200 protein-coding genes, 15 pseudogenes and 4 riboswitches (2 of these 219 running past the window's edge) are annotated in these 230,686 nt (G+C 40.0%); of the genes and pseudogenes, 48 read left to right on the top strand and 167 right to left on the bottom strand.

What is annotated here, in order from left to right; genetic code table 11:
* Together NSQ71_RS07725 and NSQ71_RS07720 are read right to left on the bottom strand one after the other, a co-directional pair.
* On the bottom strand, positions 1-91 hold the beginning of the coding sequence (locus NSQ71_RS07725) for a DUF255 domain-containing protein (protein ID WP_144598360.1). The gene continues 92 nt to the left of window position 1, outside the view; 91 of the gene's 183 nt are visible here — the first part of the coding sequence; it begins with the start codon at positions 89-91; its stop codon lies beyond the left edge, outside the window.
* 962 nt (positions 92-1,053) lie between these two features.
* Positions 1,054-2,241 (bottom strand): glycosyl hydrolase family 18 protein, encoded by a 1,188-nt coding sequence (locus NSQ71_RS07720; RefSeq protein ID WP_130157876.1) that lies wholly within the window; start codon positions 2,239-2,241, stop codon positions 1,054-1,056.
* 283 nt (positions 2,242-2,524) lie between these two features.
* Here NSQ71_RS07720 and NSQ71_RS07715 point away from each other — a divergent pair.
* Positions 2,525-2,704, top strand: a pseudogene (locus NSQ71_RS07715) (ABC transporter permease); the annotation flags it as partial.
* 89 nt (positions 2,705-2,793) lie between these two features.
* On the opposite strand, the gene NSQ71_RS07710 reads toward NSQ71_RS07715, so the two are convergent.
* From NSQ71_RS07710 to NSQ71_RS07695, 4 genes are all read right to left on the bottom strand, one after another.
* On the bottom strand, positions 2,794-3,597 hold the full coding sequence (locus NSQ71_RS07710) for a DNA-methyltransferase (RefSeq protein WP_340733585.1): 804 nt from the start codon (positions 3,595-3,597) through the stop codon (positions 2,794-2,796).
* A gap of 753 nt (positions 3,598-4,350) precedes the next feature.
* Positions 4,351-5,497, bottom strand: a protein-coding gene (locus NSQ71_RS07705) for an IS3 family transposase (protein ID WP_445684688.1) whose coding sequence is annotated in 2 segments (ribosomal slippage) — positions 4,351-5,227 and positions 5,226-5,497 — 1,149 coding nt in all. Because the reading frame shifts where the segments join, the coding sequence is not laid out codon by codon here.
* 836 nt (positions 5,498-6,333) lie between these two features.
* Positions 6,334-7,914, bottom strand: a complete 1,581-nt coding sequence (gene ggt / locus NSQ71_RS07700) for a gamma-glutamyltransferase (protein WP_340733582.1) — start codon at positions 7,912-7,914, stop codon at positions 6,334-6,336.
* A complete protein-coding gene (locus tag NSQ71_RS07695) occupies positions 7,911-9,146 on the bottom strand; it encodes an MFS transporter (RefSeq protein WP_340733581.1) in 1,236 nt (411 codons plus the stop codon). Before NSQ71_RS07695 ends, ggt begins: the two co-directional genes overlap by 4 nt.
* A gap of 220 nt (positions 9,147-9,366) precedes the next feature.
* Here NSQ71_RS07695 and NSQ71_RS07690 point away from each other — a divergent pair, with 220 nt between their 5' ends.
* The 4 genes from NSQ71_RS07690 to ade all read left to right on the top strand — a co-directional run bounded on the left by NSQ71_RS07690 (position 9,367) and on the right by ade (position 12,986).
* The gene (locus tag NSQ71_RS07690) at positions 9,367-9,843 is read left to right on the top strand and encodes an Lrp/AsnC family transcriptional regulator (protein WP_063388247.1); all 477 of its coding nucleotides are present in this window, start codon (positions 9,367-9,369) and stop codon (positions 9,841-9,843) included.
* Between the two features lie 18 nt (positions 9,844-9,861).
* Positions 9,862-10,428: a chromate transporter gene (locus NSQ71_RS07685; protein WP_340733579.1), complete on the top strand. Its 567-nt coding sequence runs from the start codon at positions 9,862-9,864 to the stop codon at positions 10,426-10,428.
* Positions 10,425-10,964, top strand: coding sequence for a chromate transporter (locus tag NSQ71_RS07680; RefSeq protein ID WP_340733577.1), 540 nt, complete (start codon positions 10,425-10,427; stop codon positions 10,962-10,964). The genes NSQ71_RS07685 and NSQ71_RS07680 overlap by 4 nt, the downstream gene beginning before the upstream one ends.
* 128 nt (positions 10,965-11,092) lie before the next feature.
* Positions 11,093-11,194, top strand: a riboswitch (purine riboswitch).
* A 49-nt stretch (positions 11,195-11,243) separates the two neighbouring features.
* Complete coding sequence (gene ade / locus NSQ71_RS07675; RefSeq protein ID WP_340733576.1) at positions 11,244-12,986, top strand: adenine deaminase; 1,743 nt, start codon at positions 11,244-11,246, stop codon at positions 12,984-12,986.
* Between the two features lie 270 nt (positions 12,987-13,256).
* Here ade and NSQ71_RS07670 read toward each other — a convergent pair whose 3' ends face one another.
* The 19 genes and pseudogenes from NSQ71_RS07670 to NSQ71_RS07580 form a co-directional block, all read right to left on the bottom strand.
* Positions 13,257-13,442 carry a helix-turn-helix domain-containing protein gene (locus tag NSQ71_RS07670; RefSeq protein WP_340733574.1) on the bottom strand — a complete coding sequence of 62 codons (186 nt, stop codon included), beginning with the start codon at positions 13,440-13,442 and terminating at the stop codon, positions 13,257-13,259.
* Between the two features lie 426 nt (positions 13,443-13,868).
* A complete protein-coding gene (locus NSQ71_RS07665) occupies positions 13,869-14,165 on the bottom strand; it encodes a 4a-hydroxytetrahydrobiopterin dehydratase (protein ID WP_063388252.1) in 297 nt (98 codons plus the stop codon).
* A gap of 115 nt (positions 14,166-14,280) precedes the next feature.
* Entirely contained in the window at positions 14,281-15,795 is a 1,515-nt protein-coding gene (locus NSQ71_RS07660) for a cobyric acid synthase (RefSeq protein ID WP_340733573.1), read from the bottom strand.
* 608 nt (positions 15,796-16,403) lie between these two features.
* Positions 16,404-17,708: an MATE family efflux transporter gene (locus NSQ71_RS07655; protein WP_327856200.1), complete on the bottom strand. Its 1,305-nt coding sequence runs from the start codon at positions 17,706-17,708 to the stop codon at positions 16,404-16,406.
* An 11-nt stretch (positions 17,709-17,719) separates the two neighbouring features.
* Complete coding sequence (locus NSQ71_RS07650; RefSeq protein WP_066248459.1) at positions 17,720-18,493, bottom strand: ABC transporter ATP-binding protein; 774 nt, start codon at positions 18,491-18,493, stop codon at positions 17,720-17,722.
* Positions 18,494-18,584: 91 nt separating this feature from the next.
* Positions 18,585-19,379, bottom strand: a complete 795-nt coding sequence (locus NSQ71_RS07645; RefSeq protein ID WP_340733571.1) for an ABC transporter ATP-binding protein — start codon at positions 19,377-19,379, stop codon at positions 18,585-18,587.
* 12 nt (positions 19,380-19,391) lie between these two features.
* Positions 19,392-20,204 (bottom strand): nickel transporter permease, encoded by an 813-nt coding sequence (gene nikC, locus NSQ71_RS07640; protein WP_133309130.1) that lies wholly within the window; start codon positions 20,202-20,204, stop codon positions 19,392-19,394.
* Between the two features lie 2 nt (positions 20,205-20,206).
* Entirely contained in the window at positions 20,207-21,148 is a 942-nt protein-coding gene (gene nikB / locus NSQ71_RS07635) for a nickel ABC transporter permease (protein ID WP_066248451.1), read from the bottom strand.
* The gene (nikA, locus tag NSQ71_RS07630; RefSeq protein ID WP_340733569.1) at positions 21,149-22,672 is read right to left on the bottom strand and encodes a nickel ABC transporter substrate-binding protein; all 1,524 of its coding nucleotides are present in this window, start codon (positions 22,670-22,672) and stop codon (positions 21,149-21,151) included. It lies immediately after the preceding gene.
* Positions 22,673-23,016: 344 nt separating this feature from the next.
* Positions 23,017-23,883, bottom strand: coding sequence for an alpha/beta hydrolase (locus tag NSQ71_RS07625; RefSeq protein ID WP_340733567.1), 867 nt, complete (start codon positions 23,881-23,883; stop codon positions 23,017-23,019).
* Positions 23,884-24,232: 349 nt separating this feature from the next.
* Entirely contained in the window at positions 24,233-25,258 is a 1,026-nt protein-coding gene (locus NSQ71_RS07620) for a FecCD family ABC transporter permease (protein WP_340733563.1), read from the bottom strand.
* Positions 25,251-26,258, bottom strand: coding sequence for a FecCD family ABC transporter permease (locus NSQ71_RS07615; RefSeq protein ID WP_340733561.1), 1,008 nt, complete (start codon positions 26,256-26,258; stop codon positions 25,251-25,253). Before NSQ71_RS07615 ends, NSQ71_RS07620 begins: the two co-directional genes overlap by 8 nt.
* Before the next feature lie 20 nt (positions 26,259-26,278).
* Positions 26,279-26,491: pseudogene (locus NSQ71_RS07610) on the bottom strand (iron-uptake system-binding protein); the annotation flags it as partial.
* 146 nt (positions 26,492-26,637) lie between these two features.
* A pseudogene (locus NSQ71_RS07605) lies at positions 26,638-28,003 on the bottom strand (ISLre2 family transposase).
* Between the two features lie 393 nt (positions 28,004-28,396).
* The gene (gene ltrA / locus NSQ71_RS07600) at positions 28,397-29,656 is read right to left on the bottom strand and encodes a group II intron reverse transcriptase/maturase (protein WP_340734419.1); all 1,260 of its coding nucleotides are present in this window, start codon (positions 29,654-29,656) and stop codon (positions 28,397-28,399) included.
* Positions 29,657-31,350: 1,694 nt separating this feature from the next.
* Positions 31,351-32,206, bottom strand: a pseudogene (locus tag NSQ71_RS07595) (Cof-type HAD-IIB family hydrolase).
* A gap of 20 nt (positions 32,207-32,226) precedes the next feature.
* Positions 32,227-32,509 (bottom strand): annotated as a pseudogene (locus tag NSQ71_RS07590) (nucleotidyltransferase family protein).
* Positions 32,493-32,945, bottom strand: a complete 453-nt coding sequence (locus tag NSQ71_RS07585; protein ID WP_015864185.1) for an HI0074 family nucleotidyltransferase substrate-binding subunit — start codon at positions 32,943-32,945, stop codon at positions 32,493-32,495. Before NSQ71_RS07585 ends, NSQ71_RS07590 begins: the two are co-directional and overlap by 17 nt.
* A gap of 61 nt (positions 32,946-33,006) precedes the next feature.
* Complete coding sequence (locus tag NSQ71_RS07580; protein ID WP_340733553.1) at positions 33,007-34,575, bottom strand: plasmid pRiA4b ORF-3 family protein; 1,569 nt, start codon at positions 34,573-34,575, stop codon at positions 33,007-33,009.
* A gap of 573 nt (positions 34,576-35,148) precedes the next feature.
* Here NSQ71_RS07580 and NSQ71_RS07575 point away from each other — a divergent pair.
* The 3 genes from NSQ71_RS07575 to NSQ71_RS07570 all read left to right on the top strand — a co-directional run bounded on the left by NSQ71_RS07575 (position 35,149) and on the right by NSQ71_RS07570 (position 37,984).
* Complete coding sequence (locus NSQ71_RS07575) at positions 35,149-36,090, top strand: Gfo/Idh/MocA family protein (RefSeq protein WP_063386903.1); 942 nt, start codon at positions 35,149-35,151, stop codon at positions 36,088-36,090.
* 40 nt (positions 36,091-36,130) lie between these two features.
* On the top strand, positions 36,131-36,334 hold the full coding sequence (locus NSQ71_RS18530; protein WP_445684706.1) for an HAD hydrolase family protein: 204 nt from the start codon (positions 36,131-36,133) through the stop codon (positions 36,332-36,334).
* 408 nt (positions 36,335-36,742) lie between these two features.
* Complete coding sequence (locus NSQ71_RS07570; RefSeq protein ID WP_066249019.1) at positions 36,743-37,984, top strand: MFS transporter; 1,242 nt, start codon at positions 36,743-36,745, stop codon at positions 37,982-37,984.
* A gap of 408 nt (positions 37,985-38,392) precedes the next feature.
* Here NSQ71_RS07570 and NSQ71_RS07565 read toward each other — a convergent pair whose 3' ends face one another.
* The 6 genes from NSQ71_RS07565 to allC form a co-directional block, all read right to left on the bottom strand.
* Positions 38,393-39,742, bottom strand: coding sequence for an allantoinase (locus NSQ71_RS07565; protein WP_339199674.1), 1,350 nt, complete (start codon positions 39,740-39,742; stop codon positions 38,393-38,395).
* 52 nt (positions 39,743-39,794) lie between these two features.
* Positions 39,795-40,847, bottom strand: a complete 1,053-nt coding sequence (locus tag NSQ71_RS07560; protein WP_066249026.1) for an ABC transporter substrate-binding protein — start codon at positions 40,845-40,847, stop codon at positions 39,795-39,797.
* 17 nt (positions 40,848-40,864) lie between these two features.
* A complete protein-coding gene (locus NSQ71_RS07555; protein WP_339195139.1) occupies positions 40,865-41,710 on the bottom strand; it encodes an ABC transporter permease in 846 nt (281 codons plus the stop codon).
* A gap of 14 nt (positions 41,711-41,724) precedes the next feature.
* Positions 41,725-42,447: an ABC transporter ATP-binding protein gene (locus NSQ71_RS07550; RefSeq protein WP_066249032.1), complete on the bottom strand. Its 723-nt coding sequence runs from the start codon at positions 42,445-42,447 to the stop codon at positions 41,725-41,727.
* Positions 42,448-42,648: 201 nt separating this feature from the next.
* Positions 42,649-43,893, bottom strand: coding sequence for a pyridoxal-phosphate-dependent aminotransferase family protein (locus NSQ71_RS07545; protein WP_340733550.1), 1,245 nt, complete (start codon positions 43,891-43,893; stop codon positions 42,649-42,651).
* 20 nt (positions 43,894-43,913) lie between these two features.
* Positions 43,914-45,161, bottom strand: a complete 1,248-nt coding sequence (gene allC, locus NSQ71_RS07540; protein ID WP_340734418.1) for an allantoate deiminase — start codon at positions 45,159-45,161, stop codon at positions 43,914-43,916.
* Positions 45,162-45,339: 178 nt separating this feature from the next.
* On the opposite strand from allC, the gene NSQ71_RS07535 reads away from it, so the two are divergent.
* The 4 genes from NSQ71_RS07535 (at position 45,340) to uraH (ending at position 49,629) form a co-directional block, all read left to right on the top strand.
* Entirely contained in the window at positions 45,340-46,956 is a 1,617-nt protein-coding gene (locus tag NSQ71_RS07535; protein ID WP_340733548.1) for a PucR family transcriptional regulator, read from the top strand.
* Between the two features lie 186 nt (positions 46,957-47,142).
* Entirely contained in the window at positions 47,143-48,465 is a 1,323-nt protein-coding gene (locus tag NSQ71_RS07530) for a nucleobase:cation symporter-2 family protein (RefSeq protein WP_340733547.1), read from the top strand.
* A 20-nt stretch (positions 48,466-48,485) separates the two neighbouring features.
* Positions 48,486-48,995 (top strand): 2-oxo-4-hydroxy-4-carboxy-5-ureidoimidazoline decarboxylase, encoded by a 510-nt coding sequence (gene uraD / locus NSQ71_RS07525; RefSeq protein WP_094245586.1) that lies wholly within the window; start codon positions 48,486-48,488, stop codon positions 48,993-48,995.
* Positions 48,996-49,266: 271 nt separating this feature from the next.
* Entirely contained in the window at positions 49,267-49,629 is a 363-nt protein-coding gene (gene uraH / locus NSQ71_RS07520) for a hydroxyisourate hydrolase (protein WP_340733545.1), read from the top strand.
* 357 nt (positions 49,630-49,986) lie between these two features.
* Here uraH and NSQ71_RS18525 read toward each other — a convergent pair.
* The 13 genes and pseudogenes from NSQ71_RS18525 to NSQ71_RS07465 all read right to left on the bottom strand — a co-directional run.
* A pseudogene (locus NSQ71_RS18525) lies at positions 49,987-50,058 on the bottom strand (IS3 family transposase); the annotation flags it as partial.
* Between the two features lie 313 nt (positions 50,059-50,371).
* Positions 50,372-50,654, bottom strand: a pseudogene (locus NSQ71_RS18520) (IS3-like element ISEnfa5 family transposase); the annotation flags it as partial.
* A gap of 165 nt (positions 50,655-50,819) precedes the next feature.
* On the bottom strand, positions 50,820-51,350 hold the full coding sequence (locus NSQ71_RS07515; RefSeq protein ID WP_082829479.1) for a (2Fe-2S)-binding protein: 531 nt from the start codon (positions 51,348-51,350) through the stop codon (positions 50,820-50,822).
* Complete coding sequence (gene pucD / locus NSQ71_RS07510; RefSeq protein WP_340733543.1) at positions 51,332-53,587, bottom strand: xanthine dehydrogenase subunit D; 2,256 nt, start codon at positions 53,585-53,587, stop codon at positions 51,332-51,334. Before pucD ends, NSQ71_RS07515 begins: the two co-directional genes overlap by 19 nt.
* A 50-nt stretch (positions 53,588-53,637) precedes the next feature.
* The gene (locus NSQ71_RS07505) at positions 53,638-54,507 is read right to left on the bottom strand and encodes an FAD binding domain-containing protein (protein WP_094245582.1); all 870 of its coding nucleotides are present in this window, start codon (positions 54,505-54,507) and stop codon (positions 53,638-53,640) included.
* A gap of 443 nt (positions 54,508-54,950) precedes the next feature.
* On the bottom strand, positions 54,951-55,976 hold the full coding sequence (locus tag NSQ71_RS07500) for an XdhC family protein (protein ID WP_340733542.1): 1,026 nt from the start codon (positions 55,974-55,976) through the stop codon (positions 54,951-54,953).
* Positions 55,977-56,037: 61 nt separating this feature from the next.
* A complete protein-coding gene (wrbA, locus tag NSQ71_RS07495) occupies positions 56,038-56,736 on the bottom strand; it encodes an NAD(P)H:quinone oxidoreductase (RefSeq protein ID WP_063386893.1) in 699 nt (232 codons plus the stop codon).
* A gap of 93 nt (positions 56,737-56,829) precedes the next feature.
* Complete coding sequence (locus NSQ71_RS07490) at positions 56,830-58,065, bottom strand: amidohydrolase family protein (RefSeq protein ID WP_066248770.1); 1,236 nt, start codon at positions 58,063-58,065, stop codon at positions 56,830-56,832.
* Positions 58,058-59,416 carry an amidohydrolase family protein gene (locus tag NSQ71_RS07485; protein WP_340733541.1) on the bottom strand — a complete coding sequence of 453 codons (1,359 nt, stop codon included), beginning with the start codon at positions 59,414-59,416 and terminating at the stop codon, positions 58,058-58,060. The genes NSQ71_RS07490 and NSQ71_RS07485 overlap by 8 nt, the downstream gene beginning before the upstream one ends.
* A 42-nt stretch (positions 59,417-59,458) precedes the next feature.
* On the bottom strand, positions 59,459-60,469 hold the full coding sequence (locus NSQ71_RS07480) for an ABC transporter substrate-binding protein (RefSeq protein WP_063386891.1): 1,011 nt from the start codon (positions 60,467-60,469) through the stop codon (positions 59,459-59,461).
* Positions 60,470-60,592: 123 nt separating this feature from the next.
* Positions 60,593-61,933, bottom strand: a complete 1,341-nt coding sequence (locus tag NSQ71_RS07475) for an FAD-binding oxidoreductase (RefSeq protein WP_340733540.1) — start codon at positions 61,931-61,933, stop codon at positions 60,593-60,595.
* A gap of 52 nt (positions 61,934-61,985) precedes the next feature.
* Positions 61,986-62,828, bottom strand: a complete 843-nt coding sequence (locus tag NSQ71_RS07470; protein WP_130158033.1) for a creatininase family protein — start codon at positions 62,826-62,828, stop codon at positions 61,986-61,988.
* Between the two features lie 164 nt (positions 62,829-62,992).
* Positions 62,993-63,361, bottom strand: a complete 369-nt coding sequence (locus NSQ71_RS07465; RefSeq protein WP_063386888.1) for a Na-translocating system protein MpsC family protein — start codon at positions 63,359-63,361, stop codon at positions 62,993-62,995.
* A 176-nt stretch (positions 63,362-63,537) separates the two neighbouring features.
* Here NSQ71_RS07465 and NSQ71_RS07460 point away from each other — a divergent pair, with 176 nt between their 5' ends.
* Positions 63,538-64,875 carry a 5'-deoxyadenosine deaminase gene (locus NSQ71_RS07460; RefSeq protein WP_066248674.1) on the top strand — a complete coding sequence of 446 codons (1,338 nt, stop codon included), beginning with the start codon at positions 63,538-63,540 and terminating at the stop codon, positions 64,873-64,875.
* 138 nt (positions 64,876-65,013) lie between these two features.
* Here NSQ71_RS07460 and NSQ71_RS07455 read toward each other — a convergent pair whose 3' ends face one another.
* The gene (locus NSQ71_RS07455; RefSeq protein ID WP_144598553.1) at positions 65,014-65,811 is read right to left on the bottom strand and encodes an ABC transporter ATP-binding protein; all 798 of its coding nucleotides are present in this window, start codon (positions 65,809-65,811) and stop codon (positions 65,014-65,016) included.
* Between the two features lie 220 nt (positions 65,812-66,031).
* Here NSQ71_RS07455 and NSQ71_RS07450 point away from each other — a divergent pair, with 220 nt between their 5' ends.
* Positions 66,032-66,775, top strand: a complete 744-nt coding sequence (locus tag NSQ71_RS07450; RefSeq protein WP_242009367.1) for a DUF3784 domain-containing protein — start codon at positions 66,032-66,034, stop codon at positions 66,773-66,775.
* A 180-nt stretch (positions 66,776-66,955) separates the two neighbouring features.
* On the opposite strand, the pseudogene NSQ71_RS07445 reads toward NSQ71_RS07450, so the two are convergent.
* The 24 genes and pseudogenes from NSQ71_RS07445 to NSQ71_RS07330 all read right to left on the bottom strand — a co-directional run.
* Positions 66,956-67,807, bottom strand: a pseudogene (locus tag NSQ71_RS07445) (ABC transporter substrate-binding protein); the annotation flags it as partial.
* Positions 67,808-67,907: 100 nt separating this feature from the next.
* Entirely contained in the window at positions 67,908-68,540 is a 633-nt protein-coding gene (locus tag NSQ71_RS07440) for a HoxN/HupN/NixA family nickel/cobalt transporter (protein WP_327859255.1), read from the bottom strand.
* Positions 68,541-68,566: 26 nt separating this feature from the next.
* Positions 68,567-69,376, bottom strand: a complete 810-nt coding sequence (locus NSQ71_RS07435) for an urease accessory protein UreD (RefSeq protein WP_339211317.1) — start codon at positions 69,374-69,376, stop codon at positions 68,567-68,569.
* A 2-nt stretch (positions 69,377-69,378) separates the two neighbouring features.
* Complete coding sequence (gene ureG, locus NSQ71_RS07430; protein ID WP_063386865.1) at positions 69,379-69,987, bottom strand: urease accessory protein UreG; 609 nt, start codon at positions 69,985-69,987, stop codon at positions 69,379-69,381.
* A 167-nt stretch (positions 69,988-70,154) separates the two neighbouring features.
* The gene (locus tag NSQ71_RS07425; RefSeq protein WP_340733535.1) at positions 70,155-70,838 is read right to left on the bottom strand and encodes an urease accessory protein UreF; all 684 of its coding nucleotides are present in this window, start codon (positions 70,836-70,838) and stop codon (positions 70,155-70,157) included.
* Entirely contained in the window at positions 70,831-71,280 is a 450-nt protein-coding gene (gene ureE, locus NSQ71_RS07420; RefSeq protein ID WP_063386864.1) for an urease accessory protein UreE, read from the bottom strand. Before ureE ends, NSQ71_RS07425 begins: the two co-directional genes overlap by 8 nt.
* Before the next feature lie 11 nt (positions 71,281-71,291).
* Complete coding sequence (gene ureC / locus NSQ71_RS07415) at positions 71,292-73,001, bottom strand: urease subunit alpha (RefSeq protein ID WP_063386863.1); 1,710 nt, start codon at positions 72,999-73,001, stop codon at positions 71,292-71,294.
* Positions 72,998-73,321 carry an urease subunit beta gene (locus NSQ71_RS07410; protein WP_063386862.1) on the bottom strand — a complete coding sequence of 108 codons (324 nt, stop codon included), beginning with the start codon at positions 73,319-73,321 and terminating at the stop codon, positions 72,998-73,000. Before NSQ71_RS07410 ends, ureC begins: the two co-directional genes overlap by 4 nt.
* Before the next feature lie 13 nt (positions 73,322-73,334).
* Positions 73,335-73,637, bottom strand: a complete 303-nt coding sequence (locus NSQ71_RS07405; protein ID WP_063386861.1) for an urease subunit gamma — start codon at positions 73,635-73,637, stop codon at positions 73,335-73,337.
* A gap of 206 nt (positions 73,638-73,843) precedes the next feature.
* Positions 73,844-74,545: an urea ABC transporter ATP-binding subunit UrtE gene (gene urtE, locus NSQ71_RS07400; RefSeq protein WP_094245567.1), complete on the bottom strand. Its 702-nt coding sequence runs from the start codon at positions 74,543-74,545 to the stop codon at positions 73,844-73,846.
* Positions 74,539-75,288: an urea ABC transporter ATP-binding protein UrtD gene (gene urtD, locus NSQ71_RS07395; protein WP_063386859.1), complete on the bottom strand. Its 750-nt coding sequence runs from the start codon at positions 75,286-75,288 to the stop codon at positions 74,539-74,541. The genes urtE and urtD overlap by 7 nt, the downstream gene beginning before the upstream one ends.
* Entirely contained in the window at positions 75,263-76,327 is a 1,065-nt protein-coding gene (gene urtC, locus NSQ71_RS07390) for an urea ABC transporter permease subunit UrtC (RefSeq protein WP_063386858.1), read from the bottom strand. Before urtC ends, urtD begins: the two co-directional genes overlap by 26 nt.
* Before the next feature lie 11 nt (positions 76,328-76,338).
* Positions 76,339-77,241, bottom strand: coding sequence for an urea ABC transporter permease subunit UrtB (gene urtB / locus NSQ71_RS07385; RefSeq protein WP_340733531.1), 903 nt, complete (start codon positions 77,239-77,241; stop codon positions 76,339-76,341).
* A 24-nt stretch (positions 77,242-77,265) separates the two neighbouring features.
* On the bottom strand, positions 77,266-78,513 hold the full coding sequence (gene urtA / locus NSQ71_RS07380) for an urea ABC transporter substrate-binding protein (RefSeq protein ID WP_117016831.1): 1,248 nt from the start codon (positions 78,511-78,513) through the stop codon (positions 77,266-77,268).
* Between the two features lie 336 nt (positions 78,514-78,849).
* Positions 78,850-79,647 carry an energy-coupling factor transporter transmembrane component T family protein gene (locus NSQ71_RS07375; protein WP_094245563.1) on the bottom strand — a complete coding sequence of 266 codons (798 nt, stop codon included), beginning with the start codon at positions 79,645-79,647 and terminating at the stop codon, positions 78,850-78,852.
* A gap of 11 nt (positions 79,648-79,658) precedes the next feature.
* On the bottom strand, positions 79,659-81,116 hold the full coding sequence (locus tag NSQ71_RS07370) for an ABC transporter ATP-binding protein (protein WP_339211313.1): 1,458 nt from the start codon (positions 81,114-81,116) through the stop codon (positions 79,659-79,661).
* An 11-nt stretch (positions 81,117-81,127) separates the two neighbouring features.
* Positions 81,128-81,703, bottom strand: coding sequence for an ECF transporter S component (locus NSQ71_RS07365; RefSeq protein ID WP_063386853.1), 576 nt, complete (start codon positions 81,701-81,703; stop codon positions 81,128-81,130).
* A gap of 15 nt (positions 81,704-81,718) precedes the next feature.
* Entirely contained in the window at positions 81,719-82,399 is a 681-nt protein-coding gene (gene tenA / locus NSQ71_RS07360) for a thiaminase II (RefSeq protein ID WP_144598343.1), read from the bottom strand.
* A gap of 17 nt (positions 82,400-82,416) precedes the next feature.
* Entirely contained in the window at positions 82,417-83,094 is a 678-nt protein-coding gene (gene tenA / locus NSQ71_RS07355) for a thiaminase II (RefSeq protein ID WP_063386916.1), read from the bottom strand.
* 32 nt (positions 83,095-83,126) lie between these two features.
* Complete coding sequence (locus NSQ71_RS07350) at positions 83,127-84,392, bottom strand: acetylornithine deacetylase (protein WP_340733525.1); 1,266 nt, start codon at positions 84,390-84,392, stop codon at positions 83,127-83,129.
* Positions 84,393-84,515: 123 nt separating this feature from the next.
* Positions 84,516-84,616, bottom strand: a riboswitch (TPP riboswitch).
* A gap of 202 nt (positions 84,617-84,818) precedes the next feature.
* On the bottom strand, positions 84,819-86,069 hold the full coding sequence (locus NSQ71_RS07345) for an IS4 family transposase (RefSeq protein ID WP_340733408.1): 1,251 nt from the start codon (positions 86,067-86,069) through the stop codon (positions 84,819-84,821).
* A gap of 166 nt (positions 86,070-86,235) precedes the next feature.
* Positions 86,236-86,904: a hypothetical protein gene (locus NSQ71_RS07340; RefSeq protein ID WP_340733524.1), complete on the bottom strand. Its 669-nt coding sequence runs from the start codon at positions 86,902-86,904 to the stop codon at positions 86,236-86,238.
* Positions 86,905-87,135: 231 nt separating this feature from the next.
* Positions 87,136-87,591, bottom strand: a complete 456-nt coding sequence (locus NSQ71_RS07335; RefSeq protein ID WP_063386849.1) for a TlpA family protein disulfide reductase — start codon at positions 87,589-87,591, stop codon at positions 87,136-87,138.
* Between the two features lie 92 nt (positions 87,592-87,683).
* Entirely contained in the window at positions 87,684-88,232 is a 549-nt protein-coding gene (locus NSQ71_RS07330; RefSeq protein WP_063386848.1) for a peroxiredoxin, read from the bottom strand.
* A 350-nt stretch (positions 88,233-88,582) separates the two neighbouring features.
* Here NSQ71_RS07330 and NSQ71_RS07325 point away from each other — a divergent pair, with 350 nt between their 5' ends.
* On the top strand, positions 88,583-89,440 hold the full coding sequence (locus NSQ71_RS07325) for a mechanosensitive ion channel family protein (protein ID WP_066248002.1): 858 nt from the start codon (positions 88,583-88,585) through the stop codon (positions 89,438-89,440).
* Positions 89,441-89,537: 97 nt separating this feature from the next.
* Here NSQ71_RS07325 and NSQ71_RS07320 read toward each other — a convergent pair whose 3' ends face one another.
* The 14 genes and pseudogenes from NSQ71_RS07320 to NSQ71_RS07255 all read right to left on the bottom strand — a co-directional run bounded on the left by NSQ71_RS07320 (position 89,538) and on the right by NSQ71_RS07255 (position 104,036).
* The gene (locus NSQ71_RS07320; protein WP_066248000.1) at positions 89,538-90,665 is read right to left on the bottom strand and encodes an N-acetyldiaminopimelate deacetylase; all 1,128 of its coding nucleotides are present in this window, start codon (positions 90,663-90,665) and stop codon (positions 89,538-89,540) included.
* Positions 90,666-90,714: 49 nt separating this feature from the next.
* On the bottom strand, positions 90,715-91,425 hold the full coding sequence (gene dapD, locus NSQ71_RS07315; RefSeq protein WP_063386845.1) for a 2,3,4,5-tetrahydropyridine-2,6-dicarboxylate N-acetyltransferase: 711 nt from the start codon (positions 91,423-91,425) through the stop codon (positions 90,715-90,717).
* A 74-nt stretch (positions 91,426-91,499) separates the two neighbouring features.
* Positions 91,500-92,372, bottom strand: a complete 873-nt coding sequence (locus NSQ71_RS07310; protein ID WP_063386844.1) for a LysR family transcriptional regulator — start codon at positions 92,370-92,372, stop codon at positions 91,500-91,502.
* 90 nt (positions 92,373-92,462) lie between these two features.
* Positions 92,463-93,968, bottom strand: coding sequence for an MDR family MFS transporter (locus NSQ71_RS07305; protein WP_094245559.1), 1,506 nt, complete (start codon positions 93,966-93,968; stop codon positions 92,463-92,465).
* 183 nt (positions 93,969-94,151) lie between these two features.
* Positions 94,152-94,607 carry a cyclic-di-AMP-binding protein CbpB gene (gene cbpB / locus NSQ71_RS07300; RefSeq protein ID WP_340733520.1) on the bottom strand — a complete coding sequence of 152 codons (456 nt, stop codon included), beginning with the start codon at positions 94,605-94,607 and terminating at the stop codon, positions 94,152-94,154.
* 218 nt (positions 94,608-94,825) lie between these two features.
* Positions 94,826-95,017: an antirepressor AbbA gene (abbA, locus tag NSQ71_RS07295; protein ID WP_066247994.1), complete on the bottom strand. Its 192-nt coding sequence runs from the start codon at positions 95,015-95,017 to the stop codon at positions 94,826-94,828.
* A gap of 1,052 nt (positions 95,018-96,069) precedes the next feature.
* Positions 96,070-97,083 (bottom strand): FecCD family ABC transporter permease, encoded by a 1,014-nt coding sequence (locus NSQ71_RS07290; RefSeq protein ID WP_327848640.1) that lies wholly within the window; start codon positions 97,081-97,083, stop codon positions 96,070-96,072.
* Positions 97,083-97,646, bottom strand: a pseudogene (locus NSQ71_RS07285) (FecCD family ABC transporter permease); the annotation flags it as partial. The gene NSQ71_RS07290 and the pseudogene NSQ71_RS07285, both read right to left, overlap by 1 nt.
* A gap of 208 nt (positions 97,647-97,854) precedes the next feature.
* Complete coding sequence (locus NSQ71_RS07280; RefSeq protein WP_327847978.1) at positions 97,855-99,228, bottom strand: IS1380-like element ISGsp2 family transposase; 1,374 nt, start codon at positions 99,226-99,228, stop codon at positions 97,855-97,857.
* Between the two features lie 97 nt (positions 99,229-99,325).
* Positions 99,326-99,769, bottom strand: a pseudogene (locus tag NSQ71_RS07275) (iron chelate uptake ABC transporter family permease subunit); the annotation flags it as partial.
* An 83-nt stretch (positions 99,770-99,852) separates the two neighbouring features.
* Positions 99,853-100,769, bottom strand: a pseudogene (locus NSQ71_RS07270) (iron-hydroxamate ABC transporter substrate-binding protein).
* Complete coding sequence (locus tag NSQ71_RS07265) at positions 100,720-101,565, bottom strand: ABC transporter ATP-binding protein (protein WP_066247988.1); 846 nt, start codon at positions 101,563-101,565, stop codon at positions 100,720-100,722. The pseudogene NSQ71_RS07270 and the gene NSQ71_RS07265 overlap by 50 nt, the downstream one beginning before the upstream one ends.
* A gap of 966 nt (positions 101,566-102,531) precedes the next feature.
* Positions 102,532-102,771, bottom strand: a complete 240-nt coding sequence (locus NSQ71_RS07260) for a hypothetical protein (RefSeq protein WP_094245557.1) — start codon at positions 102,769-102,771, stop codon at positions 102,532-102,534.
* A gap of 47 nt (positions 102,772-102,818) precedes the next feature.
* On the bottom strand, positions 102,819-104,036 hold the full coding sequence (locus tag NSQ71_RS07255) for an EAL domain-containing protein (RefSeq protein WP_153028131.1): 1,218 nt from the start codon (positions 104,034-104,036) through the stop codon (positions 102,819-102,821).
* A gap of 1,257 nt (positions 104,037-105,293) precedes the next feature.
* Here NSQ71_RS07255 and NSQ71_RS07250 point away from each other — a divergent pair.
* Together NSQ71_RS07250 and NSQ71_RS07245 are read left to right on the top strand one after the other, a co-directional pair.
* On the top strand, positions 105,294-106,151 hold the full coding sequence (locus NSQ71_RS07250; protein WP_340733519.1) for a metallophosphoesterase: 858 nt from the start codon (positions 105,294-105,296) through the stop codon (positions 106,149-106,151).
* Positions 106,152-106,279: 128 nt separating this feature from the next.
* Positions 106,280-107,551: an MFS transporter gene (locus NSQ71_RS07245; RefSeq protein ID WP_066247980.1), complete on the top strand. Its 1,272-nt coding sequence runs from the start codon at positions 106,280-106,282 to the stop codon at positions 107,549-107,551.
* Between the two features lie 483 nt (positions 107,552-108,034).
* Here NSQ71_RS07245 and NSQ71_RS07240 read toward each other — a convergent pair whose 3' ends face one another.
* Positions 108,035-108,349 (bottom strand): ArsR/SmtB family transcription factor, encoded by a 315-nt coding sequence (locus NSQ71_RS07240; RefSeq protein WP_063389325.1) that lies wholly within the window; start codon positions 108,347-108,349, stop codon positions 108,035-108,037.
* 140 nt (positions 108,350-108,489) lie between these two features.
* Here NSQ71_RS07240 and NSQ71_RS07235 point away from each other — a divergent pair, with 140 nt between their 5' ends.
* Positions 108,490-108,966 carry a YkyB family protein gene (locus tag NSQ71_RS07235; protein WP_066247978.1) on the top strand — a complete coding sequence of 159 codons (477 nt, stop codon included), beginning with the start codon at positions 108,490-108,492 and terminating at the stop codon, positions 108,964-108,966.
* Between the two features lie 14 nt (positions 108,967-108,980).
* Here the strand turns inward: NSQ71_RS07235 and NSQ71_RS07230 are convergent, their stop codons facing one another.
* A complete protein-coding gene (locus NSQ71_RS07230; protein WP_063389327.1) occupies positions 108,981-109,922 on the bottom strand; it encodes a chemotaxis protein in 942 nt (313 codons plus the stop codon).
* Positions 109,923-110,249: 327 nt separating this feature from the next.
* Here NSQ71_RS07230 and NSQ71_RS07225 point away from each other — a divergent pair, with 327 nt between their 5' ends.
* Complete coding sequence (locus NSQ71_RS07225; protein ID WP_063389454.1) at positions 110,250-110,621, top strand: hypothetical protein; 372 nt, start codon at positions 110,250-110,252, stop codon at positions 110,619-110,621.
* A 115-nt stretch (positions 110,622-110,736) separates the two neighbouring features.
* Here NSQ71_RS07225 and NSQ71_RS07220 read toward each other — a convergent pair whose 3' ends face one another.
* Both NSQ71_RS07220 and corA read right to left on the bottom strand, forming a co-directional pair.
* Positions 110,737-111,291 (bottom strand): TIGR00725 family protein, encoded by a 555-nt coding sequence (locus NSQ71_RS07220; RefSeq protein ID WP_144598128.1) that lies wholly within the window; start codon positions 111,289-111,291, stop codon positions 110,737-110,739.
* Between the two features lie 351 nt (positions 111,292-111,642).
* Positions 111,643-112,611, bottom strand: coding sequence for a magnesium/cobalt transporter CorA (gene corA, locus NSQ71_RS07215; RefSeq protein ID WP_186439280.1), 969 nt, complete (start codon positions 112,609-112,611; stop codon positions 111,643-111,645).
* A 109-nt stretch (positions 112,612-112,720) separates the two neighbouring features.
* On the opposite strand from corA, the gene NSQ71_RS07210 reads away from it, so the two are divergent.
* A complete protein-coding gene (locus tag NSQ71_RS07210; RefSeq protein ID WP_339195054.1) occupies positions 112,721-113,875 on the top strand; it encodes an aminotransferase A in 1,155 nt (384 codons plus the stop codon).
* A gap of 15 nt (positions 113,876-113,890) precedes the next feature.
* Here the strand turns inward: NSQ71_RS07210 and NSQ71_RS07205 are convergent, their stop codons facing one another.
* Both NSQ71_RS07205 and NSQ71_RS07200 read right to left on the bottom strand, forming a co-directional pair.
* Entirely contained in the window at positions 113,891-115,675 is a 1,785-nt protein-coding gene (locus tag NSQ71_RS07205) for a PAS domain S-box protein (RefSeq protein ID WP_340733514.1), read from the bottom strand.
* A gap of 567 nt (positions 115,676-116,242) precedes the next feature.
* Positions 116,243-118,318: a peptidoglycan D,D-transpeptidase FtsI family protein gene (locus tag NSQ71_RS07200; protein WP_445206622.1), complete on the bottom strand. Its 2,076-nt coding sequence runs from the start codon at positions 118,316-118,318 to the stop codon at positions 116,243-116,245.
* A 345-nt stretch (positions 118,319-118,663) separates the two neighbouring features.
* On the opposite strand from NSQ71_RS07200, the gene NSQ71_RS07195 reads away from it, so the two are divergent.
* A complete protein-coding gene (locus NSQ71_RS07195; protein ID WP_066247968.1) occupies positions 118,664-119,449 on the top strand; it encodes a CAP domain-containing protein in 786 nt (261 codons plus the stop codon).
* Positions 119,450-119,584: 135 nt separating this feature from the next.
* On the opposite strand, the gene NSQ71_RS07190 is transcribed toward NSQ71_RS07195, so the two are convergent.
* The 13 genes from NSQ71_RS07190 to NSQ71_RS07130 all read right to left on the bottom strand — a co-directional run bounded on the left by NSQ71_RS07190 (position 119,585) and on the right by NSQ71_RS07130 (position 133,706).
* Positions 119,585-120,454 (bottom strand): NAD(P)-dependent oxidoreductase, encoded by an 870-nt coding sequence (locus NSQ71_RS07190; protein ID WP_063389334.1) that lies wholly within the window; start codon positions 120,452-120,454, stop codon positions 119,585-119,587.
* 96 nt (positions 120,455-120,550) lie between these two features.
* Entirely contained in the window at positions 120,551-121,336 is a 786-nt protein-coding gene (locus NSQ71_RS07185) for an SDR family oxidoreductase (RefSeq protein WP_063389335.1), read from the bottom strand.
* Positions 121,337-121,765: 429 nt separating this feature from the next.
* Positions 121,766-123,748 (bottom strand): methyl-accepting chemotaxis protein, encoded by a 1,983-nt coding sequence (locus NSQ71_RS07180; RefSeq protein WP_339199615.1) that lies wholly within the window; start codon positions 123,746-123,748, stop codon positions 121,766-121,768.
* A gap of 639 nt (positions 123,749-124,387) precedes the next feature.
* Entirely contained in the window at positions 124,388-126,103 is a 1,716-nt protein-coding gene (ptsP, locus tag NSQ71_RS07175; RefSeq protein ID WP_066247962.1) for a phosphoenolpyruvate--protein phosphotransferase, read from the bottom strand.
* Complete coding sequence (locus NSQ71_RS07170) at positions 126,103-126,369, bottom strand: phosphocarrier protein HPr (RefSeq protein WP_063389338.1); 267 nt, start codon at positions 126,367-126,369, stop codon at positions 126,103-126,105. The genes ptsP and NSQ71_RS07170 overlap by 1 nt, the downstream gene beginning before the upstream one ends.
* Before the next feature lie 127 nt (positions 126,370-126,496).
* Entirely contained in the window at positions 126,497-128,566 is a 2,070-nt protein-coding gene (gene ptsG / locus NSQ71_RS07165; protein WP_339199612.1) for a glucose-specific PTS transporter subunit IIBC, read from the bottom strand.
* Positions 128,567-128,737: 171 nt separating this feature from the next.
* Positions 128,738-129,577, bottom strand: coding sequence for a glucose PTS transporter transcription antiterminator GlcT (glcT, locus tag NSQ71_RS07160; protein ID WP_063389340.1), 840 nt, complete (start codon positions 129,575-129,577; stop codon positions 128,738-128,740).
* A gap of 219 nt (positions 129,578-129,796) precedes the next feature.
* The gene (locus NSQ71_RS07155) at positions 129,797-130,672 is read right to left on the bottom strand and encodes a cation diffusion facilitator family transporter (RefSeq protein WP_063389341.1); all 876 of its coding nucleotides are present in this window, start codon (positions 130,670-130,672) and stop codon (positions 129,797-129,799) included.
* Between the two features lie 252 nt (positions 130,673-130,924).
* On the bottom strand, positions 130,925-131,071 hold the full coding sequence (locus NSQ71_RS07150; protein WP_063389342.1) for a YvrJ family protein: 147 nt from the start codon (positions 131,069-131,071) through the stop codon (positions 130,925-130,927).
* A gap of 66 nt (positions 131,072-131,137) precedes the next feature.
* Positions 131,138-131,356: a DUF2922 domain-containing protein gene (locus tag NSQ71_RS07145; protein ID WP_311067150.1), complete on the bottom strand. Its 219-nt coding sequence runs from the start codon at positions 131,354-131,356 to the stop codon at positions 131,138-131,140.
* Positions 131,357-131,375: 19 nt separating this feature from the next.
* The gene (locus NSQ71_RS07140; protein WP_063389344.1) at positions 131,376-131,594 is read right to left on the bottom strand and encodes a DUF1659 domain-containing protein; all 219 of its coding nucleotides are present in this window, start codon (positions 131,592-131,594) and stop codon (positions 131,376-131,378) included.
* Positions 131,595-131,954: 360 nt separating this feature from the next.
* Complete coding sequence (pfkA, locus tag NSQ71_RS07135) at positions 131,955-132,914, bottom strand: 6-phosphofructokinase (protein WP_327863580.1); 960 nt, start codon at positions 132,912-132,914, stop codon at positions 131,955-131,957.
* A 96-nt stretch (positions 132,915-133,010) separates the two neighbouring features.
* Positions 133,011-133,706, bottom strand: coding sequence for a thermonuclease family protein (locus NSQ71_RS07130; protein ID WP_063389346.1), 696 nt, complete (start codon positions 133,704-133,706; stop codon positions 133,011-133,013).
* A gap of 208 nt (positions 133,707-133,914) precedes the next feature.
* Here NSQ71_RS07130 and NSQ71_RS07125 point away from each other — a divergent pair, with 208 nt between their 5' ends.
* Positions 133,915-134,136: a hypothetical protein gene (locus NSQ71_RS07125; RefSeq protein WP_082829436.1), complete on the top strand. Its 222-nt coding sequence runs from the start codon at positions 133,915-133,917 to the stop codon at positions 134,134-134,136.
* Positions 134,137-134,163: 27 nt separating this feature from the next.
* Here the strand turns inward: NSQ71_RS07125 and NSQ71_RS07120 are convergent, their stop codons facing one another.
* The 6 genes from NSQ71_RS07120 to NSQ71_RS07095 all read right to left on the bottom strand — a co-directional run bounded on the left by NSQ71_RS07120 (position 134,164) and on the right by NSQ71_RS07095 (position 142,189).
* Complete coding sequence (locus NSQ71_RS07120) at positions 134,164-136,062, bottom strand: heavy metal translocating P-type ATPase (protein WP_340734417.1); 1,899 nt, start codon at positions 136,060-136,062, stop codon at positions 134,164-134,166.
* 314 nt (positions 136,063-136,376) lie between these two features.
* Positions 136,377-136,925 carry a TlpA disulfide reductase family protein gene (locus NSQ71_RS07115; RefSeq protein WP_340733507.1) on the bottom strand — a complete coding sequence of 183 codons (549 nt, stop codon included), beginning with the start codon at positions 136,923-136,925 and terminating at the stop codon, positions 136,377-136,379.
* Between the two features lie 118 nt (positions 136,926-137,043).
* The gene (locus NSQ71_RS07110) at positions 137,044-138,369 is read right to left on the bottom strand and encodes an oligosaccharide flippase family protein (protein WP_066247952.1); all 1,326 of its coding nucleotides are present in this window, start codon (positions 138,367-138,369) and stop codon (positions 137,044-137,046) included.
* Positions 138,370-138,516: 147 nt separating this feature from the next.
* Positions 138,517-139,584 (bottom strand): Ger(x)C family spore germination protein, encoded by a 1,068-nt coding sequence (locus NSQ71_RS07105; RefSeq protein ID WP_158640196.1) that lies wholly within the window; start codon positions 139,582-139,584, stop codon positions 138,517-138,519.
* 2 nt (positions 139,585-139,586) lie between these two features.
* Entirely contained in the window at positions 139,587-140,681 is a 1,095-nt protein-coding gene (locus NSQ71_RS07100) for a GerAB/ArcD/ProY family transporter (RefSeq protein ID WP_066247950.1), read from the bottom strand.
* A gap of 23 nt (positions 140,682-140,704) precedes the next feature.
* On the bottom strand, positions 140,705-142,189 hold the full coding sequence (locus NSQ71_RS07095; RefSeq protein WP_445684572.1) for a spore germination protein: 1,485 nt from the start codon (positions 142,187-142,189) through the stop codon (positions 140,705-140,707).
* A 263-nt stretch (positions 142,190-142,452) separates the two neighbouring features.
* On the opposite strand from NSQ71_RS07095, the gene NSQ71_RS07090 reads away from it, so the two are divergent.
* Positions 142,453-142,962 (top strand): sigma-70 family RNA polymerase sigma factor, encoded by a 510-nt coding sequence (locus tag NSQ71_RS07090; RefSeq protein WP_066247948.1) that lies wholly within the window; start codon positions 142,453-142,455, stop codon positions 142,960-142,962.
* Between the two features lie 61 nt (positions 142,963-143,023).
* Here NSQ71_RS07090 and NSQ71_RS07085 read toward each other — a convergent pair whose 3' ends face one another.
* A complete protein-coding gene (locus tag NSQ71_RS07085) occupies positions 143,024-143,227 on the bottom strand; it encodes a hypothetical protein (RefSeq protein WP_327848613.1) in 204 nt (67 codons plus the stop codon).
* A 135-nt stretch (positions 143,228-143,362) separates the two neighbouring features.
* On the opposite strand from NSQ71_RS07085, the gene NSQ71_RS07080 reads away from it, so the two are divergent.
* The gene (locus tag NSQ71_RS07080) at positions 143,363-143,542 is read left to right on the top strand and encodes a YkvS family protein (RefSeq protein WP_063389354.1); all 180 of its coding nucleotides are present in this window, start codon (positions 143,363-143,365) and stop codon (positions 143,540-143,542) included.
* A gap of 130 nt (positions 143,543-143,672) precedes the next feature.
* On the opposite strand, the pseudogene queF reads toward NSQ71_RS07080, so the two are convergent.
* The 7 genes and pseudogenes from queF to NSQ71_RS07045 all read right to left on the bottom strand — a co-directional run.
* Positions 143,673-144,002: pseudogene (gene queF, locus NSQ71_RS07075) on the bottom strand (preQ(1) synthase); the annotation flags it as partial.
* A 371-nt stretch (positions 144,003-144,373) separates the two neighbouring features.
* Positions 144,374-144,547: a hypothetical protein gene (locus NSQ71_RS07070; RefSeq protein WP_375338788.1), complete on the bottom strand. Its 174-nt coding sequence runs from the start codon at positions 144,545-144,547 to the stop codon at positions 144,374-144,376.
* Positions 144,548-144,571: 24 nt separating this feature from the next.
* Positions 144,572-145,300: a 7-carboxy-7-deazaguanine synthase QueE gene (gene queE, locus NSQ71_RS07065; RefSeq protein ID WP_066247946.1), complete on the bottom strand. Its 729-nt coding sequence runs from the start codon at positions 145,298-145,300 to the stop codon at positions 144,572-144,574.
* Positions 145,300-145,737: a 6-carboxytetrahydropterin synthase QueD gene (gene queD / locus NSQ71_RS07060; RefSeq protein ID WP_066247944.1), complete on the bottom strand. Its 438-nt coding sequence runs from the start codon at positions 145,735-145,737 to the stop codon at positions 145,300-145,302. Before queD ends, queE begins: the two co-directional genes overlap by 1 nt.
* Positions 145,737-146,435 (bottom strand): annotated as a pseudogene (gene queC, locus NSQ71_RS07055) (7-cyano-7-deazaguanine synthase QueC); the annotation flags it as partial. The pseudogene queC and the gene queD, both read right to left, overlap by 1 nt.
* Before the next feature lie 146 nt (positions 146,436-146,581).
* Positions 146,582-146,625, bottom strand: a riboswitch (PreQ1 riboswitch).
* Positions 146,626-147,001: 376 nt separating this feature from the next.
* On the bottom strand, positions 147,002-147,739 hold the full coding sequence (locus NSQ71_RS07050) for a metallophosphoesterase family protein (RefSeq protein ID WP_063389358.1): 738 nt from the start codon (positions 147,737-147,739) through the stop codon (positions 147,002-147,004).
* A 32-nt stretch (positions 147,740-147,771) separates the two neighbouring features.
* Complete coding sequence (locus tag NSQ71_RS07045; protein ID WP_340733502.1) at positions 147,772-148,806, bottom strand: YkvI family membrane protein; 1,035 nt, start codon at positions 148,804-148,806, stop codon at positions 147,772-147,774.
* A 243-nt stretch (positions 148,807-149,049) separates the two neighbouring features.
* On the opposite strand from NSQ71_RS07045, the gene NSQ71_RS07040 reads away from it, so the two are divergent.
* From NSQ71_RS07040 to motB, 3 genes are all read left to right on the top strand, one after another.
* The gene (locus NSQ71_RS07040) at positions 149,050-151,170 is read left to right on the top strand and encodes an ATP-dependent Clp protease ATP-binding subunit (protein WP_340733501.1); all 2,121 of its coding nucleotides are present in this window, start codon (positions 149,050-149,052) and stop codon (positions 151,168-151,170) included.
* Between the two features lie 164 nt (positions 151,171-151,334).
* Positions 151,335-152,129, top strand: a complete 795-nt coding sequence (motA, locus tag NSQ71_RS07035; RefSeq protein ID WP_063389457.1) for a flagellar motor stator protein MotA — start codon at positions 151,335-151,337, stop codon at positions 152,127-152,129.
* A complete protein-coding gene (gene motB, locus NSQ71_RS07030) occupies positions 152,122-152,901 on the top strand; it encodes a flagellar motor protein MotB (protein ID WP_063389361.1) in 780 nt (259 codons plus the stop codon). The genes motA and motB overlap by 8 nt, the downstream gene beginning before the upstream one ends.
* A gap of 13 nt (positions 152,902-152,914) precedes the next feature.
* Here motB and NSQ71_RS07025 read toward each other — a convergent pair whose 3' ends face one another.
* A complete protein-coding gene (locus NSQ71_RS07025; RefSeq protein WP_063389362.1) occupies positions 152,915-153,361 on the bottom strand; it encodes a MarR family winged helix-turn-helix transcriptional regulator in 447 nt (148 codons plus the stop codon).
* 173 nt (positions 153,362-153,534) lie between these two features.
* Here NSQ71_RS07025 and NSQ71_RS07020 point away from each other — a divergent pair, with 173 nt between their 5' ends.
* The gene (locus tag NSQ71_RS07020; RefSeq protein WP_340733500.1) at positions 153,535-155,022 is read left to right on the top strand and encodes an ATP-binding protein; all 1,488 of its coding nucleotides are present in this window, start codon (positions 153,535-153,537) and stop codon (positions 155,020-155,022) included.
* 205 nt (positions 155,023-155,227) lie between these two features.
* Here the strand turns inward: NSQ71_RS07020 and NSQ71_RS07015 are convergent, their stop codons facing one another.
* Positions 155,228-155,680 (bottom strand): hypothetical protein, encoded by a 453-nt coding sequence (locus tag NSQ71_RS07015; protein WP_094245532.1) that lies wholly within the window; start codon positions 155,678-155,680, stop codon positions 155,228-155,230.
* A gap of 88 nt (positions 155,681-155,768) precedes the next feature.
* Here NSQ71_RS07015 and NSQ71_RS07010 point away from each other — a divergent pair, with 88 nt between their 5' ends.
* The gene (locus NSQ71_RS07010) at positions 155,769-156,500 is read left to right on the top strand and encodes a ZIP family metal transporter (protein ID WP_063389365.1); all 732 of its coding nucleotides are present in this window, start codon (positions 155,769-155,771) and stop codon (positions 156,498-156,500) included.
* 22 nt (positions 156,501-156,522) lie between these two features.
* Here NSQ71_RS07010 and NSQ71_RS07005 read toward each other — a convergent pair whose 3' ends face one another.
* Together NSQ71_RS07005 and NSQ71_RS07000 are read right to left on the bottom strand one after the other, a co-directional pair.
* Positions 156,523-156,771, bottom strand: a complete 249-nt coding sequence (locus NSQ71_RS07005; RefSeq protein WP_066247934.1) for an aspartyl-phosphate phosphatase Spo0E family protein — start codon at positions 156,769-156,771, stop codon at positions 156,523-156,525.
* A 418-nt stretch (positions 156,772-157,189) separates the two neighbouring features.
* A complete protein-coding gene (locus tag NSQ71_RS07000; RefSeq protein WP_094245531.1) occupies positions 157,190-157,504 on the bottom strand; it encodes a YbjQ family protein in 315 nt (104 codons plus the stop codon).
* 179 nt (positions 157,505-157,683) lie between these two features.
* Here NSQ71_RS07000 and NSQ71_RS06995 point away from each other — a divergent pair, with 179 nt between their 5' ends.
* Together NSQ71_RS06995 and NSQ71_RS06990 are read left to right on the top strand one after the other, a co-directional pair.
* On the top strand, positions 157,684-158,310 hold the full coding sequence (locus NSQ71_RS06995) for a 5-bromo-4-chloroindolyl phosphate hydrolysis family protein (protein WP_063389368.1): 627 nt from the start codon (positions 157,684-157,686) through the stop codon (positions 158,308-158,310).
* A gap of 5 nt (positions 158,311-158,315) precedes the next feature.
* Positions 158,316-159,476 carry a toxic anion resistance protein gene (locus tag NSQ71_RS06990; protein WP_340733497.1) on the top strand — a complete coding sequence of 387 codons (1,161 nt, stop codon included), beginning with the start codon at positions 158,316-158,318 and terminating at the stop codon, positions 159,474-159,476.
* Between the two features lie 169 nt (positions 159,477-159,645).
* On the opposite strand, the gene NSQ71_RS06985 is transcribed toward NSQ71_RS06990, so the two are convergent.
* Both NSQ71_RS06985 and NSQ71_RS06980 read right to left on the bottom strand, forming a co-directional pair.
* A complete protein-coding gene (locus tag NSQ71_RS06985) occupies positions 159,646-160,140 on the bottom strand; it encodes a methylated-DNA--[protein]-cysteine S-methyltransferase (protein WP_066247930.1) in 495 nt (164 codons plus the stop codon).
* Position 160,141: 1 nt separating this feature from the next.
* Entirely contained in the window at positions 160,142-162,298 is a 2,157-nt protein-coding gene (locus tag NSQ71_RS06980) for a PAS domain S-box protein (protein WP_340733495.1), read from the bottom strand.
* A gap of 174 nt (positions 162,299-162,472) precedes the next feature.
* On the opposite strand from NSQ71_RS06980, the gene NSQ71_RS06975 reads away from it, so the two are divergent.
* Positions 162,473-163,474 carry an acyltransferase family protein gene (locus tag NSQ71_RS06975; protein WP_066247926.1) on the top strand — a complete coding sequence of 334 codons (1,002 nt, stop codon included), beginning with the start codon at positions 162,473-162,475 and terminating at the stop codon, positions 163,472-163,474.
* 283 nt (positions 163,475-163,757) lie between these two features.
* Here the strand turns inward: NSQ71_RS06975 and NSQ71_RS06970 are convergent, their stop codons facing one another.
* The 4 genes from NSQ71_RS06970 to NSQ71_RS06955 all read right to left on the bottom strand — a co-directional run bounded on the left by NSQ71_RS06970 (position 163,758) and on the right by NSQ71_RS06955 (position 167,691).
* Positions 163,758-164,477, bottom strand: a complete 720-nt coding sequence (locus tag NSQ71_RS06970; RefSeq protein WP_063389372.1) for a LutC/YkgG family protein — start codon at positions 164,475-164,477, stop codon at positions 163,758-163,760.
* Positions 164,474-165,907, bottom strand: a complete 1,434-nt coding sequence (locus NSQ71_RS06965) for a LutB/LldF family L-lactate oxidation iron-sulfur protein (protein ID WP_063389373.1) — start codon at positions 165,905-165,907, stop codon at positions 164,474-164,476. The genes NSQ71_RS06970 and NSQ71_RS06965 overlap by 4 nt, the downstream gene beginning before the upstream one ends.
* Before the next feature lie 18 nt (positions 165,908-165,925).
* Entirely contained in the window at positions 165,926-166,645 is a 720-nt protein-coding gene (locus NSQ71_RS06960; protein ID WP_063389374.1) for a (Fe-S)-binding protein, read from the bottom strand.
* 299 nt (positions 166,646-166,944) lie between these two features.
* Positions 166,945-167,691, bottom strand: coding sequence for a FadR/GntR family transcriptional regulator (locus tag NSQ71_RS06955; RefSeq protein ID WP_063389375.1), 747 nt, complete (start codon positions 167,689-167,691; stop codon positions 166,945-166,947).
* 491 nt (positions 167,692-168,182) lie between these two features.
* On the opposite strand from NSQ71_RS06955, the gene NSQ71_RS06950 reads away from it, so the two are divergent.
* The gene (locus tag NSQ71_RS06950) at positions 168,183-169,952 is read left to right on the top strand and encodes a B12-binding domain-containing radical SAM protein (RefSeq protein ID WP_340733488.1); all 1,770 of its coding nucleotides are present in this window, start codon (positions 168,183-168,185) and stop codon (positions 169,950-169,952) included.
* Here the strand turns inward: NSQ71_RS06950 and NSQ71_RS06945 are convergent.
* From NSQ71_RS06945 to NSQ71_RS06930, 4 genes are all read right to left on the bottom strand, one after another.
* Positions 169,949-170,098 (bottom strand): hypothetical protein, encoded by a 150-nt coding sequence (locus NSQ71_RS06945; RefSeq protein WP_165381907.1) that lies wholly within the window; start codon positions 170,096-170,098, stop codon positions 169,949-169,951. The two genes, NSQ71_RS06950 and NSQ71_RS06945, sit on opposite strands and share 4 nt — an antisense overlap.
* On the bottom strand, positions 170,088-170,243 hold the full coding sequence (locus tag NSQ71_RS06940) for a hypothetical protein (protein WP_094245525.1): 156 nt from the start codon (positions 170,241-170,243) through the stop codon (positions 170,088-170,090). The genes NSQ71_RS06945 and NSQ71_RS06940 overlap by 11 nt, the downstream gene beginning before the upstream one ends.
* Before the next feature lie 391 nt (positions 170,244-170,634).
* Positions 170,635-172,626, bottom strand: coding sequence for a penicillin-binding transpeptidase domain-containing protein (locus NSQ71_RS06935; protein WP_445684687.1), 1,992 nt, complete (start codon positions 172,624-172,626; stop codon positions 170,635-170,637).
* A 42-nt stretch (positions 172,627-172,668) separates the two neighbouring features.
* Entirely contained in the window at positions 172,669-174,024 is a 1,356-nt protein-coding gene (locus tag NSQ71_RS06930) for a TrkH family potassium uptake protein (RefSeq protein WP_063389377.1), read from the bottom strand.
* A 234-nt stretch (positions 174,025-174,258) separates the two neighbouring features.
* On the opposite strand from NSQ71_RS06930, the gene NSQ71_RS06925 reads away from it, so the two are divergent.
* Positions 174,259-174,957: a DUF1836 domain-containing protein gene (locus NSQ71_RS06925; RefSeq protein WP_339195010.1), complete on the top strand. Its 699-nt coding sequence runs from the start codon at positions 174,259-174,261 to the stop codon at positions 174,955-174,957.
* Between the two features lie 45 nt (positions 174,958-175,002).
* On the opposite strand, the gene NSQ71_RS06920 is transcribed toward NSQ71_RS06925, so the two are convergent.
* Positions 175,003-175,227, bottom strand: coding sequence for a hypothetical protein (locus NSQ71_RS06920; protein WP_063389379.1), 225 nt, complete (start codon positions 175,225-175,227; stop codon positions 175,003-175,005).
* An 88-nt stretch (positions 175,228-175,315) separates the two neighbouring features.
* On the opposite strand from NSQ71_RS06920, the pseudogene NSQ71_RS06915 reads away from it, so the two are divergent.
* Positions 175,316-175,816: pseudogene (locus tag NSQ71_RS06915) on the top strand (IS1595 family transposase); the annotation flags it as partial.
* On the opposite strand, the gene NSQ71_RS06910 reads toward NSQ71_RS06915, so the two are convergent.
* From NSQ71_RS06910 to NSQ71_RS06895, 4 genes are all read right to left on the bottom strand, one after another.
* Positions 175,808-176,023, bottom strand: coding sequence for a DUF6366 family protein (locus NSQ71_RS06910; RefSeq protein ID WP_339195006.1), 216 nt, complete (start codon positions 176,021-176,023; stop codon positions 175,808-175,810). The pseudogene NSQ71_RS06915 and the gene NSQ71_RS06910 overlap by 9 nt on opposite strands.
* A gap of 344 nt (positions 176,024-176,367) precedes the next feature.
* A complete protein-coding gene (locus tag NSQ71_RS06905; protein ID WP_066250827.1) occupies positions 176,368-177,258 on the bottom strand; it encodes a glycine betaine ABC transporter substrate-binding protein in 891 nt (296 codons plus the stop codon).
* 50 nt (positions 177,259-177,308) lie between these two features.
* Positions 177,309-178,169: an ABC transporter permease gene (locus tag NSQ71_RS06900; RefSeq protein ID WP_277986810.1), complete on the bottom strand. Its 861-nt coding sequence runs from the start codon at positions 178,167-178,169 to the stop codon at positions 177,309-177,311.
* Positions 178,159-179,361, bottom strand: a complete 1,203-nt coding sequence (locus tag NSQ71_RS06895; protein WP_063389382.1) for a quaternary amine ABC transporter ATP-binding protein — start codon at positions 179,359-179,361, stop codon at positions 178,159-178,161. Before NSQ71_RS06895 ends, NSQ71_RS06900 begins: the two co-directional genes overlap by 11 nt.
* A gap of 373 nt (positions 179,362-179,734) precedes the next feature.
* On the opposite strand from NSQ71_RS06895, the gene NSQ71_RS06890 reads away from it, so the two are divergent.
* From NSQ71_RS06890 to ku, 3 genes are all read left to right on the top strand, one after another.
* On the top strand, positions 179,735-179,929 hold the full coding sequence (locus NSQ71_RS06890) for an alpha/beta-type small acid-soluble spore protein (protein ID WP_063389383.1): 195 nt from the start codon (positions 179,735-179,737) through the stop codon (positions 179,927-179,929).
* A 175-nt stretch (positions 179,930-180,104) separates the two neighbouring features.
* Positions 180,105-180,272, top strand: a complete 168-nt coding sequence (locus tag NSQ71_RS06885; protein WP_063389384.1) for a twin-arginine translocase TatA/TatE family subunit — start codon at positions 180,105-180,107, stop codon at positions 180,270-180,272.
* Between the two features lie 166 nt (positions 180,273-180,438).
* Positions 180,439-181,281, top strand: coding sequence for a non-homologous end joining protein Ku (gene ku, locus NSQ71_RS06880; RefSeq protein ID WP_340733480.1), 843 nt, complete (start codon positions 180,439-180,441; stop codon positions 181,279-181,281).
* Here the strand turns inward: ku and NSQ71_RS06875 are convergent.
* Positions 181,278-181,805: a D-glycero-alpha-D-manno-heptose-1,7-bisphosphate 7-phosphatase gene (locus tag NSQ71_RS06875; protein WP_339211272.1), complete on the bottom strand. Its 528-nt coding sequence runs from the start codon at positions 181,803-181,805 to the stop codon at positions 181,278-181,280. The genes ku and NSQ71_RS06875 overlap by 4 nt on opposite strands.
* Before the next feature lie 33 nt (positions 181,806-181,838).
* Here NSQ71_RS06875 and NSQ71_RS06870 point away from each other — a divergent pair, with 33 nt between their 5' ends.
* Together NSQ71_RS06870 and NSQ71_RS06865 are read left to right on the top strand one after the other, a co-directional pair.
* Positions 181,839-183,638: a DNA ligase D gene (locus tag NSQ71_RS06870; RefSeq protein ID WP_339211271.1), complete on the top strand. Its 1,800-nt coding sequence runs from the start codon at positions 181,839-181,841 to the stop codon at positions 183,636-183,638.
* 75 nt (positions 183,639-183,713) lie between these two features.
* Positions 183,714-183,812, top strand: a complete 99-nt coding sequence (locus NSQ71_RS06865; protein WP_063389388.1) for a YjcZ family sporulation protein — start codon at positions 183,714-183,716, stop codon at positions 183,810-183,812.
* A gap of 133 nt (positions 183,813-183,945) precedes the next feature.
* Here NSQ71_RS06865 and NSQ71_RS06860 read toward each other — a convergent pair whose 3' ends face one another.
* From NSQ71_RS06860 to NSQ71_RS06845, 4 genes are all read right to left on the bottom strand, one after another.
* Positions 183,946-185,598 carry a bifunctional diguanylate cyclase/phosphodiesterase gene (locus NSQ71_RS06860; protein ID WP_340733476.1) on the bottom strand — a complete coding sequence of 551 codons (1,653 nt, stop codon included), beginning with the start codon at positions 185,596-185,598 and terminating at the stop codon, positions 183,946-183,948.
* A 94-nt stretch (positions 185,599-185,692) separates the two neighbouring features.
* On the bottom strand, positions 185,693-186,154 hold the full coding sequence (locus NSQ71_RS06855) for a MarR family winged helix-turn-helix transcriptional regulator (RefSeq protein ID WP_063389390.1): 462 nt from the start codon (positions 186,152-186,154) through the stop codon (positions 185,693-185,695).
* Positions 186,155-187,004: 850 nt separating this feature from the next.
* On the bottom strand, positions 187,005-188,732 hold the full coding sequence (locus NSQ71_RS06850; protein WP_340733474.1) for a methyl-accepting chemotaxis protein: 1,728 nt from the start codon (positions 188,730-188,732) through the stop codon (positions 187,005-187,007).
* Between the two features lie 419 nt (positions 188,733-189,151).
* Positions 189,152-190,507, bottom strand: a complete 1,356-nt coding sequence (locus NSQ71_RS06845) for an aspartate kinase (protein WP_340733473.1) — start codon at positions 190,505-190,507, stop codon at positions 189,152-189,154.
* A gap of 771 nt (positions 190,508-191,278) precedes the next feature.
* On the opposite strand from NSQ71_RS06845, the gene NSQ71_RS06840 reads away from it, so the two are divergent.
* From NSQ71_RS06840 to NSQ71_RS06830, 3 genes are all read left to right on the top strand, one after another.
* Entirely contained in the window at positions 191,279-191,647 is a 369-nt protein-coding gene (locus tag NSQ71_RS06840) for a DUF2294 domain-containing protein (protein ID WP_311067132.1), read from the top strand.
* Positions 191,648-191,996: 349 nt separating this feature from the next.
* A complete protein-coding gene (locus NSQ71_RS06835) occupies positions 191,997-193,496 on the top strand; it encodes an NADH dehydrogenase subunit 5 (RefSeq protein WP_339199980.1) in 1,500 nt (499 codons plus the stop codon).
* Positions 193,489-196,134, top strand: coding sequence for a DUF2309 domain-containing protein (locus NSQ71_RS06830; protein ID WP_340733471.1), 2,646 nt, complete (start codon positions 193,489-193,491; stop codon positions 196,132-196,134). The genes NSQ71_RS06835 and NSQ71_RS06830 overlap by 8 nt, the downstream gene beginning before the upstream one ends.
* A gap of 593 nt (positions 196,135-196,727) precedes the next feature.
* On the opposite strand, the gene NSQ71_RS06825 is transcribed toward NSQ71_RS06830, so the two are convergent.
* From NSQ71_RS06825 to NSQ71_RS06760, 14 genes are all read right to left on the bottom strand, one after another.
* Positions 196,728-198,023: a hemolysin family protein gene (locus NSQ71_RS06825; RefSeq protein WP_311067126.1), complete on the bottom strand. Its 1,296-nt coding sequence runs from the start codon at positions 198,021-198,023 to the stop codon at positions 196,728-196,730.
* Positions 198,024-198,109: 86 nt separating this feature from the next.
* The gene (locus NSQ71_RS06820; protein WP_340734413.1) at positions 198,110-198,511 is read right to left on the bottom strand and encodes a MerR family transcriptional regulator; all 402 of its coding nucleotides are present in this window, start codon (positions 198,509-198,511) and stop codon (positions 198,110-198,112) included.
* A gap of 287 nt (positions 198,512-198,798) precedes the next feature.
* Positions 198,799-199,518 (bottom strand): AIR synthase related protein, encoded by a 720-nt coding sequence (locus NSQ71_RS06815; RefSeq protein WP_063389397.1) that lies wholly within the window; start codon positions 199,516-199,518, stop codon positions 198,799-198,801.
* Positions 199,484-199,993 carry an ECF transporter S component gene (locus NSQ71_RS06810; protein ID WP_311067124.1) on the bottom strand — a complete coding sequence of 170 codons (510 nt, stop codon included), beginning with the start codon at positions 199,991-199,993 and terminating at the stop codon, positions 199,484-199,486. Before NSQ71_RS06810 ends, NSQ71_RS06815 begins: the two co-directional genes overlap by 35 nt.
* Before the next feature lie 73 nt (positions 199,994-200,066).
* Positions 200,067-200,501, bottom strand: coding sequence for a bifunctional adenosylcobinamide kinase/adenosylcobinamide-phosphate guanylyltransferase (locus NSQ71_RS06805; protein ID WP_311067123.1), 435 nt, complete (start codon positions 200,499-200,501; stop codon positions 200,067-200,069).
* Positions 200,453-201,076, bottom strand: a complete 624-nt coding sequence (locus tag NSQ71_RS06800; protein ID WP_339199535.1) for a histidine phosphatase family protein — start codon at positions 201,074-201,076, stop codon at positions 200,453-200,455. Before NSQ71_RS06800 ends, NSQ71_RS06805 begins: the two co-directional genes overlap by 49 nt.
* Complete coding sequence (gene cobS, locus NSQ71_RS06795; RefSeq protein WP_339199533.1) at positions 201,034-201,831, bottom strand: adenosylcobinamide-GDP ribazoletransferase; 798 nt, start codon at positions 201,829-201,831, stop codon at positions 201,034-201,036. The genes NSQ71_RS06800 and cobS overlap by 43 nt, the downstream gene beginning before the upstream one ends.
* Before the next feature lies 1 nt (position 201,832).
* A complete protein-coding gene (locus NSQ71_RS06790) occupies positions 201,833-203,335 on the bottom strand; it encodes a cobyric acid synthase (protein ID WP_340733467.1) in 1,503 nt (500 codons plus the stop codon).
* Positions 203,332-203,901 (bottom strand): bifunctional adenosylcobinamide kinase/adenosylcobinamide-phosphate guanylyltransferase, encoded by a 570-nt coding sequence (locus NSQ71_RS06785; RefSeq protein WP_339199528.1) that lies wholly within the window; start codon positions 203,899-203,901, stop codon positions 203,332-203,334. Before NSQ71_RS06785 ends, NSQ71_RS06790 begins: the two co-directional genes overlap by 4 nt.
* Positions 203,895-204,974, bottom strand: a complete 1,080-nt coding sequence (gene cobD, locus NSQ71_RS06780) for a threonine-phosphate decarboxylase CobD (RefSeq protein WP_339199526.1) — start codon at positions 204,972-204,974, stop codon at positions 203,895-203,897. Before cobD ends, NSQ71_RS06785 begins: the two co-directional genes overlap by 7 nt.
* Positions 204,934-205,917, bottom strand: coding sequence for an adenosylcobinamide-phosphate synthase CbiB (cbiB, locus tag NSQ71_RS06775; protein ID WP_339199523.1), 984 nt, complete (start codon positions 205,915-205,917; stop codon positions 204,934-204,936). The genes cobD and cbiB overlap by 41 nt, the downstream gene beginning before the upstream one ends.
* Positions 205,914-207,377: an adenosylcobinamide amidohydrolase gene (locus tag NSQ71_RS06770; protein WP_063389405.1), complete on the bottom strand. Its 1,464-nt coding sequence runs from the start codon at positions 207,375-207,377 to the stop codon at positions 205,914-205,916. Before NSQ71_RS06770 ends, cbiB begins: the two co-directional genes overlap by 4 nt.
* 1 nt (position 207,378) lies before the next feature.
* Complete coding sequence (locus NSQ71_RS06765; RefSeq protein WP_063389406.1) at positions 207,379-208,440, bottom strand: FecCD family ABC transporter permease; 1,062 nt, start codon at positions 208,438-208,440, stop codon at positions 207,379-207,381.
* A complete protein-coding gene (locus NSQ71_RS06760; RefSeq protein WP_063389407.1) occupies positions 208,403-209,377 on the bottom strand; it encodes an ABC transporter substrate-binding protein in 975 nt (324 codons plus the stop codon). The genes NSQ71_RS06765 and NSQ71_RS06760 overlap by 38 nt, the downstream gene beginning before the upstream one ends.
* Before the next feature lie 111 nt (positions 209,378-209,488).
* A riboswitch (cobalamin riboswitch) is annotated at positions 209,489-209,667 on the bottom strand.
* Positions 209,668-209,862: 195 nt separating this feature from the next.
* Here NSQ71_RS06760 and NSQ71_RS06755 point away from each other — a divergent pair.
* The gene (locus tag NSQ71_RS06755) at positions 209,863-211,308 is read left to right on the top strand and encodes an N-acetylmuramoyl-L-alanine amidase (RefSeq protein WP_340733463.1); all 1,446 of its coding nucleotides are present in this window, start codon (positions 209,863-209,865) and stop codon (positions 211,306-211,308) included.
* Positions 211,309-211,406: 98 nt separating this feature from the next.
* Here NSQ71_RS06755 and NSQ71_RS06750 read toward each other — a convergent pair whose 3' ends face one another.
* The 3 genes from NSQ71_RS06750 to NSQ71_RS06740 form a co-directional block, all read right to left on the bottom strand.
* Entirely contained in the window at positions 211,407-211,565 is a 159-nt protein-coding gene (locus NSQ71_RS06750) for a DUF1540 domain-containing protein (protein ID WP_130156947.1), read from the bottom strand.
* 865 nt (positions 211,566-212,430) lie between these two features.
* On the bottom strand, positions 212,431-213,012 hold the full coding sequence (locus NSQ71_RS06745) for a cell wall hydrolase (protein ID WP_063389409.1): 582 nt from the start codon (positions 213,010-213,012) through the stop codon (positions 212,431-212,433).
* A 312-nt stretch (positions 213,013-213,324) separates the two neighbouring features.
* Positions 213,325-213,888, bottom strand: coding sequence for an FAD-dependent oxidoreductase (locus tag NSQ71_RS06740; RefSeq protein WP_063389410.1), 564 nt, complete (start codon positions 213,886-213,888; stop codon positions 213,325-213,327).
* Positions 213,889-214,888: 1,000 nt separating this feature from the next.
* Between NSQ71_RS06740 and NSQ71_RS06735 the strand changes: the two genes are divergently transcribed.
* Entirely contained in the window at positions 214,889-216,280 is a 1,392-nt protein-coding gene (locus NSQ71_RS06735) for a polysaccharide deacetylase family protein (RefSeq protein WP_063389411.1), read from the top strand.
* A 704-nt stretch (positions 216,281-216,984) separates the two neighbouring features.
* Here NSQ71_RS06735 and NSQ71_RS06730 read toward each other — a convergent pair.
* Complete coding sequence (locus NSQ71_RS06730) at positions 216,985-217,401, bottom strand: universal stress protein (RefSeq protein ID WP_063389413.1); 417 nt, start codon at positions 217,399-217,401, stop codon at positions 216,985-216,987.
* Positions 217,402-217,571: 170 nt separating this feature from the next.
* On the opposite strand from NSQ71_RS06730, the gene NSQ71_RS06725 reads away from it, so the two are divergent.
* On the top strand, positions 217,572-218,129 hold the full coding sequence (locus NSQ71_RS06725; protein WP_063389414.1) for a DUF420 domain-containing protein: 558 nt from the start codon (positions 217,572-217,574) through the stop codon (positions 218,127-218,129).
* A gap of 700 nt (positions 218,130-218,829) precedes the next feature.
* Here the strand turns inward: NSQ71_RS06725 and NSQ71_RS06720 are convergent.
* The 3 genes from NSQ71_RS06720 to dat all read right to left on the bottom strand — a co-directional run bounded on the left by NSQ71_RS06720 (position 218,830) and on the right by dat (position 221,610).
* Positions 218,830-219,654 carry an alpha/beta hydrolase gene (locus NSQ71_RS06720; protein WP_261308796.1) on the bottom strand — a complete coding sequence of 275 codons (825 nt, stop codon included), beginning with the start codon at positions 219,652-219,654 and terminating at the stop codon, positions 218,830-218,832.
* A 111-nt stretch (positions 219,655-219,765) separates the two neighbouring features.
* Positions 219,766-220,692 carry a dipeptidase gene (locus NSQ71_RS06715; protein WP_066251054.1) on the bottom strand — a complete coding sequence of 309 codons (927 nt, stop codon included), beginning with the start codon at positions 220,690-220,692 and terminating at the stop codon, positions 219,766-219,768.
* Positions 220,693-220,770: 78 nt separating this feature from the next.
* Positions 220,771-221,610: a D-amino-acid transaminase gene (dat, locus tag NSQ71_RS06710; protein WP_063389417.1), complete on the bottom strand. Its 840-nt coding sequence runs from the start codon at positions 221,608-221,610 to the stop codon at positions 220,771-220,773.
* A gap of 147 nt (positions 221,611-221,757) precedes the next feature.
* Between dat and NSQ71_RS06705 the strand changes: the two genes are divergently transcribed.
* Complete coding sequence (locus NSQ71_RS06705; protein WP_340733456.1) at positions 221,758-222,174, top strand: DUF4395 domain-containing protein; 417 nt, start codon at positions 221,758-221,760, stop codon at positions 222,172-222,174.
* Positions 222,175-222,237: 63 nt separating this feature from the next.
* On the opposite strand, the gene NSQ71_RS06700 is transcribed toward NSQ71_RS06705, so the two are convergent.
* From NSQ71_RS06700 to NSQ71_RS06685, 4 genes are read right to left on the bottom strand one after another with little or no spacing between them, the layout of a single operon-like run.
* Positions 222,238-222,744, bottom strand: coding sequence for an RNA polymerase sigma factor (locus NSQ71_RS06700; RefSeq protein WP_063389419.1), 507 nt, complete (start codon positions 222,742-222,744; stop codon positions 222,238-222,240).
* Between the two features lie 17 nt (positions 222,745-222,761).
* A complete protein-coding gene (locus tag NSQ71_RS06695; RefSeq protein ID WP_340733454.1) occupies positions 222,762-224,720 on the bottom strand; it encodes a DUF6449 domain-containing protein in 1,959 nt (652 codons plus the stop codon).
* Complete coding sequence (locus NSQ71_RS06690; protein WP_063389421.1) at positions 224,695-225,594, bottom strand: ABC transporter ATP-binding protein; 900 nt, start codon at positions 225,592-225,594, stop codon at positions 224,695-224,697. The genes NSQ71_RS06695 and NSQ71_RS06690 overlap by 26 nt, the downstream gene beginning before the upstream one ends.
* A complete protein-coding gene (locus NSQ71_RS06685) occupies positions 225,587-225,976 on the bottom strand; it encodes a GntR family transcriptional regulator (RefSeq protein WP_063389422.1) in 390 nt (129 codons plus the stop codon). Before NSQ71_RS06685 ends, NSQ71_RS06690 begins: the two co-directional genes overlap by 8 nt.
* An 844-nt stretch (positions 225,977-226,820) precedes the next feature.
* Here NSQ71_RS06685 and NSQ71_RS06680 point away from each other — a divergent pair.
* Positions 226,821-227,036: pseudogene (locus NSQ71_RS06680) on the top strand (hypothetical protein); the annotation flags it as partial.
* A 460-nt stretch (positions 227,037-227,496) separates the two neighbouring features.
* Here NSQ71_RS06680 and NSQ71_RS06675 read toward each other — a convergent pair.
* Together NSQ71_RS06675 and NSQ71_RS06670 are read right to left on the bottom strand one after the other, a co-directional pair.
* The gene (locus NSQ71_RS06675) at positions 227,497-229,275 is read right to left on the bottom strand and encodes an adenine deaminase C-terminal domain-containing protein (protein ID WP_339194945.1); all 1,779 of its coding nucleotides are present in this window, start codon (positions 229,273-229,275) and stop codon (positions 227,497-227,499) included.
* 143 nt (positions 229,276-229,418) lie between these two features.
* Positions 229,419-230,686, bottom strand: partial view of a long-chain-fatty-acid--CoA ligase gene (locus tag NSQ71_RS06670; protein WP_240326789.1) — the 3' portion only. It continues 301 nt past the right edge of the window; the window shows 1,268 of its 1,569 coding nt (coding positions 302-1,569); its start codon lies beyond the right edge, outside the window; the stop codon is at positions 229,419-229,421.

Raw genomic sequence — 230,686 nt, 5'->3', positions numbered from 1 at the left:
TTGTTTCATGTTGCTTCAAGTAAGGACTTTTTGACAAGACTAACCAATTGTATTTTTCGTTATAACGTTCACGTTCGAGATATTCCTTCATTAATGTAACACTTCCTTTTATCAAATATTAGAACGCTTCTTCCATCTTCGCATGAACGGTTGTCCATAAGACCGTATAAAAGTATTTGCTAGAAAGAAACGTCCATCTATATTTTACCAGTTATTTTCCGCAAAATATACTTAACAAAGTAACTTCAGGTAAATAAAATTATACATTCATTTCTTCATCATAAGTCAATTCAACAAATGTTAGTTAACCCCTGTTGGCAACATATACATAGAATGTTTGAAGAACGTTATTGTTAACTAAATATTGTAAATAAATAAAATAAGTGGATTCTCCCTTTCCACACAGGAGACTAAATATTCAGTCTCCTGTGTGGAGGAAATATACCTCTCTATTCTAAATCCATTTCAGAGATACCCTATCTATCTTACATTACACAAAATTCTTGACGGTACCATATTATTTTTATGGATATTTTATTAGCAAATATAAAATCATTCACTTAATGTCCTTAAATTAGTGATTATAAAATCACCAACAGTTATATTCATTTGAACCAATATATTTTTAGCAACGTTTCATCACAATATCATCCAACAAAAAAGCCAGCGTTTACTGCTGACTTCATATGTTTTATTAAACTATAGCACTTTTGTGCACAATTATGCAGGGTGGGGATATGATCATGTGCATTTTTGCGCAACCTGCTCAGTTTATGAATAAAAACGGTTTTATGATGGAACAGTTGAAATAGATCAGGTAAATAATGAAAGCAATATGTTTGTTTGGTATTTGGTGAAATGATCATTATCATAAATAAGCAAAAAAACGGCTCAATTTTCATAAACGGTTTCCGAACAAGTCCCTAAAATAAATCAAGTAGAGAAAAACGAGCTGTTTTTCTCTACTGATTTTGTATGCCTTCGATTTTGATCTGCAAACAGTTGACGCCTTCTTCTTTCAGAATGTTGCGGGCTAATGCCATTTTTCTCCGCTTAGTGTCTTTGAATGATAAACTCCTCTTCAAGCAAAGTCCAATTTTGAGGGAAAGGTTCGCCAAGCACCCAATATGCCACTCCATTCAGTCCGTATTCTTTTACGAGATTAAACTTTGCCTGCATGCTTTGTTCATTTTCAAACCAGACCTCATGTGTTTTGTTTTGATCATCGGTGTAGCGAAACCAAGGTGCCTGCGCCTCGTTGTCATACTGAATTTCAACTCCTTCTTTCGCCGCTAGGTCTGCTGCTTCCGCCGGAGCGATTCGTTTGGCAAATTTTCCGCCTTTTTTGTATGGTAAAGTCCAATCGTACCCATACAAAGGGGCGCCCATCACAATTTTGTTTCGCGGAATGACGGAAACGGCATAATCCAGTACTTTGCGAACTTGCGGAATCGGTGACACCGCCATTGGCGGACCGCCGGACCATCCCCATTCATACGTCATCAAAATAACAAAATCTGCTAACTCTCCATGTCTCTTATAATCATGGGCTCCGTGCCATGGTCCTCTTTGTTCATCACTCGTTTTTGGGGCCAATGCAGTTGAAACCGTAAAGCCGGCTTTGCGAACCTGCGGCAAAATCGTTTCGAGAAAGCCGTTATACAGCTCACGATCCTTTTCCCGAATATGTTCAAAGTCGATATTTAAAGCTTTATATCCTTTTGCTTTCATCGTCTGAATAACGCCATTGATCAAACTTTTAGAGGCTGTTTTATCTGTAAAGATCCGATGAGCAATATCCGGTGAAAAATTTCCTTCTGTAAAATTGGTGATGACCATCATCGGAATCGCACCGGATTTTTTAGCAGCTGCGAGTGCTTCACTGTCTTCAATTGGAACAAGACTTCCATCGGCGTTCACTCGGTAACTGAAAAAAGCTACATATGATAAATGCTGGCTGACACCTTTTAAGTCAGAAACGGATTGCTGCGGAGTGATCGGCTCAAGAAATCCAATTGAGTTAATAGGTCTTTTGTCGCGGGCCGTCTGATCAGGCTTTACCTTTTGTATTCGTTTTGCTGGAGATTGGCTATGCTGTATCCTAATGAGCGAGCTATCTCCTTCATTTTGAGTTGTCGTTCCTTGCTGTTGATCATAAGAAGCGCCCTGCTTTTTATCATTTCCATTTCCGCATCCAGAAAGAGCGAGCGAAAGGCAGAGCAAAATGACAAATTTTCTCATCACAACATCTCCTCTTGTTTTTTCTTATACTTCCTAAACAAGAGGATGAATATTCCCGAGTTTTTCACTTCTGTCCATAGATTCAGCAAACATGCGCTAGAAAAAGTATTTAAAAAAAGACTGTCGCAAAATACATAGAAATTTTTCATCTGCTGTTGACCTTTTTTACAGTTCCATTTTGCTGCGTGTTTTTCCGTACATTTTTTTATCAGCTGCTTCGAATTTTTTTATTTACATCCTGAGCTCCAGAAGTTGCAATTTTTTTGCAATCCTTCTACATACCGTTCTTCGTTTGTCGATATTAGAGGAATGGCCATGGGCGGAAATTGTCATATCACTTGCAATCTTAATAATAAGTGTTTGGATCTTTATGAAACTAGCTGGAAAAATATTCAAAATCGACATCTTAATGTACGGAAAAAATGCCACGCCAAAAGAAATATGGACTTGGATCAGACAATGATCAAAATAAAAAAATCGGCTAAACGCCGATTTTTTTATGGTTTGGTGAAGATGAATAACATTTGCAAGCTGCGTAGTTATGATCGGTCTTTATTCCCAAAATACCGGTTCGCCTTCGATATGGCAAGGCTTGGGCTGATAGATGTCTTCTTTTGTTTTAAGATAGTGATGAATTCTTTCTTCATTGGCTGTAAAAGCATTGTTTGCGATATCGCATCCTAAAAAGCGGCAGTTGTTTTTTATGGCTGCAATAGCTGACGATCCGCTCCCTAAAAACGGGTCGCAAACCGTAAATCCCTCTTCGGCACTTGCATAAATCATCGCTTGGAACAGCTCAACCGGTTTTTGCGTCGGATATTTCGAATGGTGAATTCGTTTAAACCGCCATACATCCGGAAAAGACCGGTTTCTAATTTTGCGGTTGTTTCCGTTCGTAGCAAAAATAATATATTCGTGCCTTCTTCTAAAATAATGCCCCATTCCCATATTGATTTTATCCCAAGTGATGATGTTTTTTACGTCAAAGTACTCTCTCATTAAATGCCCTAAGCTTAATAAAGAAAAAGAATCAAACATGATGTAAATGTGCCCTGTATCTTTTTTCAGCACCCTCTTGCACTCTTGTAAAAAAAGATGATAGTTTTCTTCACTGTCTTCAAATTCCGCAAACCATTTCCCATTTTCCGTTCCCTTTTGCTTATATTCACCGACGATTCTGCCCTTCCCGAGCTTCAGCTTGTTATTCATTCCAGAATAAGCAGGGTCTGTTACAATCAAGTCGATGCTTTCATCTTTTAAAGACTTTAAAAAGGATATGCAATCATTTAGTTCAATTTTTACTTCGAGATTGTTTCCATATTTAAACGTTCTCACAGATGCAGTTTCTGTGTCCATATCCAAACACCCTTTTAAAAATAAACGAGATAACTATTTTATCATACTATAGAAGAACGTATATTCTCAACCGATTTAGCTCGTATCTAGCATTTGGCGCAGCGACTTTCAGTGGATTGTTGTCTTGCCTATTTATTTTAATTTTCGTATTTGGGCATTATCGCGTGCAGATTATCTGATTATGCTTATGACCTTCTCCGCATAATCCTCTGGGGACGTTATTTCCTTCTTGATCTCTGTCCAGTTTGCTCGTCCAATCAAAGTTTTCCATACTACAGCCAAGGTATTTATCATGCACTCCAAAGCTCTCCGGTTTTTTTGAAACATTTTCAGCACTCACTTTCAGATGTATGTTGCTCAATTGGCTACAGTCCTAAACTGAAGAATAACTTTCCCGATGTTTCATTCTGTTTCATGAGGATTCAACCATTAAGCCCCTATTTATTCCATATTTAATGACTTCGTCAACGAAGAAAAAAAATAACGGAAATAGCTAAAGAAAAAACTGCAAAAACCATAATACAATAGCAGGCAATATGTAATGCACCCCTTTGTCAAGACACAAATTGATAATATTTAAGTTATCCATTCTCTCCTTTCGCTATGAATGTGGTGCGTGTGCAAAAAAGGCTTGACATGGAGCCTCTACGGGCACGATTTTTTGCGCTGGAGCGATGGACAGATAACATCGCATGGCTAAAACAGCCTATCATGCCCGTCTCTCCATATAAAGCCTCTCATCACGTTCGATGGTTAGGATGCTTGAGCCATCTTAGGTTGCTTGTACACTGTTGCTGGCGTCAAATAGTCCAAGGATTGGTGAGGTCGGTCTGTATTATAGAACGTAACATAGCGTCGAATGCCTTTTCGCAACTCTTTAGGATTCTCGAATTCATTGAGATAGATACATTCATACTTTAAAGCTCTAAAGAATCGTTCCGTACGACTATTGTCTGTTGCTCGTCCTTTGCCATCCATTGATACCTGGATGCCATACTCTTTCAACAGCCCGAGATAGTCAGCGTTTGTAAAATGGCTGCCCTGGTCACTATTGATGATGGCCGGCTTACCATGACGCAATGCCCGCTTCAGACAGTCGATGACAAATCCTTTCTCCAGCGTACTAGATAACTCGTAATCGATCACTTTGCGGCTGAACCAGTCGATGATGGTAAACAGGTACATAAAGCCCCGTCCCATACGAAGGTAGGTGATATCCACTCCCCATACATGGTTCGGACGGGTGATCTCCAATCCACGGAGCAGGTAAGGCCGGCAGTACTTGGCATGTAGCCTCTTACTAAGGTTGGGTTTAGGGTAAATAGCTTGTATACCCATAAGGCGCATGAGACGGCGTACGCGTTTATGATTCACATCAAATCCTTTCTCACGAAGTTTCGCAGTCATGCGCCTGTAGCCAAAGTAGGGATGAGCTGTATAAAGCATATCCATTTCATGCATGAGCATGATGTTTTCTGAGCTTTCTGTTTGCCCCTTTGATTGGCGATACACGCTAGTACGATGAATACCTAATAACTGTGCCTGACGCTTGATGCTGATCGATGGGTGATTGAATTCGACCATAGCCTTTCGTTCGTCAACAGACTTATTTGAGTCCAGATTTTTTTTTCAGCCAGTCAACTTCAACCGTTAACTGACCTACCAATTTCTCTAAATTTTCTTGTTTGGCCTCATATTCTTTACGGATTTTATCCACTTCGCTTGAGCCTTTTTCAAAGACCATCGAGGATCGTTCTAGAAATTCTGCTTTCCAACGACTGACCATGACTGGGCTTAATTCATATTTGGCGGCTATTTCATTGACGGTTTGCTCTTCACGCAACACCTCAAGAACCACCTTAGCTTTAAATTCTGCGGTATATCGGTTTCTTTTTTTCATGGTATCATTATAACTTATTTATCACGCTCATGTGTCTCACCTTATGGGAGCATTATAATATTCCGAAGATTATATGTAAAGCAAATGCGAAAAACCTTTTGGTAATGAAAGCAATTGCTATCGATATGGGTAGTCCATAAAAGAACACCCCAAAGCTTACAGATGAGATATCATGAGAAGATTGTGAAAAGAAGATCCTGTTTGTTGGTCAGAAAGACATGCTACTGGCGAAATAAAATCGCTATGATAAAAGTAGAAATAACAAACGTAATGAGCGCTGTTAAAAATTTTCTTTTTATATATTAGTTATACCCCTTATTATTACTTGTAAATAATCAAATACAAATTTGATAAGTAAAAATACATAAAAAATGTTCTAATATGATTGCCTGTGTAGATGGTGAAGGAGATTAAAATGGTCATCATGGCATTTTTGGCTATTTGTTAGCAATTATATGGACCAGTATTGCGGAATATAAAATTTCATTTTGCTGTTTGTTTTTGACGAAAAGCAGCAGCTGGAAATCAATGTAAGTTTTGTTAAGGAGGTTTGATGAAAGATTTAGTCCGCGAAACCGCTTGTTGCAATCGTTGGTGTTTTCGCTTCCCTATATATTTCTACTAAAACCTTTCTTTTGGCTGTAACTTCTCCTAATTTATTTCCAGGGTTGAATATACCGATGTGAGAACCTCTTCAAATGATAAAAGCCTGTAGAATTCCAATAATGAATTCTGCAGGCTTTGCCCTAGCTGGATACTTTCCGTAAACCCTTCTCCAATATATTTAAATATGAAACAACGGATAGCATAAATCCCCGCTTTTTATGAATTCGTCGTTACCAACCGATTGCCGCACCGTCTCCTCTTGGATCAACCCCGCCATGTAAAAAGCTTTGTTCATCAATTAATATGGCGTTGGCATGCCCCATTATTTTATCAATAGGTTCAACAACTTTCACAAGATGGCCAGCTTTGATCATCGATTCGATCACTTCTTTTGAGATGCGGCCTTCCATCTTCAATTCTTCCGTCTCTTCTCCCCACGTTCTTCCCCACACAAACCTTGGCTCATATATTGCTTCTGCAGGGCTCATTCGATAATCAATCATTCTTGTAATGATAGCTGTTTGTGTTTGCGGCTGCCCTTCTCCTCCTTGTGTTCCGTATAAAATATACGGCTTTCCATCTTTAAAAGCCATTGCAGGCATCAGCGTGTGGAACGTTCTTTTTCTCGGCGCCAAGCAATTGACATGCGAACGATCAAGAGAAAAGAACGATCCTCTGTTTTGCATTAAAATCCCTGTGTCACCAGCAACAACACATGAACCGAATTCAAAATAAAGACTTTGTATAAAGGAAACCGCATTCCCCTCTTCATCCACGACAGCCGCATGGGCAGTGTCGTTTCCGACAGGCTGAGTCTTCACTTCGCTTGCTTTTGTCAGACTGATCGATTCGGCCAGCTTTTTCGCATATGTTTTGCTTAACAATTTATCAAGCGGAATCTGGTAGAATTCGGGATCTGTCAATACTTTGTTTCGGTCTTGAAAGCTTTTTTTCAATGATTCTGTCAAAAGGTGATAATACTGAAAAGAACCGTGCGGAATCGTTTTAAAATCAAAGTTTTCTAAAATATTTAGCGCCATTAGCCCGGCAAAGCCTTGTGAATTGGGCGGAACCTGATACATGGTATAACCGCGGTAAGTTCCGCTCAGCGGTTCGACCCAATCTCCGTGATGATCCGCAAAATCATCCTCTATTAAAATCCCGCCTTTTTCTCGAAGGCTTGATACAATGCGTTTTGTTAAACTGCCTTTGTAAAAATGATCTCTTCCTTTGTTCGCTAACTCTTTCAATGTATCCGCCAATTGCTTCTGAATAAATTTTTCATTTATGCTCGGAATTCGATGATGAGGCAGGAAAATCGATGATGTTTCCGGAAATTCTCGCAGAATTTGAACATTTTTTTGCGTGTTGACATATTGATCCTTTGAAAAAGGGAATCCATTTTCCGCATATTCGATAGCAGGCTCTAAAACCTCCGCCAATGAAAGTCTTCCGTATTCTTTTATGATGGCATCCCAACTGTCAACCATTCCCGGCACGGTGATAACACTTTGAATGCCTCGATACGGAATGGCGGGTAAACCTTCGTATTTTTCAGGCGTGGCGTTATAGCCTGACCGGCCGCTGCCGTTATACGCACGAACTGCTTGATCCTTTTTACTGTAAAACAGCCAAAAAGAATCTCCCCCGATCCCTGTCATGTGCGGATAAACGACCGCTAAGCAGGCGCTGACCGCTACCGCTGCATCGAAAGCATTTCCCCCTTTTTGCAGTATGCGGCAGCCAGCTGCCGATGCTAAATAATGCGGACTGACAACCATACTTTTCGTTCCGATCATTGATTGGCTCATATTGCTTGTTCCTCCCTCGGTTTATTGTTTTGAACGAAATCGGACATGCGATTTGAACCTTCCGTAAATAGAAATAAAACAGCGCCGATGATTAGCAAAACACCTGACAAATAAAAACCGATTTCAAGCTTGCCGGTTATATCGGCAAAATAGCCTGTAATATAAGGGGCAAAAATGGAAGAAAGCATTCCGCTGAAATTGAAAAAACCATACACTTTGGAGTACATGGAAGACGGCGTAATTTCAGCCATATAAGATATTAATACGGGATCGAGTGCCAGTTTTCCTAGCAGTCCGTAAAAAACTAATCCTGCTAGCAGCAAAGAATAATTTTCCGCATAAGGGATGACAAATTGGCAAACAGCTCCAGCAACAGCTAAAAAAATGATCAACGGCTTTTTATTTTTTACTTTATCTGAAACATATCCAAAGAAAATAGCCCCCGGAATCGAAGCCCACGGCACCAAAGAAGAAATGATCCCTGTTTGCGAACCGTCTACCCCTTTTACCGTCTGCAAATAATAAGGCAACCAAGTCAGCATTCCGAAGAATCCATATAAAGAGCAGAAGATGAGAATGTAAACGAAAAGATGATTTTTTGTAAACAACCGTTTTAAGTTTTGGCTATCTTTCATATGAGGAACTTCTTGTTTTTTTTCATGGCTGGATTGATCTCGTACACATATTCCTATCAAAATGGCAACAATAATAGTTGGAATGGCAAATAGATAAAATGAAAATTGCCATCCTTTGTTTAAGGTATATGTGAAATAGCTAGCAGCAATAAAACCAAGAGAAATGCCGAAAGCCATTCCGCTATTGATCACTGCAGAAACGATCCCTCTGTATTTTTTAGGGGTAATGTTGGAAGAAATTCCGTATTGCGAACCGTAATAAGTGCCTTCTCCAATACCTGTTAAAGCGCGCATCAGCAAAAACAATGCAAATGAAGATGCCAATCCGCTCAAAAAAGTGGTAATGCCAAATAATATATAACCAATTACTAAAACTTTCACCCTTCCAAACCGATCAGCCAAAAATCCTGTTGGAATTTGCATGATCGAATAGGCAATAAAAAATACAGTGGACATCAAACCTAATTGACTATTGTTTAAATTCCACTGCTCTCCTATTTCTCCCATCACTGGCGACAAAATATTTCGATCCGCATACATAAATACCCATCCTAGAAAAAACAAGAAAATAGCGATGGCTGGATGTGTACGTTTCATTTTCTTCACCCCTCTCAACTTTTTTAAAAAATTTGATTTCATTATAGAAAGCTGCTGAGGAAAGTTCCTTGAATTTGTAAATTTTTTTAACAAAGTTTTTTTCGTTTCGTAAACAAATAAATATTTTTATTTTTTTATAGAAATCATAAAACATATTTTGTATACTAAAGGAAATTATAATTAGAAAATTAACTACATAACGAAATAAAGGGTGGTATGAATGGCATTCGAATACAACATTCCGAATTTAGACATAGACCATATTGATAAACAAATTTTAGAGAAGCTGCATGAAAACAGCCGGATATCGTATACCGATCTCGGAAAAGAAATCGGTTTGTCTCGAGTTGCCGTTCAGGCGAGAATAAACAACTTAATTGAAAAAGGAATTATCGAGAAATTTACGACGGTTATCAATCCGACGAAAATCGGCATTCATGTTTCCGCCTTTTTCAACGTTGAAGTGGAACCGCAATATTTAGAGGAAGTGGCAGAACAATTGGCGGAGGAGCATGCCGTTACAAGCTTGTACCATATGACTGGACCAAGCAAGCTCCATATGCATGGAATCTTTAAAAATAATCAAGAAATGGAAAATTTTTTAACAAAAAAATTGTATCCGATGCGCGGTGTCGTCAGCGTTGACTGTCAAATTCTCATTAAACGATACAAGAGCCGCATGGGCATGAAATTATAAAGGATGAGGGGGAGGAACATGCAAACATCTTATAAAAATCTTATCATGGCTATGCTGAGAACCGGAATTTTTGGATTCGGAGGCGGTCCTTCCGTCATACCGCTGTTCCGTTATGAAGCAGTTTCCAGATACCGTTGGGTAAAAGATGAAGAATTTGCTGAAATATTGGCCATTGCCAATACCTTGCCCGGACCGATCGCGACAAAAATGGCCGCTTACTTAGGATATAAACAAAAAGGGGCATTAGGCGCTTTTATTTGCGTTGCGGCACATATTTTGCCTACTTGTTTAGCCATGATTTTATTGTTCAAAATGGTCACGGCTTTAAGCGGTTCACCTGTTATCCACGGTATGATTTCTGCTGTTATGCCGGTGATTGCCGCCATGCTCGGGCAGATGGCTTACGAATTTTCTTCAAAGGCCGTGAAAGGATTGGGAAAATGGCTTGGCGTCCTCTTGATGATTGTCTCGTTTTGTCTGCTGCAGGTGATTTCGATTCATCCAGCTATTGTAATTCTAATGTTTTTAACATATGGAGCTTTCCATTTAAAACGGAAGCGCCAAAGCAAGGAGATGTCGGCATGAAAATTTGGATCAGCTTATTCATCGGTTTCTTTTTGGCCAACATCCTCGGTTATGGAGGAGGACCCGCTTCCATTCCGCTCATGTATGAGGAGATTGTCAATCATTACAAATGGCTGACAAATGCTGAATTTTCCAATATGCTCGCACTGGGAAATGCTTTGCCGGGGCCAATTGCAACGAAGATTGCGGCATACGTCGGTTATGATGTGTACGGCTGGTGGGGGGCTTTCATCGCCTTGTTTGCAACTGTATTTCCGTCAGCTTTCGCTTTGATTCTGTTGTTAAAACTGATTCAGCGCCACCGGGAATCTTTAGTTGTGAAAGGAATGACCTTGCTTGTCCAGCCTGTTATTGCTGTCATGATGCTGCTTTTAACTTGGGAAATGATAGAAGACTCTGTCCATTCGCTCGGAATTATCCAATCGCTCATCATTGCTGCTGTATCGTACTTTGCCTTAGAAAAATGGAAGGTTCACCCTGCCATTCTCATTATGATTTCCTTTGTTTATGGAGGAGTTGTTCTGCCCAATTTTTAAAACCGGTCTGTTTGGAGCACCAGAGAAACTGTGATTCTCAGCTTTTCGCAATACCTGAGAAAATTTTTCTGTCAAGAAATGCGCCAACTATCTTGCTTTGTTTCAATTAGAGTCGTATAATCTCTTTTTAAAAATACGAATGATTTTCTCGTATAAGTTTGGAAATACGGTCCAAACGTTTCTACCAAACTACCGTAAATAGTTTGACTACGAGAGACGATACACAACTCTCCCTGTCAAACTCAACGCGCGAGTTTACTACAGAAGGGAAAAGTGAGAATGGACAAAAACATTTTAAAGAAAAGAATCCAAGTGGCTAGCAAACAAATTCCGGCAGACATTGTGATTAAAAACGGAAAAATTGCCGATGTTTTCAATTTAGAAATTTTGCATGGAGACATCGCCATTGCGGACGGAGTGATTGCTGGAATCGGAGAATATGATGGGGTAAACATCATTGATGCCGAGAATCAGTTCATCGTACCAGGTTTCATCGACTCTCATGTCCATATTGAATCTTCGATGGTGACACCGAAGGAGTTCTCCAAAGCAGTTCTGCCCCACGGTGTGACAACCGTTATTATAGATCCGCATGAAATTGCGAATGTCGCCGGGACGAAAGGTATATCTTTTATGCTGGAGGATTCAGAAGGCTTAGATTTAGATGTGTATTGCATGCTGCCTTCCTGCGTTCCGGCGACTTCGTTTGAAAATGCCGGCGCTGTGTTAAATGATGATGAACTTGCACCTTTTTACAAGCATCCTCGGGTGCTCGGGCTTGCGGAAGTGATGGATTTCCCAGGTGTTCAAAATTTAGATGACCGCATCATTGACAAGCTTTTAACGGCATCAGCATATAAGATCGACGGACACGGCGCAGGTCTTGGCATTGAAGGAGTCAATGTTTACAGAGCGGCCGGCATTCAAACAGATCATGAATGTGTGACAAAAGAGCAAGCAAAAGACCGCCTTGCTCGCGGAATGTACGTCATGATCCGTCAAGGATCTGCTGCAAAAAATTTGCCAGAACTAATCGGCGTGGTCAATGAAAAAAATAGCCACCGCTGTCTATTTTGTACGGATGACAAGCATTTAGACGACTTAATTGCCGAGGGAAGCATTGACTACAATATTCGTCTTGCCGTCGAGCATGGACTTGATCCTCTCATAGCGATTCAAATGGCGACGATTAATGCCGCCCAATGTTTCGGACTATCGCAAAAAGGAGCGATCGCACCTGGATATAGAGCAGATCTTGTCATAGTAGATAACTTCAAAGCTTTTACGATTGAAAAAGTTTTGAAAGCCGGAAAAGTGATAGCGGAAAACGGTCAATATATAGGATCTATAGATCAACCAAAACCTTCCGTTTTATCAAGAAATTCTGTCAATCTAAACATAAACGAGGTTACAAAAGAACGGTTGGCCATTCACGTAAAAAATAACCAAAAAGCGCATGTAATAGAAATTATTCCGAATCAAATTGAAACGGTTAAAAGAATGATGGAAGTTCCGAGCGACGGTGTTTGCTTCATCCCTTCCATTGAAAAAGATTTGGCAAAACTGGCTGTACTCGAACGCCATAAAAATACTGGAAACATTGGCCTTGCCATTGTAAAAGGATTAGGCTTAATCGGCGGTGCAGTCGCCACAACCGTCGCCCACGATTCCCATAATGTGATCGTTGCCGGCACAAACGATGAGGATATGATCTGCTCCATTCAAGAGATAAAGAGAATCGGCGGTGGGCTAGTAGTTGTGAATGATGGAAAAACGCTCGCCTCTTTGCCGCTTGTGATCGGCGGATTGATGTCAGATCAAGCATATCCAATCGTCGCCCATCAACTCGATGAATTGAACAGCAGCCTGCACAAAGTGAGCAAACATCGGCATTTCAATCTCTTCCTCACGCTCTCTTTTTTAAGTTTGCCTGTCATTCCAGAGCTCAAAATTACAGATTTAGGATTATTTGACGTCACAACGTTTCAGCACATAGAAGTTGCAGCCGAGCACGGCGTTTAAATATCGTGCAAAAAATGATTGTATGGGCAGCAAAACACATAAAAAAAGAAAACTCCGGCAAGGGAGATTGGCTCATCTGCCGGAGTTTCATTTGCCTTTTTTCGCTTAGAGTTTAAATTCTTTAAGCCTGCTAAAGCTTTCCAATACGTGTCAGAAATGATTCATTCATAAATTCGCAGGAGATGTTTTTTACACGCTTGCCCGATAGCTTAACCGTTTTTTCCGCCGGACTTTATCCCGTTCCAAAATCCTTTGCTCGATCAATAGAATTCACCTTTTTGCCAGCTCGCTTTGGTCAAAATCAAACAAATTATACAGCTTGTATGCCATCATGAGCTCAAAGCGCATATCTGCATGATTTAAATCAACATTGAGTATTTCTTCAACACGTTCAATGCGATATTCAAGTGTGCTGCGGTGTATAAATAATTCTTTCGAAGCTTCGCGGTAAATCAAAAGGATTTTTGCAGCGCTTCGGTCATGGTCATACGATTAAATTCGGCAGGTTGTTTTCCTTCAACATTGTCAATGATATCTTGAATGGTGCTATGACATGATCCGATCACTTAAAAATTTTCCTTCAACAACATCAACTAACATCCTTGTTGCCTGCTTTGTGTGTGCAAAATTTCGTCATGTTTTTTTATCCATAAATGCAGATTTTCCCCAAAAAGACCATATACACGCTTCTTGCAGCTCCGCATCATTTCAGCTGCCCATCTATTCGAGAAAAACAGGATGCCTTTTAAATCGCATCATTTTTTTGAAAACCGCTCTCCTTCTCAAGAGGAAAGAAGTCCCTTATATCATAACTTATGGTGCGGCGGAAAATGCGGCTTTCTTCACGTCATCTGCTTCACATATAATCCACTTTTTTCGTTCTTACCCTGCTTTTATTTTTTCATAAGCTTCATCATATTTTTTCGCCAGTTCGAAATCAAGCTTTGTGAGTCCTTTCGCTCTCTGAGACGAAATTTTTACCGTGATGAACTTATAGTCAATAGAAATGAAGGGATGATGGTTTACTTCTTCAGAAATGTCCGAAATTTGCCGCACGAATTCTATTTCTTGCAAATCGTCTTGAAAGAGGTACTTTCTTGCAATCCATCGCTCTTCAAGAAGCTTCCAATCTTCCATCTCTTGTAAAAGAGATTGCACTTCTTCATCTGTTAACCGCATGACCGTTTCCTCCCGGATTTTTATAAAAAAACAGACAGCTAAAATCACAGTGCAAAAAAGATTTCCATATAAATGTAAAGAGGCGAACAAACATATCAGATTTCCGTTTATTTTCTTAGAAAAAAGATTTGCTTTGAAACCGTTCCATTTCCCGATAAATAAACTCGATGTCTACATGCTTCCGGAGACAATCGGCAAGCCGGTCAAATGCTTCTTCACGAATGTTTTTCATTGATGGCCGCTCATAAATCGCCGGAAGACCTTTTCTTTTTCTTATCAAATTCAAAAATGCCGTTCGAAACTCATCGTTATGAAATATGCCATGAAAATACGTTCCAATTAGGAGGCTGTCTTGGCTTATGCAGCCGTCAACTCCTTCTTCGGTCGTAATAAATGGCGATACGTCCCCTTCATAAGAAGTTGTTCCCATATGAATTTCATAGCCTTCCACCGGCATATTACAATCAGCCAAGTGGGCCATCCCTGTTGTAAGAGTCGTCCTTTTCTCTTTCATCATGGCGGTGCGAATCGGGAAAAAACCGAATCCGTTTGCGCTCCCTATCGTTGTTTCTACGTGATGCGGGTCTGAAATCTCCCTTCCGAGCATTTGATAACCGCCGCATATGCCGACAATGACTGATTTTTTCGCACGATAAAGCTTTTCTATCGCATCCTCAAAGCCGGATTTTCGCAAAAGCAATAAGTCCTCAATTGTATTTTTCGTTCCCGGCAAAATGACAACATCCGGTTCTCTGAGTTCATTTGCCTCCTTTACATAGCGAACATGGCAATCCTTTTCATATAGAAACGGGTCAACATCGGTAAAGTTCGAAATGTGAGGAACATGAATAACAGCAATATCAATCTCGCTAGTTTTCTCATTTGTACGTGGAAACGTATCTAATATGACGGCGTCTTCCGCCTCAATGTTTAAATTAGAAATATATGGTACGACCCCTAAAACCGGTTTGCCTGTATACTCTTCAAACCAGCGAATTCCCGGCTCCAGCAAGGAAATATCCCCGCGAAACTTGTTAATCACTACCCCAATTACGCGATCGCGATCTTCAGGCTCAAGCAGCTGCAATGTTCCTACTAAACTCGCAAATACACCGCCTCTATCAATGTCGCCGACAAGAATGACAGGAGCGTTTGTTAACCGGGCAATGCGCATATTGACAAGCTCGCGATCATTTAAGTTAATTTCCGCAGGGCTCCCCGCTCCTTCTATAACGATTCGCTCATATGTACTTGCCAAATGATGATACGCTTCTTTAATCACCTGCAAACCAAGTTCAAAAAATTCCTGCCGATACGCTGCTGCCTTATAATTTTGATACGGCTTACCGTTCACAACAATTTGTGAAGTGTGATCGCTCACAGGCTTGATCAAAATCGGGTTCATATCCGCAGTTGCGACCGTTCTTGCCGCCTCCGCCTGCACTCCTTGGGCGCGGCCGATTTCCTTGCCGTCAACGGTAATATACGAATTGAGTGACATATTTTGTGATTTAAACGGCGCCGTTCGATATCCGTCCTGCGCAAAAATTCGGCAAAAACCTGTCGCAATCACGCTTTTTCCCGCATCGGAATGCGTACCTTGAATCATGATGGGCAATGCTTTATTCATCTGTTTTTCTCCTCTCACAATCATTCACAAATGTTTCGCAAATTCCGAGTATGAAGCACCGCCGTATGAAAAGGCGGGCCAATAAATCAGGACTGCATGTAAATCCTTTATCTTCGAAAAAAAACACGGTGGCTATTTTTTTCATTGATCACGCCGATCAATTCAGGCAAATTTTTGGCAGCAGATCTTTGACGAATCATCACGTACATTCCACGGGAAAGTCGGTCTCTTGCTTGCTTTTTTGTCGCACATTTTTAACTCGCCCACATGATGCCAATTCCCCGACATTGCTTGCCGTTTCCAACAAAGATGATTCTTTTCCAACATTTTTACACGGAAATCTTTTTGGTTGGATTCTACTGTTTCAACAACGATGATTTATTTCCAACTCATTCATGCTCCCTTTTCAAAAATTGATAATGACTGAAGTATTATAACATCCTTCATTTTCCGCTAGTATCATGATGCACGAGATGATCAAAAATAATTGCTATGTTTCTTTGCTAAATGAAAAATTCCGCATATACAGTGATCGTGATCTGTAAGTTAAGGCATATCTTTATGTGTCCAATCGTTTGATAGACTCAGCACTTAAGATCACCGGCACCTCATTTTTTGAATAAAGTTCTGTTTAATGCTGGAACATACATAGCTAAAAACACAGACCGACCGAGGCTGAAAACAATAAAAGCAAGCCACAAACCGTGGTTATAATACATCGGAATCAAAATGAAAAGACAAACAATATATACTGCAAGAGAAATCAGCATGGAATTGCGAATCGGATTGGTCATGGTCGCTCCTGTAAAAACACCGTAGAGAATTAAACCGAAGCTTGCCGCAAGTGGAAATATCGTGACCCAAATACTGTAGGAGCTGGCCAGTTCGATCACGTTCTGATTTTTCGTAAAAACAGGAATGATCGAATCTTTAAACAGTATATAAATAAGCATCATAAACAAGGGGGAAATTATCGCCCATTGCCCTGTCAACGATAAAGTGCGTTTATACAAAGCTTCATCCTTTGCACCGACAGCTTTTCCGACGAGAATACTGCTGGCATTGGCAAATCCGTCTAAAAAGTACGCCATGATATAATGAATTTGAATGAGAACGGCATTGGCTGCCAGTATTTCGGTACCAAAAGAGGCACCTCTCGCTGTAAAAAGATTAAACACGGTTAACAAACAAATCGTGCGAATAAGCAAATCCCGATTGACCGCCATCATCTTCTTAAATTCTCCTGCATTCCACAGCTCGCTGCTAGGAATGGAGAAAAGGCGAAGATCGGAAGACTTTAACACGATATACATTCCAATGAGAAATGCAGCCACTTCTGAAATCAATGTAGCGGCGGCTACACCATTCACATCTTGATGAAAAACGTTCACAAACAACAAATCAAGTACAACATTTAATAGATTCATAAATACTTGTAAAAATAGCGAAATTTTAACACGAGACATTCCCATGAGCCATCCTAGAATGACGTAATTCGCCAGCGTAAACGGGGCTCCCCAAATGCGGATCGAAAAATATTCGTCCGTGAAAGTCATGACTTTCTCATCCGGATGAATAAGCGTTAATGCGATATGCTTCATCGGCCATTGAACGAGGATAAATAGAATGCCGACGGCTAACGCAATGAGGAACGGTCTTACGAAATATAAAAAACATTGCTTGGCATCTTGCGCACCATAAGCTTGTGCGGCAAAGCCGGACGTACTGACCCGCAAAAAGCCAAACAACCAATACATCGTATTAAAAATCATCGTCCCTACAGCTACGCCGCCAATATACGCTGGATCAGGAAGCTGTCCCACTACTGCCGTATCGACAGCTCCTAATAACGGGGTGGTGATCGTTGAAATGATAAGCGGAATCGCCAAAGATAGATAAGTTCGGTGAGTCATTATTATCCCCCTTAACCTTCAAACAAGTTAATGAGCATTTTTGTATATGGGTGGCGGGCTTGAGAGAATATATCATTCTTTTGAAAGCAGTCAATAAAAGCCCCATCTTTCATTACCAAAATGCGCTCGCTTAAAAAATGAACCGACGGGAGATCATGGGAAATAAATAGATAGGATAATTCCAATTGTTTTTGCAGCTCCTTTAAAAGAGTTAATATTTGCCCTTGTGTATAGACATCTAAGCTTGCTGTCGGTTCATCTAAAATGATCAAAGACGGCTGGATGCTAATCGCACGAGCAATGGCAACACGTTGTTTTTGCCCTCCGCTTAACTCGTGGGGATAGCGATAAAGATAGCGGTCCGCCATCCCAACCATCTCTAGCAGCCGCTTTGCGCATAATTCACGGTGCTCTCTTACATCTTGCAAATAAATGGGGTAGATATTACGATGTGTATCTAATGCCTCCATGACAGAATCGATGATCTTTCGTTTTGGATTTAAAGCCGCTGCCGGATTTTGAAACACCGCTTGCATACAATGGCGAATTTTTCGAATTTCTCTTTTAGTCATTTTATGCAATGGTTGGTCATGTAAAAAAATTTCGCCTTCGCTTATTTTTTCTAACATAAGCAAGCAGCGCGCCAATGTACTTTTCCCGCTGCCGCTTTCACCGACAAGCCCGACGCATTCGCCTTTTTGTATCGATATCGACACCCCGTTGACTGCTTGATGACCTGAAGCATAAATTTTTTTGATATTTTTGGCCAATAATAGATCTGCCATTATGACATATTCCTTTCCATTGCAAAATCCAGTTTAACAGGCGAGACAATACGCCTAATCGCTGATACAACGCTGAATGACCGCTCGGCCTTCACGTGATCACTTTATGCATTTTATTCGGCAAGGTTGGAGCGGCACTCAATAATTGCTTGGTATAAGGATGACGAGGATGGTGAATAACATTTGTTTTCGTCCCTGTTTCGACAATCTCCCCTTTCTTCATTACTGCAACAGTATCGGAATATTTCCTAGCAAGCCTCAAATCATGTGTAATAAATAATATTGCACAATTGATTTTCTCTTTGATATTCGCGATGACCTCTAACACATGTGCTGCTGTCATACTGTCAAGCGCAGTGGTAGGCTCATCAGCAATAAGCAATTTCGGATTCAGCATAATGGCCATAGCAATGGATGCACGCTGCAGCTGTCCGCCACTTAATTGAAAAGGGTAACTATTGTAGACGCGTTTTGCAGGGAGTTGTACGTCTTCCAATGCTTGAAAAGCGATTTCTTTTCTTTCGTTTTTAGTTAAAGAACCATGAGCTTGGATCATTTCATCCATTTGCTTACCGATTTTTATAAAAGGAGTAAACGAGCTTTGATAGTCTTGGAAAACATAAGATATTTCTTTTCCCCGTAAATTCTGAAATTCTTTATTCGATAAATGAGTCATATCCTTGTTGTCAAACTGAATATGCCCGGAGGCTATCCACATTTCTTTCGGCAGAAGCCCTCCAATCGCAGAAGCTGTGATGCTTTTGCCGCTGCCGCTTTCGCCAATTAATGTAAACCATTCTCCTTTTCTGGCAGTTATATTCACATTTTCAACAATCGGCTTATTTCGAAAATTAATTTGCATTTGATCAATAGTTAATAATGACATACCATCTCCCCTTTATCCTTTTACATCAAAACGGTCTCGCAATACATCACCAGCTAAATTAGAAACTAGAACAGTAAACATAATGGCAATTCCAGGAATAAACATTAAATATGGCGAGGTGTGAAAATATGGTGTACTTTCGTTCAACATCGCCCCCCATTCAGGAGTTGGCGGCTGCGCTCCTAAGCCGATGTAAGATAAGGAAGCGATCAACAAAATAATTTTTCCGAGATCCAACGTCGCTAAAACGAACACATTTCCCACGACATGGGGCAGCAAATGTTTACGAATAATTTGAAATGTGCTTAAGCCATTGACAACCGCCATTAAAATGTAATCTTTTTCTTTCTCAGATAACACCGTGCTGCGGACAAGCCGCACATAGCTTCCCCATTTCGCTACAACGATTGCAAAAATTAAATTTAACATACCGGGGCCTAAAATACCGCTCAGTACAATTGCGACAATAAAATCAGGGAAAGCTAGAAAAGCGTCTATGATTCTCATCAAATAACGATCGAAACGGCCTCCGACAAATCCTGAAAACATGCCTAACGGAACGCCGATCAACAAAACAATGCCCAATACGAGAATACTCGTTCCGACCGTTACTTGCCCTCCCGCTAGGATGCGAGAAAATAAGTCTCGCCCCAAATAATCCGTTCCGAAAAAATGCTCCGCACTTGGTTTCAGCAGACGTTCATTCATATTGATTTGCAACGGATCATATGGAGCAAGCAGCGGAGCTGTCAAGATGACAAGAAAAAAGGCAAATAGTATAAAAAGAAGCGTTCGTGAGTGCGTCCAATACATTTGTCTAAACATTTTCAACGTCTCTCTACTCCTTTTAAACGTATCTCAGGGTTTAAATAACGGCAGCAAATATCAACGAATATATTAATCAAGACAATCAAAATCGTAATAAACAATACATACCCTTGAATGACCGGGTAATCCCGGCGAATAATCGCATCTACCACCATTTTTCCAATTCCCGGGTATGCAAACAGTACTTCAATGACAACTGTGCCGCTTATTAAACTCCCAAGACTCATACCAAAAATCGTTATGACAGGAATTAAAGAACGGCGGAAAACGTGGAATAAAAATATCCGTTTTTCACTAATCCCTCTTGCCCTTGCCGCTTTCACATAGTCCTCATTCAAGCTTTCTAGTAAACTGGAACGCAGCAATCTGACATAAACAGCTGACATCGCGATTCCTAACGTAAGGGATGGCAGGATGACGTGTTGAATCGTTCCCTTTCCCATGCTTGGCAATATCCCTAATTGAACGGCAAATAATTCAATGAAAAGGAGCCCCAGCCAAAAGCTGGGGATGGATGAACCGACTAGTGCAAACAAACGGCATATATGGTCCACCCATTTATTTTTATAGAGTGCAGATAGAGTGCCTAAAGGAATAGAAATCAGAATCATTACGATTAAAGAAGTGCATGTGAGCGTAATGGTCGCAGGAAACCTTGATAACAACTCAGAAACTACCGGCTGCTTTGTTATATAGGAATGGCCTAAATCAAACTCGAAAAATCGTTTCAACCAATACCAATATTGAACGTATATAGGTTCATGTAACTTCAGTTCTTCTCTTAGCGCTTCAATTTGTTCTTTCGTAACGGACACTTCATCTACTTGAAGCATCTGTTTGACAGGATCGCCAGGTGCTAGTTTTATAAATATAAAACTAATGAAAGACAGCAGAAGTAAAAATATGATGAACTCTATGAATCGTTTCGCTACTTGAATCATTTACCCTTCCACATCCAAATCTTTTGTTAACATATAATACTCGCTTTTACTAGTTACCCAATTTTTTACTCCGTCACGATAGGCAACAATAATATTTGGATGTACGATAAAGGAATGGAGAGTCTTCTGATCAATGATTTTTAATGCTTTCTTCGCCAAATTGTTCCGTTCGTTCACGTCTACCGTTTGGTTCAATTGTTGAATGCTAGCTGTTAATTCTGGATGGTTAATACTCGCGTAGTTCAGCGCTCCGTTCGGCATGTATGTCGCATTCAAAAAGTATGCCGCATCTCCGCGCGGAGCCGTCACACTGCTGTATGTAGCAAAATCCCAATCATCATTGGCCGCTAAATACTCATCAATATTTTCCACTTGCTGAATCGACATCTCTATGCCAAGTTCCTTCGCCTTTGATTGGAGAATTTGTACAATTAAAGGAAGTTCAGGACGCGATGCGTATGTTAGCACTTTAAGCCGAACGGCCTTTCCGTCTTTCGTAACTTTTCCGTCTTCTACTTGAAAGCCTGCGTTACTAAAATACTGTTTCGTCACCTCTATTCCGCTTTCCTTTTCTTCATAGGATGGCGCAAACGGAGAACCAGCCAAAAAAGGACCTTTCGCTTCAACGGCATGTCCATTTAAAATATGTTCAACAATTTCCTTCCGATCTATTAAAGCATCCATCGCCTTGCGCACATTTTCATCTTTCATATAGGAGCTCTTCATATTATAAAACAGCTGATGTGTACGCAAACTTGGAACTGATTCTATTTTTACATTTTCTTCTTTTAATTTTTCAAGATTTTCTACCGGCGGTCTAAAAATAATGTCCGCATCTCCTGATTGAAGCGCCATTTTCCGTGCATTGGCATCCTCATTGAAAGCAAATGTTGCTTTTTCAAGCTTTGCTTTGCCATCCCAATACTTTTCAAATCGTTCGACCTTCAGCTCTACCCCAGGCTCAAAAGAAGAAATTTTAAATGGCCCCGTACCGATTGGCCTTTTATCAATATCTTTTTCATCAACATCGACGATCGCTGTATTTGGATGTACGAGTTCTGAAGGAAATTGCGGGAATACTTCTTCCGTTTGAATCGTTAACAATTGACCATCGGCTTTCATTTTGCTGATTTTTAATGCCGCTTGAACAGATGGACTATCGTTGATTGCTCTTTCTAACGAGGCCTTCACCGCTTGAGCATCAACTTTTTTCCCATTATGGAATGTAACACCTTCTCTAATTTTAAACGTCCAGTTTTTCCCATCTTTACTTTTCCATTCTTCTGCAAGCCAAGGTTCAATTTTTTGCTGTTCACTAATTTTGACAAGCGTCTCTCCTACTCCCGCACGAACTATCGTATAGTTCGTGTCTAAATGCGGATCGAGTGTGTTGGTTGGAAAGTTAAAAAGCAATGTTAATTCTTTGCTGCTCTTCTCCTTTTCTTTTGAGGAAGACTGTGAGCATCCGACAAGCAAAAAAATTGTTGTTAAAAGTATTAATATGCTTTTAAAATATCGAAACATTTTCTCACCTTCCTAAATCGTAATAGTTACTATTTTTATTTTCCTATCATACATATATTCGCTATTTTTGTAAATATTATTTCGAACAAAAATAATTCAAAATCACATATTTTTGAAATGTCCATTTATTTCTCGACATTCCCACTTCAAAAAATTGATGAGTTTCTTCCAAAAATTCCATGCTGAATCACATATAAGGCAAAATTAAAAGGCATGAGTCCGGTGTAATACCGAATTCATGCCCAAACAGTTGCCTAAATTTCCGTGTCTAACTTTTTGGGTTCAGTTCAAATTTTTGAAAAAAGTTCGCTCTCTTTATTAAGCATGATAAGAGCCTTGACAGATTATGTGCCCTGCTTTTCGCTTAGTGCAAACCTCACAGCACGGTTAATCAACGCCGGCAGCACGGACACATGGCCTTCATCCTCAAATTCTTTAAATTCCACGTGAAAATTGTTTTGATCAAGTCGTAATAGTCGTTCTGCAAGCTCTTTAGCGTTCGCATTCATGCCGCTTTTATGGAATTTTTCCAATTCTCCTACAGTGATTAATAATCGTATATGATGCTTATCATTTTCTAGACTAGAGATAAATTTTTGCTCTGCATCAAGTAGAAGCGATTTATTCCAATGAATGGACGGGCTGCCTGCGATATACGTATTGAAGGCGTACGGCTTTGTAAACAATGTTTGTAATACGAAGAGGCCGCCGAGTGAATGACCAAAAATCGCTTGTCTGTCTTTATCAATTTTGAACCTGCTTTCGATCAGCGGTTTAAGCTCCCCATCAATAAATTGCAAAAACTGTTCCGCTCCGCCATATTCTGGTCTGTCTGTCCCCTCTCGTCTCGAATACAATTCCGAAGCTGGCGGAGTCAGTGTAAAATCATAGTGGCGTTCAGGAGAAAACGGTTTTTCGATATGGTAACCGATGCCGACTACTAGTGCTGGAACGATTCCTGTCCTTTCGGGCCGCCTTGATTGGATACGGACTGCCTCAAACATTGTTCCGAATATAGCATTAGCATCCAAGAAATAAATAACTGGAAAGCCTGAAGGAGGAGGAGGCACATCAGGTATACCAAGCAAAATTTTGTATTGCCGATTTTCTTTTGAACGTATTAAAAATTGTTCAGTACTCGGAATGCTAACTTCTCGGCCAGCAGTATCTTTGTCCATCACATCAGCTTGTTTATCTTTTTTCCTATGCATGGTTAAACGCCTCCATATCATTGATTGATATCATCGGGGCAAAAATTACAACCCTCCAAATGAACATTTCAATCTCTTTTCCAAAGCCGACAAACATATGTATTCGCAACTGGTACTCTATTCTCTGACGGGCAAAACGGGCTCTTCCTTCATTAAAACAACCTGATGGGTAGCCGATTTTTTGAATGGATCACCTTCTATGGTTCATAAGACTTTACCTAGTATTTAAGACATCGCTTAGTAATGCCAAAATGGTGCCGAACGATGATTCTCATCTATATGAAAATAATTAGGTCAGATGATGCGGGATGACCTTTGAACTTATGAATCATTTACACAATTCCACGTTTCATTTTTTACTATCTTTAAATAATAAATAAATGAAATAAGGAACACCGATGATGGAAATGACAATCCCGACTGGCAATTCAGCTGGAGAAAAAACAGTTCTGGCAATATAATCGGAGACAATGACCATAAGCATGCCGACCGTTCCGCTGACGGGAATTAGCCAAAAATGATGGATTGCGACCAAACGCTTGGCGATGTGCGGTGCTATCAAACCGACAAATACAATGTTTCCAGCCACAGAGACACAAGCGCTCACAATTCCGATACTGCATAAAAGGAACACATTTTTTTCTTTTTCCGTACGAATTCCCAGTCCTATTGCTCTATCTTCTCCTAATTGAAGCAAGTCGAGTATATACGATTTTTTTATAATAATAGGAACTAATATGACGAGCCAAGGCAAAATAGAGACAATGTATTTCCAATTAGCATTCCATATACTTCCATTCAACCAAACTGTCGCCATTTCAAAATCCTGAGGGTTCATTTTCAAGGATAAAAACATAGACAAGGCCCCAAACCCAAATCCTATTGCAATTCCAACCAAAATCGCACGTTCGGAATCTAGTTTTCCATTTCGCCATGAGAATAAATAAATCAATAGTGCTGAAGCCAGTCCGCCTATCCAACCAAACAGCGGCATTGCCAAAGTTGACAGCCATCCGCTTCCCGTTATTTGCCCTTCAAAAAAGAGCATAAAAATAACGATAGCGGCTCCTGCCCCTGAATTGATTCCTAAAACGCCAGGGTCTGCAAGTCCATTTCTGCTAATCCCCTGTAAGGTTGCACCCGCCACTGCAAAACCAAATCCAATCAATGAAGCTATTAAAATACGGGGCAAGCGAAATTCAAATATGACCAAATCATGCTCAGAATTAGGATCAACCCGCAGCAAAGTCTTTACTATATCGATAACTTTAATATCAAATTCACCGTTTGTTAAGCTGACATATATTGCAGCAAAAATAAAGACTATACTGATCAGCATCACTGTCCAAAATCGTCTCGCCATTTGTTTATGCATATGTTCCTCCTCCTCTCTTGTAAATTAAATAGAGGAAGAAAGGAACTCCGATTAGGGAAGTGACAACTCCAATAGGAGTCTCAAACGGGTAATTCAAAAATCTGCTTAAAATATCGGACAGTGCTAAAAAAATACCTCCAAGTACTCCGGCGCAAGGAATAACCCACCTATAATCGATTCCAATTAAAAATCGGGTTATGTGCGGAATGATTAAACCAACAAATCCAATATTTCCTGCCAAGGCAACAGAAATACCAGTCAAAATGACGGTGCTGGCCATTGCTAACGCTTTGACCAACACCGTTTTCTGTCCTAAACTCACGGATACTTCTTCACCTAAAGAAAGAATTGTGAGCGATTTGGAAATATAAAGAGCCATTATGATCCCGGCAATTGCAAAAGGAATCGCAAGTTTTATTAGAAAGGGATCCATCTGATGCAGCCGGGCATTATACCAAAAACTGATGTTTTGCGATACTTGAAAATACGTTGACAAGGCAGCGGAAATACTGCTGAGAAACGTTCCAATAATAGTTCCGATGATCGCCATTCGAACGGGTGACATTCCGTTTGGCATAAGCGACGCCACGCCGAAGACGAAGCCAACAGCAATGGCTGAACCGAGTAGTGAAAATATTATCATGCTCAAAGATGATGCATCCGGCATGAAAATCATGCAAAGTGTAATAGCGAAAACCGATCCGTCAGAAACTCCCAAAATCGAAGGGGAAGCAAGATAGTTCCTCGTCATTCCCTGCATGATCGATCCAGATATGGCCAAGAAAATTCCGATTAAAAGTGCTCCAATCGCTCTTGGCAAACGGGAATGTATTACAATTTGGTGATTTACATTTTCCGGATCAAAATGAAAGAACGCCTCCCAAACCGTTTCGAAATTTATATCTTTCGCTCCATAAAGTATAGATAATAGAACTATGAGCACAAACGCAATAGGTGAAGAACATAAAATGAGAATGGATATAGGAATCTTTAAGCGCATATTATGATTCCCGCCCTGCATCATTCATTTGCCAATTTTTCAGTCGCTGCTTTTAAGAATTGAATTTTACTCCATGCTGTACCGCCTTGTGCCAACGGATCCACAACGTTTACGAATACTTTGTCGTTTTTAACTGCATTAATGCTTTTCCAGATCGGATTCTTTTGCAATTCCTCTAGTGCTTTTGGATTCTCTTGGTTCTCATCCTCTGAAAATTGGACAAAGAGATAATCGAGTCAGTCAAGACTTTGTGGGAACTTTTTTGATTCCTGAAAACAGATGTAAGTCATAGGTTAGCGAACCATTTTTTTGAATTTCATCCGTAAGCGCTTTCGGACTCTCATCCCTTGCCATGACAGACGAATATGTATACCTTTTTTTACCATCCCTTGAATTCAGACAGGGCATGATAGATCGGAGTCCCGGACGATTGCTGTAAATATGGCTTGTTTCCGCGTTACCTCCGGAAGAAGACGGCGGATGCGTTGTTTCGCCTTGTTCACGATCGTCTGTTTGGTAGATGCCGTTTCCTCCGCCGGATGCGACGATTCTTCTCCTAAACGATGTCCGAAAAGACGAATCCCATCCATCCGGGCAATCATTGCCTTGAAAAACGCCCTGAGTCCCTTGTCTGTCCAACTGCGGCGGTATTTCACCCGATACGCCAGCTGGCTCATCACGCTTTCAGCCCTCCCCATCGGATACATGCCCGTTGTGTCCACTCCTTGCTCCTTCAGCCATTCCCGGTAATCACGGATGCATCCCGGCATCGATTCGATCCGGTGGATCAAGGCAGCCAGCTGTTGTTCTTTCGCTTCGTCCCCCAGCGTGCCGAGGGCGCTGTTCAGTTCCACAAGCAGCTTCTCTTCATCCTGCTTCGCCAGCTTTTGCCGAATCGCCTGCCACCGTGGATGGCCCGAGAGGCATTGGCGCAACTCACGCGCCACGTGGAATCGATCCAATTGGAAGCAGACCCGTCCTTTGAAATACTCCCGGCACGCGGTAATCCATGGAGCGCCGTCCCCGTTGATGACAAGAAGATCCCGGCAAGGATCGTAGGCATATTCGTTCATCAAAAATTCCTCGAGGCCTTCCCACACCTCCCCCTTGCCCTCATGGACGTAATGGCGCTGATTCACGAATTCGATCCGTGAGCCGTTGCGCTTCCACCCTTCGTGAACGGTCAGGATTTTGTCTTCCTTGGCCCGTTTTCCCTTCCCTTGGCGAGAGACAAACAGTCCATCGGCCTCCACAAACAGCACCCGTCCATATCGCTGGTCAACCGGGCAGTGCAGCGGAACTTCAGCCTCGAGCACCAACTGGCGGATCGTCTCATGGCTCATCACCGGATACCCGACCATCTGGGCAAGCGTATGAGCCGCTTTGCGATAGGAAGAGCACTCCACAGCCAATCCCACCGCCGTTTCTTCTAGACAAGGGCTGATTGACTGTGATCCATCAAACGCTAAAAAGGAGTCAAGCAAAAACGTGTAACGGTTTTGTTCTCGGTCTAAATAGTAGTTTCGCTCAAAGGTAACTTCGCCAAACAGGGTTTGAATCGTGGTGCGTCGTTTGTCTTTCAAGTGGTACCGGCGCTTGTCCCGGGTTTCCGCCAATTGTCGGTCGATGTCCTCCAACAAAGCCGTAAACAGCTCGGTGAAGGCGTTTTGCAAGGCTCGAAACAAATCAAGTTCGATCTCTTTCCATGTCAACGAATTTGTGGTAAGATGTTGTTGAATATTCATGGGACTCTCTCCTCCTGTTTGTGGTGTGGTCAATGAACATCTTACCAGGGAGAGAGTCCTTTTTTCATGTTTCCTGCTTGGGATCCTACCGCGCTTTGCTTGGTGGCCCCGATGAGGGGGATTGCGAACCTACGTTCCCAACCCCCTCATCGAGGAATTCTAAGAATTTTTCCCACAAACATTTTACTCACACTTTACATTTTTCTACAAATTGTCCCTATCCATCTATTTCTTACTACTTATAAAGATACTTTCTATTTTCATGTTCTTTCACCCAAACATTTTCCATCTCGTTGAACGATTCCGCCTGTTTGCCGCAATCGAGTAGGAGGGGGTGACTAACCCCCGACCTCTCACACCACCGTACGTACCGTTCGGTATACGGCGGTTCAATTAAGTATGACGTAGTGCTTGATATCTTTCGAATAGACTTCTTAACCCTCGACGCTTCCAATAGGAGTTGTCGAGGGTTTTGTGTAGAATGGGACTGCAGGCAATCCGCCAATATTTCTTGCGTGTATTGCCCCATTCGAATGCTTTATGGCTTGGAACCCCTAATCCTCTGAGTTTCCGAATTCTTGTTTTCGGGGTTTTCCATTCTTTCCACAAACACATTCGAAGCCTTCGTCTAATCCATTCATCAAATTCTTTGAACTTACTTGGTGTTTCTGCCAAGGCAAAATATCCGCACCATCCCATTAAATACTTGTTCAGTTTCTCAATCCTTTTCTCCATTGGATACGGTTTCGACCTTGATGTAATTTCACGGATCTTGTTCTTCAAACGTTTCACACTTTCGTTCGCAATTCGTACCTTTGGAGTCTTATTGAGTGTGAAGCTGAAACCGAGAAACTTCCGTTTCCAAGGACGGTCTACCGCCGATTTCTCTTTATTTACCTTGAGCTTTAACTCCTTCTCGATAAAGTTCGTAATGGAATTCATGACACGAATTCCTGCTTTCTTTGTTTTCACATAGATGTTACAGTCATCCGCATACCGAACAAACTTATGTCCACGTTTCTCAAGCTCCTTATCCAATTCATGAAGCATGACGTTTGATAAAAGTGGACTAAGCGGGCCGCCTTGAGGCGTTCCCATGTCCGTTTCCATTACCACTCCATTGATCATCACGCCTGATTGAAGATACCGGCGAATTACCTTCAGTAGAATTTGATCTTTGATCGTTTTCGCCAAGATCCCCATCAGTTTGTCGTGATTCACCTTGTCAAAGAATTTCTCTAGGTCTATATCGACTACCCAACGATGTCCTTCTTTGATATAACCCTTTGCTTCCCTAACCGCATCATGTCCCCTTCTGCCTGGGCGAAAACCATAGCTATGGTTCGAGAAGGTCGGATCAAAAATTTTCGTCAACACTTGGGCAATCGCTTGTTGGATGAAACGATCCGTCACGGTAGGGATCCCTAGAAGCCTTACTCCACCGTTCGGTTTCGGGATTTCGACTCGACGGACGGGTAAGGGCTTGTAGGTTCCTTCTCTCAACGACTGTCGAATGGAGTCCCAATTTTCGTAGAGGTGTTTTCGTAGGTCTTTTACGGACATGCCATCTACTCCGTGACTTCCTTTATTCTGTTCGACTCGTTTCAGTGCCGCCAGGAGATTTTCCCGTGACAAAATCATTTCCATCAACATTGATATCCTCTCCACGTGAACGAATTCTTCTATTTGTGCCATCTTCTGCTCCACCCTCTTGAAGTCCCCCGTGGGATTCACCACTTCCTCCTTCAAGTAAGTCCTATCGGATTGTCTGCTTCCACACAGAAGATGAACGCCTAGCGATTCGTTCTCCTTAATTGTTCAGTCCTTCCTCTTCCATCTCGAGCTTGAAAGAGTACTATGACTTCTGCTGACTTCTGACTGTTCAGCTATCTATCACTAGATAGGTTACCAAGGTTACTTGGCGTGCCAGCCAGACCTCCCCGGGTAAGAGTGTAATCTTTCCTTCCATCCATCTGCTTCATTTACTCTGTATCACCTTCGGCAGAAAGGGCTTTGTTTTGTTGTGCAAACTCACCCAGTGATACCTAGCCTCATATGAAGTTCGTGTTCCTCAGACCGGAAGTTTGCCGCTCGCTTCCTTCAGATTCCGCGTCGCCACGGACACCCTTGCGTTAAGCTAACTGCTACTTCTGCCTTCGCAGCTCGGGACTTTCACCCTATAGATTACACCCATGCCGGGCGCACCCAATCGAGTAGGAGGGAGCGATTAACTCCCGTCCTCTCACACCACCGTACGTACGGTTCCGTATACGGCGGTTCAATTAAGATAATTGACGCAAGTTTTCATAACTTCCGTGAATAGCTGTTCTCTTTATGCCAGTGGTCACTCCACCCTCCAAGAGGTCTCCCACGGGATTCACCGCTTCCTCCCTCAAGTGAGGTACTACGTTTTCTGTGTTCATCATGACTCACTGAATGCCAAGGGCTATTCTCTCTTAATTGTTCGGTCCTTCTTAGTTGTTCTAGACCAACTAATACTATGACCTCTGCTGACTTCTGACGGTTCAGCTACTTATCACTAAGTAGGTTATGAAGCGTACTTCACATATCCACCAGACCTCCCCGGGTAAGTACATGCACTTTCACACCATCTATCCGCCTCATTTACTCGATATGACCTTCGACAGAAAGAGCTTTGTTTTGTTTTGCAAACTCACTCAATCATACCTAGCCTTATATGAGGTTCGTGTTCCTCGGACCGGTGTTTTGCCTCCAGCTTCCTTCAGATTCCGCGTCACCACGGACACCCTTGCTCTTGGCTAACCTCTACTTCTGTCTTCGGGGTTCGGGACTTACACCCTATAGTTCATATACATGCCGGGCGCACAAAAAAGACCAAGCCTTTTGCGCATCACAGGCTTGGTCTTTTGTTTGATCGATTATTCTGTTTCCATCCTCTGAACGAGGCATTCTTTGAAACAGGATCTAGAAAATGATAACGTTGAAATTTTTGTCAAAAAGTTTTAATCCTCTGAACGAGGCATTCTTTCAAACAGGGAAGAAGCCAAATCTTCCCGCGACAAAGATAGAGAAATGTTTCAATCCTCTAAACGAGGCCACCTCTCAAAAAGAGCACCTTCATTTTACCATTGATTTTCTAGGGCAGCAAGGGGCGTTTTTGCACACCCCTGCAAACCTCGCAAAAAATAAATTGTTGTTATGTAAACTAGACGGTTTGACCAAAATCGTCAAACGTCCAAACCGTTGATATATCAACATCGCACTTTAGTGCATGAAAGCAAAATCTTCATGTACACCTCCCCCCATTTTTGGCCGTTTTTAGACCGTGCATCGGCAATGGGACGGGGGAAGAGTGATGCCCATCGTCACTGTTTTCGCTTGACGATCAGTTCTTCCAATACGATCGCTACGCCGTCTTCTTCATGTGAGGCGGTGACGATGTCACTGACTTCTTTTAATTCGGGAGCGGCATTTCCCATCGCGACGCGATAACCGGCAACGGCGAACATTGATAAATCGTTATGGCTGTCACCGAAAACAACCGTATCTTTCAGATCGATGCCGTAATGGGCGGACAGTTTCATGAGCGCTTGTCCTTTCGTCGCCTGTTCATGGTTAATTTCGATGTTGTTTGGATGCGACGAGGTGACGGTAATGCCGGAGATGGCGGCAAACTGGGCGGCCGCTTCTTGTAAACGTTCTTGATGGAGAGAAAAAATGAGCACCTTATAAAACACGGTTTGCCGCTCCTCCCAGATGGCGCGGATGTCATCGACATACGTCACGCGCGCCTGCTGGAACTGCTTTTCGACGATGCGCTTTAATTCAGGCGCGATATCGCTTGCCTTTTCTGCCATCGCCTCAAGATGCGCGCGGTTATGGAGCCCGACATAGACGGCATCGCCCGTATAAATTTCGCAATATAAATCAGGCTGCGCGCGCACCCATTCGAGCGCCGGAATCAACTTTTCCTTGTCAAGCGGCACATCGCCAAGCACCGTCCCATCTTCTAATGTCATCACCGCGCCATTTAAACTCATAATCGGGCAAACAAGCCCCGCATCCCGAAGCGGCGCGCGCGCGTCTTTATACGCCCTGCCCGTCACGATCGCCACGATATGGCCCTTGCTTTTGCGCTGTCACAATGGCCTCTTTATTTCTTCTACTTACCTGTCCATTCGAATTGAGCAGCGTCCCGTCCATATCCAATGCGATTAACACTATTGCATCCCTCTTTCTCATTATGTACGTTTGTAAATCACTACTCCATCGCGGTCAATTTGCCGTTTTATTTAATAAATCGGCAAACAGTACATCATAGGAATAAATTCCGACAATGTCATCGATATCTTGAACAATTTTTCCTTTCTGTTCTCCTTCATAATCAATACACAAATCAATATCCGAATTATAACGCGCCGTATCCCTGGCCCTTGAACCAAATAAAATCACTTTCCGAATGCCACGTTCGCGTTGAAAGTAGTCCAATAATTTTCGATATACATCTTCATGAATTCCATACATCGCAATCAATCACTTCTTTTTTTATATTTTCAAGCAGCTTTTCGATTTCCCCCACATATTGTGCTATTATCTTGTTTTTAATTTTTTCATAATCATCCTCATTATAGACATGAACCGTCGCATTACGCGAACTTACAATGTCGTTCCACGTATCAATATTTTCAATCCATCCTTCTTTGAATGCTTGCCTGTAACAAGCACGCGGATTGCTTAATTCGAGTCCCCAAGACTTAAAAACCTTCGATAATAATTTCCACAATTGATCCTCTAAAATTTCGTACTTTTTGACAATCGAATCACGGTACACTTCTTTGGTGATGTCATCTGGATTTTTGATTTGCTGGAAGACATGGATAATATTTTTTAAATGCGTCAATAATCGGTACACATACTGATACGACAATATAATAATGGATTCTTTATATTTGTCATCCAAAATATAATGATGGATTCTTTATATTTGCCATCCAAATCTAGACTCCTCCTTGAATCTCATCCTAAAACATTTCAAAAGTTCTGCGGACATGTTCGGACGCAGGAGTCCGCGGCACTTCCATCGTCCGGATCGGCAGTTTGCGCAGCACCGGGGCGAGCATTTGCTTCGTTTCTTTTTTCATGCGGATTTCCCGCGGTATTTTCCCGAGCCGCAGAAGCATGTCCAAAAAGCTTTTTTGCACGCGCATCGCCACATTCTCGATCGGAAGCAAATCGTTATGGATGATAAACCCAGTGTTCACATCCACCGCCAGTACAAATATCGGAAAATACGGGCGCTCCCCGCGCTTCTCTTGAACCGGCCGGTTGATATACCCCGCGTCAAATTCTATGCTGCCATGGTATACTTGTCCAATATTTTTCACCATTTCAATCAACTTCGGATCGACAAGCAGTTCATACGTCGGCGCTTTTTCCTCGACTTCCAGCTTGGCAAGCGGAATGAGATCATCGCGCCAAACGACATTCCCATCCTTCTTTTCACCGATGCGGGCAAACATCTTTTCATCCTGCGGAAACACTGAAAGCGAAAGTTCTCCTTCCCCAGCGCGCCGCGCGACATCCAACGCCTGATCAAGCGCCACTGTCGCCAACTTCGCCTCCTCTTCAGAAATCGTCCACGGATAGTACCCTGGGTCAAAGCTGCGAAACTGCGGCCACTGCTTTTTGCCGCGGAATGTCATGCCTAGGGAGCGGAGGAGCTCATAGTCTTCCTTGCTTAATTCATTTCGGTCAGCAAAGGAAATGAGCACCGCCCGCTGTGTATAAACAGGATCTTGTTCGGGATATGGCTGTTTGAATAAATGCTGCAGACTTTTGTATCCTTGCTCCCCGATATATACGACCATGCCATGCTCTTGGCCAAGCGCGCCAATGACGGAACAATATAAGCGCTCGTTCGTTTCCGGATCGATGACAAGGAAAATTTCATCATCATCCATCCATTGCCACGGCGCTAACCGGTTAAACGCCACCGCTTTTTCCAACAGTGCCCGCCATACGTTGCCTTGTGTGGCCTGCGCTCCCTTCTCCATCTCTTTTCGCGCTTTCTTTTGGATTTCCTTGCCAACTTTTTTGCTCAGTGGAGCCAGTTTTGCATTGACCATTGCTGTCAATTCCTTTGTCTCGATCGCCTCTGGATTCCACCCTTCGCCCATGCTGTCTTCTTCAGGCGCAACACGCACCGCCTTGAGGCAAACTGGATAGACGAGATCTGGCTGCGGCTTCACTATTTTTTCAAGCACGATCTCATGTTCCCAATCGTCGCCGAAGTCATAAATATACAAGCAGCGGTCTCCCTCCTGCACAAGCCAATCGAAAAGCCGCTCCTTATGCTCTTCATAGTCCGCATTGCTCCATCTATCACCGACATCATTGCCGATTTCGATGCGCAGCTTCGCCGTTCCGCGCGTCTTCGTGATGTAAAACGTATGCAAATGCCGGTCTTCCCAGTCAAACGCTTTTTGCAGCACGCGATGAAGCTCGGCAAACGTCATATCGCCTGGCACCAATAACCGCCGCCATACCGGCGGGCGAATACCTTTTAACTGCACCTTTAGTTGATAAATCAATCTATTTACCTCCATATCATCGAGAAATTTTCCTTCTTTTCATTCTATCATTTATTTATCACCATTGCTAAGAAGATGGCAAAATGCGAGACAAAGGATTACCAAGCTGCTTAAGCAAGTCGTGAAGCAACTTCTCTAAATATTCGTAACTTTTTCTTCCGTTTCCAAAATTCCATACCGTTCTTTTTCAATTCCCGCAATGTTTTTCCTTGCGTATTCGGTGCCAAGGCAATCCCGAACCGAATAATCTTAAGGGTACCAATAATACGGCCAGTATAAATGTAATGGTCGGTCCGATTGACCAAGCGAGTTGGGTTGCTCCCACTCTGAATGCCGGTTTATCCTTTTCAGAAATTCGATCAAAACAGATAAGCAGATGAAAAGAAACTGTCGTTTACTCTTTTTTTCGGGACTTTTCAGACAGCTCTTACTATGTTAGTATGTTTTGGCTTTTATTGACATGGAGTTTTAAGTTAGTTCAAAAAAAAAAGATAATCGAATAAAAAGCTGCTGCAGAACATGTTATAATATGATATTCATGTACAAATATGAACAATAAAGGTGGGATTCGTTATGAGATTTGGTATTATAGGAACAAACTGGATTACCGACCATTTTATAAAAGCTGCAAGCGCACACCCGGAATTTTCCCTCGGCGCTGTTTATTCGAGAACAATGGAAAAAGCAAAAATGTTTGCCGAAAAATATCAAATAAAACACGTGTACACCAACCTTGAAGAAATGTTTCAAAGCGGCAATATTGACGCCGTTTATATTGCATCCCCCAACAAATTCCATGCCGAACAAAGTATTTTGGCCATGAAAAATAGAATTCACGTTCTTTGCGAAAAGCCGGCAGTAACGTCCGTGCAAGAAATGGATGAGGTCATTCAAACAGCCAAAACTTACAATGCCATGTTTATGGAAGCGATGAAATCAACCGTTACACCGACCTTTTTAAATTTAAAAAAACATCTTGACGAAATCGCTCCGATCAGACGATTTGTTTTCCATTACAATCAATATTCTTCACGATATGATAAATATAAAGAAGGAATTATTGAAAACGCCTTTAAACCGGAATTAGGAAACGGTTCGAAAATGGATTTGGGTGTATACTGCTTAGCACCAATTGTTCATCTAGTCGGCGAACCAAAATCCATAGTAAAAAATCACTATTACTTATCCACCGGTGCAGACGGTCAAGGAAGTATGATTTTAAATTATGATAATTTTGAAGCAGTCGTAATGTATTCCAAAATAACAGACTCCTTTTTCCCTAGTGAAATCCAAGGAGAAAAAGGTGTTATTGAAATTGACAAAATCAGTGATCCGAAGAAAGTTGTCATCAAATATCGAAACGGTGAAATAAAAGATTTAACCGTGGAACATAAATTTGAAACGATGTATTATGAAGTAGAAGAATTTATAAACTGCGTGAAAAACGGCAAAATTGAATCCGATATAAATAGTCATGAACGGACAAAACAAGTTGTGAAGCTGTTGACGATGTAGTGAAATTCCTAACGCCAGTGGAAAAATGCTAATGAAATGAATCGCAATCGACTTAGACGGCACACTTTTAACAACTGATCATATGATTAGCGAACGAAACCGTGAAGCAATTGTAAATGCACAAACAAAGACAAAGCCTCTTTACCCATTTAAAGGCAGAAGAGGCTTTCTGTTTTTCTCTCCGCTATTTTCTTTTCCGCACGTTCAATCATTGTTGGCACGGCTCCTTTTGAAACATAAATAATTGGCAATTTGGCTGTATGATAAATAATGGCCTCCAGACGTCAAACAAACTTCTCTCTTTCGATTTGCTTGCAATTCCTCATAGTGAAGATAAAAACCCCAAAAAAGTGTTATATACGCATTTCATTTTTAATGCTTGATTGATTATTTTTAGGAAAACTTTGCCAATCCTTTGATTTGCATCGGTTGAACAGAGATTTTTGCACGATTGGGGGCGACGACAATTGGCTTATTCAAATCACTGAGACCTTCTTCTGTAAAATAACCACCATCTCGGAATATGAACTGATTTTTGTCGCGATTGACGGAGAAAAATATTGGAAAAAATGGCTTGACTTAAACATCCAATTCGGTAAAATAGAAAAAATATTGAATCTTTAAAATTTTGAAGTTAGGAGACTAAACTAAAATGATGTTACGATTTCACTATGCTTGGGTTATTTTATTTGTCACGTTTTTATCTCTTTTAGCTGTTCAAGGTGTTCGTCTTTCTTTCGGGGCTTTTGTTGAACCTTGGGAAAGGGAATTTTCAATGGACAGAGGGACGGTATCGCTAATTTCGACATTAAGCTTTATCGTTTATGGACTTTCCCAACCATTTATAGGAAGGTTAGTTGATAAATTTGGGCCTCGTATAATCCTTTCTGTCAGTACTTTTTTGGTGGCAGTTAGTATTCTATTAACAGCTTTTGTCCATCATCCATGGCAATTGTTTATTCTATATGCCATATTTGTATCACTTGGGGTTGGCGGAGCGTCAAACGTGGCTGCAACAGTAGTCGTTACAAACTGGTTTAATGAAAGACGAGGATTTGCTTTAGGGATTGTCGAAGCAGGGTTTGGAGCCGGACAAATGCTGTTGGTACCAGGATCTCTATTATTAATTCAATGGTTGAATTGGAAAGCAACGGTCATCATCTTGGGATGTTTTTTAATGATTGTTGTGTTTCCAATTGTCCTGTTAATTTTACGAAACCATCCTAATGAAAAAGGTATGTTGCCAATTGGCGGAATGGATCAAGAAGAAAGCACAACTGAACAGCCAAGTAAATTCAATGATTTTTCAATTTGGGATGCTTTTCGTAAAAAACAATTTTGGTTCTTGATTTTACCATTTAGCGTTTGCGGTTTTACCACTACAGGTTTAATGGATACACATCTTATCCCTTATGCCCAGTTGTGTGGAGTTCCAACAAGTGCGACTAGTGCAGCAGTAACTATATTGGCTGCTTTTAATATTGTAGGAATACTATTTTCTGGTGTGTTAGCAGATCGCTGGAGTAGTCGAAAAATGCTCATCTGTCTATATGTTATACGGGCATTATCGTTGTTTATTCTATTCTATAGCTATAACCCTCTGCTATTAATTATTTTCGCTATCGTTTTTGGATTGGTTGATTTTTCCACTGTTGCTCCTACACAATTGTTGGTCACGCAATACTTTAAACAACACTCTGTTGGTTTTATCATTGGTTGGCTATCTTTCAGCCACCAAATTGGATCAGCACTAGGAGCCTATGTGCCGGGTTTACTATACAGTTACCACGGGAATTATAATGTTGCTTTTTATTTTTCAATAATCATATTAGTCATTTCAGCAATCCTCACCTTCTTTCTTCCTGAATTTTCTAAAGAAAAGGTAACGATTTAGGAGAAGGCACCTATGCGATTTTTTGGAGACCTCGAACCTGTTGTCACTCGGCAAAAAAGCTGAACAAATTCGTAAGACTGACCTATTCATTTATTTATTGGGCCAACCTCAATATTCGCAGATCCCCTGTTCACATTTTTATTTGCCTAACCAAACTTCCTGTTTCGGTTTTCCGACAAGTCCTTTAAGGCTGCAGATAACGTGCTAAAAATTTTTTTGAAAACTTTTCACGGAACATGATTGCAAAATGGAGGATACGGAAAACGTTCAAAAAAAAGCTGTCCAGAAAGTCAAAATCCATTGAAAACGAAACATTATAAACATTGATATATCAACGTTTCTAAAACATTAAAGGGGCGTTTATAAGCCGGAAAATCGACTTATTAGACAGCCCCCTTACCCTTTCCATCATAACTTCAGCCATTGGCCAAGAGGCTTGGAAGCCCGTATGCGCCCGTTGTCAAATACCAATTTCCCCCGTTGAAATGTCGCAAGGATTTTGCAAGGAAATGTATGATTGACATATAAACTATGCTTGTGTTTTTGAAGCAAACTGTTTTTCTCGACTGTGAAGGAGTCTTTTAAACTTATAATCACAAAATCTGCGTCTTTTCCTTTTGCAATTTCCCCTTTTTTCCCGTCCAATCCAAATCGTTTGGCGGGTCTAGCAGATGTCCAATGAATCAGCTTCGGAAAAGGAATGCGATAGCGAACCGCTAGTTCGATCATCGCCATCAATGTAAATTGTCCCCCGCTGATTCCTCCCCAAACATTGAAAAAATTCGTTTCATCTTCTTTCAAGCTCCATGGCGACGGGGAATGGTCGGATGCGACAAAGTCAATCTGATCTTTTAAAAACAAATCAACCAATTTTTTTTGGTCGCTTAATTCGCGCAATGGGGGAGCGCATTTTGCAACCGCTCCAAGCTTTTTCGTATGTTCATGGTCAAACAAAAGATAATGCGGGCACGTTTCCAATGTGACATCAAGTCCTCTTTTCTTCGCTTGCTGGATTTCTTCAACGGCTTCTGCACTGCTGATATGAACGAAATGCAAAGAACAGCCGGTCTGTTCCGCAAATGTAATGGCTTTTCTGACAGCTAGCCATTCCGCAGCAATCGGTCTTGATTGTAAATAATCGTCCGGACCGAATTTTTCTTGCCGCTCTTTTTCTCTCTGCAAAAATTGCACCATTGCACCGTCTTCTGCATGAAGAGCCAAAATTTTACGCAAGCCGGCGATCGTTTTCATTCCATTCAAGAGCGTATTATCATCAACCGCTGCGAACTCTTTATTGCCGCTCGGAGACATGAAAGCTTTAAATCCGACAACTCCTTTTTCGGCAAGAGGCGCTAAATCATTTTCATTGCCCGGAACAAGCCCGCCCCACAATCCAAAGTCAACGAATGACTTTTCCTCGCCTATTTTTCCTTTTTGTCGAAGAGCTTCAAGATCAGTTGTAGAAGGGACACCGTTCAGCGGCATATCAAAAAACGTTGTACAGCCGCCCGCTGCAAGCATAGATGAACCTGTTGAAAAGCCTTCCCAATCCTCTCTGCCCGGTTCATTGAAATGAACATGGACATCAATCAATCCGGGAAAAACGTATTGGCCTTCCGCATCCCAAACGACATCGGCTTCCCCGTCAATGTCATCGCCAATTTCAACAACAATGCCGTCTTTAACAGCTAAATTTGTTTTTTTCACTTCGTCATGAAACACAACGCTGCCGTTTTTGACTATAAGATCGTAGATCATTTTTATCAAACTCCATTTAAAATAAAAATTTTTCCATCATGCTTTTTTCATGTTATTTGTTATTCATAAGTTCCGGTTCAACTTCTTCTAATAATGAAAAATCAATATAATCTTTCTTATTTGGGATATTTTTGATATTTCCTACACTCAATAAATATTCTCCTACTTCAGAACCATTGCTTTTGTTCATAAAGGAATCGTCGACTTGCATTGTATAAACATTTCTATTCATAATTTCCTTTAACTCGCTTTCTTCTAAATGAAGTTCAGGCGCTAAAATTTTAATTGCTTCTTCTCTATTCTTATTAATGTAATCTGTAGCTTTTATTAAAGCCCTAATGATTGCTTTTACCGTATTCGGATTTTCTTTTAGGAAATCATCCGTTACTTGCAGTGTTGTATGAACACTCATCCAATCAACAGATTTTTCTTTTTCATCAAAATTGTCAACCGTACCGCTAAATAGTAGTTTTCCTCCGCTGTTGATAGCCTTCGTTATAAACGGTTCCCAAGCAGCCATTGCATCAATATCACCTTTTTCAAGAGCAGTTAAAGCATCGCTAGGAGCTAGGTTCACAAAATTTATCTTTTTTATGTCAACATTATAATCGTTGGCCATATTTTGAATTGCAATCATTACATCAGCACCACTAGGAATACCTATTGATTTTCCTTCCAAATCTTTTGGAGAATTAATTTCAGCATGCTTGCCCGCTACAACCGCTTGTGTTCCTGCAATTTGTGCAAGCGGAGCTACGATTTTCACCTTAACGCCTGAGGAAGCTAAAATAATATCCATAAAATTTGTTTGTAAACTAACCGGAGCACTTCCACCAGCAATCATAGGTCCAATATCTGGTCCGCTTTCAATTAATTGGTTTGTTACGTTTAGCCCTTCTTCCTTAAAAAATCCTAACTTATCTGCAATGATTTGTTGTGAAGAAATTTGCGCATCTCTTACCCCTACTAATGTTATATCCTTCACTTCTAGTTCATCACTCGCTTTATTACTATTTTCACTAGTTGTTGTCGAACTGTTTGAACCGCACGCAACGATTGCAAACATTGTCAAAAAAACTAGGCAAAAAAGAAAAATTTTTCTCATTTATAATTCCTCCCTTATTATTTTTCTACAGCATTTTCAAATCCGCCTGTTCTCCATTTCAATAGTTTTTTCTCAATCACTTTTAATAACAAGGAAAAAAGACTATATTCAATACCTATTAAAATAATAGCTACATACATATTTAAAATTTTCATATAGTTTCGAGCGTCCACAATAATATACCCTAAACCACTTTTTGCACCCATCATTTCTGAAACCACTAATGCTGAAAAAGCCAATCCTAAACTTATTTGACATCCAGTAAAAATATTTGGTAATGTTGACGGAATAATAATTTTCTTAAATATTTGTCTATCATTTGCGCCTAAGCTTAATGCAGAACGAATATAAGAAGAATGAACACTTTTAATTCCATCAATTGTATTCGTCATAACTGGAAAAAATGTTGTCCAAGCAATTAATATAATTTTTGGAATTTCGCCAATTCCGAACCAAATAATAAATAAAGGCAGCAACGCTAAAGCTGGAATAGGACCGATCATGTTAAAGACAGGCATAAACCAAAATTCAATCTTCTCTACCCTTCCTATCAATAATGCGGCAATCACCCCGAGAAGAACTCCGATTGCAAAGCCAATTACTATTCGGATCGTACTCGACACAATACTGTCTATAATTAATCCTGAATGAAATAGTTCTACACCATTTAGAAATATAAGTGAAGGCGGTGGAAAAAAAACGGGATTTACTATGGAAAAATTTATATTTAATCTTGTAATGACTTCCCATAAAACAAAAAAAGCAATTATTGGAATAGCATGTAAATATTTTTTATTTCTAACCTTGCCCACTTTTTTCGTATAGACAGAAACTGCTTCTTGTCTGGCCGCCATATTTTTCATAAGCTTCCTCCTAACTAGCTGACAAAATGCTCTTCTAAATTCTCCATCAAAATACTAAATTCAGGATCACGATAATTTCGAGGACGGGGTAAATGAATCTCTAATTCTGTAGCAATCATTCCATTTTTCATGACAATCACTCTATCTGCAAGATAGACAGCTTCAGCTAAATCATGGGTAATAAATATAATAGTAGGCTTTACTTCTTTCCATATACGAATTAGTTCAGTTCTCATATTTTCACGGGTAAACATATCTAACGCTCCAAAAGGCTCGTCCATTAACAAAATTTCAGGTTCTCCGGCTAAAGCTCTTGCAATGCCGACGCGTTGTTTCATACCTCCTGAAAGTTGTTCAGGATAATGGTTTGCATAGTCTGATAAACCAATTAATTCTATATAACGTAATGCTTTTTCCAATGCTTTCTTTTTTGGCATCCCTTGCACGATTGGTCCAAAAGCGATATTTTCTAAAACAGTGAACCAAGGGTATAGTGCATGATCTTGAAAAACGACTCCTCTTTCCTTGGAAGGTTTTGTTACAAAAGATCCGTTTACCTTAATCACTCCTTCATCTGGTTTAATAAATCCCGCAATCAAATTTAATAGAGTTGATTTTCCGCCGCCACTGCTTCCCAATACACAAATAAATTCATGCGGTTGAACAGTAAGGTTTATCCCTTTTAAAACAAGATGATCATTATAAAACTTTTTTACATTTTCAACTATCAATGTCATATTTCTCATCCCTTTATGTAACTTTTATTAACGCAAAATGAAACTATATTGGTATATTATACGTAATTCTTTGATTTATCCACTGTCAAAATAAATAAAAATTAAAAAAGATTTTGTGTAAAATATCAAAAATTAAAAAAATCGAACAACTGTTTTTGGTAACAATTGTTCGATCAACATGTTAAAAAGTATCATAAATATCTAAGATGATACTTTACTTTTTTGTTTCCCATACATATTCAGCGCTGCTTGTGCTCCTTCACCTCTGTTTATGCGAACACCGTGATAGATGAGAACTGCCTCCAATGCTGTCAGCAGCTTGAGAATATTTTCTTTGCGGCAGCTGTAGCCCATTGTACCGATCCTCCAGATTTTTCCGTGGAGCGGGCCAAACGAGCTGGCAATTTCAATCCCGAATTCATCCAGCAGCATGCGGCGCACGGATTCTCCATCGACGCCCTCCGGTATGTTGACGCATGTGACGGTCGGCAGTTTAAAGCGTTTATCGCCGAACAATGTGAGTCCCATTGCTTCCAGCCCGGCCATTAATGCCCGTTCATGGAGGCGGTGGCGTGCAAATCGATTATCCAATCCTTCCTCCATAATAAGCCTCAAGCCTTCACGCAATGCGTAAAGCATTGATGTAGCTTCCGTATGATGATTTAATCGCCGCGGGCTCCAATAATCTTGAAGCTGGCTTAAATCAAAATAGTTGCTAATAATTGTTTGACCTGTGGCCATTTGCTGATCCAATTCCGTCCGAATTCCTCTTTCTACCTTTTTACGCGACAAAACGATTTTTTCAATTCTGTCATTATATGTGATGGGAGCCATCCCTGATGGAACCGATAAGCATTTTTGCGTCCCGCCGATCACGCCGTCAAGCTGCCATTCGTCGACATTCACGTCCGTTCCTCCAATTGTCGCAACCGCATCGACTACAAGAATTACATCCATCTCCCGGCAAGCTTTCCCGATCTCCTCAAGCGGCTGCATGCACCCCGTTGAGGTTTCCCCATGGACGATCGCGACTATTTTCGGCTGAACCTTCTTTATTTCTCTAATTACATCCTCCGGGTCAAACACCGTTCCCCATTCACGCTCAATTGTAGTGACATCAGCCCCGTAGCGTTCGCATATTTCGGTTAATAAATAGCCGAACCGGCCATATATTGGGATCAGCACTTTGTCGCCCTGTTCGATAATGCTCGCCAGCATCGCTTCAATGCCCGATCTGGAGGTTCCATCGATAGGGAACGCCCATTTGTTGTCCGTACGAAATAAATAGCGAAGCATTTCCATTACTTCATTCATGATCGAAGTAAATGCAGGATCAAATTGGCCTAAAATCGGCGTACTCATCGCTTGTAAAACTCTCGGATCGACTTCAACAGGCCCCGGTGTCATGATCGTTCTATTAGGTGTCTGTAGAGGCAGAAATTTCATTTCGTCCACAATCCTTTCTTTTAATATGCCAATCTATATAAATAATGGATTAAAAACTTAACGCCGCTTTCTAAATGAGCAGCTGCGGTATATTCCTTCGGCGAGTGGCTGATTCCGTTATGACTCGGGACAAAAAAAAGCGCAGTCGGACAATAGGTTCCAAACATTTGCGAATCATGTCCCGCCCCGCTAACCAAGATTTCATGAGACAGATTTTGCTCTTCTGCAATTTCTTTTGACAGCCTCAGCAATTGTTGATCCATTTTGACCGGCTTGACGTTCAGCCATTCATTTATCAAAATATCGACATTGTATTGTGCGCTCACATTTTTAAAATGACGTGAAAATGTTGCACAAAATTTCTCCAGCAGTTCTTCCTCGTGATGACGGATATCGATCGTAAAAACGACTTCACCTGCAATCACATTCGGAACGTTAGGTTCAACCTTTATTTTGCCGACGGTCACTCTTAGTTGGTCGCACACCTGTTTGGCTTGTTTCATTAAATAGGTAATCAGTTCAGAGGCAATGGCCACCGCATCTTTCCGGCAGGGCATCGGGGTTGTTCCTGCGTGGTTGCTTTCACCGACAACCTTTACTTGATAGCGGCGCTGTCCAACAATGTCGCTGACAATGCCCAACGATTTTTTCTTTTTTTCTAACACAGAGCCCTGTTCGATGTGCAGCTCAATAAAGCATTGAATATCGTTTCGAAATGGCTGGCGAAATCTTTCCTGTCCAAAACCGCATTCATTCATTGCTTGCACAAACGAAATCCCTTTAGAATCAACAATTTTTTGTATATGTTTAAAAGAGCGCCTCCCCGTTACAGAGCCTGACCCCCAAAATGTAAGTGGAAACCGACTGCCTTCCTCTTCACATAAAGATACGACCTCAATCGTTTTTTTTGGTGTTCCAAAACGCTTTAATAAATAATGAGTCGCCAACAAGCCGGCAATAATGCCGTATGCGCCGTCATATTTTCCTCCTTCAATAACCGTATCAATATGCGAACCAGTTAAGATTGTTTTGGAGGATGGAGATAATCCTTCTGCTCGGCCGAACAAGTTGCCGACGTCATCAAAATATGGAGCTAATCCGCATTCCTCCATTTTCTCCTTCAACGCTTCCTGCGCTGACAGCCATTGTTCACTATATAACAGCCGGGTAACTCCGCCTTTTTCCGTTTTACCGAATGTTGCAAGCCATTCGATCAGCCTTTCAACTTCCTCTTCAAGCTGAATGGGCCCAAGTAAATGAACGGTCATATCTCTTCCCTCTTTTCTATTCAAAATAAGCAAATATCCTTGTTACATTTTGTTCCATAAAATGTGAATTTACTTTATTTTATCGTTATTCTTTTTCATATACATTGGCAATTTTGATATAAATTTCACCATCTTTTGTGCATGTTCACTAAAATTTGAAGACAAAGGGGCTGAAAAAATGAAAATTTCCGAAATATTAAAAATTCCCGTTATGAAAAATGCCAAGCTCATCGCCGGCCATAACGGAAAAGATCGAGAAGTTTTCAGCGTCAATATGATGGATGCACCGGATATCATCGATTTCCTGAAACCGAATGAACTGCTTGTAACAACTGCCTTTCATTTAAAAGACAATCCGAATGATCTGCTCGCACTCATCAAAAATATGGCGGATCAGCAATGTGCAGGGTTGGCAATTAAAATGAAGCGATTTTTGGAAGAAATTCCGGAGGCTTGCCTGAAGTATGCAAATGAAAAAAATTTCCCAATTATTGAATTGCCGATCGAGGTTACGTTAGGAGAGGTTGTGAACCAGACATTAAGCTATATATTGGACAAACGGACAAACGAATTGCTCAATGCGATTGAAATCCATCAGCAATTTACAAACCATATTTTAAGAGGAAAAGGGCTCGTCTCATTACTGGAAAATTTGGCAAACTTGATCGGCTGTCCAATTTTACTGTTGGATCAGCACTTTCAAATGATTGCTTCTTCATCTTCCGTTACATCGAGTCTGCCGGAAATCGAGGAAATGTACACAGACGGATTTCGTTTTTTCTTACAGCCAAGCTCTTACACTTGTTTTTCCATTATTTCTAGTAAACGAACTGTTTCCGTTTTTCCCATTTACACTCATGAAAGCAACAGCGGATGTTTAATTGTTTTTGATGCCATTCCTTTTCACAGTCCTTCGCTTGTGTTGACGATTGAACAAGCGACAAATGTCATTTCATTTGAATTGATGAAAAAAAATGCTCTTAAACAACATAAACGAAAAGTTCAAAATGAATTTTTTATCAATTTTACAGATGGCGCCTTTCAATCAAAAGAAGAGATTGTCATTAAAGCAAAAGAATTTAAAATTCGCAATGATCAATCGTATTTTTGTGCAGCAGGAAAATTGGATGAAAGAAAAAAATCTTTAACGTTTACACAATTCCATAAAGAAAATGAACGGATTTTTGAATTTATGGAAAAAGAAACTGATGCGTTCCCAAATCCTGTTCATTTTTTTGTGAAGGGGAACGTAGGCATTTTGCTCTTCCCGATTCAAAAATCATGGCTGGAGCTTCATTCTTCCATCATGCCGTTTTTAAAGGAATTGCAAGCGAAAATTAGAAGCAGGTTCCAACGGACTGTCTCATTCGGCATCGGCAGTCTTTGCCAACAATTTTTAGATGTAAAAAAAGGCTATAAAGAAGCGTTGGAAGTGCTGGAAGAAGAACAGTATTCCGGAAATCAAGAATTCATTCAAATTCATAAGAAAAAAGATATTTATACGCTATTGAAAATGATTCCAAAAGAAGAGCTGATTGATTTTTACGAACAGATTTTGACAAACCTTTCAGACCCGGCAGACACTGAAAAACAGGCTCTGCTGCAAACGTTGTTTTTATTTTTGGAAAATCATTGTCAAATTTCTGAAACAGCCAAAAAGCTTTTCGTTCATCGCAATACGGTGATCTATCGATTAGAAAAATGCGAGGAGCTCATCGGAAAAAGCTTAAAGGATCCAGAAGCCACTATTAGCCTCCGCTTGGCATTCCGCATAAAAAATTTGCTTCAATTATAAAAAAATTGAGGCAAGAGCTTTAGTAAATGAAAATGTAATTTGTCTATAAAGCTTTAGATACATTAACTAAATTTTGCAAAAACGATTATGTAATTCAACCAATGACTTCACTACATCGTTCTTTTATTATGAAAAACAAATAACATCTAATGTTAGATTTTTTTACATAAGAGGAGGAGAGGTCACTTGACAAATAAAAATGGAGGAATTCATCTTTTTTCACTTGGTTTGCAGCATGTACTGGCGATGTATGCAGGCGCCATTGTTGTTCCTCTTGTTGTCGGAGGAGCGTTAAACCTTTCGACGCAGGAGCTGTCATATCTAGTTGCGATTGATTTATTGACATGCGGAATCGCCACCCTGCTGCAGGCGTTCAAAACAAAATATTTCGGCATTGGTTTACCTGCCATATTAGGTGCTTCATTTGTTGCTGTTACACCGATGATCGGGATCGGAAAAGAGTACGGCATCAATGCAATCTATGGATCGATCATTGCCGCAGGAATATTCATTATTCTTTTTGCTCCGCTCTTTGGCAAAATAACAAGATTATTGTTCCCGCCGGTCGTGACAGGTACAGTTGTCACCCTTATAGGACTGTCCTTAATACCGGTCGGGATTAAAAACATGGCGGGCGGTGCAGGAAGTCCGAAATTTGGCGATCCGGAAAATTTGCTCCTTTCATTTGGGGTTTTTCTTTTGATTTTGTTTATGAATCGATTTTTCACAGGCTTTTTTCGGGCAATCTCTGTGCTTATCGGGATTATCGCGGGTACGATCGCCGCGGCTTTTATGGGAGGGGTTGATGTGAAAGAAGTAATGCAAGCTTCATGGATTCATTCTCCGAAATTTTTGTATTTCGGTACACCTACTTTTGAGCTTGTGCCGATCTTAACAATGACATTAGTGGGCATTGTCATCATGATTGAATCGACTGGCGCTTTTTTAGCCCTAAGCAAAATTTGCGGAAAAGATCTTAGCGACCAAGATCTTGCGCGCGGATATCGTGCCGAAGGATTGGCTTTCATCATCGGCGGTTGTTTGAACGCTTTCCCGTACAACACGTTCGCTCAAAACGTCGGACTTGTGCAGCTGACAAATATAAAAACGAGAAGCGTTGCGATCGTTGCCGGCTTTATACTTGTCACCCTTGGATTTATTCCGAAAATTGCTGCTTTTGCTACGATGATCCCAACATCTGTATTAGGGGGAGCAATGGTGATCATGTTTGGCATGGTCGTTTCTTCAGGCATTAAAATGTTAAGCACTGTTGATTTTCAACAGCAAAGCAATTTGTTAGTAATTGCCTGCTCCATTTCCCTCGGATTGGGTTCCACAGTTGTTCCTGATTTGTTTGCACAGCTGCCGCCTATGCTGCGAATTCTTTTTAGTGATGGGATTATAACAGGCAGTCTAACAGCCATCTTTTTAAACTTATTTTTTCACCATTTCTCACTGAAAAAATCTTCTGCTGCCGAACAGTTAAAACCGACAACGATCAAATTTTAAAAACGAAAGGAGAAAGCCGAATGGACATAGAACAAGTTAACCAACTCAGTGCGGCTGAATTTATTGAGAAGCTAGGCGGGATATTTGAAGATTCAACATGGGTGGCAGAAAAAGCAGAAAAATTCCGCCCGTTTTCTTCCGTGCAATCGCTTTTTTCCAAAATGGCTGAGATCGTGGATCAAGCTGACGAACACGAAAAATTGGCGCTTATTCGCAATCACCCTGCTTTAGGCGCAAGAACAAAAATGACCCGATTTTCGCAAACAGAACAACAAAAAGCGGGGCTGCAAAAACTGACAGATGAAGAATTCGATCGATTGTTAAAATTAAACGAAACGTATATGGAAAAATTTCAATTCCCGTTTATTTTGGCTGTGCGCGGCAAAACAAAGCAGGAAATATTTGCATCGATTGAACAGCGAATCAAAAACAATGCGGAAGCAGAGATAGAGCAAGCAATAGCAGAAATTAAAAAAATTGCCTATTTTCGACTGAAGGATATAGTGAAAGAAGAGAGAAACCTATGCTGACACGTACATTCCATTTTGATAGAACAAATTGACTTTCGTTATTTTTGATCTTTTGCACAGTACGAAGCCATATTCTTTTTAAGCGCCATAAATGGCGGTACAACTGAATCTGCTGAGAAATAATAACCAAAGAAATTACACGCTTGTTAAATAGTGAAAGAAAGCCGTGATTCAAATGCCATGCCCCGTCAGACAAGCGCTTCCAAAGTAACAAAACGGGCTTCCAAAATGAAAAACGAGGCAAATAAAAAGGTCAATAAGGAGATGGAATATGAAAGGATTAACAACACATATTTTAGATTTAACTCACGGTACGCCTGCACAAAACGTCAAAATCGAGCTGTTTTCTGTTACAGATCAAAACGAAACGGAAAAACAGCTGCTCAAAACCGCATTCACAAACGAAAACGGTCGGGTTGACGAACCGCTCATCACTGAGCAGCAATTAACACCGGGAACTTATGAACTTCTGTTTTACATTGGAGATTATTTTAAAAACAAAGGTTTATCCTTGAAGGAACCGCTGTTTCTTAATCACGTCGTCGTCCGCTTCGGCATTTCTGATGCAAATACCCATTATCATGTTCCATTGCTTATTTCACCGTGGGGGTATCAAGTGTATCGGGGAAGTTAATCGGATACAAATACTTTCTTCAACAACGTCATGAAAAAACGGGGCCTTCCAAAAGTCAGCGTTACTGACTTTTGGGAGGCTCCCTTTATTTAAAAAACAAAAAAAATCGTCTAGTTGGTAGAATGGAATCCGTCAAGGAAAGCACTTGACCGCTTCCATCTACCAACTTAGTGGTCTGCAAGCTGACGAAGGAGCTACTTTAGATTGAGTATCAATCTCGCTAACTTATTTCCGGAATTGTGTGAACATCACAGAATATGGTGATGAGACATTAAAAAGAAAATAACTTTCTTAAAGGGATTGTCCAAAAGTTGAACTGTCCCCTGTCAAGCAGACAGTGGACATCATAAAATTGCTTTAAACGGCTTGAGCTCTAAATTCTAATGGGCTTAAGCCGTTTAATTTTTCTTGATCGCGTTTGTTATTATAAAACTCTTAATCGCTTGTTGTAACGCTTTAAACGTTTCATATCGTTTCAGATCATACCTTTCACACGTTCAGGTTGCCCAAAAAGATTCCATTGGGTCGTTTTCCATGCAGCGTCCCACTCTTGACATACTATGTGTTCGCTTTGCTTCGATTATTCGCTTCTCAAGCCCATGAGATGTACTATAAATCAAAAGTTGTTTATGTTCTTTTAAACTTGTGATAGATTAAGCCCTGAATGTTGTGTAAAAAAAAAGCGGTGATTTGCCAGGAATCTAGGTTCTGGGCAGGGAGTGTGATGTTTTACACATCATTTGGACTTGACCCTTGCGATAGCGTGATCAACTGTTTGAAACACAAGTTGATGATTGTTCGAATGCCCTAATACATAACTATACAGATCTAGAATTGCACTCAAATACGCTTTTTTACCGTTTCCTATCTTGAATTCCGTGACATCCGCCAGCCATTTTTCTTTTGGCTTACTTGCTGAAAAATTTGCGATTTAATACATTCTCAGCCACATGCACCGCTGATGATGAAACGTAACGGTTCTTTTTACAACGAATCACAGATTGAATACCGTCTGTTTTCATCAGGCATATATTCGTTTATGGGTCACTTATTTTCGATGTATGACGAATTTCATTCGGCGATAGCCATAAATTTTTAACGCTGCAGACAAGGAAACAAGCCGAAAAACGCTAAAATCTAATTTCTTTCAACTGATCATGTTAAAAAAATCGCCGAACTGCTCCGCCTTCTTAACATTTGCTGTCTAAGCGAGATGTTTCTTTTTCAGCAAGCTTTTGAACTGCTCTAATAATACCGGAGTAGCCTGTGCATCGGCAAAGATTTCCTGATAAACCGTCAACTATTTGCTGACTAGTTGGATTCGGATATTGATCCAAAATCGCTTTGACAGCCATAATCATTCCTGGGGTGCAATATCCGCATTGGAAACCTCCCTCTTCCAAAAACGCCTGCTGAATCGGATGAAGCCCTTTTTCCGCAAGTCCTTCAATTGTAACAATTTCTTTTTCATTTGCTTGATAAGCTCTAACTAAACAGGCATTCACTAGCCTGCCGTTCATGATGACAGAGCAGGCGCCGCAGCGGCCAATTCCGCAGGAAATCTTTGTGCCAGTCAGATGCAGCTGCTCTCTTAAAATGTCAACTAGCCGAGCGGCCGGATGAATCTCAAGCTCTTTCTTTTTGCCATTCACAAAAATCGACATGCGCATTCGTTCTTCAGACGGTAATTTTATGCTTGCGCTCATTTGCTTGTCAGCCATTTGCTCATCTCCGTTTCCATCATCTTATTGACGATTTCTTCCCTTGATACCGGCAGCCTATTCACCCAGATGCCAGTCGCATCATAAATGGCCATTGCGATGGCAGGGGCAACAGCAACCGTGCCAATTTCCCCGACGCCTCTTGGCCCATAATCATCCTCTTCGCACAGTTCCTCGATTGCGGTGATGTCAATCGAAAGGGGGACATCTTTTATCGTCGGAATTAAATACGTATCAAAGTTTTCCGTTACATATGTTCCTTTTTCTATCAGCGCTTCTTCCGTTAATGTATAGCCTAACGCCATCACGGATCCGCCTTCAATTTGTCCCAAATATCCTTGCGGAAAAATAACAGGACCAGCGGCAATGGCTTGCTCTAATTGTTTTACACGAACAAATCCAGTTGCCAGATCCACTTCCACCTTAACGGCACAAGCTGCAAACGAATATAAAAAATGTCCGCCTGGTATGGAGCAAGGGGTTGCAGGAAAGTCAAATCGAGTTTCAATGATCAGCGGCTTGTCTATCGTTTGTTTTGCCAGTTCTTTGTATGAAATCAGCAGCTCATCTTGGTGCCAAACACCTTTTTCGCCTATTTTTAATTGACTGACGGGCACATCCGTACATTGTGTGGCTCTTTCCAACAGGCTGTTTTGAAACGGAGCTTTCATCCGTTGAATGGCTTGCCAAACCATGCTCGTACCCCTTGAAGCAGTTGATGATCCTGAACGCGGGACTTTGTCCGTATCGCCGATGACAATGTGTAAATCCTCTCGGGAGCAGCCTATTGCTTGAATGGCAATTTGTTCAATCACTGCGAGCAAGCCTTGGCCAAATTCTTCAAACCCAAAAGCAATTTCGATTTTTCCTTCCTCGTTCAATGAAATTCTCCCGCCAGCCGGATCTAAACGTCCATAGCCCAGCCCTCCGCCGTGCATGGTGATTGCCACCCCGACGCCTGTCTTAATCAAGCCGTTATGATCTTGTTTTCGGCGGCTGTTTAATAGTTTCGATTGGCTGATCTGTTTTAAAACTTGTTGAGCGCCGTCAGTTGGGGCGATTTTTTGCCCGACAGGCCCGGGATCATGTGCCTTGCGCAGATTTTTTTGTCTGAGTTCAAGCGGACTCATTCCAAGCGTGACCGCCAAGCGATCGATTTGCCCTTCCAATGCGAAGGTTACTTGGTTTCCACCAAAGCCTCTAAATTCACCGGCAACACCGTTATTCGTAAAAACCGAATAGCCTTCAACTTGAATATTCGGGATCATGTATGGGCCTATCGCATGTTCAACCGCAAAATCCAATACTGCGGGGCCTAACGTTGCATATGCGCCGGTATCCGCTATAATTCGCACTTGATGGGCGATGATTTTGCCGTTTTTTTTCGCACCTGTTTTCATTTTAATTTTCATCGGATGCCTTTTGATACCTGACCGCACCGATTCCCTTCTCGTTTGATGAATTTTTACAGGAAATCCCGTTTTCAGCGCCAATAAGGCTCCGTACGGCTGGATGTTTAATTCGTCTTTTCCGCCAAAAGAGCCGCCAAGCGGGCTTGAGACGACGCGGATGTCTTCTTCCGGCATATTTAAAATGCGGGCTAATTGATATCGGTCTTTATATCCATGCTGAGTGCCGGCATACACCGTCAAAGTGCCGTCTTTTTCCGGAACAAACACCCCGCCCTCTGTTTCCATGTACGCATGCATTTGCCTTGGAAGTTGATACGTTTCCTCTACAATACAGTCGCATGATTGAAATGCTTCTTCCACATTGCCGCTTTGATAAGATGCTTGGTGTAGGATATTCCCGTTCGGATGGAGCTGCGGAGAAGAAGGGAGCATAGCCTGTTCCGGATCATCAACAACCGGCAGCGGCTCATATTCCACTTCGATCAGCTGAAGCGCCGCTTCGGCGATTTCCTCTGTTTCCGCAGCAACAGCCGCGACAGCATCGCCGACAAAACGAACTTTATCTTTGCATAAAACAGGCTGATCAGGAAAGATTAAGCCAAACCCGTTTAAACCTAAAACATCCTTGCTTGTAATGACAGCCCGAACTCCCGGCAATTCCTCCGCTTTTTCCGTTGAGATCGAAACGATATTGGCATGCGGATATTCGCTTCGCAAAATTTTTGCAAACAGCATATTCGGAAACGAAAGATCTGTTAAAAACTTTAAATGTCCAGTTACTTTTTCTACTCCGTCCGGTCTGATGCACACTTGTTTCAATCTCAATCCCTTCCCTTCTTCATAATCCAAATTGAAAAAGCTCGTATTTGAATATATTAATCTTTCTCCTCTAATTTTTTTAGCTCTGCTATGACTATGTTGGCGGCGACCCGCCTGCGGTAATCCGCTGAAAAAAAAGCATCGCCGACAGGTTGAAATTCAGAAAAGACCGCCTCATGCACCTTTTTTAGTAAAGCGGACTCAACCTTGCGTCCGGCCAGCAATTGCTCCGTTATTCTTAATCGCCTTGGACGATTCTCGCCTCCGCCTGCTGCCAACCGCGCAAAGTCAATTGTTCCGTTGTCATTTTGGCCGATTATCCCTGCAATGGTGACGACAGAGCCTGAAAACGCCTCTCTCCTCCCAATTTTTTGATAAAAATGGACATATGATGGCGGAGCTGAAATTTCCGGCACCACTATTTCCGTTATAAGATCATCCTTGAATTCTTCATTCAACCAATGATCTAAATCGATTTTTTTTATGTCGTCCCCATCAAAACAACCGATTTTCGCTTCCATCACTAACAGGGCGGGGATGGCATCACCAATTGTTGAGGCGACGTTTCCGCCGATCGTTCCAAGATTGCGCACGGCTGGTGCAGCAATGGTCTTGACAGCTTTGGTCAATAAAGGCCATTTCGCTTTTATAATGGGATGGCGGAGGCAGTCAGCCAATCGGATAAGCGCCCCCAAGTGAAGAAAGTTTTGGCCGCCATCTTCTTTTTCATATATCGCTTCTAAAATTTTTATGTTCTCAAGGCTGATTAAATGAGATGGCTGCGGTGCTCCTTTTTCCCATTTTGTTTGCCATAATGTTCCGCCGGCTATAAAGTGTGATTCTAATTGCAATAGCTGCCGCAATCGCCATGCTTCTCTTAAATCTGTTGGCATCCATATTTTTGAGGACAATGTTTTCAACTTCATCCCCCTTCCTTTGATAGTAAAATAACGTGCTTTTGCAACCATATTGCGATTAGAAACGGAAATGCCTTGTGGACGTCCGCATTTGACCGATTGTGCACCATTATCGCCTGTCCGCTTCCTTAAATAGGGATAACAAAATCGGCGTACTCGGCAAGCGATCCAGCTTGGCAGCATCCTCATCAAACAACTTATTGCTGCGTATCAAGTTTCGTATTGAAAAATGAGATCGTTGATGATTTCCAGTTGAATAAACGGCTGTTTTGTGCAATTGCACCGCTTGCTCTGCTATCGACTTTTCCAAGCCGACTTTAAAAGAACTCTAAAAAGGGGCTTGACAAGTTTAGATACCGCGTCGGTACATAACCATCGGTTCGTCTATTGGTCAAGTGACTTTGGCATTCCGATTAGCGCCTGGCTTTTTGTGAAATGTGATTGCGGCTTCATTATGCACGCACCTTCTGAGGAGATCGAAGCTTTGTCAATTGAATTAATTCTGCTAAAATGCTGATCGCGATTTCTTCAGGGCCTTCTGCCCCAATAGACAAGCCGACAGGTGAATGAACGTGCGGGGGAATTTCCTGGTCTCCCAGCAAGCGTTTTGTCCGTTCTTTTGAACCGATGACCCCGATATATCGCAGGTTTTGCTGCAACAACAGCTTTAAAAGCTCTTGATCCTGTTGAAATTGGTGTGTCAGCAACACAACAAAATCGCGGGGGGAAAAATATATTTTCGTTGCCGCTTCCCGCGGGAAAGCGATGATAAGCTGATCGGCATCAGGAAAACGCCATCTATTGCACAACGCTTCTCTCCAATCACTAACGATAACCGAAAAACCGGTCCGCGAAGCGAAATGCGACAGTGGTACAGCATCCGAACCGGCACCGAAAATAATCAATCTCGGTTTAGGCTCAAATCGCTGAACATATACATATGAGGACAGTTCATTGACCCAAACTAATCCGCTTTTCTCTTGCGCAGCTATGGCATCGATTTGTTTCGGCACCGCACCAGCCCATTCCCCGAACGTTTCCGTGTCTTCTGTAAAAAATAAATAATTGCTTACGGAAAAATTTTTGCCGAGTTGTTTTAGGATGAAAACGTCCTTGCCGTTTTGAAGCAAATCATGCAGCCGGGATAAATGCTTTCGCAAACGGTCATCGATGCACTCCAACAGGATGCGTATGACGCCGTTGCAGCCGGCGCCTTTTCCCCACGACAAGTCATCTTCGCTTTTCAAGTCATATACGATACATTGCGACTCGCCCTCAAGCAAAAGCTTCGCCCTTTCTTGCAGGTCATTTTCAAGGCAACCGCCGCTTATTACGCCGATTGTTTCCCCATCCTCCTGAATCAGCATTGCTGCTCCTTCTTTTCGGTAAGCGGAGCCTTCCACATCAATAATAGTGGCAAGCACAGCTTTTTTTGGCTCAGTTGTTGCAATCTTTAAAATTTCATGGATATAGTCCATAACAATTCCCCTCTTATGAAAGAAAAGTAATGAGAATGATTGTTTTGTTCAAACGCAATCATCAACTGTTTCTTTCTCTTTGCATACACAATGCGTTGGCAATATACGCCACGTTTCTCCCCAGGCGACCGGCCATTTTTAATTCTTCATCAGACGGCTTTCGCGAACCATCAGGGCCGGCTAAAACTGTTGGTCCATACGGAGTTCCGCCAATGGGGGCGTCCGTTAAATATTCCGGATTTTGAGTATAAGGTAATCCGATAATGATCATTCCGAAATGGAGAAGCGGTACGATGGATGTTAAGATGGCCGCTTCATGCCCGGAATGAATGGAACCAGCGCTTGTAAAGATGCCCGCGGGCTTTCCCTCCAGTACGCCTTCCACACAAAGGTCGCCGATAGTTTCTAAAAAATATTTAACTTGGGACGGCATCGATCCAAAATACGTCGGAAATCCCCATATCACTCCATCTGCCCAGTGGAAATCTTCTATTTCCGCTGTTTTAAATATTTTCTGCTTTTCGCTTTCACGCTCATAATTTTCTTTTCTTTTTCCAATTTGAAATGTTGCGGAAATTCCTTTTTTATCAATCATCAACGGATTTTCTCTAATAGCCGGAATTAAACGATCAGTAAATTCGGGAATTTTTACACATCGTACATCTGTTTTCTCAATCGCCTTTGCTCCTTCGCAAACTGATTGCGCCATTTGTCTTATATGTCCGAAAGCACTATAAAAAACAACTAAAATATTTGCCATAAAGCTTTCTGCTCCTAACCTTTTAAAATTACAAATAAAAACCGATTTGAATATTTCTATATCAGTATTGGGACAGAATCAAAGCCTTTTAAATTACATATAAAAAACGGTTTCCATCGGATTGGTGTGAAGCAAAACTCTGCCCTTCTTTATCACATAGCGGCAATGGGGCTGAAGGCGAATCAAATCTATAGCATGATCAACCGGGAACGTAATGATATTTGCTTCATTTCCTACCTTTATTCCGTAATCGTTAATTTGCAGAGCTTTGGCTCCGTTTATCGATATCATGTTAATCAATTCCTCCAATTCCTTCATTCCCGTTAAATGACCTGCATGAGCAGCCATATGTGCAGCCTGCAATATATTCCCGTTACCTAACGGATAAAACGGGGTCATGATATCGTCATGGGCGATGCAAACATTGATATTTTTTTGCAGCATCTCTTTTATTCTCGTAATCCCTCGCCCTTTAGGATAGGAATCATATCTTCCTTGCATTGCCGTGTTGATCAGAGGACAAGCTACAATATGAATTTTGGAACTCGCGATCAAATCTAATAATTTGGCAGCATAATTATCCGGATAATAGGCCATTGCACACGCATGACTTGCAGTCACTTTGTCTTCCAGTCCTGATGAAATCGCCAATGATGCAACTGTTTCAATAAACCTCGATTGCGGATCATCGATTTCGTCACAAAAGAAATGAAGAAATAGGCCGTATTTTTCAGCCAAAGAAAAGCAGAATTGAATGGATTCGATCCCTTCCTCCCTCGTTCTTTCCAAGTGAGGAACAGCACTGACCCCGTCAGCGCCCAGCTTGATTGCTTCAAGCATCCGTTCCTGATTTTCCGGACAAGAGAGTAAACCATTTTGAGGAAAAGCAATGATTTGCAAATGGATGATGTCCTGCAAGTCTGATTTCAGCTTCAGCAATGTTTTTAAAGCAACGAGGCGTTCATCGGAAATATCCGCGATCGCTCTTACATATAAAACACCGAATTTCATCAATTGATTCAGCGCCTTCCTGGCTCGCTCGTAGACATCTTCCATCGTCAAAGTTTGCTTCCGTTCGTTCCATAATAAAATTCCTTCTAATATCGAGCCGCTTTGATTCCAGCTCGGCTCTCCGGCAGTAAATGCCGTATCAAGATGAATATGTGTTTCGACAAATGGCGGCATGGCTAAATCTCCACAGCCGTCTATCACTGCTTTTCCTTGCAGGGGATAAGGGGAAATTTCAGCAATGATCCCGTTTTGAATCCCGATAAAATGATGCCTTTCTTGATTGGGCAGTCTGATATTTTCTAATACAAGGTCATACATATTGTAAATTCCTTTCAAATTTTACATATTGGCTTTCCGTCTCGTGCTGATACATCAACAACTGGCGATCGTTCCAATGTTCAGCTTTTTTAGATTGATAGAGCAGTTTTCCGTTTCGGAACACATATCTTTCAACAGGCAGATTCGTAAAGATGTCTTCTACTGATCTAGCTTTTAATAGAACGAAGCTTGCCTTCGCTCCGCATCTTACACCGTAATTATTTAAATTTAATAATTTGGCCGGATATTCGGTAATCATCCGAATAATTTGTTTTAGGCCTTCACCGCTTCCTAAATGGGCAACATATGCAGTTAGCAAACCGATTTGCAGCAAATCCGCCTTCCCGAATGGATGAAATGGATCATGAACATTATCGGAAGCAGTTGCAAGCGTCGCCCCGCTTTGCAAAATTTCATGAATTCTTGTGACGCCGCGGCGGACAATCCCTTGATCAAATCGACCTTGCAAGTACATATTGGCACCCGGCAGCGTCACCGCTCCAATTTGTGCCGCCGCCATCCGTTTAATTAAAGAAAGAGCTTTTTCTTGTTCCATTGGCGCCAAAGAGCAAAGGTGGCCGGCTACAACGCGATTGTGATATTGCCGCTCCATTGTTTTTTGGATAATATAATCCAGTGTGCATACGTTCGGATCATCACTTTCATCTACATGCAAATCAATCGGTTTGTCGTACTTTTCCGCCAATGAAAATAAACCGTCAATTTGCTTCTCAGGGTTTTCAGCTAAATGAGGAGCTCCGCCAATTCCATCAGCCCCCATTTTGATCGCTTGTTCAATCCATTCCAGCTCTCGTTTCGAATCGTCGTCAGGCAGTAAAAACATTGGAATGACTTGAATCGTAATGTATTGTTTTAATTTTTCTTTTACGTTTAAAACAGCTGTCAACGCCCGGAACACGACGTCTTCCCCTAAAGGCAATTCAAAATTGACATGTGTGCGAATGGCTGTTGTACCATGGCTTAGTGCATTCAGTGCAGTTTTCATCGCCCGATACTCAATTTCTTCCACCGTGAAATGGGGAGATTGCTTCCGGTAATTTATTACTGCTTCTTGAAGCGTCCCGCTTGCGTTCGGAACTTTCCTGAGAGAATAGGCTTTATCTAAATGCATATGAGCATCAACAAAGCCGGGCAGCAACACATATCCTTGACAATCAATGAATGAATCGGAGGATGAGTTAAGGGCCTCTAAAGTTTTAAAGTCTTCGCGCTGAAGATAAGAAGGCTGCTTTGTGATTTTTTCATATCGATCATCGTTAATGATGATTTCAAAGAGAGAACCAGGATCTTCAAGCGGCAGACAAACATTCAGCAAATGCAGTTGACTCATAGCTTTCTCCCCTTTTTGTCCAACTTGCTCCGAGGCGCATTTTTAATTTTTCGCCAAAAACTCGTTTGTGTAGGCATTGGCGATATCTTCTTTCTTTTTAATTAAACCTAGTTCATAGAGTTGATTTTGCAAGGTGTTCCACCGTTCTTGAGACATATAGCCGAAGCCGTGGTCTTTCGCATCGTGCCCGAAAATTAAGTTCAGCTGCTGTTCAGCCCCATATTCGAGCGCCTCCATTGATAAATCAGGATTATATTCATGTATAAATGGATTTACTTCATCCGAATGATCTTTATAATACTCCCACCCTTTCGTTGTCGCTTCCATAAACCGTTTGACGAGTTCAGGTTTTTCTTTGACCATTTTTTCGGTTGTAAATATTACATTGCCATAAGGCTGGTAGCCGGAATCGTGAATCAGTAAATATTTCGTTTCGATTCCTTGCTGCTTTAAAGCGAAAGGCTCCGCCGTAATGTAGCATTGGGTAACTGACTCTTTATTCTCTATAAATGGGGTCAACTGTCCGCTATATGCCATTTCTTTCGCATTGTCGAGCTGATAAGCCTTTTTTATATATGCCCAGTACCCTGTTCCAGGTGCCGTGTACACCGTTCGCCCATTCAAATCGGAAAAATCTTTAATATTTTGATCAGCATGGTACAACAACGCCTGCGGATTCACTTGAAAAATGGCTCCGATCGCCACAATGGGTATTCCTTTATCGCGAGCTAATAAAATATCGTCAGCTTGAGTGATTCCAAAATCGGCTTCCCCAGATGCCACTATTTGAATGGGGGAAACTTGCGGCCCGCCTGGCTCTATTGTCATATCAATGCCTGCTTCTTTATAAAAGCCTTTCATCAAAGCTGCATAGTTGCCTCCATGTTCCGGTTCGGCAAACCAGTTCGTGACTTGCTTCACTTTTTCCAATTTTTCTGAGTCCTCTTTGACTTCTTCGTTATTAGTTGAAGCTGATTGGCTGCCGCATCCAGCTAAAAGAACGAGTAGAAATAAAATGAAGATTTTTGTATATCCCTTCCCTTTTGCCTGCATACGAATCCTCCTACTATTTTTGATATTTTTCTAGTTACATTTCTGCTTCATGCCAAGAACCTAGTGCCGATAATAAGAACTTTTTTCGGTATATTTCAGCCGTTTCAATTCATTTTCCCATCGTTACACTTGTGCATAAGAGGTGACGTCCGCTATTTTTCCTGGATTCAGCAAATGAAACGGATCATTTTTTTGCTTGATTTTTATGATTTCATCCATTCGTAAACTCCAACCGCCGAATCCCAACAAATAAGTATGCGGATCATGCACTTTAGCTCCTATATTCAGGAAAAATTGTATGATTTCATACAGCCGTTTCTCGCTTGTAAAGCGAACGACCGGCAAGGCCGTTGGAATAATTGCTCCGTTTCTTTTTATAAATTCAAAATGAAGAAGGACTTCTCCGCCAAATTCCTTTTTTAACAAATGGACTTGATGATAAAGGTGTTGAATATCAAACTCAACTTGCAAGTAAGTAATATTGTCTTCATTTTTGCAGGCCCACAGCGTGGAGTGGTTCCAAGTAAAATCCGAAAGGCGGACCCCTTTTCGATACTGCTTGGCAGGAATGGTATGTGCCAATATTCCTTTATGTTCGGCAACGAGTTCGACAAATTCACTTTTTGCTTTTTCATCGACCTCAATCATCGTTAACGTTTTTTCAGGCAAAATATATTGTTTTAAAGGAGCGAAATGCTTTGTCAAAGCTCCTTCACATACTGATAAGAGCCTTTTTTTCATAGTTTCTATGCCCGAAAATTGATGGGCGAAATTTATCGCTTCATCTAAATGGTCATGAAAAACCATTGCTTGCATCCATTCTGTTTTCTCCTCGATCGGCAATTGCAGCTCTGTCATGACACCTAAAGTTCCGTAATTGTGAATATATTGCTCGAGTTTATCGCCTGAAACAACAATTTTTCTCGGCTTTTCCTCAATTGTGTAAACCGAAGCGCTGTGCACATTGCCGTCCCACAGATTGCCCCATGTAATGGAGCCGATTCCTCCCGATCCTCCCGCCACAAAACCGCCAATCGTTGCTTGAATATATGTGCTCGGCATAATTCGCAGCTCTTTTCCGCTTCGCTCTAATATCCGTTCAAGCTTGCCGATTCTTATTCCCGCCTGTACCGTTACAGTGTTTTCGCCGATTTCAAGTACTTGATGAAACCTCGTCATGTCGATCACAATACCGCCTTGAAGAGGTACGGCCTGACCATAATTTCCTGTTCCAGCACCTCTGACCGTAATCGGAATTTTTCTTTTTACGGCGAATGATATTAACGAAACTAATTCCTCTTCTGACTCCGGAAAGGCGATGCAATCGGCCAGTTTATCCTTTAGCTTTTGTGTGAGAATGGGTGAATACCAATAATAATCTTTAGAAAATTTTCCTCTTGAAGCTGCATCGAACAGAACTTTTTCCTTCCCTAAAAGCTGCTGTATTTCTTTTTTCCAACCCATGCTTCCACACCTCCAAAGTTTTCTTTATGTTTGAAACAATTGATCATCCTTTCTATGTCAAAGGACTGTACTGCTTTTCGGTAGAAATGTTGATGAGATCATCCATTTCGAATTCCGCCATTTCCCGCAAAACAACCGCCAACTTTTCACCCAAACGGTTGGCGATGATTTCGCCCGTTTCTTTTGAAGCTTTTTTTGCATTTCCTAAAACCCCGGATTTCGAAATATCCTCCATCCTCCAAGCAACATAATGGCTGCCTTTTAATTGAAGATGCTTTGCGCTTTCCGGAAACTGGATGAACTCATCGGGACAAAGCTCTTTTTTCACCCAATCGGTTTTGAAGGAAAGAATGAAGGATGTTTCGATTTCTCCCCCGTGGATTCCGTATGCAGCCTCTTTTTCCTCAATGAGATCCTCTGAGACATTGAAGTCATAGCTGTTCAACCGGAAAGTCATCAAACCTGTTTCAATGCGGATATCGCGGGCAACGGAATTGAGTAAATCATGGTTTCCTCCATGTGAATTAAATAAGACGAATTTTCTAAATCCACTTTTTTTCAGACTTGCGGCAATATCCTTGATCATTGCCTCTAAAGTGCTCCCAGATAATGAGATGGTTCCTGCATATCCGAGATGTTCGATGCTTTTGCTGTACGCAATTGGAGGCAAAATCCAAATATTATCTTCTTCTTTTAAATGTTTGCAAGCTGAATGCAAAATCCCCTCCGCTATTAAAGAATCAGTAAATACCGGTAAATGAGGCCCATGTTGTTCAACTGCACCAACCGGCAAAATGATTAAAGCATTTTGCTTTGGCAATTCAGCAATTTCCTTACTCGTTAATCTTGCAAAAAATTTCTGTTCAAATGCTTCTCCCTGGTAGCGAAATTCCATGCCGTTTCCCCTCCGAACAAATGATTACTTTTGTGAAAAAAGAAAAGCCGCAGGAAAAGAAAAACAATAAGTTTTTTCTTTCCTACGGCTTGTTTCCATCCCGTAAACAGGATCAAAACAATACCGAATGATCTATGGATAGCCTAAAGGACGGAAAACGTCCTTCAAGCTAACTCATTTTTTTTAAGAATAATTGTCATGCATGCTGAGCCAGTGGAAGGATCATAATCTTTTAAAACCGAAAAAACGTTTAGTCCGACAATTGTTTCCATTTTATATTTAAATCGCTTTTTAAATTCATCAATTAATAACGAATCTGCCCACATTGTCAAAGCTCCATCTACTTTTTCAAGAATTTGCAAAGCAGGATCCCGTTTATGCAACCCGAAAATTAAAATTTTTTCATCCGTTACTTCAACTCGCAGTTGAATCACACCTGTTTGAAAAATTTCTTTATTTACTTCGTTGTAAATTCTCGCAATATCTTTTTTTAATGATTGCCTCTGTTCTGTCAAAAGGCTTTTGTCTTTCAAAAAACCACCTCTTTTCTTAAAAATGATTTTACAATTTTTCAAAATGTTTGATTATTTCTTTGTTAAGTTTTTTTCCACATTTTTTTATTTTTGTCATAAATTCTTACACTTTTATTGAATTTATCTGCATACATTCTTAGAATGAATTTCAATACTTATAGCAAGGAGAAAGGAATATGAAGAGCCTGTTGATAAAAAACGCACAAATTATTACGATGAATCATGCGGATGAAATTTTCACGGGAGATATTTTCATCGAAAATGGCATCATAAGCAACATAGGGAAAAATCTTGCATGTGACGCCGATCAAATCATCAATGCAGAAAATCGGACCGTCATTCCGGGCTTCATTCAAACCCATGTTCACCTATGTCAGACACTTTTCCGCTCACGGGCGGATGACTTAGAATTGTTAGATTGGCTGAAAAAACGAATTTGGCCATTGGAAGCAGCACATGATGAGGAATCGATCTATTATTCCGCATTGCTCGGCATTGGAGAATTGATTGAAAGCGGGACCACAACGATTGTCGATATGGAAACCGTTCACCATACAGAAGCAGCGTTTCAAGCGATTGCAGGAAGCGGAATCAGAGCTTTATCAGGCAAGGTGATGATGGATCGTGGCGACGATGTGCCAATGGAGCTTCGCGAAAAAACAGCTGATTCTCTCCAAGAAAGCGTTGATTTGCTTGAAAAATGGCATATGTTTGCAAACGGAAGAATTCAATATGCCTTTTCTCCCCGATTTGTCCTTTCATGTACAGAAGAACTGTTAAAAGAAGTTCAACGGCTTTCTGAAATATATCAAGTAAAAGTTCATACTCATGCAGCGGAAAATCAGGAAGAAATCATGCTGGTTGAACAGCAGACAGGGATGCGAAATATCGAATATCTTGACTATCTTGGACTTGCCAATAAACGATTGATTTTGGCGCACTGCATCTGGCTGGATGAAAAAGAAAAGAAAATCATTAAAGACAGAGGAGTAAATGTTAGCCATTGCCCCGGGTCTAATCTAAAATTAGCTTCAGGAATTGCGGATATTCCCGGGCTGATGGAAATGGGAGTTTCGTTAAGCTTAGGCGCAGACGGAGCGCCTTGCAACAATAATTTAAATATGTTTCAGGAAATGAAGCTTGCAGCCCTCATCCAAAAGCCGAAGCACGGCCCTTCCGCAATGAAAGCAAAAGAGGTATTTAAAATGGCGACCATCGGCGGGGCAAAAGCGGTCGGATTGGAAAAAGAGATTGGCAGTATTGAAATCGGCAAAAAAGCAGATTTAGTGATTCTAAATTTACATCATTTTCATACTTTCCCTTCCTTTGAAGCTGATCCGATTTCGCGGATCGTTTATTCTGCTTCAAGGGATAATGTAGAAACAACCATTATAAATGGGGAGATTGTAATGGAAAACAAAAAAATAAAAACACTCGACAAGGAAATTGTTTTAAGAGAAGCAGACCGCTCGATCAAAAGAATGCTCAAAAAAGAAAAAGCAGTTTTCCACTGAAATCCGAAAAAGGGTGTCTTAGAAAGTCAAAATCCATTGAAAACGAAACATCATAAACATTGATATATCAACATTTCTAAACCATTAAAGGGGCGTCTATAAGCCGGAAAATCGACTTATTAGACAGCCCCACTCTCCCTATGACAATCTATTATGATTGTTTTGCAAAAGCTTCGCATAATATCGGCCATGAAAATTTTCCACCACGATGCCTGCTTCAAAAAAATCTGACAATCGTTCACTTGAAAGCAGCTCTTCTGTTCTTCCCTCAGCAAAAACCTTTCCTTCCTTTAATAACAGGGAATTGGTGAAGCAAGGCAAAATTTCTTCAACATGATGCGTCACGTACAGGATCGTTGGCGCATTTGGCCTTTTGGCAATTGTTTCAATCAGCCCTAAAAGTTCTTCTCTCGCCAATATATCAAGACCATTGCACGGCTCATCTAAAATAAGGAGCTTCGGCTGAGGCATAAGCGCCCGCAAAATCAGCACTTTTTGCTTTTCACCTTGGGAAAGGCTGTCATATGTACGCCCGCTTAGTTTTTCCACCCCGAATAGCGTCATCAATGACCCCATCTCTTCTAAATCGTGTTCATCCGGTGTTTCATATAAGCCGATTGACGCGAATTTTCCGCTCAAAATAACTTCTTCAACAAGATCATGTCCGTAAATTTTTTCTTGGAGCGATGAGCTGACAAGGCCGATTTTTTTTCGAACCTCGCGAAAATCTGCCTTTCCAAAAGTAAATCCAATGACGGAAACCGTTCCTTTTGAAGGAAACAAATAGCCGTTTAACAAATTGAGCAATGCTGTTTTCCCCGCTCCATTTCTTCCTAAAATACACCAATGCTCGCCTTCATCAACATTCCAATTTATATTCTCCAAAATATATTTTTTGTTGCGAATGAGCGAAACATTTTCAAGTGCAATCACCATACGCTTGCTCCTCTCCATACGTTACATTATAATTATTATTCCAAAAATTTCTGTTGAAGGGAAGAGAGGATCATTGAAAAATCTGATTTTTCCATCAAAAGTGTTTTCTTCTTTCTTCAGATTGGTTTAGTTCCATTAGGTATTTATGCGAGTGAAACATTTGTAAGATAAAACCGTAGAAATAATCAAAATGTTTTGTAAAGCGTAAGGGGGAACCATTGTGTCAACAGATACGATCGTTTTTTTAATCACTATGGGGTTCACACTTATCATACACGGGGGCCTGACGTATTTAGTCGTAAAGAAGCAAGATTACAGCTTAATATCGGGCTTCTACAACAGACCAGAAGAAGAACAGCAGCAATTAATTGAAAATGGTTATCCGCAGGCAATTGGTAGATTGCTGTTTTATACGTTCATCATTTTGTTCATTTCGGTCATTTTAGCACTTTTTCAAATCCCATATGGATTTGAAATAGGCATGCTGCTGTTTCTCATCGTACTGCTCGGCGGTTCGATCTATGTACAAAAATATGAACTAAAGCATAAACGGAAAAAATATTATTGGATTACCGGAATTGTTGCGGCTATTGTGATCACATTCGTTATCGTTTTAGGCTATTTGGGACTTAAGGAGCATGATGTGATCATAAATGACCGACAGTTGAAGGTAACGGGTTTATATGGGGTGGAATGGCCGATTGATGAGATTGACCGTGTGAAGCTGTTGGATGAACTTCCCGAGGTCGTTGCCAAAAGTAATGGCTTTGCGGCTTTTGATCGTTTGAAAGGATCTTTTCGGCTAAAAGAGCCATACGGTGGAGGAGGAAAATTGTTTGTTTACAAAGGGCGTGCACCGTATGTATATATCGAAAAAGATGATGATTATATCATTTTGAATCAAAAAGACAGGGACGAAACGCAAAAGCTGTATGACCAATTACTGGAAAAGATAAGCGAATGATAATAGTGCACATGGAACCCTGATCTATAAATATATAACTGGAAACTTTACAGCAATTCTCTTTTTCATGCCCGATATCCGAATATTCATTAACAGTGCATTGGAACATGTATTTAGAGGCTCCCCATTCAGGAAGCCTCTTAAATTTTCAATCATTGCTCAATCCTATCGGAAAACCTATTAATCTACTACTTTTAAAACAATTTGACCATCCTCTACTACCGCGATTTTTCGTTTCACTTCCAATCTTCCGTCATCACCGATTGATGGAATCTCGTATACGCGTTTGTCTTTTGGCAGATTATCCAGTCCATCTTGCATATGTTTGCGAATAGCTTCCGCATCGTCAACAGTTTTTGCCGCTTTCATCGCTTCAACGAAAATATACGTAGCGATATAGTTGAGCCCTGATTCAGAGCTAGGTTCATCTTTAAACTTTGCTCGATAGTTTTCGGCAAATGCCGGCGCTCCCGGATCATTAGATTTTACGAGCGGCAGCACTCCAACAGAACCTTCTAATACGTCATAGGAACCTGTTATTTTTTCCATAAAATCCAGTTTTGCCTGATCCATGATAATGAATCCGCCTTTAAATCCTAGCTCTCTAGCTTGCTTTGCCACTTTTGCGGTAGGTTCTGAAGCTCCGCCTATAAATAGAACATCCGTTTTTTCTTTAAGAGCATTTGTGACAATGGTGAAAAAGTCGGTTTCCTTTGAAAAATCAATGGATGAATGATATACAACCTTTCCGCCCTTCTTTTCCCATTGTGGAAGCAAAGTTTTTGCCCAGTCTTTCCCATATTGTGTAGACGGCGGAAGAGCGGCTAATTTTTTGCCAAACCGTTTCATAGCATAATCTGTAAAAGGTTCCACGTAGCCGTCATAACGCGGCGGTATGCCGATCGTAAGGGAGTTCCCGGCATCAGTTACATCCGGTTCACTCGTATAGGCACCAATCAAAAACTTTTCAGTCTCATTAAATACTTGAAGCGCCATCACTCCACCGCTGTGCGGCGTAAAAATAATAGGTGTTTTAATAATACTTTAATAATTTTGTAAATAATCCCAATACACATGAAAAAACCCCATTTGGATGGAGTGATCCAAACGAGGTTTTAAGCAATTAATCGATTTATATAAACAATCCGTCTTTAAAGCCGATTTCATAAATATAAAAGATGCCGTATAATATACTAATTGCTCCGGCAAGCGAGCAAATGAACGGAACATATTTTTTCACTTTGCTTCCGAGAATAAACGGCAGGCCGAGAATGGTTGTAAAACAAAACATGCCGATGATCGTCCCGACTCCGAAAATGCAGATGTATAAAAACGCTTGAAAATAGCTTTCAACAGTTGTCATCGTTAACAGCACCATTGCCGCGCTTCCTGCCAAACCGTGAATAAAACCGATGATCAATGATTTAATATTTGTAAATTCCGTTTCATCGTTTCGCGCCAGTTTGTGCCTGCCATCGCGAAGACTTAAAATTCCTAAAATCACTAACATAATCCCGACGAATAATTCCAATGTCAATGAAACCTTCTCCGGAATAGCTGTTTTTAATCCGATCACGATCATCCCGATCAACAAAAGGGTAGCGGTGTGTCCAATTCCCCAATATACTCCTGTTAAACTGGATTTCTTTAAAGTTTTTGTCCTGCTGGCAATTGTGGACACAGCAATCACATGATCCGGTTCAGTTGCATGTTTCATCCCGAGAATCAATCCGAAAAAAAGCACGGATAAAAAATTGACTGACACATTTTTCACCTCTTCTATTTATCTCTTTAATATTTTCGTAATAGGATTGGAGGTTCTTTTAATAGATAAGCTCTCGCCAATCGGTGAACTTCCAAAAACAGCCCCTCAATGTGATCGGTATGGTTTCCTAAAATTCTAATCATAAAGGCAGATGGCAAAAATCTTGAAATGCCGATCCGTCCATCAAACGGTCCTCCCTGCAAATGGCATGAAATCTTTTCCATTAATTTATCATCCACTTCGTCAGAAATAACGAGGAACGAACCGTAATGTGTATAGCCTTCCATATTCAATAATTGATCAATTCCCCGATCCCCTTGTTGATAAAAATGATCGAACAAAATCAATCGATTTTCCTTATAAACTTTTAATTTTAGCCGAATTGCATCGAAACAGAACGGCTGCCCGGTTTCAGACCAGCCCGGCGTAATAATTTCTTTGTACAAAAAGGCTGCACCCTTTTCCATATGGACGATGGTTTCCTGCTCAAAGCGAGCCTGTTCATAAACGATCAACGGATCTGACAAACATTCCAGCACGCTGTCTTTTTGCAATGTAAACAAGAATTTCTGCTTGACAGGTTTTTTCGGTGTTTTATAAATTTTCGTTGAAGATTGTGACGTCACCGCAAGCCTTGCCTTTTCACCTAAGGAAATTTCTTGTGCGTATTCATCCCCGTCTACACATCCGCCGCCGACATGAATCACATAAACGATCGGTATCGACGATTCCGTATAGACCGGCTTTGTCATTTTCAAAGCTCCCTGAAAAAAGTGATCCGTAATTACGGTCCGCTCCCCTTTTTGCTCCGCGCGAATCTGCAAAATTCCTTCCATTTCTACAACCCTGCCAGCAGCGCATTTCGTTTAATCCAATTGATCACATTATCTAAACCAATTTCTTCCTTTAAATTAGTAAAAAAGAACGGTCGCTCCCCCCGCATCATTTTCGTATCTTGTTCCATGATTTCAAGACTTGCACCGACATAAGGAGCGAGGTCGATTTTATTGATGATAAACAAATCAGACTTAATCATCCCTTGTCCCCCTTTTCTTGGGATTTTTTCCCCTTGGGCAACATCAATGATATAAATGGAGAAATCGACTAATTCCGGGCTGAAGGTTGCCGCTAAGTTATCTCCGCCGCTTTCAACAAAAATCATATCTAAATCCTCGTGTCTTTCTTTTAACTCATCAATTGCCGCAAAATTCATCGATGCATCCTCACGAATGGCCGTATGGGGACAGCCGCCTGTTTCGACGCCGATAATCCGATCCTCCGGAAGAACGCTGTTTTTTATTAAAAATAAGGCATCCTCTTTTGTATAAATATCATTAGTGACAACAGCAACACTGAATTCCTTTGACAAATAGCGAGTCAATTTTTCCACTAGCAGCGTTTTGCCGGCTCCTACTGGCCCTCCAATTCCGATTCGTATAGGTTCCATTTTGACTGATTCGGGATTAGCCCCAAATCTTTCCCCCCTTATCTTTTGATCAAGCTTTGCAGTTTTTTTTGAAAAGAAGCAGATCGCTTCTTACGCTTTCCAGCCTTTTCGCTTCAGCCAAGCATGCAGAGAGTTTGTAAAAATAATGAAACTCTGAAAACAGTCTGTTAAGACATAAAAAGTCTTACATGCAATTGCTCATGCCTCATTTGTGCAATTTCAAGGCCAGGTAATTGCGCACCTAAATCGTCGATCGATAGTTTGCCAATTTTTAAAACAGCTCTCCTCACATCCTCCTGCAAATCTTTTAATAGCAGCTGCCCTTCTTTTTGACCGATCGGAATGCCGCGGACTCCGTTTTGTACAAGCGTTTGAATAGTGGAATACAAATACGTTACAAGCGTTGTTTTTTCATCCGCTCCTATTTTTATCCCGACAATGGCAAAAACGAGAGCCGCATGTCCGTAAAGCTTCTTCGCTTTTATTTTTTGAGCATATTGTTGCAGTGTTGGATGAGGGTAAATATTTAAACAAAGCTTCAGCATTTGCTCGCCAATTCTTCGGTTCCCTTCTTTCGTTTCTTTAGCCATTGAGCTGGCGTAAAGAATCTCATCCAGCTTCCAAAGCTCCTCTTGTTTCCCTTCTTTTTCAAATTGATATGCAAGCCGGCAAGCCAGTCCGTCCGTATAGACGAGCTGCTTGTCAATGTACGTTTTTAAAAAACTTTTAAATGTACTTGCATCTTTTATTTTCTGCTCAACAATATATGTTTCGAATCCGAACGAGTGGGAGAAGGCTCCGGAAGGAAAGTTTGAATCGCTTATCTGCAATAAAGGCAGCCAATCAATCATGGTGATGATGTCCGACATATCGAAAAGGTTGTTTTATTTTTCGTTTCTCCCGTTTGCAAGGAATGTTCAGCTCGTTTGCAAGTTGTTCTACAAGATGATCGTATTGCACGATCATTTCATTTCCTTCAAACTGAGCCGGCAAATGTCTGTTGCCGATTTGATGTGCAATTTCTCCCATCTCTTTCAGCGTAGCCGGACAAATGACAAGGACATCTTCAGGCAGGACAGAAATAATGATCATATTGTTTTCATCTTCATATAAAATGTCACCATCTGCCAGCTTCTTTTCCTCCTTTAAACGAATCCCTATTTCGTTCCCGTGGTCTGTTTTCACTCGTTGAATTCTTTTGAGCAGATCATCGCTTCTTAAATAGACGCGCTCCACATGTTTTTCCTTTACTGCTTTTGCATAAATATTTCCAAGTGTTTCTTTAATAATCATCCGTCTTCACCTCAAAACAGAAAATATCTTTGCGCCATCGGAACAACTTCAACCGGCTCACAATTGATCAATTCACCGTCCACCTTTACCTCATACGTTTGTGGATCGACTTCGATAGAAGGAGTTTCACCATTAAAAACCATGTCCTTTTTCGTCAATGTACGAACTCCTTTGACGGGTTTCACAAATTTTTGCAACTTTAACTTTTCGGGAATGCCGGCTTTTATTGCTGCTTTTGACAAAAATGTGATCGATGTTTGTGAGACAGCTTTGCCAAATGATCCGAACATCGGACGGTAATAAACAGGCTGCGGAGTTGGAATGGATGCATTTGGGTCTCCCATCAAACTATAGGCAATCATTCCGCCCTTGATGATCATTTCCGGCTTCACCCCAAAAAAGGCCGGATTCCAAACAACTAAATCCGCCAATTTGCCGACTTCTACAGAGCCGACATATTCAGATATTCCGTGGGCAATCGCAGGATTGATCGTATATTTTGCCACATATCTTTTCACTCTGAAATTGTCATGATCTTGGCCGTCTCCCTTTAAGGAGCCCCGCTGCTTTTTCATTTTATCTGCGGTTTGCCATGTCCGCGTAATCACTTCGCCGACCCTTCCCATCGCTTGCGAGTCGGAACTGATCATGCTGAATACGCCAAGGTCATGAAGAATATCTTCCGCTGCAATCGTTTCTTTGCGAATGCGGGAATCGGCGAAGGCGATATCTTCAGGAATAGCCGGATCCAAATGATGGCAAACCATCAGCATATCTAAATGTTCCTCGAGCGTGTTGACTGTAAACGGTCTTGTCGGATTTGTCGAAGAAGGCAAAACGTTTGGCAGGCTGGCCATTTTCATAATGTCCGGGGCGTGTCCCCCGCCTGCGCCTTCCGTATGGTATGTATGAATGACCCGGTCTTTAATCGCTGCAATGGTGTCTTCTACAAAACCGGCTTCATTTAACGTATCTGTATGGATGGCAACTTGCACATCATACTCGTCAGCTACGGATAAACACTGATCGATCGCCGCCGGTGTTGAACCCCAGTCCTCATGCAGTTTTAAACCAACTGCACCTGCTTTGATTTGCTCCTCTAACGCTTTTTTTCCGGATGAATTTCCTTTCCCTAAAAAGCCGAAATTCATAGGAAAATGTTCAACTGACTCCAGCATTCTATAAATATTCCATTCACCCGGTGTACAAGTCGTTGCATTTGTCCCTGTTGCAGGCCCCGTTCCTCCTCCTATCATTGTTGTAATTCCAGATGTCAAAGCTGTTTCAATTTGCTGAGGGCATATAAAATGAATATGGGTATCGATTCCGCCTGCCGTAACAATCATTCCTTCTGCCGCAACGATTTCGGTTGAAGCTCCGATTACCATTGTGACGCCATCCATTAATAATGGATTTCCCGCCTTTCCGATCGCGGCAATTTTCCCATCCTTTATGCCGATATCCGCTTTATAAATACCTGTATAATCAATAATAATGGCGTTTGTGAGAACAAGATCCATCACGTCTTTCCTTTCGGCAAATGGATGCTGTCCCATTCCGTCGCGAATCACTTTCCCACCGCCGAATTTTACTTCATCTCCGTATACGGTAAAATCTTTTTCGATTTGAATGAAGAGTTCCGTATCAGCCAATCTAATGCTGTCTCCAGTTGTCGGGCCGAACATATCGGCATATTGTTTGCGCGGCATTTGAAAACTCATTTGTCCGCCTCCTTTGTCAACGGTCCGTTCGTCAAATTATTTAAACCGTACACTTCTTTTTTTCCCGAAAATTCAACGAGCTCTACGATTTTCGCATCGCCCGGCTCAAACCTTACCGCCGTTCCGGACGGAATGTTTAAATGCCTGCCGAACGCCAGCTGCCGGTCAAATTCGAGCGCCCTGTTTACTTCAAAAAAATGAAAATGCGAACCGACTTGTACTGGACGGTCCCCTCTATTGACAACATTGAGCTTGATCGCCTCTTTCCCTTTATTGCAAACAATCGGAGCTGATTTTAATCGATATTCCCCTGGAATCATTTTTTCACCTCTTTTACCGGATCGGATCATGGACGGTTACAAGCTTCGTTCCGTCTGGAAATGTTGCCTCCACCTGGATATTTTCGATCATTTCCGGAACGCCTTCCATCACATCATCTCTAGTTAAAATTTTTGTGCCATATTGCATCAACTCCGAAACCGTCCGTCCTTCCCTTGCGCCCTCCATAATCTCATATGTGATGATGGCCACTGCTTCCGCATAGTTCAGCTTCAAGCCTTTTCTCTGCCTTCTGCGCGCTAAATCTGCAGCAACAACGACCATCAATTTTTCCTGCTCTCGGGCTGTCAGCTTCATAACACCCTTCCTTTCTAACAGACAATCAAAAATAACACGATTTTCTTACATTCCATTTCCCTCAATGGGTTGAAGATAAAAGGTGTTTTTATGTTATTTTTTATTACAAATATAATTCACACTATGTGAAACACCAAGTGTTATGTTATATTTTTTAACATGGAAAATTTAAAAAAATTTTTCTAGGGGGAGGAGGAAGTTTTAAATTAAACTACTAAATATTGTTGAATGTCTTCAATATTTGTGTTTTTTACTACACCCTTTGATACAACAGTTCTTTTGTCCAAAATATAGTATTCATCAGAACAGGCAAATGCTGAATCTATGCTGTGCTCAACTAAAACGACGCCAATTCCTTTTTTGGACGCAATTTTTACAATGACCTCCTGTATTTGCTCTACTATAGATGGTTGAATCCCTTCCATCGGTTCGTCCAGCAATAATAGCTCGGGCTGCCCGGCAAGCGCCCTCGCAATGGCCAATTGCTGCTGCTGCCCGCCGCTTAAATCTCCTCCTTTTCTCTTCAACATTTCCTTTAAAACAGGAAAAAGCTCGAAAATTTCCTCTAAAACAAGCGTTTTTTCTATCTTTTTCGAAACAGCTTCAAAGCCTAAAATGAGATTTTCTTCCACAGTCAGCGAAGAGAAAATCTCCCTGCCTTGGGGAACATATCCGATTCCTTTTTTTGCCCTCCTTTCCGGAAGCTCATGTGTAATTTCCTGATCATTCCAATAAATAGTCCCGTCCATCGGCTTTAACAATCCAACAATCGTTTTGATCAATGTTGTTTTTCCCGCCCCGTTTCTTCCCAGAATGGAAACGACCTTTCCTTTTTCAACTTCAAGATGAACATTATTCAACACCATCGTTTCATCATATCCTGCTTTCAAACTAGATATTTTTAGCACACCTTTGCCTCCCTTCCTAAATAAACCTCTGCAACAAGCTCATTTTGCTGCACTTCCTCCATGGAACCTTCACACAAAATTTTCCCTTCATGCATAACTGTTACCTGTTCAGCAAAATTCCGAACAAAATCCATATCATGTTCAACAATCAGCACTGCGCATTTCTCAGCTATTTCTTGAATAAACAAGCCGGTTTTTTCCCTTTCCGCCCCAGTCATGCCGGCAATCGGTTCATCAAGAAGTAAAACTTCCGGTTTTTGCAGCAGCTGCATGCCGATTTCAAGCCATTGTTTCTGGCCGTGGGACAGCAAGCCTGCTGGGTCATAAGCTCGATCTAAAAGATCGGTTCTCTCAAGCATTGCCGTAATTTCGTCTTTTTCATCCGCGGTTAATTTCGCCTTCATAACGGAAAAAAGATTTCTATTTTGTTTGATCGATAACTCCATGTTTTCAAATACGGTTAATTCAGTAAAAACGGACGGATTTTGAAATTTTCTAGCGATTCCATGCCGAACGATTTCGTGCTCTCTCCGCTTTGTCAAATCTACTCCTTGAAACATCACTTTTCCATCTGCTGCTTTTGTTTTGCCGCAGATGACATCAAGAAGAGTCGTTTTGCCCGCACCATTCGGACCAATTAAAAAACGAATTTCTCCGTGATGAACATCTAAATTGACACCTTGAAGCGCTTTAAAGCCGTCAAAATCAACAATAATATCATGACACGACAGAATCGGATTCACCTTTTTTCACACCTTTTTCAAAAAATTTCGCAATACGCTTTGGAAAAGCTTCGAACAACCCGGCAATTCCTTTCGGGAAAAAAACAACGATCAAAATGAATAGAATGCCTAAGCAGAAAAGCCAAACATCCGGATATGTTTCACTGAAAAAGCTTTTGGCTCCGTTTGTTAAAATTGCTCCGATTATGGCGCCGAATAACGAATGACGACCGCCGATGGCTACCCATAAAACCATTTCAATTGAAGGGATAATATCCATCATCGAAGGAGAAATGAGACCGACCTGCAAAACAAACAACGCGCCAGCTATTCCGGCAAACGAAGCCGATAAACTGTAAATAAACACTTTAAAAACAGCCGGATCAAATCCTAAAAACCGAAGGCGGTTTTCGCCGTCCCGAATGGCAATTAATACATGGCCAAGTCTGCTTTTGGTAATCCAAACAGATAACATAAAAATGGCAAACAAAGCGAAAACGGTAATAGCATATAAAACAATTTGTACCATTGGTGAGGATAAAGAAAACCCAAAAACGGTGCTAAAATTGGTTAATCCGTTTGTACCGCCTGTCAAATCCTGTTTGGCAATTAAAAGTGTGACGACGACAACAACGACTGCCTGTGACAAAAGAGAAAAATAGACGCCTTTGATCCGGTTTTTAAACGTAAGCATGCCCAAAACCGCTGCCAGCATAGCTGGTATGAAAATTGCTGCCATTATGGAAAAGAAAGGATTAAAGAAGGGCTTCCAAAACCACGGGAGCTCCTGCACTCCGTTCCATTCCATAAAATCCGGCAACGCTCCTTTTGAAGCCTCCAATTTTAAATACATCGCCATGCAATAAGCTCCAATCCCAAAATACACGCCGTGACCTAAGCTTAATATCCCGGTGTACCCCCAAATAAGACAGATTCCTACTGCAATGATCGCATAGCAAAGAAATTTTCCGAGCAACGCTAAGCGGAATTCGGTTAAATAAAACGGGGCCAGAAGTAAAATCAGGAAAAATAACAGATAAATCATTTGTTTTCTGCGCATAATCCGTCCTCCTAATCCAATGCCCTTGTGCGATAAGAGAAAATACCTAACGGTTTCCACTGCAAAAATAAAATGATCACTGCAAATACAATGACTTTTGCCATCGTGGCGCCGAAGGAATATTCAACAACAGTGCTAAGCATTCCAATGCCAAATGCGCCGATAATCGTCCCTTTCAATCCGCCAATTCCTCCTAAAATGACAACCATAAACGCATCGACAATATAGTACGTTCCAATTGTAGGGCCGATCGGTCCTAATAAAGTTAAGCTACAGCCAGCGATTCCGGCTAATCCAGCTCCGAGAGCAAAGCCTAGAGAATCTATTTTTCTTGTAAAAATTCCTAAACAAGAGGCCATATTTCTATTCATCGTGACCGCTCTTATTCTCAAACCGATAGACGTTTTGTTTAAATAATAATAAAGCAAAGCGATACAAACGATTGACAGAGATAAAATCAACAACCTTTTATAAGGCAATGTAATACCAAATATTTGCCAGCCTCCATCCATCCAAGCAGGTGCAACAACCGCAACATTCGGAGCGCCAAATATGGATCTGGCAATCTGCTGCAAAATCAAACTAATTCCCCAAGTGGCCAAAAGACTGTCTGTTGGTCGATTATATAGAAAACGAATGATTCCTTTTTCAAGCAGATAACCGATAAACGAAGCAACGAGAAATGAAATCGGTATAGCAATAAAGTAGTAATAATTAAACAAGCTTTCCGGCAAATATTTAGAAAAAATGAGCTGCATTACATAGGTTGCATACGCACCGACCATAATTAATTCACCGTGGGCCATGTTGATGACATTCATTAAGCCAAACGTTATAGCTAAGCCAAGGGCGATCAATAACATGATCGATCCAAGGCTCAACCCGTTAAACAGTTGACTGATGAAAATTGACAAGCTGTTCACTCCTATCAATTTAGATTATTCATTATTTTTAGATAATTTCTCCGCCCAAGAATAGCTTTTTAAATACGGATCCGGCTTCACCGGCTCACCAGAATTCCAAATTTCTTTAAATTGGCCGTCCGGTTGAATTTCGCCGATTCTTACTGTTTTCCACAGATGCTGATTCTCACCTTCTATTTTTACCGTGCCGCCCGGAGCTTTGTACTCGATTCCCTTCGCAGCTTCCTTGACCTTTTCAACCTCAAAAGATCCCGCTTTTTTTACTGCTTCTGCCCATAAATGAACAGCTATGTAAGCCGCCTCAATCGGATCATCCGTTACACGCTCTTCACCATAAGCTTCTTTATATTTTTCAACAAACGCTTTGTTTTCTGGTGTATCCGTTGTCTGGAAATAATTCCATACCGCTAAGTGGCCGGCTAATACTTCACCGCCGATTCCTCGAATTTCTTCTTCAGCAATGCTGACCGACATCACAGTAACATCCTTCGATGTGATTCCGGCATCCTTCAATTGTTTGAAAAAGGCGACATTGCTGTCTCCATTTAATGTATTAAAGACTACGTCAGGTTTCACTTTTTTCATTTTATTGATGACCGTGCTGTAATCAGTATGTCCTAAAGGTGTATATTCTTCGACAACTACCTCTCCGCCTTCAGCTTTTAATTGTGCTTTAATAATACTGTTTGCCGTGCGCGGAAACACATAATCCGAGCCAATTAAAAAAAACTTCTTCCCTTTATTGTTTAACAGCCAGCTGACAGCAGGCACAATTTGTTGATTGGTGGTCGCCCCCGTATAAAAAATGTTCGGAGAAGATTCCATTCCTTCATATTGAACGGGGTACCAAAGCAAGCCTTTATTTTGTTCGACTACCGGCAGCATGGCCTTTCTGCTTGCGGAAGTCCAGCCGCCAAAAATCGTCGCTACCTTATCCTGTTGCAGTAATTTCTTTGCTTTCTCAGCAAAAGTCGGCCAGTCAGATGCGCCGTCTTCAATAACCGGTTCAATTTTCTTTCCTAAAAGCCCGCCTGAGTTGTTAATTTCTTCAATCGCCATTAATTCTGCGTCCTTTAAAGAAACTTCACTGATCGCCATCGTGCCGCTTAATGAATGGAGAATACCGACTTTCACAACATCCGTTTCATTTTGTTCGCTATTCTGTCCATCGCTTGATTCCTTTTCCTCTAAAGCAGAAGACATGGCACATCCACTTGCGAAAATTACAGAGAAAACCGTTAGAAATAAAAAAATTTTTTTCATTATTGTCCCCCTTTTTAACACTTTATGTAATTTTATATAACAAAAATACCGATTCTCTTTCCTTCATACAACAAGTACGGAAAAAATGTTAACATGATTTTTCAAAAAAAATACCTCTAGGTGTTTCCCCTAGAGGCTCTTTTTAATCAAACAAACTCATTCACTTTTTGCTTCAAAATGGTTTACTTCTTGTTCCTTTTCAGAAAAAATTGTTTGACACTGTCCATCGTTTCGTAAGTTGGGACAATCACTTTACTTGGATGCTTTCGGGACTATTCAATCATTTAAATCTACCATGCAGCGATTATGAAAAAGCATTTTGCAGCCGGCTGCCATTTATTCAATATACCTTACATCTGTAACCGGGAAAAACGGAAGCATCTTAGCTGCATAGTAGCTTAACAAAATAGCGATTATAAAATAAAGGACAAAGCAAAGATCGTATTTGGAAAACCCGATTTCGTAGTAAAACGTTCTTTTTGTGTCATTCGAAAATCTTTTCGCCTCCATCGCTACAGCAATTCTGTGCGCTCTGCGAATGCTTTGCGATAGCAGCGGAATCGAGTATGCTTTCAATTTATGAAAAAAATTCGCTAAGCCTTTTCTTTGTTCAACACCTCTTACAATCATCGCTTGCCGTATTGTTTGAAACTCTTCGATCATAATAGGGATTAAACGAATGCCTGCCATAAAGCTGTAAGCATATTTAGGCTTCAACTTTAATTGCTGCATTAACGAATAAAATAAAAAAACCGGTCTTGTCGTTAACGAAAACATTAACCCAAGCAGAGCGAAGATAAGGGCACGAAATCCTAAATGAAGACCGCGATAAAAGCTTTCTTCTGTAATATGGATCAGCCCCCATTTCCACCATGTTGTCTCACCTTTTCCAAAAAAGATCATGGAGGTAGCAGTCGACACAAAAATAAGCACGAATGGAATCAGCAATAAAAGTATGCGCTTCATCGGATGACCGGTAAAAAAAGCAAATAAAAGAAAGGCGGCAACTGTGTAGTTGATTAAAAAATTAATGTTGTGAATAAACAGAACACTAATAAATAAAACGATCAGAAACAATAGCTTTAAGCTCGGGTTGATTTTATGCAGCCATGTTTCTTTTATGTCAAAATCCATTGTAGATCCCCCTATATCTGAACATACATCTGCTCATCCTCACAAGAATGAATTTCATCCTCTACGAGCTTCCCGCCTTCGATCCGCCAAACTCTTGTCGCCATATGCTTTGCTATTTGTTCATCATGTGTCACCATCAAAATGGTAGACCCTTGTTTGCGATAATGTTCTAAAAGCTCCAAGAGCTGAAACGTATTTGATGAGTCTTGCCCAAAAGTCGGTTCATCTAAAAGCATGATCGGCTGTTTTTTAATGATTAAAGCGGCAACACTCAATCTTCTTTTTTGTCCCATTGAAAGCTGATAAGGGTGTTGATGGCGGTGCTTCTGTAAATGAAATAATTCGAGCATTTCTTCTACTTTTGTTCGAATTTCTTCTTCTTTCATCCGTTCAATCCTCAACGAATAAGCAATTTCATCGTAAACTGAATTGGTGACAAATTGAAATTCCGGATTTTGAAAAACGAACGACAGCATGTTGGAAAGCTTTTTTATTTTCTTTGCTTCTTTTTCTAACAGCAAATAAGTGCCGGTCGTTTGTATAAACTGCATCAATGAATGTAACAAAGTGCTCTTTCCGGCGCCGTTTTTCCCCACTATCGCAATCCATTCACCTGCATGAACCTTTCCATATGGTACATCGATTTTGACTTCCTTCTTTCGATATCCTTTAAATTGCTCAAGCTCAATCACGACCTGTTCTTTTAAAGGGGTTTTTTTGTAATACCCCTGCTTATCACGAAGATAATCCTCCCATACACCGGGATACCAAATGCCGTCTTCGCGAATTTCTTTCCGATACCGAGAAAAAATTTGTTCTTTCGGACCGTCTGCGACGATTTGTCCTTTTTGATTAAATAAAAGTATGCGGTCGACAAAGTCAAGAACATGATCAATTTTATGTTCAACGATGATAACTGTTTTATCTTGAGCTGCTTGTTTCATCGTGTCCCATACCGCTTTTGTCCCTTCCGGATCCAGCATTGCAGTCGGCTCGTCCAAAAATAACACGTCTGGATGCAATGCTAAAACAGTGGCGATCGCCAGCCGTTGCTTCATGCCGCCTGATAATGATTGAATACTGATATGAAGATCATCAAAATGAAGGCCGACCATTTCCAGGTAAACTCGCATTTTTTCATGCATTTGTTCTCTTTGCACTTGCAAATTTTCCAAAACAAAAGCCATTTCTTCATCTACATACGGCATGCAAAATTGCGTGTCAGGATCTTGAAACACATATCCCCAAGATGACGGGGTCAAGATTTTTTCTGCTTTCATCGGCACTTCAATAGATTTTGGAATTAAACCGCTTAACACTTGCAAAAACGTCGATTTCCCACAGCCGGAAGGACCAAGAAGCAAGACTTTTTCTCCCTTATAGAAAGAAGAGGATACATCCTTAAAAAGCAAGGATTCCTCTCCAGGATATTTTAATCGTAAATTTTTCACTTCGCATACTAGATCCATGTTTGCCACCTCTAGTTCAGTGCGTCATAATCTTCATGCGACGCAGGTCTTACTAAATTAGTCACTCCTGTTGCTTCCAAAGATTTCACTAGATAATAGGCAAACGCGCCGGCAATAATGATTGAGCCAATCAATCGAGCTCCAATGAATAATAGCAAGTTCCAAAATACTAAGTCATCTATATAGCCTTTATAAAGATCCATAATTAGCGAACCAGCTGCTGAAGCGGCTGCAGCCAGCATGACAACACCGATATTAAACTTTTTATATCGAAAAATCGCAAAAATGATCTCTGCAAATAGTCCTTGGACGATTCCGTAAAGAAGAACCTCTATGCCGAATTCAGAGCCGGTTATAAATTCTGCAGATGCCGCTGCTGTTTCCGCTATCAGCGCTACTCCAGGCTTGCGAATAATAAGAAAGGCGACCGTCGCAGCAATAAACCACATACCGTATATGAGCTGGTCGACATGCAGCCCGATCGGCTTGACCGCATAGTAAAGCGGTCCCCATAGTTTATAAACAATTCCAAAAACGATCGAAATAACAATTGTTACTAGAATGTCTGTCAGTTTTAATCCTTTCATTATGATCAAACTCCTTTATTGACTGATTTTTGGTTCCACTTCCCATTTTTCTAAACGGTAAGCCATTTCCCAAAACGCTAATTCATATTGACTGCTGATGATAAAATGCTCTTCCATTCTTTTTAGATCGGCTTCTATCGTTTGTTGTGCGATTTCATCCAGCCTGTCAATTTGTTCTTCGACAAGCTGCTTAAACCAATCGCCCCCATAAGCCGCAATCCATTGTTGATAAATCGGTTCTTTTGGCTTCGCATCTTTTAATTTTTCGCCAATTTCGTAATATAGCCAATAGCACGGAAGTATTGCAGCAATAATATCGCCTAAGTGACCGTTGATCGCCGCTCGATATAAATGGGAAGTATAGGCGTACGCCGTTGGGGCCGGCTTAAAATTCGCCTTCTCCTCCTCTGTGATTCCCAGCTGTTTGGCAAATGTTTCATGAAGAGATAATTCCGCTTCAAATGTTCCTTGTGCATGCTGAGCCATTCGCGATGTCGTATATAAATCGTTTGCTTTTGCCGCTCCATACGATTGCACTTTTGCAAAATGGCTTAAATAATACGAATCTTGCAAAACGTAATAACGAAAACATTCAAGCGGCAAACTCCCATCGGCAATACCTTTTACAAATGGATGATCGAAGCTGGCCTGCCATATCGGATCTGCTTTTGTTCGAATTTTTTCAGAAAATTTCATGTTCATTCTCTCCTATATTAAGAATTGATTTCGATTGGCCACATTTCTTTTCGTTCAGACATTTCCCAAAACATATATTCGTATTTGCTCGTTGTGACAAAAATATCTTCCAGCCATTTCAATTCTTCTTCCCGTTTTCCTTCTGCAAGCTCATTCATTAAATCTTTCAGCCATTTTGCCAATTCACCGAATTCTGTTGATGCGTACATTTTTACCCACTCGCCGTAAAACTCATGTTCACTGGCACCAGGAATCTCATGTAAGCGTGTGCCGATTTCATAATAGCTCCATGTACATGGAAGGACTGCGGCAACCAGTTCTGCCAATGATCCTCGCTGCGACACATTTAACATATAGCTCGTATATGCAACGGTTGTAGCAGCAGGCTGAACTTGTTCTAATTTTTCCTTCTCTATTCCTATTCTTTCAGCGTATTGACGATGCAAATCCATTTCCACTTTTAACGTCGAATGTAGAAGATCAGCAAAAACTGTCATTGTTTGAAGATTGTGAGCCTTTAAGCTTCCAAGGGCAAACAGGCGGCAGTATTCGATTAAATAAAGATAATCCTGCTCCATAAAAAAGCGAAATTTGTCGATATCCAGCGTCCCATTGCCGATTCCTTGAACAAACGGATGATGGTAACTCGCTTCCCAAATCGGTTTTGCAGTTTTATACAATCGGTCTGTAAACATTTGAATTACCCCTTTCGCAGCTTTTGTAATTGTCATCGTTTTTTCTGATACCAATCAAATAAAAACGCGATCAGCGATTTTGTAAATGTTTTTAATTGGGGGATGGACAGCTTTTCATTCACCGAGTGTGCATCTTCAAGCGTGCCCGGTCCATATAAAACGACGGGAATTCCCGCTTCACTCAGCCAGCCGCCGTCTGTCACAGTAGGGGACATCGTCAGCTTTGCTTCCTCATTAAATGCCAGTTTATGTGCTTTTTGTAATGTTTTCACTCCGAGTGAATGTTCGTCATATGAAAAAGCTGGGAAAATTTCTCCTCGATCTTCAATCATCGATGTGCCGCCCCATTTAAATTTCGGAGGATATTTCCGAAGCCATGGATCAGCCATTGCAACATGATGGATATGTTCTTCAATTTCCCGGATCACCTCTACATAATGCTCTTCCGGGTAATAGTGAACGGTAATCCAAAGGGAACATTTATCGGCCACAAAAGCGGCGTGCCTTCCACCTTCAATCACTGCAGGATTAATTGTGGCAGAACCAGGCGGAAAGCCTTTGCTCGTTTTCATCACTGCCCAATGCTGTTCAAGCTCTCGCAGTCCTTCAATAATTTTCATCATTTTTTCAATCGCGCTTGCCCCAAAAAGCTTCCCGCCGGCATGAATCATTTGTCTTCTCGTGCCATCGTGAAATGTCTCGGGGCTTTCAATCGTAATCCAGCCCGTGATCACCCCGCCTTGCCCTTGTATTTCACAGTTGCTTGAATCGACAACGATGGCAAAATCAGCTCGATATCCCCGGTCGCAGCACGATTTTGTTCCTGCTTCGCCTACTTCTTCTCCGACGACGGACTGAAAAATGATATCCCCTCCCGGCTCAATGCCGTTTTCTTGCAGCAGCTTTATTGCAAACAGACTGGCAGCCATTCCCCCTTTCATATCCGCTACACCGCGTCCGTATATGTAATCCCCTTTAACCGTTGCCTCAAAAGGAGGCGTTAGCCATTCTTCTCCCTCTTCGATTGAAGCGACATCAATATGCCCGTTAATAATTAAACTGTGGTAATTTTCTGGATCTTTTCCTTTTTTCGTTCCTACTACGACTGGATCTTGTTCATATAAATCCCATTGATCAATGGAAAAGCCGATGTCTTCCAAATATGAGGCGACATACTTTTGAGCCTCTTTTGCATTTCTTGCCGGAGGGCTCGGCGTTTCAAACGATACGAGTGTTTTTAGAAGATTCAGAAGTTCTTCTTCCCTTTCATCAATTTGCTGAAATAGCGTTTGTAACACGTTGTCTCCCCTTTCTTAACATTTGTTTTGAAAAATGGTTTGCCAACCGGCCATGTAATGCAAAAAGCCCGTTCCCAATATAAGGGAACGGGCAAGTATATACAAAACCCATAGACAGGTTTCGATATTACTGCACCACTTCCCTACGCTAGTATGATCTAGATCAGGTTCAAAGGGTCAAGGCACACGCCTTTCTCAGCCTTTCGGCTCCCCTAGTGGTATGTTAATATTATGAAATTTTCATTTAATTTCATTAAATCATAAAATATCAGTAGCGTTGCATAAAAAAATTTAATGTTTGTCAAGCTCAATAAAAATTCCAGTTATTTCATGTAACTGAATATTCAGACATACAATCTTTCTAAGCAAGCTTAAAAGGACAATGACGTCTTAATCGGCAGTCCACTTCCACAATTTGGCAATATATTACAGAAACATTGGATCATAAACTAAATCGTCTAGGTGTTCCACCTCCCCTTCTTCAAATTGGTACACGATGGTTTCAAAATCTTTTTCCCAATCGTATTTTTTCCGACCGTTGGACGTTCGAATTGGCTTTTTAAAAAGGGAGCGAACAAAACAGTCAAAACCTTTAAAAAGCAGATTCTGTAAAGTTCGCTTGATCTCTAATAAAGGACCATCGTGATTCACTTTTAATTGGAGCATGGCCTGTAAGCAATAGGTGATTAGGGCGATCCAAATTTGATTGTAAACGGCATTTTGACTTTTTCCATAAAATCTTTTTATCTTAAGGTGCTGTTTCATCCATTTAAAGAAGGTCTCTATCTTCCAGCGATATCGGTATAAATCTGCAATCTCTTCCGCAGAAAGATCAAAGCAATTGGTTATGATGATCACGGGATTCCCTTCGCTGTCGACCGTTTCGATCAATCGGAGAGGATGAGTCATTTTGGTATGATTACGGTCATTTCCTAAAATGACAATCTGATCCCTATAAATCAAACGTTCTGGATTGGGAATCCGTTCCGATAAAACTTCAATCTCTGCGTTCTTTTTAAGCCGGGTAATGAATCGCACCCCTTCTCGGCATAAGCGGTCGAACTGTTTGTAATCGACATACCCTCGATCAAACAAGTAAATCGCATTTGGATCGATTTCAATGAGTTCGTCCATCTGTGTGCGATCGGCATGTTTCGCGGGTAAGATAATCCCTTGATCCGGAACAGTGATATCCTTCGTTACAACAACCTTTAAATGGAGTCGAACACCAGCCTTTGTCTTACGAAAAGTTGCCCATGGATATTGGCTCAAACTCATGCTCATCGTGGTAGAATCAATGACCAGAAGACGACCAATGTTTCGGATGATCGGGGCATTTTTCATTTGCCCTTGGATCTTTAAGACCAGATATTTAAATACTTTTTCAAACAGTTGAGGGGATAATTGGCCTAATTTGCGAGAAAGTTGCGAAGTACTAATTGCATCAAATTCCAGATATGTCTGCAACTCTTCCTTGTCTTTCAAATGTTTGGCCAATTTTGTTAAGCTTTCCAATTCATTTATCTGAGCGATGATACAAAGTTGTAAAAACTTATACGCTGTTAATTTTTTAATGTATTTGTCAACGTCAATCACATTAATTAGTTTTGAAAAAGTTATTGGATCGATCTCTTTAAATAGTTCATTTATTGTGGATTCTGTGGTATTCTTATCCATAATGGTTTCTCCTTATTCTTAGGATTTGGATAGGACTGCCAATCCTAATTATAAGGAGTTTTTTTATATCCAAAAAGATGAAATTTAACATAAAATTGGGCTTGACAAATTAAAATTAACTTAATGCAATGCTACTGATAAAATATAGAAAAATACAAGCCAACGGTTAATTGATCCTTTTTGCTGTCTTTAATAATTCACGATAACCAATTCGAGTAAATTGCAAATGTTGATCAATATAATTAGCCTTTTTCAAATGCTCGATGGATTGTTCAGAAAAACTGCCGCTAATTTCCTGAAACCTTCGATTAATTTCCACTAACGAATGATTTAATATAAAATCCGCATCAAGCAGCAGGACAATCCGCTCGATCTCAGGATCTCTTTTTAAAATCAAGTTGGCAATCCGGCCTTTCATGAATGCTAGCTCTTGTTGAAGCTTTGAAGCTTCATCCTCTTTTTCTCTAATTTTGGCTCGGTACTTTTGTTTTTCTTCCTCTTCGATACCGGCTTTTGTTAATAGCTCCTCCAACAATTGCGTTTTATCAAGCTCCAGTTTATTTAATTGCTGTTCTTTTCGCGCCATTTCTGTTTCATCAGGCAGCTTTTCGTTTTGAATAGGCTCTTTTCGTTCTTCTTTCATCTTTATCATATAGTCTATTTTCCGATAGACAAGGAAGGCGAGAACAACTAAACATCCATTTAATAGCAGAGATATAAAACGCACGACGACGTCGTTAAATGCAAGCAAATAAAATAGGAAAAGGATAACGATGACAGCCAAAAGCACCTTTAATAGATTCATAATGGAAAAAGTTTGTGATTGTTTTGCCATCCACCTATGCTCCTTTTTGTTCAAACTAGCATCATTTATTATAGCATGTTGTGATTTGGAATGTGAATCATTTCTTTAGGATTGAGAGCTGGAAAAAGGATGTCAGATGAATGGTAAATGGAGATGCTTATCTTTTGAAAGCTTCGAAGCAATAAAAACAAGTCCTTTCAAAGCCGGAAAGGTATTTTTCTAAAATGAAAAACCACCTGCAATGTTTTGCAGATGGTTGAATCATTCAGCGTTTTCTGTTTCCGCTAACACCCGATTAACACGTTTTTCCAGCATTTTCATTCCGCTTCCTCCTGCTTGGAAGTGGCGAAGAATGCCGTTTTTGTCAAAAACATAATATGCAGGTACATATTGATTTTCAAAAGCATCGGTTAATTTATGTTCGTTGTCAACAAAGATCGGTTGCGTAATCCCGTGTTCTTCCGCTACTTTTTTAATATCATCAATATCTAAATCCTTTTCGGAGCGAGGCATATGAACAGCTACTACGTTCAGTTTATCTTTATATTGATCGCGGAACTCATTTACTTTCGGCATTGCTTCTTTACACAAATGGCAGCTGATTGACCAAAAATGGATTAATGTTGGTTTTTCACCGATTAATTGCTCTTTCGTTACTTCGCCATTCAGCCAAGTTGTTGCTCCGACTAATTCAGGCATTGGCTCACGTAATTTCATTTCCGCTTCCTCCTTGAAGAATGAATATCAAAAAAATAATCGTTTGAAAAAAGGCCTAACGTACTGCTAGGCCCTTTGAATGAAAAGCTTCATTATACTTTAAGCGTTTCTTGACCAGGCTTCCAGTTTGCTGGGCAAAGTCCGCCAGTTTGAAGCGCTTGAAGTACACGCAATGTTTCATCAACATCGCGGCCAATGTTGTTATGGAATACTGTTTGATATTGAAGTTCGCCTTCTGGATTGATGATGAACAATCCGCGAAGAGCAACTCCTTCTTCTTCGATTAAAACGCCGTAGTCTCTTGATACTTGATGATTTGTATCTGCTGCAAGCGGATATTTAATATCGCCTAAACCGTTCTCTTCGCGAGGAGTTTTAATCCAAGCTAAGTGTGTGTGAATTGTGTCAGTTGATACACCAATCACTTCTGCATCAAGATCTTCAAATTCTTCATAACGGTCAGAAATAGCTGTGATTTCAGTTGGACAAACGAAAGTGAAGTCCATTGGATAAAAGAAAAGAACTGTCCATTTTCCTTGTTTCATGATTTCTTCCAAGCTTACTTTACCAAACTCTTTGTTTGGCAAAACGGCATCCATTTCAAAACGTGGAGCTTGTTTACCAACCAAACGCTCTGCCATTATGTAACCCTCCATTTTAAAATTTTATTTTAAAGGAAACTTTTTGATCGTTTCCTTCAAAAACAAATGAGAATGAATTGAGTATTTTCTCAATATCCTTCCTCCGATTACTATTATATATAACAACAAAATTTTAGTCAATTTTAAGTAATAATTAATTTAAATAATCTGTTTTACATTTTCATTGCGGTGAAGAGAACAATAATACTATTTCCAATTTTCGCCGCTATCATTAAAAAAATGTAACAATCATTGAAAATTCCTTTTTCTATGCTAAACTTTCAACTGTACATTCAGTTTAACACGATCCCGTCAAATAACCAAATGATTGGCTTGAAAAGAAAGGGGAAATGGTTTTGAACTTTTTTGAATCTATTGATTGGGCTGATCTGGCTTTAAAATCAGGAGAAGTTTTGGCCAAGCTTATTGGAATTTACATTGCATATATTATCGTCAAATCAATCGGCAATAAAATTATTCACAAAATGTTTGAGGGGCTTGAGAATCGGAAGGAAATTTCCACCACGCGGGCTAAAACGCTGCAAACATTAGTTTTGAATTTCTTTCATTATGCCCTGTTTTTCATTTTTATTGTTACCGTTTTTCAAGTGTTTGGCTACAATGTCACAGCGCTTTTAGCCGGGGCTGGGGTTGTTGGTCTTGCGATCGGCTTTGGAGCTCAAGGGCTCGTCAGCGATGTTGTGACAGGATTTTTCCTTCTCCTAGAAAAACAACTTGATGTTGGAGATTATGTCACTACAGGCAATTATTCAGGCATTGTGGAAGCTGTCGGTTTACGAACGACGCAAATCCGAGGCTTTGACGGCACATTGCATTATGTTCCAAACAGGCAGATTGTCGGCCTTTCCAATCATTCAAGAGGAAATATGCAAGCCCTTGTTGATATCAGCATATCGTATAATGAAGACTTAAATCGGGTCATGTCCATTCTTCAAGAAGCTTGCGACCAATTTGCAAAAGAAACTGAAGAAGTTGTGGAAGGTCCGGACGTTTTAGGCGTGCAAAATTTCGGCACGTCTGATGTGATCATCCGCATCATCGCCAAAACGAAAAACATGGAGCAGTGGGCTGTTGAAAGAAAGCTCCGGAAACGGCTAAAAGAAGTGCTTGATGAAAACGGCATCGAAATTCCGTTCCCTCATCAAGTGATGATTCATAAGAACGAGCAGCAAAAGGAAAGAGGATGATCTCTCATCCCCTTTCCTTTTTAATTATGACTTCGTGTTTGTATAGAACGTATTTCTAATTTTTTTCTCTTGCTTTATGCAGGAGGCTATGAATCTTCTATTTATTGCCTTTCCATTCAAAATATTGACAAATAAGATCGACCGCTTTAAAGATTGCTTGTTCATTTGGTGAAAGCTTCGCATGATGAAGTCCGTAAGGAGAATCAACTCCAAGCCAAAACATAAATCCCGGAATTTTCGCCAGCATATAGCCGAAATCTTCCCCAGTCATCGCTTCTTTGCATACGTGGAGTTGAACTTCTGTTTCATTCTGGACAAACTCCATAAATTCTTTTGATAACGCTTCATCATTCCACACTTGATAATACATCGAACCCCAGTCAATTTCTGCTTTGCATTGGTAGCCGATTTCTATACCTTTGACCATGTCTTCAATCCGCTTTTTCACTTTTTCCATCGATTCGACAGAAAATGTGCGAATCGTTCCTTCCAATCTGGCATGATCGGCAATTATATTTTGTATCGTGCCGCTTGCAATTTTTCCAATGGTAATTACAGCACTTTCCAAAGGATCTATATTGCGGCTAACGATGGATTGCAGCTGGGTGACAAGGGCGCAAGCAGCGACGACCATATCATGTGTCGTGTGCGGAAAAGCGGCATGGCCTCCCTTCCCGGTTAAATCGATAAACAACTCGGACGTATTGGCAAAAAGTAGTCCAGGCTTCATTCCGATAGTTCCAACCGGAAGCTCCGGAGCAATATGAAGCGCAGTGATCATATCCGGCATCCATTGTTGCATAATCTCGCTGTTTAGCATCGGCTCTGCACCGCCAGGCCCTTCTTCTGCCGGCTGAAAGATGAATAGCAGATCATCTTGAATCGGATGATAGGCGAAATGAGTTAAAACCCCCAAAGCGATCGTCATATGAAAGTCGTGACCGCAAGCATGCATCAAGCCTGGATGTTCTGATTGAAATGAAAGCCCCGTTTTTTCTTCAATCGGCAATCCGTCAATATCTGTCCGGTAGGCTATCATTTTTCGAGGATTTGTTCCATGGACCTTCACGAAAATACCTGTTCTCCATGTTTTCACTTCAAGCCTTTCGTTCGGCAGCGAATGAATATAATCTAATAAATATTTTTGTGTTTTATGTTCTTGAAATCCGAGTTCAGGTATTTTGTGCAAATCACGGCGAATGGCAATAAGCGCATCCTTATTCATATGAGTCCCCTCCTAAAGGATAAGCGTGGACGCTGTCCACGCTTCGAATTTAGAGCTGCCGCAATTCTTGCTTAATTTCAATTTTCGCTTTCGTTTTTTCGTCAATATCTTTAATTTTTTTCGCAGGAACACCTGCAACAACTGTGTACGGTTCAACATCTTCCACTACAACAGCACCAGCTGCAACAACCGCGCCTTTTCCTACTCTTACACCTTCTAAAATGACGGCGTTTGCTCCGATCAAAACATCATCTTCGATTACGACAGGTTTTGCAGAAGGCGGCTCAATTACACCAGCTAAAACCGCTCCGGCACCAATGTGGCAGTTTTTACCAACCGTTGCACGGCCGCCCAATGTTGCATTCATGTCAATCATCGTTCCTTCACCAATGACGGCGCCGATATTGATCACTGCCCCCATCATGATGACCGCATTATCGCCGATTTCCACTTGATCACGGATGATTGCACCTGGTTCAATTCTCGCTTTTACGCCTTTTAAATCAAGAAGCGGGATCGCTGAGTTCCGGCGGTCATTTTCAACAACATAGTCTTCAATTTTATCTTTGTTTTCTGCTAGTGCTTGTTCAATTTCAGACCATTCTCCAAAGATGATGCCTGTGTTTCCAGTAATAAATGTTTTGGACTGTTCTCCAAAGTTGATTCCTTCTAATTGACCTTTTACATAAACTTTTACAGGAGTCGTTTTTTTACTGTTTTGTATAAATGAAATAATTTCGTTTGCATCCATCATTTTCATCGTAATACTCCTCTCTGTTTTTCTGTACCCCCATTACTGTATCAAAGAAAAGAATCAATTGACAAGCAAATTTATCATTCATTAATAAATTGATGGACGATTTCCATAAACGCCTGCACTTGTTTAAGCTTTAACGATGATTCATGCCCGATCAACCAAGTATCCCTTTTAATCGGCTTTCCTTCATGATCAATGAGCGGCAGTCGAAAGATCGAACCATCCTTTTCATCAATGCTGACAGAAGGCAAAATCGCAAAACCGATACCATGATACGCCATTTGCTTGCACGTCTCGATCTGATCAACGACAATTGTCCTTTTTGGCGGGTTTTTAAATTGCCTGTGCCACCATTCTTGTATTTCTTGATAGTATGTAGAATCACTTTTAAATTGAATAAAAGGCCGCTCTGTGTGTACTAAATCATCGATGCTTTGAATTTCTGTGTCAACTAAATACAAAGTATCTTCCAGCAAATGCTGTTTAAACCCTTTCCAATCAGGGTTTCCGCGTATGATTCCGATATGAATATCATCTTCATATAAACATTTTAATATTTCGCTTGACCACCCGGTTATAAGTGAAATTTCCGCCTGAGGGTATTTTTGTACATATTTTTTCAAAACTTTTGGAAGCCAGTGCTGGCCGATTATAGATGCCACTGCAAGCTTTAACGTCCCGTACACTTCTCCTTCCAAAACAGAGATTTCCTCTCTTACCTTCTCTTCCTTTTCAATCATTTCTTTTGCAAACTGGACAACTTTTTCTCCTGCCGGTGTAAGAGTCAATCCCTTTTGTGAGCGCAAAAAAATTTTAAATCCCCATGCTTTTTCGATCGACTGAAGACGCTGCGACAAAGCAGGCTGGGAAACAAAAAGTCGGTCAGCCGCTTTTCTCATATTTTTTTCTTCAGACAAAGTCACAAGGATTTGCAATTCCGAAATTTGCATCGCTAAACCCTTTCCTTAGTGGATTCAATAGTTCAAAAACATTATAAAATATTTTTGCTTTTCCGTCATAACAAGTTTAGCAAAAAACATTCATTTTAATTCTCTCTTCGGAAGAAAGAAAATAAAAAGAACGCTCAAAATTGCTAATAAAAAGACGACGAAATAAACATGGTGAAGAGCAATGCTCAAACCAGACTCAAGAACCTCTTTTATAGGACCGGAAAGATCTGATTCTGGATTCAATAGGTTGTTGGCCGAATCAATGTTTAAGTTTTTTCCAGCACTATGCTCCTCCAAATATGTTTGCAGCTTGCTGTTTAAAATCCCGCCGAGCAAAGCGGCGCCTACGGTGTTGCCGAGATTTCGCATAAACATATTGGTGGCGGTGGCAATTCCGCGTTCTTTCCAATCAACCGCCGATTGAATCGATACAATGAACGAGGTCGATGTCAGCCCCATTCCGACGCCGAGTAAAAAAGAGCCGATCATAGCGTGAACAGGTCCGTCATCTGCTGAAAGCATAACAAAGACAAGACTGCCGGCCAATAAAAAAATGCCTCCTAAAATTGATGTGGCGCGAAAGCCGGCTTTTAAATAAATTCTCCCCGCTACTGTTGAGGCAATCGGCCATCCGATTGACATCGTTGTCAGCGTGAATCCAGCCACCATTGCCGATTTTCCCATAACACCTTGCACAAATGTCGGCAAAAAGGTGGAAATGCCCATAAGCATCATCCCGGTCGTCAAGGACGTTACATTCGCAAGCAAAATGGAGCGATTTTTCCAAAGCGAAAGCGGCATCATCGGATCATCGGCCCGATTTTCCTGAAAAATAAACAATATAAAGAAGCAGCATGCAACAGCTAATAACGCCGCAACCTCCCAGGAAGTCCAAGACCAGCGGACTCCTCCTTCGACAAGGACGATCATCAACAAGCTGATCGCAATAAGCATGAACATGGCGCCTGCATAATCAATGCTCGACTTTTTCTTATCAATGCGTTCATTCAAAAACAGACCGATTCCTGCCATTGATAAAATGCCTAAAGGAACATTCACCCAAAATACAAACTTCCAGCTTATGTACTCAACGAACAAGCCACCTAAAACGGGACCGATTATTGCAGAAATTCCCCATACACTGGACAAATATCCTTGTATTTTGGCTCTTTCTTCTACTGTATAAATATCGCCGACAATTGTTGTGGCGACTGGCATCACAGCTCCGGCTCCAATCCCTTGTATAAATCGGTATATAATTAAAGTTTCCATCGAATCGGCGAGACCGCAAAGCACAGAGCCAATTAAAAAAATAATGATGCCAAAAGCAAAAATCGGTTTTCTTCCAAACAAATCCGCCAATTTACCATATATTAAAATCGTTACGGAATTCATTAATAAATAGGAAGAAAAAATCCAGCTATATTTTGAAAAACCGCCAATTTCTGCGACAATGGCAGGCATTGCTGTGGAAACGATCGTTGCCTCAACTGCAGCCATAAACATCGCCAGCATGACGGCAGCTAAAACGAACGGACGCTTTGTTTCTTTATGGTCTAGTTTTCCCCTATCTTTTTCAATAAGCGCCTCTTTCATCACGATCACCTCATTTGAAAATCACTTTCAATCGTTTGTAAGCATGAATTCATTTTGCCATAGCATTCGCATTCGTTCAATTGCTTTCCCAAAAAAACAATATCTATATTTTCATTATTTGAAGGTTGGATGGATTCGAAACTATTGAGCCAATATGAAATAAAAACGCCGGCAAGGGCGTTTTTATTTGGGAAACCTGGAATTTAATATCATTAGTTGTTTATAGAGCTTTTTTAAGATGACCCTTCTTGTAAAAATCCCCTCTAAAACACCGTCCTCATTCGTTATACATACAAACGTATGATTAATAACGAGCTTCAGCGCCTTCATCCAATCATCCGATACATTCAATCTGGAAACATCTTTGTTCATTACTTCTTCTACTTTCATATTTTGCAAACGCTCAAATTCGATTCGTTCCAATCCTAAAATTGAATCCATGATCAAATTCGTCGTAATCAGCCCGTGCAAGCGATATTGAGCATCCAAAACCGGAACAGCTGTATAGCCTGTTTTCGTCAACACTAATAATGCATGCTCTAAGTTATTTCCCATTTGGACATGAGCCACTTTATCTGCAGGTATCATCAAATCTTTAATCGAAATATTTGTAAATTCTTCAGAAAAAACTTTTGTCATTCGTTTCTTCCTCTCACTTTGACATTTCATTTTAATCATAACATATGATCTGGAAAATGTGTTCCATTTACCAAAAAGAAACTTCCTATTTTATGATATCATTATGTAAGCGTTTTATCACGCGATAAACTTACATTTCTGCGAAAAGCGATACTCTTGTAAAGAACATCGTTCAGATGCCTCTCACACTCAAAAACTGGTCCTCACAAGGATACAGGTTACGTATGCGAACGGATTTTGTCATATAGCTCCACTAATTTTTTGTATGTACATAAATCAAACTCTTTTTTTCCGCATTCAATATCATTGATTTCGCTCACAACCAATTCAATCGCAAAATGATTGCGAAACAAAATTGCGACAAGCAATTGCTTTTCTTCTAGAGACAATACCGGTTGAACAGCTCGCATCGTTATTCATCCTCCAGTGCCTTCATTTTAAAAAACATCCTAACCATAACATATAATGAGCAGCTTTAAAATTATGTCGAAATTTGCTTACATCATGAAAAATAATATTCCTTTTTTCGCAGCTTTCAATTACAAGAAGCTGGAAATCGAATCAGAAGCCCGAAGCTGGAGCATGTGCAGATTGTTTTTTGTTTAATTAACCAAGTCGATTAAATGACATCACCGTTCGAACCGCTGCATTCAGTTCCTCTGGCTCCGGCAATTGTGTTTATTTACACTGATTCTAAATGATAGATACGTTTCTTCGCCAATAAAGGTTGGAACTGATGCGAGGGCTTCTCCCCTTTGAAACCGTATGCTCTCTCTGTTATATGAAAAGATTTGATTGAAATGAAATAGGAAACATGGACCCATTGCTCAATAAATCGCATGAACTTAAGAGCATCTTTGAGGCGGAAGCGAACAATGAAGCCAGCCAAACTTTCTCAAAAATAGTTGAGCTAGAGCAAAAGATCATGTAGAGCTGTATTTCCGTTCATTCTCTACGTCAGACAGCTCGAATTAGGACAAAGAGTTGAAAGATGCTAATCAATGCGTCATTAGGTGGGAAAAATGTTCAATTTCCAATCATCACAGTTGAAGCTCTTGGAGACAAAAATACTCTTTATGAAAGGCTGCACATAAAACGAAGAAGAAAAAGAAGCTGTCATTACCTTCAGTAAAATGTTCGATCAACTGCCAAACTTCTTGAATTCTGCTAAAAAATGAGCATTTAAAGAGAGTCTATGAGGCAAACTTTTTCACACTGACAAAGGCAGGAACGGCGGAGGGAAATTTCAGCCCTCCTGCCGCCCAATTTTTATTAAATAAGGCATCAATTTGCCTTACTTCCAGCAGATGTATTACGAGTATCATTTAAGCAAATAGATGCCGTCTAGCTAAAAAAGGATGAACAGCCAGCCGACACATAGGAGTAATGGAAGATTTCTAAATAATTACTATCAGCTATTTTATTCCTTTCCTCATTCTTTTCTAAACGAAATGTGCCTCGATTATGATGATTTTTTCAATAAAATATAGATAAAGTAGGGCGCCCCGATTAAAGCTGTCATAATGCCCGCTGGGATGCCGTCCGGAAGTGCGATGTTTCGCCCGATTGTATCGGCTAGTAGTAGAAGCCACCCTCCCAACAAAATCGCAATCGGAAGATAAAGTTGATTGCGGGGACCAATCAGTGACCGTGCTAAATGGGGTGCCAAAAGACCGATAAACGCTACACCTCCCGTTACAGAAACCGCAGCTGCGGCAAGCCCGACAGCAGCCAATAGAAGCGTAATTCGCTCCCTCTCAATCTTCAAGCCAACCCCGACAGCAGAAGAATCGTTTAAACTTAATAAATTTAATTGTTGAGCTCTGAAAGCAATAAACGAAATCAAAATGACAATCCAAGGTAAAATTGCCAAAATAAACGGCCAATCTGCCCCCCAAACGTTCCCTGCCAGCCATTTGGCGATAAAATCAACTTTTTGCCGTTCTGCAGAAGAAATAATGACGATCATGGTTCCTGATAAAGCCATGGCGAAGCCGACACCGATAAGGACTAATCGAACGGGGTTTAAACCGGCATTTCGATCATAAGAAAAAACGTAAATAGCCCCTGCCGTTAAAAGAGCGCCGATAAAAGCTGCGACTGGCAGTAAATACACAAATGAGCCGACATCAATTGGAAAAAATAAAAAGAACACTGCAATAGCTACTCCTGCTCCGGCATTAATCCCAATGATCCCCGGCTCAGCCAAATCGTTTCTAGTAATATCTTGAAAGATCGCCCCGGAAACCGCCAAAGCCATTCCTGCCAATAAGGTCACAATGATCCGCGGCAAGCGGACGGAAAATAAAACGAACTCCTCTTTAAACGTCCCGTGGCCGAGAATAGTTGGAAGCAGACGATTCATCGAGACGGAGGAGGTGCCTAATCCCATTCCGATGATGGCCGTTGCAGCAATTAAAAGAATCAGAACAAGTATGATCAGCCGCTGCTTTTTTACAATTGCCGGATGTATGATCATGTGATAGCTTTCCCCCTTTTTTGCACAATGAACAGGAAGAAAGGCAAACCTAAAAAGGAAACAATGGCCGCCACTGGTGTTTCGTAAGGAGCATTAATCGTTCTGGCAAGCGTATCAGCGATTAATAAAAAGCAGGCGCCGAATATCGCAGAAATTGGGAGAATATAACGATAATCGGCCCCTACGACCGAACGGACGATATGCGGAACCATTAAACCGATAAATGCCATATTCCCAACAAGGGCTACAGATGCACCAGTAAGCAATATAATGATGATAAACAGCACCATTTTTATTTGTGCCGTTTTTTGTCCTAACCCGACTGCCACTTCTTCATTTAAACTTACAATGGTCAGCTGCCTTGAGAAAAAAAGAGAAATGGTGATCCCAACGAGAGCAATCGGTATGAGGATCTTGAGCTGTTTCCATGTTGCACCGACAAGTCCTCCAGCTGTCCACATCGAAACATTTTTGTAAATATTAAAATATAAGCTGATTCCTTCCGCGACGGCAAAAAGAAAAGCAGACACAGCAGCCCCCGCTAAAACGATTTGAAAAGGACCTGAATCCGTGATGAATTGAAATCGACTTTGATTTTGTTGTAATTTTGATGGATTGATAATCCATAAAACCCTTTTTATGCTTATGACCTATGTCATCTCTATTTCCGAAAATGGAACAAATCTCTTTTTTAGGTATACGAACCAAAAAAATAGACAAAAAAGCACAGGGAGTGACGTTGGACATCAGTGCCCGAACATTCGTTCGTTATCTTGCCTCTCTCCATTTCTGATAGACGTTCAGTAGGGGCTCGCTATAGCCACTCCTTCGCGTCAGTTTCATCCAGATCTGTCGTGATCGACGGACGAGTCGCCCTGCCATCGTGATCACCGTCTGAATAATCGTCTTGATGCGGCGGCGTTTCACTTTGTGGTGCAACGGATGTCTCGGATCGCTTAATAGATCTTGTCCAATCAGACGAAGAAGATTGTAAACGAAGGCTCCCATGACCAACACGAGCGCATTCGTTTTCATCTTCCCAGATGGAAGCCGCTCTAAATCTAAGTCGCTCTTCAGTTCGCTATGAAACTGTTCGCATGTCGCATGGTCATGATACAACGCGAGCACATCGCTCATTCGAACATGCTCGTATCCTTTGAGCCGCACCCAATAGCTTTCCACTTCATAATCAGGAACGAGCATCAGCTGTCCATTGCGTTCCATCGTCCGTTCCGTCACTTGGGTGACTTGAACGTACGTATACGTGTTTCCATCGATCGCTGCCTTCTGTGGAAGGCATAGCTCATAGGTTTGTACTCCTTCGCTTTGTCCATCATCGACACGTTTGCCCTTTTGCGAAGCGATCTGGAACCAAAGCGCTGTCGATTCTCGGCGTAAGTTTCGCTTGATGACAAAGTCCACGTCTTCCTTTAGGCATACGTGCACATTCGCTTCTGCATCGTTTCCTGCATCCATGCGAACAAGCAGACGAGATGAAGTCAGTTGACGAGCTCGACGGATAGCGGTGACTAAAAACGAGGGCATGTTGTCTTGCACATGTTGTTTCCCTGGACGCAACTCGGCATGAACGAGATACCCTTCCTTCCCTGCATACGCAAACAACGGTGTAAAACCGTCAAATCCTTTATACGTTCGACTGACTCCTTCTTTTTTCGTATCGGAGTTGTCAAATGGGGAACCATCTATATCAAGGGGAAGCCATGTCGTCTTTCCTTTGGTCCAACAAGGGGACAAAGTGGCATGTCGTTGAATCAACAGACGTATGGACTCCTCCCAAAGAATCGTTTCGGTCATCGGAAGACAAGCGAGCTGATCGAGTCGTTGTCGCAAGGTTGGAGAGGAAGGCACGTGCTGAATCCCCATCGATGCCGAAAAGATATCGTCCTGACGATACGCTTCGATATGATCGAAATCCGTTTTTCCTGTGGCAAGCAAGCCAATCATCGAGCGAATGACATCGCTATGGGAAATGTGCACTTCTCGACGAACCGTTGGAAGCCGAAGTGCGTTTACCCGTTTATCCAGTTTCGTTCGATGGAGTAAGTAGCCAACGAGAGCAAGCCCAGCACTTGGGGTAATCGCTTCATCTGTCAATACAAACCGAATCGGGAAATCTTTCATCACATCACCTACTTGATGAAGAATCGTCAACGTCGTTTTCCCTTATCGTATCAACGGTTTGCGACCATTGTAAAGATGTTTTGTCACGGATTCAGGAAGGAGAAATCCTTCCTTTTTTTACCGCACCGATTCCAAAAACTAAAAAGGCGCCAGCTGCTGCTCCAATAAAACACACAATGGTCATACTAAAGTAATTTGCGTTTGGAAAAAGGGCAATTGTCAAAGCGAGTGCAGCATTTGCTCCGGCTGTCAGCCCTAATAATCCTGGATCTGCTAATGGATTGCGAGTCAATCCTTGCATGATTGCTCCGGCTACTGATAAAGAAGCGCCGACAAAAATAGCACCGACTTCGCGCGGAAGACGAATTTACCGAATCATATCAATCGTCTTACCAGCCGCATCTGTCGTTAGCGCCAGCCAAACATCTTTTACACTAGTGTCTGCCGCTCCAAACACCATCGCTAAAAAAAACGAACCAATCAGCAAAATGACTGCGAATATGAATTTAAAGAAAAATGAAGCGGAATCGTTTTTTAGCATACATCTCATCTCTTCTATTTTTCTATTTTATAGATGGAAAGAAGAGAAATTCATGCCTGCTGAATTTCTCTTCTTCTAATTACTTATTTTTTTCCAAGAAATTTTTCTCGAAAGAATTCAAGCTGATATTCCAATGTCAGTCGATCATTGAAATAAAATTCATTAGCATTTACTTCAAACACGCGATTGTTTTTGACAGCCGGTATGTTTTTATAAGTATCTGTTTCTTGGAAAGAGTTATCAGCATCCGAATACTTACTGACGATCAAATAATCCCCTGCAAAATCCGGAAGCACTTCAGTCGATAAAGCATAATAACCTTGTTTTAAAGCTTTCTCTTCCACTTTTTAGGCATTTTTAGCTTCATGGCTTGGTATAAAATTTCTGTTCCTCTTCCCCAGTTGTTCCCAAACACATATAATTGCTTATCAAAACTTTCAATGACTGAAACAGTTGCATCTTCCCCAATTTTCGCGCGAATTTCTTCTCCTGTTTCTTCAGCTCTTTTTTTGAAATCCTCGACCCACTCTCTTGCTTCTTTTTCCTTATTTAAAAGCTTGCCGATTTCTATATGCTGTGTTAAATAATCGACTTTTCCATAAGTAAACGTAACAGTAGGCGCTATCTTTTTCAGTTTATCTACATTTTTAATCGTCGATAATCCGATGATTAAATCCGGATTTAGTTCAATGATTTTTTCTAAATCTTCATCAGATACTTCTGCAACATCTTTCAATTTGTCTTTCCAGCGCGGATTCATTTTTGACCATGAATCAACACCAACGAGATTTACTCCTAAAGACATCACATCTCCGGCAAATGACGAGAGAACAACGACTCTTTTAGGATTAGCCGGGACTTCAACAGGACCGTTTTCCGATTGATATGTAATCGTTTCAGGTTTTTCTTCTTTCTTTTCAGCGCTGTCTTCCTTTTTATTACCACAAGCGCTAACTATGAGAACCAACAAGAACAGAATTGGAATAAGACGTTTTTTCATGTTTTTCTTCTCCTTTTATTAGATTGTACGTGATGCATATTGGTTTATCTGTTCGGGGATCCCGTCCTATTACAGCATCAATTTGAAATACTTCTTTCAGCACGTTGCAGTCGATTACTTCGTCACTCGTCCCGGCTTTGATAATTTGTCCGTCTTTCAACGCTATAATATAATCGGCAAAACGAGCTGCTTGATTGATATCATGAAGCACCATGACGATTGTCCGCCCCTGCTCTTTGTTTAACTGCTGTAGAAGCTCTAGTACTTCAAGCTGATGCGCCATATCTAAATAAGTGGTCGGTTCATCCAAAAAGATGATGTCCGTTTCTTGAGCAAGCGCCATCGCTATCCAGACACGCTGTCTTTGCCCGCCTGACAGCGCATTGACTGGCTGGTGTTTAAAATCGGCCGTTTTCGTAACTTCTAAAGCCCAGTTTATGACCTCAAGATCTTTTTTTGTTAATCTGCCGAAGCCTTTTTGATATGGGTAGCGGCCGTAAGATACAAGCTCTCCAACGGTAAGGCCGGCTGGACTTTCTGGTGATTGAGGAAGTATGGCCATTTTTTTCGCCAGTTCTTTCGTATCCTGCTTTAAAATACTCTCGCCATCAAGAATAATTCGACCGGATTGGTGCGGAATAATCCGAGTTATCGCTTTCAACAAAGTGGATTTTCCACAGCCGTTGGAACCGATTATCGTTGTAATTTTTTTATCTGGAATTTCAATTTTCATATCTTTCACAATCAGTCGATTGCCATAGGAAATTTGTAAACGATCTGTGTATAGGCGGATCATGGAAAACCTCCAATTTATTCCAAATTGATAATGATTATCATTTTCTTATACAAATATAATATAATACCACCCATTCTCCTTGTCAATTATCATTTTTTTTAGAGAATCGAGTAGGAGGGAGCGATTAACTCCCGTCCTCTCACACCACCGTACGTACGGTTCCGTATACGGCGGTTCAATTAAGATAATTGACGCAAGTCTTTATAACTTCCGTGAATAGCTGTTCTCTTTATGCCAGTGGTCACTCCACCCTCCAAGAGATCTCCCACGGGATTCACCGCTTCCTCCCTCAAGTGAGGTACTACGTTTTCTGTGTTCATCATGACTCACTGAATGCCAAGGGCTATTCTCTCTTAATTGTTCGGTCCTTCTTAGTTGTTCTAGACCAACTAATACTATGACCTCTGCTGACTTCTGACTGTTCAGCTATCTATCACTAGATAGGTTACCAAGGTTACTTGGCGTGCCAGCCAGACCTCCCCGGGTAAGAGTGTAATCTTTCCTTCCATCCATCTGCTTCATTTACTCTGTATCACCTTCGGCAGAAAGGGCTTTGTTTTGTCTTGCAAACTCACCCAGTGATACCTAGCCTCATATGAAGTTCGTGTTCCTCAGACCGGAAGTTTGCCGCTCGCTTCCTTCAGATTCCGCGTCACCACGGACACCCTTGCGTTAAGCTAACTGCTACTTCTGCCTTCGCAGCTCGGGACTTTCACCCTATAGATTACACCCATGCCGGGCGCACAAGAAGAAACCCGGCCTCCAAAGCCGGGTTTCTCGTCCGAATGTGTAACAAAGGGGGAGCGGGGGTTTAGCCGCGATGTTTCACTTCAAGACGTCTGTGAACTACTTCGTCTTACATTTATAATGATAATGATTATCAATATCGATGTCAACACTTTTTATAAAAAAATTTTTCAAAACAAAATTTCCTTTAATAGAAAAAACCATAACGCGAAGTTATGGCTACCAAGTAGTTGAAAAGCTAATATAAAAAATATAAAAAAGCGCGAATGCAATCAGCACGATATAAGCAATAAAAATCGGATTTCGAATATACGGGCGCTTTTCAACTTTTTCGCTTACTTCTGTATCATACTCGCTTTGCCTTTTTTCCATCTGGCTGCCCACTTGTAACGTATAAAACAGGCCGACAAGCAAAACTAACAAAAAAACACCGCCGAAGATCAAATTCGTAAATTGCATAAAAACCCCCCTTTTTCTCTATTATTTGAGAAAAAAGGGGGGTTTATTCAAAGGAGACCGTCTTGTTCATATAAATAAGAATATGGAATATCGATAAACAAATAATGATCGTCATCAAGCGGATAGGAAAACGTGCGGATCGTCTCCCCTGTTTCGATATCACTATACAAATCACTTAAAAACCCTTTTTTGTTGACGCGCATGCGAATAATATTTTCTAAAAAGTACGGGCGCCAGCTCCAATTTTTCATATAATATTCTTTTTGAAAAATCCATCGGTCTTCTTTTCGGAAAATATTTCCTGACTTTTGAAACCCGTTTTCATCACAAATATAAATACGAAAGCTCATGTCGCCAAGCTCTTCTGCTAAATGGGTAATTAATTCGTCAAATTGGCTGATAGCTTTTTTATATTTGTTCACTAGTTGTGACACCCGCTGATGAAACTGGTCGGAATATGAATAAAGTGTTTCAAGCTTTTTCTTTTCAAATTGAATGAAATGGTTGAATTCCTGCTGCAGTCTTTCTTTTAGAACACATCGATCAATAAATTCTCTTTCCGGATAATGAAGATAATATCCTTGATAATATCTTCCGCCATTTTTCCACGCATATTGCAATTGAAAGTTTGCCTCGATGTCTTCATATAAAAGCGTCGCACCGATTTTGCGCGCAAGTAGTGAAATCGAAAATAAAACATCGAAATACGATTGGCTGGGTGAAGCTAATTTTAATGGCTGCAAATCGATTTTCAAAATATCAGGAGATAATAACCCAATGCGGTCCAAATTGCTCGATTCTTTCCCAATATTGTCAATCGCAATTTTGATTCCGTAAGTCCGGTAATAAGTGAGCAAATGATGGAGCTGTTCGATATCTCCTAAATAATTGTGTTCCGTAATTTCCAGAACAATCCGGTTTAAATCAAGCCCTTTCTCTTTTTCTTCCAGCAGCAAATTTAAAAAGCTTTCGCCGTGATCGATCATAAGCAGATTTGGATCCCTGTTTATAAAAATGAGAAGATCATCATCCAGTTCTTTCATTTCCTCCAATGCTTTTTTGACGACTGTATCATCTACTTCCATTCGGTATTCTTCAGGGATCGAATCATCATGGAAAAAAAAGCCTAAGCTTTTGTATTCCCCTTCCATATGAATTCTGCCTAAAATTTCGTAGCCAATCACCTTTTGTTCATCTGCGCTAAAAATCGCCTGATAATAAGGCACAATTTTTTCGGTATTGGTTATGACATCTAGTGGATCCATGGGCATCTCCCCGCTTCTTGTACTCTCATATGATACATGATTATAGCATTATTTGGTACATTAGAAAATGATGAAGAACCGTTTTTGCGCATTTGCTACATTCCCATTTTTACATAATTGGAAAGAGGCCATCCTGGATGCAACGGTTGGCCTCTCAATTGATTTTATGTTTTGCGCCCGCTTCCACAATCAACAAAGTAGTTTGTTTTTTCAATGACCATACAAGCAGAAAACCGAGCAATAAAAGAACAGAGAGCAGAAACATTCCGTTTGCAAATGAAAAATAGCCGAAAATCATCGGACCGAAGGAAAACAAAGTAATTTGAGTGTTCTGGCTAAAATACCGATAGAGATATACAGGAATGAACGAAAAACAATTAACGGCATTAATACCAATAATTTGCAATCTGTTTGAACGAGTTTCATCAAGGCTTCAGCACTGCTGCTCCGATCTACGACTTTGCAAATGAAGTGATTGCTTTCATAAGTATGACGGGTCCAGATAAAAATATTCATCAAAATGACTTTTTTCTACACGGAGAAAATCGTCTAAGCAGAAAATATATTCAAAAAGATGGAGTTTTTCTCTTGCTGATTCGAATAGGGGAGTTTGAGGTGTCCTCTAAAATTATTTGAATTAGTTATTCAACATAAACGAATTTACTTTTTCTTTTTATCAATTTCAAAACTAGACTGTTGATTTTTATTGGTTTTAAATAAATCAGTATCATTCATTTCATTAAAAATCATTGACGCATTATTATTTTCCATATCTTTTTATTCAATAGGTTTTATGAAGATATTTGTCATTACTAATACCTTCTCTTTGCAAATTTTTCATTCTATTTTTGCTCTATCTTTCAAATTTCTGTTATTAATTTTTGCTTTATTAATAAATCTTCTTGCATCATTTCCTCTTACAATAGGTTTTTCCCTTAAAGTGACACCATTTTAATCCTCCTTCCTTAATAGCAATTTTACTAGAAATTTAAATCATTAAATAGCTGCCCTTTATGTTTTATGAAAATTATACCATTCATTTCTCAATTCCTAAAGACTTTCTCGCTCCAGCAGGAGTTAAACCTTTTTCATCATATTTTCCAAATGATTGTTTTAATGTCGTCCATAGATGAAAACAAAGTAGTTAATCAGAAAAAACGTGCATGTGAAGATTTGTCAAAAAACATTAAACAAGATGTTGAAAGTTTTATGTTATAATTTTTTCGATCGCTATAAAAACTGAAATGGTTGGTAAGAATGAATAAGTTGACAAGAAGACAATTTTTAAAGCATTTTTTCTGGACGGCTGCGTACAGTTTATTCGCGAGCAGCGGTTTATACATCTACTCAAGATATATTGAACCGAGAAGACTAGAAATAAAAAAAATAAATGTTTCTCATCCAAAAATACCAAAAGGTTTTGATGGTTTGAAAATTGTTCAATTCAGCGACACACATCTAAATAACGACTTTACAATTGCAAATCTGGAACGGATCGTCAATCAAATCAATCGTCTAAACCCGGATATAATTGTTTTTACTGGTGATTTAATCGATGAGCCGAACAGTTATCCCGCTGTGCATCAGATAGCCCCGATTTTGAAGCGCCTCCGTGCTGACTTCGGTAAATTTGCAATTTATGGAAATCATGATCACGGCGGATACGGCACTGATGTTTATCGCAATATATTACAAAATGCAGAGTTTCATTTACTGCAAAATGAAAAAAAAGAGATACAGCTGATTGACGGAAGCAAATTGATTGTCGCCGGCCTTGATGATGTCATGCTTGGAAGACCTGATTTTCATCAAACAATGGGCAATATTGACAAAAACTATTTTACTATTCTTTTAGTCCATGAACCTGATACAGTGCTTCAGGCAAAAAATTACAATGTTGATCTCCAATTATCTGGACACAGCCATGGAGGACAAGTAAAAATCCCTTTTATAGGTCCGCTTTACACGCCTCCTTATGCAAAATCCTTTTCGGAGGGCTTTTATACTGTTGATCATACGAAGCTTTATGTCAATCGCGGGTTGGGCACAACTAGACTGCCCTTTCGTTTTTTGGCAGTTCCAGAAATCACCTTGTTTACATTATATTCCAAATAATCCTCTCTTTTAACCGGCTTAAAAGTACTTGGCTTTCATTTCTCTAACCAAAATATGAAAAAAAGATGTTCATATTGAATTAGGTAAATTATAATAGCTACTGTAAGTGTCAGTTAAGGGGAGTCGCAATGGATATTTTTAAAAACCGCAATTTTGTCAAATTGTTTTTTGCAGCGCTTGCTTCACAAATGGGTTCAACAGTTGGCAATATGGCGTTTGCTTTTTATTTGTTGGAGCATTTTAGCAGCAAACCTTATTACGCAACTATTGCTGAGCTGATGTATTCTTTGCCGACTGTATTTGTTTTTGTCATTGTCGGTGTAGTAGCAGACCGCTTCGATCGAAAAAAGGTGGCAGAGAACTGCGACTGGATTCGTGCAATTATGACTGCATGTTTGTTTTTCGCCTTATTTACAAATTCGATTCCGCTCATTTTTTTCATCTTGTTTTTGCGGAGTGCTGTCACGAAATTTTTTTATCCAGCCGAATCCAGTTTAGTACAAGCTATTTTGCGAAAAGATCAATATGCGCAAGCTTCAGGTTTGAATCAAATACTTTTCAGCATTTTTTTAGTGTTTGGCGTCGGATTAGGGGCATTGGCTTATCGAACAGTTGGAATTCATGGGGCCGTATTAGTTGATTTAATAAGCTTCGTTCTTTCTGCCTTGCTCATTCGCTCGTGTAAAATCCCTAAATCAGCAAGGCTACCAAACGGTCGAGTGTCATGGAAAGGTTTACATATATCATCCGCTGTTTCCGACTTTTTGGAAGGTATTCGGTACATTTTACATAATCGGCTTTTATCGCTCATTATTTTTGGTTTTTTCATTTTCGGCTTTGTTCAAGGAAGTTTTGCCGTTCTTCCGTTATTTACAATGAAATATGAGCTGGCACCGAATTCTTATGAAATGTATTCATCCTTATTTGCCATTTTTCTCGGTGCGGGTCTTTTAGTCGGCAGCACAGTTTCAACATTTTTTGCTAAAAAAATAAAACCGTTTCCAATGTTTGTTACACCGATATTTTTGACAAGCATTTTTGTTTTTCTCCTTGGTTTTGTGGATGAAGTAGAATTTTACTTGTCGATTATTTTTTTGATCGGCATGTGCATCGGTCCTGTGAACGTAGCAATTGGCGGTTGGATTCCGAATATCGTTCATCCAAAGCTAATGGGACGTGTCAGCGGATGGATCGACCCGTTAATGATGTTTGCGCAGTCTGCTACGCTTTTATGTATTGCACTATTGTTTCCAAACATCATTCGAAACATCGATTTACTTTATTACGGTATGGCTCTTATCATTCTTTTCGTCTTTTTCTTTTATATGATCTTGATGCCGAAATATTTAAACGAAAAACAGCATCGGCTAGGTAAAAACACAATCAAATCGGTTTTATAACAAAAATGTGTTTGACAGTCAGACTTATACTCCCAATCATGTGGATCATAGTGGATGAGAATTCACCCTACAACCGCATTGATTGGGAGTTTTTTTGTGATATTCGTTTGAAGGAAAGTGATAATAATAAACTCTACTGAAAAAATTCATCATTAGTTTTGCTTCTACCCTCAAGAAAACTTCTACTAAACGTATAACAAGCAAAAAAGGGGGTTCTAATAAGTCGTTTTTACGGCTTATTGACGCCCCATTAATGTTTTACGGTGTTTATGATTTTTTGTTTTCAATGGCGATTTGACTTTCTGGACACCCCCTCCCTATCATGCTCCGAAAGAAATTCGAATCTTTTACAGAATGTGAAATAAATAAATGAATGAAATCAGCCCCGCTGCCAATAAATTATAAAAGATGACCCCGGCTCCATACCGAGATCATCTCTTAACCGTTTAGTCCCCTGATCAAACTGCCCACTCGACGCCCATTTTAATTATGCCGAGCATGGTCAATGGTTTGCTCTAATATTTTTTTTACATGCTCATCATCATGTGAATAGTAAACGGTCGTTCCTTCCCTTCTAAATTTGACTAAACGCAAATTTTTGAGAAACCTCAATTGATGGGACACGGTTGATTGCAAAAGCTCAAGCTCGGCAGCTATTTCATTCACAGAACATTCTTGTTTTTCCGCAAGTAAATGTAAAATCCGAATTCTAGTCGGATCCGATAACGCTTTAAACGTTTGCGACACGATAAAAAGCGTTTCTTCGTCTATATCTAGAAATTCCTCTTTTCCGCTCATGACCCACCCTGCTTTCTAAAATATTTCATAATAACTATTATAGGCATAATTAATAGACTGTAAAAACTGGTTGCATTTTCTATTCATGAAAGTATAATGTAAATAAAGATTACGGAAAATAATGAAAAAGGAGAGACATCATGGACGATATCAGTCATTATAAGCTACGGGATGAGACGCCGGAAAATATAGCACGAGCCATCTATGTTGTCAATCGGCATGCGAAAACAGCGCCAAATCCTAAATATTTATATTATTTAAAAAAGAAGGCGCTGCAAAAACTGATCGCTGAAGGAAAAGCAACAAAGAAAGGACTGCATTATTCAAAAAATCCAAAATTAAGCAAACAGCAGTCAGATGTTCTGGTGTCGGCAGGAAATTATTATTTTCATATGCCTCCTACAAAAGAAGACTTCCAAAACCTTCCTCACTTAGGTTCCTTAAATAATTCATACCGAAACCCGAAAACAAATCTATCATTGTCAAAGGCAAAAAATTTATTGGAGTATTATATCGGTATGGATAAAGCGAATCGACCGCTTTCTTCTCCCAAACGGTTCCATCGTCATACATATCAAAAACCGGTGTTTAAACGATTAGGCGAACGGTATGATTGAGTAAAAAGAGAGGCTTATTCAGCCTCGTCTTTTAATTCATCATCTTCTTCATTTTTAAATAACAATTCATCGATTTGCTCAATTAAGTGATGGACCTCAGGTTTGCTAATTTGGGCATTTGCACCTACCTGTTGTCCTTTATGTTTTAAATCATTCGTAATCAATGAGGAAAAAATCACAACCGGAATATGATCCAGCTCTGGATTTTCCTTAATTCGCTTCGTCAAATGCAATCCGTCAAGCTGCGGCATTTCGATGTCCGTAATGACTAAATCAACACGCTCCTTAACCGGTTCGCCTTCATTTACAATATTCTCTAAATAGTCCAGTGCATCCTTGCCGTTTTCAAAAAACTCAATCTGTTGAAATCCCGCCTCCGTCAATGTGTCGTTCAACAATCTGCGCAACAGTGGGGAATCCTCGGCAACGACAATTTTTTTATCAGATCTGTCCCTCTTTTCCAGTTTTTTCGCTTTTTCCTGCTGGATTCCGGACTCAGGATTAATTTCAACAACGATTTTTTCAAAATCAAGCATTAAAATCATTTCGTCTCCCATTTTGACAACGCCGGTAATTTGAGTTTCCAATCCTTGATACATTTCAGAAGGCTTTTCAATTTGCGACCAAGACACACGATGAATTTGGGTTACTTGATGGACGCGAAACACAACTTTTTGTTGGTTAAATTCCGTTACTATCAGCTTATCTTTTTCGCTGGGCTCGCAATTCGGATCGCCGATCGCCTTCGGTACGTTAACTACCGGGAGCACTTCTCCTCTTAATTCAATAATTCCTTCAACGTATGGATGGACATGAGGCACGCTCGTTACAGGAAGAGGCTGAATGATTTCTTTTACTTTCATCACATTTATACCGAATTTATTCGAGCCGACGAGAAACTCTACAAATTCCAACTCGTTCGTACCGCTTTCAAGCAAAATTCCCTTTTCGTTCATATCTTTCTTCCTTCCGTCTAATATTTGCGAACGTTTCTTCTTCACTTTTTTATATCGGTTTTATTCTTTGTTCATTTAATACAAATTGGGAAATAAGTCTGAACAGCGTTACTCACAAAAACGTAAATGATACATTTTATTTCGACAAAGACGACTTGATTTCCTTTTTTTATAAAAAACTTTTATGTAGGTCAAACACCTTAAAAGTGAAGTTGCATATGTTATGGTGAACAACTGAAAAGTGAAAGGAGCATGAACGTGTATCCATTCTATCGACAAATCCTCCCGGGAGTTCAACAGCCAGAATTTTTTCCGGGATTTCCAGGGATGGGTGGAGGATTTCCTTCGTTTCCTCCTACGGGGACTGGTCCCGGTTTCCCTCCATTCGGCCCTCCTGGAATCGGCGGAAGTCCGAGTGACGGTTTTGGACAGCAGCAAGGACCGCCTTCAGGACCGCCTCCAAGTTTTATTCCTCAAGAATCACCCGGAGTCGGAACATTTGCAGTTGATCCCGGAGGCATTAGAAGATGTTTACATCGCTTTACATTTATCCGATTAACAAACGGCAGAAGCTTCTGGTATTTCCCTGTGTTTGTAGGACAAAGGTCCATTGCCGGGTGGCGCTGGAGACCTCGTCAAAATCGATGGGAATATTTCGGCATTGATTTAAACAGAATCTCTTCCTTCTCATGTTTTTAAGATGACACTCGGGGCAGTCTAATAAGTCGTTTTTGGCTTATGGGACTCCCCTTTACTATTTTAGAAACGTTGATATATTGTTTTCAACCGATTGGACTTTTTAAACATCCGCATGCTAGTCACCTATTAAACCGGTATTTTTATCGGGATCAACAGGGTTGTAAATGGATTGAAAAGCAAGATCTACAGCTGATTTAGCCGTTTTAGCGAACTGAATTTCGACTGTTCTCCGCTCATCTAAATAACAGCCTTCAAAGGCGATTTGCTTCACGGTGTTCGACCATCCTCCTGAATTTTCAACGATGATGACACGTTTTTTGTTCATATATGCGGCAGACAATTCTCCAAGCGTTCCATTTCCTCCTCCAATCATAATGATGGCATCTGCGGAATGAACAAGCAAAACGCTTCTGTAATCAAAACCTAATCCAGTATTAATCGGAATATCAATAAATTCGTTTGCTGCCAGTTTGTCGTCTCCAGCCAAAATACCTACGACAAGGCCGTTTGCTTGTTTGGCCCCTCGTGAAACTGCCTCCATCACTCCGCTTCCGCCGCCTGTCAAAAGAACAGCTCCTCTTTTAGCAATTTCTGAACCGATTTCTTCAGCCAGGAGGCGGACATGTTCCGGAATCAAGCCGGATTGACCAATTACTGCAATTCTCTCCATCATAAGCCTCCATTTCAAATTTTTTGCTGTTTTATATTATAGAACGAAGCTTGTGAACAGCTTGTATTGCTGTCACTGTTTAGCCTTTTATAAAAAGAGTTCCTTTTGATTGTTTACCTTACAAAAGAATTTGAGGGGGCGCATACTGAATTTTTTCTTACTCTCGCCTTTGTTTTCCTTTTTATCTTCTATGTATGCTTGTCAAGTCTTTCAAAACCGCTGTATCGATAAATTGAAAGAGCAATTTTCCGCCTTTCATTGTTAAATTTTGCACTCTTCAAGTTTCTTTTTTATAATGTGCAAAAACTTACCCATCCTATTTTTTACGAAGCAGGCCGCATTTTTTGCCCGCTACAATTTTGGACCTTTATGAAACCGGAACCAACCCATTTTATAAAAAATATAAAGCATTCCTGTTCCGATGAGAGCCATGACTCCTAATACAATATAATAGCCATACTTCATTTTCAGCTCGGGCATATATTCAAAATTCATTCCATAAATTCCTGCGATAAACGTAAGAGGCATAAAAATAGACGAAATAACCGTCAATGTCATCATAATCGTATTCATCCGGTTTGAGTTGTAAGATAAATAGCTGTCCCTTATATCAGCCGCAAGCTCCCGATTTGCCTCCGTCATCTCGACAAGCTTGAGTAAATGGTCATAAACATCATAAAAATACAAATCTTCCTCCTTCATTTCGTTCAGCCTGTTGGACGAGATGATCCGGTACATCAAATCCCGCATCGGAATGATTGTTCTTCTTATTTTTGATAATTGAGACCTGATGGAAAAAAGCTCTTTCATTAACTCATTGATCGATTTGTTTTTATTGTTTTCCTCAATTTGATTTAATAAATCTTCCAAATGGTACACGGGCGGAAAAAAATCATCAACGAGCTTATCAGTCAATTGATGCATGATTTTCATAGGCCCTTTTTTTAAAGAATCGTCTTTTTTGATTCTCAGCCAAATGTTGTTTAGATCTCGAATGGCATTTTTGTGAAATGTGACGATTCCTTTTTCGTTTACAAATAAGTCAAGCTCTTCCGGTTCCAGCGTCTGTTGATGAATTCCGTGCAACACAACAAACATATAAGAGTCATAAAAATCTATTTTCGGCCGTTCAACATTTTCGACACAATCCTCAATGGACAAAGGATGAAAATGAAAAAATTTCCCTAGCAATCTAATTTCATTTTCCGTCGCCTTGTAAAAATCGACCCAGTACCAAAGAACTTCCTTTTTTCGAATCTCTTTTAATGCCACATCATATTTAGCTTCCAAATCAGTTGTAATGACTAATGTTCGTATCATAGACATCACACTTTCTAAATTTTTTTGGACATAAATTTAGTTTACCAATAAAAGCTTGGGACAAACATGATAAAATATAAGACGACACTTATTAAAGCAGGTGATTTGTATGGAACATTTGATTAACCAAAATGTAAAAAACATTGCGATTTCCGGCATTCGAGCTTTTTTTAACATCGTTTCCAACTATGACGATGTCGTTTCGCTAACGATTGGCCAGCCTGACTTCCCAACGCCTTCACATATAAAAGAAGCGGCAAAACAGGCAATTGATGACAACTATACAACGTATACGCATAATGCAGGATTGATCGATGTAAGAGAAGCAGCATGCCAATTTGTACATAAAAAATATCATCTCTCCTATGATCCTGGTTCGGAAGTGATTGTTACAATCGGGGCCAGCCAGGCGATTGATATAGCGCTTCGAACGATTTTGGAGCCCGGGACGGAGGTAATGCTGCCAGGTCCTGTTTATCCGGGGTATGAGCCAATTATTCAATTGTGCGGAGCAATACCCGTTTATGTTGATACGACAAAAAACAAATTTAAATTAACTGCGGATTTGATTAAACAAAATATAACAGAAAAAACCCGATGCATAATTTTGCCTTACCCGTCCAATCCGACAGGCGTTACATTCACTGCAGAGGAGCTGATAGAAATTGCCGATGCCGTTCGCGGGAAGGATATTTTTATTTTAGCGGATGAAATTTACAGTGAATTAACGTATGATGCACCTCATACCTCGATCGCTTCTTTTTTGCGGGAGCAGACGATCGTCGTCAATGGACTTTCCAAATCGCATAGCATGACTGGATGGCGGATCGGATTTCTTTTTGCGCCGAAAGATATCACAAAACATATGTTAAAAGTGCATCAATATAATGTTTCATGCGCTTCGTCGATCTCTCAAAAAGCTGCTTACAACGCTTTAACGGAAGGGTTTCATGATGGTCAAATAATGAAAAAAGAATATGAAAAAAGATTGGAGTACGTATACGGTCGTCTCGTTGCAATGGGATTTGAGGTTGTTAAACCAAGCGGAGCCTTTTATTTGTTTCCTTCGATTCAATCATTTGGACAAAGCTCTTTTGATTTTGCTTTGGAGCTGGTTGAGAAGGCTGGTGTAGCGGTCGTCCCGGGGAGCGCTTTTTCCAAATTTGGAGAAGGGTTTATCCGCATCTCTTACGCTTACTCGACAAAAGAGCTGGAAAAAGCTTTGGACAGGCTTGAGCATTTTGTGCAACTGAAAAGAAAATAGAAAAACAGTGCGCTTTTAAAGCACTGTTTTTTGTTTTGGCAACTTAATTGTGAAAACGGTGCCTTTTTCGCTGCTCGACACATCGATCGTGCCTTTATGATTTTCAACAATTTTATATGTGATCATTAATCCTAGACCTGTTCCTTTTTCTTTTGTCGTTAAAAAAGGCTCCCCTAATCTTTCTAGCAGCTCTTTCGGTATCCCCTCTCCTTCATCTTTTATTTCAATCACAATGGAAAAATTTTCCGATTTAGTAGAAATTGTCACTGTTCCTCCATTTGGCATTGCTTCAATTGCATTCTTAATGAGATTAATAAAAACTTGCTTCAATTGGTTTTTATCGCAAACAACTTCTTGATTCTCATCAGAAAATTTTTTCTCAATCACAATATTTCTTAATATTGCTTCCGTTTCCAGCAGTGTAACAACTTCGAGTAAAATCGTTTTGACATTTGCTTTTTCAAAAACCGTTTCTTGCGGTTTCGCAAGCATCAGCAATTCACTCAAAATCATTTCAATTCGATTCAGCTCTGAAAAAATGATTTCAAAATATTGATTATCTTTTTCGATTTCACCATGCATCAGCTGTAAAAAACCTTTTATTGCTGTTAACGGATTGCGTATTTCGTGGGCGATACCTGCTGCCAGCTGCCCTGCAACAGAAAGCTTTTCAGAGCGAATCATCAATTCTTCCGCATGTTTATGTTCAGACAAATCTCGTAAAATTATTTGAACCGCCGGTTCGCCAAAATATGTTGTCGGAATGCAAACCATTTCGGTATGGACAATTTTTTTCGAATATGTATACCAGCTTTGCTTGGTCACGATTGTTTCCGTTCTTCCGTTCGTTATGTCATCTAATTGATCTTTGACATGCTGATGATATTCCGGGTGTAAAAAATGATAGATGCTTTTGCCCAATACGTCCGGATAATCTTGCGCACCGAAAAGCTTGATCCCCGACTCATTCATAAAAACCCATTTATCATTATGAATCACTGCAATTGTATCGATGGAATTTTGAATCAGCCTTTGATACTTTTCACTGCTTTGCTGCAAAATGCTTTGGTATATTTTTTTGGATGAAATATCGGTAATGACAAGCAGTTCTGCTTGTTCGCCTTTATATGATATAAGCACGCTCTTCAACTCAACATAGATCTTGTTCCCGTCCAAAGATGTCCAAATTTGTTCTAAAATTCCGCTATCAATTCCTTTGTGAAGATTTTCAATCGTTTCATGGACAGATTCGTGAAACATTTTGTCAATAAATTGGAAAACCATTTTTCCAACAATATCTTCACTGCTAGTCGCCACAAGCAGCTTAACAGCAGCCGTATTAGCATATTGAACTTTCCCTTTTTTTGAAATTATGAGCGGGCACGGAAGCTCGTGCACAAAATCAAGAGCACCGTCAGCACGTATCGGATTTACTTCTTTGGGAACTTCATCTATCTTGTCATCCGCCGAAGTGACAGCAAACTTTAAGACAAATTCTCTTTGATCCTTGTTCAAATGATTGTATATAACATCAACTGACGTTTTCATCCAAATATAGGATCCATTTTTCTGCAAAAAACGGAAGGAACAAGCATCTCCATGATATAAAAAGCTTTCAAATATATTTATATCTTCTACATGCAAGTATTCTGAAAGATTGGAACCGATTAGTTCTTTTTGTTTATATCCGAGCACTTTCAAACAATTTGAGGAGATGTATTCAAAATAGCCTTCATTAGAAATAACCGAATAAATGATTTCTGTTTGATTGTGCACACCCTTTTGTATTTGTTGACTCATCCCTGGCCCCCCTATTACTACCCTTTCCAGAAAGAAAAAGTCTATCTTGTTCATTGACCTGCTACTTTTTGTCCACCTAAAATTTTAATATAGTTTTACAAATTAAACATCTAAAAATGTGTCAATCTTACTATTTAAAATGTTTTTTCGACTTTTTCCACTGCATTTCCTTCCCTATAAAAAATATGTATGTATCAACATTTTAAAAAATACTGGCCAAAAAAGGGCTAGTTTTTTTTGTCTTATGCGGATTTTTCGGTTATTTTGCGGACTTTGCGCTTTCTTTGGATTTAACAACGCACCGGAGGTATGCAAGAGGTGGTATGAGCTTTACCGATTTTGCGGCCATGCGCGGTTTTTGCGCTTCCTTCTGGTTTCACACCATTCGGAGATATGCAGATAGGACAAAAGTTTGCGGTTTTTGCGGCATGTGCGAATTTCGAACAATTTATCGAAAAATCTTTATGCGAATGCGGCATCGTTCAATTTATATGAATGGTTTTCGATAACTAATAGAAAAGCCATCGCTCATTAAAAAGCAACGGCCCTTCTATATAATTTATTTTTTTATTGCTCGTCATCATTTGATTTTGCATTGGAATTTCCGGCGTATTCTTCCTGTAAATCGATGTATGCTTTTACAATATCTCTCGCTATACGTTTATTCACATCTTCGCTTCCGGTTCTTTTTGTCCAAGGGACGACAACACTGAAAGCAACCTGCGGATCTTTAGCAGGATAATAGCCGATAAATGTTAAATTATAAACGTCTGTCCCCCAGTATTGGCGCTTCGTACCATAATAAGTCGTTTCCGCTGTTCCGGTTTTGCCCGCAACATTTAATCCATGTAACTGAGCGTAAGCTGTTCCGCGTCGAGTATTCGTCACTAGATAAAAGCCTTGTTGGACGCGTTGAATATCCTCTTCCGTATTGTTTATTCGGTTTAACACTTTTACCGGCATTTCTTGAGCAATCGGTCCGAGCCCATCGTCAGTCGGTTCAAGAATTTCTGTTACAAGCCGCGGCTTAACACGGTATCCGCCATTTGCAATCGTTGAAACATATTGGGCCATTTGCAGCGGTGTGTACGTATCAAACTGACCAATGGCAAGGTCAAGCAATTTCCCTCTGTCAATTCCAGGATCAGATTGCTGCCCTGCAGACTCCTGCGGGAGATCAATCCCTGTCGGAACCCCTAAACCAAATTGGGCATAGTAATTCCGCATCTTTTGAAAATCTTCATCTTTAGCTGGAAAACTTCTTCCCGGATAATATTGTATACCAGCAATTTTCATAGCGATATGGAACATATAAACGTTTGAACTTCTTTGCAACGCTGTTAGGTCAGATACAGCCCCCATATTTTGATAAGAAGATTTTTCCGGAGTCCCTTTTAAACGAATTGGTGCGTCATAAAAGACGGTTCCGTGTCTCAGACCAAATTGATATCCTGCTAAAACTGTCGCACCTTTAACGGTAGAACCCATTTCATATTGCGTCCCAAATGCACCGTAATCAAAGTTCAACATCTCTCCTGAATCGTACATTCGTCCGACCATCGCCAAAACGTCTCCTTTATACGGATCCATCATGACAACGAAAGCGCGGTCAACTAAATAATTTCCACGTCCTCTTGCTGCTTTAATCTGCTGATCAACAATTTTTTCAATTCTTTTTTGCAGTTCGATATCGATGGAAAGTTTTAAATCGAATCCTCTTCTGCCGTCATCAATTTCCTTTTGTGAAATCGTATTTCCATCTTTATCAGATATATATTGAACTTTTGCTTTTCTTGGGTTTAGATAATCCTCATATTGCTGCTCCAAATAGCTTTTTCCAACTCGTTCATTTCGGGCATAGCCTCGAGCTACAAAAAATGATTTATTGTCTTCTGGTATCCCTTCTTTTGGAGATGAGATTTTCCCTAAAATCGTTTTAAATACGTCATCATAAGGGTACACCCTTTCCCAATCTGTGATGACATCGACACCCGGAAGATTTTCCAGCTGTTCCGCAACCCTTGAAACTTCTTCTTGGCTTAAGTTCGTTGCGACAATCTGCGGCTCATACGTATATCCGGATGAAAATTTCGTATATAGAGCGGCAAGCTCCAATTCTTTTGGATCCTTCTCGATTTTTTTAATTTCTTCTTCCGGAACCCGTTCAACCTGAAGTGGATATGTTTCCTTAGGTTCTAATTTTTTCTCTTTTTCCGTCAATAAGTTTTCTGCCTTTTTTGGATTTTTGGCTATCCAATAATCCCGCAAATCTCTTTCTCTTAGAAAAGATGTGTCGAGATCAATCAGCTGTGCTAATTTTTTTGCTGTTTCCAGCTTGTCTTTCGTTTTGGTCGTCTTCTCCACCGTATAGGTCACAGCAGGAACATTTTTGTTGTCTACAACGATTCTCCCGTTTCGGTCAAACATTTTTCCTCTTGGTGCAGGATATTGCGCAACATTCACTTCTGTCCGGCTGACTTCTTTCGCATATTCTTCACCCTGAACAATTTGAACGATGCCAAGGCGGACGACAAGTGCGGCAAATAAAAGAAAAACGATAAAAAAGAAAAAATTGATACGAAAAATTCTCGCTTTCCTTTGCCGTTTTGTCTCAGAAGGAGTTGTTTCCGCTTCTTTTTTCACGAAGGAATCTTCCTTTCTTTTCTAATATAAATCATGTTTCAGTCGACTCATGAACTTGTAAATATATTGTAACATACATTACAAAGTTTTGTTTTCTATACAGATTGTCAACCCCTAATTCTTATCAATTTATAGACATTTTGCTTAATTTTGTCACTTCTTGAAGGAAGTATATCATATATTCCCTCGGTTGGAACCCTATAATTTCAACAATTACATGATAATGTTTATAAACTTAAAATCTATTATTTGTCAATGGAAGGAATAGACAAAAATATGACAAAAAACGCATGTTATGATAGTTTCGTAAATTACATGAACAAATTTCAAGGAGGTAGAAAACGCATGAAGAAATCTATTATTGCTTCTATTGCAGCAGCTGCCGCCATTTTCACTGCAGGCGCCGGCACAAATGCCAATGCAGCTGAAATTCAAAACCAACCAGTTCAAATCAAAAGCTACGTACAAACTTTCGGACCTTATCATATAAACGAAGATCAATTGAAACAGCTCATTCAATCAGCTGATTCAAAAGAATTGCAAAATCTATTAAACAACTGTTTACAAAATCCAAGCATAGAAGCAAATAATGCTATAAAAGAAGCAATTAAAAGAAACACAAACCAGCCTGCGAACAAGCAAGCTGTGAAAAAACCAGCCCAAACTACTCAAAAAACAACTCAGCCAGCACCATCTGCCAATGACAAAGCAACCAACAACCAAACACCAAAACAATCACAAACCGCTTCATCCGTAAATGCATTTGAGAAAAAAGTAGTTGAACTAACAAATGCTGAGCGGCAAAAACAAGGTTTAAAGCCTCTTGTTTTAGATGAAGCTTTAAGCAAGGTAGCTCGTGAAAAATCTTTAGATATGCAAAGAAACAAATATTTTTCCCACACAAGCCCGACTTACGGATCTCCATTTGACATGATGAAAAAGTTCGGCATTTCCTTCAGAACAGCAGGGGAAAATATTGCAATGGGGCAGCGTACTCCTGAAGAAGTTGTTAATGCTTGGATGAACAGCTCTGGCCACAGACAAAACATTTTAAATCCTAACTTTACTCATATCGGCGTTGGTTACGTAGAAAATGGAAATTACTGGACACAAATGTTTATTGGAAAATAATAGATTGGACAGTTCACTCATTTCAACTGTTCAAAAGGTGTGGGGGATATGCCCCCACACTTTTTTTGAAAATAAATTGGCTGAAAAAGAAGAAGCTGACTAAAATTGTGTGACTTAAAAGAATGATGTGCGTTTTTATTTTTTCCACAGCTTATATAATGCATGTATTCCGCTATTTTCTTCTCCCATTTCAGCCAGTTTTTCATACAAGCTTCTCGCAAGCTCAAGCCCTGGTACGTCTAATTCCATTCTTCTTGCTTCCTCTAAAGCAATGTCCATATCTTTTATAAAGTGCTTGACATAAAATCCAGGCTCAAATTGATTCGAAAGCATTCTCGGCGCATAGTTCGACAAAGACCAACTTCCAGCAGCCCCGGAGGAAATGCTTTTCAACACCTTATCTGGATCCAGCCCCGCCCGAACAGCGTAGGCAAGCGATTCACAAACACTAATGATGCCGGCAGCAATCGCAATTTGGTTGCACATTTTTGTATGCTGCCCCGCACCGGCTTTTCCTTGATAAACAATATTTTTTCCCATTTTCTCAAAAATTTCAAAACATTCATCGAACGTCTCTTGATCTCCTCCGACCATAATCGATAGCGTTCCATTTTTTGCGCCGACATCTCCTCCTGAAACAGGCGCATCTAAAAAGGAAATGCCTTTTTCCTTTGATTTTTCGTATATTTTTTCGGCAAGCGATGGTTTTGTCGTTGTCATGTCAATACATATAGCTCCTGGATAGGCATTGGCTAAAATTCCATTTTCACTAAAATAAACTTCTTCAACATCTTTCGGGAAACCAACCATCGTGATAATAACATTCGCATCTTTTGCGAGATCTTTGATCGATTCTTTCCAAACAGCACCTTGATTGATCAAATCTTCGGCCTTTTCTTTCGTCCGGGTATAAACCGTAAGCGGATAACCCGCTTCAAGCAAATGACGTGCCATGCTTTTTCCCATTACTCCAAGCCCAATAAAACCGATTGTTTTTTTTGACATATTGTTCACCCTTTCCCCATTTCAGTGTATACGGCTTAGTAATGAAACTGTTCTGCTATGAAACGCTTGCATTTTCAGCTTTCAGTGCACACCCGATTAAATGGACTTTACTAAACCGCCGTCAATCAAAAAGGTTTGTCCAGTCATATATGTATTCAAGTCAGACAGAAGAAACAGCACATAGTTCGCAAATTCATTCGGTTCTCCGTAGCGGTTGAGAGGAATCGCTTCCAAATATTTGTTCTTGATCTCTTCTTTCGGAATACCGAGCTTCGCTGCATTCCATTCTTCCAATTGATCAATCCGTTCTGTTGCAATTCTGCCGGGTGACGCCGTGTTAATTAAAATATCGTACTTTGCAAATTCTGTTGCTAACGTTTTCGTCAGCCCCACAATTCCTAAGCGAAACGTGTTGGATAAAATTAAACCCGGGATCGGCTCCTTCACGGAAGAAGAAGCAATATTTACGATTTTCCCTCCTCTTTGTTTCATATGCGGAAGAATCTCGCGAATGGTACGGATATAGCTGAGCAAGTTTAATTCAAAAGCATTTTGCCAATCTTCATCAGTCATTTGCTCAAATCCTCCTGCAGGGGGACCGCCAGCGTTGTTAACGAGTAAATCAATTTTGCCAAACTCTTTTATTGTCTGATTAACTAGCCTGCTAATTTCCTCTTTTGAAGTAATGTCTGTTTTAATAAAGGCTGCTTTTCCTTTTCCAAGCGCATTTAATTGATTTGCCACGTCTATTAGCTTTTCTTCATTTCGGCTTGTGATCATCACGTCGGCTCCTTCTTCCACAAGCCTTGTTGCAATCGCTTTACCTAATCCTTGACTTGATGCCAAAACAAGTGCTGTTTTACCTTTGAAACCGAAATCCATTGACATTCCATCCTTTCACCTTTTCTTTCATCTTATCATGATCTTATCAAAATGTGGGAAACTTTCGTTTTACTCCCATTCTGAATTTATTAACGACATAGAGCTTCTTTTGTTTGCTCAACACTGTCAAAGGCGGCCTGCGAAGGTGCGTTTAAGCTTGTCCTCTTTCACGCAGTAGTATGTCCAAAATTCAAATTTCAAAGGGAGCTTTAAACCCATGCTTTTTCTTGACATCAACTGTTATGGTTTTCTTACCTGCCTGCTCATCTAGGTGAATTGCATTCAAATCAAAAATAAAGAAAGGGCTGTCCAGAGAAATCCCTTTGAAAACAAAAAATCATAAACACCGATATATCAACGTTTCTAAAACATTAATGGGGGCGTCAATAAGCCGTAAAAACGACTTATTAGACACCCCCTGCATATTTTTTATAACTTAAAGCGTTCTACTAAGCCTTTTAAGCGGTTGCTTTCTTCGCTTAACGATTCCGCTTTTTCCGCAACCATTGAGAATGCTTTGACCTGCTCGTTCGTTGTTGCACTGACTTCTTCCGCAGAGGCAGCTAGCTGCTGGGTTACTGCAGAAATATTTTCAATCGATTCGACGACTGTTTCTTTTTGCTCATTCATCCGATCGATCGCATTTAATGTTGATTTAATGGCATTAAGCAAATCTTCCATTTTAATTGCAATTTCATGAAACGCATTGCCTGTCACTTGAACAGCTTTGTTTTGTTCTTCATGAATTTTTTTCGAACGACTCATTGCATCGTAGGCATTTTTCGTTTCAATTTGGATTCCTTCAATCATATTTTTAATGTTTTCTGTCGCTTTTGCCGATTGTTCAGCAAGGTTTCTTACTTCCTCAGCGACAACGGCAAATCCTTTACCTGATTCACCTGCTCTTGCTGCTTCAATACTTGCATTTAAAGCGAGCAAGTTCGTCTGATCTGAAATTTTGGAAATGGTCGACACGATATCAGAAATTTTTTCAACTCGATCTACAAGATTTTGTAGTACGGATTGGACCATCTCAGATTCTTTGTCAGCCTCATTTGATTTTATTTGAAGCTCATTTAGCTTTTCTAAACCATTATAGCTGGCATTTTGTGATTCGTAAGATAAATTTTCGACATTTTTTACATCATTGTTTACTTGTTGAATACAATCTTCTAATTGTTTGATTTGTCCGTTTATAATTTCCGTACTGTTTGCCTGCTCACCTGAGCCTTTTGCAATTTCCTCAATTGCAACGGAAATTTCCTCACTTGACGCAGTAGCTTCTTCCGAAACCACGTTTAATGTTTGAGCAGATTGCTGCAGCTCCTTCACGGATCCGTCCAGATCGAGGAGAATTTGTCGGATGTTATCGGTCATCTTCGTAAAGCTATTAGCCAATTTCCCGATTTCATCTTTATTTTTCACTGTTAATGTTCCGGATAAATCCCCTTCAGCCATTTTGTCGGCGTTTTTAGCCAAAAGCAAAATCGGCTTTGAAATGCTTCTCGAAACAAAACTAGTGATGAAAAATGCCACAATCAATGCAGCAATAATAATGGAAACGTTAATGCTCCGGATTGTGCGGGCTGTTTGCTCCAGATTTGCATCCGAATAGACTACACCGATTTTCCAATTTAGTTCCGTGATCGTTTCAAAAATAATGGTTGAATCTTTTCCATTTTCTTTTATAGAAGCTATACCACGTTTTTGGTTTTTAATCGCTGCCATAAGACCGTTGTTTTTATATAAATTTTTTCCGGTCATTTTCGGATGAGCGATGGCATCTCCATTTCTATCAAGCAGGAATGTATACCCTCCAAAGCCAGCTTCCACTTGCTTAACAAATTCATTAAACGTTGTTAAATTAATATCAATTCCAATAACGCCAAGCAACACCCCATCCTTTGTAATGGCCTTTGAGGCGGTAACAACATATTCTCCTTTTTCCCCATCACGATAAGGCTCTGACCACGAAACAAAGTTTGGACTTGTTACAGCGCTTTTATACCAAGGTCGTGAATTGATTATCAAATCTTCCTTTAAGTTTAACTCAGGTTCTGCAGCAACAAGAGTCTTAGTGTTGGCTACATAGACAGACCGGACCAATTGATTAGCGCTTAAAAATGATTGAAACGTTTCCTTTACGGACTGTAAAGATTGATCGTCATTTTTTTCAAGCAACTGTGCGATTTCCGGTTCATTGCTGAAAAGCAGCAAAATTCTTTCATATTCCTGCATCTGTAAAAGCAGGTTCTTTTTCGCTTGCTTAACAATCGATTGCCCCGTATGAAACGCATCTGATTTAATGTTCTTTTGAACAAAATAATCAGACGTGAAAAAAACAACCAAAAGTGAAAAAATTAACAATATGGTGATGAGCGCTGTCAATTTCCACTGAAGCTTTTTAAACATTTGTTCCATCTCCTACATAAATCTTTATTTAATAAAAATAATTAAGAAAACTTATACGTTTTCTAATGTATATATCGGCAATCTGATTTATCTTTTTACAAAATGAAACTAATTATCTTTTTCATATTTCCAATTGGCTTTGTTTTTGGGAGCGATCTTGCATAAAAAAAAGCATAGGCTGCATGTGTTTCTTCTAAAAAAAGATACCGCCGTAGCGGTGCCGGCTGTGAAAAAGAAAAAAAGTTTTAGCAAATTGGAGGAAAGTAACAAGAAGAGATTCGGATATCGAGGGCTTCAAATTTTTGCATTTGCAAACTTATCCTAATTTATATCGTGATACCCCGTCGTTTTAGTTGCTCAAACTGCAAAAAGCTTTTTATGAACTGCAGCTGCTGTGTTTTGCTTTCTATCGTTTGCATCAAATTAGCTATACGCTCGCTGCAAATCATTTTTATATTTTGATGGACTTTATCGGGATAATAAAGCGGATGTAAAATCAAAAAATGCTGATGCTCTGCGTTTTTCATACTCCATTTTACTTAGAGCCGAAATTCTTTTATATTCACCTTCCGTAAATAAATCGGCTCTTGCATCAAAAAAAGGAGCCGATTCAGATTAAACTGATCGGCTCCGTACCTTTTATATTTGGAACGTTTTTTTAACAAAAGAAACGACTTCTTCCGTTGTTTGCATAGAAAGAACTTTTTCTTTAAAGCTTTCTGCTTCCTGTTTTGAAAGCTTTTTAATTTGTGAACGCGCAGGCAAAATAGATGTTGCGCTCATGGAAAATTCATCTAATCCAAGTCCAAGCAGAAGCGGTATAGCAATCGGGTCTCCTGCCATTTCTCCGCACATTCCAACCCATTTTCCTTCTTTATGAGCTGCATCGATCACAATGGAAATTAATCGAAGGATGGCCGGATTATACGGTTGATACAAATATGAAACCCGTTCATTCATCCGGTCTGCTGCCATTGTATATTGAATTAAATCATTTGTTCCAATGCTGAAGAAATCAACCACTTTGGCAAATTGATCCGCCATAACAGCAGTTGATGGAATTTCAACCATTATTCCAACTTCGATATCATCAGCTACTTCAATACCTGCTTGAACAAGTTTTTCTTTTTCTTCGAGCAGAATAGCTTTCGCTTGATGGAATTCATCGATTGTCGCAATCATTGGAAACATGATTTTTAAGTTTCCATATTTGCTTGCGCGAAGCAGCGCTTTAAGCTGTGTCCGAAAAATATCTTGCTTTTCTAAACAAAGGCGGATGGCGCGGAATCCAAGAAAAGGATTCAGCTCCTTTGGAAGATTCAAGTAAGGAAGCTCTTTGTCCCCGCCGATATCCAATGTACGGACAACAACAGGTTTTCCTTCCATTCTCTCAAGAACTGTTTTATATGCTTCAAATTGTTCTTCTTCTGTAGGCATTTGGTCTCGTCCCATGTATAAAAATTCCGTACGGTAGAGACCTATTCCTTCACCGCCGTTGTCAAGAACACCTTGTACGTCATTAGGCGTGCCAATATTAGCGGCAAGCTCGACACGATGTCCATCCTTCGACAACGTCGGCTCGTCTTTTAATTTAGCCCATTCCGCTTTTTGCTCTTCATATTTTTCTCTTTTCTTTTCATATTCGGCAATACAATCTTCACTTGGATTTATGATTACTTGTCCTTCAATCCCATCAACAATGACTAAAGCACCGTTTTCAATTTTGGCGGTAGCTTCCTTTGTTCCGACAACAGCAGGGATTTCCATAGAACGAGCCATGATCGCAGAATGGGATGTTCTTCCTCCAATATCAGTTGTAAATGCTTTAACAAAATTTTTGTTTAATTGCGCAGTATCAGAGGGTGTTAAATCTTCTGCAACAATAATGACTTCTTCATTAATTAAACTTGGATTTGGGATTTGAACGCCTAATAAATGGGCTATAACCCTTTTCGTGACATCCCGAATATCCGCTGCTCGCTCGCGCATATACTCATTTTCCATCGCTTCGAACATCGCAATAAATTGATCAGCTGTTTCCCTCATCGCAAATTCAGCGTTTACAGCTTCGTTTTCGATTTTCTCTTTGACTGGATTTAACAGCTCAGGATCGTTCAAAACGAGCAAATGCGCTTCAAAAATCGCTGCTTTATCCGCACCAAGCCTTTCTTCTGTGCTGTTTTTAATTACCTCGAGCTCTGCTTTGGCGCTTTCGACAGATTGTTCAAAACGCTCAATTTCTGCTCGAATATTTTGTATTTCTTTTTTTGATACGGTTAAATCCGGCTCTTCTAGACGGTATGCCTTCGCAATAGCAATACCGTTTGATGCTGCAATCCCAGATAGCTGTATCATTATTCGCCTAACCCTTCTTTTTTGATTGTCTCTTCAATCGCTTGAAGTGCATCATTTTCATCAGCACCTGATGCTGTAACTTTAATGGTTGCTCCTTTTGGAATACCTAATGACATAACTCCCATAATAGATTTTAAGTTTACTGTTTTTCCATTGTATTCCAAATTAATGTCGGCTTCAAATTTGCTTGCCGTTTGCACTAATATAGTCGCAGGTCTTGCGTGAATTCCTGTGTCAGCGGTAATGTTGAATGTTTTTTCAGCCATTTGCATCAAATCCTTTCTGCTATTTTCTTTAAAAATTTTATCAGTGCATGTCGAGTTGTGCAAGCTGATAATCAATTATTTGTGAAACCAGCCTTGTCCGATTTAAACAAGGCCGGTTTACTAACTGCTACCGAATGGCAATAATGTTTTCTTCGCCCTTGTTTACTTTGCCTACTTTTTTCAATTCAATTGCTTCACCTTCTTTTAAATTAGTGAAGACAATCGGCGTCATAATAGAAGGAGAATGATTTTTAACATATTCAAGATCCACTTCAAGAAGTTTGTCACCTAATTTTACAGTATCGCCTTCTGAAACGAAAATGTCAAATCCTTTTCCTTTCAATTTTACTGTATCAATACCAAAATGGATCAATATTTCATGGCCAGAATCAGACTGCAAGCTAATAGCATGTTTCGTTGGAAATACATTTAACACTTTACCGTTAACAGGAGAGACGACGATACCTTCTTCAGGTACAATAGCAATCCCATCTCCCATCATTTTTCCAGAGAATACTTGATCCGGTACTTCTGTAATCGGATGAAGAGTACCTGTCATAGGCGATGAAAATGTTAAGCTTTCGCTTTGTAATTCTTCCGGCATAACATTTTCCACTTGTTCTTTAACTTCCTGCTCTGGAGAATGAACTTTTTCTGCTCTTGGAGTTCTTCCATTCATGATGTCTTGTATTTGAGTTTTTAAATTGTCCGATTTAGGGCCAAAAATTGCCTGGATGTTGTTGCCCACTTCTAAAACACCTGAAGCGCCGAGCTTTTTCAAGCGTTCTTTATCAACTTTCTTTTGATCATGAACAGATACGCGCAGCCTTGTGATACATGCATCAAGGTGCTGAATATTTTCATTTCCGCCAAGCGCCTCTAAAATGTTATATGGAAGATCTCCGGCTTTTTCGCTCTCCTGCTCATCATCAGACGTTTCAACACTTGCATCTTCCCGTCCAGGAGTTTTCAGGTTGAATTTTCGGATGGCAAATCGGAAACCGAAATAGTAAAGGACCGCAAATACAAGCCCAACTGGGATAACGAGCCACCAAGCCGTTCGATTCGGAAGGACGCCAAATAATATAAAGTCGATCACTCCGCCTGAAAAAGTCATTCCAATTTTAACATGTAAAATATGCATGACCATAAAGGATAGTCCTGCAAATATCGCATGAATCGCAAACAAAAGCGGTGCTACAAACAAAAAGCTGAATTCAATCGGTTCTGTAATTCCTGTTAAAAACGATGTCAACGCGGCAGAACCCATAATCCCTGCGACCACTTTTTTATTCTCGGGTTTGGCTTCGTGATAAATAGCGAGTGCTGCGGCAGGGAGACCGAACATCATAAACGGAAATTTACCTGTCATAAACGTTCCAGCTGTCAATTCCACACCGTCCTTGATTTGGGCAAAGAAAATGGCCTGATCGCCGCGAACAACGTGCCCTGCTTCGTTTACATAAGAACCAAATTCATACCAAAAAGGAGCATAGAAAATATGATGTAATCCAAACGGAATCAATGAACGTTCAATCACACCGAAAATAAAAGCGGCGAGCGTTTTGTTCGTCTCAAGTATTCCTTGAGAAAACTGGTTTAATGCCCCTTGGATCGGCGGCCAAATAAAGTACATCGCAATCCCTAATAGAACAGCGGACGCAGCTGTCACAATTGGAACAAACCGCTTTCCGGCAAAAAATCCTAAATATTGCGGAAGCTCAATTTTATAATATTTGTTGTACATATAAGCAGCTATGATACCTACTATGATCCCGCCAAACACACCTGTTTGCAAAGTCTCAATTCCGAGAACGTTTGCAAATGCTGGATCAGAACTAATATCTTTAGGCATTTGACCCAAACCTGTTAAAATACCGTTCATTGTAACATTCATAATTAAGTAGCCGATGACTGCTGCAATCCCTGCAACTCCATCGCCGTTTGCAAGACCGATTGCAACGCCGACTGCAAATAACAACGGCAGGTTGGTGAATACTATTTGCCCAGCTTGCTCCATGACGCTTGCGATAAGCACGATCCAGTCGTTCGTTAAAGCAGGAATTCTATCTGTTAAATCCGGATTTTGCATAGCATTACCAAATGCAAGCAAAATACCTGCTGCAGGAAGAAGCGCTACCGGCAGCATAAGCGCGCGTCCTATTTTTTGTAAAACACCGAAAATTGATTTAAACATAACATGACCTCCTTATAATTATCATTTGACAAATGCAGCAAGAATAATCGATGTATTAGAAAAAACAAAAAAGGCATGGTGAAACAAGGCGTCAACTGTACGAAAACAAATCCCTATACAGTACACCTTGCTCACTCATGCCTGATCGAATCAGTAACACGTGCGCAAAATTTATTCTTTTTTTGCTATTCGATATAAATGCATCGTTAAATAAACAGCTTCTGCTTCATCAATTTGTTTTTTCAATACTTGCTGCATCATTTTAATCATTTTCCATGCAACATTATAGCATAGAGGATATTTTTTTTTCAACAATAAAGCTAATTCTTCTGGTTCTTCCGTTTTTTCCTCTTTGAGAACCCTTTCAATTGTTGCCTGAAGATGCCTTACAAGCCGCAAATAATTAAAGCTTTCTTTATCAAGCTGGATGTTTAAGGAATCTTCTGCAACTTCGATTAACTGAGCAATAAGCTGAGAATGGCGGTTCACTTCAGAAATTGATTTATGCGTTATGGCGCTGTGAATGTGGAGAGCGATGAAACCGATCTCACCTTTGGGCAGCTTGATTTTCAGCTTATCTTCAATAATGGACACCACTTCACTAGCAATATTATATTCTTTCGGATAAAGCACTTCAGTCTCTGATAAAAAAGGGTTTTTGATGTCCATCCCCTGCTCGATCCTCTTAATTGCGAACGTAATATGGTCTGTTAAAGCTATATGAATATGTTCATTCAGAGGAAGTCCGACTTTCTTTGAAATGTGGGCAATACAGTCTGAAACAACTTCTATCATCTTCTCGTTTGTATAAGGAAGAAGTTTTTTATATTGTTCCTGTTCTTGTTCGTTTTTCAGCACAAATATCTTTTCAACTGTTTCGTTGGAAATCAGCTCCCCCCTTTTTTTTCCGAAACCGATTCCTTTTCCAATCAAGACGACTTCCTGAAAGGTGTCGTGGCCAGCTATTAATACATTATTATTCAACACCTTTTTTACTTTAAAGGACCCCATGTTTAAAAAGACGCTCCTTTACCAGAAATCTATATAATCGTACAAAAAAAGAACGGGGAGGTCAATGCATTTTGCACTCAGCAAAAGCAAGAAAAAATTTACAATCGAACACCTAAGACTGGGGGTGAGGCATCTAAAATGGAAATAGAAAATTTAGTTTTTTCACCTTTTTCTCGGCAGTTCATACTTTCCTTTCCAAAAATGAAGAGTCCGTTTTTTTCAACTGTCGCCTTTTAAAGGTTCTATATGCACATGTACGTTCGTAATATTAAATTCTTCCGTCAGCCTTCTTTCCACTTCATCACAAATCGCATGGCTTTCAACGACATTTAAATTAGAATGAACTTTAATGACAACATCAACATATACGGTGCTTCCGACATATCTGGCTTTAATATCTTCAAGCGATTGAACCCCGGGTATATTGTTAATCGTTTCTTTATATTTGTCTAACTCCTTCTCGGAAAATCCGTCCGTTAAGGAATGAACCGCTTCTTTGAAGATATCCCAAGCAGTTTTGCAAATAAGCACTCCGATGATCATCGCAACAACTGTGTCCATCCATGCGATATGAAATTGCGCCGCCAAAATCCCTAGGAATGTTCCGACACTGACATATGCATCGGATCGATTGTCCATAGCTGCTGCCATGAGCGCTTGACTTTTTATTTTTTTCGCAAGTCTTACATTAAATAAATAAACGGAAAACATGACGATTGCTGAGCCGATAGCCGTCCATGCCGCGATCAAATCAGGTGATTCTGTTTTCGGGTTTATGATTGATTTTGCTCCTTCAGTAAGAACTTCAAAACCAACCATGACCATAATCAATGATGCAATTAAAGACGCAATGGTTTCTGCCCGAAAATGTCCATAGTGATGATCTTGGTCAGGAGGACGCTGCGATATTTTTAATCCGACTAAAACCGCGATCGAAGCAATTACATCAGTCCCGTTGTTCAGTCCGTCAGCCATTAAAGCTTCCGAATGAAAAAAATATCCGACCGCTATCTTTACAACGGTCAACAAAATATAGGCTGCAATGCTAATCCATGCTCCCCGTTCACCCTTTTTTAAATTTTGATAAACTTCCACCTTCCACTAACTCCATTCGTTTAGTCTGCCATTTATACTATCAAAAAAACATGTAAAGGTCTATACATACAGATTATTTCCTTGTTACAAAAGGTTTAATATCAAAAGGTTTTTCTGAAATCAAAGCGATCATTCCAATATGGAGATTAGTAAAACAAGGAAAAATATAAATTATTTCATTTTTTTTACATTACATTAAAAAAATATAGCAACCAAACTTTTTACAGTTTGATTGCTATCAATCGAGAGAGATTAATTTTCTTTTTGTGTCAAATAAACCGGGATCATTTGAATCGAATGGTTTAGGTCATCAAGCTTGCCTTCAATCCGGTGAAGCAAATAGAGTGTCACAACAATAGGAAAACCGACATCGCTGATAAACGACAGCCAATCGTGCAAACCAATCCCTCCCTTTATGGCATCTGAAATCCGGCCTGTTCCCGAACCGGAAACAGGCCGCTTCCGTCAGCTCATCGTATATTCTGTCACCGTTTGCTCAATAATTCTGGCTCCTTTTTTTGAAACGAGCGAACCCCCAGAAGAAGTAAAAACATTTGATTGAATGATTGTTTCCATAGCTTGACCAATTTGCTCTGCTGTTAATGAATCCTTAGGTTCATCAACATTAATTCTGACTGTCTTTCCTTCCATATTGGCAAAAAGAAGATCGAGCGATTTAGACATTTTTTCACCCCCAGATTACTTATGCATTAATTTGATGCGTATCGTTTCGTTCCACTTTGGCAAGCGGCATTTTTTGAAGACTGGCAATTGCTTGGGCTGCTCTAAGCAAATCATCTGCACTAGCTGACGTTTTAATATTGCTGTAATTTTTATAGCGATACAGCGGCTTGCCGGAATGATCAAAACCTTCTTCAAAAACAAGACGCAATTGTGATTTGACCGGTTGAACCTCAGCCATTTGCTCGCACCTCCTTTCACCTTCTTTATATAAAGAAATGAAAAAAAAGGGGCAGCAAATATGTAAAAAGGTGAAAAAAGAAATGAAAACGGAGCCCTGTCGCTGCAGACAACGGCTGTTGATGCCGTTTTGACCATTTCCAATAAACGGAATCTCTTTGGTTTCGTCAATATTTTATTTGGATAAAACTAAATTTTAGAGTAATGAATTTCATCAAAATTAAAAAAGCATTTACGAAGTGCTCTCTTTTATTATGAAAGTGGTCAAACCCCATTAAAAAAGGAGACTTCGTAAATGCAAAACTATTGTGTATCACAAAACGGAACGGATGAAAAAATAAAAGAGCGGTGTCCGCTCTTTTTAAATAGAAAGCTGTTTTGACAACGTATATAATTCTCCGATTGGTTCGCTCTTTTCTTTCAATATCTCTTCAATATCATGATCAACGATTTGGTTTTTCTGTATTCCGACTGCTCTTCCGCCTTTTCCTTCTAACAGAAGCTCAACTGCTCTCGCTCCCATTCTGGAAGCAAGAACTCTATCAAATCCAGTTGGAGAGCCGCCGCGCTGAATATGCCCTAATACCGATACTCGCGTCTCAATGCCGTATTTTTCCTTTAAAATATCGGCAAGTTTTGATGCGCTCATAACTCCTTCAGCTAACGCAATAATGGAATGTTTTTTCCCGCGTTCAACACCATGCTCCAACCGCTTGACAATATCATCTAAGTCAAACGATCTTTCAGGGATTAAGATCGTTTCAGCGCCTCCAGCTACTCCTGCCCAAAGCGCTATATCACCAGCATGCCGCCCCATCACTTCGATTATAAAAATCCGCTCATGGGATTGCGCTGTGTCCCTAATTTGGTCCATTGCCCTTACAACCGTATTCAGAGCTGTATCAAATCCGATCGTGAAATCTGTTCCTGGAATATCGTTATCGATCGTTCCAGGCAATCCAATGCAAGGGAAGCCTTTTTCCGTCAGCTTCAAAGCCCCTCGGTATGACCCGTCTCCGCCAATTACAACAAGACCTTCAATTTCAAATGATTTTAATTGTTGAATCGCAAGAAGCTGTCCTTCTTCTGTTTTAAATTGTTCAGAGCGCGACGATTGGAGAATCGTGCCGCCGCGGTGAATAATGTCCCCTACAGAGCCAAGCTCTAATTTTTTTATGTCACCGTTAATTAATCCTTGATATCCATGGTATACTCCATAAACTTCCAACCCATGAAATATCCCTTTTCTTACAACTGCACGTATTGCAGCATTCATCCCCGGAGAATCTCCGCCAGACGTTAATACAGCTATTCGTTTCATTCCATCACCTCATTATGCAGTTCAATAATTGCTGCCATCTCATGTTTTATAAAATGTATTATATCAAAAAACTTTCCCGCTTAAATGATTTTCTCGTTATTCAGCTTTTCGAAATCCGGCTTCTTTTGCTTCCTCCTCTGTACAAAACATCATTTCTGGTTTTGTTATATAATAGTGCCTGCTGCCAGGCATATGGTATATTTTTTCACCTTTTGAATTAATGTTTCCTTTTATGTCGCAGCCCTCTTTTTTGTCGTCTTGTCCAATCTTATCATTAAATCCATCGTTTGTAACATAGTTTTCTATACTCCAGATTCCGATTTCTTTGTGCTGGGCTTTTTTTTGAACATCCAAAAAACGGTCTACATATTTTGTATTTGGCTGATGAACGTATGCGACGCGGGCTAGCCCGTTTTCAAGCAGCATTTCATTAAACATTTGTCCGTTTATATATAAATAAACAAGTAATCTTCCATACTTGTCACGTTCTCTAACGCCAAGCTCTAATTCAACTTTTTTGTCTGACAGCATTTCTTTTGCAAAATTGCTTGCTTCGATTGCAAATGGCTGCACAGGCTTCGTTGGGTGTACAGATTCAGGAGTATCGACAAGAAGAAGTCGGATTGTTTCTTTTTTATTGTTGACGATGACTTTCATCGTATCACCATCGACGACATCAATTACTTTGGCTTCCAACCGATTGTTTACGGCTGAATCATCTTTTTGCCAAAGCTCCCATCCGAAAAATAATGCAAGCAAACCAAAAAATAAAACAATCCATTTTCTCCACATGATGTTCTTCCTCTCTATTGTGTCCATTCAATGAAATATCATTTTAAGCGAAAAGAACATTCATATCAATAAGAAATGTGGAGGATTTTTCACCTTCAAAGTTATTTTAAATGTTGTTTACATTTTTCTCGGAATATTTTATAAATAAAACCATTCTAGTATAATAATAATGGTAAAGCAATCGGGGGAGTTAAGGAGTGTATTTTTTGTGACATTTATCAAAAGAAATATCGTCCCGATCCTCTGCTTGGCGGCATTTTCGTCACCCATAATCGGCATGATGTTAATTGATGTGTATTATTACAGTTCGGTAATCGGGTGGGTGGTTGGATTCATTTTTATTGTAGCTGCATACATAATTGTAACGAAACGACCCGATGACTCTGAACCAAATGACTTTTTAAAAGAAAATAAAAGGCGGATCATATAGCTTAATCCGCCTTGTTATTCTTCTTATTTATGATCTTAATAGCCGCAATCCATTTAAAATGACAAGTATGGTGCTTCCTTCGTGGCCAATGACTCCGAACGGCAAGTCAATGACTTGAAGGAAATTAGCACATATGAGAAGGGCGATGACCGATAGAGAAAAGGCAATATTTTGTTTCACAATTTTGTTCATTTTTTGCGACAATTCGATCGCTTTGATCAATTTCGTTAAATCGTTTTTCATTAATACAACATCTGCTGTTTCCAAAGCAACATCCGTTCCCTCCCCCATTGCTATACCGACAGATGCTGTTTTTAAAGCTGGTGCGTCATTGATACCGTCGCCGATCATCGCCGTTACGCCGAATTGTTTATTCAACTGCTTTATTCGGTCAACTTTGCTTTCAGGCAGACATTCACCGTGAAATTCATCAACGGATGCCTCTTTAGCAATGGCTTCAGCTGACGCTTTCGTATCGCCCGTCAGCATCACCGTATAGATGCCTTTGCTTTTCAATTCATCCATCAAATTTTTCATATCAGGTCTAAGTACATCTTTTAAAGCGATGCTTGCGGCAATTCCTTTTTCGTCTTTAACATAAACAACCGTTTTCCCTTGTTTGTATAATTTCTTGGAAACAGAGTTTTGAAATTGTTCAGCCTCTTCTTTTCCGACAAACGCAGCTTTCCCAACGAATATTTTCTGCCCGTTCCAAGAAGCAGAAACTCCAAACCCTGAATGTTCATCCACTGATACCCATTCATCTTTCAGTCCTTTTACATTTTCCTGAATATAAGCTGTAATAGCTTTGGCAAGAGGATGGGAGGATTGCCGCTCAATATTATAAACTGCTTGTAGCAGCTCTGTTTTTTCGACGTCTGGGCGTACGATTACGTCCGTGACGATCGGCTCGCCTTTTGTCAAAGTTCCCGTTTTATCAAACGCGACCGCCCGAATTTTATTAAGACGCTCTAAATGTACGCCCCCTTTAAACAAAATGCCGTTTCTTGCCCCGTTAGAAATAGCGGATAACGTCGCCGGCATGATCGAGGCGACGAGCGCGCACGGGGAAGCCACTACCATAAACACCATCGATCTGTAAAAAGCTTCCTGAAAGCTCCAGCCTAATAAAAATGGAGGAGCAAACATCAAAACAGCCACTGCAATAAGCACACCTTTTACATACGTTCCTTCAAATTTTTCAATAAATTGCTGGGACGGAGATTTTTCAGATTGGGCGTTTTGCACCAGTTCAATAATTTTTTGAAAAAGCGTTTCCGATGCTTTTTTCGTTACGCGAACGGTGATCGATCCATTTACGTTTACAGTCCCTGCATACACTTCACTTCCAGGCTCTTTCTCAACCGGGATGGATTCGCCCGTTATAGCTGATTCATCCACTGTCGTATGACCATTTATGAGCTGGCCATCCACCGGAATGCGGTCCCCGGGCTTCACAATGATCAAATCTCCAATCGATAAAGTGGAAACATGCACTTTTTCTTCCCGTCCATCTACTAAAAGCAGCGCTTCTTCAGGCTGCAATTCCATCAATGAAGAGATCTCTTTGTTTGTTTTGTTCATTGTATACGTTTCTAATGCGCCGCTTAGGGCAAAAATAAAAATTAAAATCGCTCCTTCAAGCCAATGGCCGATGATTGCCGAACCGATAGCAGCAAAAACCATCAGCAGCTCTACATTCAACTTGCCTTCGCGGATCGTTTCTTCAATTCCCTCTTTAGCTTTGGCAAATCCCCCAATAACGAATGCGAAAATAAATAAAATCGTTGATATGATGTTGAAATCATCTATACTAAGCAGCCAAGCGAAAAAAATGAGAACACCTGACACAATGGCCGCAATCATTTCAACATGCTGTTTCAACCCTTGAAATAATTCCGTATTATGAAACATCTTTGCTTCCATTCTCACTTACAACCTCCTAACTGAGAATAAAATTCAGCTTCACTTCTATTGAATTCCATATGCTATTCTTGGCGACTAGTAAAAAAACTATTAAAATATCAACATCTATATGTATATTATATATCAACAATTATTTTTTTCAAGTAATAATTATATTAATTTTAAATTAATAATTAGTATTAATAATTATTATCATTCTCAATCACGGTTTTTTTACAGATCAAAAACGTAGGTTGGAAAATCGGTCGATTCATATGTTAAGCATTAAAATTCTATTTTTTAAAAAAGAAAAAGCACAGAAGCTTCGCTGTGCTTTACAAATCGGTTAAACGTTTTAATTGTTCGTTTGTTACGGGACCAATGATTTTTTTAAACACCTGTCCTTGTTCATCGATTATAAAAGTAGTGGGAATGACCATAACCTTGTATAATTTCATGACTTCGCCTTTTTCATCAAAAAGCACAGGAAAATCAAATCCGCTCTTTGATAAAAAAGACTTTACTTCTTCTTTTCCCCCTTCTTCTGAAGTAATGTTAATTCCTAAAAACGCGACGTGCTCAGAATCCGCTTGTTCATAAAAACGTTGAAGCTCAGGCAATTCTTCCTTACATGGAGGGCACCACGTCGTCCAAAAATTGATCACGACCTTTTTCCCTTTAAAATCCGAAAGTTTTACCATCTTGCCGTCAGTTGTTGGCAAAACAAAATTGTTAGCGGGCACTTTCGAATTTTCTTTCGTTATTATTTCTTTCATGGTTGTTTTGCTCGGTGCATTTTCTTGTTTCAAATCGCTCTCTTGACATCCAAAAAACACACATGATATAAGCAGAAAATGAAAAAGCAAGGCAGCTGTTTTTTTCAAAACGCTTCCCCCTTCATGAGAGCACTATTTTTTTCCATTCAATGATGGAAAAATGATGACTTTCGCTATTTCATACTTTATTGCTGCGATAGATCACAGTAGAGACACCCGGAAAATCTTAATGAACACGTTTTTCCTTCAGCGACCAATAGCCAATGCCGATTTTTTGGCATATTGTCATATAATGCATTAACAATTGCAGCAATCCTCCTGCATTGAGCCCGATAATAACTCCTGACATTTGCCATTCTGGCTGCGATCCAAGCAAAAAGATGACGACAAACGAGATAAAATGTGCCCAAACCGTATGAAACAAAGCATCCTTTATTAAATTCAGACCGATCAAATACGCTTGCAGCGGAATGATCAAAAAGTGGGTAAAAAAGTACGGCCATAAAAGCTTTAAAAAAAGTGTTGCAGTAGTTCCGTTGACAAACAAACTTGTAAGCGGCTCAGCAAAAGCAAACATAATCACAATCGCAGGTATTCCGTAAAGCATTGTCATTCCGAGCGATTGCTGCAAAAGCTTCTTTAAAAGTTCCTGGTTTCCTTTAGCAAACGCTTCTGATACAGTTGGGATCAAAATCGTTAACAGTGCATGAGCGATAAACGCTGGAAAAAAGCCGATCGTCATCGCAACTCCGGAAAGCAGACCGAACTGTTCTGTCGCTCCAACCTCCGAAACACCTGCTGCCATTAATGCATATTTGATTAAAAACGGCTGAATCGCATGTGTCATAGAATGAAAAATGCGCAAAATTGTCGTTGGAACAGAGACACGAAATAAACTCCGCCGGATCAAAGCTGTTTTGGATGAAGCGAGCGTGCTTTTTTTTAGTTCTTGCGCCTGATAGACATAAACGGTAAGCAAATAAAGAACAATAACGGCTTCGCTTGCAATAAATGAGCTTAACCCTGCAATGACAGACATTTCAGGAGAAAATTCAAACAGGTTGAACAGCAAAATGAGCAGAATAAGCTGAACAAGCTTGCGAAATCCATTTGCAAATGCAATTTTCCCCATTTGCTGCGTGCCCATTAAATAGCCTCTAGCAATAGAGGAAAAAGAAATCATCGGAACAAGCAGTACAAATAAAACCGTAACGGAAGGATGATAGCTTTTTAGCGGCGGAAGAGCAGGAAACAGCAAAAAAACAATTAAGCTGAAGCAAATGCTGATCCACAAAGTTAGGCGAAAAGCATATTTCAACATTGGCCAATGGTACGGCTTTTCAGTTTCCGCCACATATTTTGAAATAGATATCGGCAATTCAAAGCTTGCTAACACGATAATGAAAAACATAATAGGCATGATCGACATATAGTGGCCGATGCCTTCTTCACCAAGTTCCCGCGTCAATACCATGTTAATCATAAAATCAAAGCATTCCCCTAGAAACGAAGCAACGATTAAAAGCAGAGCTCCCTTAAAAAAAGTTTTCATTTTTCCTCCCTCTTTTCTTATTTCATGCATATGAGACAAGTTCAAAAACATGACAGAGGATCGGAAGAGGGAGGAAAATTTTTAGTCAGCCTTTGTTATTTCGGTTTCTCGTTTCATTGGCAAAACGAAGCAATCAAATATTTAGAATTATTGCACCACACCAGTTTCAGTAATTTTTACATCCGCATGCACATCGACTTCCATCTTTGAATAAATATCCCTCCAATTTTTCACTTTTCTTAAACCTCTCGCATGGCTTAAAATTTCTTCTCCTAATCCAACCGGATCAATGTTTTTCTCTTTAAACATATCGATCATCTCCATACTGTTCTTCACAATTTCCTTTTCAAACGCTTTTTCAGCTTTTTTTAAGATTTCCGGACGAACGGTCCCTTCCGAATATTCGCGTAGATACCCTTCAATTTCCAGCTCTATCGTTAAATGGAACGGATTTTTTTCATCGATGTTCGCTCTTCTTTTCGAACGGATGCTTTCTATAGATGCTTTATTTCCATCATCCATTGTGATCGTATGAATTCCTTTAACATATCGATCGGAAAGAAGCTTAAAATAAAAAAGCTGATCATTTTCGATTTCGCCAACCATTTTGTCCTTTTGAAACAAGGCAAGTCCAGTTATTTTGACATGGTCGTTTTTCTTTTCTAATAAAGGCAAAGAAGGGTCTTTTCCTTTCATGCGAAAGTTGCGCAAATATGTGTGTAAATTGATAATCGGCAAATTTTCCCGGTGCATATTATGCTCCACTAAATTGCGAAAGTACGTGGCAGTCCCCTGTTGTCCATATTTTCCTTCCAGCAAATTTTTCGCTTCACCTTTGCAGACCGCTAAAATGACCTTTGAACCGACGCTTGCATCTCGTTCAAGCGAGTCGACATATTTTTCAATTCCCTGTTTTGCTACGTCTTCACTGTAAAGAGCAAATTGCAATTTTCCATAAACTAGAGGGGCTGGCGACTCCTTTTGCAAATCGGAAATCAGATCCCTGCTTAAATCTGATTCGACCGTCATCACCTTGCTGTCGACCGGCTGCTCCTTTTTATATTCAGGAGCAACAATGGTTCCTTTAATTTTATTGCCTTCGCCGACATCGTATCCAATAACCATCACTAAATTGACATCATCAATAATTTCTTTATCCAGACATCCATAAAGCATCAGCATGAACAACATAATGAAGGAGAGAATTTTCCACATGTTTATGTTCTCCTTTTCCATAAATCCCGTACAAACGTAATGAGGTATAAAACCGGAATATAGCAAAATACAACACCAAGAGCATACGTATTGATGATCTTATTTAATAATTGAATATCTTCTTTATCAACAATGACATTGACTATAAAAAACATGACGACCAGAACAGAAATGATTGCCTTCTTTTCTGTTATTCCAAAAATTTCTGTTATACCTCTTTTGGCGCTCCACAACATGACGCAAATATTCGGCAAGATGACGAGAGACCAAGAAGCAATGCCGATATATTCGAATCTTTCAACAAAAGGAAGTTCAACAATTTTCCACATCGCTAGCGTCGCCCATTTATTGCGCAATATTTCTTCTTCCGCAGAATAATAAACGATCGAAACAATCATGATGATGATATAGGAACAGGTTGTAAATAAATTTCCAATATGAGCCCATTTTTGGGATTTGTCAATATTTTTGACAAAGGGGTAATACAAAAAAAGAGTTTCAAACCCAATAACAGTTATGACCATCTGCATCGTTCCCATGAAAATTTCCTGAGGTGAATGATCCATAATTGGCAAGAGGTGCTGAAGATCTGCAAAACGAGTCGGGAAAATTAAAAATGTAAGAAAAATCCAAAGCGGCAGAACCACTCCAAAAAAAGCAAATCCGGTTACTACCCGAAATCCACCGTTAAAAATGTAATAAAGCAATCCCATAAAAATTGCGGTATAAATCCAAATATTTAAATCTTCAAACATCCACACCTTCAAAATTTCAATATATCCTATTAATATGGCGCAGCTTCCAAGAAAAAAATAGATGATCCAAACAATGTTCAATCCATTGCCGACCCATTTTCCAAACAAATCGTGCTGCAGTGTCATTAAGCTTCCGCTTGAACGTTTCAAAATTTGATAGATCATCCAAATGTACAGATGAACAATAAGACCGATCAAAATAACTGAAATCCATGAATCATGTCCCGCATACTTGACGACATTTTTTTGAAAACCTAATACACCGATGCCGAATTGAGTGCTGTGCACTAAATAAAAAACGAGCGGTGCGGAAACTTTATGACGTTCTGCTATTTGCGCCAAGTTGGATTCCTCCTCTTCCGCTGTTATTCATCAATATCTTTATTTTCCCTCGATTTCTCTTCATCCATTCGCTTCGGCTGCTCCGTCCGCAGCTGTTTCGGACGTTCATTCATCATTGAAAACGGCATACGCAGGAATGCATCCTTTAAATCGGAAATTCTCGGAGGATAGATTGGCTCCAAAAAAGGACGTCCGAGAGAAGTTAATCGTAAAAGATGGGTCGCTAAAAAACAAAAGCATAAAACGATTCCTAAAAGACCGTACATTTCGGCAAACATGAGAAAAGGAAAACGCAAAAGCCTGATCGTATTGCCCATTTTATAGACAGGTGTTGTAAATGATGCTAATGCAGCAAGCGCTACAATGATGAGCAAAATATTGCTTGTTAAACCTGCTTCCACACTAGCTGTTCCGATTACAATCCCCCCGACGATGCCGATCGTTTGTCCAACCTTTGTCGGCAGCCGGGCGCCCGCTTCACGCAGCAATTCGATCGTTCCTTCCAAAAACAGCGCCTCTAAAAAAGGCGGAACTGGGACCTCCCTTCTGGATGTGACAAAATTGTTTAGTAAATCAGTTGGAATTAACTCATAATGATAATTTAAAACAGCTACATAAATCGGTGTTGCCAATATGGAAAAGGAGACAGCAAACAGGCGGATAATACGGAAAAAGGAAGACAAAATCCAATTTAAAAAATAATCTTCAAACGATGCGAAAAATTCGACAAGAGTTGTCGGACCGATTAATACATGGGGAGAGCCGTCCACAATGACCGCTATTTTCCCTTCCGCCAAAATGGAAACTACACGGTCCGGTCTTTCCGTATCCAACAGCTGAGGAAAGGGAGAATTATGATTGTCAGAGATCATTTCCGTAATGTACGAACTATCATTCACTTGATCAATTTGGATATTAGAAATTCTTTGCCAAACCGTAAATACATTTTCCTCATCCGCTATGCCTTCTATATAGATGATCGCTAATCTTGTTTGCGTCAGCCTGCCAATTTTTAAAGTCCGAATGCGCAGCTCTTCAATCGGCAATCGTTTTCGAATTAAATTAATATTGGATTCAATGGACTCAATAAACGCCTCTTTCGGACCGATGACCGTAAATTCCACTTCCGGGAGTGTAACTTCTCTAGCTTTGTTTAATTTTGCATTAACGAGCAAGCACGGAGATCCATATTCGCTTAGCGAAATCATAACAAAGCCTTCCAAAAGCTTTTCCTTCATTAAATCCGTATCAATGGTTAAAAAAATATCTTTGACCGGTAAAATGTTTTTTAGTTCTTCTAATGACTGCCAATATTTTGAGTGAATCGGCTTTAAAATGTTTTCATTTAATATATTTACATCCACTAACGTTTCAAAATATGAAATCCAATATTTGATATGGCTTGTATTGACGTCATATTGAATAAAATCAGTAGAACTGCGGAAGACAGCAAACAATTTTTCAATTGAATCTTTTCTTTTCCAATTTTGCTTATACATTCGGCTCATTCATCCCACCTCTTTCCATTATTTTTTCAAGCCATCTTTTTATTTATTCAATTAAATTTCTTCTATAGAAATAATGAGGAAAATGGTGAAAACGGAGGAGGCTGAAACGAAATAATTGCATTTTCCTATATAGAAAATTGAATTTCCCAGACAATTGGACGCGTATCATCTTAATCATGATGATTCGCTCAAATGATTTACACCGTTTACGATTGTATTACCGCGGAAAAAAAAGAGCGCGCTCTTTGAAAGGATGCGCACACGTGGAAAAGAATCAATCATTTGAGGAGATGCTAACTGCTTTTCGCCCTTTAATTTTTCACATTATGAAAACTTTAAATATTTATACAGACCAAGACGAGTTTTTTCAAATAGCAGCGATCGCCCTCTGGAAAGCAAGCATCAATTATGACGAACAGAAAGGACGGTTTGCCACTTATGCTTATGCAACGATAAAAGGCTCGCTCATGACAGAATTAAGGAAAAAACAAACATATAAAGAAAGGCATGTTCTTCATGCGAATGACATAATAGCTGCTAAATTGGAATTTTTTCCATATACAGACATTGAAGCAAGAGATTTATATGAACGGATTGCCCCCGCTTTATCAGATGCTCAACGAATTTGGTTTACCATGTATTTTTTTGAAGGAAAAACTCAGAAGGAAATTGCAGAGGAGCTAAATGTCACAGTCAACAAAGTAAAAAATTGGAGAAAAGGAGCATTAAAAAAATTGAAGAAATATGCCGTAAAGGTACGGGAAGAACAGTGAACAGTCTTTAATAGCAGTTTTTATGAGGAAGATGTGCCAAAAATTAAGAAGCTGACATCGGTCAGCTTCTTGGATCTTTTGTATATCGGTAAACAATGCTGCCACCGCGTTTTGCTGTTCCATGAAAATGTTTAAAATCTTCCCTTTCGATCAGTACTTTGCGAAACGTCATAAAATCTTCCTTTGATACACAATATTCTTCCAGTTCTCCATCACGAAGCTTGTTTAAAATGTCTTGTATCTCTTGATTTGTCAACTCGACCATCTCCTTTTCTATGAAAAACAGTCTACCGAGCAATGGAAACTTTTTACCTATTTTTTTGCGATTGTCCAAAAAAACTTTACAATTCTAAAGAAATCATGCAAAATATTTGAAAATCCATAAAAAAGGAGAGAACAAATGAAAATTGCTGAAGTTGGAGATGTTATTGAATTTAAAGACGGTCTCAAAGGAATTGTCGAAAAAGTAAATGAAAATTCCGTCATCGTCGATCTTACGTACATGGAAAACTTTCGGGAAATGGATCTGGAACAAAAAACAGTAGTTAATCATAAAAACTATAAAATTGTCGGAAAGTAAAACGGAGAATTGAATGCTCCGTTTTACTTTTTCTTATATTAAAGAGTTTAGTGCCATTTCAAGAATTTTTTACAATTAACGCAAGTTTCGGCAGGTTCTTTTATCAAAAAAACGCCTCAAGCGACTTGCTTTATCGGTTGTCCACTTTTTCCGGGTACAAATCATGGTTCATCATACGATACTCCGCCATTTTCTCGTATTTTGTTCCAGGACGTCCCCAATTGACATAAGGATCAATAGAAATACCGCCGCGCGGCGTAAATTTTCCCCATACTTCGATGTAGCGGGGCTCCATGATCTTGATTAAATCATTCATGATAATATTAACACAATCTTCATGGAAATCGCCGTGGTTGCGGAAGCTGAACAAATAAAGCTTCAGCGACTTGCTTTCCACACATTTTTTGTCTGGAATATAGCTGATATAAATGGTCGCGAAGTCCGGTTGTCCGGTGATTGGCCTCTGTTTTTCACAAACAGGTGGACTATATCATATTCTTATTCAACTGCGATATTGAATAAGAACCCTTGCGCTTCCACCAAGATAATATATGCTGTCATCTTGGTGTACTCTACTCTCTTCCTCCAACACTACTCTTACTCGCTTCATGCTGGAGTGATTTCGATAGTCTCTGCACCTTCCTCAAATTTAAGAAGAAGATTCCCTTAAATTTGAGGCTTGGCTCAGGGTTGGAAAGATAATGGGAATAAGAGACAAGAACATGTTTTTCTTTTATTCGATTACAATTGCCATTTTCGCTTTTTACTCCATTATCCTCTTCCCCTGAATTCACAAGGTTTATCCGACAGTGTCGCCACTGAAGTGTGCCCTTATTGACACAAGCTGGTAAACTCCGGACAATTGAACTTCACGAAATAATCGCGGTCTGGATGTTTATTATCGAATACTTCCAACACTTCTGGGCTGTATTCAAATAAATATTTTGTATTTTTGTTGCCTAACAGCGTCAGATCTTTCAATTCATCATCTTTTCTTCCAGCCATCTTTTTTCATCCTTTCCTATTCATTTACACTCCGCGCTTGTTTCCCCAAACAAGTGCATGAAGCTGCGGCAAAACTCGAGCATCGTTCATTTCTTTTGATTGAACAGTCAATTCGATCAGCCATTCTAATTTTTCTAAAAGCTGATTTCTCAGGAGGTGATCATTTTGTTCGTTTACTTGATCATTTCCAGGCTGCAAATAAAATGAAATATTTGGATAGCGAAGGTGGACGTTTTTCGCGTAATCAAAATCTTCCTCATTAAAAACAACAACTTTTAGACTAACATTGTCTTTCCGTCCGCCATCGATCAGCCGCTTCATAATGTCATCAAGCACAGTAAAGTTCGTTTTCATCCCTGAACTAGGAGGCTTGGGAGAAAGAGTTAAATCATCGATTAGTAAAAACCAATCTTGATAACGGCTTCCCTGTGTCTCCAGTGCAGTGCGAAATCCTTGCTCCCTTAAAAGGATAATCAATTCATCCAATCCTCTAATCAATGCCGGATTTCCGCCCGAAATGGTGACGTGATTGAAGCGATCGCCGCCAAGCTCAATAAGATCGTCCAAAATTTCCGCTGCTGTCATTTGTTTAATTTCATCTTTTGCTGAACCGTTCCACGTAAAAGCTGAATCACACCAGCTGCATGAATAGTCGCAACCGGCCGTTCGGACAAACATTGTTTTTTGTCCGATCACCATTCCTTCCCCTTGAATGGTCGGTCCAAAAATCTCGATGACCGGTATTTTTTTCATTATTTCATCTCCCTTTTCGGACGGTACACAACATAGCTTGTCGGCGTTTCTCTGACAAACACCTGCAAGCATTTCGGTTTATTCGGGAGTACATTTAAATGATCCTGGACAATTTCCCAAATTTTCCGCGCAACCACTTCTGTCGTTGGAAAGTCTTCGCTGTTTTGACCATTGAATACATCCGTATGGTCATTGAGCAGCGTATGGTCAAATCGATCATGAACCCATTTTTTTAAATGCTGAAAATTCACAAGGAATCCTGAATCATCAAGCTGATCACCGCAAATAGTGAGATTGACGAAATACGTGTGGCCATGTACACGGGCGCATTTCCCCGCTTTTTCATGCGGGATGTAGTGTGCAGCAGATATTTGCATATCTTTATTCAGCTCATAACTATAATTATGAAAAACTTGCGGATAAAATTGATGAAGCATCACGTATTAGCTCCTTTTTCAGCCAAATATTGTTCCAATCCCCGTTTTCTCAATAAGCAAGCAGGGCATTCGCCGCATCCGTCGCCAATAATGCCGTTATAGCACGTCAACGTTTTTTCGCGAATGATATCGAACACCCCTAACTCATCGGCAAACTTCCACGTTTCCGCTTTATTGATCCACATAAGCGGCGTGTGAATCACAAACTCCTCTTCCATCGCTAAATTAATCGTTACATTGCAGGATTTTACGAACACGTCCCGGCAGTCAGGATAGCCGCTGAAATCCGTTTCACATACACCTGTCACAATATGTTTCGCTCCCAGTTGTTTCGCCAAAATGGCGGCAAATGTCAAAAAAACTAAATTCCTCCCCGGAACAAAAGTGTTGGGAAGCTCTCCTTCCTTTTGTTCAATTTCCATATTTGAACGCGTTAATGCATTCGGCGCCATTTGATTTAATAAGGACATGTCCAGCACATAATGAGGTATGCCAGCTTCGTTCGCAATGTTTTTCGCTGCTTCAATTTCCTGTGCATGCCGCTGATTATAATGAAACGTGACAGCGGTCACCTCATCAAATTGTTTCTTCGCCCAAAACAAACAAGTTGTACTGTCTTGTCCTCCGCTAAACACAACGACCGCTTTCTTATTATCCATTTGAAAACGCTCCTTTCTGAAAAAAGAAAGCCATTCACACTGCCTAGCTTAAACAGAAACTGATGCTTCTATTTCTGCTACAGTGGCGGAAGCAAGTTGTTCAGAAGCCTTTCGAGCTCATCATAAATCTATTCAACTTCTAAACCTTTCGCAAACATTGAAAAAACTATATCCCAAGGATATAGTTTTCCTTAGTTTTTTATAGAGGGTGTGCTAAAACCTCTCCCGTTTTTTCGAAACGGATTTTTATTCAAGTTGTATCTTATTATATCATACAGAATTGTTTATGCAAACGGCATGCTCCGACTGGAGTCACTCAAAACTTTGTGGGCCACTTTTTTAATCGCTATTTTTTGATAGCGAAATCACTTTTTTCAGGGTACTCTCTTGGTAAAAAAATCTTCTTTTTTTAAAAAACAGGATTGAGCCGAGCGTTTGTGGGCAATTTTTTATCCTCTAAATGTAGTCCATGATCATTCTACCAGGAGCAGCCGCACTTTCTCATATTACTGCCACACTTTCCCTTTCATTTAATGAGCAATCAGAATTCTCATTAAATGAAGGCGCTAATTTTTGCCTACAATAATTTTACTTTTATCTCCGCATCATGCCTTTTCCAAGCCTCTATAGCGCGAGGTCGTTAATTCCTGAATATACTCTTTTAGTTCCGGCATTTCTTTTTTTCTAGCTAATTGAATGGCAAGGTCAATATCATATGGAACACGTATGTGCTGAATCGAAAAAGGAGCCCTTTTCTCCGAGTTGAACATGCCTTCCAAAATGCAGTAGGATGCTTCGGGCAGGTCCAGCGGATTACCGACACTGCCTGCATTGAAAAGCGTTTTGCCGGATAAATGCTGTATAAAGGCATTATGAACATCACCGTATCCGACAACATCCGGCTCCTTCGTTCCCAAACCGGTTTCAACGCTGTTTTCAAACATGGACAATCTTTTTTCAATCGAATCCCAAGGCTGTACCCTTATCCAGACGCTGAAAGGGGATGCATGAAAAAGCCGCAGCCGGCGGCCGCTCATATAAAAATCAATGGAAAACGGGAGGCTACGCAAATATTCTATGTCTTCTTGCGACAACTGATTTTGATGCCAGCGAACGACATCGTTTACATCTTCCCTTGTAATCAGCTCGTCCCAGTTTCCTTTTAAAACAAAATCGCAGGAGCTGCGGACGATATCGATCGCTTCTTTTGATTCAGGTCCTTTTCCGACAAGATCTCCTAAACAAAAAATTCGATCTACATTTCGCAAGCTTATATCTTTCAATACAGACGACAACGCTGGAATATTCCCATGTATATCAGAAATGACCGCGATTTTATCCAAATAAACTCCTCCTTCATTTCCCTACTATTTTATCATGATTTGTTATCGTCTGGAATTTTTTTGAACATTAATAATATGAAAAAGGCAATGCTCATATACCCGAACAGCGGATAAAGCGTGGAAATGAGCTTTCCGTATCCTATCAGGCTGACTAAATAACATAATAATAGGATGAAAATGACACCAGCGATTTTTGCCAAAGGCTTTTCCGATGATAATTGACGTTCCAAACCATACAGATTGCCGATCAACGATGAAAATATTTCTCCAAAAATAACAAGGATGTATATGTAATAAAAGCCTGAAAACAGCTGCTTGACAATTTCAGCCATTGGGATTTCAAAAAGCCCGGCGTCCGGCAAATGCAGAAGGGAGAAATAGCTAGAAAATAAAATGAAGCTTAATCCGAGACCGCCTACAACTCCGCCCAATTTAATGGCGCTTTCATCCTTTATTGCGTTTGCGAGCGGAACAAGTACAGCCTGAGCAAGAGAGAGATTAAAAGAAACATATAAAAAGCTTGATTTGACTGGTTGAAACACTCCATCCAACGATAAATCGATAAAATCACCCCTTATGATGGCTTCAATGGAGATGATCAGGCTAAACAAAATAAAAAGCGGAACAACCATTAGATTGACGGAAGACAGCCCTTTGACTCCAAACGAAATCACAGCAATGGAAAGCACAATCGTTAAAAAAATTCCAAATTGCTTTGAAAGCGACAGTTGCTCTTCAAAAATCGCCCCCGCCCCCGACAGCATGACCGATGTGATGCCAATCAGCATCATAAACATCAAGCCGTTGACTACATAAGCTGACAACGTCCCAAACAAAAATTGGTTCAACTGCAAATACGAAGATGCATTAATGCGTCTTCCGATCAACATCATTTTCGTTCCCAGCCAAACAAATAAAACGGCAGAACAAATAATTCCAACAATTCCTCCAGCGCCGTATTTTGAAAAAAACTCAACGATCTCTTTTCCCGTTGCAAACCCTGCACCGATGACAGTGCCGATATAGACAGAAGCTATTTGAAGTGCCAATACCCATTTATTGCTCATGTTTCACCCACCTTACTTTATCAACAATATATGGACAAGAAGGGAAAAAAAGACGAAAAAAATTTGTAAAAAAGACTTGAAAGTCAAAAAAGGTCAAAGTATAATAAAGTCAGAAAAGGTCAAACAGTGAATCTAACTATTGAATGATTGAGATTGTTTCTTTGATTCCAAAAGGTCAAAGAAAGTCAAAGAAGTTTCTTCTTTTGGTCAAAGTTAATCAAAGTCAAAAAGGAGGAATGTTATATGTTGTGTGAAAATTGCCAAGCAAGAAAAGCCAATGTTTTATTAAATGTACAAATCAATCACAACAAACAAGAAATGCGTCTCTGTCAAGAATGCTATCAACAATATAAACAAAAAATCCCAAGTGGTTTTTACGGATTCAGCGGTTTCGATGAATTATTTCAATCATTTATGCCAAACTCTTTTGAGAGCTTTGACCAAGCTGTTCAAGCACAACCGAAATCAGGGGGCGGAAAACAGAACGGCTTCCTCGATCAATTCGGCCGAAATTTAACGGATGCTGCAAAAGCTGGGTTGATTGATCCTGTCATCGGCCGCGATGATGAGGTAAGACGAGTGATTGAAATTTTAAATCGACGCAACAAAAATAACCCGGTTTTAATCGGAGAACCAGGCGTAGGGAAAACAGCTATTGTGGAAGGACTAGCCTTAAAAATTTCTCAAGGAGACGTTCCGCAAAAATTAAAAAATAAAGAAGTTTATTTGCTGGATGTTTCATCACTTGTCGCCAACACGGGAATTCGCGGACAATTTGAACAGCGGATGAAGCAGCTAATTCAAGAATTGCAAGCCCGAAAAAACATCATCCTGTTTATCGATGAAATTCATCTTTTAGTCGGCGCCGGTTCTGCGGAAGGTTCTATGGATGCCGGCAACATATTAAAGCCAGCGCTCGCCCGCGGTGAGCTTCAAGTTGTCGGAGCAACAACTCTAAAAGAATACCGGCAAATCGAAAAAGATGCAGCCCTTGAACGACGCTTCCAGCCGGTTATTGTGAAAGAACCTTCCATTGAAGAAGCGATCAGCATTTTAAAAGGAATTCAAGAAAAATATGAACAATACCATCAAGTCAAATATTCAGAAGATGCGATTAAAGCTTGCGTCACACTATCTCATCGATATATTCAAGACCGCTTTTTGCCTGACAAAGCCATCGATTTAATGGATGAAGCTGGTTCAAGATTAAACTTAAAAGCCGAGCCGGCTAATGAAGCAGACATCCACGAGCGGCTTAAACAAATTGCCCATGAAAAAGAAAAAGCGCTAAAGGAAGAACGATACGAACTTGCAGCTAAGCTTCGCGACGAAGAAGCTGCCCTTGAAAAGCAGCTTGAACAAGGAAAGGACAAACAGCAAGCAATCGTTCAAGTAGAAGACATTCAAAAAATCATCGAAGAAAAAACCGGCATACCAGTCGGCAAGCTGCAAGAGGATGAGCAAGCAAAAATGAAACATTTAGAAGAAAACTTGGCGAAAAAAATTATCGGCCAAGAGGATGCTGTCCGGAAAGTGGCAAAAGCCATTCGCCGCAGCCGCGCTGGATTGAAAGCAAAAAACCGACCGATCGGATCCTTCCTGTTCGTCGGCCCGACTGGCGTTGGAAAAACGGAATTGTCGAAAACATTAGCTTCGGAGCTGTTCGGTTCAAAAGATGCCATGATTCGCTTGGATATGAGTGAATATATGGAAAAACATTCTGTTTCAAAATTAATCGGCTCGCCTCCAGGCTATGTCGGACATGAAGAAGCAGGACAATTAACGGAAAAGGTTCGTCGCAACCCTTACTGCATTATCCTGCTGGATGAAATTGAAAAAGCTCATCCAGATGTACAGCACATTTTCTTGCAAATATTAGAAGACGGACGCTTGACAGACAGCCAAGGCCGCACCGTCAGCTTCAAAGATACGGTCATTATTATGACCTCTAACGCTGGAGCAGGTGCAAAACAAGTTCACGTCGGTTTTAACAGCACGGTGGAAAAAGAATCAAGCATCCTTGAATCTCTCGGTTCATTCTTTAAGCCTGAATTTTTAAACCGTTTCGATGCCATTATCGAATTTAAACCGCTTGATAAAGAAGATTATTTGAAAATAGTTGATTTGATGCTTGAAGAAGTTCGGAACACGTTGAAAGAACAAAACATTTCATTGGACGTAACAGAAAAAGCAAAAGAAAAATTGGTAGAAATCGGCTATCATCCATCGTTCGGCGCTCGTCCGCTTCGCCGCGTCATTCAAGAACATATTGAAGACAAAATTGCAGACATCCTGTTAGACGGTGAAGTGCACAATCATTTAATCGCCGACGTAGAAAATGAAGAAATTGTTATTCGTTCATAACAGCTGCCCTAACAGTCCATTAGGGCAGTTTTTTTATTTGGGAGCAGCATCGCAAAAATCGATTCCGATGAATGTGTCGTTTATTTTTTTTATCAAATATAAAATTTTCGTCTTTCTTTGTCGATATAATAATTGAATATAGAAAGAAGAAGGATTTGATGAACATGGACAAAACATCAATTATCGGCATTTTTTTAGGAATTATGGCAATTATTGTCGGCATGGTTTTAAAAGGTGTCAGTCTTTCCGTCTTAATCAATCCGGCAGCTATCGTCATTATTATCATCGGAACGATTGCTGCGGTCGTTATTGCCTTTCCGACAAATGAAATTAAAAGAGTACCGAAATTATTCCGCGTCTTATTTAAAGACACACAAACTTATACGATTCAAGAGTTGATTGTCCTTTTCTCTGAATGGGCGCAAATCGCAAGGAAAGAAGGATTGTTGGCGCTGGAAGCTAAGCTTCAGGAAATAGATGACCCATTTTTAAAGACCGGTTTAAGCATGGCTGTGGACGGTCAGTCTGCCGAGTTCATCCGAGATGTTATGACAGAAGAAATCAATGCAATGGAAGAGCGGCATGAAGCAGGCGCCGCCATTTTTTCTCAGGCCGGCACGTATGCTCCGACTCTTGGCGTATTAGGAGCTGTATTAGGTTTGATTGCCGCACTAGCCAATTTGGAAAATATTGAGGAGCTCGGACATTCGATCAGCGCCGCGTTCGTTGCTACTTTGCTCGGAATTTTTACAGGATATGTTTTATGGCACCCATTTGCGAACAAACTGAAACGGAAATCTCAGCAGGAGGTGCTCGTCCGCCAGGTGATGATCGAAGGCATTCTTTCCATTTTAGAAGGACAGGCACCGCGGACGATTCAGCAAAAATTGGCATTTTATCTTCCTGAAAAAGAGCGGGCAAAGATTTCTGATGAAGGAAGTGTTGCGTCCGATGCGTAGTAGAAAAAAAAACCGCAATGACCATCATACAGATGAAAGCTGGCTTATTCCCTATGCCGATATTTTAACCCTTTTGCTTGCGCTCTTTATCGTCCTATTTGCTCTCAGTTCGATAGATGCCCAAAAATTTGAGCGTTTGGCAAGAGCTTTCAATTCCAATTTTGACGGAGGCATAAGCGTTTTAGAATATCCGAGCCCTCTACCACAACAAGAAATGGAAAACATCGAAGAAAACAAACAAAATGGAAAAGTGCAAAATGAGCCTCATGACAATGATGAATCGGGAAACAGCGATCAAGAGGAATTAGCGGAAGTTCAAAATCGGTTTAATCAATACATTGAAGAAAACAACTTGAAAAACAATATTAAAACATCACTAAACGAAGAGGGTTTGTTAATCACGATTCGGGACGATATATTGTTTGATTCAGGCAGCGCCAAAGTGAGAAAAAAAGATGAAATTTTGGCTACTGACATTGCCAAAATGCTCGCCATGGGCAGTGCCCGCAACGTGGTTATCAGCGGACATACAGACAATGTACCGATTCATAATTCAAACTTTGATTCAAACTGGCATTTAAGTGTTATGAGAGCCGTAAATGTGATGAAAATTATTTTAGAAAACAAAAATCTCGACCCAAGCAAGTTCAGTGCGAAAGGATACGGCGAATACAAACCCGTTGCTTCCAATGATACAGCAGAAGGAAGACAAAAAAACAGACGGGTGGAAATTCTAATTCTTCCAAACAATAAAAAAGCGGAGCCGAATTAAGCCGGTTCCGCTTTCATTTTTCTTTCGCATGGTACCCTACTTTTTTTAATAGATTAATCGCTGTTTCCTTCTCATCTTCTGTCAAAATATTCACGATCGAATCAATCATCTCTTGATGAGAAGGAAAGATTTCTTCAATCCATTTTCTCCCCTTTTCCGTTATTGCTGCATATGTGACACGGCGGTCTTTTGGGCATGCTTTTCGAACTAACAGCCCTTTTTGCTCTAATTTATCAATAACATACGTAATGCTGCCGCTAGCTAAAAGAATTTTTCCGCCGATTTGTTGAAGTGGCTGATCTCCTTTATGATACAAAAGCTCTAAAACGGCAAATTCCGTTAAGTTTAATCCATATGATTGAATGTGCTTGCTAACTTGATCATTCATTGCGCGATAAGCACGCGAAAGAACGATAAAAAATTTTAGAGATTTTTCAATACTGCTGTTTTCCTTAGCCAACTTTCATCATTCCTTTAGTATTTCAATGTCTTGAATTATAATAGTGAAACTTCTCATTATTGTCAATCACTGCATAGAAAATTTCAGAATAAAAAAACTTTTTTTAACCCGATCTTCTTTCAAAAGATCATGCTATAATAAAAAGGTTGATGAAAAAGAAGGAGTTTAAAGAAATGCTGGACTTAACACATCGCCATAAGGTTTTGCTTTACATTTTGATCGTAATCCTGCCCACTTTTCTGATTTCGTTTATCATATGGGAAAAACAAAAAAATATTCTCTTTTCGAAACATGAAAAAGAAGCCGTATATATGCTAGACATTCATCAAAGTCAAATTGACCGCTTAATCTCGGAAACAAAAACGAGAATGGAAACAATGGCGTTATTCATAGATCAAGAAAATAATCCAAACCAAATTCAAAGAGCTCTAAAAGAAACCCTACAACAAGAACCCCGCTTTACCGGCCTTTATATCGCAAATGCAGACGGGACAATAAAAATCGGCACTCAACCCGTTCCATTACATCATGACATCTCTTCGGAAAAATGTTTTCAATCTGCGCTCGCAACAAAAAAGACTGCTATTTCAGAAGTTCACGATAAAAAGCTTATCACGATCTGCACCCCGATTGTAAATCAGCAAAAGGATGTAAATGGCGTTTTATACGCCACATTAAGCATAAACTATATACAAAATATTATGAACGTACTGAGCCCAGATTTATATATCGTGGTGAGTGACACGAAGAACAACTTTCTTTTCAGTGCAGGCGAAAAAGAAAAGGACGCTTCCGAAAAATCTGTTCAAACTGATATTACCCAGCTTCCATGGGTGCTGAAAGCGTCGGTCGCTCCGGTCAAGCCGTTGGAAATCTCTCAAGTTGTTTTAACTTATGCCGCCATTGTATACATTTTTTTTAATATTATTTTTTTGTTGATCCAATATTATTTGCTGAAACGTAAAGCAAGATTGGAAGAAGAAAAAATTAAAGCGCAAAAGCTTGAACTGGTCGGTACTCTCGCTGCCAGCACAGCGCATGAAATCCGAAATCCTTTAACTGGAATTAGCGGTTTTATTCAACTGTTAAAGAAAAAATATCAGTCAGAAGAAGATCAGCATTATTTTTCCGTCATAGAAAAAGAGATCGACCGAATCAATGAAATTGTGAGCGAATTTCTCGTTCTCGGAAAACCAACCGCTCATAAACACAAACTGTACGACTTAAATCAGATTATCGACGAAGTCATGCCGATCATTAAATCGGAAATCAATCTCCATCGAACAAATTTTCAAGTTCATATGGATCGGCATAATCCTATTCGAATTTATTGTACAAAAGACCATATTAAGCAAGTTCTGTTAAATTTAACGAAAAATGCTTTAGAAGCAATGGACATGAACGGATCATTAGAATTGATTGTCAAAAAAGAAGCAAATCTTGCAGTTATCAAAGTGATCGATACAGGGAAAGGGATTCCTGAAAAAATGATGGAAAAAATTTTTGATCCATTTTTTACGATGAAAGACAGCGGCACCGGACTTGGACTGGCAATATGCAAACGCATTGTCGATATGTATGACGGCACCATTGAGATTGAAAGCAAATTGAATGTCGGCACAACCGTGACGATAAAGCTGCCGCTATCAAATAAAAGCTGAAGCTCGATGTGATTCGTAACTAGGCGAAAAACAGCCTTCTTGTTCTAATGTAAGCCGCATCTAAAAATGCTTGATGATGCATTTGATGCAGGATTGGTAGAAACCGATGAAAGCGACGGTTTCTACCTTCTTTTATCTATTTTTGAATCAAAAACCGATTAGAGGATCGGGGCTAAAAAATACTGAGTCGTACCCAATCATTTTCTTATGATGAATGATATCTTGACATGCGGCTTCCGCTTTTTCCTTTTCTTCCTTTTTGAGAACGTGTTTTTCCCATTATTTTTACTGCACCTTTATAAACGATATAAATGCTCAAAAAAGCGAAGAACAGAGCGAGAAATCCCCATAGTCCTTGCACAATATCTTCAAATTCCATATTTCCTCTATTCGTTATTTTTTGTTGAATCTCAATGGCAAACACTATGACAACTAGTACGGTCATTGTATAAATAAACGATATACATAAAATGCCGAATTTTGCTATATATTTAAATACCACATGTGTAATGAAAAAGATAACCATGCCGAAAATGCCGATGATCCAAAAATGCAGCTGTTTATCTGTTAATTGAAAACCAGCCATTTCTACCAAATGGATAATATTATCATGAAAATCATTAATCAGTTCTACAATAAACAAGAGCGCTTCTTTCATATAAAATCTCCTTCTATTGATAAAATAACAAATCTATTATAAAACATTATTATCAAAATTTATTTTTTCTGAAAAGGGGTACGATTTTATGTACGACGTATATATTGGGAGTTTTTTATCAGCAATGTCTACAGGTTTAGGGGCTGTCCCGATTCTTTTTTTGCAAAAAACGATTAAACATAGAGGAAGAGATTTATTATTAGCATTCAGCGCTGGAATTATGATGGCTGCTTCCATGAGGGGGTTGATACCTGAAGCATTAGCAAACGGAAATATAATGAAAATGTGCATCGGATTAATACTTGGAGTGCTTATATTAACAATTTTAGAGAAAAATATTCCTCACATTGAACTGGAGCATACGAAAGAAGGAATACAATTTGACGAAAAAGCATTGCTCATTATCTCGGCGATCACCTTACATAATCTCCCGGAGGGTCTATCTGTCGGAGTAAGTTATGCCTCAGAGAAACAAGATTTAGGTCATCTAATTGCTCTTGCAATCGGGCTGCAAAATGCACCAGAAGGCTTATTAGTTGCGCTTTTTTTAATCAATCAGAACATTTCCCGCATCAAAGCCTTTTTCATTGCAACGTTGACAGGAGCGATCGAGATTGTCACATCTCTAATAGGGTTTTATTTAACAACATTTGTTGAATCTTTAGTTTCTTACGGTCTTGCTTTTGCTGCAGGAGCAATGCTTTTTATCATTTATAAAGAATTGATTCCGGAAAGCCACGGCGATGGTCATGAATTGACTTCGACATATTCTTTTATTTTCGGAATTTTATTTATGATTGTGCTGACTGAACTTTTTTAAGCTTGTCAAGTATGAGTTTTCTTTATTTTTCAACCGTTGCAACAAAAGGATTTGTTAATGTCCATTTCATAGGGTGGAAAATCGATTGATTTTTCTCATCGCTGCTTACCATTTGCTGGTATTTGTTTAAAAGCTTGTCCAGTTCTTGGCTCAGCTCAATCGTCTCTTTGCTGTTCATACCGTTTATTTGAGCCATTTCAATCATTTTTTGCCTTTTTATTATGATTTCTATGAACAGCTTTTCTTTGCGCAGCTCTTCTTCCGTTGCCATTTCTCATATCCTCCTTCCAAATCTCGCGGTCTAAAGACACGCACTCGGTTATTATTACAGATTCTACTATTTTTGTAAATAGATTCGCAAATTTAGACAATATTTTTACACAAGTATTTGACAATCCTCTTTAATATTTACGTAAGGAGGATTGTCAAAACATTCATACAGTCATAAAAAGCTTATCCAAAAGCCTTTTTAAAAGAAAAAATTCGACTTCTTTTTTACTTGCTGACAGCAGACCAAAGCTTATTGCCTCAATAACCGCTGCCGTTTTATAGGTCGGAGGACAATATTTGAGCAATGATAAGATGCTTGTTTTCTATTTAAAATATTGTCGGAAATTTCTTTCCTTTCATTAAGAAAAGCTGCGCTTATTTCTATCATCACAACGACAAGCCTAAAAAACAGCGCAATTTTATCGGATTTTTACAGCTGTTCCAGTTGCTACAACCATCATCATCCCATCTCGTAATGTTTCAAAGTCAAGATCCACTCCAATCACAGCATTGGCTCCCAGATTTTTAGCTTTCGCTGTCATTTCTTCAATAGCTACTTCCCTTCCTTCTGAAAGCTTGCTTTCATATGCGCCGCTCCTGCCGCCGACAATATCCGTAATGCCTGCCAAAAAATCGCGGACAATGTTTGCCCCAAGAATGGTTGTACCGCTGACAATCCCCAAGTATTCTTCAATTTCCTTTCCTTGCAAAGAATTGGTTGTTGTAATAATCATGGATTTCCCTCCATTATTTATTTTTGTACTTTATTACGTTTGAAAAAACGTTTCGTTCCATTCCGATTCACAAATCATTCTACTTTTTCTCTAAATTGTAGTAAAATTGTAGTAAAAAGCGAAACCTTGCTTTCCGTTTGTTCGTAAATTTATTAAACAATGCTGACAGGGGTAGGATCATGAAATCGATATTCTTGTTTTTCATAAGAAGTTTTATTGCTGTTTGTTCGATGTCTGTTCTTTGGTTTGCCTTGTTTTTAGGATTTGACCAAGCTTTCATTCAATCGTCTTTGTATGCTGTTGCAGGCGGTATTATCGTCTATTATATCACCAAATGGCTGCAAAAAAGAAATTGGCTGAAGCAAAACGGATTGACAGCCAGTGAATACAAATATGTACAGGAAAATTTAAAAGAAGCAAGACAAAAAATTGCCCGACTGCAGCGCACCTTATTTAGAGCCCGATCGCTCGGAACGATTCAGCAGCTAGTCGAAGCAATCAGGCTTTCCAAACGTATATATCATGTCGTTGAAAAGGAGCCGAAACGCTTCTATCAAGGCGAATCATTCTTTTTCTATCATTTAGATTCTTGCGTGGAGCTTGCAGAAAAGTATACGTTTCTTTCCGCCCAGCCGATCCGCGATCAGAACGTTAAATCATCATTGGAAGAAACGAAACAGATGTTGAATCAAATTTGCGAATCATTGGAGAAAGATTTAATCACCGTTTTATCGAATGATATCGAACATCTTCAATTTGAATTAAATGTTGCGAAAAAACAAACAACGAAATGGAAAGATAGGTGATTACGTTGGAAGAAAAGAAAGAGTTGGATCTATTAGATGATCTATTAAAGGACCCATTTGGAGAAAAAGAAGATAAGCCCGCATCACCTTTAGCAGTCGGCGAAGAAGAACAGCCGAAAAAATTTATCGACATGCTCTCACAGGAGCATAAAGCAAAGGCTGCACAGCTGGCAGCTCAAATTGATTACAAAAACCGGCATTCGATCGTCCAATTTGGGGCTTCCGCTCAGCAAAAGCTCTCCAGTTTTTCCCACGAAATGCTGAACTATGTTCAAAAAAAGGATATCGGGCCTATAGGCGATATTTTAAAAGAGCTGATGAGCAAACTCGAACAAGTAAACCCGGAAGAATTAAAACCGGAAAAACGAAACTTCTTCTCTCGTCTTTTCAAGAAAATATCTAGTTCAATCAATGAAATTTTATCCAAATACCAAAAAATCGGGGCACAAATCGAACGCATTACAGTCCGGCTGGAAAATTCAAAAAAAGCGCTGTTGTCCGATATTCAATTGCTCGATCGTTTATATGAGCATAATAAGGAATACTTTCACGCGCTAAACATTTACATCGCTGCTGGTGAATTAAAATTGGAGGAGCTCCATACAAAAGTAATACCGGAATTGCAAAAAAAAGCGGAAACAACTGGAGATCAAATGGCGGTTCAAGAAGTAAACGACATGCTTCAATTTGCTGATCGGTTGGAAAAACGGATCCATGATTTAAAGCTATCTAGGCAAATTACAATCCAAACGGCTCCGCAAATCCGGATGATTCAAAATATGAATCAAACATTAGCGGAAAAAATCCAATCCTCCATTTTGACGTCTATTCCTTTATGGAAAAACCAAATTGCGATCGCTCTCACCTTATATCGGCAAAAAGGAGCACTGGAGGCCCAAAAGCAAGTGACGAAAACGACGAACGAGCTGCTTTTGAAAAATGCAGAAATGCTGAAAGCAAACACAATTGAAACAGCCAAGGAAAATGAACGAGGCATCGTCGATATTGAAACGTTGAAAAAAACACAGGACGACCTAATTTCAACAATCGAAGAAACGCTCAGGATCCAACAGGAAGGACGTCTAAAAAGGCAGCAGGCTGAGCAAGAACTAATGCAGCTCGAGAAAGACTTAAAAACGAGACTATTGCAATTTAAACAAGAATAAAAAAGAAAAACCGGGATGATTTTTATAGAGGAAAGATTTTACACATATACAGCTGTTGAGTGATTCGTCCAAGCTTTTTTAAATGCCGGCACAGCATTTACATCGTAAAAACAGCAAATTTTTTAAAAACTCTGCGCAGGCATCGCAGAGTTTTTCATTTTGAAAGGTTCTATGATGCCCAATTTTTGCACTGCTCTAATTGCAGCAAAAAAGCTTTTTTATCCGTTTGATTGCCTGCATAGCCTACAAGCGCTCCGTTTTTGCCAATCACCCGATGGCAAGGAATTATGATCGGGATAGGATTCGCTTTATTGGCTTGTCCAACTGCCCGAACAGCTTTCGGATTTCCGATCCCATCTGCAACATATTGATAGCTTCTAGCTTCACCGTATGGAATGTTCATCAACTCTTTCCATACTTTTTGCTGAAATGAAGTGCCTTTTGGAAAAATGGGAAGGGAAAATATTTTTCGTCTCCTTTGAAAATATTCCTTAAGCTGTTTCGCTGCCTCTTCCAATAGATCCGTTTTATGTTCCACAACTTTTGAAGATGCCAGAAGCTCTGTAAGCTCCTGCTCATCCATCAACAAAGAGACAATTCGATTTTTTTCCTCTATAATCCCGATCGTACCAATAGGGCTGTTCATTGTATGCAAAAAGTACATCCTACACACCTTCTTGACCATTGATAGGGAGCGAAATATAAAATGTCGTTCCATACCCTACTTTGCTTTTGACATCAATTTTCCCATTGTGCTCTTTAATTATTTTGTAGCTTACCATAAGACCTAGGCCTGTTCCCCGCTCTTTCGTTGTATAAAACGGCTCCCCAAGCCGCTTCAGTTTATTTTTTGGAATGCCTGGCCCTTCATCTTGAATGGAAATTTGAACCCGGTGATCATCTTCTTTTGTGATCGAAACATAAATATTGCCTCCATTTGGCATCACTTCGATTGCATTTTTTAATATGTTAATAAAAACTTGTTTTAATTGATTGGGTTCGCAAAATATTTCCGGCACTTCCCCGTAGTCTAAATGAATTTGCACATTTACTAAAATAGCCTGTGCATTTAATAATTCTATCGTATCTTTCATGATTTTCACAATATTTTTTTGTTCAAATCGAACAGCTTGAGGCTTCGCCAAAATAAGAAATTCATCAATGATTGATTCAATTCGCTTCAGCTCAGAAGTAATGACATTGAAATACATGGAATAATCTTCTTTTATGCTTCCTTGCAGCAGCTGGATAAATCCTTTTAACGCTGTCATTGGATTGCGGATTTCATGGGCTATTCCGGCTGCCAATTCCCCAACAATATTGAGAGTGTCCGATTTTCTCAGCCGCTCTTCGATTTCTTTTCTTTCAGTGATATCGCGAAATATAACTAAATTCATATTTTCAATAATGTGGCGTTTAAATGAACATTCGAGAATTCTTTCCTGCTTATTTTTCACCGTAATCGCAAATTCTTTCGTCAACCCATCCATTTTCCAATCACTTTTAAAATGAATGGGAAAAAATCGGAATATGCAATCACGTCCAATTTGGTCTTGTGTTAATCCTAAAATTTGCATTGCAGCAGGATTGGCATCAACAATCAACCAATCATCATTAAACAGAAGAATGCCGTCCATCGCTCCGTTAAACACATTCCGGAATTTTTGTTCACTTTCACGCAATTCTTTTTCCATTCGTTTCCGGTCGCTGATATTTCGCAATATGGTCATATGGGTTTTTTCCTTCGGGTTGTATTTTGATGTGAATTCGAGCTGCTTCTTTTGTCCGTTCGGCATGTAAAACATTAATTCTTCCCGGATGGCACCGGATTTTAAATATTCATCTTTCACCTGCAAAAACTTTGGATCATTTGCATTGATAAATCGCATTAAATTGCTTTTCAACAGTTCATCAAAGGGGAGTTCAAATATGCGGCAAGCCCATTGATTCGCGCGTATAATATTTCCAAAATGATCCCAAATAAGGATGGCATCAAGAGCATTTTCAAAAATTTCTCTAAACCTTTCTTCACTCTTCAAAATTTGCTGTTCCATAAGCCTCTTCTCTGTAATATCGCGCAATATCGACATGTAAAATCCGTGTAAAATGTTTGACGTGGTCGTAAATTCAAAAATTTTTCGCGTTCCGTCTTTTAATCGGACAGGCATTTCTCCTTTCATTTTTCCTTTTTCAAACAATACTTCATAAAAATATTTTTTCATTTTCTCATCTTCGATAAAATCTGAAAATTTATAGTTTTTGAGTTCATCACTCGGAATGCAAAAGCTTGTACAAAATGATTGATTGGCATCTATAATAAATCCTTCGTAATCAAAAATGACAATGCCGTCAACAGCACGGTCAAATAAATCTGGAAACAGCTGTTCATTGATCGATCGTTCCTGTTCAAGAATTTTTTTCGAAGAAACATCCCGAAAAATAGCAAGATTGTATGTGCCGTAAATGTTCTCAATGATGCTGTATTCAACATATTTGATTCGGCCGTTTTCCAGTTTTAACATGAGTTCCGCATATTGCTGTTTTTCATGATCAGAAAAAATTTTTATAAATTCGTTTCCTGGCAGAGCTGCTACAAAATCATCTATCGACTTCTCTAGTATGACTTCTTTTTCCATTTCAAAAAGGCGGCATGCTGACTGATTTACTTGAAAAAACTTGCCGTGATGATCTAAAAGCACCATAGCATCTACTGATCGATCGAAAATTTCGTAATATTTTTTTAATTTTTCATTTTCTTGTTGCGCTTTTTTTAAACGCTTTGCCAACAAATCTTCTTCAATGGCTGCAATGTTTTGCTTCAAACTTCCCACCTCTCATTTTAACACTCTCAATATATTTACATTTTCTACAAATTACGTTAGAATCCTTCATGCACTGTCAATTTAGTCAATTCGATGTACCTTTCAGTACGACTGTTTACAAAATGTTGAATTTGTCTTATATTTTAAATCGAAACTTTTTTTGAAGGTGATAACATGAATGAGAGGAACAGCTACTTTGATAACGCCAAGTTTATATTAATTCTTCTTGTCGTGTTCGGCCATTTTATTCGATCGATGATTGAAGACAATTACATTATGATGAACATATACAAATTTATTTACACGTTTCATATGCCTGCGTTCATTTTAATTTCCGGCTTTTTTGCCAAAGGGTTTAACAAACAGGGATACGTTAAAAAAATAGCCAAAAAACTCATTTTGCCATATTTCATTTTTCATGGCATCTATACAGTTTATTATGTTTTGATTAAAGGCGACAATCTGCTCCATTCAATTGATCCTTTGAATCCGCACTGGTCCCTCTGGTTTTTAATAAGTTTGTTTTTCTGGAACGTCATGCTGATCCCGTTTTCTAAATTGAATAAATTGGTCGCTTTAGGACTTTCGTTCTTTATCGGTATTGCAGCTGGATATTTTGATTTCATCAGCAACTATTTGAGCTTGTCACGTACACTAGTCTTTTTTCCTATTTTTTTAATAGGTTTTTATTTAAAGAAAGAACATTTTGCCATGATGACGAAGCTGCCTGCAAGATCTTTAGGGGCAAGTGCTCTGTTGCTTACATTTGTGACGTATTTCTATTTGCCTTTTGAGTATGAGTGGCTGTTCGGTTCCATGCCTTATTCAGCTTTTGGCGAAACGGATATCTTTTCAGGGCTGGTGCGGCTCGGATTTTATTTTCTTACTTTGATTACGACGTTCGGATTTTTCTCGTTAATACCGAAAAAGCGTCAATTTTTCACTGAATGGGGCACAAGAACTTTTTACGTTTATTTATTGCACGGTTTTATCATTCAATCGTTCAGAGACAGCGAACTTGAAAGCTGGCTTACAGAAATAGAAAGCATCACGGTATTCGCCATTGTTTCAATTGTCGTTACATTCTTACTGTCGAGCCGCTTTGTCAAAACGATCGCACAGCCAATCATTGAACTTCGAGCGACAATGCTAAAAAAAATAGTAAAAGGCTTATAAGACCGGGGCTGACGCACACAGACAGTCACATCACATAAATAAAACGGCTTCTAATAGCTTTTCAGAAATAGGTCTTTTCTACAGTCCGAGATGCTGAAACAACAATCTAGAGTAGTTAGAGAAATAACTTCAAAGGCGTCGCAGTTCCTAAACTTTCTAACTTTAAAAACAAGTCATAAGTCAGAGGTCCTAGCGGGGTATGGAAAATTCGAACATTTGCCAAAAAAATCTGGCGAGCCCCTCGATGGACTTCGCCAGATGTTCAATTTTTTAGTCAATCCATTCAGCAATCTTCAATAATGAGATAGGCTGTTTTAATTGGCCCATGTACGCCAACCACTAAGTTCATTTCAATATCCGCTGAATTGCTCGGTCCTGTAATAAAATTAATGCAGGAAGAAATCGTTTCGCCTTTTTCCACCATTTGATGAAATTTTCTGGCGGCCTGTGTCATTCTAGGGAGGATCGTGCTTTTCGGAATAATGGAAATATACGTTGTCGGCAAAAGGCTGACCGCCCTTCCTTTTCCTCCCCCATTCAACAAGACAACCGTTCCGGATTCAGCCAGTGTATAATCGCTGAACGTAATTCCGATATTTGCTCTTTCCGCAATTTGAATATTTTCTTTTCCAAGCTCAGGATCCCATATATGCACGTCTGTTCCTTCGTTTGGCAATTCCTCCAATAAAAAAGGCATCAGCCCGAATGCTTCAAACCGATGATCGTCCCACGTCACAATCGGACCGCCTCCATAAAAAGCAATCGCCTCTTTCAGCGTATTTTTCAATGATTTGGAAGTCGTTCTGTATACATCGACATGAACATTTTTACATTGTTTTATAAATGCATCAACCAATTCGTCGGAAGAATAACCAGCAAGTGTTTTTTCTTGAGGGTGAAATGACCAGCTGGGCCGTTCCACTCCTTCCTTCCGGGGATTTCGTCCTAACCTTTGAGCTATCGTCTGCAAAAACGAATCTCGATTTTGAATCGTTCCGTTCATGAACGATCACCACTTTCTTTTTTGCGATTGTGAAACCATTCGCGAAAGCTGTTTTTTTCCGGTGCTGGGAAATCACGTATGGACGTCCAATTTTTCAAAGGACCTGGTCCATTGGAAATTTTCCCGTCTTTCGAAAACGGTTTGAGGGCTGCTGGCGCCAGTTTTGTTCCCCACTGATACAGTTTTTGATTCGATGCTCCTATTCCAAATGCCTTCATCGCCAGCTTCTCGCTTATTGGCGCTCGTCCTTCCCGCTCGACAATTACTTGCCGATGCTTATGGAGAAGTTCATGAAGCGGAATTTTTACGGGGCATGCTTCCGTACAAGCGGCACATAGTGTGGAAGCATAAGGCAATTCCTTAAAATCATCATAACCGCCAAAAAGCGGCGTCAATACAGCGCCAATCGGACCTGGGTAAATCGATCCGTACGAGTGGCCGCCTATATGCCGATATACAGGACAGACGTTAATGCACGCTGCACAACGAATGCATTGAAGAACAGGCTGGAATTCAGTTCCTAAAATTTTGCTTCGTCCGTTATCAACAATCACCAAATGGAATTCTTCCGGTCCGTCAACATCCTCTTTTTGTTTCGGACCAGTTAAAACCGTTATATAGCTCGTTAATTTTTGACCGACTGCACTCCTTGTCAAAAGACTGACAAGCACATCAAGTTCTTCGAATGTTGGAACTATTCTTTCCATCCCCATGACAGTTATTTGTGTTTTCGGAATGGTCGTCACCATGCGGGCATTTCCCTCATTTGTCACTAAACAAAACGATCCAGACTCGGCAATGGCAAAATTGCATCCTGTGATGCCGACATCCGCTGTTAAAAATTCCTCCCTAAGCATTTTTCTCGCATGGAGTGCAAGCTCCTCAGGCTTTTCTGTTTTCTCATACCCAAGTTTTCGCTGAAACACATCTCGAATTTGTTCCTTATTTTTATGCAGGGCTGGGGCTACAATGTGCGAAGGCGGATCATGATCATCAATCTGCAATATATATTCGCCTAGATCCGTTTCAATAACTTCACAGCCCGCTTCCTCCAAACATTGATTCATATGAATTTCTTCCGTCACCATCGATTTCGATTTGACAATTTTGCGAGCCTTTTTTTTCTTGATAACACTTTGGATGTAATCGTTCGCTTCCTCCGCTGTTTGAGCAAAAAAAACATGTCCGCCCCTTTTTGCAACATTTTCGCTTAACTGGTGTAAATAATAGTCCAAATTTTCCAATGTATGCTTTCTGATTTGTTCACCGAGCGATCTCCATTCTTCCCAATTGCCAAGCTCTTCAGCAGCTTCCAGACGTCTTTTTCTCAGCCTTTCTTGAGCATCTTGGACTGCATTTCTCATAAAATCGTTTTCAATATTTTTTTGCACCCTTTGATCAAACGGCTGATCCGAAATTTTCATTGCCATCCTGCTTTCCCCCCTCCATTATTCGATACTGTTTAACACCTCAGCAATGTGCATGACCTTGACTTGTTTATTTTTCCTGCTTATTCTCCCCCCGATATTCATTAAGCAGCCGCAGTCTGCCCCGATTAAATAGTCGGCATCGGTTTCCTCAATATGCCGAACTTTTTCATCAACCATTTGTTCAGATATTTGTTCCATTTTGACGGAAAACGTTCCGCCAAAGCCGCAGCAATCATATGCATTTGGAAGCGGAACCAATTCAAGCCCCTTCACGTTTGCCAGCAATTTAAATGGTGCCTCCTGAACTCCAAGAAGACGGGTCATATGACATGATGTATGATAGGTTGCTTTTCCTTTTAATGTTGCGCCCACATCTTCCAAATTTAAAACATCTACAATAAACTGTGTTAATTCATACGTCTTATTTGCAAGCTTTTGCGCCTTTTCTTTCCAAACCGGATCTTCATCAAAAATGTGCGGATATTCCTTAAACATCGTGGCACATGATCCGGAAGGTGTGACAACATAATCGGCATGTTCAAAGGTGAGAATCATATTTTTCATCGCTTCTTTTGCCGCTTGAACATATCCGCTGTTATAGGCAGGCTGTCCGCAGCAAATTTGGCTTTCCGGAAATTCTACTTCGCATCCAAGTCTTTCTAAAAGCTCAACTGTTGCTTTGCCTACTGAACCGTTAAATACATCCACTAAACATGTGACAAATAATGAAACTTTCAATTTGCTCCCCCCGCCTTGTGAAACAGTTTCAACTAAGATGTAACCCTTTTCTTTTCACTTTATCGCTTTTTTTATCTTTAGTCAACAGGTCATCTGATGACTAGAAAGGAATATGCTTGCTTTATTCATAAAAAAAGCCGCCAACATCTTTGAGATGTCAGCAGCTATCCTTTGTCGAAGCGGGCCAAACGGGTTTCTCCCGAAAAATTTTTTATTGCCGCAAAAAACAATAGTTCTTTTGTCAGTTCAAGTCAGAGACGGCATGTGTAAAAACGCTTGCATCATATGTCAATTCCTAGTTAAAAAGACTCTGTTTTAGCCCCTGTTTTTATATGGGCTTTATGATGTTTTTTCAAAACCTTTTCAACATTTGTCAGGTGTGCGAGCATTAAATGCTGTGCTTCTTCCGCGTTTTGTTGTTCAATTGCTGTAAAGATGGCTTTATGCTCTTGAAAAATTCGTTCTGCGGTTACTTGCTCTGAATAAAGCCAAATTTTTCGTGTTTCCCGCATCGTTTCAACAATCATGTCGGCTACATTGTTCATTAAGCTTAATAAAATGGGGTTTTGCGTAGCGGCTGCGATCGCTTTATGAAACTTCCAATCCGCTTTTTCTCCTAATTCTTCATCGTTTATATGGATAAGCATTTCGTCAAGCGCAGCTTTCATATCATGGAGATTTTGCTCCGTCCGCTTTGCTGCAGCAGTAAATGCAGCACCGACTTCTAATATTTTTCTAACCTCTAATAAATGTTCAATATCTTTCATATTCATTAACGCCGCTGTCGAAAGAGAAAACGTGAATGACATGGGATCAAACTCTTTTACAAACGTTCCTTCCCCTTGTTTCATTTCAACAATCCCCATTGCTCTTAATGCGCTTAATGCTTCACGAATCGCTGCACGGCCGACTTGAAAATTTTCAGCAAGCTGATGAACGGATTCCAATTTTTCTCCAGGTTTTATTTCTCCTTTTTTAATCATATCTAAAAGGGCTTCCGCCACTTCTTCATAAAGCTTTCTCGGTTTGATTTGTTTATATTCCATTTGCTTCACCCCAAAGTTCAACTAAACAAAATGAAGTCCAAAATATCGGTACATTTATTTTACTGGAAAAGACTTATAAAAATCAAAGTGTTGGCGAAAAAATAACAACGTCTAACCATAAACTTTTTCTTTTTTGACAACTTTTTTGGAAGGAATCATAGACCTGTGTCTCCGAAATCGCGCAAATGACTGAATGAAACTTCATCATAAAAAAAGAGAAATTTGTCTAAACTCTTAAACAATGCTTCATCCGTTACGAACGTCTAATATGTAACTCACTTTTACTGTACCAGTTAAAATGACAAAAACACTCGACGAATATGCTTTATAGCTGTAGACTTGTTAAGGTGATTGATAGAAACGGAAAAGAACGCGTACGAAAAACTTATCAAAAGGGTGAATCCCTGCTTCTTCTTATTTGAAAAGAATATGTTACAATAATGTAGAAAATCGCTACTTCTCAATATCCATTATGAAAAAGGTGTGGAAATATGAACATCATTGTCAGTTCATTAAATGCCAAATACATTCATATGAACTTGGCTATACGTTATTTAAAAGCATATGCCGAGCCAGAATTTCAAGTTCAAATGGCAGAATATACGATAAAAGATCCCGCGATGAACATTGTAACAGATTTGTTTCGAAAAAAACCGGACATAATCGGTTTTAGCTGTTACATATGGAACATTGCAGAAACAATCAAAGTGGCGAAAATACTGAAAAAAATAAAGCCGGAAACCATCATTGTCTTTGGTGGGCCTGAAGTATCATATGATACGAAAGAATGGCTTGAAAAAATCCCAGAGATTGATTTTATTATCGTAGGAGAAGGGGAAGAAACGTTTAAGCAGTTTTTGCGGGAAGCACATGGAAACCAAGAATGGGAAAACGTGAGCGGTTTAGCTTTTCGAAAAGACGGAGCAGTCATTGTAAATCCGCAGAGGAACAAAATTGATCTGCGAATGATGCCGTCGCCTTTTCGATTTGAAGAAGATGTGCCACATCTTAGCAAACGGATTGTTTATATTGAAACGAGCCGCGGCTGCCCCTTCAACTGCCAATTTTGCTTATCTTCCATTGAGGTTGGGGTTCGTTATTTTGATCGGGAGAAAATCAAGGAAGATATTCGCTATTTAATGAAAAACGGTGCGAAAACAATTAAATTTGTCGACCGAACGTTTAACATCAGCCGGAAATATGCGATGGACATGTTTCAATTTTTAATTGATGAACATGTTCCGGGCGTCGTGTTCCAGTTCGAAATAACTGGCGACATTATGCGCCCGGAAGTGATTCAGTTTTTAAATGACAACGCACCGAAAGGACTTTTCCGATTCGAGATCGGCGTTCAATCAACAAACGATTTCACAAACGAATTAGTGAAACGTAAGCAAAACTTCGCAAAACTGTCCAGAACGGTGACGATGATCAAACAAGGCGGAAAAATAGATCAGCACCTTGATTTAATTGCCGGGCTTCCTGAAGAAGACTACAACTCTTTTCGAAAAACTTTTAACGATGTGTTTGCATTAAGACCTGAAGAACTGCAGCTTGGTTTTTTAAAAATGCTCAGAGGGACTGGTCTTCGAATTGGAGCTAAACATTTTGGCTACGTGTATATGGATGAACCGCCATACGAAATTTTAAGCAACAACGTTCTCTCTTTTGAAGATATTCTCAAAATTAAACAGGTGGAAGATGTTCTTGAGAAATTTTGGAACGACCATCGAATGGACGCGACAGTAGAATATTTAGTAGAAGAAGTGTTTGAGACGCCTTTTGATTTCTTTCAAGAATTTGGCGCCTACTGGGATGAACGCGGATGGGCAAGAATTGGTCATCAGCTCGAAGATTTGTTTCGAAGATTATTTTCGTTTATTCAAGAACGCAAACGAGAACATTTGCCAATTGTTGAAGGGTTTCTGAAATACGATTATTTGCGCAATCAGAAGCAAAAGCCGCGAAAGCCATGGTGGGATGAAAAGCTTAAAAAACAGGAGCAATCAGCAATCTATCAATTTATCCTGTCCAACCCTGAAATGCTTGGAAAAACCTTTTTAAATCTGTCTCTTTCGGAAAAAGATTTATATAAGCATACGGTTTTAGAAATTCTTCCATTTAATCCTGAGCTGTATTTGCAAAAAAAGATATTAGTAAAAGAGCCGGCAATTTTGTTAGTTTATTACAACTATTGCGATCACCAGCCGCATATGTTTTCTTTTCCGTATACTGCGCTGAAAAAGGTGAGGGAAGCTTAACATCCCTCACCTTTTGTTTTTGTTTTTCTTTTGTTTTCTTCTAAAATATCGTAAATTTTCGCAGCATTAAAATCTCCCAGTTCATTGCCAAATTCCAAATCTTGTTTCACATCTTTTTTGTTCTTTACGTTTTTATTATGATCCATGTGCTTTCCCCTTTTTTGAATTTCGGTTAGCCCCTTTCATCGGGTCTTCATCTGTATAGGATGCTGAAAATTCTTTTTCAGGAAGGCTTTCTGTTGGTGTTTTGCTCGTTTTTTCTGCTTGATTATATGCTTGTTTCCTCTTCAATCTGCATCCTCCTTTCTTTTTTATCTTTTTCAGAAACAAACCATTTATTCAGCTGTTTCTATAAAAGATGGAAAAAGGGATGTGCTTCCATATGGATGCCCGATCGTCAATGCTTAAGTTTTTTCTTGCTCCGCAAGGGTATTTTGTGCTTCTTTTATAACAGGTTAAGCGGCAATTTTGATGCTTTATACTTCAAGCTATTCGGCAATTTTGGACCGTTTTCTGTTTTGCAGCTAAAAAAAGTGATGATTTAGCACTTTGTTTGCATAAAAAAAGAACCGCTCTTATTTGGCGTAATTTCGTAAAACTGCCAAACAATGAAAGAAGCGATTCATGACAACACTGAAATTCGTTTATTCTATTCATCTTCGCAATGGATGGTTGACCTTTTTTACTTTCTAGCTTTGAAAATATTTTTTACTTTCGAAACCACGTAATGGCTTCCTCCGCGATCTTCAACACGTTCAATCATCATCGTTATTAAAAGATCTTTTTTATCCGCATCAACAGCAACAAACCAACCGTTTTCCTGACCTTTTTCTCCTTTTGCCGCTTTCAGCTCTGCCGTTCCTGTTTTTCCAGCCAGCTTCAATCCTGGAGTTCGAGGTTTATACGCCGTTCCGTTCGGATCCTCCACCACTTGAATCAAATCTTGAAAAATCAAATTCGCATGTTCCTTTGAAACAACATGGCTTTTCCAATTGGATGGTGTCTTCTCTTCTTCTTTTATTAATACGGGCTTAATCATGTTTCCGCCATTGATAAATACTGTAAAGGTGTATGATAAATGAAGAGGAGTGATTTGAATTTGTCCCTGTCCATATCCAGAATCGGCTAAAAGCACTTCATTATCCATACCGTTATTTGCAATTTTCGATGTTTCAATAGGAAACGGAAAATCAATTTTTTCATGAAATGCAAAGGACTCTAGTCCTTTTATAAATTTTTCGGCTCCAATATTTAAAGCAGCCTGAGCGAAGTAAATATTATCTGAATAGGCAAGAGCAGCGCGCAAATCAACTTGTGTTGCAGGGGATGGAACCCGCTTAATATAATAATTGCCCCAGCTCCCGTCTTTTTGCCAAGTATCTTTTGGAATGGAAATCTTTTTATTCGGATCAATCGTTCCGGTATTGAGCCCAATCGCTGCTGTGAGCGGCTTTAAAACAGAACCAGGTGTATACAAATTTTTGAACTTAGCCATAAACGGTTTATTCGGATCATCTTTTTTCTTCTTGTATTCCGTCAAAAAATCGTTCGGATCATAGGACGGCGCACTGACCATAGCCAGAGTTTCTCCGGTTTTTGGATTGATTGCGACACTTGCACCGGAATCAGTTGATAATTCTTTGTAAATATTTTGCTGAAGATCAGCATCAATTGTAAGGTAAATATCGTTTCCGTTCTCAGCTTCTTTTTTGGCGATCACTTCATCTGTTCCTTTTACTTTGATGATCCAGCCTGTCGTTCCGTGCAGCTCATCTTCAAAAACTTGCTCCAATCCAGCTGCGCCAATTTGCTCAGAAGAGCTGTACCCTTTTTCCTCATATTTCTCAAGCTCTTCTTTATACATTGACCGCAAATAGCCAGTCAAGTGGGCAGCGCTCTCGCCAAAAGGATACATTCTTCCCGTTACATTTTTTTTCTTAACGGAAGGAATGGCTAAAAGTTTGTTGACAAGCTCTGTGTCAGCCGGATTTACGATTTTCAGCGGGACGAATGAGTCCTCCTTCACCCAGCCTTGGGATAATTTTTTCTCAATTTCCTCCTTGGAAACTTCAAGAAGCTTCGCTGTTTGTTCCAAAATGGTTTCTTTTTGCTCCTTCATTTCTCCCGGTACTACACCGATTTCAAACAACAGGCCATTGATGGCAAGTCCTTTTCCATTTTGGTCAAAAATCTCCCCTCTTTCCGGCGCGATCGGCTGGATGGAAATTTCTTCTCCTTCATCAAGCTGAGGAAAAATAAAGGAAGGATTCCATTCAATTCGCCAATCGTTTCCATTATCTGTTTCTTCTTTTTTTAAAACGGCTTTGTTTTCAAAGCTTATTTTCCCCGCTAATGTTTCCATTGAAACAGCAAATGGGAATGTAATATTTCCGTTTTTATCAGGCTTTATTTCTTCTTTCGGTTTCTTAAAGTCGATTTTCAGCTGTTTCACACCTGAATCTTGATAAATTTTTTCATAGCGGGAAACAAATTCGTCTTTTTTAATATTTTTTTTCACATTGGCAGTCAATTGGTCATACATTTCCGAAAAATTTTGGTCTCTCCAATTGGCAACAAAGTCTGCAAAACGATCCTCCGGCTTTGGATCTTTAGAACATCCCGAAAAAAGCACCAGCACGACAAAAACACTAAAAAAAAGCTTTCGAATCCGCACAAAAATTCCCCCTCTCCCCTATGATTTTATCACAATTCTTTTTTATCCAATAATTACCCGTTCTTTCGGATAATGATAATTGGCTTCCTTCCTCTGTTTTCCAATTAAAAAGATAAACGATAAAATGCCGATCCGACCAATAAACATCATGATCATGATTATGATTTTTCCGATCGGACTAAGTTCAGGTGTAATGCCAAGCGAAAGCCCTGTTGTTCCAAAGGCTGAACAAACTTCAAAGATAATTTCCATTAACGTAAACCGTTCTGTTGCAGATAATATGACAATCGAAGTTAAGCACAAAATAACAGAAACTGTCATAACGGCAATTGATTTTTTTATATCATCTGGGTGTATTTCCCGTTTAAATACTTTCACCGTGCTGGAACCTTTCGCAAAATGAAAGGCAACTAGCAAAATGACTGCAACGGTAGTCGTTCGAACCCCGCCACCCACAGAGCTTGGCGAAGCACCTATAAACATAAATATGGACATAATCAGCAAAGTCGTCTCGCTGAACATGCTGACATCCATTGTATAAAGCCCTGTGCTCCTTGTGGTAGCTGATTGAAACAGAGCATAGAAGAAAGATTCGAGAAAACTTTTATCAGATAAATAATTGCCTGATTCTATTAGATAGATCAGGATTGTTCCAATAACGACCAATGCGAAAAATGTCACAGTTGTCAATTTTGTGTACAAAGAAAACCGGTATGTCCTTTTTGTTCCAATTGTCAAAATAAAGTTTTTTGTCTCAATCAAAACTGGAAATCCGATAGCTCCCAGCGTCATTAAAATAATATGAACCATTTGGACAAAATAATCATGTGCAAAAGGTACGAGCGACGAACCGCTTATATCAAAGCCGGCATTCGTTGTGGCGCTGATGGCAGAAAACATGCCATGCAAATAAGCTTCCTTCCATTCCGGAAAATATTTTAAATAATATGTGCCTAATATGATGGTTCCGATCAGTTCAATAATCAAAATCATCAACATAATTTGCCTCATTAAATTTACAATGCCGGACAAATTCAATTGATTTTGATCAACCATGATCAACTGACGTTCCCTTAAGCCTATTTTTTTGCCTAAAACGAGCCAAAACAATGTGCCCAACGTCATGATGCCGATGCCGCCAATTTGGAGAACAATCATTAAAATAAAAATCCCCGGAACGGTAAACGTATCAATAATTGAAACAGTTGTCAGCCCTGTTACACTTACTGCACTAACAGCAGTAAACAATGCATCCAAAAACGTCCATTCGGCATCCGGTTTGTGAACAAACGGCAAACTGAGCAAAATGACCGCAACTGTGATAGCTAAAAAATAAAAAATAGCAAGCATCTGAGCTGGTGATAGTGAAACTAATCGATTACGAATATTTACTAGCATCCTTGTTCAATCCTTTTTTTTACTGCTCATACTATCATAAAGAAAGTACAAGTTTTTTTAAAGAGGTTTTTCCAATTTTGATCATCGAAACTGAAAAATTTGTTATTGTGTCAATTTCTACAAATTCATACTCAAGAAAAATTTATCTGAACTTATTAATTCCATATAAAATGCTTGTTTTTTTATATCTTTTTATTAAAAATAAGGGTAGGCTGTTTAATAAAGGGGGATGTTATGGGAAAAATTCAATTGCGCCGTTCCGTTATGGTTCAATTATTACTATCTTTAAAAGGAATACACGAATTATCCCCTGAAGAAGTGATGAAACAACAATTGCCCTCTGATCAAACAAACCAAATACCTGGCTTCATCAAAAAATTGAGCAAACAAAGAGACAAAGGAGAGCTTGGACTGTCAACGAATGAAATCGTCATCTTAGGAAATTTTTGCGAACTAACTTCCTTGAAATCAACTTCCGTTCAAAATTGGGTCAAGCGTGATATAAAAGAAATCATCGGTCCTCCTGAACTTGGAAAAAAATATTCGGTCGAACAAGCTGCTTTATTGTTAATTGTAAAAGATTTAAAAACCATATTCGACTTTGAAACTGTCCGTTCCTTATTGATGAAAGTTTTTAATACGATTTCCGACCGGAATGATGATTTAATCAGTCCGTTAATGTTTTATAAATTATATACAGATGTGTTGGAACAAGTAAAAAATGTCGAGATCGACAACAACCGGCAGTTTGAAAAAAAACTTTTCGTACAAACAAAAAGGCTTCTTCAAAAGCAAACTTCTTTATCGGATGCTCAAATCGACAGCATTTGCCATGTGACGGTTGCTGCGGTATTGGCTGTTTTAACGTATCATTTTCAAACAAGGGCAAAAGCGTTCATTGATAAAGAAAGCGAATCGACAAAAAATAGATAATAACTAACTTTTAGATCGGGAATTGCGGTTGTGCAATTCCCGAAGTTATTTTCGGGCTTGACTACTTTTAGCCGAACCTTTTATGTAAAATTCGAGAGCCCTCATGTCTTCAAGCAATTCCTTTTTCATTCGTTCAAAAGCTGTATAACGTTCGTATGTAAAATCCATTTTTTCTTCCATCATCTTGACCATTTCATGAAAATGGTTTGAAATTCTTTGTAAGCTATTTTCCATCATGTTAAGATAAACATCATTTTTTTGATGATTCAAATAAGTCCCCTCCTTATAGCAGCCAATACCTATATAATAACAAAGAAACGGCAAAGGGCAACATTTTTAAGGGAGCGTGAAATCACATAGAAAAGTTAAGAAATGTGGCGAGAAAGACAAGAAAAGAGGGATTTCTAATTTTACAATTGCAGTTGTCGCAGCACAAGATAGAAATGGCAATATGATTGCTCGAAAAACAGGAACAGGGCGTGTGAAAGCCGAAGAAATTGAACTGTGATAGGTGAGTTTATTCATCCTTCCGCTTTGCTATGCACTGATACAGCAACGAATTATAAGAAGCTTGCCAAATTGAAGGGGGTGTTGGTCAATGAACGCCAAAAGCAACGTGTTAAGGAAGGAATTTATCTTATTCAACACGTTAACAATTTCCACAATCGCTTGAAAGGTTGGGTGGAAAGGTTCTAAAGGGTTGGAACTCGTTATTTGGATCACTGCCTTTATTAGTTCCGTTGATTAATATAGAAAGGATTTAACATTTGATAAACGTGTTATTTCAGCTTGTCAAAAATCAAATGATACAACTAAGAAGTGCATAATAAAAGACCTCAAAGCACTCTCCTTACTTTAAGAATATTGATGCGGCTATAGAACCTATTATGATCGCAAGAATAGGTATTCCAGTACCCTTCCAACCTAAACTACCTACTAAATCAGCAAGGTTTCCAGTTTCAGCTCTATTAAACGCATCGTTTATATTTCCAGTTGGGTTTCGTATTAATTCTTCTCGTCTTAGTCTTTCTCTTCTTCTTCCAGGTGTTTCTTTGTCTTCGCTCATTATCACACCCCCATTTTTGTAATGCTAACATATGTTCTTCATACTCTTTACATAAATCTTACCTTAAGGTTTATAACATAATTTTAACACATTATGGTAATTTGACAAATTTTCATATAAAAAAATCTTTTAGAGAACAGCCTTTACTAAAAATAAACAATGAAATGATCAAAACTAAAGACGCTCCGGACCATGTAAAAATGATAAAAGGGGGTGTCTAATAAGTCGTTTTTACGGCTTATAGACGCCCCCATTAATGTGTTAGAAACGTTGATATATCGGTGTTTATGATTTTTTGTTTTCAATGGAGATTTGACTTTCTGTACAGCCCCTCTTAAAATAGATCATTCCACACCTTTTGTCCATTCTGCCACTTTACCTTGATTTGCTTCGACCCAATCTTCTGCTGCTTTAGCAGGATCACTGCCTTCTGAAATTTCCAACATGACTTGTTCAATATCTTCAGCAGTCCATGAGAATTGATCCAAAATTTTATATGCTTTCGGCATATCTTCTTTTAATCCCTTTCGAACGATTGTGGATATATGTTCTTCTTTCCCAAAGGAGCCTTTCGGATCTTCCAAAAATTTTAAGTCATATGCAGCAAATTTCCAATGCGGGGACCAGCCTGTAACGACAATTGGTTCTTTATTTTTATAAGCTTCCCCTAAAGCCGTTGCCATAGCTCCGCTTGAAGATGTTTGGACTTGCCAGCCTTTTAGGCTTTCATATGTTTTAACAGCGTTTTCCGCTGATTTTACAACGCCCGCTCCAGGTTCAATGCCTGTAATCGTTTTGTTTAATTTGCCAGCATATTGATCGAGCTCTTCAATTGATTGAATGTCCATATATTTCGGAACGACGAGCCCGATTTTCGCACCCTCCAAGTTTGGACCTAAATCCTCCAGCTGATCTTTATATTCTTCATATAAATCTCCGTGAGTAGCCGGCAGCCAGGCGGCAACCATGCCGTCTGCCTCACCTTTTGCAACAGATTCCCACATAACAGCATTATCAACAGGTGTAATGTCCACATCGAATCCTTGATCTTCTAAAACTTTTTTGATGACATGGGCGGAGGCGACTTCCGTATCCCATTCCACGTAAACCAATTTTATTTTTCCTTCATCTGCCGCCCCGCCTTCAGATCCCCCGTTTGATCCGCAGCCAGCCACTAAAAGCGACAAGGAAATTCCGGCAACAAGTCCTAGGCGTTTCCAAATTCGTTTAAACATAAATATCAAAACTCCTTTTTAATTTTTCAATTCGAAAAGAGACCAACTTGCTATACATGATCATGCTTCTTGTTCATGCTTTGAGTGAAGCGGTCGATAATGATGGCTAATATGACAATACCGATACCTGCAACAAATCCGGGACCAATTTGAGCGCGCTGCAAAGCGGATAACACGTTTCTTCCAAGTCCCGGCGCTCCAATCATCGAGGCAATGACAACCATTGATAATGCCAGCATGACGGTTTGATTGATTCCGGCCATAATTGTGGCTCTCGCCATCGGCAGTTCTACTTTAAATAGTTTTTGAACTGCTGTGCTACCGAATGCATCAGAAGCTTCAATCAATTCTTTCGGCACCTGGCGAATTCCTAAATTCGTAAAACGAACGGTAGGAGGTGTCGCGAAAATTAATGATGCAAACACTCCCGGCACCATGCCGATGCCAAAAAAAGCAACGGCAGGTATTAAGTAGACAAATGCAGGCATCGTTTGCATAAAATCCAAGATAGGAGTAATCATTGCTTCCGCTGTTCTGCTTTTAGACATTAAAATACCTATTGGAATACCGATGATGACGGATAATAAACTTGCGATCAAAACTAAAGTAAATGTACTTATTAAATGATCCCAAAGCTCTTGGTTGTAAATAAACCAAAGGCCGACGATGGAAAATGCCGGCAGGCCAAACTTTTTTCCGCTTATAAAAAAGGCAATAACGGCAACGATCAATATGACTAGAACAGGCGGCACAGCCCCCAACAAATCCGCCACATATTCCATTAAATCCTCAAAATATTTTTTTAACGGATCAAACAAGAACGAAAAAGAATTTGTCACCCAGTCCGTAAATTGTTTGATCTTTTCCGCAACTGGAATTTTCGGAACAAAATCCAACACATTATTCAGCACTGTTTGTGCTCACCTCGCTTTCACCTGCAAGAGCCGCGATGACTGACCCGCGAACGATGATCCCTATTAATTTTTCCTTTTCGACTACTGCTACTGGTATCGGCGAGTCGTGGATGACCGTAAAAATATCATACATTGGTGTGTCCTTTTCAACCTTCGGAACATTTGTCCGCAATATTTCTTCAATATCACGAACATCTTTTTTTCTTGCTTCTGATGCATCATCAGCTGTTACATAACCTTTTAGATTCCGTTTGCTGTCAACAACGAAAATGGTGGATATCCCTTCTTCTCTCATTCTTTCCAATGCAACACGCGGTCCATGCTTTTCAATATTGATCGTTTCGGGCCGTTTCATAATATGCTGCGCCGTCAATATTTTCGATCTGTCTACATCTTCAACGAATTTTTCAACATAGTCGTTTGCCGGATTCATTAAAATCTCTTCGGGCGTACCGATTTGCACAATCGATCCGTCTTTCATTAAGGCAATCCGGTCTCCAAGCCGCAAAGCTTCATCTAAATCATGTGTAATAAATATAATGGTTTTCTTCATCGTCCCTTGAAGATCGAGCAATTCATCCTGCATTTCTTTTCGGATAAGCGGATCCAAGGCCGAAAAGGCCTCATCCATTAACAGCACTTCAGGATCATTTGCCAATGCTCTCGCAAGTCCTACGCGCTGCTGCATTCCGCCTGACAGCTGATTAGGCTTTTGCTCCAAATATTGTCCTAATCCGACCATTTCAAGCGCTTTGATTGCCTTCTCCCTTCGTTCTTCTTTTGGGACCTTTTGAATTTCAAGTCCGAATTCTGCATTTTCTAAAACCGTTCGGTGCGGAAATAGGGCAAATCGTTGAAAAACCATGCTGATTTTTTTTCTCCGCACCTCTCGCAATGATTTTTTATCCATTTTTGATAAATTGTCCCCGTCGATAAAAATGCTTCCTTTAGTCGGTTCAATCAACCGGTTGAGCAATCTTATCAATGTGGATTTGCCGCTTCCAGACAACCCCATAATGACGAAAATTTCTCCAGCCTCAACGGAAAAGGAAGCGCGATTCACTCCCACTGTATGTCCGGTTTTTTGTAAAATTTCATGCTTTGAAAATCCTTCATCTAATAGCTTCAATGCTTGAGCGGGGTTTTTACCAAAAATTTTTGTTAAATTTTTCACCTCAATGATCGGCATTTTTTCACCCCTTTTTATAAAATTCAATATTTTCAAAATAATACGCCGATAAAATTGTCATACTAAGCTTTAATAGCTCATAATAAAAATATGTAAACCCGAACGATTCGTTGCTTTATAAGTATAACTAATTTTTCTTGATGGATACAAACGCGGTATATAGCGGATATCTCTTATATTTAATGGTCAGCTTGTACTGAATAGTTTTTTTATATAGTTTTCTTACATTTCCTTTTATATGCTGGTAAATTCATACCAATATCAACATTTTACGGTCAACTACATTGTTTATTTTTAACCAACAAGTTCCACACATCAGATCACTTCTTTTTTGCAAACTATGCGTAAACAGGCAAAAAGGAGTTGAATTCGAATGGCAAGGCGAAATCAATTAATTGTTCCAGGAGTTGAACAAGCTCTTGAACAATTTAAAATGGAAATCGCGCAAGAGTTTGGTGTCCACCTTGGTTCAAATACTACCTCACGCGCAAACGGATCTGTTGGAGGAGAAATGACAAAGCGTTTAATTGCACAAGCTCAGGCTGATTTTAGCGGAAAACAGCCTTAAAATAGACTTTTGTAAATAATACAAACATTTTATCCTTTCCCATGTTCGTCCAAATGCTTCATTTTTCATATTGTTTAGGGTAAAATGATGTTGGATGATGTTTCATAAGTTTTATTTGTTCATGTTCCGATTGCATAACGGCATGAAATGGAACATTTTTTAGGAGGAATAGAACATGGGAATTGGTTGGACAGAATTTATTTTAATCATTTTCGTTGCACTTTTGCTTTTTGGACCGAGCAAGCTTCCGGAGCTTGGAAAAGCAGCAGGAAAAACGCTGCGGGAATTCAAACTGGCTACAAAAGGAATTCTTGACGAAGAAGAAAAAAATGAAAAAAAATAATTGGTTCAACCGTAAAATCGGCAAATTGCCGATTTTTTTCTTTTTTCGAAATTTGTATGAACCGGTTTTCGAGTATGCAACTTACATTTTTTAACACAAATCATTCTGATCCTTTCGCAAAAAATAAAGAGAAAGAAAAGGTAACTTACGGAAAGGCGGAATGAATATGCATACGATGTGGAAAGGTTCCATATCCTTCGGGCTCGTCAACATCCCGGTCAAACTGTTTTCTGCTACAGAAGACAAAGATATGAAATTTCGTCAGCTTCACAAAAAATGCCATACCCCAATTCAATACGCAAAACGTTGTCCAAACTGCGACGAAGAAGTTGGCAACGATGACATTGTGAAAGGGTTCGAATATGTACAAGGCAAATTCATCATTTTAGCAGATGAGGAATTAGCAGCTCTGAAGGAAGAAAATGAAGACAAAACGGTTGAAATCGTCGATTTCGTGAATTTGCCGGAAATTGATCCGATTTATTTTAACCGGTCATATTATATCGGTCCAGGCGAAAACGGACAAAAAGTGTATGCATTGCTTCGTGAAGCATTGAAACAATCAGGGAAGATTGGAATTGGAAAAATTTCAATGCGCTCTAAACAACAATTGGCTGTCATCCGGACATATGAGGACGTCATTTTAATGGAAACGATTCATTATCCAGATGAAGTGCGAAACGCCCGTGACGTTCCCGGGGTTCCTCAAAATACCAATATTGAAAAAAAAGAGCTGGACGCTGCCATGCTGCTTATCGATCAGCTGACAACAACGTTCCAACCGGAGAAATATCAAGATGAATACCGTTTACGGATTCAAGAAAAAATTGAAGAAAAAGTACAGCAAAACGAAACAAAAACGGCTGAACCGTCTCCAAAAAAGAACGTGGTCGATTTAATGAGTGCGCTTGAGGCAAGCATCGAACGCTCAAAATCATTAAATAAAAAGGGAGAAGAAAAAAGCGGAGCAGCAGGTAAAAAAACGAAAACGACCCGCAAAAAAGCTTAGCTTTGCCGGACAATAAAGCGGGCAGCCGACAGCAAATCCGGAAAATGAAAATCAGCTATTTTTTCTTGATGGCGGCTGCCTACTAATATCGTTTTAGCTCCTGCAGCCTTTCCGGCAGCGATATCCACTTCACGATCACCAATCATATAACTGTTCTCTATATTGATGTTATATTTCTTTGCCAAATCAACAATCATCTTCGGCTCCGGCTTACGGCAGGCGCAGCCTTCTTTCGGTGCATGTGGACAATAGGCAACCTCTTTAATCGTTCCGCCTTTTTTTTCAATTTCACGAACCATTTTTTCATGGATTTTGTGGAGCATTTTTTCTGACATGTATCCTAATCCGACTCCGCCCTGATTTGTGACAACGAAAACATCAAAATTGGATCTGTTCAAAAGCGCAACAGCTTCAGCTGCTCCTTTTAACAAATAAAAATCTTCAGGCTTATTTACGAAACGGACACGATTGGTCATCACTTCATTTACAACGCCGTCTCTGTCTAAAAAAACTGCATTTTTCACAAATCTATCCTCCAATCTTTAAGGGTGAACACTATGCAACCGATGATGCCGACATTATCTTTCCATATTCCGGAAGGGGAGCAATGGCTATATGAGCCAAAATATGATGGTTTTCGCACGATATTGCAAGCGGACGAAGACCGTATTTCTCTCATGAGCCGAAATGGAAACGATTTATCCCCATCGTTCCCGGAAATTAAACATTTTATCGAAAGACATATAGAAAAATGGCGTCCTTTTTTTCCGCTTGTTTTGGACGGAGAGCTTGTTATGCTCAAAACAGCTTTTTCCGCTGATATTGCCTCTTTAAAAAGAAAATGGAAAAGAAAAAGCGATGAAACGACCGAAGCATATCAGCTTCTCGTTTTCGATATACTTTTGCTGCAAGGAGAGGATATAACAAAAAAACCCCTTTCCAGCCGAAAAGAACTACTATCCTCCTTATTTCAACAACTCGGTTTACCGCTGCATGTTAGTCCAGAGAATCCGGTCCCGATCCAAATGATTCAAGCATATCATCAGTTTTCCCAATTATGGGAAAAAATTGTCCAGCATGATGGAGAAGGCGTTGTTTGCAAACATATGTTAAGCACATATGAGAACAAGAAAAGAACATCACAATGGCTGAAAATCAAAAACTTTAAAGAAGCGCTCTTTTTTGTCACTGGATTTGATTCAAACAACGGCTACATGCATATTTCTGTTCATCATAAAGGAACAATTGTGCAAGCCGGCGTTTTTTCTCACGGTATGCCTGACAACCAAAAACAAGCGTTGTTGGAGATTATAAAAAAGAAAGGAAAAAAGGAAAACCACCTATATACTATAGAGCCGGCCATTTGCATGAAAGTACGGTTTCTTTCCATTGACAGCGGCAGTTTAAGAGAACCTTCTTTCCATTCCTTTGCATTGGAACATGATTGGACAGACTGCACTTTTTTGCAGCTGAAAATGGCTGCAGCCAATGTCAAAGATGTGGCTGTCACACATATTGAAAAACCTCTTTGGCCGAAACATGATATACAAAAACAAGATTTTTTGCTTTATTTATTGGAAATTTCCGATTACATGCTTCCATTTTTAAAAGACCGCCCCTTAACGGTGATCCGCTATCCGCACGGTTTGTTGGGAGAAGCATTTTTTCAAAAAAATTGTCCTGATTATGCCCCGGAATTTATTCAGACAAAAACAATCGACGGGATTCATTATATCATTTGCAATGACAAAAAAACGCTTATGTGGCTTGGCAACCAGCTCGCAATTGAATTTCATATCCCCTTTAATACGTGGAAGGAGAAACAGCCGGCAGAAATTGTATTTGATTTAGATCCGCCGTCGAAAAACGAATTTCATTTGGCTGTTTATGCTGCAAACAAGCTGAAGGAATGTTTAGATCGGTTTGAGATTGCCTCCTTTCCAAAGCTTTCCGGAAACAAAGGAATTCAAGTTCATATTCCGATCGGCACCAACATTTTCTCATATGAGGAAACGAGGCAGTTTACGTCTTTTTTCGCTAATTATTTAGCCGAACAGCATCCGAACGAATTTACGATTGAACGCTTGAAGAAAAACCGGGGCAGCCGCCTTTATATTGACTTTTTACAGCATGCAGAGGGAAAAACGATCATTTCACCTTATTCCGTCAGAGGAGTCGAAAATGGAACGGTTGCCGCTCCGCTTCATTGGAATGAAGTCAATGAACAGCTTGACGCTGAATCTTTTACAATGGACTACTGCATCAACAGGGTAAAATCAGGTATTTGTCCAATGAAACATTATTTTTCCATCGATCAGCATGAAAAAATTAAGGCCATTGTCGAGCATTTATTATGAAAACCGCCTATACAACTTGAGCTTCTTCAGCATAGTTTATAACTGTAATAAAACATTTCACAGGGAGGTTTTCATATGTCTGGAGTATCTGGAGGATACGGCGGAGGCTTTGCGTTAATCGTCGTTCTGTTCATCCTTCTCATTATTGTTGGTGCATCTTGGTGGGGATGGTAAATATTGCATTTTGACTTTTTCAAAAATGCCAGAGCTTATTCTCTCGTTGAAACCGGCAAAATTGCCGGTTTCACCTGTTAAAAGCAGAATATTTTTTTAAGAGTAATCAATCTAAATCCGACGATCAAGATTTTCAAATGAACAATTGATTTTTCTTTTCAGGCCAATTTTGCAAAAGTTGGAATGCTTCATCAGATGAAACAGGCTTGCTGAAATAAAAACCTTGCATTTGAAAACAATGGTGGCGATTCAGAAAAAATACTTGTTCTTTTTTTTCGACGCCTTCCGCTACGATGGAAAGCTTCAAATTTTGTGCTAGAGCAATGATCGTTTTTACAACGACATTGTGGTCGTGCTCTAAATAAATGTTTTGAATAAAAGAACGGTCAATTTTAATTTTATCCAGCTTCAGCTTCGTTAAATAGCTGAGCGAACTATAGCCTGTTCCGAAATCATCGATGCTCAGACCTATATTTAGTTTCTTTAACTTACGGATGATTTCCAAAAACCATTCAAAATTGTACATTGGGACGGTTTCGGTAAATTCAAGCTCAAAGCATTCAGGCGGAATTTCATACATCGTCAAGTAATCCGTAATCATTTTCACAACATCATGCTGGTAAAATTGTTTAATAGATAAATTGACACTGATTTTCAAGTCACGGAAGCCCTTATCTCTCCATTCCTTTAATTGCTGGCAAGCTTTTTCCATGCTCCATTTGCCGATTTCTACGATAAGCCCTGTATCTTCCGCAATCGGTATAAATTCTGAAGGGGGAATCATCCCAAGCTCTTTATGTTTCCATCTGAGCAGCATTTCAAAGCCGGTAATTTTTTTTTCTTTTGTATCGACGATCGGTTGATAATATAAACATAATTCTCTTTTTTTCACAGCTTTGTAAAGCTCATTTTCTATAAAAATTCTTCGTTCGATCGATTTGCTGTTATGATTATTAAATTGGGCAATGCGCTCGTTTTTTTCTTTCCCCATTTTGATAGCAATTTCACTATTTTTAATTAAAGTTTTCGGCGTTCTTCCATGAATCGGGTAAAACACGATGCCAATGCTGTAGTCGTAATAAATTTCCAAATCGTTGATGACAAGTATATCTTCCAGCTTATTGATACGATGCACAATATCACGAATCATCTCATCTTTATTTACAACATTGTAAACAATAACTAAAAACTCGTCATTTGACAATCGACCTATAAAGTATGTATCGGGAAAAATATTTCTCAACTGCCTTGCAAATGACTTAATCACTTCATTACTAATATCTTTCCCAAAAATTTCGTTTATGTATTTATAGCGGTTAATTTGAAACTTCACAACTGCAGCAGGATTTTTTTCTGTTTGGCATAAATACTCTAAACGGTTGAAAGTAGCTTGTTCATTTGGCAGCTTTGTCAAATCGTCAAATTGCGTTAAATATTGAATCTTTTCATCCGCTTCCTTTACTTTTGAAATATCTCTTATAATCAGCGCATAACCATAAAAAAAATTATTGCTATATAAAGGAAGGCATAAGATGGACGAAGGCGTTTCCTCAACAACTGCCTCAAAAGTTGCAGGTTCGCCGGTTATCCTCACCTGTTCAAAAAGATGCTGAATCTCTTTTCTGGATGAAGAATGAAAAAAATGATAAATCGAACCTTTCTTTTGCAAAAAATGCGCAGCCATTCTGTTGCCTTCCTTGACCAATCCGCTTGGATCACAAAAAACGATCATATCAGGGTGAATTTGAAAAATGAGGTCATAAAATTGTTGAAAAAGGCGATCCATTATTTTAACACTTCCTCAACTATGGGTTCTCATTTTTTATATCGGTATAAACATAGCTTTATTCAATAATTACATAGAATTTCATTCATAAAAATTATCGAAACAGCACACTATTGCTGGAGTCTGCAGCTTTTTTTAACAGTTCAATCAATTGCACTTGTTCTTCTTCGGATAGGCCGGAAAAAACTCTCGCCATCCTTAAGGCGCGGATCGGATATATTTCATCAAAATATTGGCGCCCCTTCTCCGATAAATTTGCATAAACTGACCGTTTATCTTTCGGATTTTTTTCCCGATAAATCCACCCGTTTTTTTCAAGCTTGTCAATAACATAAGTTACATTACCGCTGACAAGCAATAGTTTTGACCCGATTTGCTGAAGTTTTTGCGGACCCTTTATGTACAGAAGCTCCAATACAGCATATTCGGTTGGATTCAAACCATGCTCCTTGCTGTCTCGATTGGCGTGATCCGAAACGTTTTTATACGCTTTTGCAAGCGTATGAAACAAGTTTAAAGCCCTCTCCATTTCTTCTTGAGTATAGGAAAAAAACATTTCCAATCCCCTTTTCCTTTTTTTATTTTATAATGCTCATTTTAATGGAAAAAACAGTTTATGTAAACGCTGTCATTTTAAAAGTGCGCTCTACCAAACAGTCAGTCAAAATCTTTTCTTATCGAAAAATCGAGTAGGAGGGAGCGATTAACTCCCGTCCTCTCACACCACCGTACGTACGGTTCCGTATACGGCGGTTCAATTAAGATAATTGACGCAAGTTTTCATAACTTCCGTGAATAGCTGTTCTCTTTATGCCAGTGGTCACTCCACCCTCCAAGAGGTCTCCCACGGGATTCACCGCTTCCTCCCTCAAGTGAGGTACTACGTTTTCTGTGTTCATCATGACTCACTGAATGCCAAGGGCTATTCTCTCTTAATTGTTCGGTCCTTCTTAGTTGTTCTAGACCAACTAATACTATGACCTCTGCTGACTTCTGACGGTTCAGCTACTTATCACTAAGTAGGTTATGAAGCGTACTTCACATATCCACCAGACCTCCCCGGGTAAGTACATGCACTTTCACACCATCTATCCGCCTCATTTACTCGATATGACCTTCGACAGAAAGAGCTTTGTTTTGTTTTGCAAACTCACTCAATCATACCTAGCCTTATATGAGGTTCGTGTTCCTCGGACCGGTGTTTTGCCTCCAGCTTCCTTCAGATTCCGCGTCACCACGGACACCCTTGCTCTTGGCTAACCTCTACTTCTGTCTTCGGGGTTCGGGACTTACACCCTATAGTTCATATACATGCCGGGCGCACAAATAAAAGCGTGCAGCAAGATGCTTGCACGCTTTACAGTCCATTCATCCTTTTATTTTGTCATACGGTTCGTAAAAATTGATTATTGAACTTGAAACCTTTTCACTAAAGATTGCAAATCTCCAGCCAGATTTGACATGGATTCGGCATGTGAAGCAATAGTTGCCGCTGACTCATTTGCCGTTGCTGCTGAAGCTGATGTTTGTTCAATACCTGCAGCCGCCTCTTCCGAAATCGATGCGATGTTGGAAATCGAATCATTAATCGATTCGCTCGTTGATAACATGTCAGTTAAATCATTTTGAGCATTGTTGATTCTTTCGGAAATTTCTTTAATCGTTTCTTTAATTTGTTGAAATGCGGCACTCGTTTCGTTCATTGAATCCATTTCCGATTCTACTTGTTGAAATCCTAATTCAAAGCTTTTCGTCACTTTATTCGTCTCGCTATGGACTTCTTCCACGATTTTTTGAATATCCACAACGGAACTGGAAACTTGTTCAGCCAATTTTCTGACCTCGTCTGCAACTACTGCAAATCCTTTTCCATGTTCCCCCGCTCGAGCCGCTTCAATCGCTGCATTTAGCGCGAGCAAATTTGTTTGATCAGCTATAGATTGAATAACTTCAACGAGTTTGGAAATTTGTTTTGAGCGTTCATCAAGTTTTTTAATTTTTTTCATATTGCTTTGCATGCCTGTAAACATATAATCAAAAAGTTTTTTCGATTGATTCATCAGCTTGCTGCCATTGTCCGTCAACTCCAGCACTTCTCTCGATTTATCAAACATTTCTTTTCCATTCCTATGTATTTGATAAATCTTATCCATGTACATACCCATTGCTTCAGAAAGCTCTGAGGCAGAATTAGCTTGCGATTCTGCTCCAGCCGACAGCTCTTGCATTGTCGCAGCGATTTGGTTGCTTCCTTCTTTTAGCTCTTTAGAGGAAGAAAGCAAATCGCTGCTTTGTTTTGACATAGTATCTGAAGCATGATGAATGTCTTGCACGATCTTTCGAAGCTGATTCCCCATTTCGTTGACAGCTTCCATCAATTCGCCGATTTCATCCTTCGACTTTATTGATAACGGTTCCAACATTAGATTTCCCTTAGATATTTGCTCCATTTGGCCGGCGATTTTGATCAAAGGATTCGTAATGGAACGAGCCATTTTAAAGGACATGATGAAACCGATTAAAAGTATGGAGGCCAAAACAGCTAATATGATGATGATAGATAGATTGCTAAGTTGAATCATATTATTTCCGCTTTTGATTACATCGTTTTGTCGATCCGACGTCACTTTTTCAAATTCTTGAATAATCGTTTCCCCAAGCGGTTGTACACTTTCTTTCATTTGCTTTAAAGCATCATTCTTTTTCCCCATATCATAGTCAAATAAAACCTCGTGTCGGACAAGCAATTCCCATTGGTGGCATTTCGCAACTAAATCCTTCATTTGCTGTGAAGAATTCAATTTCAATAACTGCTTTTGAATCTCGCTGCTCTGTTTTGCCAATTCTTCGTATTTTTGACGAATGTCTCGGTCCCCATATAGAAGAAACTGGTTTATTAATGAAATGCGTTCTGCAATATTGTATCGCATTTTCTCGTTTTGGATCAGTCCTTCTACAACTTCCTTCATGATGCTTTCCGTATGATTTGTTAAATTTTTTATTACCCCAAAATTAATAACGGCCATTAAACATGTTAGCAGCATTAATATTCCAAAGCTTCTGAGCAGCCTTCTTCTCAATCCGCCTTGCTTTTTGGAAGTAGTGATCCTTGTCACTGTTTTATTCTTTTTCATATGATCTACGATCCCCTTCCCAAACCCCTTTTTTATTTATATCGGTGCAAAATTCATCATTTTTAAAGAATAGTAAAATCGACCCAGTTTCATCATCAATGCTTCAGACGACTAGCTTTTTAAGAGGCATACGACCGTTTACCATAACTTTTTCTGCAAAATCTTTTTTAATCCGCTTGAAATCGCATATGTAAAGTCGCCATATGTTTTTCAATAAATAGACTGCCCTTTTAGAAAGCAAAAAGTAAAATCGCTCGTTTTTGAAATGGAGAATGAACTTGCTATTTTCAAAGAAAAAGCCACTCATTCATCAGAAAAAAAGTCCCGGATCTCCATAAATATCTTATCTGTTCCAACAAAAAAACAGCCTGCAGACAGAAAATACATTTTGTCTGCAGGCGTGGACAATTTTGATTAAGTTATTTAGTCCCAAAAAACTCTTCATATAACGCTTTTACGGCTTTCTTTTCATCCGTTCCTTTTACGCCAAACATCATGCTCACTTCTGATGACCCTTGATTGATCATTTCAAGGTTCACACCGCTGTTTGCAAGCGCTGTTGCAGCTCTGGCCATCGTTCCGACATTTTTCCGCATTCCTTCGCCAACAATCATGATTACCGCTAAATCATAAGCAACTTCTATATTATCGACTTCCAGTTCCTTTTTGATCCGCTCTACAACTTTCCGTTCTGTTTCCGAATCAAACTGGTCCTGGCGCAAAATGACAGAAATGTCATCAATTCCAGAAGGTGTATGTTCATATGACAGCCCAAAATCTTCTAAAATTTGCAACAATCTTCGGCCAAAACCGATTTCTCTGTTCATTAAATATTTATTGACATAAATGCTGCAAAAACCGGTATCACTGGCGATGCCCACGACAGGGCCGTTAGAATCTGTTCGTTCATGTACAATTTTTGTACCAGGAGCCGATGGATTATTGGTGTTTTTAATATTTACCGGGATTCCTGCACGGAATGCCGGAATAAGTGCTTCGTCATGAAATACTGCAAAGCCAGCGTAAGATAACTCACGCATTTCTTTATATGTAAGCTCCCGAATTTCTTTTGGATTTTCAACAAAATTTGGATTTACGGAATAGACCGCATCTACGTCCGTAAAGTTTTCATATATTTCCGCTCCGACCCCGTTGGCCAAAATAGAACCGGTTATATCGGAACCGCCACGTGAAAAGGTGACGAGCTTTCCGTCTTTTGAATAGCCGAAAAATCCAGGAAAAATCAGAATTCCTGAGCGATCACGAAGCTTTTTTAAATTTTCATAGGCTTCCGGCAGCACTTGTGCATTGCCTGGTTCATCGCTCACAATAAGCCCTGCTTCTTTAGGATTCACATAATGGGCTTCAACTCCGCGCGATTGAAAATACGCAGTGATCAGTTTTGCATTATTATCTTCACCGCTGGCCTTCACCGCATCAATAAAACGGGCAGGATTTGATTTGTCCCCATGTAAAATTTCTTGCAAATCAGCAGAAATTCGATCAATAATATCATTAGATAATCCTAATTCTTTAGCAATTTCAACATATCTGTTCACAACAGCTTCATATGTTTCCTTTACGCTGCCATTGTTCAAATATTCTTCCCCGCACTTTATTAATAAGTCGGTCACTTTCACATCTTCTTTAAATCTTTTGCCAGGAGCCGAAACAACGACAATTTTTCTTTTCGGATCAGATGTGACGATATCGAACACTTTTTGAATTTGTTGCCCAGATGCAACGGACGTTCCACCAAACTTTACAACTTTCATATTTACTACATCCCCTACCAATAATTTTAGCAATATTTTATAAAATTCCATATAAATCTTATTATCTCTTTTCATGCTGATTGTTGCAATAGTTTTTTCAGTGCCTAAATGATCATTACAGCTAAACTCTCGGTTTTTAATTAGTTGCGTTCACGGTGCGTTTTCCTCATCAACAACCTTCTTCTATGACTTGAAGAAGAATCAAGTCTTTCATATCTTCTAGTATATCACCCAAGAAGAAAAATTAGATCATGTTTCAATCGTTTCACCAGATCCTTTATGGTTGAAATACGCTGTTTTAGCGCTCAAAGAATACATCTCGCCGTACAGCTTTGTTTGGTTGGAACATTTTCCGATATTTTTTGCAGCGAAAACCTGTATCTTTGTCAATGATAAAACGCTGAACAGGTTACATCTCGGATGTTGAAAATTGTTATCGTTCGATGGTTAATGGCTACTGCTTTTTTCGACAACTGGGGACGCGCTCCCTTTTACGCTCTAGAAACCTTAAAAGATGAGTGACGACTGGGCCTCGGGTAAACGGTGTTCTTATCCATGCTTTACAATCTCTTTTGGATTCCTAAATTGATGATGGAATTGCCATTTCAAAATGATTGATTCAAACAAAGAATGATTTTTTTCTAGCAGCCAAAGCCGATAATGATTATAATAATGATTATTGATCAAAAAAGGGAATACGAATGTATCAGTCGTTTTATCATTTTCGAACTTTAATTCCTTGTCATGTACCTGTTAGAGAGGTGAAACATCATGAATCAATCGAAAGGCAGTATCGAGGCTGAAATCAGCAAAGCATTAACAAAATGGGAAAAAGATTTTCTTGGACGCGGATCTGTGTCCGTCAAAACGGATATTTTGCGGGATATGATTATTGTATCGCTGCAAGGTATTCTAACCCCAGCGGAATATGCCCTCTGTGAGTCTAAAGAAGGGATGTTGTCTGTGAAACAAATCCGCTCCAGTTTAGTCGAATCCGGGGTTGATGAGCTGAAAGAGATGATTTTTCAAATTACAGAAGAGCAAGTAAAAAGTTTCCATACGGACCTTAGTACTCAAACCGGGGAGCGAATTATGGTGTTTAAATTGTTTCAAAATTTGGAAAAGAAACTCCTTAAATAAACGTAAACGCTTTTTCTATAAATCTCTAAAAAAATACGTGCAATCTTGAAAACGATGATGTATAATGAAAACAACTTTTTTTGAAAAAATACGAGAGAATTGCCAAAGTCGGCAGACCTTCAAAAAACCTACGGAATCTATTAGTAGGTTCGTTGAAGGTAAACCGACAATGGGAAAACTGAAACGGGAGATCTAAGCCAATCGAAATTGGTTTAAGGTAAACCGGCTATCGTCATTTTTAGGCAAAAGACAGTCATTTTCTTAAAAAAGGCTGTTTTGCTTAGAATGACATAGCCGGTTTTTTTCTTTCAAAAAGGTCACACCAGAGGAGGAACGAAATTTGCAAGAAATGTTGGTTTTCGGATGGCTGGCAGCATTGATGATTGTGCTCATAAGCGCATTGATTTATCTGCATCCTCGTGTGCCCGACTGGTATGTACATGTTCACGTCGGCCTGCTTCTTTTGCCGATTGCTTCGGCATTCTTCGGGTGGATTTATTCTGGCGCGGAAATAAAAGCCGGACCATGGCGGCTCGACACGATTAGCTGGATGATGGCGGTCTATATTTCAACACTCGGCTTTATCATCCAGCGGTTTTCCATTCGATATTTGCATGGGGATCGAGTCTACCGGCTATATTTTCTATTCTTGACATGGACAACCGGCTCTTCCGCCAGCACTTGGATGACTGATGATCTACGCCTGTTTAGCATTTGCTGGGCGATGCCTCTTTTCGGTCTTGTCTTTTTGACGGCTTTAAAAAAAGAATGGCGGCCGGCAAAAGCTGAAGCGGTGCAAATGGGAACAATGTTTTTTGTTTCTTCCCTTGCGGTATGTGCAGTGTCTGTCTGGCTGTTTCATGCGACTGGGGAGTGGAAGTTATCGGGCGCTTTATCAACGGATAAGTTGTCTCATCTTAAATGGTGGGAGACAGCCGGAATAAGCTTGCTGCTTATTTTGGCGGCCATCATTCCTGCCGGGCAATGGCCTTTCCACCGTTGGCTGCTTGAATCTGCGGTAACGCCGACGCCGGTTTCGGCTGTGATGCACGCCGGTCTTGTCAATGCCGGAGGACTTTTGCTTTGGCATTTCTCACCGTTGTTTACGGACACAGTCACACACGCTCTCCTTCTTCTAATCGCGTTTATTTCCGTCATGATCGGTACCGGCGTCAGTTTCGTTCAAGTAGATTATAAACGGCAACTAGTCGCCTCAACGATGGCACAAATGGGTATGATGCTTATTCAATGTGCATTAGGCGCTTACGAGGCGGCAGTCATTCATCTTATTTTGCACGGCTTATTTAAAGCGACTTTATTTTTACAGTCCGGATCGGCTGTTCCCCGTCCGGGACATTCGGCACGAACATTGGTGCACAAAAAAGGACATAGGTTTGTCGGCACGATGCTTGGCTTGGCACTTGGATTCGGCTTCTGGGCCGTTTCGCCGGAAGAGCCGGCGCGCCTATTGAGCGCTTTGCTCCTTGGTTCGTCCATGACGATTGCATGGAGCAGATTTGCGCTTTTCCGAGAAGGTCGATGGCTTGGGTTGGCACTAGCAGCGATACTGGCATTTATTTCAGAAGAAGTGCGCAGCGGACTAATGGCCATGCTGCATAAAGCAGAGGCTTCTCACTTTGCACCTCCGCTTGTCCTTGAATGGCTTACTTTCATTTTGTTTATTGTTTCCGCATTGGCGTTGGCACAGCTCTTTAAACAACGTTCTTCCGGTATTGCTGCCCGATTTTATATGCGGCTTGTTCATTTTGGCGAGCCCAGTCTGTCTGCGGTTGAACGGCATCCCCTTTATTTGCATGCATATATGAAGGAGGAGATGACCCATGAGTAAAACAGTGATTTCACTTGAACGTCCTGAAGAGCAAAGTAAACGAAATAAGAAAGATGTGTCCCGCTCTATTCTTCAGCTCGTGGAACAGGCATGCGATGCAATTGCTCCCCTTTGGCCGATTTCAACGTTCATTGCACGGTATCCGTGGATGGAACTTGAACATATGCCGTTTACCGAAGTAGCTGAGCATTTGCAACAAACCCAGCATGTTCACCTGTATCCGACAATGGCGGTTGTACGCAAAGCTCTCGCTAGAGGCGAGATCAATCCCTCCTTCGTTGAAAAACAGCTGGAGAACTGGCTTTCCGAGCAGTCTCTACCCTTTCATCGCCACAAAGCGGAACAGTTGTGCCATGCACTTTTGTGGAACGAAACCGTACCACATGAATGGTTAGATTCATCAGAACTGAACGAGCTGGCGGAGGAAATAGCCGAGTGGATCGGTTCCACAAACGCAGCGGTGGTGAAGCCGATTTGTACCCGCATTTACAAGCTAGACGAACGGCTTGATCAACAAATGATCAAATGGTGCAAACTATATTTGGATGATAATCAAGCTGCATGGGCAATGCCCTTCCGGGAACAGGGATTTTATCCTGCTTGGCAAAAACTTATCCAAAACGATCCGGCTCTTTCAAAAAATGAGAGAAAACGCCTAGCTGACTGGCCGGAAGATGCGGAAACAGCACTGTTGTTTTCGCTGTCGCTGCTTGATATAGACGATGAAAAGGCGAAAGACTATTTAGAATCGCATCTTCTTGCATTGCCGGGATGGGCCGGCATGTTAAAGTGGCGTTCTCAGCAAAGTGGAGAAGGCCTCCAACTGTTAGTTGATTATTTGGCCATTCGTCTTTCGTTAGAATGGGCATTTGTCTCCCCTTACTTGCCGCTGGAACAGGAGAAAAAGGCTGACGTTTCAAGTTTACTTCCCCTTTTGGCCGCATGGATCCATTGGGGAGGAATATCTGTGGATGAGTGGAGGCAATTGTCGAAGGATGAAATGACATCCTGTTTATTGTTTGCCGACCGGTTTTGGCGGATCAATCGTTATCACCTTTGGCTCGAGGCGTGGGAAGAGACGTACGAATCCCGGCTGCAAGAAAAAATTGCATCCCGTCCATACATTGGACAAAAAGAGCAGGCCGCCGTCCAGTTTCTTTTCTGCATTGATGTCCGTTCCGAGCCTTTTCGCCGTCATTTAGAGGAATCCGGTCCATTTGAAACGTACGGTTGCGCAGGATTTTTCGGTTTGCCGATCCGAACGCGTGAACTTGACAGCGACCATACCCATCCTTCTTGTCCTGCGATCATTGAGCCGAAGCATGAAATTTACGAATCTGCACAAGATGATGCTGCAAAATACCGTCGCCGGCTCAATGTATTTCAGTTCATCGGGGGCACCTTTAAAAAAATGAAAAAAGATGCATTAGCGAGTTTATTGCTTCCAGAAATGAGCGGCCCATGGCTTGGTTTGCATACAATCGCCAGAAGCATTGCCCCTAGATGGGCGGGCCATTTTCTCCAGCAAGCTGAAAAAACAGCTGAACGGAAGCCGCCGACAAACTTGTCATTGCATCATGAAGTGTCTTGTTCATCATCCGGTTTGCCCATCGGGTTTACAACAGAAGAACAAGTTCAGTACGTAAAACAATTGTTAACAAATATCGGGTTAACATCGTCTTTTGCCCCCCTTGTCGTTGTCTGCGGTCACGAAAGTATGACAACGAATAACCCGTATGCCTCCTCCCTTGATTGCGGGGCGTGCGGCGGAACAGCCGGAGCTTTTAATGCCCGCGTGTTTGCAAGCCTATGTAACTTGCAGGAAGTAAGAGAAGGACTGGTGAAGGAAGGGATCTTCATTCCAGATGAAACCGTATTTGTGGCAGCGGAACATATCACAACGGTCGACGAACTCTACTTACTCGATTTGCCAACCTTATCGAAAAAGGCAGAGCAGTCACTCCGTTTACTAAAAGGAAAGCTAGAAGAAGTGAAACGGAAAGCAAACGCCGAACGGCTGGCGAATCTCCCTTGCACCGGCAAGTCGAAAAATCCGGTGACTGAGGCGAGCCGCCGTTCCGTCGATTGGAGCGAAATCCGTCCTGAATGGGGATTGGCTGGAAACGCAGCCTTTATTATCGGCCGCAGGACGCTTACAAAACATTGCCATTTAGACGGGAAAGTGTTTTTACACAGCTATGACTGGCGAAAAGACCAATCCGGCGAAGCACTTGAAAATATCATCTCCGGTCCTGCTACGGTCGGGCAATGGATCAATTTGCAATATTACGCATCAACCGTTGCACCGCATTATTACGGAAGCGGCAGCAAAACGACGCAGACGGTTACAGGTGGATTCGGGGTGATGCAAGGGAATGGGAGCGACTTGCTTTCCGGTCTTCCGTGGCAGTCGGTTGCTTCTTCCGACGGGGAGCTGTTCCATTCCCCCCTTCGTTTACTCTTGATCATTGAAGCACCGAGTTTTTATATCGAGCGGCTGCTCCGGGACAATCCCTTTTTCCGTCAAAAAGTGAAAAACGGATGGCTCCGTCTTTCTTCCATTGAACCTGAAACAGGGGCTTGGCTGAAATGGAGGTTTGATAGGATTCATGGCGAGTTTTATACCGAGCCAATTTGAAGTGACCCTTGTGAAGTAGCAAGACTAAAAAGCGATTGAAGCGGTATTAAACCGTTGATGGTTGTCAAGTTGACATATTTGTCGTACAGGAACCCTGATCGAAAAAAGTACAGATTGAAACACTTTTCCTTAAATTCTCCGGAGGAGTTTTCCATATTTTTCTAAAATATCTTGGGTTCATTTTGCAGTTATATTGACTTGATGAACCCGTAATCACTATGTAAGAGAAAGCCGTCTACTCTCCATTCTTTTTTGTAAATGTCAAAGCAAAACATGACGTTTTCAAAAAGTTGGTGAAGTGAAAATCAGGCTGTCGGAGTGTTTCCCGACAGCCTTTACCGTTAGTTAGAATCTTTATTTATTCATCGCTTAAGTTGAAGTTGATAACCATGTTAATGACGAATAAAGAACAAATGGCTTGTATGGAAGAGCTTGTTTCTGAAAATCTCTTCTGCAAAAACAAGATTTTCTTTTATATATAAAAGAAAAGTAAAGAATCTCTGCCGCAATGATAGCGGTGGATCTTAAATTGATCTTATTGTTTTTTTATTGTCCTTCAAAAAAGAAAATCTTTAGTAACATCTTCGTTAATTTCATGATTCTCTTTCAGCAATTTCAACCGTTTTGACATGAAACCCGTCCATGTCTAAAATTTTAAACGAATATTGGTCAAAATCAATTTCATCTCCGACTTTCGCATCCATCTTTTGGGTTAAAATCCATCCGCCGATAGTATCAACATCGGACTCTTTAATCTGGAGGCCAAAAATATCATTGACTTCTTCTATCAAAACTTTTCCATCGACAACCGTTTTCGAATCAGTAATTTTCTTAATTTGCGGAGTTTCATCCGCATCGAATTCATCGCGAATTTCCCCGACAATTTCTTCCAAAATATCTTCGACTGTCACTAGACCTGCCGTCCCGCCGTATTCGTCAATTAAAATGGCCATATGAATGCGTTCCATTTGCATCTTAACCAACAGGTCATGGATCGGAATCGTTTCAATGACATGAATGACTGGCCGCACATATTCGCCCACCGTTTTTTCTCCTTGGATTCCTTTGACATAGTCGGTGAGCACCTCCTTCATGTTTACGATTCCGATCATATTATCTTTATCGCCGTTAAATACGGGATAGCGCGTATAATGCTCCTCCATGACAATCTCAATGCAGTCTTTTAATTTCATGTCTTTATCAAAAGCAACAATTTCTGTTCTTGGAACCATGATTTCTTTTGCAATACGGTTGTCAAACTCAAAAATGTTGTTGACATATTTATATTCCGACTGGTTGATTTCCCCGCTTTTATAGCTTTCAGACAAAATAATGCGCAATTCTTCTTCCGAATGGGCAATTTCATGCTCTTGTGCCGGCTTGAGGCCAAACAAACCCGTCAAAAGCCTCGCAGCGCCGTTTAAAATCTTAATAAACGGTTTCATGACTTTGTCGAACAAAATGAGCGGACGGGCAAAAAGTAGCGTGATATGTTCCGCTTTTTGTATGGCGAATGTTTTCGGCGCCAATTCGCCGACAACAACATGCAAAAACGTCACAACGGAAAAGGCGATTACAAAAGATAAAATGGTTGTAACCGAGGCTGGAAGCTGAAAATAAACAAACACAGGGTGCAATAAATGCTCAATCGTAGATTCACCAATCCAGCCCAATCCTAAAGAGGTGATGGTAATTCCAAGCTGACAAGCTGACAAATATTCATCTAAATTGGATATAACCTTCTTGGCTGCAATCGCTTGTTTATTTCCTTCCGAAATAAGCTGATCGATTCTTGAAGTTCGGACTTTGACAATAGCGAATTCCGATGCCACAAAAAAACCTGAGAGGGCGATTAAAAAAGCCACTATAAGCAAATTGAAAATTTCCAAATATCTCCCTTACCGCTTCTAAACAGTAAGGAATACACCTCCTGTAATCTTACTTTTATTTAGTATTTTCTTAAAAGGGAATATGATTAATAATAAGTTGCCAGCAACGCCTTCACCAAATTGGCACTTTGCTTAGACAATTTTTCCATTATGATGGTGCGCTGTTCCCTGTTCATATGATCCATCAATTGCTGCATGTCTTTTATTTCTTTTTCAAGATTTTGCATAAGTTGGGCAATATGGTCGACATGCATTTCCAAGCTTTGATTTGATAGTGTTTTTGATTGCAACATATCAATGATATCTTTAATTTCATAAAGCGGACAGTTCATTTTTTTATACCGCTTCACCAATTCAATCGCTTCAACCGCTTCTTCATCATACAGGCGATAATTGGAATCAGAGCGCCTTGGGTGCAATAAGCCGATCTTCGTATAATAATCGATCGTTCGCTTTGATACGTTCGTTCTCTCGGCTAACTCTCCAATTCTATAATACTTCCCAATACATTCACCCCTGCTTATAGAATTATTTTTAATTTACAAAAAATTAACCGTACAGTCAACGTTTTAGTTTTGGAAAACAAGCAAAAAACTTTTCATTTATGTCTAACTTACTTTCACAGTTTGATTTTTAGTTCAAGGCCTATTTAGGAACTGTTTCAAAAATAAATTTCATTTTGTAAAAAAATTGGTTAGCAAAATGAAAGTCACTTTCTCCTTTTGGCAAAATACAGGAAACAAGTTAATAGTTTGGGCTCATGATTTTCGAACCCTCATTTTGTATTAAGTTGGAAAAAATGCCCGCCTGCCGCTTTGGCAATGTCTTCGGTTCGGTCTGGATGAAACGAGATTAAAAAACATGTGGCAGGTCCGGCCGATTTTGTTATATCAATTTCTGTTGAAGTGATTTGGCAATAATCTAACTTGTTTTCTTCACAAAGCTTTTTCCATTCATATTGAACTCCTTTTGAGCCGATCGGAACGATTTCAAATACATACGGCAATTCCAATAGTTTTTTTATGATTGGCAGAGGCCCGATTTCATGTTTTTTTTCGATTACTTCGCCTCCGCACAGCGGTTTTCCGATGCAGGCAAATTTCGCATGGCTTGGCGTTTTCCGAACCTTGATGTCTGCTCTTCTCACCTTCCCGATGACCATGATCGCAAAAGCGGACTGAACCATCTTGAAATTGCTTTCTGTGCTTCCGGTTATGGGAATCGGTTCGCACTTAAGTTCCGAGAAAAGGGTTTGACAGCCTTTTTGCAAATGAGACCATTCTTCTTCACCGATGAGGTTTTGCATGACGATAGCAAGCGGCTTTGCCCCCACTGTTAAACATTCGGATAAAGCTACTCTTAAACCATAATAAGCGACCGTTTCATAATCAACTTTGACGTAATCGAACAATTTTTGTCCCACACCGCCGGAATTGTCAGCGGCAATCACAAGATCTTCATCATTTGATATCGGAATCATGATAACGTCTCTCATGGCGGTGAACCCCTTTTTGTTTTTCTAAAATAGGAACAAGTTTTATGGTTACGATATGACCAATCATTAAATTGATGGCTGTACCGATGACCAATCCCGGCAGCAACCCGAAATAAAAGCCTTTCCCGATCAGAAAGGAAAAAGGAACGGCAGCTAAAAAACCATTGGCGATAAAAAAGAAAACGGCTGCTGCGTATTTGTTTTTTCTGTAAATCACCCCAAATGCCCAAACGAGCAAAAACATTTCGACTGCAATCATTGCATGAAACGCTCCTAACGGAGAACCAGCGAGATAGCTTGACATGATATGACCAAAGAAAGCCGCAACTGCTCCCGCAACCGGCCCTAATACGACAGCGGCCACAAGGGCTGGAAATGAATCAAGGGCAACACTCGAAATATACGCGGGGATTTTAATAAATGCTCCGACAACGGAAAGTGCAATAAACATTATCAAATACGCATATTGTTTCATTCTGTTCCCTCTTTCTTTTTAATTGCGCAATCTTCCCATTAATATAACGAATGAAAGAAGTTTAACCGTACTTTTATTTTAATCTTTCACTGATTCCATACCAAATGATATCAACGCGTCCTGCTTTCGCAATCAATTGTTGGAGGCAGCTCCCGCATGCATCCCGCCACTTGCGTTCCAATGGGTCAATTGGAACAACGCCTTTTGTAATATCATTGGCAATAATAATGACTGTTCCTCTCTTTTTTACTTCCCACTCATGCCAGTTGAAAATCATCTTTTCCCACTTTTTTTGCCAGTCCGACGATTGATCGATCAGATGAAAAATATATTGTTCAATTCCTTCAATGACCGTTATTTTTTGAAAATGCTCCGTCTCATAAATTTCAGACACTTTGGTTTTCTTTACGTAGCCGCAAAACCATTTGCAAGCGCCGGATTGCAGCCGGTAATGCTCTTTCACCCATTTTCTTTTTCCGTTGAACGCTCCGCCGACAACAACATGCACCGCTTTCCCCTCCTTACATCTGTTCGCTTTCCTGTCAATGAACAATACGCTCCATGATCCAAGCGCCATTGCCAATATGATGATCCTTCGGGTCCATACCGATAAAGGATCTCGCGAATGACGCCGCCATGAGTGATCATTGCAATGTGGGAAATGGTTTCATCAAAAAAATAGGTGACCGTCTTTTCCCAGCCTCTTTTGACCCTTTCTGAAAAGGTTGGATACGATTCTCCGTTTGGCACTTCAAGATGCAGCATATCGCGAAGCCAGCTTTGATAGCGGGCATCTCCTTTCAGTTCGGAATAGGTTTTCTGTTCCCAATCGCCGAAATTCATTTCCCTGAGTTCTTTTAAGGCAACGAATTTTTGTTTTGGGTAAATGATGCCGGCCGTTTCTGCGGCGCGTTGCAAATCGCTTGCTATTATCAGATCAGGAGCTTTTGGATAATGGCTTTTTTCCAAAGCTTTTTTTCCTTCTTCACACAGCGCTTCATCCGTCCAGCCGATATAGCGTTTTTGTCTATTTGCTTCTGTCAACCCATGACGTATAAGAGTAACAACCACGTTACCATCCATAAAACTGTCTCACTCCCTTCAATCACTGCTCCAAAGGAATCTCCTGTTAAGCCGCCGAACGATTGAAGGAAAAACCGGCGGGCGTACAAATAAAGGAAAATAGACGAGAAGGCCATCAAAAGATAAACGGCTGGTAAACCCGGGATCATGGGGACGGCGATGAAAAAACATAACAAATAACCGATCAGAACGGCGAAATCTTTTTTGGCAAGCGTTTTAGCAAACAAGTACCCAAGCCCTTCCCGTTTCGCCATTCCCGGACCATCAATCATTAGAGCGCAAACGATGAGACGGGAAAAAAACGGAATGAACACAGCAAACCAAAAATTGTCGATTGCACCGATGATTTCCGCCATAAACAAAAAGCGAAAAGCTGACAAAAACAGCAGCGCCAACACCCCAAACGTTCCCACTCTGGGATCTTCCATAATCTTCAGCCTTTTTTCCTTGTCGCGATAAGAAAAATAGGCATCCGCTGTATCTGTAAAACCGTCAAGATGAATACCACCCGTTATCGCCACAAAATAGAATAAAAGAAAAAGAGCGCAAGCCCAATTGGACAGCGGTGTCCAAGATTTTGCCATATAGATGATCAAACTCCCTGTCAAACCGATGAAAAACCCGATCATCGGCAAACTTAACACCGCGAATTTGATCCGTTTCTCATCTATTGCAAACTCCTTTTGAACCGGAATGATTGTGAAAAACTGGAGCGCAAGAAAAAAACCCTCCATTATTTGTCTGGCCGTTCTCATTTCATTTCCCCCACGATTGAATGATGTTGAGCAAATCATCCATATGAATATGGTTTTGGACATGTCGGGCAATCTGTTCATACTTTTTTGTTTTTTCCTTTTTCAACCATTTTACTTGCTTTTTTTCAAGTCCTTTCCGTTCTCGAATCCTGTTGAGCCATTCCGTGCGGAATTCGTCATTGAAAAAAATATGGTGGAAATATGTGCCAATAACCCTTCCAGAGTCGATCACCGCACCATCCGTCCCGTCCGAAAGCTTGATAAAAGGCCGCACTGCTTGCGGAACAATCGGTTCGGTTACGCCTAAATGAATTTCATACCCTTCCACGAAAAACTGGGGAAAACCTGATTGCGGATGAATAATTCCTTTGTTCCGCACCGTTTTTTTCTCATGATAAAAGGTTGTGCCCACTGGGAGGATGTTGAATCCTTCTTCATAACGTCCTTTCACCCCTGTATCCGATCCGGCTTTATCATACAAGTATCTTGAAAGCATTTGATAACCGCCGCAAATGCCGATGATCGTTCCGCCCGTTTCGTTGTATGCTTTAATCTTTTGAGCCAAGCCGCTATTTTTCAATTGTTGCAGATCGTGAATCGTGCTTCTCGTTCCCGGAATCAAGAGGGCATCCGGTTCGCCGAATTCATCCGGGCCGTACACAAGTCGAATGGAAACATCTTCTTCAAATAAAAACGGCTCAACGTCCGTATAATTGGATATATAGGGGAGCTTTACCACCGCAATGTCAATTTCTCTCCTGTTTTGGTTGGCAAATCGTTTGGCAAGCGACAAAGAATCTTCGCCTTCGATCATATGTCCTGAAACATAAGGGACCACCCCTAATACTTTGATGCCCGTCCGTTCCTCCAGCCATTGCACACCGGGTTGAAACAAGCTGAGATCTCCTCGGAATTTGTTGATGATAATCCCCTTTACCCGGCTACGTTCTTCTTCGGAAAAAAGTTCAAGCGTCCCGATAATGCTGGCAAACACGCCGCCCCGATCGATATCTGCCACCAGTATCACCGGAACGTCGGCCAGTTCGGCCACTTTCATGTTGACAAGTTCCCTGTCTTTCAAGTTGATTTCAACAGGACTTCCTGCCCCTTCCATCACGAGAAAATCATATTGTTCCGACAGCTTTTCCAGTGAAAGCTGAATCGCTTCCAGCCCTTTTAGATAAAATTTTTCGCGGTAAGCTTGACCGCCTAATGTTTCATAGCTTTTGCCAAGCAAGACGATTTCCGAAGTGCAATCGCTTTTCGGTTTCAATAAAATCGGGTTCATATAGACGGAGGCCGCCGTGCCGGCGGCTTCTGCCTGAATTCCTTGAGCCCTGCCGATCTCCCTTCCATCCAATGTGACATATGAGTTGTTTGACATATTTTGTGATTTAAACGGAGCAACCTTGTAGCCAAGTTTGTGAAAAATAGCACAAAATGCCGTTGCAATGAAACTTTTGCCAACATCAGAAGCCGTTCCCTGAATCATGATCCCTTTCATTGTAGTTCTCCCTTCATAGCAACTGGAATGCCGAATTCCATTCTGACCACCAAATCCGCACGTTCAACGATTTGTTGATGGAGATGGCCGAGAAGGCGAACATATTGGAACACTGCATTTGACCGCGCTGGAAATTCCCAGTTGACCTCATTGGAGACGATGCAAAATAGCTCGCAGCTTTTTTGCAGCTCAGATAGATCACGGATGATTTTTTCCAACACATATTGGCGAAAAGAAGCGGCCTGCCATCGTTCACCATGTTGTTCATGAAAAAAAAGTTCGTTCGTCAACAACGTTGTTAAACAGTCTAGCAGCACAAAATCATTTTTTTGCAGTTTTTTCGATAACTTGCCGACATCATTTGTCTGTTCAATTGCCAGCCATTTTTCTTTGCCTTGGGCTCTTTTTAGCTGGTGTTGCAATATTCGTTTTGTCATTTCTTCGTCTGATGGAAAAGAGGTTGCAATATAAACAAGGCGGTTGGCCTGATTCTTTTTAGCCGTCAAATAATGTTCTGCCCACGAACTTTTCCCGCTTCTCACCCCGCCGGTCACAAAGATTAACACTTGTCCTTCCACTCCTTAAGCGCTGAAAGAAGCCGGTCGTTTTCTTCTTTTCTCTTAACCGCCAAACGAATGTATTTGCCGGACAGCCCGTTGAAATTGTATGTATGTCTAGGTACTATACCTCTTTCCAATAAAAAGCGGATCAAAGGCAGCATATCTTTTTTTGGCTGCTCTCTTAACAAATAAAAATTGACAGAGCTGTCCGCCACCACAAAACCAAGTTCATGGAGATGTTCAAACATTCGCTTCCGTTCTTGAGAGATCATTCTTTTTGTTTTTTTAACATAGTCTTCGTCCTTTAATGCTTCTATTCCCGCCCTCTGTCCAATGGCGTTGACGCTCCAATGCACCTGAAATTTTTTTAGTCTCTGGATGACCGTCTCATCGGCAAACAAAAAGCCGAGTCTTAAACCTGCAATGGCATACATTTTGGTCAAAGAACGCAAAATGATCACATTGGAAAAAGATGATAAACAATTCAGAATTGATACGTTTTCCAAGGCGAAATCATAGAATGCTTCGTCCAGAACCACAAACGCATGCTTCTTTTTGGCATCTTGAATGATTTCCAATAATGCTTCCCGGTTAAATACTTTGCCTGTCGGATTGTTGGGGTGGCAGAGGAAAACCGCTTTTTTCCCGGAAAGAGCCGTTTTTAGCTCCTCAACGTTCAACTCCCAATTCTCTTCCTCTTTTAAAACATAGGATGAAATCCTCTTTGAGAACGGTTCGCATGCTTTTCGGTATTCTGAAAATGCCGGTTCCACGATCAAAACGTCTTCATTTTGCAGCAAGGCGGCTGCAATGATAAAAATAAGTTCTGCGGCACCGTTTCCAATTAATATATTTTCAGGCGAAACATTTTCCTTTCCGGCAATTACCGCTCGCAATTCCCTTATATCAGGGTCTGGATAATCGGAAACAAATGAAAAAAAGCGATGCCAATTTTTGCGGATGCATTCAGGCGGGCCGAAAGGATTGATGTTGACGCTGAAATCGATGATGTTTTCCGGCATCCGGATGTTCAATGATTTATAAAGATAAGATGGATTGGCTCCATGTGATGGCAGCATCGAAGCATACACCTCCGATCATGAAAAATAGCAAGAAAAACCTGTCTGTTTTCTTCATAATATCAATGGCCTCCGGAATATGTTTTGCTTCTAGCGAATAAACCCCGTCTCCCAATTTAGGGCGATTAGAAATTTTCCCTTGATAACGGTTGATTCCCCCTAATGATACACCCAGCAAAGCAGCCATGGCGCTTTCAAGAAATCCGCTGTTGGGGCTGGGGTGTTTGCGCGCATCCCTTTTCAGAATGGAAAAGCATTCCCGCTTTTGAATCCCTTTTGCCGGATGATTGACAAGTACCATGATGAAAGCTGTCAGACGGCTCGGAAGGTAATTCAACAAATCGTCCAGCTTGGCGGAAGCAAACCCGAATTCAGCGAACTTCTCGTTTTGATAGCCTACCATCGAATCCGCAGTATTGACGACCCTGTACAAAACCGCAAAAGGAGCTCCGCCGAACAGCGCCCAAAAAAGCGGTGCGGTAATGCCATCGCTCGTATTTTCCGCTACCGTTTCCACCGTTCCCCGAACGATTTCCGATTCTGGCAAATCTGCCGTATCGCGGCCGACAATCCATGACAGCTTTTCTCTTGCCGAAACGAGATTTTTTTGGCAAAGCGGTTCATAAACTGCCAAAGCTGCTTCCCGCAAACTTTTTTCCGCTATCATAAAAGAAATGATCACCGCTTCCGCAAAAATGCCCGCTGCTGGGTGAAGCCTAGAGAAAAATGACACAATTGAAAAAGCGGCCAGCATAAAAAATAAACCGACCAGCATGATCATCGCCATACCTTTTTCTTTCTTAAAGCGCCCTTTGTTGAGGCGCCGTTCGCAAAACGCAATAGACCAGCCAAACAAGCGGACGGGATGGGGGGCATTTTTCGGATCCCCGATGACTTGATCGATTACAAACGCCAGCATGATCGCAATTACATGTTCTGTCATGTCCTTCCCCTTCTTTTTTTATTTAGCTGAATCGCTTGAATTGTACTCTCATATACCCCCCTGCCGACCAATCTTCCAAGTGTTGTGATCGTGCCAGCGTGCTGATGAAAAATGCCCTTTTGCGTGGCAGCCACCAATATGCTGTCTGTGGAAGTACCTGTTGCAATCGTATTGGAGACAGGATCCAACACTTTTTCATCAGCCAGCGCCTTCGTTTTGGCTTCTGTTGCCGTCATCACACTTTCAATAAATGCTTGATCAGATAACCGTCCGTTTATCAAAATCCATGTATTGATCGTCCCTGAAGCTATGCCATTCCGTTTTATACTATTTGCTGCATCCACTGCATTGGAAAGTCCTGCTGTCACAACAATGACAACGGAGACTCCTTCTGCTTCAAGCTCGCTGACTACCCCATCTTCCAAACAAGCCGCGGTCATCATGGCGACTGTTGCATGTTGATCAAACCCGTTTTTCTGCAGAAAATCGGCCATTTCCGAACGGCTGTCTTGACAATTGTAGCTTTTATCGACATGACGGTTGACAAAAGTGCTGTGCCAGCCAAATCCTCCGCCAATAATGGCAGATGAAAGGGTTTTGAGCGGCGATGCTGCTTTTAAATAGATGAGTTCCTTCGTCTGAACAATGTCCCTTTTTGTCACTTTATATGTTTCTTCCTGTTTCTGTTCGGGTATAAGCAGCATTTGCGGGCGGGCAAGCTCCGGATGTGATTGTTTGACAATCGAAACACCATACACCTGTTCAATCGTTTTTTCGTTCATCACGACAGATGGATTATCAACGGCAACCGCTTTTCCATCTTTTAATAACAGCAGTTTGTCACAATAAAGGCTTGCTAAATTCAAATCATGAAAAATTGAGACAACCGTTAATCCATTTGATTGTGTCCAATTTTTCAACTGATCAAGCATGATTTTTTGATGGGAAATATCAAGATGGTTCGTGGGTTCATCTAATAAAAGCAAAACGGGGTTTTGTGCAAGAGCCTGCGCTAAAAAAACCCTCTGTTTTTCCCCGCCGCTTAATTCATTGATCGCTTTATTTTTTAAGTGGGAAATATTCGTCTGCTCCATGGTCTTTTGGATGATTTGTTCATCTTCTCCCGTCAACCGCTTGAAGAAACCCGTTTGAAAAGGATAACGGCCGAGCGCCACTGTCTCCCAAACGGTATAATCAAACATTTGCGTTGGGATTTGCGGCAATGAAGCGATGTTTTGCGCCAATTTTTTCGGAGAATAAGCAGAAAGAGGTTTGCCGGCAAGCTCGATCGTGCCGCTTTTAACCGGAAGAATCCCGCTGATCATTTTTAATAGTGTCGTCTTTCCACTCCCGTTTGGCCCCAAAATGCCAAATATTTCCCCTTTTTTTACTGAGAAGGAAAGGTTTTCGATAATCTTTCGCTCTTGATAGCCTCCCGAAATGTTCTTGACTTGCAGCATGTTACCCTCTTCTTTCCATTCTTTGTTTCATTAAAATAAAGGCAAAGCTGGGAGCGCCGATTAAAGCCGTGATCACACCGATCGGAAGTTCTGTCGGCGACACGATCGTTCTTGAAACGAGATCCGCCAAAATTAAAAAAGCGGCGCCAAAAATGGCGGACAGAGGGAGAAGATGGCGATAATCACTTCCCCAAAGCAGCCTGTTTACATGCGGGATGACAAGACCGACAAACCCAATCGTTCCGCTGATGGCAACGGCCGCACCGGCTAAACAAGAGGATGATGCTAAAATAAACAGCTTTCTCCTTTTTACATGGACCCCAAGCTGCTTCGCCTTTTCTTCGCCAAAGGACAGAGCGTTTAATTCTGTTCCGTTTACAAAAATCAAAATGGACCCGATTAAAAAAAACGGCAAAAGCATCAATACGTATCCCCAGCCGCGCATCGCAACGCTTCCTAACAACCAGTTGACAATTTGTCGCAATTCTTCGCCTGTCAGGGCAATCATTAATGAAATGAAAGCACTTAAAAAGGAACTTAAAATAATTCCGGTCAGCACAATCGTTTCAATCCTCATCGTTTTTTCAATGAAATTGGCGAACAAAATCACAGCCAAAATCGTTAAAAAACCCGTAAAAATGCTGACAACCGGCAAAGTGAATGAGCCGAAAAAAGGAATTTGAATGCCGAAAAAAAGAACAAGTACAGCACCTAAAGAAGAACCTGATGAAACACCGAGCGTATAAGGATCTGCCAAAGGGTTTTGCAAAAGCCCTTGATAACAAGCCCCCGCCATTGCAAGCGAGGCTCCGACAAGTCCGGCTAAAACGACACGAGGAAGTCGAATATCAAGCACAATGCTTTTCATGCTTTCATCAATGTCCGGCGCCAAACCAGTATGAAACAGTTGATTGAAAATTATTTGGAAAATATCCTTAAACGTGATGTGAAACGTTCCGATAGAAATTCCTAAAAAGACGGAAAAAATAAGAAAACAAGCGGTCGCCGTATAGGCGACCACATGTTTATTTTTTGTAGACATCCGGATAAATTGCTTTCGCAAGTTCTTCTACTCCTTCAACCAATCTTGGGCCTGGGCGGCTCACCAAGTCGGAATGCACATCGTAAACCCGTTTATTTTTCACCGCTGATACATTTTCCCATCCTTTGCGTGCCAACACCTGGTCAACAGCTTTATCGACGTAATAGCCGTATGTCGTCACAATGACGTCTGGGTTCAGTTTTACAACGGCTTCTTCCGTCATTTGCGGCCAGCCTTCTTGATCGCCCGCTGCATTTTTTGCTCCAATGATCGTTAGCATTTCATCCATAAACGTTCCTTTTCCAGTCGTATAGATTTGTGGTGCGGGATTCACTTCGACAAAAACAGACACTTTTTGATCATCCGGAATCGTTTTTCCTTTTTCTTGAATATCCGCCAGTTTCGTTTTCATCTCAGCCACAATATCTTCGGCTTTGTCACTTGTCCCTGTAATTTTGCCGATTGTCTGGATGGAGTCATACACTTTATCAAATGATTGGGCATCTTCGACTACAAAAACATTTATTCCCGCATCTTTCAGCTGCTTCAGCCCTTCCTGCGAGTTATGGGCGCTGGAAGCATGCGCTAAAACAAGATCCGGTTTTAAAGAAATAATTTTTTCAACATTAAATTCCATCCCGCCAACCTTTTCTTTGTTTTGAACATCTTCCGGATAGTTGTCATTATCACTTACACCGACAATTTGTTCACCCAACCCTAAAGCATAGGCAATTTCAGTATTGCTTGGAATTAGCGAAACAATCCGCTCCGGTTTTTCGTTTACCGTCACCTCATTTCCTAAACCGTCCTTGACCTTCACCGGAAATTGTGAAGCCGTCTCTTCCGTCTTTTGATTGCTTTTGTTTTCAGACGGCTCTGATGTATTTTGTTGGCCGCATCCAGCCGCAATTCCAAATAGAAGTAATAAGGCTAAAAATAGTGCAGATAGTTTTTTCATCATTTTCCTCCTCCAATAAAAAAACATCTTCTTTTTTTGATAAGAAGATGTCTGAAAACAAGCATATCGCTTTGTTCTGTTTTCAAACACCTCCCTATCCTCGTAGGGTTTTTAGGCGTGTTCAAACAGGCAGGTCTCCTGGCTCATGGTCATCGCTCCCTGAACCTTCCCGTAGACACAGTGGCATTTTCAGGTTGCTCCCATTCACAGTGGCGGGACCGCGTTGGATTTTCACCAAACTTCCCTTTTAAGCGGACAAAAGTATCCGCACCTGTTTGCTTTTGAATGAAATTGTCGACGAATGTAATTATACATCATTCAAATCCGTTCTGGTAGAAAAAATGTGAAAATGCTATGTCAAGTTTTATATTGGACTTTTTATAAGGTTTTCAATTCAACCGTGTTGATTTGAACCGATTACCGTAAAAATGAATAAAATTTTAATGGATGGGTAATTGATTTTAGGAACGAAGGAGGATCCATAAGTGACAGTCGTTCTTTTAGACCCAGGCCACGGTGGAAGTGATCCTGGTGCAACATTTAGAAGCTATGAAGAAGAAGACTTTACGCTGACTATTGCCTTAATAGCCAGAGACCATTTGCTAGAAAACTTTCAAGTAGATGTCGTGATGACACGAACGAACGATCGCACTGTCAGTTTAGAAGAAAGAACGAGTTTGGCAAACAGACTAAATGTCGATTTTTTCTGCTCCATCCATGTCAATTCAGGGGGCGGAACAGGATTTGAAAGCTATATTTACAACCGCGGTGCATCCAATAAAACGATTCAATACCGTTCCATCATTCATAATCATATTATGAGCGTAATCGGGCCAAAATATAACGTACAGGACCGCGGAAAAAAAAGCGCCAATTTTTTTGTGTTGAGAGAAACGAAAATGCCCGCGGTTCTATTGGAAACATTATTTATCGATAATCCTAACGATATCAAATTGTTAACCTCTTCTGCTTTTATAAGTGATTTTGCCGCCAGTGTGGCGGAAGGGATAGGAAAAGCCCTTAATTTAAAGAGAAAGACAAGCACAACAAAAAAGCCGTCGACAAAACCGTCGGCTCCTGCTTCAAACAACACGCTTTACAAAGTGATTGCCGGTTCCTTCAAAGAGCGTAAAAATGCAGAACAACGCGTAAAGGAACTGAAGGGAAAAAACGTGGACAGTTTTATTTCACCTGCTAATGTTAACGGCACAAGTTTTTACCGTGTTCAAGCAGGGGCTTTTCAACATTTGGAAAATGCGAAGGAGCAACTGGCAAAACTTGTGCAGCTGGGCTATAAAGATGCTTTTATTTTAACTCCCGAAGAGCAGCGAGCAAATCCGCCAAGGCAAAATCAACTAGCCAGCTTGCTGTCTACATCAGAGCCGCAAGCATCCGCTACAGAAGACATTTCTATTTTAGGAGAACCGCTTTTATCAGGAACATTGTTGGATCAGTTCGTAAAAAATACGAATCCAGATGCACCTCAACTGGGTGATTTATATATCCAATTAAGCAAACTATACGGAATACGCGGTGATATCGCTTACGCACAAGCCATTCATGAGACGAACTATTTTCGCTTCACCGGGGTTGTCGACCGCAGCCAAAACAATTTTGCCGGAATTGGAGCGACAGGCCCGAATGTCCGAGGAGCAAGCTTCTCCACATCGAGAGAAGGAGTTCTCGCTCATTTGCAGCACTTGTTTGCTTATGCAACAACAAAGCCTCTTCCAAGTGATGAGCCGCTTGTAGATCCAAGATTTCATTATGTGAAGCGCGGATCAGCTACCACTTGGAAAGAATTAAATGGAAAGTGGGCAGTTCCTGGAGATCGTTACGGAGAAATGATTTTATCGATTTACCGTTCCAACCTTCAATTCGCTGTTCAACAGCTTTCCTCCATGATTGCGGAATTAAACAAACATGTATGATCATTTTTTTAATCTATTTTCCAATAAACGTGAATAAAATTGAAAATCATTATCAATAATAAAAGAGAGCCGAAATGGAATTCGGCCCTCTCCATTATTTAGACAGTTTCCGGTTCAAATGTTTTGCAATCCGTTTCCTTTTGATCTTTGGCGGTTTTCCCCGAATGGCTGACAACATAAATGGAATCAGCTGAACATCTATTTCCATCCGCCCAATATTTGCAGTTGTTTACTTCACATAAAACGTCTTGTGCCATCGCATGTCACCTCCCAATTATAGAATTGCCATCGGAAGGTGTTTTGATACGACACAAATAGTTTTTGACAATGACAATTTTTTAAAAATATGCATCTCATGGCAAAAAAGTATGACGGGATGAAAAATATTTTAATCCATCGTCCTTGCTTGATTCGATTTTTTTCATTAGGAACGATTGTGCTGGAATAATCGAGTAGGAGGGAGCGATTAACTCCCGTCCTCTCACACCACCGTACGTACGGTTCCGTATACGGCGGTTCAATTAAGATAATTGACGCAAGTCTTTATAACTTCCGTGAATAGCTGTTCTCTTTATGCCAGTGGTCACTCCACCCTCCAAGAGATCTCCCACGGGATTCACCGCTTCCTCCCTCAAGTGAGGTACTACGTTTTCTGTGTTCATCATGACTCACTGAATGCCAAGGGCTATTCTCTCTTAATTGTTCGGTCCTTCTTAGTTGTTCTAGACCAACTAATACTATGACCTCTGCTGACTTCTGACTGTTCAGCTATCTATCACTAGATAGGTTACCAAGGTTACTTGGCGTGCCAGCCAGACCTCCCCGGGTAAGAGTGTAATCTTTCCTTCCATCCATCTGCTTCATTTACTCTGTATCACCTTCGGCAGAAAGGGCTTTGTTTTGTCTTGCAAACTCACCCAGTGATACCTAGCCTCATATGAAGTTCGTGTTCCTCAGACCGGAAGTTTGCCGCTCGCTTCCTTCAGATTCCGCGTCACCACGGACACCCTTGCGTTAAGCTAACTGCTACTTCTGCCTTCGCAGCTCGGGACTTTCACCCTATAGATTACACCCATGCCGGGCGCACAAAAATAAGGAAGCTGCTGATAAGCAGCAGCTTCCTTATTTCGCAAAGACGTGATCGCCTATCACAATTGTTGTGTTTTTAGTTCGAACCCATTGGTCGTCCGTCTTTTTCGGATTATAAAAATACAGGGAGCCTTGACCTAAACCGTGGAATGCCAAAGCTTCATTTACTGCTCTTTTGGATTCCTCACTTGCAGGCTTGTTAATCTCTCCATTTGCTACAGGAGTAAATTGGCGATCTTGATAAATAACCTCTGTAATTGTATCAGGATATAAAGGGCTGTCTACGCGATTTAATACAACAGTGGCAACCGCAACTTTTCCTTCGTATGGTTCTCCTTTTGCTTCTGCTTCTACTAATCTAGCCAATAAATCTTTTTCACTTGCTGAGATAGTTGGCGGAATAGTCAACTCTTCTCCAACATATAGTTCATCAGTTGTTTTATTGTTAACGGATTTTAGTTTTTGAACTGAAACCCCGTATTTTAGACCAATTTTCCAGAGTGTATCTCCTTCTTTCACCGAATAGGCAGCGCTTGCCTCACTTCCTTGTCCGGTGAAAACAATGGCAGCAAGAGCAATAAATGAGGAGAAGATGAATTTTTTTATTTTCTTCATAAATCCTACCTCCTTTTTTTCGCTCTCTATTACCCTAACATCTTCTAATCTAGAATTCATTAAAAAATCTTTTCATATTATTCATAAATATTCCAGCAAAGGTTCGGCGTTTACATATGTCTTTTGGAAACATTTTGCTGAATACACTGTACTTTGTTCTTTTAGAACCTCCCTGCACAAGAGATATTTTTCCACAACAATTTCCTATTGGTATAAAGTTTCAACAATTTACAGATTTTGGACTTTCACCTATATTCGAGTTTTGAATCATAAAAAAAGACAAGACAAATGAATGTCCTGTCTTTTTTGAAATTAATTTTTCAATATATCATGATCGACGTACCGTTCGCCATTCAGCTCGCTGATGACATTGATGGCCACTTTTGCACCGTCACCTGCGGTAATGATTGTATGTACACTTACGCCAGCAGCTGTACCTGCTGCCCAAATTCCGTCAATATTTGTTTTTCCATTTGAATCCACATCGAATATTGTTTTGATGCGAGGCTCTGTTCCGTCTTTTGTTTTTAATCCAATTTTCTCGGCTAAATCCGTCAATACTCCTGTCGCTAAAATGACATGCTTCGCTTCATACGAACCGCCATCGGTTTTGACGACGTGTCCATCCTGTTTTGTTTCAATTGTTTCCACTTGCTCGTTTTTTATTTCTGCTCCAAACTTTTCCGCCTGTTTTTTCCCAATATCGATTAAATCAGGACCTGTAATTTCTAAAACACCATAGTGGTTTTCGATCCATGCCCTTTTCGTCATTGATTTATCGTGATCTAAAACTAATGTTTTCTTTCCAGCCTTCGCCGTAAACAACGCAGCACTTGCCCCCGCAGGACCGGCACCAACAATAATCACATCGTACATCTTAACTCCTCCTTTGCAAAAAATGTTTATAATTTCATTGTAAGCACAATCGAAAAAAAATGTAAAGAAACTTGCTTACCAATTCTGAAAATTAAAAAATTCATATATAATCTCCCTTCTCCAGCTGAACATAAAACCTTTTGTAGGCTGGAGTTCCAAAGTAAAAACCGCTTATTCCCAATTGATCTATTTTCAGAATACAGAAAAAAAAGCTATTAAAATTCGCTATGCGGCTTCCGACACCCCAATGTGCAATGTTCCACAAAACTGCTACATAAGTTCGCCGGAGGAAGAAAAACATGAAAGTCAGTATATGACACTCCTTTGGCGATTGACATTACAAACGAAACTAAGTCGTAATCCATATTATGCAAATTCAGGTGAATTTTTTCAGCAGACTGAACCATATATTAAAGAAAGAGCGTCTAAATATATTAGTTGGAAACTTCTAGAATGGAATAAATCATCATTTACTTGAAAAAAATAGGGAAGCTTTCGTTTAGCAACAAATAATTTATTTATGAAATGAACATTACAACGGCTCTGATAGCAGCAACTCGACCATTCAACATCTTGAATATTTGATAAATATTTTACGCATTCTCTCGGCTTCTTTATTCACCGCTAGATCGTCACGAAACAGGTTGAGATAAAGGTTTCGAACGACAACTAACATTTACACTAGATCCATACCTCTTTACGAAGCTTTCAAAAAAGATTGGTGAAGCGCATATCCAAACCGAAGCAAGAATGAAATGACAAGAAGATAAAGAATCATCAAGTATATGAATCAAGCTCAAGAAAACGGACTGAAACAATATATTTATGATGATATTTCGAATTTCACAAGGATCGTAGAAATGGATGGATATAAAGGCCAATTTTAAAAAAAAATTTATTAAAAATGGAAAACGGCTTTGACATCTTTTCATCCTGATAGTACTCTATATTCGTTGACATTTTACATACGGCATTTATTTAAAGAAGGCAGTGAACATTAGTGAAATCGTTTGTATGGAAAATAAGCGGCATCGTTTTCATTTCGATCATTTTCATTTTTTTAATGTCTTTTTATTACAAAACATTAAGGGTACAGTCTGTCCCAGCAAATGGAAGCAAACAAATAGAAAAATCGCAATATGATGGAGTTGACTTAATTTCAGATATTGAGGATAAAAAAGAATTCCATTCCGCCATACACTATCCGAGATTTCAAAGCAGCAAACTGAATGCATCCATCCAGTCTTACGTCAAAGAAGAGAAAAGACGGTTTCACGAACAAATTCAATCCCAAAAATGGCGCTTGTTTAAAGATCCGTCGAATTTTTCTCTGACTTTTCGCCTCTATCCGGTCACAGACAGCGTCTATTCTTTTGTTTTTACTTCGGAAAGCCATTCAGATGGGGAAAAAGAAAGTAAAGACTTTAAAATCTTCATAGTCGATTTGGCAGCAGAACGTTTTATAAACAGCCAAGACATTCTTGAAATCGATGAAAAAACAAAAGAAAAGCTGCATGTTCAATTGACTGACCAGTTTCTTCAATCAAAAAAATATAAAAAAAGCTTTAGCAAAAAGAAGCTTAACAAGTGGCTCAATCACCCATATAACGATTTTTCCAATATTTATTTGACAAACAAATTCATTGTTTTCAAGTTTCATAGCAATGAAGTAACAGAAGGTGCTGAAAGTCCTGAAATTTCCATTCCTTTAACGAAAGGAAAAGAGTTATTGACAGAGGAGTGGCGGAAGCGATTATGGATGGAAGAAAACAAACCAAAAAAAGCAGAACCATTGCCGAAAAAACCTCCCATCCAAAAAGACGAGCCGATCAAAAGCAAAAAAATAGTTGCTCTAACATTTGATGACGGCCCTCACCCAAAATATACAACAGAAATTTTGGATTTATTAAAATCGTATCATGCAAAAGCCACTTTTTTTGTGATTGGTCAAAGAGTTAATTTTTATCCTAATATTGTAAAAAGAATAGGTTCGGAAGGACATGAAATTTGCAACCACAGCTTTAGCCATAAAGATTTTACAACTATAAAAAAAGAGAAAATACTTGAAGAAATAAATATGACCGATCAAGAAATTTTCAAGGCATCGGGCTTAAAAGCGAATTGCGTCCGCCCTCCATATGGGGCTGTTAATCAAAAGGTCAGATCAGCTATTGAAAAGCCTATCATTCTATGGACTGTAGATACATTAGATTGGAAAACGGATGACCCAAAAAAAGTACTTAAAATCGTTCAAGCCAAGACAAAAAACGGTTCCATCATTTTAATGCACGATATTCATTCATCCACAGTAGAGGCATTGAAGCTAATCTTGCCATATTTAAAACAACAAGGTTATGAGTTTGTAACTGTATCAGAGATATCAAAAAAATGAAATCCTCGTCACATGCAGTTGGCGACCGAAATATTAAATGCATACAATGCCTATTCTTATAGTGTTGAATGCGATCCGCTTCCCAAATCTATGGAAACGTTCAACAGAAATTTTGAAAGCTGAAACGTTTGATGCCTATTTTAATGAAAAAAATGATCTGTCCTGCTAAAGAAGCTTTGCAGTGGAAATGTGTGAAAAGGAAAAGGGATTTTAAAGCGATTCCCATAAAAAGATGTTCCAGTATTTTAACGTTTGCACTCATTTTTGGCCATAAAAGCAGGGATCCAAAAAGGTCAGCATTTTGGGTCCCTTTCTTTTGTCAAGTTGTAACAGCTGGTGCCGATTGATGTACACAATAGAGCAATTGATTTGCTTTTCCTTGCAGAAAGTTGATTGCTTATAAACCAGACGTCGTTGCTCTACGTTTTTCATTTAATGCACAAATACGTTTATACTGCTGTTATTCATGGGCAGTGCATGCCGCAAACCGCCTTTCTTGCCACAACAATTGTAAAGTATTCCCAAAACAGCTTCTGCTGTAATTTAAGGCATATTGTTATTCTCTGCAGTGCCCATCCCCTCTTCATTTCATCCTATCCAGTAATGATCAAAAGCTTTGAACAATTTCTCCCTTTCACTTTATAGCAAACAAAAAAAGCCCATTTTAGCTCGTATGTAAACTAAAATGGACAAATTTCTTATTTTTATTTAATGATTAAGACTGGACAGTGAGCCTCTTGAGCTACTTTTCGGCTGACGCTTCCCAACAACGTTGCTTTAAGCGCGCCTTTTCCTGCACTCCCCATTACAATGATGGAATAGTCATGTTCTTTTGCATAATCCGTAATAATTGTTGCTGGCTCTCCTTGGAAAATATGTGTTTCATGCGGGACGTTGCTTTCAGTAAGGAATTCAATCGCTGGTTTTAAAATCGCTTCGTTCTCTTCATCAATTAATTTGGAAATATCAACAAAATAATACTGCTCTGTAAATCTTAAATTATTGACATGCAAAATCGTGATTTTTTCAGACCCAACTGTTTTGGCAAGTTTTACAGCATGCTCAAGCGCGCGTGTAGAATGGGCAGATCCATCCATAGGAACTAATATTTTTTTGTACATCCTCATCCCCTCCAAAAGAACTATTTTTTCTTTATTTCCATTTTATCAAAATTTTTCTAGAATTTAAGTAGAGATTTGTCAAAATTTCGATTTTCACCACTTTGTCACTTTTAAATCCATTTTAAAATGATAAAATATACAATGAGAAAATTTATGTTAGGAGGAAAAAAATGGACTCCATTCAAAACTATGAACAGCCTCACAACAAAAAAAATTACACCGGCATTGTTGTGACACTCTCAGTTATTATAAATGCCGTTATTTTACTGTTATTTTTCTCTCCACTCGGATATCGAGGCGAAGTCCATTTTGATTTGACGATTTTCCCAAGACTTAATGCGATTTTTAACAGCTTTACGTTCGTCTTTCTGCTCGCTGCTCTTTATGCAATTAAAAAGAAAAATATCAAAGTACACCGGAACTTTATCATCGCAGCGTTTACAACGACCACCTTATTTTGTATTTCTTATTTAACCTATCATTTTTTGCAATCTGAACCGACCCGTTATGGCGGTGAAGGATTTATGAAAACATTTTATTTATTTATTCTTACTTCCCATAGTATATTAGCAGCCGTCATTGTTCCGCTTGCATTGTTTGCCTTTTTCTGGGGAATGTCAAGACAGGTAGAAAAACACCGGAAAATTGTTCGCTGGGCGATGCCGATTTGGCTATACGTCTCATTTACTGGTGTTCTTGTATACATCTTGATTTCTCCTTATTATTAAAATCGAGTAGGAGGGAGCGATTAACTCCCGTCCTCTCACACCGCCGTACGTACGGTTCCGTATACGGCAGTTCAATTAAGATAATTGACGCAAGTTTTCATAACTTCCGTGAATAGCTGTTCTCTTTATGCCAGTGGTCACTCCACCCTCCAAGAGGTCTCCCACGGGATTCACCGCTTCCTCCCTCAAGTGAGGTACTACGTTTTCTGTGTTCATCATGACTCACTGAATGCCAAGGGCTATTCTCTCTTAATTGTTCGGTCCTTCTTAGTTGTTCTAGACCAACTAATACTATGACCTCTGCTGACTTCTGACGGTTCAGCTACTTATCACTAAGTAGGTTATGAAGCGTACTTCACATATCCACCAGACCTCCCCGGGTAAGTACATGCACTTTCACACCATCTATCCGCCTCATTTACTCGATATGACCTTCGACAGAAAGAGCTTTGTTTTGTTTTGCAAACTCACTCAATCATACCTAGCCTTATATGAGGTTCGTGTTCCTCGGACCGGTGTTTTGCCTCCAGCTTCCCTCAGATTCCGCGTCACCACGGACACCCTTTCGTTGAGCTAACCTCTACTTCTGTCTTCGGGGTTCGGGACTTACACCCTATAGTTCATATACATGCCGGGCGCACAAAAAGAAGGTTGACCGAGCTGTCCGGTCAACCTTCTTTTTCGTTTAGAAACTCTTTCATTAAATAATCTTTTTTTTTCGATCATCGTTTAACTTTCTTTGCCGTTCAAGCCATTCTCCTGTTTGTTGAAACAATTCGGTTGAATGACAAATAGACGAAAATGTATGGTTTCCGCCGATAATGAGTGATTTTTCAACGCTGTTAGCCCTTTTTTTGAAGCTTTTTTCATACAGGCAAGCATAAGAAGGAGAAATGACTTCATCTTCTGTTCCGTGGGCAACGAATACGTCACCTGTAAACGATTTTGCCTCTTGTAAAGGAGTGTACTGTTCAAGCGAGCGGAAAAATGTTTTCGTTAAGGAATAGCCTTCATAATCAACATATTGGCTTGATTCTGCTTCTTCTAAGCCTTCCTTTCCAACTATGGCCGCTATATCTTCAAATGGCCGACCGACCGCTCCCCAAATCGCCAAATTCTTCACGCGGTCATCCCGTACAGCTGTGAGTGTCGCCACTGCTCCTCCTAAACTATGGCCAAGCAAATATAATTCATGTTTGTCGATGAAAGGAAGCTTTTCAACAAAATCGATAACATGAATCGTTTGTTCAATAAAGCGGTCGAGGCCATAAGTTCCGTAAATACCGCTGCTTTCGCCGCAGCCTTCGTAATCAAACCGCAAAACTGCAAATCCGAGCGAAGCAAAATGGTTGGCTGCTTTGACGAACAATCGGTTGACACCTATTCGGCTTCCTATAAAACCGTGACAAATAACAACAACCGGAAATTTTTCGTTTTTAGCTGGAGCGTTCGGTATATGCAATGTGGCAGCTAACGATGCCTGTTGGCTCGGAATATAGTACATTTTTTCCATAAAATTAACCACCTTTAATCGTTCGTTTTTTTTATTATAATGTTTATAATTCCGATAATTCAAGTATGTTTTTGGGGATTTAAACCCAAAAAAAAAAGCAATCTTAACAGTTTGCTTTTGCACCTATTTCGGTAAATGATTGAGAAAATTTTGATACGCAAATCCTTTCACTTCGTCCTCATTATAATATTTCAGCAGTTCATTGATCAAGTTTTGTGTTTTTGCCGCATCTTCCAATCCTATTACTTTTTGCTCAATTCCGTCAAAATCAGAGCCAAGTCCGATTTGTTTCACTCCACCTAGCATGCAAAAATGGTCGATATGTTTGATTACATCTTTGATTGCTGCCTGATCATTAGTTGTTAAAAATTGGGGCGCGTACACGATGTGAATGGTACCGCCTTTTTGAAACATTGCCCTTGCCTGTTCATCGGTTAAATTGCGCTGATGATCACATAAGGCGCGGGCGTTTGAATGGGTCGCAATCGGATAATCCGCAAGCTCGATTACATCCCAAAACGCACGCTCGCATAAATGGGAGACATCAGTGAAAACGCGATGCTCATTGTTTGCTTTTATGATTTCCTTGCCAAATGCTGTTACACCAGCGCCTCGTTCTTCAAGTGCTCCATCAGCTGCCAGATTGGCATAATTCCATGTCAATCCAACCGATCGAACTCCCAGCTGATAAAGAAGTCGAAGTTTGTAGAGATCTCCGCCAATCGCATCAACACCTTCGAGAGTCAGCATCGCCCCAATTTCATGTTCCTCAAGCTTATAAAAATCAGACCAATCCTTTATTTGTTTCATTTCCGGATTGTTTCCAAGCACTTCTGTAAAAAACAGATCGATTTGTTCAAGCGCCGCTTGGAATTTGTATTCAGTTTTTATTTTTTGATCGATAAAAACGGCAAAGCATTGAACCTTAATTTTACCTTTGATTAATCTTTGTTTATTCGTATCCAAATACGAGGCGTTAGCAAACTTCAGCTTTCCTTTAGCATTCGCCAGCTTCATCAGTGCATCACAATGAAGATCAATAATATTCATGTTTTCCCCCTGTTTTTTATGATAAAAAAAAGCCTGGCAGGAAAGATTTCTTGCAGACTTTTACAATCAATAGGCTCGTTATTCGTTTGCGATTTTTTCTTGGAATTTTTGATAAAGTGTTGTCGCGATCTCACCCGGTTTTCCCGTGCCAATTTTTTGCCCGTCTACGGTCACGATTGGTAAAATTTCAGAAGTTGTGCTCGTAATGAAGACTTCATCGCTTTCAAGTACATCCTCTTTCGTAAACTTTTCTTCTACTAATGTTAAACCTTCTGTTTCAATGATCGATTTTACCGCCATTCTTGTAATTCCTGACAATATATGCTTTGATAGCGGCGTCGTATAAATTGTTCCGTTTTTGACGATGAATACGTTGGAGCTCGACCCTTCCGTCACATATTCATCACGGACTAAAATCGCTTCATAGCTTCCTTTTTCATGGGCGGTTTGTTTAGCTAAAATATTCGGCAATAAGTTAAGCGATTTAATATAGCAATTGGCCCACCGCTCATCGTCATGGAATATAGCAGAAACGCCGTTCTCCCGCAAATGATGGGGCAATTGCTTTGCAGGTCTTACGGTCATCGTTGTTGAAACAGAAACATCTGGAAACAAATGATTTCGAACGGCCACTCCGCGCGTAATTTGCAAATAGACGTCGCAATCTGTTAATGCTGATTTTTCAATTGCTTCTTTTATCAGCTGTTCATATTGCTCCAATGTTTGATCGAGTTTTAATTTAATCGCTTCAGCACTTGTCTGTAACCGCTCTAAATGCTCGCGCAGCATAAACGGCTTTTTGTTATAAACGCGGATCACCTCATACACTCCGTCGCCAAACTGGTGTCCTCTTTCATCAATCGGGATCACCGGTTCATTGAGGTCAACAAAGCGACCATTTACATAACCGATTGACATTTTCATATCCCCCTAATTTCCATAATATCTACCAACCATTGTAACATAATTATATGAATGGAGGCTTGATCAAAATCAAAAAAGATGCAATGCCTGCACATTTATGATATAAATATCATAAAACATATATGGAAAGGTGGGATTTCCATGGACGGCATCCCTCGTCCTCTAGTTAGAACGAATCAATGGACAATTGTTTTGTCTGTTTTGATCACTTGGATCACAAACAAGCCGCTTTTTCTTCTTATTCCGCTTATTGCTGGCTTGATTGGACTCATTTTTGGTGTCAATCCGATTATGGCGGCCGCTAAAACGTTTTTACGAAAACCACATTCATCCTATCATTTAGAAGACAGATCTGATCAGCAATTCAATCAAATCATTGCCTGCACATGCTTGCTGCTAGCTTTTATCGGATTTTCTTTTCATATTGATGTTTTAGGATATATTTTTTCGATTTTAGTTTTTTCAGCGGCTTTCATTGCGATTTTAGGATTTTGCATCGGCTGCTTTATCCGGTTCCAATGGAAGCAGTATCAATATCGAAAAGCGAAAAATTCATAAGCTTCTCCCCTGATTTTAAAAATCTGGGAAAAGACGTAAAAAAGGGGCAAGAGCACCCGAACTTTACATCGCATCTTTCAGCGACACTTTCAGCGTGCGTCTTGCCCTGTGAAGCCTAGTTTTAACTGTTCCTTTCGAAAGCTTTAGCTGTTGAGCTAATTCCTGTTCTTTTAAATCATAATACAATTTCAATTCTAAAATTTCGCGGTATTTCGGTTTTAGTTTCCGAATTTCTTGAGAAATGGTCTCTTTCAGCCATTCATATTCTGCTGTTTGTTCCACATTGCCCCCTTGACTGATAGATAATTCATCAAGGGGGCACGGCGTTTTCTGTTCCTTCCGAAGAAAATCTATCGCAGTTCTCGCTGCTACTGTACCGAGCCAACCAGAGATTTTTTCCATATCCTCAATTTGTTCAGCCTTTTGATAAAATTTCAAAAATGTTTCCTGCAATACATCTTCTGCCAAATGTACATCTTTCGTTATGGAAAAAGCAATCCGGTACACTTTTTTATAAAACATGCAATAGATGTCTTGAAAGCTCTCTTGAGCGGATATTATATCATCCATAATTCTCCAATCCTTTTTTATTTTTTTGCCTGTTTCTTGATCGATTCAGCTATTTCTGGATGAGCAAAGCTGTCAACCTCATAAGTTCCATTTTTATAAACAATGAACATAATATTTTTTCCTGAAGTCGATTCTGTTTCATCTTGCAAGCATTGCTCAATCAACTGTTTATCTACAATTTTGACCGTTTGCGGATCTTGTTCAATTTCTTTCAGCATATTTTTATAATCCAAATCGTGATTGATGTTATTCCCCGTTATGAGTACATATTGGACATCATCAGCTGTCACTCTTGCGTTTTTAACCGTTCCGTTATTCTTCATCCACTCATCGAACTCTTTAAAGCTTTTTTTCCATGGAATGAATAATTGCTTATTATTTTTTAAAATGATTTCAATTTCTCCCCAGTCTTTTCTTTCATCGGTCATATCTTCATATGTAAGATTCTTGATGTCATTTTTTAATGCTTTTAATGCTTTTGCTAGTTGATCAGAATTATTGACAATATCCACTTTTTCAACATAGTAGTTTGGATAGTTAGAATGAAATACTATTTGTTCAACATCTTGATCGTTTACGTCTAGAACTTCATAATTTGCTTTTTTATATTCCTTCGATTCATAGATCTCCTTCAAATATCGTTCGAACGACTTCCGATCAACTTCATATTGGCGGATCGATTTGCTTCCATTTTTTAAATAATAGACGATAAACAACGGTTCAGGTTCGGAAACATCTTTGGATCTATTTTCGGCAACGATTTCTGTATGCAGCTTTTGAATTGCTTCGATTATTTTCGGTTCCTTGTAAATGAATCTATTAGTCATCTTGTCATCGAAGTACCAAAAGTTGCTGAAAAATACCGACTGTATTTCTGCAACTCTCGGAACCTTTTTCTCATATCCTCCCGCACCAGAACCGGTCAAAATGAATACGAGTATCACTGCAATAAAATAAATAAACAATCCTTTTAATTTAGGCTTGATTCGCCACGTCTGCTGCAAGATCATTTCAGCTATAAAGTAACCGATAAGTGCACCTACTACATATCCGGTACAAATCCATAATAAGCTTCCTCTATAGTCAATAATGCCAAAATACATTCCGCCGAGAAGCATCGTACAAAAAGTGGCGCCATATTTAAAAACCGGTTTAAGCTTCCAGTAAATAACAGCTTGTGACACATATTCGACTGGCCGCCGTGTATACAGAAGCAAGGAAATACAGCAAAACAAGGCTGCTAGCAATAAATAAACGGCGATTTCCCACCAAGAGAAAGGCTGGAATTCGAGGGAAATCAGCCTCGTAAGCGGTGAAAAAAATTCGATCCAAAGATTATTATTCAAATAATAGCCGCTCGGAAATCCAAACAAAATGTATTGCAAATTGTACACTATAAGTTGATAAACCCCGAAAGGAAACAATAAAATAATCAATGTCAATATGGCTTGAATCGTGCTAATTCCTGTCAGCATGGCAGAGAAGGTGCCGATAGAAAACAATAATAGCGTATATGCTAAATAAGTACAAAACCATCTAACAAGGTTCAAATCACGAAAATAGCTCGACAAATCAAACACCTGTATAAAAACGGCCAATATTAGAGAAGTAATCATGACAGGTACGATTAAAAACACAACACCCGTCAGCCAATGATGCCAAAAAAGCATTTTCCGATTAATCGGAAGACTATGAAGAAAATCGCTGGATTGCTTTACATGCAGGAACCGAAACAAAAAAATGGACATAAGCACAGGTATCACGATTAACATGAATAATTGAAGTTCTTGTGCAATGGAAAACAAACTTTCATATATGTTCTCTTCATTATAATTCTCTCTCCCGGAAAACAACACCGCAATTTCCATCGGTACTGATAGAATTAGACCGATCAAAAACGCTAGTCCTACCCAACCGACAGAACGGAAATTTTGAATTAACAGCTCTTTTTTAAATAAGGATGTTTTCGATTGCATATCCTTTTTCCCCCATTTCATAAATAAAAATTTCCTCCAATGTAAGCGGGAGCAAATCGAATAAAAGAGGCTTAAAGCTTTTTATATAGCTGGAAAATTCATCAGCATTTCCTTTTACAATGAATAAATGCACGCTGCCTCTTTGTTCCTGATAGACAATTTGAAGCTGCTGCAGCATTTCCGAAGGAACGCTTCCTTGAAAGGCAATTTGCACTTTGTGTATATTCGACTTTAGGTCATCCAAATTCCGTTTTATTAGCAGTTCACCTTTATGCAAAATGCCGATATGGTCGCTTATATCCTCTACTTCCTGCAAGTTGTGGGAAGAGACGATCACAGTCATTTCTCTCGCTGCCACATCTTGGATGATTATATTTTTCATTTTTTTCCTCATGACCGGATCTAAACCGTCAAACGGCTCGTCTAAAATGAGCAGTTCAGGCATTGCGGAAAAAGCGAGCCAAAATGCCACTTGACGCTGAACTCCTTTTGACAGGCGATAAATTTTTTGCTTAAGATCTAGATCAAATACATCCTGCAATGTTTGAAATCGTTCTCTGCTGAAGGATGGATATATGTTTTCATAAAAATTCGCCATCTGTTTGATCGTATAATGAGGGAAAAAATAAGGAATATCTGTAAGGAATATGAATCTTTGCTTAATGTCTTCATTTTCAAATACAGGTTTTTTATCAATTAAAATGTCTCCCCTATCTTGTTTATACAAACCTGCGATCAGCTTCAACAACGTCGTTTTTCCAGCGCCGTTTGAACCTAGAAGCCCGAAGATGGATCCTTTTTCAATTTGTAAATCGATGTTAGATAACACAGTCGCATTTTGAAATGTTTTATATACCTTTTTGACTTCAATCATCTCTTTTTCCCCCTTGATGATCTTTGATAATTTCTTCCATGATCTGCAGGAGCTCATCAGATTGCATCCCTAAAAATAATGCTTGTTGTGCTAATTTTTGCAAATTTTCTTTAACCATTTTCAGCTCTTCCTGATTAGATGCCTCAATCTTCTCCGAAACAAAATTTCCTTTTCCCTGAATCGAGTAAATATATCCGATCCTCTCCAGCTCACGGTAAGCTTTTTGAATTGTATTTGGATTCACCGTCAATTGCTGCGCAAGCACTCTGACGGAGGGAAGTTGTTCTCCCCCTTTCAGCACTCCGCTTACAATCATCTCTTTTATTTGATCGACAAGCTGTTCATAGATCGGTTTTCGGCTTCGAAAATCTATATCAAGCATTTTCCCGCAGCCCCCACATCTGTATTAACTGTATTATAATTCTTAATACAGATAAATCATACTTTATTATGAAAAAAATGACAATACTTTCTGGAAAAATTTTTTTGCGTCAAAAAAGCACAGCTTTTTACGCTGTGAAAGACTGTTGTCCTTTTTCAAAGTTTGATTTATATGATTGTGCTATTTAAAACAGTGAGTACATCTCTTCTAAACTATTTTCTGTCTGTTTGTAACTGGCAGATGTTCAAAACTTTTATTTGTTCGCCAACCAATGGACAGACGATGAGAAGCACCGCCTTCAACCGAAAAATTGGATTATAGTTTTCAAGCTTTTCCCAGGAAATTTTTTCTTTTGAAACGAACCGTAAGATAATGATGAACTGAGTTTTCCGCATCTGCTATTTTTTAAACGATTCTTCCTGCCGATTTTCAAATGTTGGAACAAACGATAAGTACATCTTTTCCAAACTGTACCGACATTCCCAGAATGTTTCTTGTCCATTTTCGTCCATCCAGCCTGCTTCCCGATTGATTAAAGTGCACCAGAAAAGGAGTTTACTATATAAAAAAACAAATAGTAGGAGATTCAGCATGTATTTATCCTTGTTGCTCTCAAATGAGGCTTCAACAATGTGAAACCCGAAAAAAACATATTAAGATTAGTAGCACAGACCACGACCAATGTCTGTGCTGCTATTTTTTTAGTAGAAGTGGAGAAAAGGTCGTGACAGCCTAAAGAACGATAGGTTCGCATTGAAATAACTGGCCTACTTCACGGACCTTATAAGATCAGGTTTAATATGTTGAATCCATGAGATCGTGGATAAGAAAAAGGAATCGTTAACGCCAACGACGCATTGGAAACAATCATTTTGTAGAATATTACGACAAATTAAAAACGCAACCTTATAACAAATGTCATAAAGTTGCGTCCATCGCTTGTGTGAATAAGTTATTGAAGTGTCTCTTCCATCTTAATACACACATTTTAACGTACAATTACGAAATCGCATCAGCAACTTCGCAATTGTTCAGGAAAAATATAACATATTTGATCTAGTGAAAAAAACAAAAATCGTTAGATCTATTAGGCATGCGTAAATTTATTTAGGAGGAAGGGGTACCACTGCCTCCTAAATAAATCCACTGAAACAAATAGTTACGAAAAACTCTTGACTAATTGTAAGAAGGGGCTCTCCGTTGAGTTCCTAAAATGAAGGATTTTGGAGAAATACTGCTGTGAAGGACAAAAATAATCGAATAAAATTTGTAAATGGCCTTCATAGAGGCAATGAGGTCCAACAAGAAGCAATTGTATATGCTGAAAAACTTTTGAAGAACCGAATTCAGAAAGAGAGCATAAGAAAAGTCCTTCATAAGACTTCTGAAGGATATAAACAAGATTGGAAAAATGGCCTGTCCGATAAGTTCCTAAAATGAAGGGGCTTCAAAAAGTCAGTTAACTCTGACTTTTTGGGCTGCCCCCCTGGAGGAAACGGCTCAGCTCTCTTTTTCTAGTTTTACTTCGCGATTTGATCTTTTATTGGTTCCGCTTTAAGCAGCATTTCATTTTTCTTAACATCATACAAACCAAATGGAATAAGACGAAGACCGGGCAAGAAATCACAAGTTAAAAACAATAGCGTATATAAAATGTCATGGAATGGGAATCCTCTTTGCTGCACGGCTGCTAACAGCTCATCATGATATCGAACAGCTTGATCAAATGATGAATCGTCCGTCATCATGCCGGTAAATGGAAGAGGTATTTCAACCACAATGTCCTCGCCATCAACAATGACGATTCCTCCTCCTAGTTCATGCACTCTTTTAGCCGCCTGGGCCATCGCTTTTGGATTTCTTCCGATCACAAGCAATTCTGTTGTAGTATTGTAAGTTGACGCCATCCCATCTAGATGAACGGCAAATCGTTCTAATATCGCTTTCGACACCCACTTTCCGTTCCGGTCAATTAACGATGCATACAATAAGCCTTCTTCACCGGAAATATCTGCGAATCCCTCTGCTTCTGGAAGCTTAACATCTTTTCGCTGCGTAATGACATTGCTTTTAAAATAAGCGACCGGAACAGTTTGTTCAGTACTTGAATATGGGTAACGGTACAAGTTTAAATCGTCCAAAAGTTGCTTCGAAAACGCAAATGGCTCCCGGACAACATATTGATTCCAATTTAGTTTTGGTGTCGACACAAGCAAATTTCCTTGCTCGGCTACGACTTCACCTCTTGAAATGACGATATCCGGCCGAAAATATTTCAAATCTGGAAGAAGTAAAATGTCTGCCAATTTTCCTGGAGCAATCCCGCCGATATAATCATCTAATCGCAAATAAACGGCTGCATTGATCGTAGCCATTTGCAACGCGTTTATGACCGGCACTCCTAATTCTACAGCTCTTCTGATCAATCCATCGACAAAGCCTTCTTTTTCGATAAACCCAGGGTGCGGACCGTCGGTTGTCATCGTAATTCGATGTGTACTGACTTTCCCTTCTGTAATCATTTTTATAACTTCAGGGAAATCAGGGCGAAGCGAGCTGTTGCGTAAAGTCGTCCACATTCCCAACCGCAGCCTGTCCAGCGCCTCTTTTGCCGTTATTGCTTCATGACAAGCGCTGACTCCGCTCGCAGCAATGGAAATCAATTTTTCATATGAACAGCCCGCTGTATGACCGTCCACGACTTTCCCTTTCTGTTTTGCCACTTCAATTGTATCAAGCAAAAAGGAATCAGCCTGATACAAAAGCGGCCATCTTGTGACCTCCGCTGTTCCGACAACTTCTTCTAATTCTAAAAGCTCTTGGACATCCTTTTGATTAAACCATTCCCTTTCTCCTTTGAAATCCGCTTGCGAGACAAGCCGGACAAGCCAAAGAAAATTGCCCGGAAGGTCTTTCAAGTCTTTGACCATTTTTTTAAATCCAGCAGCTCCCATATGCAAATAAAAAAACAAATTGTCATTTACCGTTGTCGTTGTTCCAAGGGGAAGAACTTTCCTAGTCATACTAACAGGATTGTAGATGACCCACGGATGTGCATGCGGTTCAATAAAACCTGGTGAAACATACATCCCTTCTGCATCAATAATTTTTGTATGTTCATCGGAAAGGACATCCCGTTCGCCGACATATGCAATGGAGTCTTGATAAACAGCGACATTTTGCTTTAACAATTCTCCTGAATAGACGTTGATCACCGTACCATTTTTGATAATTAAATCTGCGGGCCTCCGTCCTTGAGCCACTTCAATTAATTCCGATCTTGACGCTTTTTGTCTCAACAGTTTCACTCCTACTCTTTTAAAAAATGTTATGAAGAAGCCATAGGTCATCAATCGGATGTCAAATTTTTCAGAAGGTTGATTAACTTTATGATGAAGGAAGATCAAACATATGTCTACCGTTTGATCTTCCTTGCATGAAATTATCGCAATTCTGTTTGCAAATCTTCTTTTAATTTTTGCTGAAGTTCTACTTTTTTAATTTTTCCGCTCGGCGTCATTGGCAGTTCATCGACAAAAACAACTTTATCCGGTATTTTGTAGTCAGCAATTTTTCCTTTTAAATAATTTTTCATCGATTCTTCCGTTTCCAAAGCTCCGTCTTTTAATTTTACCGCCGCACATGAAATCTCTCCTAAAACAGTGTCAGGCAGCCCGATAATGGCTACTTCTACTACATTCGGATGCTTATAAAGAATTTCTTCAATTTCTCGAGGATAAATGTTGTAGCCGCCGCGGATGATCATTTCCTTCTTCCGTCCAACGATGCGGACATAACCTTGTTCATCAAGCGTCACTAAGTCACCAGTATAAAGCCAGCCATCTTGATCAATGGCTTCTTTCGTTTTTTCAGGCATGTTAAAGTAGCCTTTCATGACATTTAACCCGCGCACAGCAAGTTCGCCAATTTCTCCAGTCGGTACAGTTTGGCGATTCACATCAACAACTTTAATTTCAACTCCTGGAATCGTTCTGCCAACCGTTTCTGAACGAATGATGTCACTGTCTGTAAAGCTTGTAATTGTCACAACTGGAGATGTTTCCGTTTGACCATAGGAAATAGTTATATTGCATCCCATCTCATTTCTAATTTTTTTCACGACTTCGACAGGGCATGGTGCTGCCGCAATAATACCTGTTCTTAACGAAGATAAGTCATAGGATTTGAATTGAGGGTGATTTAATTCCAATATAAACATTGTCGGAACTCCATGGTGTATCGTAATCTTTTCTTGTTCAATCATTTTTAATACAGCTTCCGCTTTAAATTGCTCCATAAACACCATTTTGGCACAGGCAGTCACAGCTGCCAGTATGCTTGGAACCATGCCAAACACGTGAAAGACAGGAACGACCACTAAAAATACGTCATTTTCGTCGCATTGAAGCGCCTCCACTGTACATGCGGCATTATGGACAAAATTTAAATGCGTGAGCATGGCACCTTTCGGAAGTCCTGTTGTTCCTGAAGTATATAAAATGGAAAACACATCTTCTTTCGGATCGATGGACACTTCCGGCGGCAGCTTCGACTGTCCTATTTTCAGCAAATCTTCAAAGGAATGGTGACCATCTTCTTGAAACCGCACCGTAAACACCATTTCTAAAGCGCTTTCATTACTTTCCATTAAAGATTTTACCGTATGGAAATGGCCATGCTCTTCTACCACAAAAATTGCTTTTGCACCAG

This window comes from Aeribacillus sp. FSL M8-0235 (assembly GCF_038000355.1).
Classification (GTDB): domain Bacteria; phylum Bacillota; class Bacilli; order Bacillales; family Aeribacillaceae; genus Aeribacillus; species Aeribacillus composti.
Note: the sequence above shows the minus strand (reverse complement) of the source record. Positions and strands in the feature narration are given on the sequence as shown.

What these genes read in the sequence shown, in the direction of transcription:
- NSQ71_RS07720 (WP_130157876.1), bottom strand. Translation starts at nt 2,241, where the DNA reads ATGAGAAAATTTGTCATTTTGCTCTGCCTTTCGCTCGCTCTTTCTGGA.
- NSQ71_RS07710 (WP_340733585.1), bottom strand. Translation starts at nt 3,597, where the DNA reads ATGGACACAGAAACTGCATCTGTGAGAACGTTTAAATATGGAAACAAT.
- ggt (WP_340733582.1), bottom strand. Translation starts at nt 7,914, where the DNA reads ATGAGCCAATCAATGATCGGAACGAAAAGTATGGTTGTCAGTCCGCAT.
- NSQ71_RS07695 (WP_340733581.1), bottom strand. Translation starts at nt 9,146, where the DNA reads ATGAAACGTACACATCCAGCCATCGCTATTTTCTTGTTTTTTCTAGGA.
- NSQ71_RS07690 (WP_063388247.1), top strand. Translation starts at nt 9,367, where the DNA reads ATGGCATTCGAATACAACATTCCGAATTTAGACATAGACCATATTGAT.
- NSQ71_RS07685 (WP_340733579.1), top strand. Translation starts at nt 9,862, where the DNA reads ATGCAAACATCTTATAAAAATCTTATCATGGCTATGCTGAGAACCGGA.
- NSQ71_RS07680 (WP_340733577.1), top strand. Translation starts at nt 10,425, where the DNA reads ATGAAAATTTGGATCAGCTTATTCATCGGTTTCTTTTTGGCCAACATC.
- ade (WP_340733576.1), top strand. Translation starts at nt 11,244, where the DNA reads ATGGACAAAAACATTTTAAAGAAAAGAATCCAAGTGGCTAGCAAACAA.
- NSQ71_RS07665 (WP_063388252.1), bottom strand. Translation starts at nt 14,165, where the DNA reads ATGCGGTTAACAGATGAAGAAGTGCAATCTCTTTTACAAGAGATGGAA.
- NSQ71_RS07660 (WP_340733573.1), bottom strand. Translation starts at nt 15,795, where the DNA reads ATGAATAAAGCATTGCCCATCATGATTCAAGGTACGCATTCCGATGCG.
- NSQ71_RS07655 (WP_327856200.1), bottom strand. Translation starts at nt 17,708, where the DNA reads ATGACTCACCGAACTTATCTATCTTTGGCGATTCCGCTTATCATTTCA.
- NSQ71_RS07650 (WP_066248459.1), bottom strand. Translation starts at nt 18,493, where the DNA reads ATGGCAGATCTATTATTGGCCAAAAATATCAAAAAAATTTATGCTTCA.
- NSQ71_RS07645 (WP_340733571.1), bottom strand. Translation starts at nt 19,379, where the DNA reads ATGTCATTATTAACTATTGATCAAATGCAAATTAATTTTCGAAATAAG.
- nikC (WP_133309130.1), bottom strand. Translation starts at nt 20,204, where the DNA reads ATGTTTAGACAAATGTATTGGACGCACTCACGAACGCTTCTTTTTATA.
- nikB (WP_066248451.1), bottom strand. Translation starts at nt 21,148, where the DNA reads ATGATTCAAGTAGCGAAACGATTCATAGAGTTCATCATATTTTTACTT.
- nikA (WP_340733569.1), bottom strand. Translation starts at nt 22,672, where the DNA reads ATGTTTCGATATTTTAAAAGCATATTAATACTTTTAACAACAATTTTT.
- NSQ71_RS07625 (WP_340733567.1), bottom strand. Translation starts at nt 23,883, where the DNA reads ATGCATAGGAAAAAAGATAAACAAGCTGATGTGATGGACAAAGATACT.
- NSQ71_RS07620 (WP_340733563.1), bottom strand. Translation starts at nt 25,258, where the DNA reads ATGCATAAACAAATGGCGAGACGATTTTGGACAGTGATGCTGATCAGT.
- NSQ71_RS07615 (WP_340733561.1), bottom strand. Translation starts at nt 26,258, where the DNA reads ATGCGCTTAAAGATTCCTATATCCATTCTCATTTTATGTTCTTCACCT.
- ltrA (WP_340734419.1), bottom strand. Translation starts at nt 29,656, where the DNA reads ATGTTGATGGAAATGATTTTGTCACGGGAAAATCTCCTGGCGGCACTG.
- NSQ71_RS07575 (WP_063386903.1), top strand. Translation starts at nt 35,149, where the DNA reads ATGAGATTTGGTATTATAGGAACAAACTGGATTACCGACCATTTTATA.
- NSQ71_RS07570 (WP_066249019.1), top strand. Translation starts at nt 36,743, where the DNA reads ATGATGTTACGATTTCACTATGCTTGGGTTATTTTATTTGTCACGTTT.
- NSQ71_RS07565 (WP_339199674.1), bottom strand. Translation starts at nt 39,742, where the DNA reads ATGATCTACGATCTTATAGTCAAAAACGGCAGCGTTGTGTTTCATGAC.
- NSQ71_RS07560 (WP_066249026.1), bottom strand. Translation starts at nt 40,847, where the DNA reads ATGAGAAAAATTTTTCTTTTTTGCCTAGTTTTTTTGACAATGTTTGCA.
- NSQ71_RS07555 (WP_339195139.1), bottom strand. Translation starts at nt 41,710, where the DNA reads ATGAAAAATATGGCGGCCAGACAAGAAGCAGTTTCTGTCTATACGAAA.
- NSQ71_RS07550 (WP_066249032.1), bottom strand. Translation starts at nt 42,447, where the DNA reads ATGACATTGATAGTTGAAAATGTAAAAAAGTTTTATAATGATCATCTT.
- NSQ71_RS07545 (WP_340733550.1), bottom strand. Translation starts at nt 43,893, where the DNA reads ATGAAATTTCTGCCTCTACAGACACCTAATAGAACGATCATGACACCG.
- allC (WP_340734418.1), bottom strand. Translation starts at nt 45,161, where the DNA reads ATGACCGTTCATTTACTTGGGCCCATTCAGCTTGAAGAGGAAGTTGAA.
- NSQ71_RS07535 (WP_340733548.1), top strand. Translation starts at nt 45,340, where the DNA reads ATGAAAATTTCCGAAATATTAAAAATTCCCGTTATGAAAAATGCCAAG.
- uraD (WP_094245586.1), top strand. Translation starts at nt 48,486, where the DNA reads ATGGACATAGAACAAGTTAACCAACTCAGTGCGGCTGAATTTATTGAG.
- uraH (WP_340733545.1), top strand. Translation starts at nt 49,267, where the DNA reads ATGAAAGGATTAACAACACATATTTTAGATTTAACTCACGGTACGCCT.
- NSQ71_RS07515 (WP_082829479.1), bottom strand. Translation starts at nt 51,350, where the DNA reads ATGGCTGACAAGCAAATGAGCGCAAGCATAAAATTACCGTCTGAAGAA.
- NSQ71_RS07505 (WP_094245582.1), bottom strand. Translation starts at nt 54,507, where the DNA reads ATGAAGTTGAAAACATTGTCCTCAAAAATATGGATGCCAACAGATTTA.
- NSQ71_RS07500 (WP_340733542.1), bottom strand. Translation starts at nt 55,976, where the DNA reads ATGGACTATATCCATGAAATTTTAAAGATTGCAACAACTGAGCCAAAA.
- wrbA (WP_063386893.1), bottom strand. Translation starts at nt 56,736, where the DNA reads ATGGCAAATATTTTAGTTGTTTTTTATAGTGCTTTCGGACATATAAGA.
- NSQ71_RS07490 (WP_066248770.1), bottom strand. Translation starts at nt 58,065, where the DNA reads ATGTATGACCTTGTATTAGAAAATATCAGACTGCCCAATCAAGAAAGG.
- NSQ71_RS07485 (WP_340733541.1), bottom strand. Translation starts at nt 59,416, where the DNA reads ATGAGTCAACTGCATTTGCTGAATGTTTGTCTGCCGCTTGAAGATCCT.
- NSQ71_RS07480 (WP_063386891.1), bottom strand. Translation starts at nt 60,469, where the DNA reads ATGCAGGCAAAAGGGAAGGGATATACAAAAATCTTCATTTTATTTCTA.
- NSQ71_RS07475 (WP_340733540.1), bottom strand. Translation starts at nt 61,933, where the DNA reads ATGGGTTGGAAAAAAGAAATACAGCAGCTTTTAGGGAAGGAAAAAGTT.
- NSQ71_RS07470 (WP_130158033.1), bottom strand. Translation starts at nt 62,828, where the DNA reads ATGGAATTTCGCTACCAGGGAGAAGCATTTGAACAGAAATTTTTTGCA.
- NSQ71_RS07460 (WP_066248674.1), top strand. Translation starts at nt 63,538, where the DNA reads ATGAAGAGCCTGTTGATAAAAAACGCACAAATTATTACGATGAATCAT.
- NSQ71_RS07455 (WP_144598553.1), bottom strand. Translation starts at nt 65,811, where the DNA reads ATGGTGATTGCACTTGAAAATGTTTCGCTCATTCGCAACAAAAAATAT.
- NSQ71_RS07435 (WP_339211317.1), bottom strand. Translation starts at nt 69,376, where the DNA reads ATGGAAGGAATTTTGCAGATTCGCGCGGAGCAAAAAGGGGAGCGGACC.
- ureG (WP_063386865.1), bottom strand. Translation starts at nt 69,987, where the DNA reads ATGGAACCTATACGAATCGGAATTGGAGGGCCAGTAGGAGCCGGCAAA.
- NSQ71_RS07425 (WP_340733535.1), bottom strand. Translation starts at nt 70,838, where the DNA reads ATGATTGATTGGCTGCCTTTATTGCAGATAAGCGATTCAAACTTTCCT.
- ureE (WP_063386864.1), bottom strand. Translation starts at nt 71,280, where the DNA reads ATGATTATTAAAGAAACACTTGGAAATATTTATGCAAAAGCAGTAAAG.
- ureC (WP_063386863.1), bottom strand. Translation starts at nt 73,001, where the DNA reads ATGAGTTTTCAAATGCCGCGCAAACAATATGCCGATATGTTCGGCCCG.
- NSQ71_RS07410 (WP_063386862.1), bottom strand. Translation starts at nt 73,321, where the DNA reads ATGATTCCAGGGGAATATCGATTAAAATCAGCTCCGATTGTTTGCAAT.
- NSQ71_RS07405 (WP_063386861.1), bottom strand. Translation starts at nt 73,637, where the DNA reads ATGAAGCTGACAGCCCGAGAGCAGGAAAAATTGATGGTCGTTGTTGCT.
- urtC (WP_063386858.1), bottom strand. Translation starts at nt 76,327, where the DNA reads ATGCGCAGAAAACAAATGATTTATCTGTTATTTTTCCTGATTTTACTT.
- urtA (WP_117016831.1), bottom strand. Translation starts at nt 78,513, where the DNA reads ATGAAAAAAATTTTTTTATTTCTAACGGTTTTCTCTGTAATTTTCGCA.
- NSQ71_RS07375 (WP_094245563.1), bottom strand. Translation starts at nt 79,647, where the DNA reads ATGGATTTTGACATAAAAGAAACATGGCTGCATAAAATCAACCCGAGC.
- NSQ71_RS07370 (WP_339211313.1), bottom strand. Translation starts at nt 81,116, where the DNA reads ATGGATCTAGTATGCGAAGTGAAAAATTTACGATTAAAATATCCTGGA.
- NSQ71_RS07365 (WP_063386853.1), bottom strand. Translation starts at nt 81,703, where the DNA reads ATGAAAGGATTAAAACTGACAGACATTCTAGTAACAATTGTTATTTCG.
- tenA (WP_144598343.1), bottom strand. Translation starts at nt 82,399, where the DNA reads ATGAAATTTTCTGAAAAAATTCGAACAAAAGCAGATCCGATATGGCAG.
- tenA (WP_063386916.1), bottom strand. Translation starts at nt 83,094, where the DNA reads ATGTTTACAGACCGATTGTATAAAACTGCAAAACCGATTTGGGAAGCG.
- NSQ71_RS07345 (WP_340733408.1), bottom strand. Translation starts at nt 86,069, where the DNA reads ATGGATAAGAATACCACAGAATCCACAATAAATGAACTATTTAAAGAG.
- NSQ71_RS07340 (WP_340733524.1), bottom strand. Translation starts at nt 86,904, where the DNA reads ATGGCAAAACAATCACAAACTTTTTCCATTATGAATCTATTAAAGGTG.
- NSQ71_RS07335 (WP_063386849.1), bottom strand. Translation starts at nt 87,591, where the DNA reads ATGAAATTACGTGAGCCAATGCCTGAATTAGTCGGAGCAACAACTTGG.
- NSQ71_RS07330 (WP_063386848.1), bottom strand. Translation starts at nt 88,232, where the DNA reads ATGGCAGAGCGTTTGGTTGGTAAACAAGCTCCACGTTTTGAAATGGAT.
- NSQ71_RS07325 (WP_066248002.1), top strand. Translation starts at nt 88,583, where the DNA reads ATGGTTTTGAACTTTTTTGAATCTATTGATTGGGCTGATCTGGCTTTA.
- NSQ71_RS07320 (WP_066248000.1), bottom strand. Translation starts at nt 90,665, where the DNA reads ATGAATAAGGATGCGCTTATTGCCATTCGCCGTGATTTGCACAAAATA.
- dapD (WP_063386845.1), bottom strand. Translation starts at nt 91,425, where the DNA reads ATGAAAATGATGGATGCAAACGAAATTATTTCATTTATACAAAACAGT.
- NSQ71_RS07310 (WP_063386844.1), bottom strand. Translation starts at nt 92,372, where the DNA reads ATGCAAATTTCGGAATTGCAAATCCTTGTGACTTTGTCTGAAGAAAAA.
- NSQ71_RS07305 (WP_094245559.1), bottom strand. Translation starts at nt 93,968, where the DNA reads ATGAAAGAGGCGCTTATTGAAAAAGATAGGGGAAAACTAGACCATAAA.
- cbpB (WP_340733520.1), bottom strand. Translation starts at nt 94,607, where the DNA reads ATGACAAAAGTTTTTTCTGAAGAATTTACAAATATTTCGATTAAAGAT.
- abbA (WP_066247994.1), bottom strand. Translation starts at nt 95,017, where the DNA reads ATGCGAGCTGTTCAACCGGTATTGTCTCTAGAAGAAAAGCAATTGCTT.
- NSQ71_RS07280 (WP_327847978.1), bottom strand. Translation starts at nt 99,228, where the DNA reads ATGAAAGATTTCCCGATTCGGTTTGTATTGACAGATGAAGCGATTACC.
- NSQ71_RS07265 (WP_066247988.1), bottom strand. Translation starts at nt 101,565, where the DNA reads ATGATCCGCCTATACACAGATCGTTTACAAATTTCCTATGGCAATCGA.
- NSQ71_RS07260 (WP_094245557.1), bottom strand. Translation starts at nt 102,771, where the DNA reads ATGCAATTTACGAATTTGATCTTCGGCGGTGTTTTTTTGTTAGTTTTG.
- NSQ71_RS07255 (WP_153028131.1), bottom strand. Translation starts at nt 104,036, where the DNA reads ATGGATCCACTAGATGTCATAACCAATACCGAAAAAATTGTGCCTTAT.
- NSQ71_RS07250 (WP_340733519.1), top strand. Translation starts at nt 105,294, where the DNA reads ATGAATAAGTTGACAAGAAGACAATTTTTAAAGCATTTTTTCTGGACG.
- NSQ71_RS07245 (WP_066247980.1), top strand. Translation starts at nt 106,280, where the DNA reads ATGGATATTTTTAAAAACCGCAATTTTGTCAAATTGTTTTTTGCAGCG.
- NSQ71_RS07240 (WP_063389325.1), bottom strand. Translation starts at nt 108,349, where the DNA reads ATGAGCGGAAAAGAGGAATTTCTAGATATAGACGAAGAAACGCTTTTT.
- NSQ71_RS07235 (WP_066247978.1), top strand. Translation starts at nt 108,490, where the DNA reads ATGGACGATATCAGTCATTATAAGCTACGGGATGAGACGCCGGAAAAT.
- NSQ71_RS07230 (WP_063389327.1), bottom strand. Translation starts at nt 109,922, where the DNA reads ATGAACGAAAAGGGAATTTTGCTTGAAAGCGGTACGAACGAGTTGGAA.
- NSQ71_RS07225 (WP_063389454.1), top strand. Translation starts at nt 110,250, where the DNA reads ATGGGTGGAGGATTTCCTTCGTTTCCTCCTACGGGGACTGGTCCCGGT.
- NSQ71_RS07220 (WP_144598128.1), bottom strand. Translation starts at nt 111,291, where the DNA reads ATGGAGAGAATTGCAGTAATTGGTCAATCCGGCTTGATTCCGGAACAT.
- corA (WP_186439280.1), bottom strand. Translation starts at nt 112,611, where the DNA reads ATGATACGAACATTAGTCATTACAACTGATTTGGAAGCTAAATATGAT.
- NSQ71_RS07210 (WP_339195054.1), top strand. Translation starts at nt 112,721, where the DNA reads ATGGAACATTTGATTAACCAAAATGTAAAAAACATTGCGATTTCCGGC.
- NSQ71_RS07205 (WP_340733514.1), bottom strand. Translation starts at nt 115,675, where the DNA reads ATGAGTCAACAAATACAAAAGGGTGTGCACAATCAAACAGAAATCATT.
- NSQ71_RS07195 (WP_066247968.1), top strand. Translation starts at nt 118,664, where the DNA reads ATGAAGAAATCTATTATTGCTTCTATTGCAGCAGCTGCCGCCATTTTC.
- NSQ71_RS07190 (WP_063389334.1), bottom strand. Translation starts at nt 120,454, where the DNA reads ATGTCAAAAAAAACAATCGGTTTTATTGGGCTTGGAGTAATGGGAAAA.
- NSQ71_RS07185 (WP_063389335.1), bottom strand. Translation starts at nt 121,336, where the DNA reads ATGGATTTCGGTTTCAAAGGTAAAACAGCACTTGTTTTGGCATCAAGT.
- NSQ71_RS07180 (WP_339199615.1), bottom strand. Translation starts at nt 123,748, where the DNA reads ATGTTTAAAAAGCTTCAGTGGAAATTGACAGCGCTCATCACCATATTG.
- ptsP (WP_066247962.1), bottom strand. Translation starts at nt 126,103, where the DNA reads ATGATACAGCTATCTGGGATTGCAGCATCAAACGGTATTGCTATTGCG.
- NSQ71_RS07170 (WP_063389338.1), bottom strand. Translation starts at nt 126,369, where the DNA reads ATGGCTGAAAAAACATTCAACATTACCGCTGACACAGGAATTCACGCA.
- ptsG (WP_339199612.1), bottom strand. Translation starts at nt 128,566, where the DNA reads ATGTTTAAATCAATTTTCGGTGTTTTACAAAAAATAGGACGCGCGCTT.
- glcT (WP_063389340.1), bottom strand. Translation starts at nt 129,577, where the DNA reads ATGGGGTCCTTTAAAGTAAAAAAGGTGTTGAATAATAATGTATTAATA.
- NSQ71_RS07145 (WP_311067150.1), bottom strand. Translation starts at nt 131,356, where the DNA reads ATGTCTAAATCGCTCGATCTTCTTTTTGCCAATATGGAAGGAAAGACA.
- NSQ71_RS07140 (WP_063389344.1), bottom strand. Translation starts at nt 131,594, where the DNA reads ATGGCTGAGGTTCAACCGGTCAAATCACAATTGCGTCTTGTTTTTGAA.
- pfkA (WP_327863580.1), bottom strand. Translation starts at nt 132,914, where the DNA reads ATGAAACGAATAGCTGTATTAACGTCTGGCGGAGATTCTCCGGGGATG.
- NSQ71_RS07130 (WP_063389346.1), bottom strand. Translation starts at nt 133,706, where the DNA reads ATGTGGAGAAAATGGATTGTTTTATTTTTTGGTTTGCTTGCATTATTT.
- NSQ71_RS07120 (WP_340734417.1), bottom strand. Translation starts at nt 136,062, where the DNA reads ATGGAAGCAAAGATGTTTCATAATACGGAATTATTTCAAGGGTTGAAA.
- NSQ71_RS07110 (WP_066247952.1), bottom strand. Translation starts at nt 138,369, where the DNA reads ATGAAAACTTTTTTTAAGGGAGCTCTGCTTTTAATCGTTGCTTCGTTT.
- NSQ71_RS07105 (WP_158640196.1), bottom strand. Translation starts at nt 139,584, where the DNA reads ATGTGGAAAATTCTCTCCTTCATTATGTTGTTCATGCTGATGCTTTAT.
- NSQ71_RS07095 (WP_445684572.1), bottom strand. Translation starts at nt 142,189, where the DNA reads ATGAGCCGAATGTATAAGCAAAATTGGAAAAGAAAAGATTCAATTGAA.
- NSQ71_RS07085 (WP_327848613.1), bottom strand. Translation starts at nt 143,227, where the DNA reads ATGGTCGAGTTGACAAATCAAGAGATACAAGACATTTTAAACAAGCTT.
- NSQ71_RS07080 (WP_063389354.1), top strand. Translation starts at nt 143,363, where the DNA reads ATGAAAATTGCTGAAGTTGGAGATGTTATTGAATTTAAAGACGGTCTC.
- NSQ71_RS07070 (WP_375338788.1), bottom strand. Translation starts at nt 144,547, where the DNA reads ATGGCTGGAAGAAAAGATGATGAATTGAAAGATCTGACGCTGTTAGGC.
- queE (WP_066247946.1), bottom strand. Translation starts at nt 145,300, where the DNA reads ATGAAAAAAATACCGGTCATCGAGATTTTTGGACCGACCATTCAAGGG.
- queD (WP_066247944.1), bottom strand. Translation starts at nt 145,737, where the DNA reads ATGCTTCATCAATTTTATCCGCAAGTTTTTCATAATTATAGTTATGAG.
- NSQ71_RS07045 (WP_340733502.1), bottom strand. Translation starts at nt 148,806, where the DNA reads ATGAGCAATAAATGGGTATTGGCACTTCAAATAGCTTCTGTCTATATC.
- NSQ71_RS07040 (WP_340733501.1), top strand. Translation starts at nt 149,050, where the DNA reads ATGTTGTGTGAAAATTGCCAAGCAAGAAAAGCCAATGTTTTATTAAAT.
- motA (WP_063389457.1), top strand. Translation starts at nt 151,335, where the DNA reads ATGGACAAAACATCAATTATCGGCATTTTTTTAGGAATTATGGCAATT.
- motB (WP_063389361.1), top strand. Translation starts at nt 152,122, where the DNA reads ATGCGTAGTAGAAAAAAAAACCGCAATGACCATCATACAGATGAAAGC.
- NSQ71_RS07020 (WP_340733500.1), top strand. Translation starts at nt 153,535, where the DNA reads ATGCTGGACTTAACACATCGCCATAAGGTTTTGCTTTACATTTTGATC.
- NSQ71_RS07015 (WP_094245532.1), bottom strand. Translation starts at nt 155,680, where the DNA reads ATGAAAGAAGCGCTCTTGTTTATTGTAGAACTGATTAATGATTTTCAT.
- NSQ71_RS07010 (WP_063389365.1), top strand. Translation starts at nt 155,769, where the DNA reads ATGTACGACGTATATATTGGGAGTTTTTTATCAGCAATGTCTACAGGT.
- NSQ71_RS07005 (WP_066247934.1), bottom strand. Translation starts at nt 156,771, where the DNA reads ATGGCAACGGAAGAAGAGCTGCGCAAAGAAAAGCTGTTCATAGAAATC.
- NSQ71_RS07000 (WP_094245531.1), bottom strand. Translation starts at nt 157,504, where the DNA reads ATGATTATTACAACAACCAATTCTTTGCAAGGAAAGGAAATTGAAGAA.
- NSQ71_RS06995 (WP_063389368.1), top strand. Translation starts at nt 157,684, where the DNA reads ATGAAATCGATATTCTTGTTTTTCATAAGAAGTTTTATTGCTGTTTGT.
- NSQ71_RS06985 (WP_066247930.1), bottom strand. Translation starts at nt 160,140, where the DNA reads ATGTACTTTTTGCATACAATGAACAGCCCTATTGGTACGATCGGGATT.
- NSQ71_RS06975 (WP_066247926.1), top strand. Translation starts at nt 162,473, where the DNA reads ATGAATGAGAGGAACAGCTACTTTGATAACGCCAAGTTTATATTAATT.
- NSQ71_RS06970 (WP_063389372.1), bottom strand. Translation starts at nt 164,477, where the DNA reads ATGAACGGAACGATTCAAAATCGAGATTCGTTTTTGCAGACGATAGCT.
- NSQ71_RS06965 (WP_063389373.1), bottom strand. Translation starts at nt 165,907, where the DNA reads ATGGCAATGAAAATTTCGGATCAGCCGTTTGATCAAAGGGTGCAAAAA.
- NSQ71_RS06955 (WP_063389375.1), bottom strand. Translation starts at nt 167,691, where the DNA reads ATGGAATATAAACAAATCAAACCGAGAAAGCTTTATGAAGAAGTGGCG.
- NSQ71_RS06950 (WP_340733488.1), top strand. Translation starts at nt 168,183, where the DNA reads ATGAACATCATTGTCAGTTCATTAAATGCCAAATACATTCATATGAAC.
- NSQ71_RS06945 (WP_165381907.1), bottom strand. Translation starts at nt 170,098, where the DNA reads ATGGATCATAATAAAAACGTAAAGAACAAAAAAGATGTGAAACAAGAT.
- NSQ71_RS06930 (WP_063389377.1), bottom strand. Translation starts at nt 174,024, where the DNA reads ATGCTAGTAAATATTCGTAATCGATTAGTTTCACTATCACCAGCTCAG.
- NSQ71_RS06925 (WP_339195010.1), top strand. Translation starts at nt 174,259, where the DNA reads ATGGGAAAAATTCAATTGCGCCGTTCCGTTATGGTTCAATTATTACTA.
- NSQ71_RS06910 (WP_339195006.1), bottom strand. Translation starts at nt 176,023, where the DNA reads ATGAGCGAAGACAAAGAAACACCTGGAAGAAGAAGAGAAAGACTAAGA.
- NSQ71_RS06905 (WP_066250827.1), bottom strand. Translation starts at nt 177,258, where the DNA reads ATGTTTAAACGAATTTGGAAACGCCTAGGACTTGTTGCCGGAATTTCC.
- NSQ71_RS06895 (WP_063389382.1), bottom strand. Translation starts at nt 179,361, where the DNA reads ATGCCGATCATTGAGGTGAAAAATTTAACAAAAATTTTTGGTAAAAAC.
- NSQ71_RS06890 (WP_063389383.1), top strand. Translation starts at nt 179,735, where the DNA reads ATGGCAAGGCGAAATCAATTAATTGTTCCAGGAGTTGAACAAGCTCTT.
- NSQ71_RS06885 (WP_063389384.1), top strand. Translation starts at nt 180,105, where the DNA reads ATGGGAATTGGTTGGACAGAATTTATTTTAATCATTTTCGTTGCACTT.
- ku (WP_340733480.1), top strand. Translation starts at nt 180,439, where the DNA reads ATGCATACGATGTGGAAAGGTTCCATATCCTTCGGGCTCGTCAACATC.
- NSQ71_RS06870 (WP_339211271.1), top strand. Translation starts at nt 181,839, where the DNA reads ATGCAACCGATGATGCCGACATTATCTTTCCATATTCCGGAAGGGGAG.
- NSQ71_RS06865 (WP_063389388.1), top strand. Translation starts at nt 183,714, where the DNA reads ATGTCTGGAGTATCTGGAGGATACGGCGGAGGCTTTGCGTTAATCGTC.
- NSQ71_RS06860 (WP_340733476.1), bottom strand. Translation starts at nt 185,598, where the DNA reads ATGGATCGCCTTTTTCAACAATTTTATGACCTCATTTTTCAAATTCAC.
- NSQ71_RS06855 (WP_063389390.1), bottom strand. Translation starts at nt 186,154, where the DNA reads ATGTTTTTTTCCTATACTCAAGAAGAAATGGAGAGGGCTTTAAACTTG.
- NSQ71_RS06850 (WP_340733474.1), bottom strand. Translation starts at nt 188,732, where the DNA reads ATGAAAAAGAATAAAACAGTGACAAGGATCACTACTTCCAAAAAGCAA.
- NSQ71_RS06845 (WP_340733473.1), bottom strand. Translation starts at nt 190,507, where the DNA reads ATGAAAGTTGTAAAGTTTGGTGGAACGTCCGTTGCATCTGGGCAACAA.
- NSQ71_RS06840 (WP_311067132.1), top strand. Translation starts at nt 191,279, where the DNA reads ATGAATCAATCGAAAGGCAGTATCGAGGCTGAAATCAGCAAAGCATTA.
- NSQ71_RS06835 (WP_339199980.1), top strand. Translation starts at nt 191,997, where the DNA reads ATGTTGGTTTTCGGATGGCTGGCAGCATTGATGATTGTGCTCATAAGC.
- NSQ71_RS06830 (WP_340733471.1), top strand. Translation starts at nt 193,489, where the DNA reads ATGAGTAAAACAGTGATTTCACTTGAACGTCCTGAAGAGCAAAGTAAA.
- NSQ71_RS06815 (WP_063389397.1), bottom strand. Translation starts at nt 199,518, where the DNA reads ATGAGAGACGTTATCATGATTCCGATATCAAATGATGAAGATCTTGTG.
- NSQ71_RS06810 (WP_311067124.1), bottom strand. Translation starts at nt 199,993, where the DNA reads ATGAAACAATATGCGTATTTGATAATGTTTATTGCACTTTCCGTTGTC.
- NSQ71_RS06800 (WP_339199535.1), bottom strand. Translation starts at nt 201,076, where the DNA reads ATGGATGGTAACGTGGTTGTTACTCTTATACGTCATGGGTTGACAGAA.
- cobS (WP_339199533.1), bottom strand. Translation starts at nt 201,831, where the DNA reads ATGAGAACGGCCAGACAAATAATGGAGGGTTTTTTTCTTGCGCTCCAG.
- NSQ71_RS06790 (WP_340733467.1), bottom strand. Translation starts at nt 203,335, where the DNA reads ATGAAAGGGATCATGATTCAGGGAACGGCTTCTGATGTTGGCAAAAGT.
- cobD (WP_339199526.1), bottom strand. Translation starts at nt 204,974, where the DNA reads ATGCTGCCATCACATGGAGCCAATCCATCTTATCTTTATAAATCATTG.
- cbiB (WP_339199523.1), bottom strand. Translation starts at nt 205,917, where the DNA reads ATGACAGAACATGTAATTGCGATCATGCTGGCGTTTGTAATCGATCAA.
- NSQ71_RS06770 (WP_063389405.1), bottom strand. Translation starts at nt 207,377, where the DNA reads ATGCTGCAAGTCAAGAACATTTCGGGAGGCTATCAAGAGCGAAAGATT.
- NSQ71_RS06760 (WP_063389407.1), bottom strand. Translation starts at nt 209,377, where the DNA reads ATGAAAAAACTATCTGCACTATTTTTAGCCTTATTACTTCTATTTGGA.
- NSQ71_RS06750 (WP_130156947.1), bottom strand. Translation starts at nt 211,565, where the DNA reads ATGGCACAAGACGTTTTATGTGAAGTAAACAACTGCAAATATTGGGCG.
- NSQ71_RS06745 (WP_063389409.1), bottom strand. Translation starts at nt 213,012, where the DNA reads ATGAAGAAAATAAAAAAATTCATCTTCTCCTCATTTATTGCTCTTGCT.
- NSQ71_RS06740 (WP_063389410.1), bottom strand. Translation starts at nt 213,888, where the DNA reads ATGTACGATGTGATTATTGTTGGTGCCGGTCCTGCGGGGGCAAGTGCT.
- NSQ71_RS06730 (WP_063389413.1), bottom strand. Translation starts at nt 217,401, where the DNA reads ATGTACAAAAAAATATTAGTTCCTATGGATGGATCTGCCCATTCTACA.
- NSQ71_RS06725 (WP_063389414.1), top strand. Translation starts at nt 217,572, where the DNA reads ATGGACTCCATTCAAAACTATGAACAGCCTCACAACAAAAAAAATTAC.
- NSQ71_RS06715 (WP_066251054.1), bottom strand. Translation starts at nt 220,692, where the DNA reads ATGAATATTATTGATCTTCATTGTGATGCACTGATGAAGCTGGCGAAT.
- dat (WP_063389417.1), bottom strand. Translation starts at nt 221,610, where the DNA reads ATGTCAATCGGTTATGTAAATGGTCGCTTTGTTGACCTCAATGAACCG.
- NSQ71_RS06705 (WP_340733456.1), top strand. Translation starts at nt 221,758, where the DNA reads ATGGACGGCATCCCTCGTCCTCTAGTTAGAACGAATCAATGGACAATT.
- NSQ71_RS06700 (WP_063389419.1), bottom strand. Translation starts at nt 222,744, where the DNA reads ATGGATGATATAATATCCGCTCAAGAGAGCTTTCAAGACATCTATTGC.
- NSQ71_RS06695 (WP_340733454.1), bottom strand. Translation starts at nt 224,720, where the DNA reads ATGCAATCGAAAACATCCTTATTTAAAAAAGAGCTGTTAATTCAAAAT.
- NSQ71_RS06690 (WP_063389421.1), bottom strand. Translation starts at nt 225,594, where the DNA reads ATGATTGAAGTCAAAAAGGTATATAAAACATTTCAAAATGCGACTGTG.
- NSQ71_RS06685 (WP_063389422.1), bottom strand. Translation starts at nt 225,976, where the DNA reads ATGCTTGATATAGATTTTCGAAGCCGAAAACCGATCTATGAACAGCTT.